This is a genomic window from Streptomyces sediminimaris, from assembly GCF_047049295.1.
Lineage (GTDB): Bacteria > Actinomycetota > Actinomycetes > Streptomycetales > Streptomycetaceae > Streptomyces > Streptomyces sediminimaris.
The window spans coordinates 5,159,980-5,387,301 of record NZ_JBJWOT010000001.1 but is presented as its reverse complement, the minus strand read 5'-3'; the positions used below and the strand labels follow the sequence as shown (position 1 = coordinate 5,387,301).

The 227,322-nt window shown below is 72.6% G+C and carries 197 protein-coding genes and 2 riboswitches (2 of these 199 cut by a window edge); of the genes, 84 read left to right on the top strand and 113 right to left on the bottom strand.

The window, feature by feature from the left end:
* The 3 genes in view from ACJ9NR_RS25140 to ACJ9NR_RS25130 are tightly spaced (at most 28 nt apart) and all read right to left on the bottom strand, a layout consistent with a single transcriptional unit that may run on beyond the window.
* A protein-coding gene (locus ACJ9NR_RS25140; protein WP_412493186.1) for a RidA family protein crosses the window boundary here: on the bottom strand, positions 1-76 show its beginning. The gene continues 335 nt to the left of window position 1, outside the view; only the first 76 of its 411 coding nucleotides appear in the window; its start codon is at positions 74-76; its stop codon lies off the left edge, out of view.
* A gap of 28 nt (positions 77-104) precedes the next feature.
* Positions 105-866 carry an IclR family transcriptional regulator gene (locus tag ACJ9NR_RS25135; protein WP_412493185.1) on the bottom strand — a complete coding sequence of 254 codons (762 nt, stop codon included), beginning with the start codon at positions 864-866 and terminating at the stop codon, positions 105-107.
* Positions 863-1,942, bottom strand: a complete 1,080-nt coding sequence (locus ACJ9NR_RS25130; RefSeq protein WP_412493184.1) for a sugar kinase — start codon at positions 1,940-1,942, stop codon at positions 863-865. The genes ACJ9NR_RS25135 and ACJ9NR_RS25130 overlap by 4 nt, the downstream gene beginning before the upstream one ends.
* Before the next feature lie 132 nt (positions 1,943-2,074).
* On the opposite strand from ACJ9NR_RS25130, the gene ACJ9NR_RS25125 reads away from it, so the two are divergent.
* Positions 2,075-3,340: an amino acid deaminase gene (locus ACJ9NR_RS25125; protein ID WP_412493183.1), complete on the top strand. Its 1,266-nt coding sequence runs from the start codon at positions 2,075-2,077 to the stop codon at positions 3,338-3,340.
* 30 nt (positions 3,341-3,370) lie between these two features.
* Entirely contained in the window at positions 3,371-5,002 is a 1,632-nt protein-coding gene (locus tag ACJ9NR_RS25120) for an N-acyl-D-amino-acid deacylase family protein (RefSeq protein WP_412493182.1), read from the top strand.
* Position 5,003: 1 nt separating this feature from the next.
* Here ACJ9NR_RS25120 and ACJ9NR_RS25115 read toward each other — a convergent pair whose 3' ends face one another.
* Together ACJ9NR_RS25115 and ACJ9NR_RS25110 are read right to left on the bottom strand one after the other, a co-directional pair.
* Positions 5,004-5,945: a trypsin-like serine peptidase gene (locus ACJ9NR_RS25115; RefSeq protein WP_412493181.1), complete on the bottom strand. Its 942-nt coding sequence runs from the start codon at positions 5,943-5,945 to the stop codon at positions 5,004-5,006.
* 221 nt (positions 5,946-6,166) lie between these two features.
* The gene (locus ACJ9NR_RS25110) at positions 6,167-6,862 is read right to left on the bottom strand and encodes a hypothetical protein (RefSeq protein WP_412493180.1); all 696 of its coding nucleotides are present in this window, start codon (positions 6,860-6,862) and stop codon (positions 6,167-6,169) included.
* 125 nt (positions 6,863-6,987) lie between these two features.
* Here ACJ9NR_RS25110 and ACJ9NR_RS25105 point away from each other — a divergent pair, with 125 nt between their 5' ends.
* From ACJ9NR_RS25105 to ACJ9NR_RS25095, 3 genes are all read left to right on the top strand, one after another.
* Positions 6,988-8,199, top strand: a complete 1,212-nt coding sequence (locus ACJ9NR_RS25105; protein WP_412493179.1) for a pyridoxal phosphate-dependent aminotransferase — start codon at positions 6,988-6,990, stop codon at positions 8,197-8,199.
* A 99-nt stretch (positions 8,200-8,298) separates the two neighbouring features.
* Positions 8,299-8,733 (top strand): SCO4983 family protein, encoded by a 435-nt coding sequence (locus ACJ9NR_RS25100; RefSeq protein WP_412493178.1) that lies wholly within the window; start codon positions 8,299-8,301, stop codon positions 8,731-8,733.
* 195 nt (positions 8,734-8,928) lie between these two features.
* On the top strand, positions 8,929-10,137 hold the full coding sequence (locus ACJ9NR_RS25095; protein WP_412493177.1) for a hypothetical protein: 1,209 nt from the start codon (positions 8,929-8,931) through the stop codon (positions 10,135-10,137).
* Positions 10,138-10,319: 182 nt separating this feature from the next.
* On the opposite strand, the gene ACJ9NR_RS25090 is transcribed toward ACJ9NR_RS25095, so the two are convergent.
* Positions 10,320-12,143, bottom strand: coding sequence for a phosphoenolpyruvate carboxykinase (GTP) (locus ACJ9NR_RS25090; RefSeq protein ID WP_412493176.1), 1,824 nt, complete (start codon positions 12,141-12,143; stop codon positions 10,320-10,322).
* 343 nt (positions 12,144-12,486) lie between these two features.
* Here ACJ9NR_RS25090 and trhA point away from each other — a divergent pair, with 343 nt between their 5' ends.
* The 4 genes from trhA (at position 12,487) to ACJ9NR_RS25070 (ending at position 16,372) form a co-directional block, all read left to right on the top strand.
* Complete coding sequence (gene trhA / locus ACJ9NR_RS25085; protein ID WP_412493175.1) at positions 12,487-13,233, top strand: PAQR family membrane homeostasis protein TrhA; 747 nt, start codon at positions 12,487-12,489, stop codon at positions 13,231-13,233.
* A gap of 176 nt (positions 13,234-13,409) precedes the next feature.
* Positions 13,410-14,975, top strand: coding sequence for an MFS transporter (locus tag ACJ9NR_RS25080; protein ID WP_412493174.1), 1,566 nt, complete (start codon positions 13,410-13,412; stop codon positions 14,973-14,975).
* A 5-nt stretch (positions 14,976-14,980) separates the two neighbouring features.
* Positions 14,981-15,613, top strand: a complete 633-nt coding sequence (locus tag ACJ9NR_RS25075; protein WP_491074824.1) for a TetR/AcrR family transcriptional regulator — start codon at positions 14,981-14,983, stop codon at positions 15,611-15,613.
* Between the two features lie 33 nt (positions 15,614-15,646).
* Entirely contained in the window at positions 15,647-16,372 is a 726-nt protein-coding gene (locus ACJ9NR_RS25070) for a Mut7-C RNAse domain-containing protein (RefSeq protein ID WP_412493172.1), read from the top strand.
* 49 nt (positions 16,373-16,421) lie between these two features.
* Here the strand turns inward: ACJ9NR_RS25070 and ACJ9NR_RS25065 are convergent, their stop codons facing one another.
* From ACJ9NR_RS25065 to ACJ9NR_RS25045, 5 genes are all read right to left on the bottom strand, one after another.
* Positions 16,422-18,914 (bottom strand): galactose oxidase early set domain-containing protein, encoded by a 2,493-nt coding sequence (locus ACJ9NR_RS25065; protein WP_412493171.1) that lies wholly within the window; start codon positions 18,912-18,914, stop codon positions 16,422-16,424.
* On the bottom strand, positions 18,911-20,104 hold the full coding sequence (locus tag ACJ9NR_RS25060; RefSeq protein ID WP_412493170.1) for a glycosyltransferase: 1,194 nt from the start codon (positions 20,102-20,104) through the stop codon (positions 18,911-18,913). Before ACJ9NR_RS25060 ends, ACJ9NR_RS25065 begins: the two co-directional genes overlap by 4 nt.
* Entirely contained in the window at positions 20,101-21,750 is a 1,650-nt protein-coding gene (locus tag ACJ9NR_RS25055; protein ID WP_412493169.1) for an ArnT family glycosyltransferase, read from the bottom strand. The genes ACJ9NR_RS25060 and ACJ9NR_RS25055 overlap by 4 nt, the downstream gene beginning before the upstream one ends.
* Positions 21,747-23,024 (bottom strand): glycosyltransferase, encoded by a 1,278-nt coding sequence (locus ACJ9NR_RS25050; RefSeq protein WP_412493168.1) that lies wholly within the window; start codon positions 23,022-23,024, stop codon positions 21,747-21,749. The genes ACJ9NR_RS25055 and ACJ9NR_RS25050 overlap by 4 nt, the downstream gene beginning before the upstream one ends.
* 194 nt (positions 23,025-23,218) lie before the next feature.
* Positions 23,219-25,249: a thioredoxin domain-containing protein gene (locus tag ACJ9NR_RS25045; protein ID WP_412493167.1), complete on the bottom strand. Its 2,031-nt coding sequence runs from the start codon at positions 25,247-25,249 to the stop codon at positions 23,219-23,221.
* Positions 25,250-25,454: 205 nt separating this feature from the next.
* On the opposite strand from ACJ9NR_RS25045, the gene ACJ9NR_RS25040 reads away from it, so the two are divergent.
* The gene (locus ACJ9NR_RS25040; RefSeq protein WP_412493166.1) at positions 25,455-28,655 is read left to right on the top strand and encodes a tetratricopeptide repeat protein; all 3,201 of its coding nucleotides are present in this window, start codon (positions 25,455-25,457) and stop codon (positions 28,653-28,655) included.
* A gap of 32 nt (positions 28,656-28,687) precedes the next feature.
* Here the strand turns inward: ACJ9NR_RS25040 and ACJ9NR_RS25035 are convergent, their stop codons facing one another.
* Together ACJ9NR_RS25035 and mca are read right to left on the bottom strand one after the other, a co-directional pair.
* Positions 28,688-28,939, bottom strand: coding sequence for a hypothetical protein (locus ACJ9NR_RS25035; RefSeq protein WP_412493165.1), 252 nt, complete (start codon positions 28,937-28,939; stop codon positions 28,688-28,690).
* The gene (gene mca / locus ACJ9NR_RS25030) at positions 28,932-29,792 is read right to left on the bottom strand and encodes a mycothiol conjugate amidase Mca (protein ID WP_412493516.1); all 861 of its coding nucleotides are present in this window, start codon (positions 29,790-29,792) and stop codon (positions 28,932-28,934) included. The genes ACJ9NR_RS25035 and mca overlap by 8 nt, the downstream gene beginning before the upstream one ends.
* A gap of 190 nt (positions 29,793-29,982) precedes the next feature.
* On the opposite strand from mca, the gene ACJ9NR_RS25025 reads away from it, so the two are divergent.
* Positions 29,983-30,381: a DUF4307 domain-containing protein gene (locus ACJ9NR_RS25025; RefSeq protein WP_412493164.1), complete on the top strand. Its 399-nt coding sequence runs from the start codon at positions 29,983-29,985 to the stop codon at positions 30,379-30,381.
* Between the two features lie 178 nt (positions 30,382-30,559).
* Positions 30,560-31,060: a transcription elongation factor GreA gene (greA, locus tag ACJ9NR_RS25020; protein ID WP_217209203.1), complete on the top strand. Its 501-nt coding sequence runs from the start codon at positions 30,560-30,562 to the stop codon at positions 31,058-31,060.
* An 82-nt stretch (positions 31,061-31,142) separates the two neighbouring features.
* On the opposite strand, the gene ACJ9NR_RS25015 is transcribed toward greA, so the two are convergent.
* The 3 genes from ACJ9NR_RS25015 to ilvA all read right to left on the bottom strand — a co-directional run bounded on the left by ACJ9NR_RS25015 (position 31,143) and on the right by ilvA (position 34,441).
* Positions 31,143-32,000, bottom strand: coding sequence for an ABC transporter permease (locus ACJ9NR_RS25015; RefSeq protein WP_412493163.1), 858 nt, complete (start codon positions 31,998-32,000; stop codon positions 31,143-31,145).
* Positions 31,997-33,010: an ATP-binding cassette domain-containing protein gene (locus ACJ9NR_RS25010; RefSeq protein ID WP_412493162.1), complete on the bottom strand. Its 1,014-nt coding sequence runs from the start codon at positions 33,008-33,010 to the stop codon at positions 31,997-31,999. Before ACJ9NR_RS25010 ends, ACJ9NR_RS25015 begins: the two co-directional genes overlap by 4 nt.
* Before the next feature lie 201 nt (positions 33,011-33,211).
* Entirely contained in the window at positions 33,212-34,441 is a 1,230-nt protein-coding gene (gene ilvA, locus ACJ9NR_RS25005; RefSeq protein WP_412493161.1) for a threonine ammonia-lyase, read from the bottom strand.
* 163 nt (positions 34,442-34,604) lie between these two features.
* On the opposite strand from ilvA, the gene ACJ9NR_RS25000 reads away from it, so the two are divergent.
* The 3 genes from ACJ9NR_RS25000 (at position 34,605) to ACJ9NR_RS24990 (ending at position 36,097) form a co-directional block, all read left to right on the top strand.
* A complete protein-coding gene (locus ACJ9NR_RS25000) occupies positions 34,605-35,111 on the top strand; it encodes a MarR family winged helix-turn-helix transcriptional regulator (protein WP_412493515.1) in 507 nt (168 codons plus the stop codon).
* A gap of 205 nt (positions 35,112-35,316) precedes the next feature.
* Complete coding sequence (locus tag ACJ9NR_RS24995) at positions 35,317-35,823, top strand: sigma factor-like helix-turn-helix DNA-binding protein (RefSeq protein ID WP_412493160.1); 507 nt, start codon at positions 35,317-35,319, stop codon at positions 35,821-35,823.
* Between the two features lie 25 nt (positions 35,824-35,848).
* Complete coding sequence (locus tag ACJ9NR_RS24990; RefSeq protein ID WP_412493159.1) at positions 35,849-36,097, top strand: hypothetical protein; 249 nt, start codon at positions 35,849-35,851, stop codon at positions 36,095-36,097.
* A gap of 9 nt (positions 36,098-36,106) precedes the next feature.
* On the opposite strand, the gene ACJ9NR_RS24985 is transcribed toward ACJ9NR_RS24990, so the two are convergent.
* On the bottom strand, positions 36,107-37,261 hold the full coding sequence (locus ACJ9NR_RS24985) for a cystathionine gamma-synthase (protein WP_412493158.1): 1,155 nt from the start codon (positions 37,259-37,261) through the stop codon (positions 36,107-36,109).
* A gap of 142 nt (positions 37,262-37,403) precedes the next feature.
* Between ACJ9NR_RS24985 and ACJ9NR_RS24980 the strand changes: the two genes are divergently transcribed.
* Positions 37,404-38,522, top strand: coding sequence for a hypothetical protein (locus ACJ9NR_RS24980; protein WP_412493157.1), 1,119 nt, complete (start codon positions 37,404-37,406; stop codon positions 38,520-38,522).
* Between the two features lie 127 nt (positions 38,523-38,649).
* On the opposite strand, the gene msrA is transcribed toward ACJ9NR_RS24980, so the two are convergent.
* From msrA to ACJ9NR_RS24945, 7 genes are all read right to left on the bottom strand, one after another.
* Positions 38,650-39,162, bottom strand: a complete 513-nt coding sequence (gene msrA, locus ACJ9NR_RS24975; RefSeq protein ID WP_412493156.1) for a peptide-methionine (S)-S-oxide reductase MsrA — start codon at positions 39,160-39,162, stop codon at positions 38,650-38,652.
* 154 nt (positions 39,163-39,316) lie between these two features.
* Positions 39,317-39,991, bottom strand: a complete 675-nt coding sequence (locus ACJ9NR_RS24970; RefSeq protein ID WP_412493514.1) for a response regulator — start codon at positions 39,989-39,991, stop codon at positions 39,317-39,319.
* A gap of 109 nt (positions 39,992-40,100) precedes the next feature.
* Positions 40,101-41,261: a sensor histidine kinase gene (locus tag ACJ9NR_RS24965; protein ID WP_412493155.1), complete on the bottom strand. Its 1,161-nt coding sequence runs from the start codon at positions 41,259-41,261 to the stop codon at positions 40,101-40,103.
* Positions 41,258-42,094 (bottom strand): CPBP family intramembrane glutamic endopeptidase, encoded by an 837-nt coding sequence (locus tag ACJ9NR_RS24960; protein ID WP_412493154.1) that lies wholly within the window; start codon positions 42,092-42,094, stop codon positions 41,258-41,260. Before ACJ9NR_RS24960 ends, ACJ9NR_RS24965 begins: the two co-directional genes overlap by 4 nt.
* Before the next feature lie 195 nt (positions 42,095-42,289).
* Entirely contained in the window at positions 42,290-42,787 is a 498-nt protein-coding gene (locus tag ACJ9NR_RS24955; protein WP_412493153.1) for a hypothetical protein, read from the bottom strand.
* Positions 42,788-42,870: 83 nt separating this feature from the next.
* Entirely contained in the window at positions 42,871-44,448 is a 1,578-nt protein-coding gene (locus ACJ9NR_RS24950) for a phosphodiester glycosidase family protein (protein WP_412493152.1), read from the bottom strand.
* A gap of 310 nt (positions 44,449-44,758) precedes the next feature.
* On the bottom strand, positions 44,759-45,799 hold the full coding sequence (locus ACJ9NR_RS24945) for an NAD(P)-dependent alcohol dehydrogenase (protein ID WP_412493151.1): 1,041 nt from the start codon (positions 45,797-45,799) through the stop codon (positions 44,759-44,761).
* 170 nt (positions 45,800-45,969) lie between these two features.
* Between ACJ9NR_RS24945 and ACJ9NR_RS24940 the strand changes: the two genes are divergently transcribed.
* Positions 45,970-46,875, top strand: coding sequence for a helix-turn-helix domain-containing protein (locus tag ACJ9NR_RS24940; protein ID WP_412493150.1), 906 nt, complete (start codon positions 45,970-45,972; stop codon positions 46,873-46,875).
* A gap of 230 nt (positions 46,876-47,105) precedes the next feature.
* Here the strand turns inward: ACJ9NR_RS24940 and ACJ9NR_RS24935 are convergent, their stop codons facing one another.
* The 4 genes from ACJ9NR_RS24935 to ACJ9NR_RS24920 form a co-directional block, all read right to left on the bottom strand.
* Complete coding sequence (locus ACJ9NR_RS24935) at positions 47,106-47,789, bottom strand: ABC transporter ATP-binding protein (RefSeq protein ID WP_412493149.1); 684 nt, start codon at positions 47,787-47,789, stop codon at positions 47,106-47,108.
* A gap of 44 nt (positions 47,790-47,833) precedes the next feature.
* Entirely contained in the window at positions 47,834-49,273 is a 1,440-nt protein-coding gene (locus ACJ9NR_RS24930; RefSeq protein ID WP_412493148.1) for an ABC transporter permease, read from the bottom strand.
* A gap of 147 nt (positions 49,274-49,420) precedes the next feature.
* On the bottom strand, positions 49,421-50,689 hold the full coding sequence (locus tag ACJ9NR_RS24925; protein WP_412493147.1) for a L,D-transpeptidase: 1,269 nt from the start codon (positions 50,687-50,689) through the stop codon (positions 49,421-49,423).
* Between the two features lie 399 nt (positions 50,690-51,088).
* On the bottom strand, positions 51,089-51,280 hold the full coding sequence (locus ACJ9NR_RS24920) for a hypothetical protein (RefSeq protein ID WP_412493146.1): 192 nt from the start codon (positions 51,278-51,280) through the stop codon (positions 51,089-51,091).
* A gap of 108 nt (positions 51,281-51,388) precedes the next feature.
* On the opposite strand from ACJ9NR_RS24920, the gene ACJ9NR_RS24915 reads away from it, so the two are divergent.
* Positions 51,389-51,748, top strand: coding sequence for a hypothetical protein (locus ACJ9NR_RS24915; RefSeq protein ID WP_412493145.1), 360 nt, complete (start codon positions 51,389-51,391; stop codon positions 51,746-51,748).
* A 224-nt stretch (positions 51,749-51,972) separates the two neighbouring features.
* Here the strand turns inward: ACJ9NR_RS24915 and hutH are convergent, their stop codons facing one another.
* The 3 genes from hutH to ACJ9NR_RS24900 form a co-directional block, all read right to left on the bottom strand.
* The gene (hutH, locus tag ACJ9NR_RS24910) at positions 51,973-53,541 is read right to left on the bottom strand and encodes a histidine ammonia-lyase (RefSeq protein ID WP_412493513.1); all 1,569 of its coding nucleotides are present in this window, start codon (positions 53,539-53,541) and stop codon (positions 51,973-51,975) included.
* Between the two features lie 145 nt (positions 53,542-53,686).
* Positions 53,687-54,832: a GGDEF domain-containing protein gene (locus ACJ9NR_RS24905; protein WP_412493144.1), complete on the bottom strand. Its 1,146-nt coding sequence runs from the start codon at positions 54,830-54,832 to the stop codon at positions 53,687-53,689.
* 121 nt (positions 54,833-54,953) lie between these two features.
* Positions 54,954-55,763, bottom strand: a complete 810-nt coding sequence (locus ACJ9NR_RS24900; RefSeq protein WP_412493143.1) for an enoyl-CoA hydratase/isomerase family protein — start codon at positions 55,761-55,763, stop codon at positions 54,954-54,956.
* Between the two features lie 184 nt (positions 55,764-55,947).
* Here ACJ9NR_RS24900 and ACJ9NR_RS24895 point away from each other — a divergent pair, with 184 nt between their 5' ends.
* A complete protein-coding gene (locus ACJ9NR_RS24895) occupies positions 55,948-56,655 on the top strand; it encodes a hypothetical protein (protein ID WP_412493142.1) in 708 nt (235 codons plus the stop codon).
* 200 nt (positions 56,656-56,855) lie between these two features.
* Here ACJ9NR_RS24895 and ACJ9NR_RS24890 read toward each other — a convergent pair whose 3' ends face one another.
* On the bottom strand, positions 56,856-57,980 hold the full coding sequence (locus tag ACJ9NR_RS24890; protein WP_412493141.1) for an adenylate/guanylate cyclase domain-containing protein: 1,125 nt from the start codon (positions 57,978-57,980) through the stop codon (positions 56,856-56,858).
* A 122-nt stretch (positions 57,981-58,102) separates the two neighbouring features.
* Entirely contained in the window at positions 58,103-58,963 is an 861-nt protein-coding gene (locus ACJ9NR_RS24885) for a biotin--[acetyl-CoA-carboxylase] ligase (protein WP_412493140.1), read from the bottom strand.
* A 111-nt stretch (positions 58,964-59,074) separates the two neighbouring features.
* Between ACJ9NR_RS24885 and ACJ9NR_RS24880 the strand changes: the two genes are divergently transcribed.
* The 4 genes from ACJ9NR_RS24880 to ACJ9NR_RS24865 all read left to right on the top strand — a co-directional run bounded on the left by ACJ9NR_RS24880 (position 59,075) and on the right by ACJ9NR_RS24865 (position 61,876).
* Positions 59,075-60,694, top strand: a complete 1,620-nt coding sequence (locus tag ACJ9NR_RS24880) for an acyl-CoA carboxylase subunit beta (RefSeq protein ID WP_412493139.1) — start codon at positions 59,075-59,077, stop codon at positions 60,692-60,694.
* A 17-nt stretch (positions 60,695-60,711) separates the two neighbouring features.
* Positions 60,712-60,921, top strand: a complete 210-nt coding sequence (locus tag ACJ9NR_RS24875) for an acyl-CoA carboxylase epsilon subunit (protein ID WP_412493138.1) — start codon at positions 60,712-60,714, stop codon at positions 60,919-60,921.
* Between the two features lie 133 nt (positions 60,922-61,054).
* The gene (gene mmpB / locus ACJ9NR_RS24870; protein ID WP_412493137.1) at positions 61,055-61,183 is read left to right on the top strand and encodes a morphogenic membrane protein MmpB; all 129 of its coding nucleotides are present in this window, start codon (positions 61,055-61,057) and stop codon (positions 61,181-61,183) included.
* 72 nt (positions 61,184-61,255) lie between these two features.
* Complete coding sequence (locus tag ACJ9NR_RS24865) at positions 61,256-61,876, top strand: Maf family protein (protein WP_412493136.1); 621 nt, start codon at positions 61,256-61,258, stop codon at positions 61,874-61,876.
* On the opposite strand, the gene ACJ9NR_RS24860 is transcribed toward ACJ9NR_RS24865, so the two are convergent.
* A complete protein-coding gene (locus tag ACJ9NR_RS24860) occupies positions 61,845-62,342 on the bottom strand; it encodes a hypothetical protein (RefSeq protein ID WP_412493135.1) in 498 nt (165 codons plus the stop codon). The two genes, ACJ9NR_RS24865 and ACJ9NR_RS24860, sit on opposite strands and share 32 nt — an antisense overlap.
* Positions 62,343-62,785: 443 nt before the next feature.
* On the opposite strand from ACJ9NR_RS24860, the gene ACJ9NR_RS24855 reads away from it, so the two are divergent.
* Complete coding sequence (locus ACJ9NR_RS24855; protein ID WP_412493134.1) at positions 62,786-64,558, top strand: acetyl/propionyl/methylcrotonyl-CoA carboxylase subunit alpha; 1,773 nt, start codon at positions 62,786-62,788, stop codon at positions 64,556-64,558.
* A gap of 389 nt (positions 64,559-64,947) precedes the next feature.
* Positions 64,948-65,496 carry a TetR/AcrR family transcriptional regulator gene (locus ACJ9NR_RS24850; protein WP_412493512.1) on the top strand — a complete coding sequence of 183 codons (549 nt, stop codon included), beginning with the start codon at positions 64,948-64,950 and terminating at the stop codon, positions 65,494-65,496.
* A gap of 90 nt (positions 65,497-65,586) precedes the next feature.
* On the opposite strand, the gene ACJ9NR_RS24845 is transcribed toward ACJ9NR_RS24850, so the two are convergent.
* Complete coding sequence (locus ACJ9NR_RS24845; RefSeq protein ID WP_412493133.1) at positions 65,587-66,537, bottom strand: DeoR/GlpR family DNA-binding transcription regulator; 951 nt, start codon at positions 66,535-66,537, stop codon at positions 65,587-65,589.
* Between the two features lie 177 nt (positions 66,538-66,714).
* Complete coding sequence (locus ACJ9NR_RS24840; protein ID WP_412493132.1) at positions 66,715-68,163, bottom strand: NAD(P)H-quinone dehydrogenase; 1,449 nt, start codon at positions 68,161-68,163, stop codon at positions 66,715-66,717.
* A 130-nt stretch (positions 68,164-68,293) separates the two neighbouring features.
* Here ACJ9NR_RS24840 and ACJ9NR_RS24835 point away from each other — a divergent pair, with 130 nt between their 5' ends.
* The 4 genes from ACJ9NR_RS24835 (at position 68,294) to ACJ9NR_RS24820 (ending at position 71,883) form a co-directional block, all read left to right on the top strand.
* The gene (locus ACJ9NR_RS24835; protein WP_412493131.1) at positions 68,294-68,731 is read left to right on the top strand and encodes a gamma-glutamylcyclotransferase family protein; all 438 of its coding nucleotides are present in this window, start codon (positions 68,294-68,296) and stop codon (positions 68,729-68,731) included.
* An 86-nt stretch (positions 68,732-68,817) separates the two neighbouring features.
* Positions 68,818-69,096, top strand: coding sequence for a type II toxin-antitoxin system RelE family toxin (locus tag ACJ9NR_RS24830; RefSeq protein ID WP_412493130.1), 279 nt, complete (start codon positions 68,818-68,820; stop codon positions 69,094-69,096).
* A 209-nt stretch (positions 69,097-69,305) separates the two neighbouring features.
* Positions 69,306-70,130, top strand: a complete 825-nt coding sequence (locus ACJ9NR_RS24825) for a purine-nucleoside phosphorylase (protein ID WP_412493129.1) — start codon at positions 69,306-69,308, stop codon at positions 70,128-70,130.
* A 121-nt stretch (positions 70,131-70,251) separates the two neighbouring features.
* Positions 70,252-71,883 (top strand): phospho-sugar mutase, encoded by a 1,632-nt coding sequence (locus ACJ9NR_RS24820; protein ID WP_412493128.1) that lies wholly within the window; start codon positions 70,252-70,254, stop codon positions 71,881-71,883.
* A gap of 420 nt (positions 71,884-72,303) precedes the next feature.
* Here the strand turns inward: ACJ9NR_RS24820 and ACJ9NR_RS24815 are convergent, their stop codons facing one another.
* A complete protein-coding gene (locus tag ACJ9NR_RS24815; RefSeq protein ID WP_412493127.1) occupies positions 72,304-72,990 on the bottom strand; it encodes a PH domain-containing protein in 687 nt (228 codons plus the stop codon).
* Between the two features lie 303 nt (positions 72,991-73,293).
* On the opposite strand from ACJ9NR_RS24815, the gene deoC reads away from it, so the two are divergent.
* From deoC to ACJ9NR_RS24800, 3 genes are read left to right on the top strand one after another with little or no spacing between them, the layout of a single operon-like run.
* On the top strand, positions 73,294-74,256 hold the full coding sequence (gene deoC / locus ACJ9NR_RS24810; protein ID WP_412493511.1) for a deoxyribose-phosphate aldolase: 963 nt from the start codon (positions 73,294-73,296) through the stop codon (positions 74,254-74,256).
* 12 nt (positions 74,257-74,268) lie between these two features.
* A complete protein-coding gene (locus tag ACJ9NR_RS24805) occupies positions 74,269-75,714 on the top strand; it encodes an aldehyde dehydrogenase family protein (RefSeq protein WP_412493126.1) in 1,446 nt (481 codons plus the stop codon).
* Positions 75,707-76,600 carry an aldehyde dehydrogenase family protein gene (locus ACJ9NR_RS24800; RefSeq protein WP_412493125.1) on the top strand — a complete coding sequence of 298 codons (894 nt, stop codon included), beginning with the start codon at positions 75,707-75,709 and terminating at the stop codon, positions 76,598-76,600. The genes ACJ9NR_RS24805 and ACJ9NR_RS24800 overlap by 8 nt, the downstream gene beginning before the upstream one ends.
* A 505-nt stretch (positions 76,601-77,105) precedes the next feature.
* On the opposite strand, the gene ACJ9NR_RS24795 is transcribed toward ACJ9NR_RS24800, so the two are convergent.
* The gene (locus ACJ9NR_RS24795) at positions 77,106-77,429 is read right to left on the bottom strand and encodes a hypothetical protein (RefSeq protein WP_412493124.1); all 324 of its coding nucleotides are present in this window, start codon (positions 77,427-77,429) and stop codon (positions 77,106-77,108) included.
* 127 nt (positions 77,430-77,556) lie between these two features.
* Here ACJ9NR_RS24795 and ACJ9NR_RS24790 point away from each other — a divergent pair, with 127 nt between their 5' ends.
* A complete protein-coding gene (locus ACJ9NR_RS24790) occupies positions 77,557-78,228 on the top strand; it encodes a uridine kinase family protein (RefSeq protein WP_412493123.1) in 672 nt (223 codons plus the stop codon).
* A gap of 219 nt (positions 78,229-78,447) precedes the next feature.
* Here the strand turns inward: ACJ9NR_RS24790 and ACJ9NR_RS24785 are convergent, their stop codons facing one another.
* The gene (locus ACJ9NR_RS24785) at positions 78,448-79,200 is read right to left on the bottom strand and encodes a SigE family RNA polymerase sigma factor (protein WP_412493122.1); all 753 of its coding nucleotides are present in this window, start codon (positions 79,198-79,200) and stop codon (positions 78,448-78,450) included.
* Between the two features lie 239 nt (positions 79,201-79,439).
* Here ACJ9NR_RS24785 and afsQ1 point away from each other — a divergent pair, with 239 nt between their 5' ends.
* From afsQ1 to ACJ9NR_RS24760, 5 genes are all read left to right on the top strand, one after another.
* Positions 79,440-80,117 carry a two-component system response regulator AfsQ1 gene (gene afsQ1, locus ACJ9NR_RS24780; protein ID WP_181387337.1) on the top strand — a complete coding sequence of 226 codons (678 nt, stop codon included), beginning with the start codon at positions 79,440-79,442 and terminating at the stop codon, positions 80,115-80,117.
* Complete coding sequence (locus ACJ9NR_RS24775) at positions 80,114-81,679, top strand: ATP-binding protein (RefSeq protein WP_412493121.1); 1,566 nt, start codon at positions 80,114-80,116, stop codon at positions 81,677-81,679. Before afsQ1 ends, ACJ9NR_RS24775 begins: the two co-directional genes overlap by 4 nt.
* On the top strand, positions 81,676-82,278 hold the full coding sequence (locus ACJ9NR_RS24770; protein ID WP_412493120.1) for a hypothetical protein: 603 nt from the start codon (positions 81,676-81,678) through the stop codon (positions 82,276-82,278). The genes ACJ9NR_RS24775 and ACJ9NR_RS24770 overlap by 4 nt, the downstream gene beginning before the upstream one ends.
* A 150-nt stretch (positions 82,279-82,428) precedes the next feature.
* Complete coding sequence (locus ACJ9NR_RS24765; protein WP_412493119.1) at positions 82,429-83,010, top strand: VanZ family protein; 582 nt, start codon at positions 82,429-82,431, stop codon at positions 83,008-83,010.
* 62 nt (positions 83,011-83,072) lie between these two features.
* Positions 83,073-83,279 (top strand): PspC domain-containing protein, encoded by a 207-nt coding sequence (locus ACJ9NR_RS24760; protein ID WP_412493118.1) that lies wholly within the window; start codon positions 83,073-83,075, stop codon positions 83,277-83,279.
* A 76-nt stretch (positions 83,280-83,355) separates the two neighbouring features.
* Here ACJ9NR_RS24760 and ACJ9NR_RS24755 read toward each other — a convergent pair whose 3' ends face one another.
* Both ACJ9NR_RS24755 and ACJ9NR_RS24750 read right to left on the bottom strand, forming a co-directional pair.
* Positions 83,356-83,700 carry an ATP-binding protein gene (locus ACJ9NR_RS24755; RefSeq protein WP_412493117.1) on the bottom strand — a complete coding sequence of 115 codons (345 nt, stop codon included), beginning with the start codon at positions 83,698-83,700 and terminating at the stop codon, positions 83,356-83,358.
* 140 nt (positions 83,701-83,840) lie between these two features.
* Complete coding sequence (locus ACJ9NR_RS24750) at positions 83,841-84,998, bottom strand: adenosine deaminase (protein ID WP_412493116.1); 1,158 nt, start codon at positions 84,996-84,998, stop codon at positions 83,841-83,843.
* A 113-nt stretch (positions 84,999-85,111) separates the two neighbouring features.
* On the opposite strand from ACJ9NR_RS24750, the gene ACJ9NR_RS24745 reads away from it, so the two are divergent.
* Positions 85,112-85,870, top strand: coding sequence for an alpha/beta hydrolase (locus ACJ9NR_RS24745; protein ID WP_412493115.1), 759 nt, complete (start codon positions 85,112-85,114; stop codon positions 85,868-85,870).
* Positions 85,871-86,060: 190 nt separating this feature from the next.
* Here ACJ9NR_RS24745 and ACJ9NR_RS24740 read toward each other — a convergent pair whose 3' ends face one another.
* Positions 86,061-87,014, bottom strand: coding sequence for a LysR family transcriptional regulator (locus tag ACJ9NR_RS24740; protein WP_412493114.1), 954 nt, complete (start codon positions 87,012-87,014; stop codon positions 86,061-86,063).
* A 63-nt stretch (positions 87,015-87,077) separates the two neighbouring features.
* On the opposite strand from ACJ9NR_RS24740, the gene ACJ9NR_RS24735 reads away from it, so the two are divergent.
* Together ACJ9NR_RS24735 and ACJ9NR_RS24730 are read left to right on the top strand one after the other, a co-directional pair.
* Positions 87,078-88,349: an MFS transporter gene (locus tag ACJ9NR_RS24735; RefSeq protein ID WP_412493113.1), complete on the top strand. Its 1,272-nt coding sequence runs from the start codon at positions 87,078-87,080 to the stop codon at positions 88,347-88,349.
* A 130-nt stretch (positions 88,350-88,479) separates the two neighbouring features.
* Positions 88,480-89,499, top strand: a complete 1,020-nt coding sequence (locus tag ACJ9NR_RS24730; RefSeq protein WP_412493112.1) for a sigma-70 family RNA polymerase sigma factor — start codon at positions 88,480-88,482, stop codon at positions 89,497-89,499.
* Here the strand turns inward: ACJ9NR_RS24730 and ACJ9NR_RS24725 are convergent.
* Positions 89,383-89,769: an STAS domain-containing protein gene (locus ACJ9NR_RS24725; protein ID WP_412493111.1), complete on the bottom strand. Its 387-nt coding sequence runs from the start codon at positions 89,767-89,769 to the stop codon at positions 89,383-89,385. The two genes, ACJ9NR_RS24730 and ACJ9NR_RS24725, sit on opposite strands and share 117 nt — an antisense overlap.
* Positions 89,770-89,958: 189 nt before the next feature.
* Here ACJ9NR_RS24725 and ACJ9NR_RS24720 point away from each other — a divergent pair, with 189 nt between their 5' ends.
* Entirely contained in the window at positions 89,959-90,879 is a 921-nt protein-coding gene (locus tag ACJ9NR_RS24720) for an AEC family transporter (protein ID WP_412493110.1), read from the top strand.
* An 82-nt stretch (positions 90,880-90,961) separates the two neighbouring features.
* On the opposite strand, the gene ACJ9NR_RS24715 is transcribed toward ACJ9NR_RS24720, so the two are convergent.
* The 7 genes from ACJ9NR_RS24715 to ACJ9NR_RS24685 all read right to left on the bottom strand — a co-directional run bounded on the left by ACJ9NR_RS24715 (position 90,962) and on the right by ACJ9NR_RS24685 (position 99,459).
* A complete protein-coding gene (locus ACJ9NR_RS24715; RefSeq protein WP_412493109.1) occupies positions 90,962-92,254 on the bottom strand; it encodes a thymidine phosphorylase in 1,293 nt (430 codons plus the stop codon).
* Between the two features lie 71 nt (positions 92,255-92,325).
* Positions 92,326-92,727 (bottom strand): cytidine deaminase, encoded by a 402-nt coding sequence (locus ACJ9NR_RS24710; protein ID WP_412493108.1) that lies wholly within the window; start codon positions 92,725-92,727, stop codon positions 92,326-92,328.
* Positions 92,724-94,010: an ABC transporter permease gene (locus tag ACJ9NR_RS24705; RefSeq protein ID WP_412493107.1), complete on the bottom strand. Its 1,287-nt coding sequence runs from the start codon at positions 94,008-94,010 to the stop codon at positions 92,724-92,726. Before ACJ9NR_RS24705 ends, ACJ9NR_RS24710 begins: the two co-directional genes overlap by 4 nt.
* Entirely contained in the window at positions 94,010-95,137 is a 1,128-nt protein-coding gene (locus tag ACJ9NR_RS24700) for an ABC transporter permease (protein ID WP_412493106.1), read from the bottom strand. Before ACJ9NR_RS24700 ends, ACJ9NR_RS24705 begins: the two co-directional genes overlap by 1 nt.
* Positions 95,134-96,669, bottom strand: a complete 1,536-nt coding sequence (locus ACJ9NR_RS24695; RefSeq protein ID WP_412493510.1) for an ABC transporter ATP-binding protein — start codon at positions 96,667-96,669, stop codon at positions 95,134-95,136. Before ACJ9NR_RS24695 ends, ACJ9NR_RS24700 begins: the two co-directional genes overlap by 4 nt.
* 198 nt (positions 96,670-96,867) lie before the next feature.
* Complete coding sequence (locus ACJ9NR_RS24690; protein WP_412493105.1) at positions 96,868-97,926, bottom strand: BMP family lipoprotein; 1,059 nt, start codon at positions 97,924-97,926, stop codon at positions 96,868-96,870.
* A gap of 309 nt (positions 97,927-98,235) precedes the next feature.
* Positions 98,236-99,459, bottom strand: coding sequence for an amidohydrolase (locus ACJ9NR_RS24685; RefSeq protein WP_412493104.1), 1,224 nt, complete (start codon positions 99,457-99,459; stop codon positions 98,236-98,238).
* 233 nt (positions 99,460-99,692) lie between these two features.
* Here ACJ9NR_RS24685 and ACJ9NR_RS24680 point away from each other — a divergent pair, with 233 nt between their 5' ends.
* Complete coding sequence (locus tag ACJ9NR_RS24680; RefSeq protein ID WP_412493103.1) at positions 99,693-100,361, top strand: class I SAM-dependent methyltransferase; 669 nt, start codon at positions 99,693-99,695, stop codon at positions 100,359-100,361.
* Positions 100,362-100,403: 42 nt separating this feature from the next.
* Here ACJ9NR_RS24680 and ACJ9NR_RS24675 read toward each other — a convergent pair whose 3' ends face one another.
* Genes ACJ9NR_RS24675 through ACJ9NR_RS24660 form a run of 4 tightly spaced genes read right to left on the bottom strand, consistent with a single transcriptional unit; the run spans position 100,404 to position 105,115 of the window.
* On the bottom strand, positions 100,404-101,486 hold the full coding sequence (locus tag ACJ9NR_RS24675; RefSeq protein ID WP_412493102.1) for a hypothetical protein: 1,083 nt from the start codon (positions 101,484-101,486) through the stop codon (positions 100,404-100,406).
* Positions 101,487-101,526: 40 nt separating this feature from the next.
* Entirely contained in the window at positions 101,527-102,468 is a 942-nt protein-coding gene (locus tag ACJ9NR_RS24670) for an N-acetylneuraminate synthase family protein (RefSeq protein ID WP_412493101.1), read from the bottom strand.
* 14 nt (positions 102,469-102,482) lie between these two features.
* Positions 102,483-103,736 carry a cytidylyltransferase domain-containing protein gene (locus tag ACJ9NR_RS24665; RefSeq protein ID WP_412493100.1) on the bottom strand — a complete coding sequence of 418 codons (1,254 nt, stop codon included), beginning with the start codon at positions 103,734-103,736 and terminating at the stop codon, positions 102,483-102,485.
* A 32-nt stretch (positions 103,737-103,768) separates the two neighbouring features.
* Positions 103,769-105,115, bottom strand: a complete 1,347-nt coding sequence (locus tag ACJ9NR_RS24660; protein ID WP_412493099.1) for a DUF6716 putative glycosyltransferase — start codon at positions 105,113-105,115, stop codon at positions 103,769-103,771.
* A 198-nt stretch (positions 105,116-105,313) separates the two neighbouring features.
* On the opposite strand from ACJ9NR_RS24660, the gene ACJ9NR_RS24655 reads away from it, so the two are divergent.
* Together ACJ9NR_RS24655 and ACJ9NR_RS24650 are read left to right on the top strand one after the other, a co-directional pair.
* Entirely contained in the window at positions 105,314-106,300 is a 987-nt protein-coding gene (locus ACJ9NR_RS24655) for a glycosyltransferase family 2 protein (RefSeq protein WP_412493098.1), read from the top strand.
* Positions 106,300-107,646, top strand: a complete 1,347-nt coding sequence (locus tag ACJ9NR_RS24650) for an alpha-2,8-polysialyltransferase family protein (protein WP_412493097.1) — start codon at positions 106,300-106,302, stop codon at positions 107,644-107,646. The genes ACJ9NR_RS24655 and ACJ9NR_RS24650 overlap by 1 nt, the downstream gene beginning before the upstream one ends.
* 45 nt (positions 107,647-107,691) lie before the next feature.
* Here ACJ9NR_RS24650 and leuE read toward each other — a convergent pair whose 3' ends face one another.
* Positions 107,692-108,342, bottom strand: a complete 651-nt coding sequence (gene leuE / locus ACJ9NR_RS24645) for a leucine efflux protein LeuE (protein ID WP_412493096.1) — start codon at positions 108,340-108,342, stop codon at positions 107,692-107,694.
* 18 nt (positions 108,343-108,360) lie between these two features.
* Positions 108,361-109,941, bottom strand: coding sequence for an acyl-CoA mutase large subunit family protein (locus ACJ9NR_RS24640; protein WP_412493095.1), 1,581 nt, complete (start codon positions 109,939-109,941; stop codon positions 108,361-108,363).
* Between the two features lie 161 nt (positions 109,942-110,102).
* Between ACJ9NR_RS24640 and ACJ9NR_RS24635 the strand changes: the two genes are divergently transcribed.
* Positions 110,103-110,933, top strand: coding sequence for a L,D-transpeptidase family protein (locus tag ACJ9NR_RS24635; protein WP_412493094.1), 831 nt, complete (start codon positions 110,103-110,105; stop codon positions 110,931-110,933).
* 210 nt (positions 110,934-111,143) lie between these two features.
* On the opposite strand, the gene ACJ9NR_RS24630 is transcribed toward ACJ9NR_RS24635, so the two are convergent.
* From ACJ9NR_RS24630 to ACJ9NR_RS24595, 8 genes are all read right to left on the bottom strand, one after another.
* On the bottom strand, positions 111,144-112,175 hold the full coding sequence (locus ACJ9NR_RS24630) for a hypothetical protein (RefSeq protein ID WP_412493093.1): 1,032 nt from the start codon (positions 112,173-112,175) through the stop codon (positions 111,144-111,146).
* Positions 112,175-112,837: an RNA polymerase sigma factor gene (locus ACJ9NR_RS24625; protein WP_412493092.1), complete on the bottom strand. Its 663-nt coding sequence runs from the start codon at positions 112,835-112,837 to the stop codon at positions 112,175-112,177. Before ACJ9NR_RS24625 ends, ACJ9NR_RS24630 begins: the two co-directional genes overlap by 1 nt.
* A gap of 968 nt (positions 112,838-113,805) precedes the next feature.
* Positions 113,806-115,311, bottom strand: coding sequence for an AAA family ATPase (locus ACJ9NR_RS24620; protein WP_412493091.1), 1,506 nt, complete (start codon positions 115,309-115,311; stop codon positions 113,806-113,808).
* Positions 115,312-115,667: 356 nt separating this feature from the next.
* A complete protein-coding gene (locus tag ACJ9NR_RS24615) occupies positions 115,668-116,450 on the bottom strand; it encodes a hypothetical protein (RefSeq protein WP_412493090.1) in 783 nt (260 codons plus the stop codon).
* Positions 116,443-116,598: a hypothetical protein gene (locus ACJ9NR_RS24610; RefSeq protein ID WP_412493089.1), complete on the bottom strand. Its 156-nt coding sequence runs from the start codon at positions 116,596-116,598 to the stop codon at positions 116,443-116,445. The genes ACJ9NR_RS24615 and ACJ9NR_RS24610 overlap by 8 nt, the downstream gene beginning before the upstream one ends.
* Positions 116,595-117,212: an RNA polymerase sigma factor gene (locus ACJ9NR_RS24605; RefSeq protein WP_412493088.1), complete on the bottom strand. Its 618-nt coding sequence runs from the start codon at positions 117,210-117,212 to the stop codon at positions 116,595-116,597. Before ACJ9NR_RS24605 ends, ACJ9NR_RS24610 begins: the two co-directional genes overlap by 4 nt.
* A gap of 324 nt (positions 117,213-117,536) precedes the next feature.
* A complete protein-coding gene (locus tag ACJ9NR_RS24600) occupies positions 117,537-119,009 on the bottom strand; it encodes an MFS transporter (RefSeq protein WP_412493087.1) in 1,473 nt (490 codons plus the stop codon).
* A gap of 52 nt (positions 119,010-119,061) precedes the next feature.
* Positions 119,062-119,514 carry a hypothetical protein gene (locus ACJ9NR_RS24595; RefSeq protein ID WP_412493086.1) on the bottom strand — a complete coding sequence of 151 codons (453 nt, stop codon included), beginning with the start codon at positions 119,512-119,514 and terminating at the stop codon, positions 119,062-119,064.
* Positions 119,515-119,681: 167 nt separating this feature from the next.
* On the opposite strand from ACJ9NR_RS24595, the gene ACJ9NR_RS24590 reads away from it, so the two are divergent.
* Positions 119,682-120,176, top strand: coding sequence for a DUF1877 family protein (locus ACJ9NR_RS24590; protein ID WP_412493085.1), 495 nt, complete (start codon positions 119,682-119,684; stop codon positions 120,174-120,176).
* A gap of 88 nt (positions 120,177-120,264) precedes the next feature.
* On the opposite strand, the gene ACJ9NR_RS24585 is transcribed toward ACJ9NR_RS24590, so the two are convergent.
* The 3 genes from ACJ9NR_RS24585 to ACJ9NR_RS24575 form a co-directional block, all read right to left on the bottom strand.
* Complete coding sequence (locus tag ACJ9NR_RS24585) at positions 120,265-120,822, bottom strand: hypothetical protein (protein WP_412493084.1); 558 nt, start codon at positions 120,820-120,822, stop codon at positions 120,265-120,267.
* 96 nt (positions 120,823-120,918) lie between these two features.
* Positions 120,919-121,416, bottom strand: coding sequence for a hypothetical protein (locus ACJ9NR_RS24580; protein WP_412493083.1), 498 nt, complete (start codon positions 121,414-121,416; stop codon positions 120,919-120,921).
* A gap of 109 nt (positions 121,417-121,525) precedes the next feature.
* Positions 121,526-123,184: a beta-N-acetylhexosaminidase gene (locus tag ACJ9NR_RS24575; protein WP_412493082.1), complete on the bottom strand. Its 1,659-nt coding sequence runs from the start codon at positions 123,182-123,184 to the stop codon at positions 121,526-121,528.
* 155 nt (positions 123,185-123,339) lie between these two features.
* Between ACJ9NR_RS24575 and ACJ9NR_RS24570 the strand changes: the two genes are divergently transcribed.
* From ACJ9NR_RS24570 to ACJ9NR_RS24540, 7 genes are all read left to right on the top strand, one after another.
* Positions 123,340-123,918: a 2-oxo-4-hydroxy-4-carboxy-5-ureidoimidazoline decarboxylase gene (locus ACJ9NR_RS24570; RefSeq protein WP_412493081.1), complete on the top strand. Its 579-nt coding sequence runs from the start codon at positions 123,340-123,342 to the stop codon at positions 123,916-123,918.
* 190 nt (positions 123,919-124,108) lie between these two features.
* Positions 124,109-124,489 (top strand): succinate dehydrogenase, cytochrome b556 subunit, encoded by a 381-nt coding sequence (gene sdhC / locus ACJ9NR_RS24565; protein WP_412493080.1) that lies wholly within the window; start codon positions 124,109-124,111, stop codon positions 124,487-124,489.
* A 5-nt stretch (positions 124,490-124,494) separates the two neighbouring features.
* The gene (locus ACJ9NR_RS24560) at positions 124,495-124,977 is read left to right on the top strand and encodes a succinate dehydrogenase hydrophobic membrane anchor subunit (protein WP_412493079.1); all 483 of its coding nucleotides are present in this window, start codon (positions 124,495-124,497) and stop codon (positions 124,975-124,977) included.
* Between the two features lie 19 nt (positions 124,978-124,996).
* Positions 124,997-126,751 (top strand): succinate dehydrogenase flavoprotein subunit, encoded by a 1,755-nt coding sequence (gene sdhA / locus ACJ9NR_RS24555; RefSeq protein WP_412493078.1) that lies wholly within the window; start codon positions 124,997-124,999, stop codon positions 126,749-126,751.
* Positions 126,751-127,512, top strand: coding sequence for a succinate dehydrogenase iron-sulfur subunit (locus ACJ9NR_RS24550; protein ID WP_412493077.1), 762 nt, complete (start codon positions 126,751-126,753; stop codon positions 127,510-127,512). The genes sdhA and ACJ9NR_RS24550 overlap by 1 nt, the downstream gene beginning before the upstream one ends.
* 120 nt (positions 127,513-127,632) lie before the next feature.
* On the top strand, positions 127,633-128,079 hold the full coding sequence (locus tag ACJ9NR_RS24545) for a VOC family protein (protein WP_412493076.1): 447 nt from the start codon (positions 127,633-127,635) through the stop codon (positions 128,077-128,079).
* Positions 128,080-128,200: 121 nt separating this feature from the next.
* Positions 128,201-128,932: a TetR/AcrR family transcriptional regulator gene (locus tag ACJ9NR_RS24540; RefSeq protein WP_412493075.1), complete on the top strand. Its 732-nt coding sequence runs from the start codon at positions 128,201-128,203 to the stop codon at positions 128,930-128,932.
* Between the two features lie 24 nt (positions 128,933-128,956).
* Here the strand turns inward: ACJ9NR_RS24540 and ACJ9NR_RS24535 are convergent, their stop codons facing one another.
* Complete coding sequence (locus tag ACJ9NR_RS24535; protein WP_412493509.1) at positions 128,957-131,362, bottom strand: MMPL family transporter; 2,406 nt, start codon at positions 131,360-131,362, stop codon at positions 128,957-128,959.
* Between the two features lie 166 nt (positions 131,363-131,528).
* Here ACJ9NR_RS24535 and ACJ9NR_RS24530 point away from each other — a divergent pair, with 166 nt between their 5' ends.
* On the top strand, positions 131,529-132,218 hold the full coding sequence (locus ACJ9NR_RS24530; RefSeq protein WP_412493074.1) for a response regulator transcription factor: 690 nt from the start codon (positions 131,529-131,531) through the stop codon (positions 132,216-132,218).
* Positions 132,215-133,672 (top strand): sensor histidine kinase, encoded by a 1,458-nt coding sequence (locus ACJ9NR_RS24525; RefSeq protein ID WP_412493073.1) that lies wholly within the window; start codon positions 132,215-132,217, stop codon positions 133,670-133,672. The genes ACJ9NR_RS24530 and ACJ9NR_RS24525 overlap by 4 nt, the downstream gene beginning before the upstream one ends.
* A gap of 22 nt (positions 133,673-133,694) precedes the next feature.
* Here the strand turns inward: ACJ9NR_RS24525 and ACJ9NR_RS24520 are convergent, their stop codons facing one another.
* From ACJ9NR_RS24520 to ACJ9NR_RS24510, 3 genes are all read right to left on the bottom strand, one after another.
* The gene (locus ACJ9NR_RS24520) at positions 133,695-135,251 is read right to left on the bottom strand and encodes an ABC transporter substrate-binding protein (RefSeq protein WP_412493072.1); all 1,557 of its coding nucleotides are present in this window, start codon (positions 135,249-135,251) and stop codon (positions 133,695-133,697) included.
* Positions 135,252-135,465: 214 nt separating this feature from the next.
* Positions 135,466-136,770, bottom strand: coding sequence for a metallophosphoesterase (locus ACJ9NR_RS24515; protein ID WP_412493071.1), 1,305 nt, complete (start codon positions 136,768-136,770; stop codon positions 135,466-135,468).
* A 51-nt stretch (positions 136,771-136,821) separates the two neighbouring features.
* Positions 136,822-137,061: an SCO4848 family membrane protein gene (locus tag ACJ9NR_RS24510; protein ID WP_412493070.1), complete on the bottom strand. Its 240-nt coding sequence runs from the start codon at positions 137,059-137,061 to the stop codon at positions 136,822-136,824.
* Positions 137,062-137,152: 91 nt separating this feature from the next.
* Here ACJ9NR_RS24510 and ACJ9NR_RS24505 point away from each other — a divergent pair, with 91 nt between their 5' ends.
* The gene (locus ACJ9NR_RS24505) at positions 137,153-138,424 is read left to right on the top strand and encodes a D-alanyl-D-alanine carboxypeptidase (RefSeq protein ID WP_412493069.1); all 1,272 of its coding nucleotides are present in this window, start codon (positions 137,153-137,155) and stop codon (positions 138,422-138,424) included.
* Here ACJ9NR_RS24505 and ACJ9NR_RS24500 read toward each other — a convergent pair.
* Positions 138,372-139,283: a YihY/virulence factor BrkB family protein gene (locus ACJ9NR_RS24500; protein ID WP_412493068.1), complete on the bottom strand. Its 912-nt coding sequence runs from the start codon at positions 139,281-139,283 to the stop codon at positions 138,372-138,374. The two genes, ACJ9NR_RS24505 and ACJ9NR_RS24500, sit on opposite strands and share 53 nt — an antisense overlap.
* Before the next feature lie 194 nt (positions 139,284-139,477).
* Between ACJ9NR_RS24500 and dprE1 the strand changes: the two genes are divergently transcribed.
* Positions 139,478-140,833, top strand: coding sequence for a decaprenylphosphoryl-beta-D-ribose oxidase (gene dprE1, locus ACJ9NR_RS24495; protein ID WP_412493067.1), 1,356 nt, complete (start codon positions 139,478-139,480; stop codon positions 140,831-140,833).
* Positions 140,834-140,852: 19 nt separating this feature from the next.
* A complete protein-coding gene (dprE2, locus tag ACJ9NR_RS24490; protein WP_412493066.1) occupies positions 140,853-141,608 on the top strand; it encodes a decaprenylphospho-beta-D-erythro-pentofuranosid-2-ulose 2-reductase in 756 nt (251 codons plus the stop codon).
* 24 nt (positions 141,609-141,632) lie between these two features.
* Here the strand turns inward: dprE2 and ACJ9NR_RS24485 are convergent, their stop codons facing one another.
* Positions 141,633-142,208 (bottom strand): 2'-5' RNA ligase family protein, encoded by a 576-nt coding sequence (locus ACJ9NR_RS24485; protein ID WP_412493065.1) that lies wholly within the window; start codon positions 142,206-142,208, stop codon positions 141,633-141,635.
* Positions 142,209-142,345: 137 nt separating this feature from the next.
* Positions 142,346-143,356, bottom strand: coding sequence for a tryptophan--tRNA ligase (gene trpS, locus ACJ9NR_RS24480; protein ID WP_412493508.1), 1,011 nt, complete (start codon positions 143,354-143,356; stop codon positions 142,346-142,348).
* 146 nt (positions 143,357-143,502) lie between these two features.
* On the opposite strand from trpS, the gene ACJ9NR_RS24475 reads away from it, so the two are divergent.
* The 3 genes from ACJ9NR_RS24475 (at position 143,503) to ACJ9NR_RS24465 (ending at position 146,060) form a co-directional block, all read left to right on the top strand.
* Complete coding sequence (locus ACJ9NR_RS24475) at positions 143,503-144,105, top strand: RNA polymerase sigma factor (RefSeq protein WP_412493064.1); 603 nt, start codon at positions 143,503-143,505, stop codon at positions 144,103-144,105.
* Entirely contained in the window at positions 144,098-145,108 is a 1,011-nt protein-coding gene (locus ACJ9NR_RS24470) for a hypothetical protein (RefSeq protein ID WP_412493063.1), read from the top strand. The genes ACJ9NR_RS24475 and ACJ9NR_RS24470 overlap by 8 nt, the downstream gene beginning before the upstream one ends.
* A gap of 214 nt (positions 145,109-145,322) precedes the next feature.
* On the top strand, positions 145,323-146,060 hold the full coding sequence (locus ACJ9NR_RS24465) for a hypothetical protein (protein ID WP_412493507.1): 738 nt from the start codon (positions 145,323-145,325) through the stop codon (positions 146,058-146,060).
* Positions 146,061-146,138: 78 nt separating this feature from the next.
* Here ACJ9NR_RS24465 and ACJ9NR_RS24460 read toward each other — a convergent pair whose 3' ends face one another.
* On the bottom strand, positions 146,139-147,590 hold the full coding sequence (locus tag ACJ9NR_RS24460; protein WP_412493062.1) for a glycine hydroxymethyltransferase: 1,452 nt from the start codon (positions 147,588-147,590) through the stop codon (positions 146,139-146,141).
* 44 nt (positions 147,591-147,634) lie between these two features.
* Positions 147,635-147,725, bottom strand: a riboswitch (ZMP/ZTP riboswitch).
* A 103-nt stretch (positions 147,726-147,828) separates the two neighbouring features.
* Between ACJ9NR_RS24460 and rocD the strand changes: the two genes are divergently transcribed.
* Together rocD and ACJ9NR_RS24450 are read left to right on the top strand one after the other, a co-directional pair.
* Complete coding sequence (gene rocD, locus ACJ9NR_RS24455) at positions 147,829-149,034, top strand: ornithine--oxo-acid transaminase (RefSeq protein WP_412493061.1); 1,206 nt, start codon at positions 147,829-147,831, stop codon at positions 149,032-149,034.
* 210 nt (positions 149,035-149,244) lie between these two features.
* A complete protein-coding gene (locus ACJ9NR_RS24450; RefSeq protein ID WP_412493506.1) occupies positions 149,245-150,087 on the top strand; it encodes a DMT family protein in 843 nt (280 codons plus the stop codon).
* Between the two features lie 295 nt (positions 150,088-150,382).
* Here ACJ9NR_RS24450 and pdxR read toward each other — a convergent pair whose 3' ends face one another.
* Positions 150,383-151,822, bottom strand: a complete 1,440-nt coding sequence (gene pdxR, locus ACJ9NR_RS24445; RefSeq protein WP_412493060.1) for a MocR-like pyridoxine biosynthesis transcription factor PdxR — start codon at positions 151,820-151,822, stop codon at positions 150,383-150,385.
* A gap of 47 nt (positions 151,823-151,869) precedes the next feature.
* On the opposite strand from pdxR, the gene ACJ9NR_RS24440 reads away from it, so the two are divergent.
* Genes ACJ9NR_RS24440 through ACJ9NR_RS24430 form a run of 3 tightly spaced genes read left to right on the top strand, consistent with a single transcriptional unit; the run spans position 151,870 to position 153,574 of the window.
* On the top strand, positions 151,870-152,367 hold the full coding sequence (locus tag ACJ9NR_RS24440) for a carboxymuconolactone decarboxylase family protein (protein ID WP_412493059.1): 498 nt from the start codon (positions 151,870-151,872) through the stop codon (positions 152,365-152,367).
* Positions 152,364-152,807: a carboxymuconolactone decarboxylase family protein gene (locus ACJ9NR_RS24435; RefSeq protein ID WP_412493058.1), complete on the top strand. Its 444-nt coding sequence runs from the start codon at positions 152,364-152,366 to the stop codon at positions 152,805-152,807. The genes ACJ9NR_RS24440 and ACJ9NR_RS24435 overlap by 4 nt, the downstream gene beginning before the upstream one ends.
* On the top strand, positions 152,804-153,574 hold the full coding sequence (locus ACJ9NR_RS24430) for an isocitrate lyase/PEP mutase family protein (protein WP_412493057.1): 771 nt from the start codon (positions 152,804-152,806) through the stop codon (positions 153,572-153,574). The genes ACJ9NR_RS24435 and ACJ9NR_RS24430 overlap by 4 nt, the downstream gene beginning before the upstream one ends.
* A gap of 17 nt (positions 153,575-153,591) precedes the next feature.
* Here ACJ9NR_RS24430 and ACJ9NR_RS24425 read toward each other — a convergent pair whose 3' ends face one another.
* From ACJ9NR_RS24425 to ACJ9NR_RS24405, 5 genes are read right to left on the bottom strand one after another with little or no spacing between them, the layout of a single operon-like run.
* Positions 153,592-154,557, bottom strand: coding sequence for an ABC transporter substrate-binding protein (locus ACJ9NR_RS24425; protein ID WP_412493056.1), 966 nt, complete (start codon positions 154,555-154,557; stop codon positions 153,592-153,594).
* Position 154,558: 1 nt separating this feature from the next.
* Positions 154,559-156,532: an ABC transporter permease gene (locus tag ACJ9NR_RS24420; RefSeq protein ID WP_412493055.1), complete on the bottom strand. Its 1,974-nt coding sequence runs from the start codon at positions 156,530-156,532 to the stop codon at positions 154,559-154,561.
* Positions 156,532-157,578, bottom strand: coding sequence for a quaternary amine ABC transporter ATP-binding protein (locus ACJ9NR_RS24415; RefSeq protein ID WP_412493054.1), 1,047 nt, complete (start codon positions 157,576-157,578; stop codon positions 156,532-156,534). Before ACJ9NR_RS24415 ends, ACJ9NR_RS24420 begins: the two co-directional genes overlap by 1 nt.
* Positions 157,578-159,107 (bottom strand): GMC family oxidoreductase, encoded by a 1,530-nt coding sequence (locus ACJ9NR_RS24410; RefSeq protein WP_412493053.1) that lies wholly within the window; start codon positions 159,105-159,107, stop codon positions 157,578-157,580. The genes ACJ9NR_RS24415 and ACJ9NR_RS24410 overlap by 1 nt, the downstream gene beginning before the upstream one ends.
* A gap of 50 nt (positions 159,108-159,157) precedes the next feature.
* Positions 159,158-160,687: an aldehyde dehydrogenase family protein gene (locus ACJ9NR_RS24405; protein WP_412493052.1), complete on the bottom strand. Its 1,530-nt coding sequence runs from the start codon at positions 160,685-160,687 to the stop codon at positions 159,158-159,160.
* A 211-nt stretch (positions 160,688-160,898) separates the two neighbouring features.
* Between ACJ9NR_RS24405 and ACJ9NR_RS24400 the strand changes: the two genes are divergently transcribed.
* Positions 160,899-161,792: a GNAT family N-acetyltransferase gene (locus ACJ9NR_RS24400; protein ID WP_412493051.1), complete on the top strand. Its 894-nt coding sequence runs from the start codon at positions 160,899-160,901 to the stop codon at positions 161,790-161,792.
* A gap of 253 nt (positions 161,793-162,045) precedes the next feature.
* Here ACJ9NR_RS24400 and ACJ9NR_RS24395 read toward each other — a convergent pair whose 3' ends face one another.
* The 6 genes from ACJ9NR_RS24395 to ACJ9NR_RS24370 all read right to left on the bottom strand — a co-directional run bounded on the left by ACJ9NR_RS24395 (position 162,046) and on the right by ACJ9NR_RS24370 (position 167,919).
* Positions 162,046-163,050, bottom strand: a complete 1,005-nt coding sequence (locus ACJ9NR_RS24395) for a serine/threonine kinase C-terminal domain-containing protein (protein ID WP_412493050.1) — start codon at positions 163,048-163,050, stop codon at positions 162,046-162,048.
* A gap of 127 nt (positions 163,051-163,177) precedes the next feature.
* The gene (locus tag ACJ9NR_RS24390; RefSeq protein ID WP_412493049.1) at positions 163,178-164,167 is read right to left on the bottom strand and encodes a malate dehydrogenase; all 990 of its coding nucleotides are present in this window, start codon (positions 164,165-164,167) and stop codon (positions 163,178-163,180) included.
* A 315-nt stretch (positions 164,168-164,482) separates the two neighbouring features.
* Positions 164,483-165,694, bottom strand: a complete 1,212-nt coding sequence (locus ACJ9NR_RS24385; protein ID WP_412493048.1) for a helix-turn-helix domain-containing protein — start codon at positions 165,692-165,694, stop codon at positions 164,483-164,485.
* A gap of 226 nt (positions 165,695-165,920) precedes the next feature.
* Positions 165,921-166,379: a helix-turn-helix domain-containing protein gene (locus ACJ9NR_RS24380; RefSeq protein ID WP_412493047.1), complete on the bottom strand. Its 459-nt coding sequence runs from the start codon at positions 166,377-166,379 to the stop codon at positions 165,921-165,923.
* A 213-nt stretch (positions 166,380-166,592) separates the two neighbouring features.
* A complete protein-coding gene (locus ACJ9NR_RS24375; RefSeq protein WP_412493046.1) occupies positions 166,593-167,075 on the bottom strand; it encodes a DUF3017 domain-containing protein in 483 nt (160 codons plus the stop codon).
* On the bottom strand, positions 167,065-167,919 hold the full coding sequence (locus ACJ9NR_RS24370; RefSeq protein ID WP_412493045.1) for a bifunctional methylenetetrahydrofolate dehydrogenase/methenyltetrahydrofolate cyclohydrolase: 855 nt from the start codon (positions 167,917-167,919) through the stop codon (positions 167,065-167,067). Before ACJ9NR_RS24370 ends, ACJ9NR_RS24375 begins: the two co-directional genes overlap by 11 nt.
* A 322-nt stretch (positions 167,920-168,241) precedes the next feature.
* On the opposite strand from ACJ9NR_RS24370, the gene ACJ9NR_RS24365 reads away from it, so the two are divergent.
* Positions 168,242-168,805, top strand: coding sequence for a hypothetical protein (locus tag ACJ9NR_RS24365; RefSeq protein WP_412493044.1), 564 nt, complete (start codon positions 168,242-168,244; stop codon positions 168,803-168,805).
* A 190-nt stretch (positions 168,806-168,995) separates the two neighbouring features.
* Here the strand turns inward: ACJ9NR_RS24365 and purH are convergent, their stop codons facing one another.
* Together purH and purN are read right to left on the bottom strand one after the other, a co-directional pair.
* Positions 168,996-170,558 carry a bifunctional phosphoribosylaminoimidazolecarboxamide formyltransferase/IMP cyclohydrolase gene (purH, locus tag ACJ9NR_RS24360; RefSeq protein ID WP_412493043.1) on the bottom strand — a complete coding sequence of 521 codons (1,563 nt, stop codon included), beginning with the start codon at positions 170,556-170,558 and terminating at the stop codon, positions 168,996-168,998.
* Positions 170,555-171,184, bottom strand: a complete 630-nt coding sequence (gene purN, locus ACJ9NR_RS24355; protein ID WP_412493042.1) for a phosphoribosylglycinamide formyltransferase — start codon at positions 171,182-171,184, stop codon at positions 170,555-170,557. Before purN ends, purH begins: the two co-directional genes overlap by 4 nt.
* Positions 171,185-171,460: 276 nt before the next feature.
* Here purN and ACJ9NR_RS24350 point away from each other — a divergent pair, with 276 nt between their 5' ends.
* Positions 171,461-172,318 carry a hypothetical protein gene (locus tag ACJ9NR_RS24350; protein ID WP_412493041.1) on the top strand — a complete coding sequence of 286 codons (858 nt, stop codon included), beginning with the start codon at positions 171,461-171,463 and terminating at the stop codon, positions 172,316-172,318.
* Between the two features lie 84 nt (positions 172,319-172,402).
* On the opposite strand, the gene ACJ9NR_RS24345 is transcribed toward ACJ9NR_RS24350, so the two are convergent.
* Complete coding sequence (locus ACJ9NR_RS24345; protein ID WP_412493040.1) at positions 172,403-174,484, bottom strand: cell division protein PerM; 2,082 nt, start codon at positions 174,482-174,484, stop codon at positions 172,403-172,405.
* A 104-nt stretch (positions 174,485-174,588) separates the two neighbouring features.
* Between ACJ9NR_RS24345 and ACJ9NR_RS24340 the strand changes: the two genes are divergently transcribed.
* A complete protein-coding gene (locus ACJ9NR_RS24340) occupies positions 174,589-175,659 on the top strand; it encodes a helix-turn-helix domain-containing protein (RefSeq protein ID WP_412493038.1) in 1,071 nt (356 codons plus the stop codon).
* Positions 175,660-175,815: 156 nt separating this feature from the next.
* On the opposite strand, the gene sucD is transcribed toward ACJ9NR_RS24340, so the two are convergent.
* The 7 genes from sucD to ACJ9NR_RS24305 form a co-directional block, all read right to left on the bottom strand.
* The gene (sucD, locus tag ACJ9NR_RS24335; RefSeq protein ID WP_412493037.1) at positions 175,816-176,700 is read right to left on the bottom strand and encodes a succinate--CoA ligase subunit alpha; all 885 of its coding nucleotides are present in this window, start codon (positions 176,698-176,700) and stop codon (positions 175,816-175,818) included.
* A 21-nt stretch (positions 176,701-176,721) separates the two neighbouring features.
* On the bottom strand, positions 176,722-177,900 hold the full coding sequence (sucC, locus tag ACJ9NR_RS24330; protein WP_412493036.1) for an ADP-forming succinate--CoA ligase subunit beta: 1,179 nt from the start codon (positions 177,898-177,900) through the stop codon (positions 176,722-176,724).
* Positions 177,901-178,509: 609 nt separating this feature from the next.
* Entirely contained in the window at positions 178,510-180,642 is a 2,133-nt protein-coding gene (locus ACJ9NR_RS24325; protein ID WP_412493035.1) for a hypothetical protein, read from the bottom strand.
* Between the two features lie 273 nt (positions 180,643-180,915).
* Complete coding sequence (locus ACJ9NR_RS24320) at positions 180,916-182,184, bottom strand: hypothetical protein (RefSeq protein ID WP_412493034.1); 1,269 nt, start codon at positions 182,182-182,184, stop codon at positions 180,916-180,918.
* A gap of 250 nt (positions 182,185-182,434) precedes the next feature.
* Entirely contained in the window at positions 182,435-183,601 is a 1,167-nt protein-coding gene (locus tag ACJ9NR_RS24315; protein ID WP_412493033.1) for a VWA domain-containing protein, read from the bottom strand.
* Between the two features lie 157 nt (positions 183,602-183,758).
* Positions 183,759-186,365, bottom strand: coding sequence for a DUF5682 family protein (locus ACJ9NR_RS24310; RefSeq protein WP_412493505.1), 2,607 nt, complete (start codon positions 186,363-186,365; stop codon positions 183,759-183,761).
* Between the two features lie 213 nt (positions 186,366-186,578).
* Positions 186,579-187,709, bottom strand: a complete 1,131-nt coding sequence (locus tag ACJ9NR_RS24305; RefSeq protein ID WP_412493032.1) for an ATP-binding protein — start codon at positions 187,707-187,709, stop codon at positions 186,579-186,581.
* A 133-nt stretch (positions 187,710-187,842) separates the two neighbouring features.
* Here ACJ9NR_RS24305 and ACJ9NR_RS24300 point away from each other — a divergent pair, with 133 nt between their 5' ends.
* Together ACJ9NR_RS24300 and ACJ9NR_RS24295 are read left to right on the top strand one after the other, a co-directional pair.
* On the top strand, positions 187,843-189,198 hold the full coding sequence (locus ACJ9NR_RS24300) for an SWIM zinc finger family protein (protein ID WP_412493031.1): 1,356 nt from the start codon (positions 187,843-187,845) through the stop codon (positions 189,196-189,198).
* A 222-nt stretch (positions 189,199-189,420) separates the two neighbouring features.
* Complete coding sequence (locus ACJ9NR_RS24295; RefSeq protein ID WP_412493030.1) at positions 189,421-191,040, top strand: DUF5691 domain-containing protein; 1,620 nt, start codon at positions 189,421-189,423, stop codon at positions 191,038-191,040.
* A 47-nt stretch (positions 191,041-191,087) separates the two neighbouring features.
* Here ACJ9NR_RS24295 and icmB read toward each other — a convergent pair whose 3' ends face one another.
* Positions 191,088-191,498 carry a coenzyme B12-dependent isobutyryl CoA mutase small subunit gene (icmB, locus tag ACJ9NR_RS24290; protein WP_412493029.1) on the bottom strand — a complete coding sequence of 137 codons (411 nt, stop codon included), beginning with the start codon at positions 191,496-191,498 and terminating at the stop codon, positions 191,088-191,090.
* A gap of 355 nt (positions 191,499-191,853) precedes the next feature.
* Here icmB and ACJ9NR_RS24285 point away from each other — a divergent pair, with 355 nt between their 5' ends.
* Complete coding sequence (locus ACJ9NR_RS24285; protein ID WP_412493028.1) at positions 191,854-192,720, top strand: esterase/lipase family protein; 867 nt, start codon at positions 191,854-191,856, stop codon at positions 192,718-192,720.
* A 225-nt stretch (positions 192,721-192,945) separates the two neighbouring features.
* A complete protein-coding gene (locus ACJ9NR_RS24280; protein ID WP_412493504.1) occupies positions 192,946-194,616 on the top strand; it encodes a M23 family metallopeptidase in 1,671 nt (556 codons plus the stop codon).
* Between the two features lie 192 nt (positions 194,617-194,808).
* On the opposite strand, the gene pcrA is transcribed toward ACJ9NR_RS24280, so the two are convergent.
* Complete coding sequence (gene pcrA, locus ACJ9NR_RS24275) at positions 194,809-197,295, bottom strand: DNA helicase PcrA (protein ID WP_412493027.1); 2,487 nt, start codon at positions 197,293-197,295, stop codon at positions 194,809-194,811.
* A gap of 529 nt (positions 197,296-197,824) precedes the next feature.
* A riboswitch (cyclic di-AMP (ydaO/yuaA leader) is annotated at positions 197,825-197,992 on the top strand.
* An 8-nt stretch (positions 197,993-198,000) separates the two neighbouring features.
* On the opposite strand from pcrA, the gene ACJ9NR_RS24270 reads away from it, so the two are divergent.
* Entirely contained in the window at positions 198,001-199,176 is a 1,176-nt protein-coding gene (locus ACJ9NR_RS24270; protein WP_412493026.1) for a C40 family peptidase, read from the top strand.
* A gap of 124 nt (positions 199,177-199,300) precedes the next feature.
* Positions 199,301-200,275, top strand: coding sequence for a tellurite resistance/C4-dicarboxylate transporter family protein (locus tag ACJ9NR_RS24265; protein WP_412493025.1), 975 nt, complete (start codon positions 199,301-199,303; stop codon positions 200,273-200,275).
* Here ACJ9NR_RS24265 and ACJ9NR_RS24260 read toward each other — a convergent pair.
* Positions 200,253-200,606, bottom strand: coding sequence for a hypothetical protein (locus ACJ9NR_RS24260; protein WP_412493024.1), 354 nt, complete (start codon positions 200,604-200,606; stop codon positions 200,253-200,255). The two genes, ACJ9NR_RS24265 and ACJ9NR_RS24260, sit on opposite strands and share 23 nt — an antisense overlap.
* 554 nt (positions 200,607-201,160) lie before the next feature.
* Between ACJ9NR_RS24260 and ACJ9NR_RS24255 the strand changes: the two genes are divergently transcribed.
* The gene (locus ACJ9NR_RS24255; RefSeq protein WP_412493023.1) at positions 201,161-202,237 is read left to right on the top strand and encodes a C40 family peptidase; all 1,077 of its coding nucleotides are present in this window, start codon (positions 201,161-201,163) and stop codon (positions 202,235-202,237) included.
* Between the two features lie 43 nt (positions 202,238-202,280).
* Here the strand turns inward: ACJ9NR_RS24255 and ACJ9NR_RS24250 are convergent, their stop codons facing one another.
* Positions 202,281-203,027, bottom strand: a complete 747-nt coding sequence (locus ACJ9NR_RS24250; protein ID WP_412493022.1) for a LuxR C-terminal-related transcriptional regulator — start codon at positions 203,025-203,027, stop codon at positions 202,281-202,283.
* A complete protein-coding gene (locus ACJ9NR_RS24245) occupies positions 203,027-204,316 on the bottom strand; it encodes an ATP-binding protein (protein WP_412493021.1) in 1,290 nt (429 codons plus the stop codon). Before ACJ9NR_RS24245 ends, ACJ9NR_RS24250 begins: the two co-directional genes overlap by 1 nt.
* A gap of 179 nt (positions 204,317-204,495) precedes the next feature.
* Between ACJ9NR_RS24245 and ACJ9NR_RS24240 the strand changes: the two genes are divergently transcribed.
* Together ACJ9NR_RS24240 and ACJ9NR_RS24235 are read left to right on the top strand one after the other, a co-directional pair.
* The gene (locus tag ACJ9NR_RS24240) at positions 204,496-205,986 is read left to right on the top strand and encodes a PspC domain-containing protein (RefSeq protein ID WP_412493020.1); all 1,491 of its coding nucleotides are present in this window, start codon (positions 204,496-204,498) and stop codon (positions 205,984-205,986) included.
* On the top strand, positions 205,973-206,245 hold the full coding sequence (locus ACJ9NR_RS24235; RefSeq protein WP_412493019.1) for a hypothetical protein: 273 nt from the start codon (positions 205,973-205,975) through the stop codon (positions 206,243-206,245). Before ACJ9NR_RS24240 ends, ACJ9NR_RS24235 begins: the two co-directional genes overlap by 14 nt.
* A 130-nt stretch (positions 206,246-206,375) precedes the next feature.
* On the opposite strand, the gene ACJ9NR_RS24230 is transcribed toward ACJ9NR_RS24235, so the two are convergent.
* Both ACJ9NR_RS24230 and ACJ9NR_RS24225 read right to left on the bottom strand, forming a co-directional pair.
* Positions 206,376-206,906, bottom strand: coding sequence for a DoxX family protein (locus tag ACJ9NR_RS24230; protein WP_412493018.1), 531 nt, complete (start codon positions 206,904-206,906; stop codon positions 206,376-206,378).
* 332 nt (positions 206,907-207,238) lie between these two features.
* On the bottom strand, positions 207,239-208,522 hold the full coding sequence (locus ACJ9NR_RS24225; RefSeq protein WP_412493017.1) for a hypothetical protein: 1,284 nt from the start codon (positions 208,520-208,522) through the stop codon (positions 207,239-207,241).
* A gap of 183 nt (positions 208,523-208,705) precedes the next feature.
* Here ACJ9NR_RS24225 and ACJ9NR_RS24220 point away from each other — a divergent pair, with 183 nt between their 5' ends.
* A complete protein-coding gene (locus ACJ9NR_RS24220) occupies positions 208,706-209,584 on the top strand; it encodes a DUF4429 domain-containing protein (RefSeq protein WP_412493016.1) in 879 nt (292 codons plus the stop codon).
* An 18-nt stretch (positions 209,585-209,602) separates the two neighbouring features.
* On the opposite strand, the gene ACJ9NR_RS24215 is transcribed toward ACJ9NR_RS24220, so the two are convergent.
* Positions 209,603-210,412, bottom strand: a complete 810-nt coding sequence (locus ACJ9NR_RS24215; protein ID WP_412493015.1) for a class II aldolase/adducin family protein — start codon at positions 210,410-210,412, stop codon at positions 209,603-209,605.
* A gap of 152 nt (positions 210,413-210,564) precedes the next feature.
* On the opposite strand from ACJ9NR_RS24215, the gene ACJ9NR_RS24210 reads away from it, so the two are divergent.
* The gene (locus ACJ9NR_RS24210; RefSeq protein ID WP_412493014.1) at positions 210,565-211,038 is read left to right on the top strand and encodes a pyridoxamine 5'-phosphate oxidase family protein; all 474 of its coding nucleotides are present in this window, start codon (positions 210,565-210,567) and stop codon (positions 211,036-211,038) included.
* A 27-nt stretch (positions 211,039-211,065) separates the two neighbouring features.
* On the opposite strand, the gene guaA is transcribed toward ACJ9NR_RS24210, so the two are convergent.
* On the bottom strand, positions 211,066-212,646 hold the full coding sequence (guaA, locus tag ACJ9NR_RS24205) for a glutamine-hydrolyzing GMP synthase (RefSeq protein ID WP_412493013.1): 1,581 nt from the start codon (positions 212,644-212,646) through the stop codon (positions 211,066-211,068).
* A gap of 318 nt (positions 212,647-212,964) precedes the next feature.
* Here guaA and ACJ9NR_RS24200 point away from each other — a divergent pair, with 318 nt between their 5' ends.
* On the top strand, positions 212,965-213,357 hold the full coding sequence (locus ACJ9NR_RS24200; protein ID WP_412493012.1) for a chorismate mutase: 393 nt from the start codon (positions 212,965-212,967) through the stop codon (positions 213,355-213,357).
* Positions 213,358-213,942: 585 nt separating this feature from the next.
* Here the strand turns inward: ACJ9NR_RS24200 and ACJ9NR_RS24195 are convergent.
* Positions 213,943-215,157: a hypothetical protein gene (locus ACJ9NR_RS24195; RefSeq protein WP_412493011.1), complete on the bottom strand. Its 1,215-nt coding sequence runs from the start codon at positions 215,155-215,157 to the stop codon at positions 213,943-213,945.
* A gap of 362 nt (positions 215,158-215,519) precedes the next feature.
* Between ACJ9NR_RS24195 and ACJ9NR_RS24190 the strand changes: the two genes are divergently transcribed.
* Entirely contained in the window at positions 215,520-216,695 is a 1,176-nt protein-coding gene (locus tag ACJ9NR_RS24190; RefSeq protein WP_412493010.1) for an LAETG motif-containing sortase-dependent surface protein, read from the top strand.
* Positions 216,696-216,825: 130 nt separating this feature from the next.
* On the opposite strand, the gene ACJ9NR_RS24185 is transcribed toward ACJ9NR_RS24190, so the two are convergent.
* The 6 genes from ACJ9NR_RS24185 to ACJ9NR_RS24160 form a co-directional block, all read right to left on the bottom strand.
* Entirely contained in the window at positions 216,826-218,616 is a 1,791-nt protein-coding gene (locus ACJ9NR_RS24185) for a GMC family oxidoreductase N-terminal domain-containing protein (RefSeq protein ID WP_412493009.1), read from the bottom strand.
* Positions 218,617-218,629: 13 nt separating this feature from the next.
* A complete protein-coding gene (locus ACJ9NR_RS24180; protein ID WP_412493008.1) occupies positions 218,630-220,243 on the bottom strand; it encodes a succinic semialdehyde dehydrogenase in 1,614 nt (537 codons plus the stop codon).
* A 136-nt stretch (positions 220,244-220,379) separates the two neighbouring features.
* A complete protein-coding gene (locus ACJ9NR_RS24175) occupies positions 220,380-222,317 on the bottom strand; it encodes a serine/threonine-protein kinase (protein ID WP_412493007.1) in 1,938 nt (645 codons plus the stop codon).
* Positions 222,318-222,385: 68 nt separating this feature from the next.
* Complete coding sequence (locus ACJ9NR_RS24170; RefSeq protein WP_412493006.1) at positions 222,386-224,047, bottom strand: serine/threonine-protein kinase; 1,662 nt, start codon at positions 224,045-224,047, stop codon at positions 222,386-222,388.
* A gap of 167 nt (positions 224,048-224,214) precedes the next feature.
* Positions 224,215-225,888 (bottom strand): serine/threonine-protein kinase, encoded by a 1,674-nt coding sequence (locus ACJ9NR_RS24165; RefSeq protein WP_412493005.1) that lies wholly within the window; start codon positions 225,886-225,888, stop codon positions 224,215-224,217.
* A 59-nt stretch (positions 225,889-225,947) separates the two neighbouring features.
* Positions 225,948-227,322, bottom strand: partial view of a serine/threonine-protein kinase gene (locus tag ACJ9NR_RS24160; protein ID WP_412493004.1) — the 3' portion only. The gene runs 314 nt beyond the window's last position; the window shows 1,375 of its 1,689 coding nt (coding positions 315-1,689); its start codon lies beyond the right edge, outside the window — the gene reads right to left on this strand; it ends in the stop codon at positions 225,948-225,950.

Here is a 227,322-nt window from a genome sequence, read left to right as displayed (position 1 = left end):
CCTTCCTGACGCCGTGGGAGAACTTCGCGGGCGGGGTGGTGTGCGTCCTGGGGGTGAGCGCGGTCTTCTCGGTCATGCTGTGCCCTTCCTGTACGTCCTGCCGTTCATACGGTGTCCTTCACGGGCGTCCTGCCGGAGTACTCCCCGCTGATCGCGTCCGCCGTGCGGCGCACCAGGGGCAGCAGGGCGAGGAGTTCGTCGGCGGTGACGACGACGTTCGGCGCGGAGACCGACATCGCGGCGACGACCCGGCCGTCGGCGCCGCGGATGGGCGCGCCGACGCAGTTGATGGACTCCTCGTGGCCGCCGAGGTCGGTGGCCCAGCCCTGCTCGCGCACCTTCTCCAACTCCCGCAGGAAAGCGGCGGCGTCGGGGGTGGACCGGGCCGTGTACAGGGGGTAGTCGAGCTTCTCCGCGAGCATGCGGCGCTCGCTCTCGGGGAGGTCGGCGAGCAGCAGCTTCGCCACGGCCGCGACGGTGATCGCCACCGGTTTGCCGATCCGTGAGTACATCCGGACCGGGTAGCGGCTCTCCACCTTGTCGATGTAGAGGACCTCGGACTCCTCGTACACCGCGAGGTGGACGGTGTGCCCGCACTGCTCGTTGAGGCGGACGAGGTGGGGGTGGGCGATCTCGCGGATGTCGAGGTTCTCCATGGCCTCCTGGGCGAGCGCGATGAGGCGGGCGCCGAGGCGGTAGCGCTGGTCGGACTGGCGGTAGACGAGCCCGTGCTCGTGCAGCGTCCGCAGCAGGCGCAGCGCGGTGGACTTGTGCACTCCGAGCCGGTCGGCGACCTGGCCGAGGTCGGCGGGCCCCTCGGCGAGCAGCGGCAGGATGCTGAGCGCGCGGTCGACGGTCTGACTCATGACGTACGTCCCTCCTCGTCGCCCCGGTCGACGGCCTTCGTCCAGCCGGGGCCGAGTCGAAGTGTCTCCCAGGCGGCGTCGTCGAGGGCGGCGAGACGGTCCGCACGGGCGCGGTCCGGGGGCACGGCGAGGTCGCCGGGGACGGTGAGCGCGGCGGCGGCCATGAGGTGCCCGTGCCGCAGCCGGTCGCGGACGGGCAGCCCGCGCAGGGTGGCGGAGAGGAAGCCGGCGGCGAAGGCGTCGCCCGCGCCGATCGTCGCCACCACCTCCACGTCGAGGGCGCGGACGACGGTCGCCGCTGCGGTGGCGTCCATGAGGTTCTCGGTGTTCCTGTCGAACGCGACGGCTCCGCCGCGCCCCTGCTTGACGACCACGGTGGCGGGCTCGGAGAGCTCTTCCCGGATGGCCCGGGCGCCGTGCAGGCCCCACGCCTGGTGCGCCTCGTCCGCCCCCACGAACACGATGTCGGCCCCCCGCGCCAGCTCCAGCAGCACCCGGGCCTCGGCGCCGCCGCGCCACAGCCCCGGCCGGTGGTTCACGTCGAACGACACCAGCGGCCGTCCGGGCCGGGGCGCGGTCAGCTCGCGCATCAGTTCCAGGCAGTCGCCGGACAGCGCCGCCGTGATCCCGGAGAGGTGCAGCACCCGGCCCGCCCGCACCGCCTGGAGATCCGTGTTGGCGACGGACATGGCGGAGGCGGCCGACCCGGCGCGGTAGTACGCCACCTCGTGCGCGTCGGTCGCGCGGTCCCCGGCGGTGCGGAAGTAGACGCCGGTCGGGCGCCGGGGATCGCGGTGCACGGCGCCCACGTCGACGCCGTAGGAGCCGATCGCCTCGACCAGGTGGTCGCCGAACCCGTCGGCGCCGACCCGGCTCACCCAGCGCGCGGAGTGGCCCGCGGCGGCCAGCGTGCAGGCCACGTTGGACTCCGCGCCGCCGATGGCGCGGTCGAAGGAGGGAACGTCGGCGAGGCGCCCGGGTGTGGTGGGCAGGAACGTGACCATGGACTCGCCGAGCGTGACGACGTCGACGGTGCCGCCCGCGTCAGGGGTGTCGCAAGGTCCGGTCGCGGTCACGGTCGTCGGGCTCCTCGGTGTGCGGGCGGGCGGCTTCCGTTGACCGCACGTTGGCCGAGATGTTAGACAGCGCTGAGCGATATACGCAATGAGCGTTGCATCACCTGCAATGCTGCTGATCAGGGAGGTTCCATGGGTACGGATGCCCTCGCCCGCCTCGCCGAGGAACGCGTCAACCACCGTTTCAAGGGCCTCCCGCCGGACGCGGACGGGCTGACCGTCGGCGAACTGGCCGCCCAGCGCCGCAACCTCTTCACCGGCGGCTTCGCCACGCCCGTCCTCGCCCTGTCGGCGGAGCGCCTGGAGCACAACCTCGCGCTCATGGAGACCTACGCGGCCCGCCACGGTCTCGCCTTCGCCCCGCACGGCAAGACCTCGATGGCGCCGCAGCTGTTCCGGCGGCAGATCGAGCGCGGCGCCTGGGGCATCACCCTCGCCGTCCCCCACCAGGTGCGCGTGGCACGGCGGTTCGGCGTCGAGCGGGTCTTCCTGGCCAACGAGCTCGTGGACGCCGCGGCCCTGAAGTGGATCTCCGCCGAGCTCGACGCCGACCCCGGCTTCCGCTTCGTCTGCTACGTCGACTCCGTGCGCGGCGTGGAGCTGATGGACGCGGCGCTGCGGGGCGCCTCGCGCCCGCTGGACGTCGTCGTGGAGCTGGGCGCCGGCGAGGGCGCGCGGACCGGCGCCCGCACGGAGGCGGAGTGCACGGCCGTGGCGGACGCGGTGGCCGGCACCCGCACGCTCCGGCTCGTGGGCGTCGCGGGCTACGAGGGCGAGGTGCCGCGGGCCGACCCGGAGCGGGTGCGGGCGTGGCTGCGGCGGCTGGTCGCGCTCGCCGCGGGCTTCGACGCGGCGGGGCGGTTCGCGGGCCTGGAGGAGATCGTCGTCAGCGCGGGCGGCAGCGCCTGGTTCGACGCGGTGGCCGACGTGTTCGCCGGGATCCCGGAACTGTCCGCCCCCGTACTGAGGTTGCTGCGCTCGGGCGCCTACGTCTCGCACGACGACGGCCACTACCGCGAGGTGACGCCGTTCAACCGGGTTCCCGAGGAGGGCGCCCTGGAGCCGGCGTTCCGGCTGTGGGCGCAGGTGGTCTCCCGGCCCTCGGCGGGGCAGGCGTTCGCCAACGCGGGCAAGCGGGACGCGGCGCACGACCTGGACCTCCCCTTCGCCCAGGTCGTGCGCGCGGGCGGCGCCGAGCGCCCGGCGGCCGGCATCACGGTGACCGGCCTGTCCGACCAGCACACCTGGCTGCGCACGGATGACGAGGCGGAGCTGGAGGTCGGAGACTGGGTGGGGATGGGCCTGTCGCACCCGTGCACGTCGTTCGACAAGTGGCAGCTGATCCCGCTGGCCGAGGCGGACGGCACGGTCGTCGACTACGTCCGCACGTTCTTCTAGAGGCAGCAGGCCGAGGCAGCAGGAGGAGTCGTGGAGCAGCTCGTCATCCGGGACGCGGACGTGGTGGACGGCAGCGGCGAGCCGTCCTACCGCGCGGACGTGGTGGTCGACCGCGGCCGGATCGTGTCCATCGTCAAGGAGGCCGCGGCGGCGGGCTGCCAGCGTCCGAAGGCCATGCGGGAGCTGGACGCCGAGGGGCTGGTCCTCTCCCCCGGCTTCATCGACATGCACGCCCACAGCGACCTGGCGCTGCTGCGCGACCCGGACCACAGCGCCAAGGCCGCGCAGGGGGTCACCCTGGAGGTGCTGGGCCAGGACGGGCTGTCGTACGCCCCGGTCGACGACCGCACGCTCGCCGAGGTGCGCCGGGCCATCACCGGCTGGAACGGGTACGGCGACGACATCGACTTCGACTGGCGCTCGGTGGGCGGGTACCTGGACCGGCTGGACCGCGGGATCGCCGTCAACGCCGCGTACCTGGTCCCCCAGGGCACGGTCCGGATGCTCGTCATGGGCTGGGAGGACCGCCCGGCGACGCCCGAGGAGCTGGACCGCATGCGGCGGTTGGTGGCCGAGGGCCTCGAGCAGGGCGCGGTCGGCATGTCGTCCGGGCTGACCTACACGCCCGGCATGTACGCCGAGGACGCCGAACTGACCGAGCTGTGCCGGGTGGTGGCGTCGTACGGCGGCTACTACTGCCCGCACCACCGGTCCTACGGGGCCGGCGCGCTGCAGGCGTACGCGGAGATGGTCGAGCTGGCCCGGCAGGCGGGCTGCCCGCTCCATCTGGCGCACGCCACCATGAACTTCGGCGTCAACGAGGGCCGCGCGCCCGAGCTGCTGTCGCTCCTGGACGAGGCGCTGGCGGCCGGGGCCGACCTCAGCCTGGACAGCTATCCCTACACGCCGGGCTGCACCACCCTCGTGGCGCTGCTGCCGAGCTGGGCGGGCGAGGGCGGCCCGGAGGCGGTCCTGAAGCGGCTCGCGGACGAGGAGACGGCCGCGCGGATCCGGCACGACCTGGAGGTCACCGGCTCGGACGGCTGCCACGGCGTGCCGGTCGACTGGGACACGATCGAGATCTCGGGCGTGAGCGACCCGGGGCTCGGCGGCTTCGTCGGCCGGACCGTGCGGGAGTCGGCGGACCTGCGCGGCGAGTCCCCCTGGGCCACGGCCCGCCGCCTGCTGGTCGAGGACCGGCTGGGCCCGACGATCCTGCAGCACGTGGGCCACGAGGAGAACGTGCGGGCGATCATGCGCCACCGCGTCCACACCGGCGGCTCGGACGGCATCCTCCAGGGAGCGAAGCCGCACCCCCGCGCCTACGGCACCTTCCCGCGGTATCTCGGCCACTACGTGCGGGAGTCGGGCGTGCTGTCGCTGGAGGAGTGCGTCGCGCACCTCACCTCCCGGCCCGCCGCCCGGCTGCGGCTGCCGGACCGGGGCCTGGTCCGCGAGGGCTACCGGGCCGACCTGGTCCTGTTCGACCCGCGGACGGTGGCGGCGGGGGCGACGTACGAGAATCCGCGCGAACGCCCGACGGGCATTCCGCACGTCCTGGTCGACGGGCGGTTCGTGATCGAGGACGGGCGGCGCACGGACGTGCTGGCGGGGCGGGCGGTCCGTCGCAGTCCCGTGCGACGGAACGCCGGCCGCGGCTGAGCTACGGCTTGGGCAGGACGCAGCCGGGGGCGCTCAGGTCGAGCCTGTTGCCGGCGGTGAAGCAGGCGGGGATCTGGTAGGTCTCCTCGGCGTAGTTGATGGCCTCGTGGACGGTCACGTTGCCGTTCTCGTCGACCTCGCAGGGGTTGTTCTCGGTGCAGCGCCGGCCGTCCTCGTTGCCGGTGTTGTTGACGGCGACGACCTTGCCGGTGGCGTCGTCGATCACGGGCGAGCCCGAGGTGCCGCCGATTGTCTGGCAGGCGGAGGTGTAGCGGACCGAGTCCTTCCAGGTCCAGTCGCCCTCCTTGAGGCGGTAGACGAACCCGTCGACGGAGCAGGCGTACGTCCGCCTCCAGTAGCCGGAGACGACCGTGATGGCGGTGCCGGCGGTGGGGTGCGTGTTCTGCACGGTGAGCGGGCTGATGCCGTACGAGCTCCTGATCGCGGCGTAGGTGGTCGTCAGGCGGTAGATCGTGACGTCGGTGTCGGTCATGGTCGAGTAGACGACCTGGTCGGCCCGGAGCGTGGCGATCTTCCTGCCGGAGGAGTTCAGCAGGCCGAAGGCACGGCTGGAGGACTGGCCGGTGATGACCTCGCCGGGCTCCGGGAAGCCGGTCTCCAGGCAGTGGCCGTTGGTCATGACGAGCGCCGGGTCGCTCTCCGCGGAGTCGGGGAAGCGGACGACGGAACCGGAGCAGTTGCTCAGTGAGACGGTGCCGGCGAAGCCGACGGCCTTGACGGCGGGCGCGGGGGCGGCCTTGACGGCGGGCGCGGGGGCGGCCTTGACGGCGGGCGCGGGGGCGGCCTTGACGGCGGGCGCGGGGGCGGCCTTGACGGCGGGCGCGGGGGCGCTTTCGGTGGACACCGGGGCCGCGACCGCTGGTGCCGCGCCGGCCCCGGCTATCACCAGGGCGAAGAGCGCGGCGCCGAGAGGCTTCTTCATGTGGGGGTCCTCTCCTGCGACTTGGGCGGCCGGAGATCTTCCGGCCGCCCACAGTTTTGACATGTGCATTGTGAGGGTGGGGGCATGGCGGGGCAAGGAGGCGTTTCGGACCCGGGAGCCCCGAGGGCCCGGCGGGCCGCTCCCGCCGGGCCGCACGGGCCACCGGGGAGAAGGGGAGCGGAGGAGGGAAAAGGAGAGGAGGGCCCGGCAGGCCCGGGCCGTCAGAGCCCCTTGCCGCCGCCCCGCCCGTGGCCGGGCTTGTCGCCGGAGTTGCCCCGCCCCGGGACGCCGCTCGTCGCGGTGGGACTCGAGGCAGGCGCGGTGCTCGCGGAGGACGACGCGCTCGGCGCCGGCGTGCGGCCGCCGTCCGTCGCCGCCGAGCCGGGCGCCGACGCGCTCGCCGGCGCCGCGCCGGACGGCTCCCCGCCGCCCGAGGACACCCGGGCACCCGGGGAGGACCCGGCGGACGACGCCGGGTCCGTCGGTGCGGAGTCCGGGGCCGTCGGCCCCGTGTGCTCACTCTTGTCGCCCGTCCCGCCCGACGACGACCCCGAGAGGGAGAATCCGGCGATCACGGCCGTCAGGGCCGCCGCCCCCACTGCTCCGGCGACGACCGCCGCCCGCGGTGCGCGCCGGCCACCGCGCCCGTGCCGGGAGTGCCTGCGCCGGCCGCCGCGCTGGGGCTCCACCGCCCCGTCGCGCGCCGCCCGGTCCGCGAGCCGCGGCAGCTCGGCCGTCTCGTCGTAGGCGTTGTCCCGCCAGCCGTGCGCCGCCGCCGGGTCCGTGTACTCCTCGTAAGCGGGGGCCGACACGGGCCGCGGGTGGTACACGTTCGGCGGGTTCTGCGGTTCACCCCCCGGGAGGTACGCGGTATCCACCCCGTACGTCCCCTTCTCGCGCTCGGCCGGTCCGGACATGGCAGCGAATTGTAGGGACGGGTGGGACCCCCGTGACAGTTACCGCGGATAACAGCCCAAACGCCACGTCTCACGTGGCGGAAAACACGGCCCGGGACGCGTGGACGGGCCGTAAGCTCCCAGACATGCAGGTGATCCAGTCGACCAAGCTCGCCAACGTCTGTTACGAGATCCGGGGCCCGGTGCTCGAGGAGGCGATGCGGCTGGAGGCGGCCGGTCACCGCATCCTCAAGCTCAACACCGGCAACCCGGCGGCGTTCGGCTTCGAGTGCCCGCCCGAGATCCTGGAGGACATCCTCCGCAACGTCTCCTCGGCGCACGGCTACGGCGACGCCAAGGGCCTGCTGGCCGCACGCCGCGCGGTCGTCATGCACAACCAGACCCTCGGCATCGAGACGGACGTCGAGCACGTCTTCGTCGGCAACGGCGTCTCGGAGCTGATCGTGATGGCCATGCAGGGCCTGCTCGACGACGGCGACGAGGTCCTCGTACCGTCGCCGGACTACCCGCTGTGGACCGCCGCCGTCTCGCTCTCCGGCGGCACGGCCGTGCACTACCGCTGCGACGAGCAGTCCGACTGGATGCCCGACCTCGCGGACGTCGAGCGCAAGGTCACCGACCGCACCAAGGCCCTCGTCATCATCAACCCCAACAACCCCACGGGGGCGGTCTACGACGAGGCGATGCTCAAGGGGCTCACCGACATCGCCCGCCGGCACAACCTGCTGGTCTGCTCGGACGAGATCTACGACAAGATCCTCTACGACGGCGCCACCCACACCCCGACCGCGAAGGTCGCCCCGGACCTGCTGACCCTCACCTTCAACGGCATGTCCAAGGCGTACCGGGTGGCCGGCTACCGGGTCGGCTGGATGTCGATCTCCGGCCCGCGGGCGCACGCGGACTCCTACATCGAGGGCCTGACGATCCTCGCCAACATGCGCCTGTGCGCCAACATGCCGGGACAGCACGGGGTGGTCGCCGCGCTGAGCGGACGCCAGACGATCGACGACCTGGTCCTGCCGGGCGGCCGGCTGAAGGAGCAGCTGGACACCGCCTACGAGCTGCTCACGCAGATCCCGGGCGTGACCTGCGTCCGGCCGAAGGGCGCGCTGTACCTCTTCCCGCGCCTGGACCCCAAGGTCTTCAAGATCAGGGACGACCGGCAGCTGGTCCTGGACCTGCTGCGGCGCGAGAAGATCATGGTCGTGCAGGGCACCGGGTTCAACTGGCCCGAGCCCGACCACTTCCGGGTCGTGACCCTGCCGACGGTCGGGGACCTGCGTGACGCGATCACCCGGATCGGCACCTTCCTGGACGGCTACGGCCAGCCCTGACGCTCACGGGGCGTACCCGGAGCGGCCTGTTTTGTGAACAGCTCAACTTTAGACGGAATCCAAGCTAGGATGGTTTCCTGCCAGCACAGGAGGCCCTCCATGTACGAACCGATCCGCACCCCTCCTTCCCGCACGGGGCCTGTCCACGGCACGACGGCCGGCACCACTCCCGACTTCCCCCACCGGTCCCGCGAGGAGGAGCTGGACATCCAGCTCGCCGGACACCTCGCGGCGCTGCTCGCCGTCACCGACGAGCTGCGCGGCGCCTCCCCGTCCGCGGACCTGGACCTCGCGGCCGAGCGGCTCACCGCGCAGGTGGCCCGGCTGCGGGGAGGACACCCGCCGGTCCGCGCGGCCGCCGGCCGGGCCGCCGAGGCCGAACCCACGACCCTGCACCGGCGGGCGCACGCCCTGGCCGGGCGCGCACTCGTCGTCGCGGCGTCCCGCGCCGACACCGCGGCGGCGATCCTCGCCGCCCAGCAGATGGACGCGCACGCGGCGGCCCTGGAGCCCCGCGAACTCGCGTCGCACTGAGCCCCTGGAGGGCTCCCCCGGACGGCCCCGGTCCGCGTGCACCCGCAGAGACGCGCGGACCGGGCGCCATGTAACCGGCTCGTTCCGGCCGGCAGCGCGGGGGCGGGCCGCCCCGGACCGGCGGCGATGTGTACGTTGGCCGAAGATCCGCGTCACGCCTCGTGACGCCGGCCACGGCTGGGGGAAAACGAACACATGGCACGCGTCGCCGTCATCACCGCGCCCAACATCGGCTACCGCAACACCGGGATGCTCACCGTCGACCTGGCCCTGGAGTCCCTGCTGCGGCGCACGGGCGCCGGGATCGACCCGACCTGGTACACCCTGCACGTGCCGGAGACCGTGCCGCTGCGCCCGGCCGCCCGGATCACCGGCTTCCCCTTCCGCTTCCGTTCCCTGCCCGAGCACCTCGACGAACTGCGCGACCACGACGCGGTCGTCTTCTGGGGCGACTTCCTGCACACGCGGCACTACCTGGCGCAGGACGCCACCAACCGCCTGCTGGACTTCGGCCTCGCCGGGGACCGCGACGCCGCCCGCGCCCTGCTGAACCGGACCCTGCTGCTCGCGGACCAGCCGGACGAGGTCCTCGCCCGGACCCTCAGCTACGGGGGCACGATCCTGCACAACTCCCAGTCCGACTACGAGGACAAGGAGTTCGGCCCGCTCTTCTCCCGCCTGATGACGCGCAGCCACCGGGTCTGGATGCGCGACCCGCTGTCGGCGGCCAAGGTCGCGCTGCTGCGCGGGGACCGTACGAACGAGTACTTCGCCTCGGACGCGGCCCTGCTGTCCCGGCCGGGCGACCTGGACCACCTCCCGGCGACCCGGTGGTCCGAGGACGTGCCGGACGGCGGGGCGATCGGGGTGTTCCTCGGCGCCCGTACGAAGATCCCCGACTGGCTGCCCGCCTTCTGCGAGGGCCTCTCCGAACGCTTCGGCGCCCCGCTGGAATGGCTGCCGTGGTTCGACCGGGACGTCCCCGCCCCGGTCGGCCACCTCGCGCCCCGGCCGGGCGGGCACACCGTCGGCGACCTGGTGCGGGTCCTGCCCCGCTACCGGCTGGTCATCACCGACACCTACCACCTGTGCGTCAACGCCTGGGGCGCCGGCACCCCGGCGGTGTGCGTGGGCGCGCCCGAACCCGTGCCGCGCACCCATGACGACTACTGGACGCTGAGCGAGGTGAAGAAGCACGTGTTCCACCTCGCCTACGACGCGGCGGACTTCTACCTGTCCACGCTGCCGGACACCCCGGAGGCCCACGACCGCCGCGCCGACCTGATCGTCCGGCTCGTGGAGGGGGGCGGCGCGGAGTCCGTCGTCCACCGGCTGCGCACCCACGCCGACCGCTCGGCGGCCTCGTTCACCGGGACGCTCGCCGCGCTGGTGGCCGGCCGGTAGCGGCGGAAAAGGACGAAGGCCCGTTGCCGCCTCTCCCGTCGGGGCGGACGGGAGCGCGACAACGGGCCCGGACCCCGCACGCCGTTGTGCGGAGCCTCGCCGGCGGTCACCGCGGCCGGCCGTGACGATCACTGGTCAGGGCACATCCGTGCCGGCCGCGGAGCTTTCCTCGGGGAGCGGGGTCAGCCCAGGCGCCGCACCAGCGCGCGGTACTGGTCCCACAGCTCCTTCGGGGTGTGGTCGCCGAAGGTGTTGAGGTGCTCGGGGACCAGGGCGGCCTCCTCGCGCCAGACCTCCTTGTCGACCGTGAGCAGGAAGTCCAGGTCGGAGTCGGACAGGTCGAGACCGTTCGTGTCGAGGGCCTGCCTGGTCGGCAGGATGCCGATCGGCGTCTCGACGCCCTCGGCCCTGCCGTCGAGGCGCTCGACGATCCACTTCAGGACGCGGCCGTTCTCGCCGAAGCCGGGCCAGACGAACTTGCCCTCGTCGTTCTTGCGGAACCAGTTGACGTAGTAGATCCGGGGCAGCTTGGACTGGTCCTTGTCCTTGGCGACGTCGACCCAGTGGCCCATGTAGTCGCCCATGTTGTAGCCGCAGAACGGCAGCATGGCGAAGGGGTCGCGGCGCAGCTCGCCGACCTTGCCCTCGGCGGCGGCGGTCTTCTCGGAGGCGACGTTGGCGCCGAGGAAGACGCCGTGGTTCCAGTCGAAGGACTCCGTCACCAGCGGGACCGCGGTGGCGCGGCGGCCGCCGAAGAGGATCGCCGAGATCGGCACCCCCTTGGGGTCCTCCCACTCGGGCGCGATGATCGGGCACTGCGCGGCGGGGGTGGTGAAGCGGGCGTTGGGGTGCGCGGCCGGGGTCCCGGACTCCGGCGTCCAGTCGTTGCCCTTCCAGTCCGTCAGGTGGGCGGGAGTCTCCTCCGTCATCCCCTCCCACCACACGTCGCCGTCGTCGGTGAGGGCGACGTTGGTGAAGACCGAGTTGCCCCACAGCGTCTTCATGGCGTTGGCGTTGGTGTGCTCGCCGGTGCCGGGCGCGACGCCGAAGAAGCCCGCCTCGGGGTTGATGGCGTAGAGGCGGCCGTCCTCGCCGAAGCGCATCCAGGCGATGTCGTCGCCGATCGTCTCGACCGTCCAGCCGGAGATCGTGGGTTCCAGCATGGCGAGGTTGGTCTTGCCGCAGGCGGACGGGAACGCCGCGGCGACGTACTTCGACTCGCCCTGCGGCGGGGTGAGTTTCAGGATCAGCATGTGCTCGGCCAGCCAGCCCTCGTCACGGGCCATGACCGAGGCGATGCGCAGGGCGTAGCACTTCTTGCCGAGCAGGGCGTTGCCGCCGTAGCCGGAGCCGTAGGACCAGATCTCGCGGTCCTCGGGGAAGTGCGAGATGTACTTGGTGGGGTTGCACGGCCACGGCACGTCCTGCTCGCCCTCCGCGAGCGGGGCGCCGAGGGTGTGGACGGCCCTGACGAAGAAGCCGTCGGAGCCGAGCTCCTCCAGGACCGGCTGCCCCATGCGCGTCATCGTGCGCATGGACACCGCGACGTACGCGGAGTCGGTGATCTCGACGCCGATCGCGGAGAGGTCGGAGCCGAGGGGGCCCATGCAGAACGGGACGACGTACATCGTCCGGCCCTTCATCGAGCCGCGGAAGACGCCCTTCTCCCCCTGGAAGATCTCCCGCATCTCCGCGGGCGCCTTCCAGTGGTTGGTCGGGCCCGCGTCCTCCTCCTTCTCGGAGCAGATGAACGTCCGGTCCTCGACGCGCGCGACGTCGGAGGGGTCGGAGGCCGCGTAGTACGAGTTGGGGCGCTTGATCGGGTCGAGCTTCTTGAAGGTGCCCTTCTCGACGAGCTCCTCGCACAGTCGCTCGTACTCGGCCTCGGATCCGTCACACCAGACCACGCTGTCCGGCTGGGTCAGTTCGGCGATCTCGTTGACCCACGAGATCAGTTCCTTGTGGTTGGTGGGAACGACGGGGGGAGCCGCCTTGTCGCGCGCCACGATTGCTCCTAAATGAGGGATTTGTTGATTTTGGAGGCCCCGTGGGGGCTGCGACCCGGATGCTGCACGGCTGAACCTTCAGCGCTCATCCGGTGCCGACCGCACTCATTTGATCATCCGACGCGAGTGCCCATATGTCCAGAGGGCCTCACAGGTGAGCGAAGTGGGGATCGTCACGTGTCATCCGCGCACAGCGCGTTTATTTGCGTGCACCTAGGGTGCGGGTGACCGTTCCTTTGCGCGGTGCCGCCATGGTCGAGCGCCGTGAGAGGATGGCCACTCCTGACCGGTTCTCAGGGCGCACTCATCCGAAACTTACGGTTCCGTAGGTACGATGCCGGGCATGACAGCGCCCGTCCCCGACGCGCCCTCGGACACGCCGGCCGCCGGCCGCGGTTCCGACGGGCCCTCCCTACCGCACCAGATCAAGCAGCACGCGCAGCAGTTCGCCGAGCCGATCAAGCCGAAGCTCCGGGGCTGGCTGCACCTGGGCATGTTCCCGGCCGTCCTCGTCGCGGGCCTGGCGCTCACCGCCCTCGCCAGCTCGACCCGGGGACGCGTCGCCTGCGGGATCTACGCCCTCACGGCCTGCCTGCTGTTCGGCGTGAGCGCGCTGTACCACCGGGGCAACTGGAGCCCGCGGATGGACGGCATCCTGCGCCGCCTCGATCACGCCAACATCTTCCTGATCATCGCGGGCACCTACACCCCCCTGACCATGCTGCTCCTGCCCGGCGCCAAGGGGCAGTGGCTGCTGTGGGGGATCTGGGGCGCGGCCCTCGCGGGCATCGCCTTCCGCGTCTTCTGGGTCGGCGCCCCGCGCTGGCTCTACACCCCCTGCTACATCGCGATGGGCTGGGCCGCCGTCTTCTTCCTGCCCGACTTCATGCACGCGGGCGGCATCGCGGTGCTGGTCCTGGTGATCACCGGCGGCGTCCTGTACAGCGCGGGTGGTGTGATCTACGGCATAAAGCGGCCGAACCCGTCCCCGCGCTGGTTCGGCTTCCACGAGGTCTTCCACTCCTTCACGCTCGCCGCCTTCGTCGTCCACTACGTGGGCATCTCCCTGGTGGCGTACCAGCACGGATAGCACCTCTCGAACACCCCGGGGCCACGGCTTGCGAGCCGTGGCCCTTTTGCGTGCCGGCCGAGCACGCAGGCCGCCCGGCACGGCCTGAGACCGCGGGACGCGCCGATCACCCATGCCTCGTCATGCATGCCACACTCGATTGACAGCTCCTACATTTTGAGAGTTACTATCATTTCATGGCTACTGTCACTCATCCGGACGGGACGCGGCGGGACCCCCGCCGCTGGTGGGCCCTCGGCGCCCTGGTCGCGAGCATGCTCACGCTCGGCTTCGACATGACGATCCTCAACGTCGCCCTGCCCACCATGGCCGCCGAACTCGGCGCCACGACCGGCCAGCAGCAGTGGATGGCGGACGCGTACGTCGTCGTCTTCGCCGCCCTGATGCTCCCGGCCGGCCTCCTCGGCGACCGGTTCGGGCGCCGGAGGATGCTGATCACCGGGCTCGGCGTCTTCCTGGCCGGCTCGCTCGCGGGCGCCCTCGCCGGGAACGTCGACTGGGTCATCGCGGCCCGGGCCTTCATGGGCGTCGGCGCCGCCCTGGTCACCCCGCTCGCCCTGTCCGTGCTGCCCTCGCTGTTCGGTGACGACGAGCGCACCAAGGCCGTCGGCGTCATCTCCGCCGCCTCCGCGCTCGGCCTGCCCCTCGGCCCGATCATCGGCGGCTGGCTGCTGAACCACTTCTGGTGGGGCTCGGTCTTCCTGGTCAACGTCCCGATGGCGGCCATCGGCATCGCCGCCTGCGTGCTGCTGCTCCCCGAGACTCGCGACCTCGCCTCCCCGAAGGTCGACCTGCTGTCCACCGCGCTCACCGCGACCGGCCTCGGCGCCCTCGTCTACGCGATCATCGAGGCGCCCGGGCGCGGCTGGGGCGACACCCTGGTCCTGGCGATGTTCGCCACGGCCGCGGTGCTGCTGACCACGCTGGTGCTGCGCGAGCGGCGGGTGGCGCGCCCCATGCTCGACATGACGCTGCTCGGCCGGCGCGGCTTCCTGTTCAACACGCTCGCCGCGACCCTGGTGATGTTCGTGCTGTCGGGTCTGCTGTTCGTGCTGCCCCCGTACCTGCAGGCCGTCCTCGGCCACGACGCCCTCGGCACCGGGCTGCGCCTGCTGCCGATGATGGGCGGCCTGCTGATCGCGGCACGGGGCGCGCAGCCGGTGGTCGCGCGGTTCGGGGCCCGTGCCGTGGTGAGCGCCGGCCTGGTGGTGCTGGCCTTCGCCGCGCTGCTCGGCAGCCGGACCACGACCGGCTCCGGCTACGGCTTCATCGCCCTGTGGCTGTCGATCACCGGTGTCGGCTTCGGTTTCTCGGTCGTGCCCGCGATGGACGGCGCCCTCGGCACCCTCCCCCGCGACCGGGCCGGCAGCGGCTCCGGCCTGCTCATGACGCTGCGCCAGGTCGGCGCCGCCATCGGCATCGCGCTGCTCGGCAGCCTGCTCGACGGCATCTTCCGCGACCGGCTCGACGTCACGGGTCTGCCCGCGCGGGCCGCCGACACCGCCGGCGACTCGGTGGTCGCGGCGCACCTGATCGCCGGCCGGGCGCACTCGGCCCACCTCGCGGCCTCCGCGGACAGCGCCTACGTCCACGGCATGGGTGTCGTCCTGCTGGTGTGCGGCGTGGCCGCCCTGGTCTCGGCGCTGCTGGCGGCGGCCTTCCTGCCGAGGCCGGCCCCCGCGGACAGCACGCCGGACACCGGACCCGACATGGTCGCGCCCGCGGCGGATGCCCGACAATGAGCCCCATGACGGCCGCACGCTCCCCCCTCTCCCCCGCCGACCGCCCCCGACCGGGACTGCGTGAACGCAAGAAGATCAAGACCCGCGAGGCGATCCGCGCCGCGACGTACACCCTGATCGAGGAGCAGGGATACGACGCCACGACGATCGAGCAGATCGCCGAGCGGGCCGAGGTGTCGCCGTCGACCGTCTTCCGCTACTTCCCGACCAAGGAGGACATCGTCCTCACGGACGAGTACGACCCGCTGATGCTCCAGGAGCTGCGGGCCCGGCCCGCCGGCGAGCCGTGGATCGAATCACTGCGGCACATCATCCACAAGGCCCTCGAACTGGCCGAGCGGGAGAGCCCCGAGATGCTGCGCATGCGGGCGCACCTCGGGGTCCAGGTCCCCGCGGTCCGCTCCCGGATGTTCGAGAGCATGTCGGAGACCGCGTCCCTGCTGCGCGGGGCCGTCGCCGAGCGCTTCGGCATCGATCCGGACGGCCTGGAGACCCGCGTGTACGCCATGTCCCTGATCGGCGGCCTGATGGAGGTCTCCATGTACTGGGCGGAGACCGGCTTCGAGGACGACCTCGCGGAGCTGATGGACCGCACCCTGGACGTCCTGGGCCGCGGCCTGTCCGTGGACAACCCCTGAGCCGGGCGGCCCCACCCGTGACATCCTGACCGGGTGAACGGTCCCGAGATCAGCGTCGAGTTCGCCCCCGGCCTGGCCCTGTTCGTCCCCAGCGAGCGCCGCGGCGGCGCCAGTGCCGTCACCACCGACGGCGTCTCGTCCCTGGGCCATGTCGTCGAGTCGACCGGCGTCCCGCTGACCGAGGTCGGCACCCTGCGGGTCAACGGCCACGAGGTGCCGGTGTCGTACGTCCCCCGGGCCGACGACGTCGTCGAGGTCCGGCCCGTCGAGCGGCCCCAGCGGGTGCCGGGCGCCCCGCTCCGCTTCCTCCTCGACGTCCATCTCGGCACCCTCGCCCGCCGGCTGCGCCTGCTCGGCGTCGACACGGCCTACGAGTCGACGGACATCGGCGACCCCGCCCTCGCCGCCCGCTCGGCCGCCGAGCGGCGCGTCATGCTCAGCCGCGACCGGGGTCTGCTGCGCCGCCGCGAACTGTGGGCCGGCGCCTACGTCTACAGCACCCGCCCCGAGGACCAGCTCCGCGACGTCCTCGACCGCTTCCGGCCCGAGCTGCGGCCCTGGACCCGGTGCACCGCGTGCAACGGCCTGCTGAGGGAGGCCACCAAGGAGGAGGTGGCGGACCAGCTCCAGGGCGGCACACACCGCACGTACGACGTCTTCGCCCAGTGCCGGGCCTGCGGTCGCGCCTACTGGAAGGGCGCGCACCACGAACAGCTGGAGGCCATCGTGGAGCGCGCCCTGGCGGAGTTCGCGGGCTGAAGGGCCGCAGCCGGCGAACGGCCGTGCCACGGCGCCTTCGGCGACGTGCTCAGCGCCGCGCCCGCACATCACCCTTTCCGCAGGCGACCCCGTCCCTGTTGCGGTCCAGGCCGAGCGGGTCGTCCTGGCCGTTGACCTTCAGCCGGCCGTAGTCGTTCGCCTTCAGCCAGGCGCAGCGGGCCGCCGCCGTCTTCCTCACCCCGGACGGGAAGACGGTCGGGACGCACACCCCGGCGTACCCGTAGTGCCGGTCGCAGCCCGAGAGCGTCGGGCTCAGCCGCTGCGCGGTCCGCTTCTTGCCGGCCTTGTGCACCCTGCCGGACAGCTTGTCGGCGAAGGAGTGGATCTGCGGGTCGGGCGAGCCGCCGGAGGCAGCGGTGGAGGTGGCCGTGGAGGTGGCCGTGGACATGGTCATCGGCATCGCCATGCCACCGCCGGACAGGGCGTCGGGCCCCGTCAGATGCACCCACTTGGCCAGCGACGGCGCGCCGTTGGCGTCGACCGCGAAGAGCATGTACCAGCCGGGCGGGGCGAGGTCGGGGTTGCTCGTCACGTTCAGGTCGACATTGTCGCCGTCCACCGACAGCGGCAGGTCCACGAACCGCTGGTTGGGGTCGGAGGAGTGCGTCACCGCCGCCGGACGGATCAGCTCCGCCTTGACGATGGGGTGGTCGACCGTGATGCGCTGGGTGTCGCCGTACTTCCACTCGGTGTCGATCAGCGAGGTGATCGTCGGACGTTCGCCCTTGAGCAGATACGGCGGGGTGTAGATCGACACGTTGTGGTTCCAGGTGCCGTTGCCGGGGTTGTCGCCGGTCGCCATCACCCGGCCGTCCGGCAGCAGGAACGCGGAGGAGTGGTAGCCGCGCTTCTCGGGGTCGGCGGCCACCGGGTCGAACGTGGAGGTCCCCGGGTCGAACATGGAGGCCTCGTAGACGGGATCGGCGCGGTTGTGCAGCCCGCCTCCGGTCTCCAGCACCTTGCCGTCGGGCAGCAGGACGGCGGAGACGTACATCTTGCCCTGCTCGCCGGTCTCGGCCACCGGGCCGTTACCCAGGTCCACCGTGCCCTGCGGGATCTTCGGGCCCGCGACGTAGGCCGGGTCGGGCTGCTTGAGGTCGATGATGTCGGTCAGCCGGTTCGCGTCCGGGTTGGAGTCGATGTTGCCGCCGCCGATGGTGAGGACCCGCTGGTCCTGGGCCGGGGGCAGCAGGACGCTCGCGGACTGGTCGCGCTCGTCCTTGCTCTGCAGCCCCGGGATCTCGGTGACGGTGTTGGCGCCGATGTCGTAGACCGCCGAGCCGGTGCCGGAGGTGCCGTTGCCGAAGACGTGGCTGCCGGTGTAGAAGAGGCGGCCGTCCTGCATCAGCACCATCGACGGGTACAGGCCCCAGAACGACCAGGTCTGGTTGACCTGCGACAGCGGCAGCCACTGGTTCTGGGCGTAGGAGAAGCGCTCGTTGGTCACCGAACCGGTGGAGTCCTCGCGCAGCCCGCCGAAGGTCATCACGTCACCGTTGCCGAGTTCGGTGGCGGAGGGGTACCAGTGGCCGTCGTTGAGGTCGTTGGTCCTGGTGTACGTCTCGGTGTCGGGGTCGAAGACGTAGGAGTCCTTGAATCCCTCGTAGCCGTGCGAGCCGTCCGCCGCGGGGTAGGCCTTGTTGCCGCTCAGCACGAGCACCCTGCCGTCCGGCAGCTGGACGTGGCCGCCGCAGAACATGTCGACCGGCGTCGGGATCACCTTGTAGGTGCCGTCGGCCGGGTTGTACACGGCGGAGGTGAAGGTGCCCGCCTTGAACAGGTTCTCGTCGTTGCCGGACCCGGCGATCAGCAGCACCTTGCCGTTCTTGAGGACGACGGAGTGCATGGAGCGCACCGGGTTCTTGGTGGGCAGCACCTCCCAGCGGCCGTCGGCGCACTCCTGCGCGGTGGCGGTGCAGGTGGCGGGCGGCACCGGCGCGGTCACCTGCTGCATGGTGTAGTCGTCGGTGGTCGCCGAGCCCGTGCCGTAGACGGAGACCCCCCAGGTGATCTGGTCGGTGCCCGCGGGGACCTCGGGGGTGCGGACCGTGGCCTGGGCCCAGTCCGCGCTCATGTCGAGGGTCTTGAGGTCGGTCCAGTACTGCCAGCCGGCGGTGGCGTCGTGCCGGAACAGGGTGATGTTCGCGTCCGGCGTCGTCGTCTTGTACCAGAGCGACAGGTCGTACTGCCTGCCCGCGGTGACCACCGGCGCGCAGTCCGCGGACTCGGTGATCATCGCCTTGCGGTCGCCGTCGACCCGGCGGGTCAGCGACACCTTCATGGCGTTCGACCCGCTGTGGGCGTCGCTCGTCGTCTCGAAGGTGAAGTCGTTGTCGCCCCAGCCGGACTTCTCCCAGCAGTACGGCATGCCGTCGCCGCCGGCCGTCTCGAAGCCGGGGTTCTTCACGAGATTGGCGGCCTCGGCGGGCTGGGGCACGGTCAGCAGCAGACCGGCGGTCAGGGCTCCCACCCCGACCAGCGCCGTTCTCCTGCGGTGTTTGGTGACACTCTTTCTCTTCACACGGCTCTCCTTGCTGCGGTGCTCCGCCCGCGCCCCCTGCGCGGGAGGTAGACCAGCGCTTCCGTTCCCACGAAGCGCAGGACGAAGGTCGTCACCAGCGCGAGCGCGGTGGCGTCGAGCGCGCCCATGCCGAACCGGTGCACGAACAGCGCGATCAGCGGGATGCGCAGGACCAGGTCGGTGTTGGCGAGCAGCGCGAACCGGCCCGCGCGGTCCCACCCGTGGCGGTGCCGGCGGCGGTCGCGGAACAGCAGGTGCTCGATGAGGACGAAGTTCCAGGCCACGCCGAACTGGTTGGCGAGGATCTCGGCGGGGACGTAGTGCATACCGGCCCCGGTCAGCGCCCACAGCCCGAGCAGGTTGGGCAGGAATCCGCTCGCGCCGATCAGACCGAAGGCGACCATGCGGGCGATCGGTGCGGCGGTGCGCAGGCCGACCAGGTGGCGCAGGAAGCGCAGGCCCTCCTGCGCGCTCGACTTGGACTCGCCCGCGAACCGGTCCAGGAAGACGAACGGCACCTCGGTGACCCGGCGGGGCCGGCTGCGGACCGCCAGCTCCAGCAGGATCTTGTAGCCGAGGGGCTTGAGGACCTCGGCCTCGATGTGGCTGCGCCGGATCGCGAAGAAGCCGCTCATCGGGTCGCTGATCCCGCGCAGCCTGCGCGGGAAGAGGCACTTGGTCAGCCAGGTCGCGCCGCGTGAGACCGCCACGCGGTAGCTGCCCGCCAGGCCGGCCCGGCTGCCGCCCTTGATGTAGCGGGAGGCGACGACGAGTCCGGCGTTCGCGCGCTCACCGGTGGCCACCAGCTCCGGCACCAGGGACGGCGGGTGCTGGCAGTCGCCGTCCATGACGACGATCCAGTCCGAGGCGGCCGCGCGCATGCCCTCGACGACCGCGCCGCCGAGCCCGCCGACCGGTTCCTCGCGGTGCAGCACGGTGACCGCGAAGGGGCAGTCCGCTGCGGCCTCGTGGATGACCCGGGGGGTGTCGTCGGTGGAGTCGTCCACGAAGACGACCTCGCAGGGCAGCCGGGCCGGCACCGACTCGGTGATCTGCCGCAGCAGCCGGCGGATGTTCGCGGACTCGTTGTACGTCGGTACGACGATGGTGACGGCGCCGGGCTCGGCGACCTCCGCGCCCTGTACGGCGGGGTCGTTGAGTCCGTGCGGGGCGGTGTACTCGTGGGTCATCGGGTGCCTCCGTCAGCGGTGCCGGCCGTCTGGATCCGCCGGATCTCGATCCGGTCCCCTCCGGCGCCGAACGTGGCGACCGGGGTCGAGTGCTCGATGGCGGCCGCCACGTGCGGCAGGTTCACCGCGTCGCGGCGCACCGTCGGGGAGGCGACCACGTAGTCCAGGTCCTTCCAGCCGTGCGGCATCGTCCTGGTCACGGCCGGGTCGAGGTCGGCCTTGTAGAACCAGATGACGCCGAGCCCGGGCCGGTAGCCGGCGTGCGCCAGGTCCAGCCAGAGCGCGTCGTCGACGAGCACACGGGTGTGCCCCGGGTCCGCGACCCGGGTGGTCAGCCAGGTGGAGGCGGCCCGGTAGGGGGCGTTGGCGTCCGCGGTGACCGCGGTGCGGTCGCCGTCGTACCACCTGGGGACCACGTACGTGCCGGCGGCGATCGCGAGGACGGCCGCGAGGGCGTAGCGGCCGCCGGTCCGCCAGGCCCGCTCGTCGGGGCCGCGCCACCTGCGCGCCACCGTGTGCGCGACGGAGGCGACGCCCCCGGCCAGGACGAGGGCGAGGAAGGGCAGCGCCTGGATGACGTACATCGCGGGCAGATAGCCGTTGGGGCGCAGGGCCAGCGCGGTGAGGATCGCGACCGTGAGGGCGGGCCCGGCCAGGGAGCGGGCCGTGACCGACCAGCGCCAGGTGAGCACCAGCAGCAGCGCGCCGGCGAGGCCGCCCAGCGGCAGGACGCGGTCGTAGTAGAGCCACGAGTGCAGGACGCCGTACGAGCCCGAGCCCTGGTCGAGGATGAAGCCCGAACCGGGCCTGGTCAGCTGGTACCTGATGCCGTCCCAGAGCGAGACGTGTCCGCCGCCGGGGAACAGCTCGCCCTTGAGCAGGGCGAAGAGGGGATAGCTGAAGCCGATCAGCGCGCAGGCCGTGACGGCACCGGTCACCGCGAACTTGCGGGTGTCGCGGTGGCTGTGGCGCCACATGGTGACGAGCAGCGCGGGCAGGACGACGAGCATCGTCTCCTTGGTGAGCACGGCGGTCGCGGCGGCGAGGCCCGCGCCGAAGTGGTGCCAGAGATGACGGCTCGGGGACGCGGCGAGGGTGAAGGCGAGCAGCGTCCACATCACCGCGAGGTTGTCCAGGAAGATCTCGCGCTGGAGCACCACCGAGAGCGGCGAGAGGCCGAACAGTCCCATCGCGAGCCCGGCGGCCCAGCGGGGCAGCGAGAGGCGGCGGGCGAGGACGTACACGAGGACCGCGCTGACCGCCGAGACGAGCAGCATCACGAGGCGCATGGTGCCGACGGTCATCGAGGAGGGGCTGAGCCGCGACGGGATCCAGGTGAGCAGGGCTATCTGGATCCAGCCGAGGGGCGGGTGGTCGTACCAGTAGGTGTAGTGGGCCAGGCCCCTGCCCTGCTGCACGGCCCAGGCCTGGGCGAGGTAGGTGCCCTCGTCGTCGCTGAGCGTCGGGTAGTCGGCGATGTTCCAGCCCTGCACCAGGAGGATCGCCACGAGGAGCGCGCCGCACAGCAGGAGGTCGGGAGGCGAGGAACGCAGGCGCCGGGGCGGGCCCGCCGGACCGGCCGCGGGCACGGGCTGCCGCTGCGCGGGGACCTTCGGACGGGTCGCCGCGGGAAGGATGGAGGTCACGCGGGGACGTCCTCTCGGAGGTCTCGGTTCGCTTCGGCTTGCGTGAGGTGGGCGCCGACGTGGCTGGTCAGCTCCCAGTCGCTGCGGCCGCGCTGCTCACGCCAGACGGCGCGCATCGCGGCACCCGCGAGGAGGAGCTGATAGAAGGGGCCGCCGACGATCAGCTTGAGGTAGTGGACGAAGCGGACGCGCAGCCCGTACTGCTTGCCGAAGTCGTGCAGTCCGACGACCTCGAAGACGAAGGTGACGGCGGCGGTGACCAGCGGCAGGAAGGTGAGGAAGGCGATCCCGACCGGCACGTCCAGGAAGAGCGCGACCGCCGCGTTGAGCGGGATGACGACACCCGAGAAGGCCTGCAGGAACGGCGTCATGAGCGTGTAGCGGGCGAGCAGCCGCTGCCCGAGGCCCGGCAGCTGCCGCCAGTCCTTCTTCCGGTAGACCTGCAGGAAGCCCTGGTTCCAGCGGGTGCGCTGCTTGAGCAGCGACATCAGCGAGCCCGGGGTCTCCTCGCGCGTCACCATGTCGGAGTCGTAGGCGACGACGACCTTCTTGCCGACGCTGGAGAGCCGGACGCCCAGGTCGCAGTCCTCGGCGAGGCAGTCGGGGTCCCAGCCGGCGGCCTGCCGCAGCACGTCCGTGCGGACGAACACGGTGTTGCCGCCGAGCGGGATGAAGCCCTTCTGCGCGTGCAGGTGCAGCCGGGAGCGGAACCAGAAGAAGTACTCCAGGCAGTTGCGCAGGGAGTACCAGCTGGAGTGGAAGTTGATGAGCTGCACGCCGCCCTGGACGACGTCCGCGCCGGTGGTGCGGAAGGCGTGGTCGACGTGGGCGAGGAGCTCGGGATGGACCTGGTCCTCGGCGTCGAAGACCCCGACGACGTCACCGCGGCAGTGCGGCAGCGCCGTGTTCATGGCCTTCGGCTTGTTCTTCTTCTCGTGGCTGTCGACGACGACGCGCACGCGCGGGTCCTTCCCGGCCGCCTTCTCGGCGACGGCCGCGGTCCCGGGGTCGTCGTGCCCCACGATGACGATGATCTCGAAGTCGGTGTGCGTGGACTCCAGCAGCCGCTGGATCGTGTGGTCGAGCACGGCCTGTTCGTGCCGGGCCGGCAGCAGCAGCGAGAACGCGACGTGCTCGTCCCCGTCCGGTCTGCTGAAACGGGTGGAGGCGAGCACTTCGGGCGTGCGCCACGCGTGCATCTGCCACCACAGGGTGAAGGCCGCCATCCAGAACAAGGCCAGTGAGACGGCAGCGATGAAGACGGACGTCAGCAACAGATCCCCCCAGATCCCCAATGTCCCCCGGACGCGACCAGGAGTTACATCTGTCGCGTCATCGTGGAGACATTAGGGGGATCCTGTGAAAAACGCAGGCAAGATCGATGAAGAGCGCGTTTCAGCTCACCACTGCCCGAGGGTGATCATTTGCGGCGACCGGTTACGTGAACTCCGCTTCGTTTACGACCGTTTCAGCCGTTCAACGCGGTGTGCAGCCGTTCCGCATCGGTGGTCGGCGCGTCGCAGGTGAAGTTACGGCAGACGTACGCCGTGGCTGCGCCGCCGACGAGGGGCCGGCCGGCGAGCAAGGGGAACTCGTCACTCCCCGCGACCCCCACGGCGACCACGGCACCCGGCGCGCGGCCGAGCAGCGCCGTGCGCCGCAGGGCCAGCGTCGCCTCGTCGTCCGGGGCGGGCCCGACGACCGCCACCTCCTTGGGGCCGTCGAGCAGCGCCTCGGCGACCGCCAGGCCCCAGCCGACGAAGCGGGGCACCCGCGGGCCGAGGGCCGTGACGACACCGAGCGCCTTCTCCGCGGCGTCGCGGTGGGGCTGCGAACCCGTGTGCGCGGCATAGCCGAGCAGCGCGCCCGCGGCGGCGGACCAGCCGGACGGGGTGGCGTTGTCGGTGGGGTCCTGCGGCCGGCGGATCAGCTTCTCGGCGTCCGCGGCGGTGTCGTAGAGGCTGCCGTCGTCCTCGTCGACGAAGCGGGCGAGGACGTGGTCGAGCAGGAGGCCCGCGAACTCCAGCCAGACGCCCTCGCCGGTGACGGAGGCGAGTGCGAGGAAGCCCTCGGCGACGTCGGCGTAGTCCTCGAGGACGCCCGCGTTGGCGCCGGCCCGGCCGTCCTTGCTGGTGCGGGTGAGGCGGGCCCGCTCGTCCAGGTGCAGCCGGACCAGGAGATCGGCGGCGCCGGCCGCGGCCTCGACCAGGTCGGGGCGGTCGAAGTAGGCGCCGGTCTCGGCGAGCGCGGCGATCGCCAGGCCGTTCCAGGCGGCGACCACCTTGTCGTCGCGGCCCGGGGCGGGGCGCCCGGCGCGGGCCCGCAGCAGCCGGTCCTTGATGCCGTCGACCTTCTGCGCGTCGAACACGCCCTCGTGCTGCGGGAGCTGCAGTACGGAGGAGCCGTGCTCGAAGGTGCCGTCCTCGGTGACCTCGAAGTAGCGGGCGGCGAGTTCGGCGTCCTGCTCACCGAGCACCTCGGTGAGCTGCCGCGGGGTCCACACGTAGTACGCGCCCTCGACGTGCCGGCCCGTCCCGTCGTCGCTGTCGGCGTCCAGCGCGGAGGCGAACCCGCCCTGCTCGGTGCGGAGTTCGCGGACCATGAAGTCGGCGGTCTCCAGCGCCACGCGGCGGGCGAGCCCGGAGCCCGTGACCCGCCACAGGTGGGCGTAGGCACGGCACAGCAGGGCGTTGTCGTAGAGCATCTTCTCGAAGTGCGGCACGACCCAGCCGCGGTCCACGGAGTAGCGGGCGAAGCCGCCGCCGAGCTGGTCGTAGATGCCGCCGCGGGCCATCCGTTCGCAGGTGTCCGCGGCCATCTGCAGGGCGCCTTCGGAACGGGTCCGGGCGTGGTGGCGCAGCAGGAACTCGATCACCATGGACGGCGGGAACTTGGGCGCGCCGCCGAACCCGCCGCGCTGCGGGTCGTACTCGCGGGTGAGGCCGAGCAGCGCCTGCGCGAGCTCCTCCTCGCCCGGGACCCGTGCGTCGCCGTAGGAGATCTCGCGCCCGGCGAGGTCCTTGACGATCTTCCCGGCCACCTCGGCGACCTCGCCCCGCCGGTCGGACCACGCCGCCCGCACGCCCTCCAGCACCTGCCGGAAGGAGGGCATGCCGTGGCGCGGGGCGGGCGGGAAGTAGGTGCCGAAGTAGAACGGCTCCGCGTCCGGGGTGAGGAACACGGTCATGGGCCAGCCGCCCTGGCCGGTGGCCGCCTGGACGGCCTCCATGTACACCGCGTCGACGTCGGGGCGCTCCTCGCGGTCGACCTTGACGCTGACGAAGTGTTCGTTCAGGAAGTCGGCGGTGGCCGGGTCCTCGAAGGACTCGTGAGCCATGACGTGACACCAGTGACAGCTCGAGTATCCGACGCTCAGCAGGACGGGCTTGTTCGCCTCGCGGGCCTCGTCGAATGCCTCGGCCGACCAGGGCCACCAGTCGACCGGGTTGCCGGCGTGCTGGAGGAGGTACGGGGACGTCTCATGGGCCAGTCGGTTCACCGTTCCACTCTCCCACGGGCCCGGGCACCGCGGAGAAACGCGTGCCGACCGGGCGCGCCCCCCTCGGGACGCGGTACTCGCACAGGTCCTGACGGCGGCGGACCGCGCGCCCGCCCCGCCCCCATTGATCGTCGCCCTCTCGCGCTCGGCCCCGACTCCAAGGACACTCGTGGTCAAAGGAGTTGCCGCCGGAGGGGGACGTGACATGCGGGACGGTCATCGGGCGGATGCCGAGCGGCTGCTGGCGCGGGCCGTGGAGGAGGAGGTACGACGCTCCGGCGGACGCACCGACGCGGCGGTGTTGCTGTCGCGTTCGCGCGGCGCGCTCGACGCGATGGCGCAGACGGCCACCGAGGAGTACGAGGCCTACACACGCGCACTCGACGAGGCGGAGGCCGGCCGGCTCACCTTCGCCCAGAGATACGCCCGGGAGGGGTCCGGAACCCCCCTGCTGGTGGCGGCCGTCGCCGCCCTCGCGGCCGCGGCGGCCGACCTGGCTCTCGGCACCGGCACCGGCACGGCCCTCGGCGCGGGCGCGACCGTGGGCGTGGCGGGCGCGGCGGCGACCGTGGTCAAGGTGGCCGGCTCGCATCTGCCCGCCGCGCACCACCGGGCCGGCGCCGCCAGCCAGCCGGGCGGGCCGGAGCAGCTGCGGCTGCAGTGGCTGACCGCCCTGGAGGTGCGCGGCATCCGCCCCTTCCTCGACCAGCAGCGCGTCCTCGCCGCCTCCACCGGCCCGAAGAAGACCGGGCCGAAGCTGCGCGGCACGGACAAGAGCGCGGCGGCCCGCGGGCGCAGCGTGCTGGCGCAGTCCTTCGGCCAGCTCCCGGAGCCGGCGGGCGCGTTCGCGGGCCGGCGGCAGGAGATGGCGCGGATCCGGCAGTGGGTGCAGGCGGCCCGCGCGAGCACGGAGACCCGTCCGACGGTCGTGGTGCTGCACGGACCGCCCGGCAGTGGCCGTACGACCCTGGCCGTGCGCGCCACCCACGACCTGAGGGACCACTTCCGCGGCGCCTGCGTCGTGGACCTGCGCGGCGGCAACCCGGAGGAACCACCGCTGTCCACCCGGGACGCCCTGCTGCACCTGCTGAACCGGCTCGGCGCGCCCCGCGAACAGCTGCTGTTCCGCGAGCGCTCCTCCCCCGACCAGCAGGTCAAGCGCCTGGGCGAGCTGTACCACCAGCACCTGACCGGCCTGCCGGTGACGATCGTCCTGGACGACGCCTCGGACCCCGAACAGATCCGCGCACTCCTGCCCGAGCGGTCCGACAGCCTGGTCCTGATCACCACGCGCGAACCCCTCGCGCTCCCCTCCGACCTCCAGGCCCACGTCCACCAACTCCCCGTCCGGGCACTGGAGGCGGCGGGCGCGGAGGAGCTGCTCAAGGCGGCGGCGCAGGACAGTTCCGGCCCCTACGACGCCGATTCGGCCGACCGGATCAGGGAGCTGTGCGGCGGGCTGCCGCTGGCCCTGTCCGTCGCCGGCTCCTCGCTCGGGCCGCGTTCGCCCCGCCGGCTCGCCACCGACCTCGGGGTCTACGGCCCCGTGGAGCCGATCGAGCGCGCGCTGTGGCTGCGCTACACCGACCAGCCGCAGACGGCCCGCCGGCTGCTGCGCCGGCTGGCCCTCGCCGGCCGCGCCTCCCTCGGTGCCGCGGCGGCCGCCTCCCTGCTGGCGACGGACGAGGCGGAGGCGGCCCGTCATCTGACGGCGCTCTCCCGGGCGGGCCTGCTCGACCATGTGCGCGGCAGCCGCTACCGCCTCCACGACCTGGTCCGCGTCTTCGCCCACGCCCGTCTCCTGGACGAGGAGGAGCCGGCGGAGCGCACGGCCGCGCAGGAACGCCTGATCGTGAACTACGCCGACCTGGCCGACTCGGTGCTGCGCCTGGTCGACGGCAACATGTCGACCCGCTCCGACCGCTTCGGCCCGCACGGCTTCACCTCGCTGGACGAGGCACTGCGCTGGCTCGACGACGAGTCGAGCTTCATCACCTCCACGCTGCGGCACGCCGAGGGCGTGAACCAGGCGGCGGTGCTGAACCTGCTCGGCGCACTGTGCGACTACTGCCTGCTGCGCGGTGACCTCTACCGCCTGGGCGAGATCAGCGAGCTCGCCCAGGCCGTCGACCAAGGCCTGCTGGTCCGCTCGGTGCAGTGGCGCACGGGCATCGCGGCCCGGCAGCTGGGCGAGCTGGACAAGGCGCGCACGACGCTGGCCTCGGTCGTCGATCTCTACCGGGAGGCCCATCACGACGCGGGCGCCGCCCGCGCCCTGTGCTCCCTCGGCATCACCCTGCACCACCAGGGCAACCTCACCGAGGCGGCGGGCAGGCTCCGCGAGGCACTGGACCTCCAGGCCGCCCCCGAGCTGGCGACCGACCGCGCCTGGACGATGCACGCCCTGGCCGCGGTGGAGCGCGACCGCGGCCGGGTCGCGGAGGCACTGCGGCTGCTCACCGAGTCCCTGGTGCTGCACCACGACGGCGAGTCCGTGCACGGCGAGGCCTGGGCCCACTACCAGCTCGGCCAGCTCTCCCTGCGCATGGGCGACGTCCCGCGCGCGGAGTCGGAGCTGAACGCCGCCCTCGCCCGGTACGGCCGCACCCGTGACGCCCGCGGCGAGGCATGGGCCCTCACCCAGCTCGCCCGCGCCCGGCTCGTCGCCGGTGACGCCTCCCCGGCGGTCGACGGGCTGCGCCAGGCGGCCTCCCGCCACCGCGACAACGAGGACGCGCGCGGCGAGGCATGGACGGTCTACTACCTCGGCCAGGCCCTGGAGGAGACGGGCGACCTCGACCGCGCGGTCCGCGAGCTGGAGCGCTCGCGCACGATGTTCTCCCGGATGCGTGACGTCTACGGCCTGGCCTGCGCCCGCCACCACTCGGCCCGGGTCACCCGCGACCAGCGGGCCGCCCAGACGGGCTCACTGCGCAACTCCGGCTTCGCCCGTCAGCTCCTGGTCGACGCCCGGGCGGACTTCCAGCGCATCGGCGTGGCCCACGGCGAGGCGTGGACCTGCCTGGAACTGGCGGTGGTGGACGGGGGCAACGCCCGCACCCCGCAGGCGCTGGCGCTGTGCGACGAGGCCGTGGCCCTGTTCACGTCCTACGGCGACCGGCGCGGCGAGGACTGGGCCCGTTTCCTGCGCTGCACCCTGCTGCCCTACGCGGCACCCGGCGGCGTGGAGATCGGCACGGCCGTCGCCCAGGAGGAACTGGCCCAGCTCTCCCGCTCTGCCCATCCCCTGCGGGACGGGAAGCTCGACGACTACCTGGCGGCCTACCAGCTGCTGCTCGAGCGCGGGGTGAGCCTGGACGACGGCTGGCAGGGATGGCGCCTGGGCATGGTGCCCAGCCGGCACGCGCGCGAAGTGATGGGGGTGGCGGTACCGGCCGGTCGCTGACCGCCGGCCACCCCCCGCACGCACGGGGGACGTCAGCCCCGGCGGGCCTCGGGATCGGCGGAGGTCTCCGAGGACCGTCCGGCGTCCCGGTCGGCCGGCTCCTTGAAGTCGACCCTGCTCATGTGCCGGTTCATGGACTTCATCAGTGCCCATACCGCCAGGGCCATCGCCGCGAAGACGATGAAGCCGAGGACGCCGGGGGTGACCTTGTTCTCGTCCACCTCCTTGGCGAGGGGGACGAGGTGCGTCATTGCCAGGCTCACGCTTGCGCTCATGTCAGCCATTGTCGCGGATCCCCGCGAAGAGGTCGTCCTCGGGGAGGGAGCTGTCGACGAGGGACTTCGCGAGCTCGTACTCCTCCGTCGGCCAGACCTCCTTCTGGATCTCCATCGGAACCTTGAACCAGCCGCCGTCGGGGTCGATCTGCGTGGCGTGCGCGATCAGCGCCTTGTCCCGGATCTGGAAGAAGTCGGCGCACGGAATGTGCGTGGTCAGCGTGCGCTCGGCGCGCTCGGACTCCTTCCAGCGCTTGAGCCAGTCCTCGTACGGCGACTCCAGGCCCCGCTCGAGCAGCGCGTGGTGCAGGGCCTCGGTGCGCGGACGGTTGAAGCCCTGGTTGTAGTAGAGCTTCAGCGGCTGGTAGGCCGGGCCGTACTCGGCCTCCGGGTACTTCTCGGCGTCCGCCGCGCCCTCGAAGGCCACCATCGAGATCTTGTGGGTCATGATGTGGTCCGGGTGCGGGTAGCCGCCGTTCTCGTCGTAGGTGGTGATCACCTGCGGGCGGAAGGCGCGGATCTGCTTCACCAGCTCACCGGCCGCCTTGTCGACGTCCTGCAGGGCGAAGCACCCCTCGGGCAGCGGGGGCAGCGGGTCGCCCTCGGGCAGGCCCGAGTCGACGAAGCCGAGCCACTCCTGCCTGACGCCGAGGATCTCCCGCGCCTCGTCCATCTCCTTCTTGCGCACCTCGTGGATGTGCTCCTCGATGTACGAGTCGCCCTGCAGCTTCGGGTTGAGGATGGAACCGCGCTCCCCGCCGGTGCAGGTCACGACCAGCACGTCCACCCCCTCGGACACGTACTTCGCCATGGTGGCCGCGCCCTTGCTCGACTCGTCGTCGGGGTGGGCGTGGACGGCCATCAGTCGCAGCTGGTCAGTCAAGACTCAATCCTCGTGGTCGGCGCCCCCGGTGTTCTCGGGTGCGATGCAACAGGTGTCGTCCGGGAGGGACGTCGTTGAGGGGCGGTGGTCGGGCGGCGGGCGGGGGGCTTCTATAGTGACCGAACCGGGGGACGAAAAATTCCGGGGCCCGGTTTCCGAGGGGACGATCATGAGCACGGCGCACGCACAGCTGCCCGAGGGCCGCTACGGCCGCTCCTCGGACGAGCGCGCCGACCGCAGGCTCAAGGCCGTCGGCGCCGTTCTCGCCGCGGCACTGCTCGCCCTGGTGGGCTATTTCGCCTACCACTACGTCGGGCAGAACAGGATCAGCGCCCAGGTGATCACCTTCGACGCGCAGAAGAACGCGGTGAACGTGCATCTGGAGGTCCACAAGGACGCCGGCACCAGCGGCTACTGCACCCTGCGCTCCCAGGCGGCGGACGGCGCCGAGGTGGGCCGGGCCGACTTCCACTTCGACGGCCGTGCCACGCGCATCGACAAGGTCGTCACGCTCCGTACGACGTCCAGGGGCACCACGGCGGAGCTCCTCGGCTGCCACGCCAGCTGACGCCGACTCTCCCTGGCCGGAATGCGTAGGCCCTGACCTGCGTTGACGTATGTCTGATGGCTTATGTCCTCCCCCTTGCGGCACGGAATTGTTAGGCTCGTGGTTTCGCCCTTCCGTGAAGGAACATTCTTCTGGGTAGGGCGATGCTTTGTATTCCCAGTACCTACGAGGAGCACCTGTGACCCAGACCAGCGAGAACGTCACCTGGCTGACCCAGGAGGCGTACAACCAGCTCAAGGCCGAGCTGGAGTACCTGTCTGGTCCTGCGCGCACGGAGATCGCCGCCAAGATCGCGGCCGCGCGCGAGGAGGGCGACCTGCGTGAGAACGGCGGGTACCACGCGGCCAAGGAAGAGCAGGGCAAGCAGGAGCTCCGTGTGCGCCAGCTGACCCAGCTCCTGGAGAACGCCAAGGTCGGCGAGGCTCCGGCGTCCGCGGACGGCGCGGTGGCGCCCGGCATGGTCGTCACGATCGCCTTCGATGGCGACGAGGACGACACCATGACCTTCCTGCTCGCCTCGCGCGAATACGCGAGTTCGGACATCGAGACGTACTCCCCGCAGTCCCCGCTCGGCTCCGGCGTGATCGGCCACAAGGTCGGCGAGGACGCGGAGTACGAGCTGCCCAACGGCAAGACGGCTTCCGTGAGGATCCTCAAGGCCGAGCCCTACAACGGCTGACCCCGGCCCGCCGGCCGGGCCGGCACTGCCTCGACGAAGCCCCCGGTGTCCCGCTGACGCCGGGGGCTTCGTCGTGTCCCGGTCAGGCCGTCGCCGAGCGGTACTTCCGCACCGACAGCGTCCTGAATATGACGATGATCAGAGCCGAGTAGATCAGTGAGGCCCACACCGGATGCACCATGGGCCAGGCGTCCGAGGGCGACTGGCCCGGGTTCCCGAACAGCACGCGGCAGGCCTGGACCGTGGCACTGAAGGGGTTCCACTCGGCGATGTGCCGCAGCCACGGGGTCATGTGGCTGGTGTCCACGAACGCGTTCGAGATGAACGTCACCGGGAACAGCCAGATCAGTCCGCTGGACGTGGCCGCCTCGGGAGTGCGCACGGACATGCCGATCAGGGCGCCGATCCAGGTGAAGGCGTAGCCGAGCAGGAGCAGCAGGCCGAACGCGCCGAGCACCTTCCCGGCGTTCGTGTCGCCGTCCGACCCCACGCGCCAGCCGACCAGCAGGGCCACCAGGGCGAGGACGACCAGGGTCAGCGCCGTCTGCACCGAGTCGGCGAGCGTGCGCCCGGTGAGCACCGCGCCACGGGCCATGGGCAGGGACCGGAAGCGGTCGATGAGGCCCTTGTGCATGTCGTCGGCGATGCCCGCGCCGGAGCTGGCGGTGGCGAAGGTGACGGTCTGCGCGAAGATCCCCGCCATCAGGAAGTTCTTGTAGTCGGTGGCGCTGGTGCTGCCGCCGATCTGCATGGAACCGCCGAAGACGTAGGTGAACAGCACCACGAACATGATCGGCTGGATCAGGCCGTAAATAATCATTTCGGGAATACGGGACATGCGGATAAGATTCCGCTTCGCGACGACCATCGAGTCGCGGAAAGACTGGCTGACGGGGTTCCCGGTCGGTGCGACCCGCACGGCGTCCGTGACGGCGCTCACTTGGCTGCCTCCTTCTTCTGCCGGCGGTCCTTGGCCGCCGCCTTCCCGGATGCGCCGTCCGCCTCGTCCGCCTCGGCCACGTGGCCGGTCAGGGAGAGGAACACGTCGTCGAGGGTCGGGCGGCGCAGCCCGATGTCGTCTATCTCGATGCCGCGGACGTCCAGCTCCCGGATGACCTCGGCCAGCAGCTTGGCGCCGCCGGTGACGGGGACGGTGAGCCTGCGGGTGTGCTCCTCGACGGTGAGCTCCCCCTTGCCGAAGCCGGTCAGGACCTCGCCGGCGGTGGCGATGTGCTCGCGCTCGTGCACCACGACCTCGACACGCTCGCCGCCGGTGCGGGCCTTGAGCTGGTCGGAGGTGCCGCGGGCGATGACATGGCCGTGGTCGACGACCACGATGTCGTGCGCGAGGTGGTCGGCCTCCTCCAGGTACTGCGTGGTCAGCAGCAGGGTGGTGCCGCCGGAGACGAGCCGCTTGATGACGTCCCACAGCAGCTGGCGGTTGCGCGGGTCGAGGCCGGTCGTCGGCTCGTCCATGAACATCACCGGTGGCGAGACCACCAGGGCGGCGGCCAGGTCGAGCCGGCGGCGCATGCCTCCGGAGTAGGTCTTCGCGGGGCGGTCGGCGGCGTCCGCGAGGTCGAACTGCTCCAGCAGCTCGGCGGCCCTGGTCTTCGCGGCCCTGGCCCTCATCTGGTAGAGCCGACCGACCATCTGGAGGTTCTCGCGGCCGGTCAGGTATTCGTCGACCGCGGCGAACTGGCCGGACAGGCCGATGGAGCGCCGCACCTCGTTGGGGTGCTTCAGCACGTCGAGGCCGGCCACGACCGCCCTGCCGCTGTCGGGCCGCAGCAGCGTGGTCAGGCAGCGGACCGCCGTCGTCTTGCCCGCGCCGTTCGGCCCGAGCAGGCCCAGGACGGTGCCCTCGGGGACATCGAGGTCGACGCCGTCCAGAGCCCTTACGTCACCGAAGGTCTTGACCAGGCCTTCGGCATAGATGGCGCCTGGCATGTGAGTCTCCACGTCGTCGGGGATTCTTCGAGAAGCCTAGATTTGTACGTTTCGCTCCGCCTGATGGATGGCGGACGGGCGGTTGCGAGACACACTAACGCGATGTATCGCGTCTCTCAACGGATTTAACCGATCGAGTGACGAACAGCCCCTGAGCTGCGCGTTCGGCTCGAGCGCCGCCGGTCGACGGCGCCCGCCGCCTCAGTCGACGACCGTGTAGCCCGCCTCGCGCAGGGCCCGGCCGACTTCGAGGCAGTGCTCCGGCCCCTTCGTCTCCAGGTGCAGCTCGACCTCCGCCTCCGTGAGCCCGAGCCGTGGATCGGTCCGTACGTGACTCACATCGAGGACGTTAGCGTCCACCACTGACAACGCCCCGAGAAGCGTGGCGAGCGCTCCCGGCCGGTCCGTGAGCCGCAGCCGTACGGCCAGGTAGCGGCCCTGCGCCGCCATGCCGTGCCGCAGAACGCGCTGCATCAGCAGCGGGTCGACGTTCCCGCCCGACAGCACCGCGACCACCGGCCCCTCGAAGGCCCCCGGCTCGCTCTGCAGCGCGGCGACCGGGCTCGCGCCGGCCGGTTCGACGACCAGCTTGGCCCTCTCCAGGCACAGCAGCAGAGCGGCGGACAGCGCGTCCTCGGAGACCGTGCGGACCTCGTCCATCAGCTCGCGGATGATGGCGAACGGGACGTCGCCGGGCCGGCCGACCCGGATGCCGTCGGCCATGGTCGTCGGGTGCTCGATCGACACCGGGTGCCCGGCCGCGATCGAGGGCGGATACGCGGCCGAGCCCTCCGCCTGCACGCCCACGATCCGCACGTCCGGCCTGAGCGCCTTCACCGCGACCGCGATACCGGCCGCGAGACCTCCCCCGCCGACGCCGACCACGATCGTGCGCACCTCCGGGCACTGTTCCAGGATCTCCAGCCCGACCGTGCCCTGGCCCGCGATGATGTCCGGGTGGTCGAAGGGGTGGATGAACACCGCGCCCGTCTCGGCCGCGTACGCCTGCGCGGCGGCCAGGGTCTCGTCGACCACCTGCCCGTGCAGGCGCACCTCGGCGCCGTACTCCCGGGTGGCGCTGATCTTCGGCAGCGGGGCGCCCTTCGGCATGAACACCGTCGCCCGCACACCGAGCAGCGAGGACGCCAGGGCGACGCCCTGGGCGTGGTTGCCCGCGCTCGCCGCCACCACTCCGGCGGCGCGCTCCTCGGGCAGCAGCCCGGCGATCCGCACGTAGCCGCCGCGCAGCTTGAACGAGCCCGTACGCTGCAGGTTCTCGCACTTGAAGTGCACCGGCGCGCCGACCAGCCGGGACAGGTACCTGCTGCCCTCCATGGCCGTCACCCGCGCCACGCCCGAGAGCATCTTCTGCGCTCCCCGCACGTCGTCGAGGGTCACGGGCCGCAGGGAGTGGGCCGTGCTGTAGCTCATGGCTCAAGCATCGCAGTTCACAGGCGCACGGGCCCCGTGTGACCAACGTCCGAGACTGGTTTGCGCAGCGCCGGTACGGCCTGCCGCCGGGCCGCGTACTCTGTCCCCCATTCCAGCAGCCCCTTCATGAAGTGAGCCTCCGGCCATGCCCACAACACCTGAAATGTCGATGGACATGACGACCGTCGGTGACACCGGTCTTCTCGACACGCTGCAGCACGAGGTGGCGGTCTTCGCCCGACGTGCCGAACAGACCCGGCTCGGCGGGGTGGGGCAGGTGCGCAACTCCATGGACCGCGCCGCGTACCTGCTGCTCAACCGCCTCGACAAAGAGGGCCCCATGGGCGTCAAGGCGCTCGCGGCGAGCATGGGCATCGACTCCTCGACGGTGACCCGGCAGGTGGCGCCGCTCGTGGACACCGGTCTCGTCAAGCGCACCTCCCACCCCGAGGACGGGCGCGCCGTGGTGCTTCAGCTGTCCCCGCGCGGACTGGCGCGTCTCGAGGAGGTGCGCTCGTCCAGGCGCCGTCTCATGGCCGAACTGACGCAGGACTGGGCGCCGGAGGAGCGTGAGACGTTCTGCGCGCTCCTGACGCGCTTCAACGCCGCGCTGTCCTCGCGGATGTCGCCCCAGGGCGGGCAGGGACCGGACGCGCCGGCCGCCTCCTGAGGGCCCTGGGGCCCGCCTCCCGAGGGTCCTGGGGGTCCGTCCGCGCCTCCGCCCCGCCGGCTCTCGCGCGCGCGAGCCGCCCGGCTCTTGACCGACGGGGCACCCCTGGCCTCATATGAGATCGGGTCCTTTTCGTACGCGGTTCAGCATCCCGTACGCGGCAGGGTCCCGTTCCGTCTGGGTCGCCGTGAGGGCGGGAGGCGCGGTGCGAGAACGGCAGGCGTCCCGATCCGCCCGCCGGGCCCGGGAGTTCGAGGCGTTCGTCGCGGGCGCGGCAGGGCGGCTGCTGCATGCCGCCACCCTGCTGACCGCCGAGGCGCCGGACGACAACCCGCGCGCGCGGCGCCTGCTGACCCTGGCCCTCGCGCACACGTACAGCGCCTGGGACCGGCTGCGCGGCGAGGACCCCTACGACCGCGCCCGCCAGTACCTGGCCAGCCGCTTCGCGCGCGCGGCATGGCACCAGTACGGCGGTTTCGGCCGGTCCAGCCCGCATCCGGACAGCCCGCTGGCCGGGCTCGCGCCGCAGGAACGCCTGATCCTGGTCCTCAGGCTGTACGAGGGCGTCGCCGAGGAGCAGACCGCGGCGCTGCTCGGCCTGCCGACCGAACGCGTCCGCACCATCTGCGACCGGGCCACGGCGACGCTGCTGCACCCGTCGCACGGCGGCCCCGCGCGGACGGTCGCGGGCGCGAAGGTGGCACCGTCGTGAGGCGCGCGGGCGTGGGGAGGGGCGCGTGAACCGGGCCGAGCGCGAGGCGGCGGCGCGGCGCATCATGGAGCGGGTTCCGCCACGGGTGCCGCCGGAGCTGTACGGGGAGGTCCTGCGGCGCGGCAACCGCAGGCTGCGCCGCAGGAGGGCCGCCCGGCGGCTGCTGTGGCTGCTGCTGTGCGCCGCGAGCGTGGCGTTCCTCGTCTGGGCCGTGACGGCCCGCCCGTGGGTGGAGCCGCCCACCCAGACGACTCCCCCGTACACGGGCTGGTGAGCGCGGCGGCTAGCCGAGCGCCTGCTGCAGGTCCTCCAGGAGGTCGTCGACGTTCTCGATGCCCACGGAGAGCCGTACGAGATCGGCGGGCACCTCCAGGGCGGAACCGGCGGCGGAGGCGTGCGTCATGCGCCCCGGGTGCTCGATCAGCGACTCGACACCGCCGAGGGACTCGCCGAGCGTGAACACCTCGGCGCGGTCGCAGACCGCGACGGCGGCCTCCTCGCCGCCCTCGACCCGGAACGACACCATGCCGCCGAAGGCCCGCATCTGCTTGGCGGCGACCTCGTGACCGGGGTGCTCGGGCAGACCGGGGTAGAGCACACGCGTCACGCGCGGGTGCCGGGTGAGCATGTCCGCGACCTTGGTGGCGTTCTCGCTGTGCCGGTCCATGCGCACCGACAGCGTCTTGGTGCCGCGCAGCACCAGCCACGCGTCGAAGGGGCCGGCGACGGCGCCCATCGCGTTCTGGTGGAACGCCAGTTCCTCGCCGAGCGTCTCGTCGGCGACGATCAGGGCGCCGCCGACGACGTCGGAGTGGCCGCCCATGTACTTGGTCAGCGAGTGCACGACGACGTCGGCGCCGAGTGCCAGCGGCTGCTGGAGGTAGGGCGTGGCGAAGGTGTTGTCGACGACGAGCCTCGCGCCCGCGTCCCGCGCGACCTGGGCGAGCGCGGCGATGTCGGTGATGCCGAGCAGCGGGTTGGAGGGGGTCTCCACCCACACGGCCTTGGTCTTCGGGGTGATGGCGGCCCGCACGGCGGACGGATCGCTGGTGTCGGCGACCGACCACTCCACCCCCCACCGGGCGACGACCTTCGCGAACAGGCGGAACGTGCCGCCGTACGCGTCGTTGGGGATGACCACGTGGTCGCCGGGGCTGAGCAGCGTGCGCAACAGGCAGTCCTCGGCCGCCAGTCCGGACGCGAACGCGAGACCGCGGCGGCCTCCCTCGAGGGCTGCGAGGTTCTCCTCCAGGGCGGCCCTGGTCGGGTTGGCGCTACGGCTGTACTCGTAGCCCCCGCGCAGGCCGCCGACGCCGTCCTGCTTGTAGGTCGAGACCTGGTAGATCGGCGGGACGACCGCGCCGGTGAGGGGATCGGCGGTGTTGCCCGCGTGGATCGCGAGGGTCTCGAAGTGCTGACTGATGTGCCTGTCGCTCATGGGCCCGAGCGTAGTGCGCCGCCGGGGCGGGTGGCGGACCCGGAGGCACGGGGGACCGTACGGTGAGGCCGGTGGGCGTGGGTTTTCCACAGGCCGCCGACCGGGTTGGCCAATTGCCGGTGGCGTCTGGAACGCTTGAGCCATGGAATTCCTCTGGGTCCTGATCGCGCTGGTCATGCTCGGCTTCGTGCTGCTGCCGTTCATGCGGCGCCGTCGGGGCATGATCGAGCAGGTCCCGGCGGGCCACCCGGACGCCGCCGATCCCGCGGACTACGGATTCGTGCGCGAGGAGGAGCTGGACGTCCGCATGCCCGGCCCCGACCAGGACCTGCTGGACGTCCTGGACCTGGTGCAGCGCACCCAGGACTACCGCGCGGCCGCACAGCTGCTGGCGGGCACGGAGACCGGGGGCGAGCTGCGCTGGCAGCGCGTGCAGGCCTTCGCGGGCGCGGCCTCGCTGGAGCTGCAGCAGCGGCCCGGCGGGGTCAGCGAGACCCCGGGCGGGCAGTGGCTGCGGGTGTGGCGCGCCGAGCAGCCCAAGGACGCCGGCGGTGCGGCGGTGCACGCGGAGTTCCTGGTGCAGCAGGCGTGGCGCACGTCGACGCCGGGCACGGACGAGTTCCGGATCATCATGGAGGAGGCGAGGTCGGCGTGCGGGGACGCGGCGCTGCTCGCCCCCGGTGACCCGGTCCCGTACATCGTCGAGCTGTCGGTGGCCCGGGGTCTCGCGTACTCCCGGCCGGAGTTCGAGCAGCTCTGGCTGAAGATCCTGGACCGCGCCCCGGCGCACATGGGCGCCCACCTGGCGGCGCTGCACTACTGGTGCGAGAAGTGGCACGGCTCGCGGGAGCTGGCGACGTCCTTCGCGGAGGCGGCCGCCGCGCGGGCCCCGCACGGCTCGCTGCTCGCCGCGATGCCGCTCTTCTCGGTGTTCGAGCACCTCCCCGAGGTGAACCTGGTCAGCGGCTTCTACCAGAGCGAGGTCGTGACGAAGGCGATGCACGGGGCGCTGCACGCGGTGCACTCGGCCCGGCCGGACGACCCGATGCTGGCGCACGTACGCCATCTGCTGGTCTTCTTCCTGGTCCGCGCCGAGCGCTGGGGCGAGGCCATGAACCAGCTCATACACATCGACGGCCATGTCGGCGCGCTGCCCTGGACCCTGTCGCCGGATCCCGCGGCGGAGTTCGCGGTCTACCGGGCGCTGGCGGTGGCGGGCTACGAGGCGAACGGCGGCAGCCCGGCGACCCTGCCGCACTGACGAGGCGCCGCTCCGGGCCGCACCGACGGGGCGCCGCTCCGGCCGTGCAGGACACGGCCGGCCGCGGAGCCGCAGCCGGCCGGTATCCGTCCGTTCCGCTGCTGCCGGGCCCCGTCCCGTCCCGGGTTCAGCCCTCCGTGCGGGCGGGCAGCCGCCATCCCGGGCGCGGGAAGTGGCAGGTGTAGCCGTCCGGGTAGCGTTCCAGGTAGTCCTGGTGCTCGGGCTCGGCCTCCCAGAAGGGGCCGGCCGGCTCCACCTCGGTGACGACCTTGCCCGGCCACAGGCCGGAGGCGTCGACGTCGGCGATCGTGTCCTCGGCGATCCGCTTCTGCTCGTCGTCCACGTAGTAGATCGCCGAGCGGTAGCTGAGGCCGATGTCGTTGCCCTGGCGGTTCCTGGTGCTCGGGTCGTGGATCTGGAAGAAGAACTCCAGGAGGGCGCGGTAGTCGGTCTTCGCGGGGTCGAAGAGGATCTCGATGGCCTCCGCGTGCGTCCCGTGGTTGCGGTACGTCGCGTTCGGCACGTCACCGCCGGTGTATCCGACCCGGGTCGCCGTCACGCCCGGGAGCCGGCGGATCAGATCCTGCATCCCCCAGAAACATCCGCCCGCGAGTACGGCCCTCTGCGTCTGCGCAGCCATGGTGACCCTCCAAGTACGTGTCAGCTCGGTCGCTCGGGCTGCTCGGCCCGCATACCACCGGCATCCGATGCCCACCTCCCACAACGTGTGAGGGTTCCCCGCGATTCCGCGCGTGTCCACCGGGTCGCGCGGTCGCCGTCCGCCTCCGTCCGCCTCACGTCACCAGGCCGTGCCGGTAGGCGTACACGACGGCCTGGACCCGGTCGCGCAGGTCGAGTTTGGTGAGGATGCGGGAGACGAAGGTCTTCACGGTCTCCTGGCTGATGACGAGGGCGCCGGCGATCTCGCTGTTGGAGAGGCCGTCCGCGATGAGGCGGAGGACCTCCAGCTCGCGGGGGGTCAGCGGGATGTCGTGCGGGGTGCCTCCGGCGGGGCGGATGCGGGCGGCGTACCGGCCCACGAGCCGGCGTGTCACCTCGGGGGCCAGCAGTGCCGCGCCGGTGGCCACGGTGCGGATGCCGTGCAGGAGCTGGGCCGGGGGCGCGTCCTTGAGGAGGAAGCCGCTGGCGCCCGCGCGCAGCGCCTCGTAGACGTACTCGTCGAGGTTGAAGGTGGTCACCACGAGCACCTTGACGGGGTCGGGCACCCCGGCGCCGGCCAGCAGGCGGGTGGCCTCGATGCCGTCGAGCACCGGCATGCGCACGTCCATCACGACGACGTCCGGCAGGAGCCGGCCGGCGAGGTCGACGGCGCTCCGCCCGTCTCCGCACTCGCCCGCCACCTCGAGGTCCGGCTGGGCGTCGATGATCGTCACCAGTCCGGTGCGGACCAGTATCTGGTCGTCGCAGACCAGGACCCGGATCGGCGCGGTCGCGTCCCGCTCCGCCACAGGACTCACACCGTGCTCCCCGCGCGGGCCCCGCCGGCATCTCCCGCGGACGGTCCGCCGGGCCCTCCCCCGAACGCCCCGGCCGGCGCCACCGCAGCCACCGCCGGCGTCACGACGCGCCCCCCGCCGGTATGCGCGCCCGCACCAGGAATCCGCCGTTCGTCCGGGGGCGGGCGCTGAAGTCGCCGCCCAGGACGTCGACCCGTTCGCGCAGGCCGGCCAGGCCCCGGCCGCTGCCGCTGCCGCCGGGGGACGCGGCCGGGGAACCGGCGCCGTCCGTGGTGACCTCCACGGTGATCTCCTTCGTGCCGTGGCTCACCCGGACCGAGGTGCGGTTGCCACGGGCGTGCTTGAGGGCGTTCGTCAGGGCTTCCTGCACGACCCGGTAGGCCACGAGGTCGGCGCTGCCCGTCGACGCGGCGGGGGCGCCCTCCTCGGTGAACTCCACCGGCTGCCCGGCCCGGCGGGTCTGCTCGACGAGCGTGAGGAGCCGGCCGACGGCGGGCGTCCTGGCCTCGGCGCCGTGGCCGGGGTCGAGCAGGTCGAGCAGGTGGCGCAGGTCGGTGATGGCCCGGCGGCCGGTGTCCGTGACGGCGGTCAGGGCCTGGTCCAGGCGGTCGGGGGCGGCGGTCAGGTAGCGCGCCGCCTCGGCCTGTACGACCATCGCCGTCACGTGGTGGGTCACCACGTCGTGCAACTCGCGGGCGATACGGGCGCGTTCGGCGGTACGGGTGTCCTCGGCGACACGGCTGCGGCGTTCCGCCTCCGTGATCCTGGCGGCACGCAGCCAGGCCCCGCCGCCCCAGCCGAGCGTCAGCACCAGGTAGAACGTCACGAACTCGCTCACCGGCTCGCCCGAGCCGAGCCGCCCGAGCGCGACGGCCAGCACCACGTACGCGGCGGAGAACAGCAGCGCGGCGGCGCGCCGGCGCCGTTGCAGGTGCAGTCCCGTGCTCACCAGCGCGACCAGCAGCGCGACACCCGAGACCAGGTGGTAGCCGCGCAGCTGGTCGGCGGCGAAGGCCAGCGACACCAGGGCGAGACAGAGGGCCGGCCGGCGTCGGCGCAACACGAGCGGGAGGCACTCGAGCAGGACGACCGCGGCGGCACCGGCGTCGAAGGGGCGGTCCGCGACGCCGCCCAGCCGGGTCCCGTGCCGCTGCAGCACCGGCAGGAGCGACACGGTCAGCAGCAGCAGCCCGAGCAGGAGGTCCCGGACCGTGGCGTCGAGCCGGCGCCAGAGGTCCGGGAACCGCCGAAGAGCGATCACCGGGCAACTGTAGCGGTCGCGTCGACCCGGCCGGCCCGGCGGCGACGCGGCACCAGGTGTCCGCGCCGACGGGCCAGCCGCATGAGCACGATCGTCGCCAGCACGCAGAACACCACCGCGTACAGGCTGCCCTCCGGGCCGAAGTCACCGCCGGTGAGGAGCTTCGGGCCCGACACGGTGGCGTCCAGCAGCCCCTGCTTGGTGTCGTTGCCGGAGACCTCGGTGCTGAAGATGCCGGACTCGGCGAAGTTCCAGCCGAAGTGCAGCCCGATCGGCAGCCACAGGCCGCGGGTGGCCACGTAGGCGGCGCCCAGCATGCCGCCCGCCTCGATCGCGATGGCGAGGGCGCCCCACAGGCTGGCGTGCGGGTTGAGCAGGTGCGACAGGCCGAACAGCACGCCGGTCAGGGTCAGCGCGATCCAGGTGCCGACGCGTTCCTCCACGATCCGGAACAGGACTCCGCGGAAGAGCAGTTCCTCCGTCACGGCGGCCGCGGCCATGAACCCGGCCAGTCCCGCCGCGCCGCTCACCGAGCCCAGGCCGTGGACGCCGTAGTCCCCGAGCAGGGCGAGGTTCACGATGACGGCGGCGAACAGCGCCCCGCCGAGCAGCGCGCCCCGGCCGACCGCGGCCCCGGCGCCCCGCCGGGCGACCTCCGTGACCTCGCGGTGCTCGGTCCGCCGTACCACCCACCGGTAGACGAACAGCGCGAGCACGGCGGTCAGCGCGCCCACGACCAGCGTGAGCCACGCCTGGTCCTGCACCGCGCCGGCACCCTGCCCGCCGATGAACGCGACCGCCGCCACGGCCGCGAACTGCCATATCAGCCTCATGGGAATCCCCTCCGCCACATCCGCGGCCGGAGTGCCGCGGCTGCACCGAACGCTATGGATCCGGCGGTCCGGGATCGTCACCGTGCGGTGGACACCTGGGTGTAGCTCGCACGGGGGACGGATCGGGGTCGCGGGCCCGCACGGGGGACGGGTCCGGGCCGCGGACCGCACGGGGTGGGCCGGGGTGGCCGCCGGTCACGTCCCCCGGCGCTGCTCCTGGACGGCCTTCATCAGGTCCTCCATGGCGGACCGGGTCTCGTGGTCGCGCCGGTCGTCGATGGCCGCGAGGGCGGCGGCCGCGGCCGTACGGACGCTGTGGGCGAGCCCGTCGGCGGCCGTGAGGCGGTAGGCGGCCTCACGGCGTGCCACGCGCTCGGCGGCGTCCACCGCGTCGGGGCCGGACAGCGGGAAGACGGCGTCCCGGTACGCCGATATCCCGAGCACCATCATGTCCGCGACTCCGTCGGCGTAGCCGAGCGCGGCGGCCCTGCCCTGGCCTTCGCGGATGGTCGCGATCATGCGGCGGCGGGACAGCACCGTGCCCACGGCCCCGCCGCCGCCCAGGGAGAGGGCGCAGGTGACGGCGAGGAACGGCCCGTCCCACGCGTAACCGGTGAAGCCTCCGAGGATCGCGAGCGCGACGGTCCACGCGGCCGCCGTCCGGGCACTTATCTGCTCGGCTGTGGTGTCCATGACGGCAGTGTCCCAGCCGCCGCCGGCGGCACGGGAAAGGGGGGAGCGCCCACCGGCGCCGGCCGGCCGGTGGGCCCGGGCCGTCAGCCGGCGGGAGCCGGACGTACCTGCACCGTGTCGCCGACCGGGCGTTCGCCCGTCGCGTCCGACGGGTGGTTGGCGAGGACGCCCCGTACGGCCATCGTGGTGGAGCCGCCACCGTCCAGGTTCAGGGCCTGCACGGCGCCGAGCGAGCGCATGAACCGGGCTTCCTCGTACAGGGTGAAGCCCTCGCTGCCGTCGGTGCGGCGGCCGTCGACCGTGGCCAGGATCAGCCGGCCCCTGCCGTCGACGCCCGCCATGGTGCGCGGCTGGCGGGTGTTGGCCCAGGCGTAGCCGAAGGAGAGGTCCAGCGGGTCGACCACGCCCTCGGCGGCGGCGTCGATGTCGATACGGCCGTTCCTCACCAGGGTGGGCGCCGCGCTCACCACGGAGTCGTCGCCGCCGAGCCGCAGGCGGCGGCCGGTGGTGTCGCGGACGTCCTCGCGGACGAGGACGCGCCGCCCGGGGGACGCGTGGGCGGTCAGCCAGGCCGCGGCGGCGCCGACACCCTGCAGGACGCGCCCGCCCGCCGGTACCCGTCCGGCCCGCGCACCGGCCGAGACCACCCGGCCGGAGGCGTCCAGCACGGCCTGCGCGCCCGCTCCGGTGGGCAGGTCCGCGCCGAACTCGGGGGTGAACTGCACCAGGTCGTCGCTCAGCCGGCAGGTCACGTCCTGCCAGGGCCGGTCGCTCGGCGTGGCGCCGGGGCGGCCGCAGTCGCGGACCAGGGACGGGACGCGGTTGATCCCCTGGATCGCGTACGACGACCTTCCGACGCGGGCGGTGACGGTGGTGGTCACGTCGGCCACGCGGACGCGGCGGCCGCCGTCACCGAGGATCAGGGCGGCCCGCGAACCGGCCGCCATCGAGCCCAGCCGGCCGTGGTAGGCGCCGAGTCCGGAGATGGTGCCCTGGACGCCGTCGGCGTCCGAGGTCACGAAGAAGCCGCCGTTGACGGCGACCAGCGAGTGCAGCGCGGAGGCGACCGACGAGGTGGTCTCGCGCCGGGCGACGTCGCCGTCGTGGGTGGCCTCGACCGTGCCGCGGAAGAGGCGCGGGTCGATCACCGCGACGTGGACGTTCTCGCGGTCGGCCGGCTCCTGGACGTCGTAGCCGGTCCACGCGACCAGGGTGTGGAAGCCGGCCGAGGTGACCTCCTTCGCGGTGGACTGGGCGTCGGCCCGGTCGGCGAAGGAGCCGATCCGCACCCGGTAGCCCATCACGTCGTGCGGGGTGTCGGCGTAGCCGGGCCACCGGACGCTCTCCACGCGCGGCGTGTACCCCGCCTCGCGCAGCGTCCGGGCCGTGGTGCCGGCCCAGTCGCGGCTGCCGACCTCGGCCCAGGTCGCGGCGCCGGTCAGCCGGCTGGTGGCCGGCGAGCGGACGGTGACCGTCCAGGTGTGGGTGACGTCCGTGCGCCGCACGGTGCCGGTGCGCAGCAGCACGCCGGGCGCGAGCGTCTCGGTCGTCCACCGCGCGGCCGGCGCGGCCGCCGCGGTGTCCGCCGGAGCGGCCTGCGCCGGGGCCCCGGCGGGCACGACGACGGCGAACAGGGCGGCGGCACCGAGACCGGCGCGCATACGGAACGTACTCCGGGAAGGTCTGCCGAACGCACTGCGAATCATGGCTTCCTCACGGCTCGGACGCGGTGATGGCCGGCTGGGTCACGGTTCCTCGGCCCTGTGCGCCCACCATCCCAGACGGCCGCGCCGACTCCCGGCACTCCGGAACATGAAGCTCAGGGAAGGGCGGAGGGAACAACAGGCGGCTCCCGGCTCCCGGTTGAGGCCGAACCCGCCCCCGGAACGCCGGGAGCGCGGCCCGTCGGCCCTGGGACACGCCGAGGGGCCCCGGCACGAGGTGCCGGGGCCCCTGGATCAGCCGCGCCGCTCAGATCGTCGCCGTGTCGATCACGAACCGGAAGCGGACGTCGCTGGAGAGCACCCGCTCGTACGCCTCGTTGATCTGGTCCGCGCGGATCAGCTCGATCTCCGCGCCGAAGCCGTGCTCCGCGCAGAAGTCCAGCATCTCCTGGGTCTCGCGGATGCCGCCGATGCCGGAGCCGGCGAGGGTCTTGCGGCCGCCGATCACCGAGAAGAGGTTGAGCCTGACGGGCTCCTCGGGGGCGCCGACGTTCACGAAGGCGCCGTCCGTCTTCAGCAGGGACAGGAACGCGTCCAGGTCCAGCGGGGCGGAGACCGTCGAGAGGATCAGGTCGAAGCTGCCGCGCAGGTCCCTGAAGGTCTGCTCGTCGCTGGTCGCGTAGTAGTGGTCCGCGCCCAGCCTCAGCCCCTCGTCCTTCTTGCGCAGGGACTGCGAGAGCACCGTGACCTCGGCGCCCAGCGCGTGCGCGATCTTCACGCCCATGTGGCCGAGGCCGCCCATGCCGAGGATCGCGACCTTCTTGCCGGGGCCGGCGTTCCAGTGGCGCAGCGGGGAGTACGTGGTGATGCCGGCGCACAGCAGGGGCGCGGCCACGTCGAGGGAGAGGCCGTCGGGGACGCGGACGACGAAGTTCTCGTCGACGACGATCTTCTCCGAGTAGCCGCCGTAGGTGGGCTCGCCGTCCTTGCCGACGGCGTTGTAGGTGCCGACGTTGCCGTTGAGGCAGTACTGCTCCAGACCGGCCCGGCAGTTCTCGCACTCGCGGCAGGAGTCGACCATGCAGCCGACGCCCACGCGGTCGCCGACGGCGAACCTGGTCACTCCGGGGCCGACCTCGGAGACGATGCCCGCGATCTCGTGGCCCGGGACCATCGGGAAGATCGCCTCGCCCCAGCCCTCGCGGGCCTGGTGGATGTCCGAGTGGCAGATACCGGCGAACTTGATGTCGATCAGGACGTCGAACTCGCCGACCGCCCGACGCTCGATGGTGGTGCGCTCCAGGGGAGCCTTCGCGGCGGGTGCGGCGTACGCAGCAACAGTGGTCATGCCGAGGGATCTCCTAGCGGTGGTTGCCGCCCGGCTGCCTTCCGACCGGGCACGTCGTCCAGCCTGCCGGAACGTCCGGGGCTCACCCAGCCCACGCTTCTGCGTACGTCCGCCGTTCCTACCACTGGCGGGGTCAGGAACGTGTGCGTACGACGGTGAATACTTGCCGTATGGACGAACAGCCCGATCCCGTGCACGAGGCCTCGGGGGCGCTGGACCGGCGTGCCGAGCTCAGTGAGTTCCTGCGCACCCGGCGCGCCCGGCTGAAGCCGGAGGACGTGGGGCTGCCGGACTTCGGGCGGCACCGCCGGGTGCCGGGGCTCAGGCGCGAGGAGCTGGCGCAGCTGGCGGGCGTCTCGGTGGCGTACTACACGCGCCTGGAGCAGGGCAACGGGCGGAACGTGTCCGCGGAGGTGCTCGACTCCATCGCGCGGGCGCTGCGGCTGACCGACGCCGAGCACAACCACCTCACCCACCTCGCCAAGCCCAAGCAGCACAAGAAGAAGACGGCGGCCCGGACCCAGCAGGTGCGCGGGGCGCTGCGGCACCTGCTGGACACGATGGACGGCTCGGTGCCGGCGTACCTCACCGGCCGGCGCTCGGACATCCTGGCCTGGAACGGCATGGCGGCGGCCGTCTTCGGCGACTGGTCGGAGCTGCCGGCGCAGGAACGGAACTGGGCCCGGCTGGTGTTCCTCAGGCCCGAGTACCGCGATCTGTACGTGGAGTGGGAGCAGAAGGCCTACGACATGGTCAGCTTCCTGCGCATGGAGGCGGGCTGCTACCCGGACGATCCCCGGCTGTCCGCGCTGGTCGGCGAACTCTCCGTGAAGAGCGAGGAGTTCCGGCGGCTGTGGGCCACGCACGACGTCAAGGAGAAGAGCTACGGCGTCAAGCGGCTGCGGCATCCGCTGGTGGGCGAGCTGACGTTGAGCTTCGAGTCGTTCCGGCCGGCGGACGACGACGGGCTGGCGCTCACCACGTATCACGCCGAACCGGGGAGCGCGTCGGCGGAGGCGCTGCGCCTGCTGGCGAGTTGGGGAGCGGACGCGACACGGGCCGGGCAGTCGGCCTGACGGCGCCTTCACGTCGGCGGGCAACGGGACACACGGAGCCCTTCGGCGTCCGCGGCGGCCCGCCCCTTGGCGGGCATCGTGGCCGGGACCGCCGGGGGTTGCCGTGGTGGCGGTGGCGGTGGCGGGCGCGTTCCGTCGCCACGGTCCGGGAGCGCTCTCGCCGGCCCGCGCGTACGCCCCCGGGCACACGGTGTGCCGGGGGCGATGAAGTGGTGCGCGCGCTGCGGCCGTCAGGCGCCGGCGTTCTCCTTGACGGTGATCCGGCCCTTGCGGATCGTCGCCAGGCGCGGGGCCTTCCTGGCGATGGCGGAGTCGTGCGTGACCATGATGAACGTCAGCCCGAGCTCCTTCCACATGCGTTCCAGCACCTCCATGATCTCGTCGCGCATCGACTCGTCGAGGTTGCCGGTGGGTTCGTCGGCGAGCAGCACCTTCGGCTCCTTGACCAGCGCCCGCGCGATCGCGACGCGCTGCTGCTGTCCTCCGGACATCTCGGACGGCAGATGCCCGAGGCGTTCGCCGAGGCCGACCGACCTCAGCGCCTCGGCCGCCCGTTCCCGGCGCTCCTTCGTCTTCGCGCCCAGGGGTACGAGGGCGGTCTCCACGTTCTCCTGGGCGGTGAGCGTGGGAATGAGGTTGAAGCTCTGGAAGACGAAACCGATGTTCTCGCTGCGGACCCTGGTGAGGCGGGCCTCGGACAGCTTCGCCACGTCGGTCCCGTCCAGGACGACCTCACCGGCGGTGGGCCGGTCCAGGCCGCCGAGCATCTGGAGCAGGGTGGACTTGCCGCCGCCGGTGGGGCCCTGGATGACCAGACGGTCGCCGTCGGCGATGGCCAGGTCCACGGCGTCCAGGGCGGTGACGGTGTCCTTGCCTCGGGTGTAGCGCTTGGTGACGCCTCTGAGTTCGTACACGGGGTGACTCCTGGTGGGTTCGTGGGTGGGTGCCGGACGGGCCGCTACTCGACGCGCCGCAGCGCGTCCGCCGGGCGCAGCCTCGACGCCCGCCAGCCGCCGAAGGCGCCCGCGATCAGACCGCCGGCCACCGCGAGCGCGACCGCCAGGGCGATGGTGGTGAGGCTCACCGGCGCGGTGAGCGCGACCTCCAGGCTCTTGGCCGCCCGCCGGCCGGGGCCGCCGAAGCCGCCCCCGGGACCGCCGGCCCCGGAGCCGCCGCCCAGCTGGGCCTGCAGCGTGGGGCTGATGGTGGTGACGGCGTAGGCGCCCGCCAGGCCGAGCGCGATGCCGAGGGCGCCGCCGACCAGGCCGTTGACGACGGCCTCACCGACGACCTGCCGGGTCACCCGGCCCGACCGCCAGCCCAGCGCCTTGAGCGTGCCGAACTCGCGCACCCGGCGGGAGACGGCGGAGGAGGTGAGCAGTCCGGCGACCAGGAAGGCGGCCACCAGCACCGCGATGGACAGCCACTTGCCGACGTTCGTGGCGAGGGAGGACGCCGTCGACAGGGAGCCGGAGACCGTGTCCGCGAGGTCGGCCGAGGTGGTGACGGTCGTACCCGAGACGTTCTTCTGGATGGTCGACTTGACCGCGGAGATCTGCTGGGAGTCGGTCGCCTTGACGTAGATCGTGGTGACCTTGTTCTTCTGGTCGGCCAGCGTCTGGGCCTGCTTCAGCGGCATGTAGAGGTTGGCCGCGGAGTCACCGCTGTCGGCCGTCGCGATGCCGATGATCCTGAACTTGACCTTGTTGACGGTGACGCTCGAACCGACCTCGTACTTCTTCTCCTTGGCGTACGCCGAGTCGGCCACCAGCACCTTCGCGTCGGTCTCGGTCGTCCTGAAGGTACGGCCGCTGGTGATCTTGGAGGAGGTCAGCGGGCCGATGCCGGTCTGTGTGACGTCGGTGCCGTACACCGAGTACGAGTTGACGTCGAAGTCGGCGCCGCCGCCGCGCACCTCGCCCTGCGGCTGGCCGCCGCCGCGTGCGCCACCGGTGCCGCCGCCGCTCGGCTTCTGCTGGAACTGGCCGCGGGTGAACTGGCCGTTGATCTTGACCACGTTGAGGCTCAGCCCGCCGACGGCGGTCGAGACGCCCTTCTGCTCGGCGACCTTGGAGACGGTCGAGGAGGACAGGGTGGTGAAGCCCTGCACCATGACCCGGTCGCTGCTCTGCTGGGAGTCGTCGCCGTTGTTCCGCGCGTCGAACTGGAAGCGCGGCCGCTGCGAGCTGCCGGCGGACGGTGACGCGGCCTTGGTGACCGTCATGTCCGTGCCCAGGCCGTACAGCGACTGGAGGACCTTGTCCTGCGCCTTCCCCATGCCGTTGGACACGGAGTTGACCACGATGACCAGGGCGATGCCCAACGCGAGGCCGGAGGCGACGACGAGGGCCGCCTTTCTGCGGCGGCGCAGTTCGCGCCTCAGGTAGGTGAAGAACATGGCCGCACGGTAGGGACGGCGCGTGATGCTTGGATAAGGCCGGCATAAGAGCCGCATGAGAAGGCCGTGCCCGCAACCCGCCGGCACCTCGGAGAACACCGATGCCGCCCCTGGGGGCGGCATCGGGAAGCTGCGGCCGACGGCGGGTCAGACGGCCGAACCGGCCTTCCAGTCCGCCCAGCTGAGGTTCCAGCCGTTGAGGCCGTTGTCCGGCTGGACCGTCTTGTCGCCGGTGTGGGAGATCACCACGACGTCACCGACCATGGAGTGGGTGTAGAACCAGTACGCCGGTGTGCCCGTGTCGTTGGCGCCCTTGGTGTCCGACAGGCCCACGCAGCCGTGGCTGGTGTTGACGTTGCCGAAGACGGACTTCGCGCCCCAGTAGTTGCCGTGGATGAAGGTGCCGGAGCTGGTGAGGCGGATGGCGTGCGGCACGTCCTTGATGTCGTACTCGCCCTTGCCGTCGCTGTCGGTGAAGCCCACGGTCGCGCCGTTCATGCGCGTCTCCTTGAACTTCTCGGACATGACCATGGTGCCGTTGTAGGTCTTGTGCTCCGGTGAACCGGCCGAGATCGGGATGGTCTTGATCGTCTTGCCGTCCTGCGTGACCTTCATCTGCTTGGTCTTGGCGTCGACGTAGGAGATCTGGTTGCGGCCGATGTGGAAGGTGACCGTCTTCTGCTGCACGCCGTAGACACCGGAGGCGCCCTCGACGCCGTCGAGCGCGAGCTTCATCGTGACGGTGGAGTTCTCCTTCCAGTAGTCCTGGGGGCGGAAGTCGAGACGGTTGGCGCCGAACCAGTGGCCGACGACCTCCTGGCCGCTGCTGGAGCTGACCGTGATGCCCTTCTGGACCGCGGCCTTGTTGGTGATGGCCTTGTCGAAGTTGATCGACACCGGCATGCCCACGCCGACGGTCGTGCCGTTGTCCGGCGTGAAGTTGCCTATGAAGCTGTTGGACGGGGAGACCGTGGTGAACGAGGCGTTCTCGTGGGCGACGAGGCCGTTGGCGTCCTTGGCCTCGGCGGCGACCTTGTAGGTGGTCGAGCGCTCGAGCTGGACGCTGGGCTTCCAGCTGAGCTTGTCCGCGGAGAGCTGACCGGCCACCGTGGTGCCGCCGGCGGTCTTCATCGTCACGGCCGTGAGCGTGCCCTTGCTGACGGTCACGGTGGCGGAGTTGTTGATGGAGGCGTTGTCCGAGCCGTCCTTGGGCGTGATCTTGATGTCGGCCTCGGAGGACTTCTTGGCCGCCGCCTCGTCGGCCTTCGCCTGCGAGGTGTCCTTGCCCTTGGCGCCGGACGCGTCGCCGCCGCCACCACTGGAACACGCCGAGAGCACCAGAACCCCGCCGAGCAGTGCGGACGCGACCGTGAGGCCCTTGCGCCGCTTACTGTTCGTCATCACACGCTTCTCCATCGTTGCCGATTCCCCGAAAAACCCGACCAGACCCCGTTGACGAGCTTCAACGCTACGACCGGTTCGTCCCGTTCCACAGAGCCCAAGCATGTGGGGCACGCCACGTCGGGCGGGGCGGGTGGTGCGGAAATCGGTCAGTGCGCCGTTTGAGACGACGAAACCCCGGACGGTGGTTGCCGGCCGGGGCCATGAATTTCCCCGGCCGCCGGGAGCCGATTTCGGCACCCTCGTCTTCATCGTCGCCCACATCATCCTCGTCCAGGTCCCCGTCCGGCGAATCAGGGCCGTGGCCGACGGCCCCGCCCGGCCGGGCGGTCTGCGCGGCTTCCCCCCGGACGCCTCGTTGACCAGGCCGAACGGATCCACCGGAAACGCGAGGGGCTTGCGCGGTGTCTTCCGTCACAGCCGCCCCGGCACCCGCCCGCCCGTCGGCCGACAGGCCGTTCTCCCCGTCTTCCGGGCCTCTTCAGCTTTTCCGGCGTCTTCCGCGGGACGCCGCAGTACCCCCTCGGTCACCGCCTCGGCGTCGTCGATCTCGAGAACGAGTTCCACCCGGAGGCGGACAAAACGTGATGACTCTTCAGGGTTCATGCCCGGAACGTGCGGCCCACGCCTCCCGCGACTTTCCGGTGACCGCGCCTTTCACTAACATCGCCCCACACGGCCAATTCGCCAGCGCCACAAGGGGATCGATATTCCGTGTCATCCGCTCGCCGTTCGTTGCTGACCGCCACCGCCGCGGGGACCCTCCTGTGCGCCCTGTGGTTCGTTCCCTCCGCCAACGCGAGCGGCACCGACGCGGGCGGGGGCCGGACGGCCGGAACGACACCGACGGCGACCCCTTCCTCGCAGGTCACGACCCAGGCGCGGGCGGCGTCGTCGACGACGGACACCGCGGCCACGGACACGTCGGGCGCGGACACCTCGGGCGCGGACACCCAACTCGCCGACACCGGAAGCTTCGACACCACTCCCTACGTCGTCGGCGGCAGCCTCTTCCTCGGGGTCGGCGCCGGCTTCCTGGTGTACTCGGCACGGCGGGAACGCCTCGGCTTCTGAGCCCGGCACGGCGTCGGGTGCCCTGCCGCAGGCACGGCAGGGGCCCGGTCTCCGTAGGGCTAGTGCCGCGGCAGGCAGCGTTTGCCCGTCAAGGAGCGGCGTCCGGTGCGTGCTCTCGGCGTGGCGGCCGGAAGCCCTCGTACTGGACGTACTCGGGGTTTCGGCCGGTGCGGCGAGAGTGCGTGCCGGGCGTCGCGACGGGGCGAACGTTGCCTGTTGCGGCACTAGCGCAGCGGGCCGGTGACGGCCTCCACCGCGGCGACCAGCCGCCCCTCGCGCACGAACGCCTCGGCGGCGGCGAGGTCGGGGGCGAGGAACCGGTCCGGGCCGGGCCCCCGGACGCCCGCCGCCCGCGCGGCCGTGATGGCCGCCTGCGAGGCGGGGGCCGGGGTCAGGCCCTCGCGCAGCTCGATCGCGCGGGTGGCGGCGTACAGCTCGATGGCGACCACGCGCGTGAGGTTGTCGACGGCCGTGCGCAGCTTGCGGGCGGCCGACCAGCCCATGGAGACGTGGTCCTCCTGCATGGCGGAGGAGGGGATCGAGTCGGCGGACGCCGGTACGGCGAGCCGCTTCAGCTCGCTCACCAGGGCGGCCTGCGTGTACTGGGCGATCATGAGCCCCGAGTCGACGCCGGCGTCGTCGGCCAGGAACGGCGGCAGGCCGTGACTGCGGTTCTTGTCGAGCAGCCGGTCGGTACGGCGCTCGGCGATGGAGGCGAGGTCCGCGGCGGCGATGGCGAGGAAGTCCAGGACGTAGGCCACGGGGGCGCCGTGGAAGTTGCCGTTGGACTCCACCCGGCCTCCCCCGGTGCCGAAAGCCCGGGAGGTGCCCCCAGGCAGCACGACCGGGTTGTCCACGGCCGAGGCCAGCTCGCGCTCGGCGACCGTGCGGGCGTGCGCCATGGTGTCCCGGCCGGCGCCGGCGACCTGCGGGGCGCAGCGCACCGAGTAGGCGTCCTGGACCCGCGGCGCGTCGTCCTGGTGGTGCCCGGTGAGCTCCGAACCCCTCAGCACCGCGAGCATGTTGGCGGCCGAGGCGCCCTGCCCGGGGTGCGGGCGGATGGCGTGCAGCTCGGGGGCGAGCACCTTGTCGGTGCCGAGCAGCGCCTCGAGGCTGAGGGCGGCGGTGATGTCGGCCGACCTGTAGAGCAGCTCCAGGTCGGCGAGGGCCATGAGCAGCATGCCGAGCATGCCGTCGGTGCCGTTGAGGAGGGCGAGGCCCTCCTTCTCGCGCAGTTCGACGGGGGCGATGCCGTGTGCGGCGAGCAGCTCACCGGCGGGACGGACCACGCCGTCCGGGCCCTCGGCCTCCCCCTCCCCCATGAGGGTGAGGGCGCAGTGCGACAGCGGCGCGAGGTCGCCGGAGCAGCCGAGGGAGCCGTACTCGTGGACGACCGGGGTGATCCCGGCGTTGAGCACGTCGGCCATCGTCCGCGCGACCTCCGGCCGGACACCGGTGTGCCCCGAGCAGACGGTCTTGAGCCGCAGGAACATCAGGGCCCGTACGACCTCCCGCTCCACCCGCGGCCCGAGGCCCGCCGCGTGCGAACGGACGATGTTGCGCTGCAGCTGCGCGCGCAGCTCCTGGCTGATGTGCCGGGTCGCCAGGGCGCCGAAGCCGGTGCTGACGCCGTAGACGGGTTCGGGCTTGGCCGCCAGCGCGTCCACGATCTCGCGGGCCGCGGCGAGGGCCGCGACCGCCTCCTCCGACAGCTCGACCCGGGCGCCGCCGCGCGCCACGGCGAGAACGTCGGACGCGGTCACCCCGGACGTCCCCACCACCACAGTGTGCATATCCATATTCAGGAGCGTACGCAGTGAAGATGAGGATGTCACTACCGGGTGGGCGTCACGCCCCTTACCGGACGCCGCCCCGTCCGGCAGTCGTCCGGCGCCCACCCGTAGTCGTCGGGCACCCGCCCGGCACCCGCCCGACGGGTCAGCCCCGCCCCCGGAAGCGCCGGCGCTCCGCGGGGTCCGGCGGCGGAGGGGTGTCGACCAGCCGCATCACCGGGTCCTGCGGACCCTCGCGGCCCGCCACCACCGGCCTGTCCGAGCGGAGCGCCTTCGCGCGGTACTGGGCGGCGTCCGCCAGCCGGAACAGCCGGCGGGCGGACCGTACCGGCCCGATCGGGTCCCCGGTGGAGGCGACCCCGCAGGCGACCCCGTCGCCGAGCTCCAGCTCCGCGGCGCGGCGGCAGAGTTCGTCGGCCGCCTTGACGACCTCGTCGGCGGACGGCCCGACCGCCAGCAGACAGAACTCGTCGCCGCCGAGCCGCGCGGCCAGCGCCCCCGGCAGCATCGCGCCGCACAGGGAGAGCACCGACCCGAAGCGTTCCAGGAGGCGGTCGCCGACCGCGTGCCCGCGGGTGTCGTTGACGCGCTTGAGGCCGTTGAGGTCGCACACGACGAGGCTGACGACCGTGCCCCGCGCGCGGTGCGCCTCCACGGCCTCGTCCAGCTTCACGTCGACGGCGCGGCGGTTGGCGAGCCCGGTCAGGGCATCGGTGTAGGCGAGCCGCCGCACCTCCTCCAGGCGCTCGGCCTGGGCGATCCCGGCGGCGACGACGGCGGCGAGCACCGTGGCGAAGTCGGCGTCGGCCCGCTTGAAGACGGGGGCGCCGGAGGGGCGGGCGACGTAGAGCTCCCCCCACGCCCGCCCGTGCAGCACGATCGGCGCGACGACACAGCTGCCGCGGCCGCGCCGGCGCAGGGCGGCGACGCGCTGGTGGACGTAGCCGGGACGGCCGCCCGCGGCGGGCCCCCGCGCCGTCTCCACCCAGGCGTCGGGCTCACCGCCGCCGGCCCACCGCTCGTGCAGGAACTCGGTGATCTCGGGGAACTGGTGCACGGGGTAGGACTCGTCCTCGGGGAACTCGTCCTCCCCCTCGGCCCGCTCGCCCACGTTCACGAGGACCCGCAGCCGGCCGAGCTCCCGCTCCCAGACCGACAGCGCGGCGAAGCTCCCGCCCAGCGCCCGGCACGCACCGGCCGCCGCCGAGCGCCACGCCTCACGCGAGCCGTGCGCCGCCGCCATACCCTGCGCCAAAGCGACCACGGCCGTGAGCCGCTTGTCCTCACCCATCACCCCAGGTTAGGGATGATTGGGGTGTTTCGGGACATTGGTACGGCGGTGGGGTGAGCGCTGCCGACACTCCGCCCCCGACCGTCACCCACGCCCCGGCCCCGGGACCGGACCCGGGCCGCTACTCCCCCGGCCACTGCGGCTTGCGCTTCTCGTTGAACGCCGCCACGCCCTCCGCGCGGTCTCCCGAGAACGCCACCGAGCGCCACGCCGCGTCCTCGACCTCCAGGCCGGCCCGCAGGTCGAGCCCGTGGCCCAGCCGCAGGGCGCGCTTGGCGGCCCGCAGTCCCACCGGCGAGTTGGCGGCGATGCGTGCGGCCAGGGCCAGCGCCTCCTCGCGGTCCCGTCCTTCCTCCACCAGCTCGTCGACGAGTCCCAGCTCCCGCGCCTCCGGCGCCTGGAGACGCCGGGCGGAGAAGATGAGTTCGGCCGCCCGCGCGGCCCCCACGCGCCGCGGCAGCAGCTGCGTGCCGCCGCCGCCGGGGATGACGCCCACGGACACCTCGGGCAGCCCCACCACGGCCGTACGGTCGGCCACGATCAGGTCGCACGACAGCGCCAGCTCGAAGCCGCCGCCCAGCGCGAACCCGTGCACGGCGGCGATCGTCGGCACCGGCAGCTCCAGGACCCCGGTGTAGGCGGCCCGCGCGACGGGCCGCTGCCGGACCAGTTCGGCGTCGGTGAAGGAGTTCCGCTCCTTCAGGTCCGCCCCGACGCAGAACGCCCGCTCGTGCGTGGAGGTCAGCACGACGACGCGTACGTCACGGTCGGCGCCCAGTGCCGCGCAGGCGCCGGCGATCGACCGCGCCATCCCGGTCGAGACGGCGTTCATGGCCTTGGGCCGGTCGAGGACGAGCTCGGCGACGTGCCCGGCGCCCTCGCCCCCGTCGCGCCGCACCGCCACGAACTCCCCGAACCGCTCCTCACTCATGACGCCCTCCAGTTAACGCGGGTTAACAACTCTCCGCCCGATCATCGCAGGGTTTCCGTCCGCTGTCCCCGTTCGGGTGACTTCCCCGCGACTCCCGCCCCGGCGCTCATGGGAGCGCGTAGCGTGCCTGCGCCACGGCGCGCAGGGGGCGCGGGGGGCGCGAGCGCAACGGGGAGGGCCCGCGATGACGGAGACACCGGAAGCACCGGAGACACCGGAAGCACCGGAAGCACCGGAAACACTGGAGACACCCAAGGCACCGACGACGCCCAAGGCACCGAAGGCACCGAAGGCACCGACGACACCGGCGACACCGGCACGGCGCGGTCGGCACCGCAGGCCCCGCCCCCGCAAGGTCCTGTTCGCCGCCGGCGGGCTGGCGCTGGCCGCCGGCGCCCTGAGCCTGGTGCGGGTGACTCCCGGGCCGGGCGCCGGCGACCTCGGGACCGCGCAGGCCGGTCCCCGTCCGGGCCCCGGCGCCGAGGCGGCCGGGCCGGGCGAGGCCACCGCCACCGTCGAGGCCCGCCCCAGGGTGAGCCCCTCCGCGACCTCGGCGCCGGGCGGGGCGAACGTGATGCCGACGGCCCTGCGGGTCGTACCGCTGCCGGCCACGAGCGCCGCGCGGCACGGCCCGGCGACCGCGGGCACCCGCGACACAGCCGGTGCCCCCGGCACCACGACCGCTCCGTCGGCGCGCGACGCCCCGTCGGCCACGGCCGGCGGCCGGCCACCGGCCACCGAGGCTCCGGCACCCCGCCCGACCCCGACGCCCGGCCGGAGCACGCCCCCGCCCGCCCCGCAGCCGGGTCACACGGACGACGGGGACGGCCCGGGCCTGTGCGTACCGGTCATCGGGCTGTGCGTGGACACGCTCATCGGCAGGGCAGGCTGAAGGACTACCAGACCAACCAGGACGACCGGCCCCACCGACCCACCGGACCCACCGGACCCACCGGACCCACCGGACCCACCGGACCCACCGGACCCACCGGACCCACCGGACCCACCGGACCCACCGGACCCACCGGACCCACCGGACCCACCGGACCCACCAGGACGGACTACCAGACCCACCAGGACGGACTACCGGGCCTACCGGGGCTCGCTGCGCCGCGTCAGCAGCCACGGCTCCACCACGCCCAGACCGCGCACCGGCCGCTGCCACATCGGCTGGAGCGCGAAGCGGTACGCCGGTGGCTCCTCGCCCTCCTTCTCCGCCGCGGCGGCGGCCTCGGCCGCCTCGGCCTCGGAGGCGGGGGCCTCCTCGGTGCGGATGAGCTCCTGGGCGAAGTCGCTGTCGACGAGGACGGCGTCGCGCGGGGCTATCGAGGTCAGCCGGGAGGCGAGGTTCACCGTCGTGCCGAACACATCGCCCATGCGCGTGGTCACCGTGCCGAAGGCGATGCCGACGCGCAGCTCGGGCATCGTCTCGTCGTTCGCCATCGTCTCGATCAGGCGCAGCGCGATCTCGGCGGCCACCCCGGCGTCGTCCGCGGCGTACAGCACCTCGTCGCCCAGCGTCTTGACCAGCCGGCCGCCGTGCGCGGCGACCAGGTCGGCGGCGGTGGTCTCGAAGGCCTCGACGAGTTCGCCGAGCTCCTCCTCCTCCATGCGGCGGGTGAGACGGGTGAAGCCGACGAGGTCCGCGAAGCCGACGGCCAGGCGCCGGTCGACCATCTCCTCGTCGTCGGCGGCCTGCACCACCCGGCCGGCCGAGGCGGCGAGCTGGCGCCGCCAGACGTAGACCAGGAACTCCTCCAGCTCGGGCAGGAGCAGCTCGACGATCGGGTACGTCACCTCGGTGCGCGTCATCCCCGGCTCGGGCGGCTCGGTCAGGCCCTCCAGGAAGGAGTCGATCTGCCACTCGGCCAGCCGCGCCGTGGTCTGCCCGGTGGAGCGGGCCACCTGCACCGCCATGGCCTCGCTCAGCAGCCCCGCCTCGACCAGTCCGGACAGCCGGCGCAGCGCCAGCACGTCGGCCTCGGTGAGCGCCTTGGCCTGCCCGATGTCGGCGAAGCCCATCGCCCGCCAGAAGCGCGTGGCCAGCTCCACGGAGACGCCCGCGCTGCGCGCCGCCTGAAAGGGGGTGTAGCGCCGCTCGGCGCCGAGGATCAGGTGCTCCAGACGCAGCGCGAGCGGGTCTTCGCCGGGGTCGGCGGCATGGGGGTCCATCCGGCCGTCCGGGTCCGAACCGGAGCCCGTGTCGTCGACGGTCACGCCTGCTGCCCTTCCGATCTGCCACGGTCAGGTATCGACCGGCCTCAACTGTACGGCAGGTGTGCGGTAGCTCACTCCCGTCCGTCACGCACAGCCGCGGGCAGCCGTGCTCCGACATTCCGCTAGGCGGGCCTCAGATGCACGATGTCGCCCGCCCCGACGGGCTCCTGTACCCCGGCCTCGGTCGCGATCACCAGTCGGCCGTCACCGTCGACCGCCACCGCCTCCCCGGTGATCGCCCGGTCCCCCGGCAGCTCCGCCCGTACCACTCGTCCCAGGGTGGCGCAGCCGGCCGCGTACGTCTCCTGCAGCCCGCAGGCCGCCGGGTCGCCGCCGGCCTCGCGCCAGCGCCCGTACCACTCGGCGAGGGAGCGCAGCACCGCCCTGAGCAGGGGGTCCCGGTCGGTGCTGACCGCCCCGGCCAGCGCCAGCGAACCCGCCTGCGGAACCGGAAGTTCCGCCTCGCGCAGGGTGACGTTGATGCCGACCCCGACGACCACCGCGCCCTCGCCGGCCCGCTCGGCGAGGATCCCGCCGGCCTTGCGCTCCTCGCCGCCGATGGAGACGAGCAGGTCGTTGGGCCACTTGAGTGCCGTGTCCACGCCCGCGGAGCGGGACAGCCCCGTCGCCACGGCGACGCCGGTGAGCAGCGGGAGCCAGCCCCAGCGCGCGACCGGCACCTCGCTCGGCCGCAGAAGGACGGAGAAGAACAGTCCCGAGCGGGCCGGCGCGGTCCACTGCCGGTCCAGCCGGCCCCGCCCGGAGGTCTGCTCCTCGGCGATCAGGACCGAGCCCTCGGCGGCCTTGCCCGCCTCGGCCAGGGCGGCCAGGTCGGAGTTGGTGGAGCCGGTGCTGCGCACCACCTCGAGCTCGCGCCACAGCCCGCCCTCGTGCACCAGGCCGCGGCGCAGCGCGTTGGCGTTGAGCGGAGGCCGGTCCAGATCGGACCAGCGGCTGTCGTCTGAGGCATCTCGCGGCGTCATGCAAGCCACCCTAGGTGTGTGAAACGCCGCACTGCTGTTTCGTAGGCCCCCCACTACTCTACGGATGAGTAACCGTCCCCCCTTTTGAGCAGGCAGGGAGCCGAGATCCCGATGTCCGAGCCGGAAGAGCGTCAAGAGATCCACAAGACCCGAGGGATCGACATCCACACCACCGCGGGCAAGCTCGCGGATCTCCAGCGCCGTATCGAGGAAGCGACGCACGCCGGCTCCGCACGCGCCGTCGAGAAGCAGCACGCCAAGGGCAAGCTGACGGCCCGTGAGCGGATCGAGCTGCTGCTCGACGAGGGCTCGTTCGTGGAGCTCGACGAGTTCGCCCGGCACCGTTCCACCAACTTCGGCCTCCAGGACAACCGTCCCTACGGCGACGGCGTGGTGACCGGCTACGGCACGGTCGACGGCCGCCCGGTGGCGGTCTTCTCCCAGGACTTCACCGTCTTCGGCGGCGCGCTGGGCGAGGTCTACGGCCAGAAGATCGTCAAGGTCATGGACTTCGCGCTGAAGACCGGCTGCCCGGTCATCGGCATCAACGACTCCGGCGGCGCCCGCATCCAGGAGGGCGTGGCCTCGCTGGGCGCGTACGGCGAGATCTTCCGCCGCAACACCCACGCCTCCGGCGTCATCCCGCAGATCAGCCTGGTCGTCGGCCCGTGCGCGGGCGGTGCGGTCTACTCCCCCGCGATCACCGACTTCACGGTCATGGTCGACCAGACCTCGCACATGTTCATCACCGGTCCGGACGTCATCAAGACCGTCACCGGCGAGGACGTCGGCTTCGAGGAGCTGGGCGGCGCCCGCACCCACAACTCCACCTCGGGCGTGGCCCACCACATGGCCGGCGACGAGAAGGACGCCATCGAGTACGTCAAGCAGCTGCTGTCGTACCTGCCGTCCAACAACCTCTCCGAGGCGCCGGCCTTCCCCGAGGAGGCCGACCTCGCGATCAGCGACGAGGACCTCGAGCTGGACGGCCTCGTCCCGGACAGCGCGAACCAGCCCTACGACATGCACACCGTGATCGAGCACGTCCTCGACGACGCCGAGTTCTTCGAGACCCAGCCGCTGTTCGCGCCGAACATCCTCACCGGCTTCGGCCGGGTCGAGGGCCACCCGGTGGGCATCGTCGCCAACCAGCCGATGCAGTTCGCGGGCTGCCTGGACATCAAGGCCAGCGAGAAGGGCTCGCGCTTCGTGCGCACCTGCGACGCCTTCAACATCCCCGTCATCACCTTCGTGGACGTCCCCGGCTTCCTGCCCGGCGTCGACCAGGAGCACGACGGCATCATCCGCCGCGGCGCCAAGCTGATCTACGCCTACGCCGAGGCGACCGTCCCGCTGATCACGGTCATCACCCGCAAGGCCTTCGGCGGGGCCTACGACGTCATGGGCTCCAAGCACCTGGGCGCCGACCTCAACCTCGCCTGGCCGACCGCCCAGATCGCCGTGATGGGCGCCCAGGGCGCGGTCAACATCCTGCACCGCCGCACCATCGCCGAGGCCGAGGCCGCCGGCGAGGTGGAGGCGACCCGGGCCCGGCTGATCCAGGAGTACGAGGACGCCCTCCTCAACCCCTACATCGCGGCCGAACGCGGCTACGTCGACGCGGTGATCATGCCGTCCGACACCCGCGCCCACGTCGTCCGCGGCCTGCGCCAGCTGCGCACCAAGCGCGAGTCGCTGCCGCCCAAGAAGCACGGCAACATCCCCCTCTAGCCCGGCCGGGAGCCGTCATGAACATCAAGGTCGTACGAGGCAACCCGACCGCCGAGGAGCTGGCCGCCGCCCTGGCGGTGGTCCGCGCCCGCGCCGCGGCGGAGGCCTCCGTCCCGCCGGGCGCGCCGCGTGAGCGCGACTCCTGGTCCGACCCGGCCCGCATCGCGTCCCACCGCCTGCCCCAGCCGGGCCCGGCGTCGTGGGCGCGCACCTACTGGCCGGGGTGAGCGCGGCCGAAACGTGGGCGGGGCCGTGCCGGTGTGCGGCTCCGCCGCGTGGCGCACGCCGCTGCGACTCCGCGCCCCAACTTGAGTACCCATACTCAGGCACCCCCGCGAGGCCAGGCCGCACGCTGGAGCCATGCTCTGGTCAGACCCCGAGGACGAGCCGCCCGAGGAACTGCGCGACGCGCAGGACATGATGCGGCGGCTCGGCCTTCTCATAGCTCTGGCCATGGTCCTGGCGATGGTCCTGATCGGACTGAGGTAGCCCCCGCCCGCCGCGGCCCGACCCGCGCGGCCCGACCCGCGGCGGGCGCCGCGGCGCGACTACGCTGAGCGCATGACAGACGCGCCCCGCCGACGCCTCATCCTCGCCTCCCAGTCCCCCGCCCGGCTCAACCTCCTGCGGCAGGCCGGCCTCGCACCGGAAGTCGTCGTCAGCGGCGTCGACGAGGACGCCGTGACCGCCCCCACCCCCGCCGAACTCGCGCTCGCCCTCGCCGAGGCCAAGGCCTCCGTGGTGGCGGCCAGGCCGGACGCGCACGGCGCCCTGGTCATCGGCTGCGACTCCGTCCTCGACCTGGACGGCGCGGCGCTGGGCAAGCCCGCCGACGCCGAGGAGGCGACGGCGCGGTGGAAGTCGATGCGCGGGCGCGCCGGCACGCTCCAGACCGGCCACTGCGTCTACGACACCGTCAGCGGCCGGTACGCCTCGGCCACCGCCTCCACCCTCGTGCGCTTCGGCGAGCCCACCGACGAGGAGATCGCCGCCTACGTCTCCTCGGGCGAACCCCTCTACGTCGCGGGGGCGTTCACGCTCGACGGCCGCAGCGCGCCCTTCATCGAGGGCATCGACGGCGACCACGGCAACGTCATCGGCATCAGCCTGCCCCTGCTGCGCCGGCTCCTCGCCCAACTGGGCGTCGGCATCACGGAGTTGTGGGCGCCGGCGGAGAAGTGACGGGGGATCCCCCGTCGTCCTCGCCGCCGCCGTTGTGCGGGGGTGCCGCGGGCGGGGCCGCGTCGGTGGGTTCCGCCGGGCTGTCGTAGGTCATCAGCAGCAGCACGATGAGTCCCAGGACGACCACCATGAACAGGAACGCGCCCCAGCCCACCAGGCCCCAGGCGAAGGCCCCCAGCAGCGCGTGCACCACGGCCGCGCTGATCAGCACGATGCGCCCGAAGCCGGCCGGCGGGCGGTCGCGCAGCGCCACCAGGAGCGCCACCAGGCCGCACAGGGCGAAGTAGAGCCCGAAGAGGATCCCGCCGACCTTCGAGGAGTTCGCCATCATGTCGGGGTCGAGTCCGGCGAGGGACATGTCCTGGCGGTCGACCACGACCCCCAGGAACCAGTTGAGCGCCGCGACCCCGAACGCCTCGACGAAGAGCACGATCGCCACGACCCATGCCACCGGTCTGCGTACCACCGGTTTCCCACCCACTTCCGACTGCCGCCCGAACCGAGCGGGCAAGGCTGCTGTCACCACACGTACGCCCGCCCGTCGCCCGACCACCACCACGCCGCGACGAGGCGCTTCGGGCCGGCAGGCCTGATTCGACATCGCGAACGCTACTAACGGGTAAACCCCGGGACAAGGGTTCTGCGCCGGGCAAAGATTCGTTGGGCCATTCGTAGGGACTCCACAAAGAAACCGAGTGGCCCGCGGCACGCTCTCACAGAGACCTTGACCACACGGGCGAGCTAGGGTTTTCCGGAGGAGTCCTGCGTGCCACGGCGCGACAAGGGCTTTCGCGGGTAGAGCAAGCCTCGCATCACGCTCCGTGTGGGCAAGCTCACCATTGGGGACGGGTCGTAGTGCCGTGTAGCCAGTCCCTAAACTCGGCTTGTTTCAAGGAGGGAGCCTCAATCGTGCGCAAGGTGCTCATCGCCAACCGTGGCGAAATCGCTGTCCGCGTGGCCCGGGCCTGCCGGGACGCCGGGATCGCGAGCGTGGCCGTCTACGCGGACCCGGACCGCGACGCTCTGCACGTCCGTGCCGCGGACGAAGCGTTCGCCCTGGGCGGTGACACCCCGGCGAGCAGCTATCTGGACATCGGCAAGGTCATCAACGCCGCCCACGAGGCCGGCGCGGACGCCGTCCACCCCGGCTACGGCTTCCTGTCGGAGAACGCCGAGTTCGCCCAGGCCGTCCTGGACGCCGGGCTGATCTGGATCGGCCCGCCGCCGCAGGCCATCCGCGACCTCGGCGACAAGGTCGCCGCCCGGCACATCGCCCAGCGGGCCGGCGCCCCGCTGGTCGCCGGCACCCCCGACCCGGTCTCCGGTGCCGAGGAGGTCCTCGCCTTCGCGGAGCAGCACGGCCTGCCCATCGCCATCAAGGCCGCCTTCGGCGGCGGCGGCCGCGGCCTGAAGGTCGCCCGCACCCTGCAGGAAGTCCCCGAACTGTACGACTCCGCCGTCCGCGAGGCCGTCGCCGCCTTCGGCCGCGGCGAGTGCTTCGTCGAGCGCTACCTCGACAAGCCCCGCCACGTCGAGACCCAGTGCCTGGCCGACACCCACGGCAACGTCGTCGTCGTCTCCACCCGCGACTGCTCCCTGCAGCGCCGCCACCAGAAACTCGTCGAGGAGGCCCCCGCACCCTTCCTCGACGACGACCAGCTCACGCAGCTGTACACCGCCTCCAAGGCCATCCTCAAAGAAGCCGGCTACGTCGGCGCCGGAACCGTGGAGTTCCTCGTCGGCCAGGACGGCACCATCTCCTTCCTGGAGGTCAACACCCGCCTGCAGGTCGAACACCCGGTCACCGAGGAAGTCGCCGGCATCGACCTGGTCCGCGAGATGTTCCGCATCGCCGACGGCGAGGAACTCGGCTACGGCGACCCCGAACTGCGCGGACACTCCTTCGAGTTCCGCATCAACGGCGAGGACCCCGGCCGGGGCTTCCTGCCCGCCCCCGGCACGGTGAGCCTCTTCGACGCACCGTCCGGGCCCGGCGTGCGCCTGGACGCCGGCGTGGAAACCGGCAGCGTCATCGGCCCCGCCTGGGACTCGCTGCTGGCCAAGCTCATCGTCACCGGCCGCACCCGCAAGGAGGCGCTGGAGCGCGCCGCCCGCGCGCTGGCGGAGTTCCGGGTGGAGGGCATGGCCACCGCCCTGCCCTTCCACCGCAAGGTCGTCACCGACCCCGCCTTCGCCCCCGAACTGACCGGCAGCAGTGAGCCGTTCACCGTGCACACCCGCTGGATCGAAACCGAGTTCACCAACGACCTGCCCCCCTTCACCGCCCCCGCCGGCACCGACACCGACGAGGAACCCGGCCGCGAGACGGTCGTCGTCGAGGTCGGCGGCAAACGCCTGGAGGTCTCCCTGCCCTCCTCCCTGGGCATGTCCCTGGCCCGCACCGGCCTGGCCGCCGGCGCCCGCCCCAAACGCCGCGCGGCCAAGAAGTCCGGCCCCGCCGCCTCCGGCGACACCCTCGCCTCCCCCATGCAGGGCACCATCGTCAAGATCGCCGTCGAGGAAGGCCAGCAGGTCCAGGAGGGCGACCTCGTCGTCGTCCTGGAAGCCATGAAGATGGAACAGCCCCTCAACGCCCACAAGACCGGCACCATCAAGGGCCTGACCGCCGAGATCGGCGCCTCCCTCACCTCCGGCGCACCCATCTGCGAGATCAAGGACTGACACCCGGAACCTCACGAGGCGCCCCGCGGACCCGCTGCTCGGGTCCGCGGGGCGCCTCGCGTCGAGGACCCACGGGTCCCGTAGCCGTACCTGGATCTGGACCTGGGACTGGGGCTGGGGCGCTGGACCTGGGACTGGGGCAGGGGCGCTGGACCTGGGGCTGGGGCTGGGACTGGTCGAGGCCGAACAGGCCGCGGTCCGGTCCGGTGCGCCCCCGCCGGCGCCTCACCGAACGCCGACAGGCCCGCTCACGCGTCCTCGATGGCATGCTGGGGGCTGGGGCCGGCAGCGGACACGCGCGAGGGCAGGCGGGAGGCACGGTGGACACGACGGCGGCGGAGACCTCCGCGCACGGCGGCACCGCGTCGGCTCCCACGACACCGCGTGCCATGCGAGCCGACGCCCGCCGCAACTACGAACGGCTGCTGGCCGAGGCCCGCTCCGCCTTCGCCGCCCACGGCACGGACGCCTCCCTGGAGGACGTGGCCCGGCGCGCGGGCGTGGGCATCGGCACCCTCTACCGGCATTTCCCCAACCGGCACGCCCTGTTGAGCGCCGTCTTCGAGGACGCGGTCGGCGACCTGCTCACCCGCTCGCGCGAACTGCTGGGCGCCCCCGAGCCCTGTGCGGCCCTGGTGACCTGGCTCCGCGAGACGGTCACGCACGCGAGCGAGTACCGCGGCCTGGCCCGGGCGCTGCTGTCGGTCTCCTCCGACACCACCTCGGCCCTGTCCCGCTGCAGCGACCCGATCCGCGAGGCGGGCAAGGCCCTGCTGCTGCGTGCCCAGGAAGCGGGCAGGGTCCGCCCCGACGTGACCATCGGCGACCTCCTCCAGCTGACCCATGCCATCGCACTGGCCGCGGAGGAGTCCCCCGCCGACCCGGACCTGGCGGACCGCCTGCTGAACCTGACCCTGCGGGGCCTCGAAGCTCCCTAGGTGGAACCAGGTGGAACTGCGCGACGGGCCGGGATCGGCCTGGCCCGGGCCGCCCACGGACACGAGCCCGGCGGTGAAGCGGCGCAGCCCTCACCGCCGCCGCATGTCGGCCACCCGCGCCCGCTGCTCCGCACCCGCCGACGTCTCACCGAGAACCGTCGCCGTCCTGAGCCCGGACGGCCCTCCCCGGCGAGGTCCCGGCAGGGCCACGTCGCGGCGCGGCTGGCGCGGGGGGACCGGATCACCGCCCGGGTTCCCCGCCGCCCCGGCCACCGCGATCTGCACTCCCTGATCGGCGAGGGCCTGCAGTTCGGTCGCCGCTCGGTCGTCATGGGCCGGCGGCTCGTCGGTCACCAGCCGCGTGATCACGTCGGTGGGCACGGTCTGGAACATCGTGTCCGTGCCCAGTTTGGTGTGATCGGCGAGGACGACGACCTCCGCGGCCGCCTGCACCAGCGCCCGGTCGACGGACGCCGAGAGCATGTTGGACGTGGACAGCCCGCGCTCGGCGGTGAGCCCGCTCCCGGAGAGGAAGGCCCGCGAGACCCGCAGGCCCTGCAGGGACTGCTCGGCGCCGCTGCCCACGAGCGCGTAGTTGGAGCCACGCAGGGTGCCGCCGGTCATCACGACCTCCACGCGGTTGGCGTGGGCCAACGCCTGAGCGACCAGCAGGGAGTTGGTGACGACCGTCAGCCCGGGCACCCGGGCGAGCCGGCGGGCCAGCTCCTGTGTGGTGGTGCCCGCCCCGACCACGATGGCCTCGCCCTCTTCCACGAAGCTGGCGGCGAGGTCCGCGATGGCCGTCTTCTCGGCGGTCGCGAGATGCGATTTCTGCGGAAAGCCGGACTCCCGCGTGAACCCGCCCGGCAGTACCGCACCGCCGTGCCGGCGGTCGAGGAGTCCTTCTGCCTCCAGTGCGCGCACGTCCCGCCGTACGGTCACTTCGGAGGTCTGGACGACGCGGGCGAGCTCACGGAGCGACACGGCCCCGTTCGCTCGCACCATTTCGAGGATCAATTGGCGACGTTCTGCAGCGAACACGAAACTGACAGTAACCCCAACGTCCGTCTGGTTTCAGCAGTTTGCGCCGAATAACAGAAGTTGTTCGCACACAGGGTCGGGAAGTGGTATAGGGCCTATCCGTCCCGCCTATGCCGCACGCATGCTCGACAACTCCCCGTGACCAGCGGGGAATCGGTTCCGGCCGCGGGCCGGAGCCTAGATCTCCCCGCTCGTCTTGCGCGTGTGGAGCTGGCGGGCGACCTCCGCGATCGACCCCGAAAGGGACGGATACACGGTGAACGCGTTCGCGATCTGTTCGACCGTCAGATTGTTGTCGACGGCGATCGAGATGGGATGGATCAGTTCCGAGGCGCGCGGCGCGACCACGACACCGCCCACCACGATGCCCGTGCCCGGACGGCAGAACAGCTTCACGAAGCCGTCCCGGATGCCCTGCATCTTCGCGCGCGGGTTGCGCAGCAGGGGCAGCTTCACGACGCGGGCGTCGATCTTGTCCCCGTCCACGTCCGCCTGCGTGTAGCCGACGGTCGCGATCTCGGGGTCGGTGAAGACGTTGGAGGAGACGGTCTTCAGGTTCAGCGGGGCCACCGCGTCGCCGAGGAAGTGGTACATGGCGATGCGCCCCTGCATGGCGGCGACGGACGCGAGCGCGAAGACGCCGGTGACGTCACCGGCGGCGTAGACGCCCGGGGCGGTGGTCCGGGAGACCTTGTCGGTCCAGATGTGCCCGGAGTCGCGCAGCCTGACGCCGGCCTCCTCCAGGCCCATGCCCTGGCTGTTGGGGATGGCGCCGACCGCCATCAGGCAGTGCGTGCCGGTGATGACGCGGCCGTCGGACAGGGTGACCTCGACGCGGTCGCCGACCCGCTTGGCGGCGGCGGCACGGGAGCGGGCCATGACGTTCATGCCGCGGCGGCGGAAGACGTCCTCCAGGACGGCGGCGGCGTCCGGGTCCTCGCCCGGCAGTACGCGGTCGCGGGAGGAGACGAGGGTGACCTTCGAGCCGAGGGCCTGGTAGGCGCCGGCGAACTCGGCACCGGTGACACCGGAGCCGACCACGATGAGCTCCTCGGGCAGCTCGGTCAGGTCGTACACCTGCGTCCAGTTCAGGATGCGCTCGCCGTCGGGCTGGGCGTCGGGCAGCTCCCGAGGGTGCCCGCCGGTGGCGATCAGCACGGCGTCGGCGGTGAGCGTCTCCTCGCTCCCGTCGGCGGCGCCGACGACGACCTTGCGGGAGCCGTCCAGGGCCTGCATGCCCTCGAGGCGGCCCCGGCCGCGCAGGACGCGGGCGCCCGCGCGCGTGACCGAGGCGGTGATGTCGTGCGACTGCGCCAGGGCGAGCCGCTTCACCCGCCGGTTCACCTTGCCGAGGTCCACGCCGACGACCCGCGCGGCCTGCTCCAGCGGTGGGGTGTCGTCGGCGACGATGATGCCGAGCTCTTCGTACGACGAGTCGAAGGTGGTCATCACCTCGGCCGTGGCGATGAGGGTCTTCGACGGCACGCAGTCGGTCAGCACCGACGCTCCGCCCAGACCGTCGCGGTCGACGACGGTCACCTCCGCGCCGAGCTGGGCGGCCACCAGGGCCGCCTCGTATCCGCCGGGTCCGCCACCGATGATCACGATCCGAGTCACGTACCCCATTGTCCCGCACTCTTCAAGGTGCTTCCGCCCGGGGGGCGGGGCCACGGGTTCGTCCAGGGCAGGGCAAGGGGTTGGCAAGAGGCCCCTGATACCGGCGGGGCCCGTGTTCCGGCTGCCGTACCCTCGACGCATGTCGCTCTACGCCGCGTACGCCGGCAACCTCGATGCGCGGCTGATGTCCCGTCGCGCCCCGCACTCGCCGCTGCGCGCCACCGGCTGGCTGAACGGGTGGCGGCTGACGTTCGGGGGCGAGCACATGGGCTGGGAGGGCGCGCTGGCGACGATCGTCGAGGACCCCCTGTGCCAGGTCTTCGTCGCGCTGTACGACATCGCGCCGGCCGACGAGGAGGCGATGGACCGCTGGGAGGGCGTCGGGCTCGGTGTCTACCGCCGGATGCGGGCGCGGGTGCACACCCTGGAAGGCGAGGAGTCCGCCTGGACCTACGTCCTGGACGGCTACGAGGGCGGTCTGCCGGCGGCACGCTACCTGGGCGAGATCGCCGATGCCGCGGAGTCCGCGGGAGCACCGCACGATTACGTGATGGAGCTGCGCAAGCGCCCCTGCTGAGGGCGGCCGGCTCCTAGACTTGGAGCATTGACGCGGCAGCGGAAGAACGCGCGGCAAGGGAAGATCGCGCGACAACGGGAGATCGCATGGCCCCCACCACGTATGACGTCTATTACACGGTGCAGGCCGCCGAGGCCCGGGACCGGCTCGACGATCGGCAGCGCACCGCCTTCGACAAGGGCATCGCCCTGCTGGCCCGCGACCCCTTCCTGCCGGTGTCGCGGCCCATAAGCTCCACCGGCGACGACCGCACGATCCGGCTCACCCAGAACGTCCTGGTGGAGTACACGGTCAGCCGCGGCCGGCTGCTGATCTTCATCGTCGAGGTCTTCAACGACAAGGACGTCCTCGTCACCGACGCGTAGCCGCCCGGACCACCGGAGCACCGCCGTCCCGGGCGGTACGCGCGGAGCCGCTCGTACCGCCGCCCGGACCACCGGCGCACAGTTCCGCCACAGGAGTCACACGGTCCCCGTCCGCCGGCCGTCTTCGTTGGAAACGACAAGACAACGATCGCCATCCCGTGAGCTCCGTCATCTACGCGCGTAGGCCGGAACCGGCTACTCTCGTCCGCGTGAACGCATCTCTTCTTCCGGACGACATCCAGGGCGACCCGCACGCCGCCGCCGACGCCGCCGCCGCGCGCCTGCGCGAACTGACCGGCGCCGAGACCCACGACGTCGCCCTCGTGATGGGCTCCGGCTGGGCGCCGGCCGTGGACGCGCTCGGCGCGCCCGAGGCCGAGTTCCCGGTCACCGAGCTGCCCGGGTTCCCGCCTCCGGCGGTGGAGGGACACGGCGGCAGGATCCGCTCCTACCGCTCCGGTGACAAGCGCGCGCTGGTCTTCCTGGGCCGGACGCACTACTACGAGGGCCGCGGCGTCGCCGCCGTCGCCCACGGCGTCCGCACCGCCGTCGCCGCCGGCTGCAAGACCGTGGTGCTGACCAACGGCTGCGGCGGTCTGCGCGAGGGCATGCGTCCCGGCCAGCCGGTGCTGATCAGCGACCACATCAACCTGACGGCGACCTCCCCGATCGTCGGCGCCAACTTCGTCGATCTCACCGACCTGTACTCCCCGCGCCTGCGCGCCCTGTGCAAGGAGATCGACGGCACGCTGGAGGAGGGCGTCTACGCCCAGTTCCCCGGCCCGCACTACGAGACGCCGGCCGAGATCCGCATGGCCCGGGTGATCGGGGCGGACCTGGTGGGCATGTCGACGGTGCTCGAGGCGATCGCCGCGCGTGAGGCGGGCGCGGAGGTGCTGGGTATCTCCCTGGTCACGAACCTCGCCGCGGGCATGACCGGTGAGCCGCTGAACCACGAGGAGGTCCTGCAGGCGGGCCGTGACTCGGCCACGCGGATGGGCTCGCTGCTGGCCCAGGTGCTCGGGCGGCTGTAGCACCGGGGCGGTACGACCAGCCCGTCCGGCGTTTGCGGACGAGGCCCTTCGGGCCGAAGGGGGGTCCGGGGCGCAGCCCCCGGGGACCCGGACCACGAGACAACGAGAGGCTGACCTCGACGTGCACGACGACCTGCTAGCCCGCGCCCGCGCTTGGCTCGCCGAGGACCCCGACGCGGAGACCCGCGACGAGCTCGCCAAGCTCATCGAGGCCGGGGACGTCACGGAACTCGCCGAACGGTTCGGCGGCACTCTGCAGTTCGGCACCGCCGGCCTGCGCGGTGAGCTCGGCGCCGGTCCCACGCGGATGAACCGCGCGGTCGTGATCCGGGCGGCCGCCGGTCTCGCCGCGTACCTGAGGAACAACGGCCAGGACGGCGGCCTCGTCGTCATCGGCTACGACGCCCGCCACAAGTCCGCCGACTTCGCCCGCGACACGGCGGCGGTCATGACGGGCGCGGGGCTGCGCGCCGCCGTGCTCCCCCGCCCGCTGCCGACCCCGGTCCTCGCGTACGCCATACGGCACCTCGGCGCGGTCGCCGGCGTGGAGGTCACCGCCAGCCACAACCCGCCCCGCGACAACGGCTACAAGGTCTACCTGGGCGACGGCTCGCAGATCGTGCCGCCCGCCGACGCGGAGATCGCCGCCGAGATCGACGCGATCGCCACGCTGGCCGACGTGCCGCGCCCGGAGGGCGGCTGGCAGACGCTCGACGAGGGCGTCCTCGACGCCTATCTCTCCCGTACGGACGCCGTACTGGCGCCCGGCTCCCCCCGCACCGCCCGCACCGTCTACACGGCGATGCACGGCGTCGGCAAGGACACCCTCCTCGCCGCCTTCGCCCGCGCGGGCTTCCCGGAGCCGGTCCTGGTCGCCGAGCAGGCGGAGCCGGACCCCGACTTCCCCACGGTCGCCTTCCCCAACCCGGAGGAGCCGGGCGCCATGGACCTCGCGTTCGCCACGGCCCGTGAGACCGAGCCCGATCTGATCGTCGCCAACGACCCGGACGCCGACCGCTGCGCCGTGGCCGTCAGGGACGGCGGCGACTGGCGCATGCTGCGCGGTGACGAGGTCGGCGCCCTGCTCGCCGCGCACCTCGTCCGGCGCGGCGTCCGGGGCACCTTCGCGGAGTCGATCGTCTCCTCCTCCCTGCTCGGCCGCATCGCCGGGAAGGCGGGACTGCCGTACGAGGAGACCCTCACCGGCTTCAAGTGGATCGCCCGCGTCGAGGGACTGCGCTACGGCTACGAGGAGGCGCTCGGCTACTGCGTCGACCCCGAGGGCGTACGCGACAAGGACGGGATCACCGCCGCCCTGCTCATCACCGAACTGGCCTCCGAGCTCAAGGAGCGGGGCCGCAGTCTGCCCGACCTCCTCGACGACCTCGCGGTGGAGCACGGTCTCCACGCCACCGACCAGCTCTCGGTCCGCGTCGAGGACCTCTCGGTCATCGCCGACGCGATGCGGCGCCTGCGCGAGCAGCCGCCGACCGAGCTCGCGGGTCTGGCCGTCACCCGGGCCGAGGACCTCAGCCGGGGCACGGAGACCCTTCCGCCCACCGACGGCCTGCGCTACACGCTGGACGGCGCCCGGGTCGTCGTCCGCCCCAGCGGTACCGAGCCCAAGCTGAAGTGCTACCTGGAGGTCGTGGTCCCGGTCACCACGCACGCCGGCCTCCCCGCGGCCCACGCCACCGCGACCGTCCGCCTCACGGCGCTCAAGCGGGACCTGTCGGCCGTGGCCGGCATCTGAGGCCACACCCGCCCCACGAACCCACCCGCACGAACCGCACCGGCCACCCACCCCTCACCCACGACTCACCCCGACCATGGCGACGGACGGTGGTGCGAGGGGGGCGGGGGTGCGGGGGCGGTGGTGCGAGGGGGCGGTGGTGCGGGGGGCGGTGATGCGAGGGGACGGTGGTGCGGGGGGCGGTGATGCGGGGGGCGGTGATGCGAGGGGACGGTGGTGCGAGGGGAGCAGCGGCGCGGGCAGCACGGTGGCCTCGGGGGTGCGGCGGCGCGGGCCACACGGCGACCCTGGGGATACGGCGGCGCGGGCGGAACGCCCCACCCCCCGGCATGACCGCACGCCCGACCCCCGGCAGGGGACGGCACGCCCGACCCCCCGCAGAGGACCGCGCGCCCGACCCCCGGCAGGGGACTGCGCCCGTCAGCCCATCGCCACCAGGATCGCCAGCAGTACCGCTCCGGCCAGGGCCGGGCCGGCGATCTCGTAGGCCCAGCGGACCGTCACCTCGCCCTGCGCCGTCTCGGACTCCCCCTTGGTCTCCAGCAGTTCGCGCAGGTCGTCCATGACCTTGTCGGTCTCGGCGCGCCTGGGCCCGTCGGAGACGTCGGCGTCGCGGGAGAGCCCGCCGAGTCCGAAGCCGCCGCCGCGGCGCCCGCCCCGGCCGCTCGCCTCGGCGGCGCGCTGCGCGTTCGCCCTGGCGTCCCGCACGGCCGCCTTCTTCCGGGCCCGCAGCGAGACGGGAACGGCCCACAGCTGGTACTTGCGGCCGGACGCCGCGACGACCTCGTTGGAGTAGCCGGAGCGCAGCGAGACGATCTGTCCCCAGGGCACCGTGATCACGCGGAAGGGGTTGCGGATGCGCAGCCGCTCCTCGTTGGCGAACACGGCGGGGCGCAGCGTGAAGGCCACGACCAGCGGGACGAGGAAGATCATCGTGGCGAGCGCCAGCCACGGGGTGCGGTCGCGCCCGTTGACGATCGCGTCGATGCCGAGCCAGGCCACGATGGACAGCAGCAGGACGCCGCCGACCATGCCCGCGGGAGAACGGTAGGGGCGGTCCTTCTGCTGCGGTACAGGCGTCGGCGGCTGGGGATCGGGGGTCGTCATGGTTGCGATTGTGCCGTATACCCTCGGCGCTTCACCGATCGCCCGGGCCCGGCAGCGGGCCAGGCGGGCGCCCGGCGGCCGGGCGCCCGCCGCCGGTCGCGCCGGCCCCCGGCGCCCGCAAGCGCCCCGGATGCGCCCGGAAGCGTCCCGGGCGCACCCCGCAAGCACCCCGGGCGCACCCGGCGACGGGCCGCGTCGCGCCCTCGACGCGGGCGTCCGGCCCCCCGGCTGTCCGTCTCCTCGGCTGTCCGTCTCCTCGGGCTGTACAGCTGCTACGCGCGTAGATATGCTCGTCTGGTGACCATGCCCACCAACGCACCCTCCGCCGCACACGCACTGACGGACGTCACCACGTCCGACCGCACGCTGCGCCGCTTCCTGCACGGGCTGCCCGGCGTCGACGCGGTCGGCCTGGAGGCGCGCGCCGCCTCGCTCGGCACCCGTTCCATCAAGACCACCGCGAAGGCGTACGCCATCGACCTCGCCATCTCGATGGTCGACCTGACGACGCTGGAAGGCGCGGACACCCCGGGCAAGGTCCGGGCGCTCGGCGCCAAGGCGGTCCGGCCCGACCCGACGGACCGCACGGCTCCGCCGACCGCTGCGGTCTGCGTCTATCCCGACATGGTGCCCGTGGCCAAGAAGGCCGTCGCCGGGTCGACCGTGAAGGTCGCCTCGGTCGCCACCGCCTTCCCCGCGGGCCGCGCCCCGCTCTCCGTCAAGCTGGCGGACGTGCGCGAGGCCGTCGCCGCGGGCGCCGACGAGATCGACATGGTCATCGACCGCGGGGCCTTCCTGGCCGGCGACTACATCAAGGTGTACGACGAGATCGCCGCCGTGAAGGAGACCTGCGGGACCTCCGCCCGCCTGAAGGTCATCTTCGAGACGGGCGAGCTGTCGACGTACGACAACATCCGGCGCGCGAGCTGGCTCGGCATGCTGGCGGGCGCCGACTTCATCAAGACCTCCACCGGCAAGGTGGCGGTGAACGCGACGCCGGCGAACACCCTGCTGATGCTGGAGGCGGTGCGCGACTTCCGCGCCCAGACCGGAGTGCAAGTCGGCGTGAAGCCGGCCGGCGGGATCCGTACGTCCAAGGACGCGATCAAGTTCCTGGTCCTGGTCAACGAGACCGCCGGCCCGGACTGGCTGGACAACCACTGGTTCCGCTTCGGCGCCTCCTCGCTCCTGAACGACCTGCTGATGCAGCGTCAGAAGCTGGCCACCGGCCGCTACTCCGGCCCCGACTACGTGACGGTGGACTGAGACCACATGACCATGGAAAACAAGCCTTCCGCATTCGTGTACGCCCCGGCGCCCGAGTCCCGCTCGATCGTCGACATCGCCCCGTCCTACGGCCTGTTCGTCGACGGCGAGTTCACGGAGGCCGCCGACGGCAAGGTGTTCAAGACCGTCTCGCCGTCCACCGAGGAGGTCCTCTCCGAGGTCGCCCAGGCCGGCGAGGCGGACGTGGACCGCGCGGTGAAGGCCGCCCGCAAGGCCTTCGGGACGTGGTCGGCGCTGCCCGGTGCCGAGCGCGCCAAGTACCTGTTCCGCATCGCCCGGATCATCCAGGAGCGCAGCCGTGAGCTGGCGGTCCTGGAGACGCTGGACAACGGCAAGCCGATCAGGGAGACGCGGGACGCGGACCTGCCGCTGGTCGCCGCGCACTTCTTCTACTACGCCGGCTGGGCCGACAAGCTGGGCCACGCGGGCTTCGGCGCCGATCCCCGGCCGCTGGGTGTCGCGGGCCAGGTCATCCCCTGGAACTTCCCGCTGCTGATGCTGGCGTGGAAGATCGCCCCCGCGCTCGCCACCGGCAACACCGTGGTCCTCAAGCCCGCCGAGACCACCCCGCTCTCCGCCCTCTTCTTCGCGGACATCTGCCGCCAGGCCGGTCTGCCCAAGGGCGTCGTCAACATCCTTCCGGGATACGGCGACGCGGGCGCCGCGCTGGTCGCGCACCCGGACGTGGACAAGGTCGCCTTCACCGGCTCCACGGCCGTCGGCAAGCAGATCGCGCGGACGGTCGCGGGCACCCGCAAGAAGCTCACGCTCGAACTGGGCGGCAAGGGCGCCAACATCGTCTTCGACGACGCCCCGGTCGACCAGGCGGTGGAGGGGATCGTGGGCGGCATCTTCTTCAACCAGGGCCAGGTGTGCTGCGCGGGCAGCCGGCTGCTGGTCCAGGAGTCGATCGAGGAGGAGCTGCTCCAGGCGCTGAAGCGCCGCCTGTCGACGCTCCGGCTCGGCGACCCGCTGGACAAGAACACGGACATCGGCGCGATCAACTCCGCGGAGCAGCTCGCGCGCATCACCTCGCTCGTCGAGCAGGGCGAGGCGGAGGGCGCCGAGCGCTGGTCCCCCGCCTGTGAACTCCCCGAGAACGGCTACTGGTTCACTCCGACGCTGTTCACGAACGTCACCCAGGCGCACACCATCGCCCGCGACGAGATCTTCGGCCCGGTGCTGTCGGTGCTGACCTTCCGCACCCCCGACGAGGCGGTCGCCAAGGCGAACAACACCCCCTACGGCCTCTCGGCGGGCATCTGGACGGAGAAGGGCTCGCGCATCCTCGCGGTGGCGAACAGGCTCCGCGCGGGCGTCGTCTGGTCCAACACGTTCAACAAGTTCGACCCGGCCTCGCCGTTCGGCGGCTACAAGGAGTCGGGCTTCGGCCGCGAGGGCGGCCGCCACGGCCTGGAGGCGTACCTCGATGTCTGACCGTTTGAGTGTCTTCAAGACCTACAAGCTGTACGTCGGCGGGAAGTTCCCGCGTTCCGAGAGCGGCCGGGTGTACGAGGTGACCGACAAGAAGGGCCACTGGCTGGCGAACGCACCCCTGTCGTCCCGCAAGGACGCCCGTGACGCGGTGGTCGCCGCCCGCAAGGCGTTCGGGGCGTGGTCCGGCGCGACGGCGTACAACCGCGGCCAGGTCCTCTACCGCGTCGCCGAGATGCTGGAGGGCCGCAAGGAGCAGTTCGTCCGCGAGGTCGCCGAGTCGGAGGACCTGTCGAAGTCGAAGGCGGCCGCCGCCGTCGACGCGGCGATCGACCGCTGGGTCTGGTACGCGGGCTGGACCGACAAGATCGCCCAGGTCGTGGGCGGCGGCAACCCGGTCGCGGGCCCCTTCTTCAACCTCTCCGCGCCGGAGCCGACGGGCGTGGTCGTGGTGCTCGCGCCCCAGGAGTCGTCCTTCCTGGGCCTGGTCTCGGTGACCGCCCCGGTGATCGCGACCGGCAACACGGCGGTCGTGATCGCGAGCGAGAAGTCCCCGCTGCCCGCGCTGTCCCTGGGCGAGGTGCTGGCCACCTCCGACCTCCCCGGCGGCGTGGTCAACGTCCTCTCCGGCCGTACGGCGGAGATCGCCGCACCGCTCGCCGCGCACCAGGACGTCAACGCGATCGACCTCGCGGGCGCCGACGACGTCCTGGCGAAGGAGCTGGAGATCGCCGCGGCGGACAACCTCAAGCGGGTCCTCCGTCCACAGCCTGTGGACGAGGCCGGCTGGTCGGCGCAGCCGGGGACCGGCCGCATGACGGCGTTCCTGGAGACGAAGACGGTCTGGCACCCGACGGGCGCGCTGGGCGCGTCCGGCTCGTCGTACTGAGCCGTACCAGCCCCTCACGACCGGAGAGCCGCGTCCCCTTCCGTCCAGGGGCGGCGCGGCTCTCCGCTCGCAGACGCCCTGGCACTCGCGGATTACCAGCGACGCAAGGCAGAGGGGACGCTCGAACCAGGCATCCCCATGGACGAGGTGCGCCGGCGACTGGGGCTCGAAAAGAAGTGACCTACGAGATCACCTTCGAGCCGCGGGCTCTGGACTCCGCAGCCCGATTCCCGAAAGAAGACCCGAGCGGCCTCGCAGTCGTCCTGAACACCATCGACGAACAGGCCCGAGCCGCGCCCCGCGGCGTCAGTTCCTTACGGATCGCCCGATGTACGACACCTGCACGTCGGCGACTACCGGGTGCTCCATCTCATCGATGACGAGGTGATCCGGATCCTCGTCACCCGCCTCGGGCGCACGGCCTGAGAGCAGACGAGAGCCGCGTCCTCCCTCCATCCGGGCAGGACGCGGCTCTCCTTCGTGCGCGGCCGCGACGCGCGCCCCGTCAGGACAGGCCGCTCGCCCCGCCGCCCAGCAGTCCCGCGACCCCCTCGATCGCGGGGACGGCGCCGATCGGGCCGGTCTGGGTGACCGGGCCGGTCAGCTGGGAGAGCGGGATGTCGACGCCGTTGCCGTGCGGGTCGCCGGCGGCACCCCTGAGGATCGTGACGTCGCCCCCGACGCCCTGCACCGGACCGGCCTGCGGCGCGGCGGCGGAGGCCGCGGACGCCGTCGCCGCTCCCGCCCCCAGGGCGGCCGTCGCGGCCGCGAGGGCGATCAGGGCGCGCGCGGCGGCGGAGTCGAGGGGGGAGGAGTGGTGTCGTGCCATGGCTGGGGCCACCTTCGAACGCATCGAGTGATCGGATCGACACGAAGGGTAGTTGAGGTGTGACGCGCGCTCAAAAGCCGACCCGCGGGGTCGGCAGGGCGTACGGGATGCGTCAGACTGGTGTCCCGTGAGCATCCATCCCTCCCCGCCCGCCCGCGTCGTGCTGCTCTGCGGGCCCTCGGGCTCGGGCAAGTCCCTGGTCGCCGCCCGCTCGGGCCTGCCCGTGCTGCGTCTCGACGACTTCTACAAGGAGGGCGCGGACCCGACGCTGCCGCTCGTGGCGGGCAGCGGGGACATCGACTGGGACCACCCGGACTCCTGGGACACGGAGGCGGCCGTCGCCGCGATCGCGCAGCTGTGCCGCACGGGCCGTACGAACGTCCCCGTCTACGACATCTCGCTCTCCGCCCGCACCGGCGAGGAGACCGTCGACATCGGACGGACCCCGGTCTTCGTCGCGGAGGGCATCTTCGCGGCCGAGATCGTCGAGCGCTGCCGGGAGCTGGGGCTGCTGGCCGACGCGCTGTGCCTGAGCCGCGGCGCGGTCCGCACCTTCCGCCGCCGCTTCCTGCGCGACCTCAGGGAGGGCCGCAAGTCGGTGCCGTTCCTGCTGCGCCGCGGCTGGCGGCTGATGCGCGAGGAGCGCTCGATCGTCGCCCGCCAGACCGCCCTCGGCGCGCACGCCTGCGACCGGGACGAGGCCCTGGGCCGGCTGGCGGCCGCCGACGGGGGTCCCCCCGCGCGAGCGCATTCGAGCGTGGGGGAGGGCCGGCGCCCGGCGGCGGCGCCCACGAGCTGAGCGCGGGCCCCACGGGCCGGGCGCCGGCCGCGGGGCCGCAGCCGGCGCGCACACGAAAAGCGGGACTGGACGGACCCCCCGGCCCTCCAGTCCCGCTCTCCCCCGTTCCCCCGTGGTGCTCCCCCCGGGTTGCCGGTCCCCCATGACCCCCGTCTCCCCCGTGGGTCCCCCCGGGCGACCGTTCCCCGTTCTTCCCCCGTTCCCCGTTCCCCCGTACCCTCAGGCGACGAGCTCCCCGAAGGCGTCCTCCTCGTCACGGCCGAAGCTGAGGACCTGGTCCTCGCGCAGCCGGCGCAGGGAGCGCCAGATGCTGGACTTCACCGTGCCGACACTGATGTCGAGGATCTCCGCGATCTCCGGGTCGGTGCGGCCCTCGTAGTAACGCAGGACCAGCATCGTGCGCTGGAGTTCGGGCAGCCGGGCGAGCGCCTGCCACAGGACGGCGCGCAGTTCGGTGCCGCGCATCGCGTCCGTGTCGCCGGGCGTCTCCGGCAGCTCCTCGGTCGGGTACTCGTTCAGCTTGCGGCGGCGCCACGCGCTGATGTGCAGATTGGTCATGGTGCGGCGGAGGTATCCGCCGACCGCCGCCTTGTCGCTGATCCGGTCCCACGCCCGGTACGTCGAGAACAGCGCGCTCTGCAGCAGGTCCTCGGCCTCGAAGCGGTCACCGGTCAGGTGGTAGGCGGTCGCGTACAGGGAGGCGCGGCGCTCCTGGACGTAGGCGGTAAACGCCGCTTCGGCATCTACAGTCTCCGACAGCGAGCGGCGCTCCCCCGAGTCCTCCCTGTACGCGCTTCCCCCGTGGGTCTCCCCCGTGATGTCAACCACCGACATGTACCCGGTGTGCTGACGCCCGGCACCGCGAGCGCACCCCCGCCCTCCCGCGCCGGACTTCTCTGAACCCCGGCCCCCGTTCACGTCGTGCAGGCGCGTGACCACTGCGCTGGTGCTGGTGCCGTGCAGCGTGTTCATCTCGCGCCCCCCGTCGTGGACTTCCGGTGTTCGGTCTTCTCAGGCGGTGCTTCCTTGCCTGTGCCGAAAAGCTTGCCCGGGCACCTTCATCGCCGTGTCAGCCGACTGTCACAGACCTGTCACAGGGGTCCCTCGTACGCACGGCACAGCGCCCTCACACGGAGGAGTGGCAGGCGCGCTCCGGGCCCGTCCCGTACAGGAGTCGAAACCGTGGCCTGCCATGGGCCAGAATGAGCCTCGTGCCTTCCCTGTTGCTGATCGAGGACGACGACGCCATCCGTACGGCCCTGGAGCTGTCCCTTACGCGCCAGGGACACCGGGTTGCCACCGCTGCCACCGGTGAGGACGGTCTGAAGCTGCTGCGCGAGCAGCGGCCGGACCTGATCGTGCTGGACGTGATGCTGCCCGGCATCGACGGGTTCGAGGTGTGCCGGCGCATCCGGCGCACCGACCAGCTGCCGATCATCCTGCTGACCGCCCGCAGCGACGACATCGACGTGGTGGTGGGCCTGGAGTCCGGCGCCGACGACTACGTCGTCAAACCCGTCCAGGGCCGGGTGCTGGACGCCCGCATCCGGGCCGTGCTGCGGCGCGGCGAGCGGGAGGCGAACGACTCGGCGACCTTCGGCTCCCTGGTGATCGACCGCGCGGCCATGACCGTGACCAAGAACGGCGAGGACCTGCAGCTCACCCCGACCGAGCTCAGGCTGCTGCTGGAGCTCAGCCGGCGGCCCGGACAGGCCCTGTCGCGGCAGCAGCTGCTGCGGCTGGTGTGGGAGCACGACTACCTCGGCGACTCCCGGCTGGTGGACGCGTGCGTCCAGCGGCTGCGCGCCAAGGTCGAGGACGTCCCGTCGTCCCCGACGCTGATCCGTACCGTGCGCGGCGTGGGCTACCGGCTGGACACCCCTCAGTGACACCAGTGCGAGGGGGGGCTCGCGGCTGGGCCGCGAGCCGCAGGGGACATCTGTCGCGGCTGCGGTTCACCAGTCTCCGGCTGCGCCTGGTCGTGGTGTTCGGGCTGGTGGCGCTCACCGCCGCGGTGTCCGCGTCCGGGATCGCCTACTGGCTCAACCGCGAGGCCGTGCTCACCCGCACCCAGGACGCGGTGCTCGGCGACTTCAAGCAGGCCATGCAGAACCGCGCGGGCACCCTGCCCCCGCACCCCACCCAGGACGAACTGCAGCACACCGCGGGCCAGATGGCGAACACCAGCCAGCGCTTCAGCGTGCTGCTCGTCGCCGAGGACTCCGACGGCCGGACGGTGTACGGCAGTTCGGGCGGCCTGGACGGCTTCTCGCTCCAGGACGTGCCCGCGTCGCTCAGGGCGGCCGTGAACAAGAGGCAGGCGGTCGACTCGGGCAACAAGTACGCGTACCACCTGTACTGGCAGCGTGTCGTCGACCACGGCACGCCGTACCTGGTGGCCGGCACCCGCGTGATCGACGGCGGTTCGACCGGCTACATGCTCAAGTCGCTGGAGCCGGAGGCCAAGGACCTCAACTCGCTCGCCTGGTCGCTGGGGATCGCCACCGGGCTCGCGCTGATCGGCTCCGCGCTGCTCGCGCAGGCGGCCGCCTCCACCGTGCTCAAGCCCGTGCAGCGGCTGGGCGTGGCCGCCCGGCGGCTCGGCGAGGGCAAGCTGGACACCCGGCTCAGGGTGTCGGGGACGGACGAACTCGCCGATCTGTCCCGGACGTTCAACAACGCGGCCGAGGCGCTGGAGAAACGGGTCGCCGACATGGCCGCGCGGGACGAGTCCTCCCGCCGCTTCGTCGCCGACATGAGCCACGAACTGCGCACGCCCCTCACGGCGATCACCGCGGTGACGGAGGTGCTGGAGGAGGAGCTGGAGGCGGAGTCGGGGTCGATGGACCCGATGATCGAGCCCGCCGTACGGCTCGTGGTCAGCGAGACCCGGCGGCTCAACGACCTGGTGGAGAACCTGATGGAGGTCACCCGCTTCGACGCGGGCACCGCCCGGCTGGTCCTCGACGACGTGGACATCGCCGACCAGATCACCGCCTGCATCGACGCCCGCGCGTGGCTGGACGCGGTCGAGCTGGACGCCGAGCGCGGTGTCCACGCCCGGCTCGACCCGCGCCGCCTGGACGTGATCCTGGCGAACCTCATCGGCAACGCCCTCAAGCACGGCGGCTCCCCGGTGCGGGTCTCGGTGCGCGCGACGGACGACGAGGTGGTCATCGCGGTGCGCGACCACGGCCCCGGCATCCCCGAGGAGGTCCTGCCGCACGTCTTCGACCGCTTCTACAAGGCGAGCGCGTCCCGGCCGCGCTCCGAGGGCAGTGGCCTGGGCCTGTCCATCGCCATGGAGAACGCCCACATCCACGGCGGCGGGATCACCGCCGCGAACTCGCCCGAGGGGGGAGCGGTGTTCACGCTGCGGCTGCCGCGCGACGCCTCGGAGCTCGCGGAGGAGTCCGAGAAGGACGCGGGGAAGAACGGGGACGCCACGTGAACGTACGACGGCTGCCGGTGATCGCCGTCCTGGCCGCCCTGCTCGCCGGGTGCGGCATCCGCTCCACGGAGGTGCCCACCGACTTCGGGGCGGCGCCCTCACGGGTGCAGTGCTCGCTCGCCGAGCCGCAGGTCGCGGCGCAGGCCTCGCGCGGACTGCCGGTGCAGGTGTTCCTGCTGTGCGGCTCGTCGCTGGTCGCCGTCGACCGTACGGTACGGGTGCCGGACGGCACGGCGGACTCGCAGCGGCGGGTGCTGGTGGCGCAGGGGCTGCTGGACCAGCTGGCGGCGACGCCGTCGGCCGCCGAGAAGGAGGCCGGGTACACCACGGACGTGCGCGGCGGCATGAACGTCGGCGGCCCGCGCGCCGGCGACCCCGAGGACACGCTCCGCCTCAGCACCTCGCCCCGCGACCTCACGTCCTACGCGCTGGCCCAGGTCGTCTGCACCTTCTCCGACTCGACGGCGGCCGAGGGCGACGGTTCGGTCATCCTCGGCGGCCCCGGCCGCGAACCGCTGCGCCGCTACGAGTGCACCGACGAGGTCCGCTCCCGTCCCGGCACCACGCAGCCGCCGTCGAGCGAGGTCACGGGCGGCTGACGCGGCGCGGGCGGGCCGCGGGCCGGGCAGATGGCGCGTCGGCGCCCCCTGGGGCGAACGGGGCCCGGCGGGGGCGTGTGGCGGATGCCTCACACGGCCACCTCGGCGCGCCCCGGAACCGATCCTGCCGGAGGCCGCGTCTAGGGGGGCGTGCAGCGTCAAGGCTCCATCGGCGGCAGCGCCGCGATCCGCATCCGTGTGACAGGGGGTGTCCTCCTCGTCGCACACCTCGCGCTCGTCGCCTGGCTCACGCTGCGTCCGCTGGACGTGCCCTGGGTGACACCGCCCAATCTGCGGCCGTTCGCCGGTATCCGGGCCGATCTCGCGCTGGGCGGGCCGGTGGCGGCCCGCCGTATCGCCGAGGGGCTCGCCCTCCTCGCGCCCCTCGGGGTGCTGCTGCCGATGGCCCACGGCAGGCTCCGGGCCTCCTCGTTCGCCTCCGCCGTCCGTACGGTCGCCGCGGGCGCCCTGGTCTCCCTGGGCATCCTGCTGCTGCAGACGGGTGTGCCGGGCCGGGTCCCGGACGTCGACGCGCTGCTGCTGAACACGGTGGGCGTGGCCGTGGCGCACCTCGCCGTCGTCCCCGCGGCCCGCTCCCGGCTGCGCCGCAGGTCCGAGCGGAGGCGGCGCGCGGCCGTCCGCCAGGAGGAAGCGGCTCAGGGTCGGACCCCGACGTTTCCCAGGGTCGGAATCGCACCGTGGAGCGACGCTTTGCCCCCTTCGTCGCCGTAGCGTTGAAGACAGATGAGGCAGCCGGTCGAGGCGCCTCACCGACGCTCACGAAGGAGCCGCACATGTCCGCCCTCGTCCGCCCCACCGATGGCCGCATGATCGCAGGAGTGTGCGCCGGTCTGGCGCGGCGCTTCGGCACCTCGGCGACCACGATGCGCGTGATCTTCCTGCTCTCCTGCCTGCTGCCGGGCCCGCAGTTCCTGCTCTACATAGCGCTGTGGATCCTGCTCCCCTCGGAGGAGAAGGCGGCCGCCCGCTCGGCCTGGTGACACCTGCTCGTACGTACGCCGCAGGGGCGCACCCCCGTGTCCGGGGTGCGCCCCTGCGGCGCGTGAGGCGGGCGGATCAGCCGCCGAGCGGCAGGCCCTTCACCGGCACGCCGCCCTGCACCGGCAGACCGCCGAGCAGCCCGGCGACCGGCGTGGACGGGCCGTCGGCGATGGCCCGCTGGGCGGCCGGCTGCACGGAGGCCAGACCGCGCTCGATGGCCGGCTTGCCCTGGGCCACCGCCGCCTGGGCGCCGGGGAGCGCCTGGGAGACGTTCTGCGCCGGGAGCCGGCTGGTGACGGAGTCCAGCGTCCCGGTGGCGTCCGGAACCGCCGAAGCCGCGTTCGCGGCGCCCGCGCCCGCGGCTGCGAAAGCGGCACCGAGAGCGGCGACACCGAGGGTCTTGGCAGCAGACTGCTTCATGAAATGCGTCCTCGAAAATGGGGTACGGGGAAGTGAGCGGTGGGCACGACCGTAAGCACGCACACCTGCCCGCCGCAAACATCGAAATGCGGACGGGTTGTGAATTCCCGTCCGCACTCCATTCACCCCGATTTCCCCGGTCAGCTCTCCGATTCCATGGAACCGCTGGTGGAGGCGGTCTGCTGGAACAGCCATTCGGACTTCAGCTCGGCATATCCGGGCTTGATCACGTCATTGATCATCGCCAGTCGTTCATCGAAAGGAATGAACGCTGATTTCATCGCATTGACGGAGAACCACTGGAGGTCGTCGAGCGAATAACCGAACGCGTCGACCAGATGCTCGAACTCCCGGCTCATGCTCGTACCCGACATGAGCCGATTGTCCGTATTGACGGTCGCGCGGAAGTGCAGCCGCCGCAGCAGACCGATCGGATGCTCGGCGTACGACGACGCCGCGCCGGTCTGGAGGTTGGAGCTGGGGCACAGCTCCAGCGGGATGCGCTTGTCGCGGACGTAGGAGGCGAGCCGGCCGAGCTTCACCGAGCCGTCGGCGAGCACCTGGATGTCGTCGATGATGCGCACGCCGTGCCCGAGCCGGTCGGCACCGCACCACTGCAGCGCCTGCCAGATGGAGGGAAGCCCGAAGGCCTCGCCGGCGTGGATGGTGAAGTGGTTGTTCTCGCGCTTGAGGTACTCGAAGGCGTCGAGGTGCCGGGTGGGCGGGTAGCCGGCCTCGGCGCCCGCGATGTCGAAACCGACGACGCCCAGGTCCCGGTAGCGGTTGGCGAGTTCCGCGATCTCCAGGGCGCGTGCGGCGTGCCGCATGGCGGTGAGCAGGGCGCCGACACGGATGCGGTGGCCGTTCTCCCGGGCGAGCCGTTCGCCTTCCCGGAAGCCCTCGTTGACGGCCTCGACGACTTCCTCGAGGGTGAGACCGCCTTCGAGGTGCTGCTCGGGGGCGTAGCGCACCTCGGCGTACACCACCCCGTCCTCGGCGAGGTCCTCGGCGCACTCGCGGGCGACCCGGACGAGGGCGTCGCGGGTCTGCATCACGCCGACGGTGTGGGAGAAGGTCTCCAGGTACCGCTCCAGCGAACCGGAGTCGGCGGCCTCGCGGAACCAGAGGCCGAGCTTGTCGGGATCGGTCTCCGGGAGGCGTGCGTAGCCCGTTTCCCGGGCGAGTTCGACGATCGTGCCCGGGCGGAGGCCGCCGTCGAGGTGGTCGTGCAGCAGAACCTTCGGCGCCCGGCGGATCCGGTCCGGCGTCGGAGTCTTCGAGATGGCCTGGCTCGTCATTTCGGCACTCTACCCCCTACGCGCGTAGATCGCGCACTGTACAGTTCCGTCGATACGTAACGGTGACCGCAAGTACGGGTCAGGTACACCCACCCTTCTGACACTGTTCTGTCATGGCGCACCAAGCGATGCCGATCCGGGCCCGGCTGGGGCGGGCGCTCGGCCCGGAGCCGACCGCGGTGAGCGGAGTGGTCCTGCTGCTCCCCGGCGGTGCCGAGGAGTCGGCCCGCAGACCCTCCCCCGTACTGGCGACCGCGTCCGTACGCGCACTGGGCAGACGGCTGGCCCGCGCGGGCCGCGAGGAGGGACTCGCCACGCACGTCGTCCACTACCGCTACCGCGGCTGGAACGGCAGCGAGGCCCATCTCGCCCGCGACGCCTCCTGGGCCGCCGACGAGGTCGTACGGCGCTACGGCGACGTCCCCGTCTGCCTCGTCGGCATCGACATGGGCGGCCGGGCGGCGCTGCGCGCGGGCGGGCACGAGGCCGTCAACTCCGTTCTGGCGATCGGCCCCTGGCTGCCGGAGGAGGACGTCGCCGCCTCGCCCGAACCGGTGAAGCAGCTCGTGGGGCGGCGGGTGCTGATCGTGCACGGCACGAGCGACGGCGTCTGCGACCCCGAGCTGTCCTTCCGGCTGGCGGCGCGGGCGAAGAAGGCGAACCGGGACGTCTGCCGCTTCGAAGTGCACTCCGACGGGCACGGATTGCACCAGTACCGCGGTGAAGTGCAGGCGCTGGCCGAGAACTTCGTGATGGGCACCCTGTTCGGCAGGCGGTTCTCCCGGCCGCTCGAGGACGCGTTCGCCGCTCCGCCCCCCTTGGGTCTGCGGATGCCGCTCGCCGTGGGGTTCGGCAAGTCGTTGCGCCGCTGACCGGGGCCCGGAACGGCCCGGCGGGGCCTGCCGCGGTGCGGCGTGCCGGGGGGCGCCGCGCTTCGGCGGCACCTTCGCGGGCAGGAGGGCTGCGCGACCGGCCACGACCGCACCGCGGGCCGGACGCGCGGGCCGGACACCGCGGGCCGGACACCGCGGGCCGCGTACCGGCGCACGCTCGGCGGAGCGCTCAGGCCGGCAGCAGACTGCCCCTTCTGGAGAGCAGGAACTTCTTGAAGGCGGCCACGGGCGGTGTGTCGGGGCGGCCCTCCAGCCAGGCGACCCCGATCTCGCGGACCGCGCGCTGACCGGTGACGGCCAGTTCCACGACTCCCGGGCGGGGCACGGTCGGCGGGGGCAGCAGGGCGACGCCCAGGCCCGCGGCCACCAGGCCCCGCAGCGTCTCCGCCTCCTCTCCCTCGAAGGCCACCCTGGGCCGGAAGCCGGCCGCACGGCACAGGTCGTCGGTGATGCGGCGCAGGCCGTAGCCGGGTTCGAGGGTCACGAACGTCTCGTCGGACGCCTCCGCCAGGCGGACGCGGCGGCGCGCGGCGAGCCGGTGGTCGGCCGGGACGACCAGGCGGAGCTTCTGCTCGTCGAGCCGGCGGGCGACGAGGCCGGGGGCGTCCGGGACCGGCGAGGTCAGGCAGAGGTCGAGCTCCCCCGCCCGCAGCTTCTCCAGCATCGCCTCCCCGTAGTTCTGGACCAGGCTGAAGCGGACGCGGGGATGGTCGACGCGGAACGCCTGGAGCAGCCCCGGGACCGTCTCCGCCCCCATGGTGTGCAGGAAGCCGAAGGCGACCTTGCCGGTGGTGGCGTCGGCGTCGGCGCGGACCTCGTCGGCGGCGCGCTCGATCTCCGCGAGCGCCCGCTCGACCGAGGCGAGGAAGGTGCGGCCGGCCGGAGTGAGCGAGACGGTGCGGCCGTGCCGGGCGAACAGGTCGACGCCCAGGTCCTGTTCCAGGCGGACCATGGCCCGCGAGAGGGTCGACTGCGGCACCTGGAGCTCCCGCGCGGCCCGGGTGACGTGCTCGGTGCCGGCGACGCCCGCGAAGTGGGCGAGCCGCGGAGCCAGCAACATCACCATGTCTTCTGTGTCACTGGACGGTGACAGGCGAGGCCGTGAGCTGTGTTCATGCGCCATGGGAACGATTATGGGGATTCCGTGCATTGGACGGATGAGCGGGGGCGTCCGTAGCTTCGAAGCATGTCTCCCGCCGATACCGGGGCGTCCACCGCCGTGGGCGCCGCTCCCGCCGTTCCCGACACCGACTCCCGGCTGGCCCCGGGCGGCCCCGGCTACCGCCGGATGAGCCTCGCCCTCTTCCTCGCGGGCGTCGCGACCTTCGCCCTGCTCTACTCCACGCAGGCCCTGCTGCCGCTGATCTCGGGCGAGTTCGGGGTGGCGGCGAGCGCGGCGAGCTGGACGGTGGCGGGCGCGACCGGCGGTCTGGCGGTGTTCGTGCTGCCGATGAGCGCCCTGTCCGAGCGGTTCGGCCGCCGTACGGTGATGACCGGCTCGCTGGCCGTCGCGGTGACGGTGGGGCTCCTCGTCCCCTTCGCGCCCTCGCTGACCGCGCTGGTCGTGCTGCGGGCCGTGCAGGGCGCGGCGCTCGCCGGGCTGCCGGCCTCCGCGACCGCCTATCTGGCGGAGGAGGTCCGGCCGAAGGCGCTGGTCACGGCGATCGGGCTGTTCGTGGCCGGCAACAGCGTCGGCGGGATGAGCGGCCGCGTCATCACCGGATGGGTCGCGCAGGCGTGGGGCTGGCGCGTGGCGGTGGCCGTGATCGGCGTGATCGCGGTCGTCTGCGCGGTGGCCTTCCGGCTGCTGCTGCCCGCACCGCGGCACTTCCGGGCGGGCTCGCTGCGGCCGCGGATCCTGGCCCGTACGGTGGGCGACCACGCCCGCGACCCGCTGCTGCGCCGGCTTTTCGCGATCGGCGCGCTGTTCATGACGGTCTTCGGCGGCGTCTACACGGTGATCGGCTACCGCCTGACCGAGGCGCCCTTCTCCCTGCCGCAGGGCTTCATCGGGTCGGTCTTCCTGGTGTACCTGGTGGGCACGGTCTCCGCCTCGGCGGCGGGCCGGCTGGTCGGGCGGCTGGGCCGGCGCGGCGCCCTGTACCTCGCGGGCGGCACGACCGCGGCGGGCCTGCTGCTGTCGCTCCTCGGCTCCCTCCTGCCGGTCCTGCTGGGCCTGGTGCTGATCACCGCCGGGTTCTTCGCGGGCCACGCGGTCGCGTCGTCGGCGGTCAGCAGGACGGCGGCCCACGGACGCGCGCAGGCGGCGGCGCTCTACCAGTCCGCCTACTACATCGGCTCCAGCGCCGGCAGCACGGTCGGCGCGGTGGCCTTCCACGCCGCGGGCTGGGCCGGAACGGTCGGGGTCGGCCTGCTGGCCGTACTGGGGGTCGTGACGATCACGCTGTTCGGCTCGCGCGCGGCACGGGTCGCCGCGCGGCAGCCCTTCACGGCCTAGCCACCGGCCCCGATCCCGCCCCGACCTGCGCCTTCTTCCGCTCCGGACGCCGTTGTCAGTGCCCTGCGGTAGCTTCCAAGGTACTGGGCGCAAAGGCGCGCGGCAGGAACTCCACAGGGGTGGGTGGACGATGAGCGACGGCACGGCGACGACGGCAGCGGACCTCGACATCAGGCTGGAGAAACACCGGGTCGAGCTGACCGGCTACTGCTACCGCATGCTCGGCTCCTCCTTCGAGGCCGAGGACGCGGTGCAGGACACGATGGTCCGCGCCTGGCGCAGTTACGAGAAGTTCGAGGGCCGCTCCAGTCTGCGCTCCTGGCTGTACCGCATCGCGACGAACGTCTGCCTGGACATGCTGACCGCGGGCAACAAGCGCGCCCGCCCGATGGACCTCAGCGAGTCGACACCCCTCGCCCAGGCCGCCCTCTCACCGCGCCCGGACAACACCTGGCTGGAGCCGATGCCGGACAACCGCGTGCTGCCCACGACCGACGACCCGGCGGAGGCGGCCGTGGCGAAGGAGTCCGTGCGCCTCGCCTTCATGGCCGCGCTCCAGCAGCTGCCGGCGAAGCAGCGCGCGGTGCTGATCCTGCGCGAGGTGCTGGCCTGGAGGGCGAGCGAGGTCGCCGAGCTGCTCGACACCTCGGTCGCGTCGGTCAACAGCGCGCTCCAGCGAGCCCGTGCGACGCTCGCCGAGCGGGACGACAAGGCGGCGCGCGCGGCCGTCTCCGACCCGCTCGACGCGGACCAGCAAAAGCTCCTCGACCGCTATGTCGCGGCCTTCGAGGGCTACGACATGACGGCGCTGACGGCCCTGCTGCACGAGGACGCCGTCATGACGATGCCGCCGTTCGACCTGTGGCTGACGGGCCACGACGACATCACCGGCTTCATGACGACGCTGGGCTCGGCCTGCGAGGGCTCTCGTCTGATACCCGTGCAGGTCAACGGCCTGCCGGGCTTCGCCCAGTACAAGCCGGACCCGGAGCGGGGCGGCTACGCCCCGTGGGCGGTGCAGGTGCTGGAGATCTCAGACGGCCGGCTCACCGGGTTCCACTTCTTCCTGGACACCAAGCGGTGGTTCCCGCTGTTCGGCCTGCCCCTCCATCTCGAAGCGGAGCCCGGCCAGGTCCAGGAGGGCGCGTAGGGAGGGGGTGGGGTCCCGCAGCCGGATCCGGCCCCCGGCCCGGCGGGCGGCCAGCTCCAGCCGGGCCAGCAGGTCGACGGCCCCGAGCCCCGGGGGCCCCACGGCCGCGACGTCGACCACCACGACTCCGGTGCCGGTGGCCCCCAGCAGGACGCGCACGTCGTCGCAGAGCCCCGTCACCTCGTCACGGGTGACCGGGCCGGGCAGGACGAGTACGGCGGGTGTCACGGCATCCACGGTCTGTAGACCGGACCGGCACCCGGAACTCATCGGGGCCGCGCACCTCCGTCGATCCGCGCACGGCCGCTCGGCCCGGCCCCTCCCTCCGCGCTGCCGTGTCCGCCGGCCGGGACCGCATTGACCCGCCGCCCTCCTGCCCCGGAGGGTTGGCTGTATGTCCCACGGATCAGCACCGCCCTGGATACCCGACGGCCTCCTCCCGCCCGCCGAGGAGGCGCCGTGCAGGGAGTGCTGACGGGGTTCGCGGTCATCGCGGTCGTCATCGCGGTCGGGTACGTCATCGGCCGCCGGGGTCATCTCGGCGAGCACGGGCGTGAGGTGCTGACCAAGCTGGCCTTCCACGTGGCGTCCCCGGCGCTGCTCTTCACGACCCTGGCGAAGGCCGACCTGTCGGTGATCTTCTCCAGCCGTCTGCTGGTGACGGCGATGAGCACGGCGGCCGCGGCCGGCGTCTTCGTCACCGTCGGAGCCGTACGGGGCTGGGGCGTGGGCCGCACCACGATCGGCGCCCTGTGCTCCAGCTACGTCAACTCGGGCAACCTCGGCATCCCGATCGCCGTGTACGTGCTGGGCGACGCCTCCCTGGTGGCGCCGGTGCTGCTGTTCCAGATCATCGCGGTCACGCCGGTCGCGCTGACCGTGCTCGACCTGTCCGGCAGGGGCGAGAAGGGGCCGCTGTGGCTCCGTCTGCTGACGCCCCTGCGCAACCCCATCGCGGTCGGGTCCCTGGCCGGGGTCGCGGTCGCCGCGGCCGGCGTGCGCGTCCCGGACCCGGTCCTGGACCCGGTGACCCTGATCGGCAACATGTCCGTCCCGGCGGTCCTGCTGGCCTTCGGCATCTCCCTGTGCGGCAGCACGATGCCCGGGCGGGGCGCCGACCGGGGGCCCGTGTTCCTGTCCGTCGCCCTGAAGGGGGTGGGCCAGCCGCTGGCGGCCTGGGCGCTGGCGGCCGGCGTCTTCGCCCTGGACGGCGCCCGGCTCCTCGACGTGGTGGTCACCTCGGCGCTTCCGGCGGCGCAGAACCTGTACACGTACGCGAGCCGCTACCGGGTGGCGGAGGGCCTGGCGCGCGACTCGATCCTGATGTCGACGGTTCTCTCGGTACCGGTGCTCGTGGCGGTCGCCGCCCTGCTCGGCTGACCCCGCGGCGTGCGGAGGGGGCCGGTCCCGCGCGGGACCGGCCCCCTCCGCATGCTTCCGCACGCTCCCCGCGCCGCACGCGTCAGGCGATGCGCTCCAGCACCACGGGCGAGGCCGTGCACCCGGTTCCCGCGGCCCCGATGTCGTAGCAGCCCTCCAGGGCCCGCAGGGCGTACTCGAAGCGTTCGGGGGTGTCGGTGTGCAGGGTCAGCAGGGGCCGGCCCTCGGTCACCGTGTCGCCGGGCTTGGCGTGGAGTTCGACCCCCGCCGCCGCCTGGACCGGGTCCTCCTTGCGGGCGCGGCCCGCGCCCAGGCGCCAGGCCGCGACGCCGACGTCGTAGGCGTCGAGGCGGGTCAGGACGCCCGAGGAGGGGGCCTTGATCACGTGCTGCTCGCGGGAGACGGGCAGTCCGGCGTCCGGGTCGCCGCCCTGGGCCGCGATCATGCGGCGCCAGACGTCCATCGCGGAGCCGTCGGCCAGGGCCTTCGCCGGGTCGGCGTCCCGCAGGCCCGCCGCGTCCAGCATCTCGCGGGCGAGGGCCAGGGTCAGCTCCACGACGTCCGAGGGACCGCCGCCCGCCAGCACCTCCAGCGACTCGCGGACCTCCAGGGCGTTGCCCGCGGTCAGGCCCAGCGGGGTCGACATGTCCGTCAGCAGGGCGACCGTCCGCACGCCGTGGTCGGTGCCCAGGCCGACCATGGTGGAGGCCAGCTCCCGTGCGTCCTCGAGGGTCTTCATGAAGGCGCCGGTGCCGACCTTCACGTCCAGGACCAGGGAGCCCGTGCCCTCCGCGATCTTCTTGGACATGATGGAGGAGGCGATCAGGGGGATCGCCTCGACCGTGCCGGTGACGTCCCGCAGCGCGTACAGCTTCTTGTCCGCGGGGGCCAGGCCGTCGCCCGCCGCGCAGATCACCGCTCCGGTGGTGTCGAGCACGTCCAGCATCTCCGCGTTGGAGAGCAGGGCCCGCCAGCCCGGGATCGACTCCAGCTTGTCCAGGGTGCCGCCGGTGTGGCCGAGGCCCCGGCCCGACAGCTGCGGCACCGCCGCGCCGCAGGCCGCCACCAGGGGCGCCAGCGGAAGCGTGATCTTGTCGCCGACGCCGCCCGTGGAGTGCTTGTCGGCCGTCGGGCGGGACAGGGACGAGAAGTCCATGCGCTCGCCGGAGGCGATCATCGCGGCCGTCCAGCGCGCGATCTCACGGCGGTTCATGCCGTTGAGCAGGATGGCCATCGCGAGCGCGGACATCTGCTCGTCGGCGACCTCCCCGCGGGTGTACGCGTCGATGACCCAGTCGATCTGCTCGTCGCTGAGTTCGCCGCGGTCCCGCTTGGTGCGGATGACGGAGATGGCGTCCGCCAACAGGAGCGTCATGGCCTGCGTTCCTTCCGGGGTTCATGGAAGTGCGCGGCCCCTCCGCCGAAGCCGGAGGGGCCGCGCGGGAGTCACTGGGTGAGGTGGTCCGGGCCGAAGGCCTGGGGCAGCATCTCCGAGAGGGGGAGGATCCCCGCCGGGGTCTCCAGCAGGAGGTCGGGGCCCCCGAACTCGTGGAGCAGCTGACGGCAGCGGCCGCACGGGACCAGGATCTCGCCGTGTCCGTCCACGCAGGTGAAGTGCGTCAGACGGCCGCCGCCGGTGCGCTGCAGCTGGGAGACCAGCCCGCACTCGGCACACAGGCTGATGCCGTAGGAGGCGTTCTCCACGTTGCAGCCGGAGACCGTGCGGCCGTCGTCGACCAGGGCCGCGACGCCGACGGGGTAGCCCGAGTAGGGGGCGTACGCGTGCGTCATGGCCTCCCGGGCCTCGGCGCGCAAAGCCTCCCAGTCGACGCCTGCCCGCGGGGTCACTTGCCCTGGCCCTTCCGGTAGCGCATGCCGTCCGCCCTGGGCATCCGCAGGCGCTGCGCGGACAGCGACAGCACCAGCAGCGTGACGACGTACGGGGTGGCGCCCACGAAGTCGCTCGGGACCTCGTCGGTGAACAGGTACCAGACCAGGACCAGCGCGGCCGTCATCAGGCTGATCCCGCCCTGCCAGTGCGCCTTCCTGTACAGCTTCCACCCGGCCAGGGCCGCCAGCAGCACCACCAGCAGGAGCAGCAGGGCGTGCACGGTCTGGCCGCCGTTGCGCAGCTGGAGCGCGTCGGAGTAGCCGAACAGGCCCGCGCCCATGGCGAGCCCGCCGGGCCGCCAGTTGCCGAAGATCATGGCCGCCAGGCCGATGTAACCGCGTCCGCCCGTCTGGCCCTCGAGGTAGGTATGCGAGGTGACCAGCGCGAGGAAGGCGCCGCCGAGGCCGGCGAGTCCGCCGGAGACGGCCACGGCCACGTACTTGTAGCGGTAGACGTTGACGCCCAGGGACTCCGCGGCGACCGGGTTCTCGCCGCAGGAGCGCAGGCGCAGCCCGAAGGAGGTGCGCCACAGCACCCACCAGCTGCCGGCGAAGAGCAGCGCGGCCAGGACCGTCACCACGGACAGGTCGGTGACCAGGCCGCCGAGGATGCCCGCGATGTCGGAGACGACGAACCAGTGGTGCTTCTCCACGGAGCTCAGGGCGTCCGAGAGACCGGGGATGTCGAAGCGGGGCAGCGAGTCCACCGGCGGCGACTGCTTGGGGTTGCCGCCCTTGTCGGCCGCCGTGCCGTCGGAGAAGAACAGCTTGGCGAGGTACTGGGTGGCGCCGAGTGCGAGCAGGTTGACCGCGACGCCGGAGACGATGTGGTCGACGCCGAAGGTGACGGTGGCGACGGCGTGCACCAGGCCGCCGAGGACGCCGAAGCCGATGCCGCACAGCAGGCCGAGCCAGGGGCTGGACTGCCAGCCGATCCAGCCGGCGCCGAAGGTGCCGAGGATCATCATGCCCTCGAGACCGATGTTGACCACGCCGGACCGCTCGGACCACAGACCCGCGAGACCGGCGAGGCCGATCGGCACGGCGAGGCTCAGCGCCGCGGAGACCTGCCCCCCGGAGGTGAGCTGCTCGGCGCCGGTGATGATGCGGACGACGGCCACCAGGACCAGGCCGGCCGCGAGGATGGTGAGGGGCCGGCCGAACCGCCGGCCCGGGCCGGTGCGGCCGGTGTCCGTCTTGGGCGCCGCGGGCGGCGGCGTGTCGGTCATCGTGGCAGTCATCACGCCACCTCCTGCTTCTGGGTCGGGGCGGCGGCCTGGGCGGCGAGCTCGGCGCCGACCCGCTGCTGCTGGCGCTTGAGGCCGTAGCGGCGTACGACCTCGTAGGCGATGACGACGCACAGGACGATGACGCCCTGGATGACGCCGAGGATCTCCTTGTCGTAGCCCTGGAACTCCAGGTGGTTGGTGGTGCGCTCCAGGAAGCCCCACAGCAGGGCGCCGAGGGCGATGCCCACGGGGTTGTTGCGGCCGAGGAGCGCGATGGCGATGCCGGTGAAGCCGATGCCGGAGGGGAAGTCGTTGCTGAACTGGTGGCTGTCGTTGAGCAGGGTCGGCATGCCGATCAGGCCGGCCACCGCGCCCGAGATGATCATGCTGGTGGCGACCATCTTCTTGACGGACACACCGCTCGCGGAGGCCGCGGTCTCGGACTGGCCGACGGTGCGCAGGTCGAAGCCGAAGCGGGTGCGGCCGAGCACGAACCAGTACGCGACGCCGACGAGCGCGGCGATCACGATGAAGCCCCACAGCTCACCGGCGGGGCCGGTGTCGAAGCTGAAGAGGTAGGAGCTCTTCGGCAGCGGCTTGGTGGAGACGACCGTGCCGCCGCTCTGCAGCTCGGCGAGTTTCCCCGGCTGCAGCAGGTAGGCGATGATCGCGGTGGCGATCGAGTTCAGCATGATGGTCGAGATGACCTCGCTGACCCCTCGCGTCACCTTCAGCACGCCCGCGATGGCGGCCCACAGGGCGCCGGTGGCCATGGCGGTCAGGATGATCAGCGGGATGGAGATCCAGCCGGGCAGGGTCAGCGCCCCGCCGAGGACGGCGGCGAAGAACGCGGCGATCCGGTACTGGCCGTCGACGCCGATGTTGAACAGGTTCATCCGGAAGCCGATGGCCACCGCGACACCCGCCAGGTAGTACGTCGTCGCCTTGTTCAGGATGTAGACCTGGCTGTCGCTGGCGGTGCCGTAGGTCACCATGTCGCTGAAGGCGTCGCCCGGGTTCTTGCCGGTGGCGAGGATGACCAGCGTGGTGACGACGATCGCGGCGACGATCGCCAGCAGGGGCGCCGCGACGCCGAGGAGCAGCCGCTCCCTGTCGATGCGTTGGGTCAGCTTCTTCATCGGGCGCCGTCCTCGTCGTTCTCTGCGTGCTCCAGGTGGCCGGAGGCCGCACCCGTCATGGCGGAGCCCAGCTCCTCGGGGGTGATCGTGGCGGGGTCGGCGTCGGCGACCAGACGGCCGCGGTACATCACCCGCAGAGTGTCGGAGAGCCCGATGAGCTCGTCCAGGTCGGCGGAGATCAGCAGCACGGCCAGGCCCTCGCGGCGGGCCTCGCGGATGTGGTCCCAGATCGCGGCCTGCGCGCCGACGTCCACGCCGCGGGTGGGGTGGGCGGCGATGAGCAGCTTCGGCGCGTGGCTCATCTCGCGGCCGACGATCAGCTTCTGCTGGTTGCCGCCGGACAGGGAGCCCGCGGTCACCTCGATGCCCGGTGTACGGACGTCGTAGGCCTGGACGATGCGCTCGGCGTCGGCGCGGGCGCCCTTGATGTCGAGCAGCTGGCCGCGCGAGTTGGGGCGCTCGGTGACATGACCGAGTATGCGGTTCTCCCACAGCGTGGCCTCCAGGAGCAGGCCGTGGCGCTGGCGGTCCTCGGGGATGTAGCCGATGCCGGCCTCGCGGCGGCGGCGGGTGGGCGCGTGGGAGATGTCGGCGCCGTCGAGCGTGATGGAGCCGGCGTCGGGATCGCGGATGCCGACGATCGCCTCGACCAGCTCGGACTGGCCGTTGCCCTCCACGCCGGCGATGCCGAGGACCTCGCCCTGGTGGATGGTGAGGTCGATGTCGTCGAGGATGATCCGCTCGACGCCGTCGAGGTCCGTCTGGCTCAGGCGCAGCCCCGACACCTTCAGCGTCTCGACGTCCGTGACCGTCGACTCCTCGGTCTCCGGCGTGGGCAGCTCGCTGCCGACCATCAGCTCGGCGAGCTGCTTGGCGGTGGTGCCGCGCGGGTCGACCGTGCCGACCGTGGTGCCCCGCCGGATGACGGTGATCTCGTCGGCTACGGAGAGCACCTCGCCCAGCTTGTGGGAGATGAAGATGACGGTGAGGCCCTCGGCCTTCAGCTCGCGCAGGTTGTCGAAGAGGGCGTCGACCTCCTGCGGCACGAGGACGGCGGTGGGCTCGTCGAGGATGAGGGTCTTGGCGCCGCGGTAGAGGACCTTGAGGATCTCCACGCGCTGGCGGTCGGCCACGCCGAGCTGCTCCAGCAGCACGTCGGGCCGGACGTTCAGCCCGTACGCCTCGGAGAGCTCCTGGATCCGGGCGCGGGCCTTGGCGCCGATGCCGTACAGCTTCTCCGCGCCGAGGACGACGTTCTCCAGGACGGTGAGGTTGTCGGCGAGCATGAAGTGCTGGTGCACCATGCCGATGCCGCGCGCGATGGCGTCCGCGGGGTTGTGGAAGGTGACCCGCTCGCCGTTGACGGTGATGCTGCCCTCGTCCGGCTGCTGCATGCCGTAGAGGATCTTCATCAGGGTGGACTTGCCGGCGCCGTTCTCACCGCAGAGGGCGTGGACGGTGCCCGCGGCGACGGTGATGTCGATGTCCCGGTTGGCGACGACGCCGGGGAAGCGTTTGGTGATGCCGCGCAGTTCGACGGCTGCGGGAGGGCTGGACGCGTTGATGGCGCACTCTCCTGGGGGAAAGGGGCTGCGTAGGGGAGGGCAGGCGTCGGCGACGCTAGCGCGGCAACTCCGCGCTACACGCGTAGAGTTGACACATTGTTATGGCTCGGCGAGGGGTTGTCGAGCGCCCCTTCGCCGAGCCGTGGTCCGGCGGGAACCGTCAGGTCACGGAGTGGTCTTGACCTTGATGGTGCCGTCGACGATCTTCTTCTTGGCGGCGTCCAGCTTGGGCTGGATGTCGTTGATGAAGCCACCGCTGGTCGCCAGCGAGACACCGCCCTTGGCCAGCGAGTAGACCTGGTTGCCGGTCAGCGGCTTGCCGTCGTGCACCGACTTGATGAAGTCGAACACACCGACGTCCACGTTCTTGACCATGGAGGTCAGGATCGAGCTCTTGTACGCGGCCAGACCCGGGATGTTGTACTGGTCGGAGTCCACGCCGATGGCCCAGGCGCCCTTGACTCCGTGCACGGCCTCGATCGCGCCGTTGCCGGAGGAGCCGGCCGCCGTGTAGATGACGTCGGCGCCCTTGTCGAGCATGCCCTGCGCGGCCTCCTTGCCCTTGTCGGGGCTGGAGAAGCCGGAGAGGTCGGAGCCGTGCGTCAGGTACTGCACGTCGACCTTGACCTTGGAGCTGGTGTCCTTGACGCCCTGGACGTAACCCGCCTCGAACTTCTTGATCAGCGGGGTGTCGACGCCGCCGATGAAGCCGACGTGGTTCTTCTTGGTCTTCAGCGCCGCGGCGACACCGGCCAGGTACGAGCCCTGCTCCTCGGTGAAGGTGATGCTGTCGACGTTCTTGGCGTCCACGACCGAGTCGACGATGCCGAAGCTGACCTTCGGGTACTTGGCGGCGACCTTCTGCATCGAGGTGGCGTAGGAGAAGCCGACGCCGACGATCGGGTTGTACCCGGCGTCCGCCAGGTCGGTCAGGCGCTGCTCGCGGTCGGCCTCGGTGTCGGAGGTCTTGGCGGTCAGCTCCTTGATCGAGCCGCCGAACTGGGACTTGGCCTTGTCGGCGCCGCGGGCCGCGGAGTCGTTGAAGGAACGGTCTCCGCGACCGCCGACGTCGAAGGCGAGACCGATCTTGATGCCCTTGCCGCCGCCGGAGGAGGCGGACGAGGAGCTGCCACTGTCGGACGAGGTGCTGCCACAGGCAGTGGCAGACAGTGCGAGAGCTGCGGTGGCGATACACGCAGCGGAAAGCTTGGCTACCCGGCGCACGGGAAGGCTCCTTCACCTGACCTGAGCGCCTCGTCGGCGCTTGATGTGAGCACCATGCCAGTGCTCGAGCCGGAACGCCCCGGCGGCGTTGGCTTCGCGGCATCGTAACGCGCGTAGATGTCAGAAAAACACCTCTCGCGAAGCCGTTATCGATTCGAGGCAAACACCGTCTGAACTTGGGACCCGGCGGTCGTTCACGGTTGATTTCGATGGGTGAACGAATGGCTCACAACCATGTTGCGCCGGACGGCGGAAGGCCCCCGAGGGGGGCCGGGTCCGTCGGGCGGGCGGCGGCGCGGCGGCCTCCGCTCAGCGGGCGTCCGCGTCCAGCAGCGCCGCCGCCGTGAACAGCTCCACACCCACGGTGATCGCCGACTCGTCCGCGTCGAAGTCGCCCTGGTGCAGGTCGCGCACCGTGCGCTCGCCCGGGGTGCGCACACCGAGCCGGGCCATCGCGCCGGGCACGTGCTCCAGGTACCAGGAGAAGTCCTCCCCGCCCAGGCTCTGCTCGGTGCCCTCGACGGACTGCGCGCCGCGCCGCGCGGTCATGGCCTCACGCAGCAGGTCCGTCACGTCGGGGTCGTTGACGACGGGCGGGACGCCGCGGACGTAGTTGATCTCCGACTTGGCGCCGTGCAGGTTGGCGACCTCGTCGATGGCGGCGACGACCATGTCCGGCGCCTGCCGCCAGGCGGCGAGGTCGAGGCAGCGGACGGTCCCGGCGAGCTCGGCGTGCTGCGGGATCACGTTCGGGGCGTGCCCGGACTCGATCCGGCCCCAGGTGATGGCGAGGCCGCTGCGGGTGTCCACGCGCCGGCCGACCAGGGCGGGCACGTCGACGACGACGCGGGCGGCGGCGGTGACCAGGTCGGTGGTCAGGTGCGGCCGGGCGGTGTGCCCGCCGGGCCCGTCGAGGCCGATCTCGAGCCGGTCGCAGGCGGAGGTGATGGCGCCCTCGCGCAGGCCGATGCGGCCGGCGTCCACCCGGGGGTCGCAGTGCACGGCGATCATCCGGCCCACGCCGTCGAGCACGCCGCACTCGATGGCGTCGGCCGCGCCGCCGGGCAGCACCTCCTCGGCGGGCTGGAAGAGGAGCCGCACCGGCCGCGGCAGCAGCCCGCGGCGGTGCAGGTCGGCCAGGACCAGGCCGGCCCCGAGCACCACGGTGGTGTGCACGTCGTGCCCGCACGCGTGGGCGCGGTCGGGCACGGTGGAGCGGTAGGCGCACTCCGTCTTCGTGTCCGGGATGGGCAGGGCGTCGATGTCGGCGCGCAGGCCGAGCATGGGCCGCACGCCGTCCCACTCACCGATGTCGCAGACGAGCCCCGTGCCCGTGCCGAGCACGCGCGGCGTGAGGCCCGCGGCCTCGAGTCGCGCCTTGATCGCGGCGGTGGTGCGGAACTCCTGGTTGCCGAGTTCGGGGTGCATGTGCAGGTCGCGCCGGAAGGCGACGAGTTCGGCGCGCAGGCCCTCGGGCAGCGTGCCGGGAAGCGCGGCTTCCCCCGGGAGGTCGACCTCGGACTCAAGAGACATCAGTTGCTTCACCCTCTGAAGGGTAGGACGCCGACGTGGCCGACCGACCCTCGATCAACAAAAGTTCAACCCCTGAGGGGGAGAAAATCTGGCCGTTGGACGCATGGCTGCGGGTCGAGATGGGTAAACCACTGCTTTCTCTACGCATACCACGCTCCGCACCGCGCCCGCGGTTTCGTTCATCTGCCGGAACGGCCCCCGGGCGCGGAGCGTCCCCCAGTAGGGTGCGGCGCGTGAGCTCCGAGAAACCGGCCGGCCCGGATTTCCTGTACACCACACGAGTCTCCTACGACGCGATCGCCAAGCCCTACAGCGAGCAGTTCGCCGACCATCTGGGTGACCAGCCGCTCGACCTGGCCCTCGTCACCGCCTTCGCCGAACTCGTCCGCACCCGCGGTACGGCGCCGGTCGCGGACGTCGGCAGCGGGCCGGGGTACGTCACCGCGCGGCTCGACGCGCTCGGCGTCCCGGCCTTCGGGGTCGACGTGTCGCCCGCCATGGTGGCCCTCGCCCGGCAGGCGCACCCCGGGCTCCGGTTCCACGTGGGCTCGATGACGTCGCTGGACCTGCCGGACGAGACACTGGGCGGGGTGCTCGCGCTGTACTCGATCATCCATATCCCCGACGACCACCTGCCGGCGGTCTTCGCCGAGTTCCACCGCGTCCTGGTTCCCGGCGGCCAGGTCCTCCTCGGTTTCCAGAGCGGCGACGAGAACGGGCATCTGCACCTGGCGGAACGCTTCGACCAGCAGATCTCCCTGGACTACTACTGGCGCACGCCGGACGCCGTGGCCGAGGAACTGCTCAGGGCCGGCCTGCGGCCGCGCGCCCGCGCGGTACGCGAGCCGGGCGACGCGGAGACGCGGCCGCGGGCGTACCTGCTGGCCGAGAAGAAGGGCTGAGGCGGCCCTGTCGCGCCGGGCCCGCCCCCGGCGTCCGTACGCTCACACCGCCGTGACCGCCGACAACCGGGTCACGTCCCGGGCCGTGCCCGTCACTCCGGACAGGAAGCCCTGGGCCCGGGGGGAGGCGTTCTCCGTCAGCCAGGCCGGGTCGATGTCGCAGACGGCCACCCGCACCTCGGTGCCCGCCAGGGCCAGCGGGAGGGTGTGGACGACCGTGGAGGGGAAGCTGAGGACGGTGCGGCCCACCGGACCGCGGCGGGCGATCAGCTCCAGCGGCAGGTCGGGACGGACGATCTCCAGGCCCGTCTCCACGGCCAGCCGGTGCAGCTTGTCCGTGCTCTCGCGGCGGTGGGCGAAGTAGCGGGTGGCGCCGTGGGTCTTCGCGAGGGTGCGGACGGCCTCCAGGTAGCTCTCGCCGTCGACGACGCCGGTCTCCACCAGCGAGGTGCCCACCATGTCGGCGCCCCTGGTGATGCGGGGCGGGCCGAAGCGGGCACGGGTCCAGGCGAAGTCGTTCGCCGTCACGCTCACCCCCTCCGGTCTGTCCTCGACCGGCATGGAGGAGAAGACCTCCACCCGCCGCCGGCCGCCCGGTGTCAGCCGGCGGCGGGCCGAGGACGAGACGGGGGCGAAGACCAGATCGCGGGCGCCCGGGCGTCCGCCCTTGCGGTGCCAGCGCACCAGGCGCTCGCCGCGGGCGAGTTGCGCGACGAACTCCATCGTGGCCGTGCCGTCGTCGACGACGACGAGGTCACGGGCGCTGGTGATCGTCAGCAGCAGCTGTACGTAGCGGGAGAACGGGTCGCCCATCACGACCCGCCGCGCCCGCCGCAGCAGCGGCGTCAGGCCGCCGATGGTCCGGAAGGGGGCGCCGGGGCCGCCGCGCGCCTCCTCCCAGCGGACCTGGTACCCCTCGTCCCGGGCCAGCTCGGCCATCCGGCGCAGCTGGCCGCGGGTCATGGGGTCGGTCGGGGACAGCACGACGAGGGTGAGTCCCCCTCCGGGTTCCTCCGGCGCCCCGGGGGCGTTCAGGTGCGCCCACTCCAGCACGTTGAGCAGTTGTACCGGGCTCTCGACGAACGCGAGAGTGTGGGGGCCGGGTGACCCGGCGCGGGGGCTCATCTGCGTACGACCGTCCCGTCGTAGGGCGTCACTGGATGTGTCAGACCGAGACCGGCTCGCCCGCCGCGGCGGCGATCTCCGCCTCGGCGACGACGCCCGCGACCCGGCGCAGCTTCTTCATCGGGCCGAGCTCGGAGTCGTAGACCTTCTTGACGCCGTCGCCGAGGGAGGCCTCGATGGTGCGGATGTCGCGGACGAGGCGCGTCAGGCCCTGCGGCTCGACGGAGGCGGCCTGGTCGGAGCCCCACATCGCGCGGTCCAGGGTGATGTGGCGCTCCACGAAGGCGGCGCCGAGGGCGACGGCGGCCAGCGTGGTCTGCAGGCCCGTCTCGTGGCCGGAGTAGCCGATCGGGACGTTCGGGTACTCGTCCTGGAGGGTGTTGATCACGCGGAGGTTGAGCTCCTCGGCCTTCGCCGGGTACGTCGACGTGGCGTGGCACAGAAGGATGTTGTCGCTGCCGAGGACCTCGACCGCGTGCCGGATCTGCTTCGGGGTCGACATGCCGGAGGACAGGATGACCGTGCGGCCCGTCGCGCGCAGGGCGCGCAGCAGCTCGTCGTCGGTCAGGGACGCGGAGGCGACCTTGTGGGCGGGGACGTCGAACTTCTCCAGGAAGGCGACGGCCTCGGTGTCCCACGGGGAGGCGAACCAGGCGATCCCCTTCTCCTTGCAGTACTCGTCGATCTGGCGGTACTCGTCCTCACCGAACTCCACGCGGTGGCGGTAGTCGATGTAGGTCATCCGGCCCCAGGGGGTGTCGCGCTCGATGTCCCACTGGTCGCGCGGGGTGCAGATCTCGGGGGTGCGCTTCTGGAACTTGACGGCGTCGCAGCCGGCCTCGGCGGCCACGTCGATGAGCTTGAACGCGTTCTCCAGCTCGCCGTTGTGGTTGATGCCGATCTCGCCGCAGATGTAGACCGGCTGGCCCGGTCCGGCGAGGCGCGAGGAACCGAACTTACGCAGGCGGGAGTTGGTGCTCATGGCAGGAACTGTCCTTACTTGGTCAGAGAGTCGAGAGAGGGGCCGAGGATCCAGCTGGCGATCTCTCGGATCGCGCCGTCGCCACCGGGGACGGTGGTGACCGCACGGGCGGCGCCGCGTACCACGTCGTGGGCGCTCGCGACCGCCACGGGCCAGCCCACGAGGGCGAAGCACGGGAGGTCGTTGACGTCGTTGCCGACGTAGAGCACGCGCTCGGGCGCGATGCCCTGCTCCTCGCACCACTGCTTCAGTGCGAGGTCCTTGCGGTCGATGCCGTGCAGGACCGGGATCTTCAGCTTCCGGGCCCGTGCGGCGACGACCGGGTTCTGCTCCGTGGAGAGGATCAGCATGTCCAGGCCGCTCTTGCGCAGGGCGGCGATGCCGAGGCCGTCTCCGCGGTGCACGGAGACGAACTCCTTCCCATCGGCGTCGATCAGCACCCGGTCGTCGGTCTGGGTGCCGTCGAAGTCCAGTACAACCGCGTCGATGTCGTCCGCGGCCGGCAGCGAGCCGGGGCGGGCGGCGTCGAAGAGGGGGGCCAGCGCGCGGGCGCGGGCCAGGTCGTGCGGGTCGTCGATCTCCAGCACACGCGCGGGGTCGGTGCGCACCAGCTCGGTGCGGCCGAAGAAGCGGTGCTGGTGCTTGCGGAAGCCGGGTGCGTCCATGCCGTAGACGGCGCCGGTCTCCAGGAAGTCCTGGGGGCGGTCCTGGCGGCGCGGCCGGAAGGACTTGTCGTGGTTGACGCCGTGGCCGCCGCCGGTGGCGACGCCGGCCGCGGTGTCGGTGTCGGTGCCGGTGTCGCGCCACACGAAGCCGTGGAAGGGGGCCACGGTCAGCGCGGTGTCGGCGCCGTCGTCGACGACCGCCCCGACGACCCCGTCCACGTCCTCGCGGACGATGAAGGGGCTGGTGCACTGCACCAGCAGCACCACGTCCACCGGCGCGCCGTGCAGGGCCTCGTGCGCGTCCATCGCGTGCAGCACCGCCGCCTCGGAGGTCGCCGTGTCCCCGGCGATGGCCGCGGGCCGCAGCACGACCTCGGCGCCCGCCTCGCGCGCCGCCGCGGCGATGGCCTGGTCGTCGGTGGACACCACGACGTCGGTCACCCGCCGGGACGACCGGCACTCACGCACCGCACGCGCCACCAGCGGCACACCGCCGACGGGCAGCAGGTTCTTCGCGGGCACGCCCTTGGAGCCGCCGCGCGCGGGGATCACCGCGAGCACCCGGCTCACCGATACGCCTTGGCCCGCTTGCGGGTTGGACATGGGTTCAGCTCCTTGAAATGAGGTCGTGCGGCTCACAGCTCCCCCATCCGCCGGATGACGGGCGCCACCCGCTGCACCCCGTGCCGGTAGGCGCCCCGGGCGGCCCGGCGCACGATCTGCCGGACGGGACCCGGCTCCTTGTCGGCCGAGGGCGCCCCCGGCAGAACGCCGCCGTCGGGGCCGAGGTGGTGGCGGGCGAGGATCCCGGGCAGGTAGCCGGGGGCGGTCACGGGCGTGTAGTACGGGGCGAGCGGCGGCAGGCCGCCGGGCCGGGCGAGCAGCTTGGTGATGCGCTCGCGCGCCGCGTCGAAGGCGTGCGCGTACCCGCCGTCCGCGGCGACGCCCTGGCGGGCCACCCAGTCCTCGTCGGGCACCGGCCGGTGCCCGGCGTCCAGCTGGTCCCAGGACGCGAGGCAGCCCGAGCCGGCGAAGTGGTGGTTGCCGAGCACCTCGCGCACGCCCAGGTCGGTCAGCACGACGGTCGGGATGCGGCGGTGCAGGGACTCCAGCGCGGCCGTGGAGCTGATGGTGACCAGCAGGTCGGTGCGGTCCAGGACCTCGCCCATGTTCCCGTACACCAGGCGGAAGTTGGCCGGCGGCTCAAGCCGCTGGACCAGCTTCTGGTAGGGCAGCTCCTCGATGTGCGTGGTGTGTTCGCCCGGCCTGGAGCGCAGCTTCAGCAGCACCTCGCGCTCGGGGTGCAGCCGGGCGTGCCGGATCAGCCGGTCGAGCAGGTACAGGCGGTCCCGGCGGTTGTCCGGCACGGAGGGCTGCGCGGCGAACACCACCGTGCAGGGGTCGTGTTCGCCCTCGTACGGGTCACCGCCCAGGAACGGCAGTGCCACCTCGGTCACCGACGAGGCGTCGGCGCCCACCCCCTCGTAGACCGCCCGGAAACGCTCGGCGTCCTGGCGGGAGTTGGCGAGGACGAGGTCCGCGCCGTGCCGCAGCAGCAGGCCGTCGGCGAGCTTCTCGTAGACGACGCCGACGTAGCCGGTGACGACCACGGGGCGCTCGCCGCGCCCCTCCCACACGCGCCCGAGGCCGTGCAGCATCGCCTGGACACCGCCGCCGACGAGCGCGAGCACGACGACGTCGTAGGGCTCCTCGGCCATGGCGCGCAGGAACTCGACGGCCGAGACCTCCCTCAGGGAGTCGGCGCGCACGCCGACCTCCGCCAGCTGGCGCGCGGTCGGCGTCGCCCGCCCGCGCAGCAGGAATCCGCTGAGTTCGGGACCTGCTTGCGCATCGCCGGCGGGCGCGGTTTCCATGGACGGACCCGGAGCGATACGGGCCGCGGTCAGCGCACCCCATTTCCAGCGGGTGTCGGAGTCCGCGAGCACGGCGATTCGCGTGGGCTTCGAGGTACTTGGTGGCACGCGGAAGACGCTAGGAAGCAATTCCGAGGTACGGCCCAACCGCATCTCAACAAAGAGTTAACAACACCCCGCCGAGAGCCGAACTGGCCCGCCGGAGCGCCGGAAGTACAGGCGATGCACCGATCCGACACATTGAGTTCACCCTCTGTACGGACACCGGAAAGTTACTCCGGCGGACGGCCTCCTACGCTTTCGCACGTGCCAAAGCTTTCCGTCATCGTGCCGTTCTACAACGTGCAGCAATACGCCCCGGACACCCTCAGAAGTCTTCGGCTGAACGCTCGACAGGATTTCGAGTTCATCCTGATCGACGACCATTCCAAGGACGAGACTCCAGCCATTCTCGAACGCGCGGCCGAGCAACTCTCGGATGTCGCGCAGGTGCGTTACATCCGCCATGAGAAGAACGGGGGACTCGCCACCGCGCGCAACACCGGACTGGACGCCGCGCGCGGCGAGTACCTGACGTTCCTGGACGGCGACGACTGGCTGGCCCCCGGCTACTTCGCCGAACTGGTCGGTGCCATCGAGAAGCTGGGCTGCGACTTCGTCCGCACCGACCATGTGCAGGCCACCGCCCGCGCGCGCAGCGTGCACCGGGTGCCGATCGGGCGCCGCTGGGAGGCCTTCGACCCGCGCGAGGCCATCCTGCCGGCCGACCGCAGCACCTCCGTCGACTACGCGTACGCGTGGGCCGGCGCCTACCACCGCCGCCTGCTCGACCAGGGCCTGCTGCACTTCACCGACGGCCTGCGCACCGCCGAGGACCGGCCGTGGATCTGGAAGCTGCACCGCGAGGCGGAGTCGTTCGCCGTGGTCGGCCTCCTCGGCGTCTTCTACCGGCGCGGGGTCGCCTCCTCGCTGACCCAGATCGGCGACGTCCGCCAGCTCGACTTCATCCGCGCCTTCGACCAGGTCATCGAGGAGACGGCGCAGGACCCGGACGCGGACAGGCTGCTGCCCAAGGCCGTGCGGACGTACTGCGCGATCATCGCCCACCACCTCTCCGACGAGAGCAAGTGGGAGCCCTCCGTGGCCAGGCAGCTGCGGACCATGAGCGCGGCGGCGATCAAGCGGATGCCGCAGGACGCTCTCGGTGACGTCCTGGAGACCATGGACTTCCACCGCTCCTCCAAGCTGCGGCGGCTGCGCCGCCGGGTCACCACTGCGAAGGCGGCTGCCTGATGTCCCGCACCACCCGTATCTTCTGCGTCTCGACCCTCTACGGCGCCGCGACGCTGGCCGCCGCGATCGACTCGGGCTGCTTCGGGGAGGAGGACGGCCGGGAGCCGGCCCGGCGGCTGCTGCTGGTGTTCAACAACTCCGCGACGCCCGAGGTGACGTCGCCGGTCGACGAGATGCCGGGCTTCGAGCCGCTGCGCGGTCACTTCGACGCCGTACTCTCCTGGAACGAGGCCATCCGCCCCTTCCACCCCGGCTCCTGGACCCCGCGCCCGGACGACGTCCCGCTGTTCGAGCGCTATCTGCGGCTGCTGTGGGACCTGGGCGAGGACCGGGTGGAGCTGGTGCTGGAGTCCCTCCAGGTCGCCCCCGCGCTGAGCGTGGCCCAGCTGTTCACCGACGCGCCCGTCGAGGTCTACGCCGACGGGCTGATGAGCTACGGCCCCACCCGCAACAAGCTGGACCCGCTGGTCGGCACGCGGGTGCGGCGGCTGCTGCACCTGGACCTGGTGCCGGGGCTCACCCCCATGCTGCTGACCGAGTTCGGCGTGCCGGCGCAGCTCGTGCCGAGCGAGGCGTTCTCCAAGGTGATGGGCGAACTCACGGCCGCCGTACCGGAGTTGCCCGCCCTGCCGGACGGCTCGGCGCTCCTGCTCGGCCAGTACCTGTCCGCGCTGGGCATCCTCTCCCCCGAGGAGGAGGAGGACCTGCATGTGCGGATGATGCGCGGGGCGGTCGCGCGGGGCCACCGGTCGATCGTCTTCAAGCCGCACCCCACGGCACCGGCCCGCTACAGCCGCGCCCTGGAGCGGGAGGCCGGGAGGCTCGGCGTCGACCTCACCGTGCTCGACCTGCCCGTCCTCGCCGAGGTGCTGTTCGAGAAGTCGCCGCCCGCCCTGGTCGTCGGCTGCTTCTCCACGGCGCTGTTCACGGCGTCCTCGTTCTACGGCCTGCCGGTCGCCCGCGTCGGCACCGAGCCGCTGCTGGACCGCCTGACGCCGTACCAGAACAGCAACCGCGTCCCGGCCGTCCTGGCCGACGCGCTGATCCCGGACCTGGAGGACGGGAAGAGCGAGGTCCCGCTCCCCGCGGACACGCTGCAGGGCCTGATGGCCGCGCTCGGCTACACCATGCAGTCCCAGATCCACCCGGGCCTGCGCACGGCTGCGGAACGCTACCTCTCCCGGCACCTGGGGCCGCGCACCAAGCGCTACTTCCGGCGCCGGCGCCTGACCTCGCTGGGCCTGCCCGGCGGCCTCCCGGAGCGCCTGGCCTTCCTGCCGCGCAACTCCACGGCCCGCCGGGTGGTCCGGCGCGCACGGGCCCTGAGGAACTCCGCGAAGCGCTGAGCGGACCACCGTCGGGAGCGGGGCCGGCCGGCCCCGCCCGGCCGCTCAGGAACCGGCCAGCGACAGCTTCACCGCGAAGCCCAGGAACAGCGCCCCCGCCGCCGAGGTCGCCGTCGCCGAGAGCCGCTTGCGGCGGCGGAAGGCGGCGGCGAGGCGGGTGCCGCCGAAGATCAGGGCGCTGAGGTAGAGGAAGCTCGCGATCTGGGCGAGGGTGCCGAGGACGACGAAGGACAGCGCCGGGTAGGCGTACCCCGGGTCGACGAACTGCACGAAGAAGGCGACGAAGAACAGGATCGCCTTGGGGTTGAAGAGGCTGACGAGCAGCGCCCGGCGGTACGGCCGCTCGTCGGCCGCCGCAGGAGCGGCCCCCTGCGCCGCGGCGTGCTCCCGCCGGGTCCGCCACATGCCCCACGCGGTGCGCATCATCCCGATGGCCAGCCACGTCAGGTACCCGGCGCCGGCGTACTTCACGACCCCGAACAGCACGGCGTTCGCCTGCAGCAGCGAGGCGACCCCGGCGGCGGACAGGGTCATCAGCACGGTGTCGCCGCACCACACACCGGCCGCGGCGGTGTAACCGGCCCGCACCCCGCGGCGGGCGGCCACGGAGAGCACGTACAGCGAGTTGGGACCGGGCAGCAGCACGATCAGGGCGAGGCCCGCCAGGTAGGTGGGGAGGTCTGTGACGCCGAGCATGTGAGGGAGTGTCGCATGTCAGAAGGCGTCCGAGGGCACGTGGGTGCCCCAGATCTCCCGCAGCGCGCCGCACACCTCGCCGACCGTCGCGCGGGCGCGCAGGGCGTCCTTCATCGGGTACAGGACGTTGTCCTCGCCCGCGGCCGCCTTCCGCAGTGCCGCGAGGGCCGCGTCCACCGCCGGCTGGTCCCGCCCGGCGCGCAGTTCCGCCAGCCGGGCCGCCTGCCGGGCCTCGATGGCCGGGTCGACGCGCAGCGGCTCGTAGGGCTCCTCCTCGTCGAGCCGGAAGCGGTTGACGCCGACGACGACGCGCTCGCCGGAGTCCGTCTGCTGGGCGATCCGGTACGCGCTGCGCTCGATCTCGGTCTTCTGGAAGCCGCGCTCGATGGCGCCGACGGCGCCGCCGAGGTCCTCGACCTTCCGCATCAGCCCGGCCGCGGCCGCCTCCACGTCGTCGGTCATCCGCTCGACGACGTACGAGCCGGCGAAGGGGTCGACCGTGGCCGTGACGTCCGTCTCGTACGCCAGCACCTGCTGGGTCCGCAGGGCGAGGCGCGCGGACCTGTCCGTCGGCAGCGCGATCGCCTCGTCGAAGGAGTTGGTGTGCAGCGACTGGGTGCCGCCGAGCACCGCGCCCAGGCCCTGGACCGCGACCCGTACGAGGTTGACCTCCGGCTGCTGGGCCGTCAGCTGCACCCCGGCCGTCTGCGTGTGGAAGCGCAGCATCATCGACTTCGGGTTCCGCGCGCCGAACTCCTCCCGCATCACCCGGGCCCAGATCCGGCGCGCGGCACGGAACTTGGCGACCTCCTCGAGGATCGTCGTACGGGCCACGAAGAAGAAGGACAGGCGCGGCGCGAAGTCGTCCACGTCCATGCCGGCGGCGACCGCGGTGCGGACGTACTCGATGCCGTCCGCGAGCGTGAAGGCGATCTCCTGCACGGGGGACGCGCCGGCCTCGGCCATGTGGTAGCCGGAGATCGAGATCGTGTTCCACCTCGGCATCTCGGCCCGGCAGTACTTGAAGATGTCGGCGGTCAGCCGCAGGGAGGGCTTCGGCGGGAAGATGTACGTCCCGCGCGCGATGTACTCCTTCAGCACGTCGTTCTGGACCGTGCCGGTGAGCCGGGATGCCTCGATCCCCTGCTCCTCGGCCACCAGCTGGTACAGGAGCAGCAGCAGCGCGGCCGGCGCGTTGATCGTCATCGACGTCGAGACCCGGTCCAGCGGGATGCCGCCGAACAGCACCCGCATGTCGTCGATCGAGTCGATCGCCACGCCCACCTTGCCGACCTCGCCGTGCGCGAGGGGCGCGTCGGAGTCGTGGCCCATCTGGGTGGGCAGGTCGAAGGCGACGGACAGGCCGGTCGTGCCGTGGGCGATCAGCTGCCGGTAGCGGGCGTTGGACTCCGCGGCCGTACCGAACCCGGCGTACTGGCGCATGGTCCACGGCCGGCCGGTGTACATCGAGGGGTAGACACCGCGGGTGTAGGGGTACGACCCCGGTTCGCCCAGTTTCTCGCCCGGGTCCCAGCCCGCCAGGTCCTCGGGCCCGTAGACCGGTTCGATGGGCAGTCCGGACTCCGACTCGCGCGCCATGGTGGTGATGCCTCCCGCTGAGCGTTGACCCGAGCTTGGACGTGTACGGTTCCGGTCCCACAATGCCGCGCCGTTCGCGAGCAGTCATCCGCGGGCACCATCTCAGGTGACACGCGGGTGTGTCGCTGAGAACGCGGGGGGTCGTGGTGCGTACTACGGGCATGGGGAGACCGTTCGCCGCCGTGGCGGCACTCGCGGCCCTGGCCGCCGTGTGCGGGTGCACCGTGCAGGGCACCGGCGACGGGACCCGCTCGCCCGTGCACATAGAGCTGCCCGGCAGCAGGCCGCCCTCCGCGACGGCCGACGGCGGACCGGGCGGGACCGGCGGCAGCCCGGGCCCGCCCGCCTCCAGGGGCGGCGCCCCCGTCCTGTGGTCCCCCGGCGACTCCGGCGCCGGGGTGCGCGAGCTGCAGGCCCGGCTGCGCCAGGTCGACTGGCTCTTCGACGGTCCGACCGGGACGTACGACGACCTGACCGAGCACGCCGTCAAGGGGTTCCAGGGCAAGCGCGGGCTGCCGGAGACGGGCGAGACGGACACCGTCACCTGGCAGCGGCTGCGCAGGATGACACACGCGCCGGGCAAGTGGGAGCTGTATCTGATGGGCGGCCAGCCCGCGGGCCCGGCCGATCCGCGGTGCCTGAGCGGACGGGTGCTGTGCATCGACAAGACCAGCCGGACCCTGCGCTGGATGATCGACGGGCGCACGCTGTCGACGATGTCGGTCCGCTTCGGCGCGGTGGGCACGCCGACCCGCGACGGGGTCTTCCGGGTGTACTGGAAGTCCCGCCACCACTGGTCGACGCTCTACGACTCGTCCATGCCGTACGCGATGTTCTTCAGCGGCGGCCAGGCCGTGCACTACTCCTACGACTTCGCCGCCCGCGGCTACACCGGCGCCTCGCACGGCTGCGTCAACGTGCGGGACGAGGCGGCGATCGCGGATCTGTACGCGCAGGTGCGGACCGGCGACAGGGTCGTCGTCCACGAGTGACGGCCGCCGCGGGCGGGAGAGCGATGTGGGGCGCGAGCGGGACCGGGGGAACGTGTCCCGCCCGCGCCAGGTGCACGAGCCGTAGGTACGGGGGGAACCCCGGCTCTGTGCGAGGGCCGATGACCAGTCGGCTCACTCTCTACTGCGCGGGGGCGGCCGAAAACGTTACTGGCGCGGCCGAGAAAACGTCCCTCAGCGGGAAACCGCAGCTCACAGCGGCCGGTACGGCGCGGCCCGGAACGGAGCGGGGGTCCTGGCCGGCTGCCCGGGTGCCAGCGGGGCGAACGGGAACGAGGCGCCGGCGCCGGTGGTACCGGCGCCGGGCGCTATGCCGTGGCCGTCGCCGTCACCGCCCTGGCCCTTCTGCTCGCCCTGACCGTTGTGCCCGTGGCCGCCGGTGCCGTCCCGGCCGTCCCCGTCCTTGCCCTTGTCCTTGCCGCGCCGGGACGCGCCGTCGGTGAGGGTGAGGACACGCTTGCAGTACGTCCACACGCGCCGGGGGTCGGAGCTGCCCGCGGCGTCCTCCAGGGCACGCCTGCGGTCGGGGCCCAGCTCCTTGCCGCGACGCACGTCGCCGCAGGCCGACGGGGCGCCTTTCCACCAGCCGCCCGCCCTGCTCCCGCCGTCGGAGCGGGAACCGGGCGTGGCCGTGGTGGCGCCGCCGGACGCACCGGGCGGGGTCGCCGGGCCGGTGGCCGCGCCGGACGAGCCGTCGGGCGTGGGCTCCACCAGGGAGCCGCCCCGCGAGGGCGGCACCAGCGGGCTGTCGTGGGGCACGGCTGCCGGGGCCGAGGTGCCGGGGGCGGGCCGGTCGTGGCCGAACGGCGTCGGGAGCACTCCGCTTGTCGCCGCGACGGCGACTCCGCCGGCCATGCCCGCGGCCAGTACGGCCGTCAGCACGAACCGCGCGGACCGGCCCCGGCGGGAGCGCCGAGGGCTCCCGCCGGGGCCGCCGATACGGACCAGACCGGCGTCGGACGGCGGGGGCGCGGCGGCCTGGAGGCCGGCGGCGGGCCGTTCGGCCCCGGCGCCGGAGCGCGCGGCGCGGAAGGCGGCCAGCGCGGCGGCCTCGCCGGGCAGTTCGACGCTGCCCGGCGGGGGTTCGCCGGTCAGCCCCTCCAGGGTTTTCGCCAGCCGCTCGGCCTGATCGCGGACGGCGGGATCGACAGCCTCGAGTGATGCTCCGCGCAGCAAAAGCTCCGCCGTTTCGCGGTCCAGCCACCTGTCCTGCTCGTCGGCCATCACATGTCCTTCTGCGTCCGCGCTCGCAGATGCGTCACACTCGCGGACGTCACCGCGGCGTCGCGCGGTTCTCGCTGGGGCGGCAGCCCGTCCAGGCCGCCGGTCGATTCCGGATCGCTGCCGAGCAGTTCGGCGAGCCGCTTCAGACCGCGGTGCGCCGCGGTGCGGACGGCGCCCGGGCGCTTGCCGAGCGTCTCGGCGGCGGTCTTGGCGTCGAGGCCCACGACCACCCGCAGCACCACGGCCTCGGCCTGGTCCTGCGGCAGCCGGGCGATCAGGGAGAGGGTGTGGTCGGTGGAGAGCGACTCCATGGCCTCGCCCGCGGTGTCGGACTCGGCGGGCCTGCCGGTCAGTTCCGTCTCGTCGCCGCCGATGGCGGGGCGGCGCCCGCGCATCCGTATGTGGTCCAGCGCGCGGTTGCGGGCTATCCGGGCGGCCCAGCCGCGGAAGCGGTCCGCGTCGCCCTCGAAGCGCTCCAGGTCACGGGCTATCTGCAACCACGCCTCGGACGCGACGTCCTCGGCGTCCGGGTCGCCGACCAGTGTCCGGACGTACCCGAGCAGGCGCGGGTGCACCGCGCGGTACACAGTCCGGAACGCGGTCTCGTTCCCGTCCTGTGCCGCAAGCACCGCGGCCGTCAGCTCCGCGTCGTCCCCCAGCACCAGTGGTTCCTCGTTCGATGGTCGCGGCGTCGAGGCCGCCGATCGTTGCCGTGATCTTGTGTTCCGCGCCCGGCGCGAAAGGCACGTTACGGCCTGAAACCGCTGCTCGTCCATGTCCGTACAAGATGCAACCACTTACGACGGGGCGCGGAATGCCGGGGGTGTGACAGAAACCGCACTCATGGCGCTGTAGGAAGTACGGGTCGCCGCGCGGCCCGTGCCGCGCGACGGCCGGGGCCTCTCCTGTGGGGGGTGGCGGCCCCGGCCGTTGCCTCGGTTTCAGGCCTCTGGCCTGCGGCGATACCCGGATTCCGTGACGAACGCGGCCAACGCGTGAGCAACCGGCCGGGCGCCTCACATGATCCTGTCCGGCACGAGGCGCTGAACCGTCCCGGATGTCGGCTCTCGGGCCCCCTTCGGCTCGGCGCTGATGGCGTCCCGCCGAGTGGTGTAGCCGATCAAGCTGGCGGAATCCGCAGGTCGCGGCCCGAATCACCCTCGCTGGCGGCCCCGTTGGGGTTCGCCGAGCCGGGACCAGCGGTGATCGCACGACGGACCGCAGCGGCACGTACCGGACGGCTCCGAAGCGGAGGCGACGGACCGTGATCGGCTACACCACGACGGGAGACACGACCTCGGCGCTCGCCGTCCTGGGGCCATGGCACGGTTTGGCCAGTGAACCCTTACCGGTAGCAGCGGCTTTCGCCGCACGTCAGGCCCTGCTCACCCCGACCCGCCTGGTGCGGTGACACCTGCGCCCGGGTCGCGACTGTCCGCCGCTCCATACGGCAAGCCCTCGGGCCGCAGGCCGTCACCAACGGCTGAAAGGCCGCAGCGGGGGTTTGGGGCGAGGCATGCCTCTGCAATCCGAAGGGCAGGGGCGGTCATACAACCGTTGCGCGTAGGCCGGCATCGCGCTGTTCCACCCGTGGCTCGACGAGCTTCGACACGAGCGCTGCCCATCGGTGTCAACCGCCGTAGAGGGCGGGCAGATCGACCAGAAGGAGATCGTCACGACGGTTGGCCAGGTCGACCAGGTCGGGATAGAAGCCATGCAGGGAATACAGGGCCAGAGTGGTGGCAGCGGCGTCGTACCCCTGATCTGCGAGCAGGGCACGGATGCGTTCCAGGCGTTCCAGGTCACCGGTCCCCCGGCGGGCTGCAGTCGCCTTGGCCTCGCCCAGCAGTGCAATCCTCGCCCGGGGAGCCTGCGGGCGCTCGCCGGCGGCAAGGGCGATGACATCGACCTCGTGCTTCGTGCGGGCGGCCTGGTCGGCAACTTCGGTGGTGCCGACCAGGCCGGGCAGTCCACCGGGGAGCAAGGTGTGCGCGTAGCGGCGGGTGAAGTCGCGGGCCAGGTCCTCGAAGTGGGGCCCGAGGATCTTGGAGTTGAAGGTCGGGGTGGCCTGCTGCCAGACCTGCTCTGCGAAGCCCTGCTCCACGGCGGCGGCCTGTGGGAGGGTGATGAGCTGGTTGAAGCGGATGACGGGGTCGGCGAGGGTGATGACGGGGTGCTTGGAGCGGAGGATGTCCTGCTCCCTGCGGATGTAGCCGGTCGACTCCAGCACACCCAGGGGATGAGCGACCGCATTGCGCGGGCGCTCCAGAGCAGCCCCGATCTTGCTGGGTGTGGTGGCTCCGTTCGCGATCGCGGTGAGGATGTCGTAGTACAGCGTGTGCTGCGTGATCCTCGGGTCCTCGCGCAGCAGGTATTCAGTCTCGGTACGCGAGTACACCGCCCGGCCTGGATCGAGCAGTGTGCGGGTGAGCCAGGTGTCGAAGCCGTCGTCGGGATGCGGTCGGCCGGCCACCGGTCGATAGCCGGGTGCCCCGCCGAGGACCGCGTGCACCTTCAGCGCGGTCAGCGGATCGGTGATCTGCCAGAAGTCCCGGCTGTCGCGGTAGTCGAAGGCGCCCAACCGTAGATCGACCACGGCCCGGCCCCGCAGCGGCTTGGTTCCCGAGAGCAGTTCGTGCATGACGCTCATCGCGGAGCCGCAAAGGATCAGCCGCGGCCCCGGTCCGGCACCACGCCGGGCGCCGCGCTGGCGTTCGTCGTAAAGCTGCTGAAGCAGTCCCGGGATCTCGGGCGAGTGCTGGAGCAGGTACGGCAACTCGTCGATCACCAGGAGCGGATGCGCCGAGCGGGCCGTCACATCAAGGGCATTGGACAACACGTCACGCCAGTCGGTCAGGCGCAGACTGCCCGGCCTCAGACCGGCATGCGCAGCCACCGCGTCGCTGAACCGTTGGATCGCCGGCAGTCGTCCCTCTTCCCGGACCGCTGTGACGTACAGCCCGCCGACCTGCTCGGACAGGGCCTGCAGAAGGTACGACTTCCCGTGCCGCCGCCGTCCCGACACGATGCCGAGCCGCATCGCCGGGTCCGCATCGGTGAGGAACTCCGCGAGCAGACCCCATTCCCGGTCCCGGTCGACCACATCGTCCGGCTTGGCCGGCAGGCTCTTCTCCACTCACTCTCCAGCATCTCGACTGCGACCTATTCCGTCTAAGTCTACTTCGACGCAATAGGTCGTACTGGGAATCATCATGGTGATTAGGCAGCGGCCACAGAAGGAGGTCTGGTGCTGCCCGTAGAGCGAACCGGCGTCGGGCCACGTGACCAACGCGTGACCAACAGCGGCCAGGAACAGGCAGAAACACCTGGTCGGCGACTGGACCGGTCAATAAACGAGGACGCCCACCCGGACGACGAAATGCCTGCTCAGAGCCCTGTTACGTTTCCGTCGGGCCAGGGGTGGCGGCCCCGGCCGTTGCCTCGGCGGTGCACGGCGGGGCCGTGAGCGAGCCGCGGCGGGGCGCCGTCGGGCTACTTGTCCTTCTTCCCGGAGCCGGTGGAGTCGCCGCCGGTGGAGGCGTTCGACGCGCCCGGGCCCTGCGGACCGTTCGAGCTCTTCGCGTCGGGGGCCTTCGAGGCCCTGCCCCGGGCGGTGCTCTGCGGGTTCCCCGGCTTCACGGTCGCGGACGGCGTGGTGCGGGCCGCCGGCTGCCGGAGCTTCGCGGCGCAGTAGGCCGTGACGTTGTCCTCGCCGCCCGCGGCCGCGACCAGCCGCTGCCAGGCCGTCGACTCCATCGCCTTGCCGCTGTCCTTGACCGTCTCGTACGCCCGGCAGTGCGCCTCGGTGTCCTTCGCCGTCTCCGGCCGGTCCGCGGCGGCGGACGGGTCCGGCGTGCGGGAGGACGTCCGGGGCGGGGCGGACGGCGCGTGGGTCGGCCGCCGGGAGGCGGGGCCGTCGTGCGGGGAGCCGTGGAAGGAGCCGATCGCCGCGAAGGCGACACCGCCCAGGGTGAGGCCGGCCAGGGACAGCGTGAAGGTGACCCGCAGCGAGCGGCGGATCCGGCGGTGCTCGCGCGGGCGCCAGTCGTCCCGGCGGCGGGTCCGCGCACCGTGCGCCGCGCTCTCCCGGGCGGCCAGGAACGCGGCCACCGCCCGCTGCTCGGCGTCCGCGTCGTGCACCTCGGCGCGCAGCACGCCGGCGATCAGGCTCTCCAGTGCCGGACCGGCCGGCCCGTCCGGGCGGCCCGGCAGGGTCCCGCCCGGGTGCGCCCGCCGACGGGCGCGGGCACTGCCGTCGCTGTGCCGGTCACCCATGTCCGTATCCATCCGTGTCCGGCAGCCGGCCGTTCGCGCCGGTCCCGCCGTCGTTGTCGTTCGTCGCGCCGTAGTCCTTCGCCGCGTCGTTCGCCGCGTCGCGGTCGTCCGGTCCGGGGTGAATGTGCGCTGCGTCGCTGACGTTCATTTCCACTCCCCCAGCGTCCGGGGGCCCTCATTCGTCACACCGGGGCCGTTGATCAGGGCCGCGAGGCGCTTCAGTCCGCGGTGCGCGGCCGTGCGCACGGCACCGGGGCGCTTGCCGAGGACGCGGGCTGCCGAGGGGCCGTCGAGACCGACCACGACGCGCAGCAGCACGGCCTCGGCCTGGTCGCGCGGCAGGCTGCGCAGCAGTTCCAGGGCGCGCTCGGTGGACAGCGACTCCAGAGCCTGGTCGTGGGTGCTGTGCGGGCCGGGCAGATCCAGTACGTCCGCCTCGAGCCCGGCCGACCGGGGCCGCACCTTCTGCCGGCGCAGATGGTCCAGGGCGCGGTGCCGGGCGATGGTCGCGGTCCAGCCGCGGAAGCCCGCCCCGTCGCCCTTGAACCGCTTGAGGTCGCGGGCTATCTCCAGCCAGGCGTCGGACGCCACGTCCTCGGCGTCGTCGCCGACGATCCCGCGCAGATAGCCGAGGAGTCCGGGCTGCACGATCCGGTACGCCCGGGCGAAGGAGGCCTCGTCACCCTCCTGGGCCCGCGCGACGGCCGCCCCCAGCTCCCCGTCGGACGCCTGCGCGCGGCGGGGTTCCCGTCCCTGGCCCAACACATTCCTCGTCGTTCGTACGAGTGGTGCGCGGGCTCCGCAGAACAGAACCGAACCCGCGTCGTGCGCCACATCGGCCCGTGGGCACGCCCCCACGGATCTCTGCGTCAGGCGTCACTGAAGTGTCACAGGTGACGTTCGGTCAGGGCTGGTCGCCGTGTTCCCGGAGCGGCCGCCGGCCCCGGCGCGCCGGGTCGGGCCGCCGGGTCCGGCACCTGGAGTGATCGTTCCTGCGCCGGCCTCCCGGCGGCAGCTCGCAGCAGCCGTACGGCGGCCGTACGGCGATCACGGCGGACGGCCGCCTCCGCCGCGCCGGTCAGCCGCTCACAGCGCCGAGTCCACCGGCTCGGGCGTCCGCTCGCGCGCGCTCTGCGGGGTGGGCGCCCGGTCCGCGTTCACGACCGTTCCGGCGATCAGCGCGGCCAGCAGCAGCGCGCCCAGCGCCCACCAGGTGGCGACGTTGAAGCCGTGCACGGTGGCCTTCGCCGTCAGCAGCCGCCTGTCCGCGCCCGGTGCCGCGTGCGCCGTCAGATAGCGTGCCGTCACGCTCGCGGCGATGGTGTTGAGCAGCGCCGTACCGATCGAACCGCCCACCTGCTGGGCGGTGTTGAAGGTCGCCGAGGCCGCCCCGGAGTCGCGCGGCGCGACGCTTCCGGTGGCCAGCGACACCGAGGTCATCATCGCCGTGCTCATCCCGAGGCCGAGCATCAGCATGCCGGGCAGGACGTGCGTGGTGTACGCCGGCTCCACGCCGACCTGGGCGATGACGGCCAGTCCGCCCGCGGCCAGCAGCAGTCCCGGCACGATCACCACGCGGGGCGGCACCCTGGTCAGCAGCCGTGCGGCGATCTGGGTCGAGCCGACGACCATCGCGACCGTCATCGGCAGATAGGCGACGCCGGTCTTCAGCGGCGACCAGCCGAGGACGCCCTGCAGGTAGTAGGTCAGGAAGAGGAAGACGCCGAACATTCCGACGGTGACCAGCAGCACGGTCAGGAAGGCGCCGATCCGCTGGCGGTCCTTGACCACCGACGTCGGCAGCAGCGGCACCCGTGCCCGGGTCTGCCACCAGCCGAACGCCGCGAGGAGCACGACCCCGGCGGCCAGCATCGCCAGCACCAGGGAGTCGCGCCAGCCCCGGGACTCCGCCTCGGAGAAGCCGTACACCAGCGAGAGCATGCCGGCCGACCCGAGCACCGCGCCGGGCACGTCGAGGCGGGCGTCGGGGTGGCGCTCACCGGGCGCGAGCAGGGCCATCGCGCCGAAGAAGGCGACCAGGGCGATGGGGATGTTGACGTACAGGCACCAGCGCCAGTTCAGGTACTGGGTCAGGAAGCCGCCCGCGAGCAGACCGACCGCCGCGCCCGCGCCGATGATGGCGCCGAAGATGCCGAACGCCTTGCTGCGGTCCTTGGGGTCGGTGAAGGTCGTGGCGAGCAGCGACAGCGCGGACGGCGCGAGCAGCGCGGCGAACACGCCCTGCAGGGCCCGTGCCCCGAACAGCATCCCCGGGCCGCCGGCGGCTCCGCCGAGCGCGGAGGCGCCGGCGAAGCCGAGCAGCCCGATCACGAAGGTCCTGCGGCGTCCGACCAGGTCGGCGACCCGGCCGCCGAGCAGCAGCAGGCCGCCGAAGGCGAGCGTGTAGGCGGTGATCACCCACTGGCGGTTGCCGTCCGACATGTTCAGGTCGGCCTGGGCGGAGGGCAGGGCGATGTTCACGATGGTCATGTCGAGGACGACCATCAACTGGGCGAGGGCGATGACCACCAGCGCCCACCAACGGCGGTTGTCAGCCATAGGGCCCATCGTGCGCCCGCCGCCCCCCGCTTGGGAACGCCACCGTCTCTTATTACCTTGTTTTTGCCGCCGGGGCCGTCCCTCGGGCCGTCGCCCCGGCCCCCTGGCCGGCCGTCGTCCCGGCCGCCGTCACCGCGTCCCGGCACAGCAGCCGCAGCGACCCCTCGGCCCGGTAACAGCGGCGGGCCTCGTCGATCGGATCCCACATCCGCCCGTCGGGTGTACGGATCCAGTGCTCCCCGCTGCCCGACCACCACTCGGCGCCGGTGAGGCGGACGATCACCTCCCCGGCGTACGCCCCGAAGCCGCGCAGCACGCTCTCCACGGCGGCGTAGGGCGCCCCCTCCTGTCGTATCCCCTCGATGATCCGGTCGACGCGCCACAGACTCTGTGCGGAGTAGTCGAGGCGCAGCCGCGCCCCCTCGCGCATCGCCAGTACCGCGTCCGCCGCCCACCGCACGGGCCTCACCGCCGCGTTCGGCCTGGTCTCCTGGAAGGTAGTCACATACACAGGAGCGGAACGGATGTGCCGGACGTCACGCCGTACCCGGCGATTTCCCAGGACCGGCGCAGGACCGCCCCGGCGCCGCCGCGGGACGGACACAGAACGCTCCCAGGTGCGCGTTCCGCCCCGGAGTGACGCTCGGCCCCTCCCGTGCGCTCCTGTCACTGATGAGCATGTACTTCCATCTCCGCGCGGTGCCCCCGCCGGCGCTGCGCAACAGCGCGAACTGGTTGCGGCGGCTGTTCGAGGACGACTGGACGACCGTGCGCGACAGGATCGACCGGCACCGGGAGGAGTTCCTTGACCGGCACCACCCCGACCACGACTTCCTCTACGCCGGCGCCACGCCGCACCGCGGCGGCGACGGCCCGCGCTCCGACGTGGTGCTCGGCGGCAGCCCGGTGGCGCACCCCGACCCCGGCCACCCGCCGTTCCTCCTGCTGCCGGCGGCCCGGACCGCCCAGGTCGCCGCCTTCCTCACGGCGGCCGACATCGCGGAGCTGTGGCACCGGGCCCGCGCGGAGCTCCTCCCCCGCTACGGCGGCACCCCCGCGGAGGACCAGGCCCGCACCCTCTTCGAATCCGCCCACCACGACCTGACGGCCTTCTACGCCCGGACGGCCGAGCACGGGGACGCGGTGGTCAAGTGCGTCCTGCGCTGACGCGGCCCACGGGGCGCACGCGACCGCACGGCCGGCCGCGGCGAACCGCACCCGCCAGCCGCGTTCCTGACCTCACGGGTCAACGCACCTAGCCGCGGCGCGCCCTCCGGGCGACGACGGCCTGCAGCACCCGCCGGCCCTCGCTGGAGACCTCCAGCGCCCTGCGCAGCCCGCCCGCGCCGTGCCCGGCCAGCACCTCCAGCACGGTGACCTGCCGGCGCAGCTCCGCGGCGACGAGCGGGGACATCCCGTCCGTACGCCCCTCACGGCGCGCGTCGACGGAGGACGCCTCGTCGTCGGCCGGATCCAGCAGCCGGTGTATCTGCAGCGCGGCGACGGAGCAGGCGTCCGCCCACACCCGTACCGGCCCGCCGGAGCGCTCGTCCGGCGCCGCGGCCAGCATCCGCCGCGCGAGCATCGCCGCCTCGCCCTCGCCGGGCTCCCCGCACACCCCGAGCTTCCCGCGGGCGTCATCCAGGCGCTCGGCCCAGTCGCCGGTGTCGCCGGCGTCCGCGAGGTTGGCCCACAGAGGCCGCAGCACCTCCTCGTCACCGCCCAGCAGGGGCACACAACGATCCAAACAAGCCAGCCCGCTGGCGGCCAGTCCGCGTTCGTCGGCCTGAGCGATCAGGTCCACCAGGCTCATCCACGCCTCCCTCTGCGGGCCCCTTGCCCGGCTCAGCAGGGCACTTCCCTCACCGAGCCCGCACCTCCCCTTACTGCGTGCGACGGCCCGTGAGTGTCACAGCGGCACCACACCCAGCCGGTCGAGCAACCGGAAGAAGAGGTTTTCGGCCAAGGGATCGGCCTCGGCGTTCAGCACGTCGAGCAGCGGCCCGGCCGGCACGTCGTGCCCGGCCTCCGCGGCCCAGGCCACCGCACGGTCGGCGGCGTCCCGGGGCTCGAGGAAGTAGTCCTCGACCGTGAGCCCGTCGGTCCCGAGGTAGCCGGCCATCGCGACCCGCGCCAGGCACGTCGTCCACGCCCCGCTCACGGGCGCCGAGGCCTCGACGACCACGCAGTCGCTGTCCATGACGTATCCGAAGAGCGCGGGTGCCCCGGTCTCCCCGGCGAGGGTGTTCATGTTGCCGACCTCGCCCTCCCCGTTCGGGTACTCCCACACCTGCCAGCCGCCCGGCGCCCCGGTCCGCAGCTCCATGCCCTCGGCGCCCGACAGTGCGTCCAGCTGCGTGAGCGGCCGCTCGCTGCGGCCGACGACGAAATACCCCCAGTAGCCCATGTCCCGCTCCCCCACCGCCGTATCGGCTTCGGCTCGCGCCGAATACACCACATTCGTACGGCAGTTCGCAGCCATACGCACCAGAAAGCGGGGCCGGCCGGGACCGGGCTCAGCCCAGCCTGGCCGCCAGCGCCCTGAACTCCGCCCACGTCAGCGCCGGCTTGCGCGGGTCCCACAGCTTCTGGACCGTCGCCCGCAGCGGCATCCGGATCCCGGCCGCGACCTGGTCCTGCGTCTGCGATCCGGACAGGTCGCACCAGACCGCGAAGGACCCGCCGAGGATCTGCGCGTCGTACCCGGCCGGCACCGCACGGGTGCCGCGCAGGACGCGCGGGGTCCACTGCTCGTAGATCCGCCGGCCGGTCGGATACACGAAGCCGTTCGGCTGCCCGAGGACGTAGTAGAGGAACTCGTCGTTGTAGTTGATCACCTTCCGCCCGGCGCTCAGATACGCCACCGGCTGCCGCGCCCCGATCTCCTTGCCGGTCCAGTACGCGACCTGCAGGTCCCCGGCGGGCCGCACGGACGTCCCGGCGTAGAAGCCGTCGTTCCACGCCCGCATGGTCCGCCGGTGGGCCCGGACCGTCCCGGCGCGGTCGTTCAGCCACCCCGTGGCGAGGTCGGAGATCGTCCCTCCGGGTCCGTACGCCTTCCGGGCCGCGGCGGCCAGCTGGGGATAGGAGGCGGACGGGCTGGAGGCCATCAGCGCCTGGTACTCGTCGCCGCCGAGGTTCCACTCGCCGCCGGGGAAGAGACCGGCGTACTCGTTCAGCAGGTCGTCGACGATGCCGGCGGCGGCCGGCTCGGAGATGTCGACGGCCCCGCGCGCCGCCCCGCCCCGCGTGTTGCGCAGCTGCAGACCGGGGTGGGCGGCGATGACGGCCCCGAGGTGCCCCGGCGAGTCGATCTCGGGCACCACGGTGATGTGCCGGCTCGCGGCGAGGCCGACGATCTTCCGGACCTCGGCCTTCGTCAGATGCTGCCGGGAGACGACCTCGGGGTGCGTGTCGGACTCGATCCGGAAGCCCTGGTCGTCCGAGAAGTGCAGCCCCAGCTCGTTGAACTTCAGGTCGCCGAGCTCCCGCACCCGGTCCTCGATCCAGCCGGCGGTGAAGTGCTTGCGCGCGATGTCCAGCATGAACCCGCGCACCGGCTTGGCCGGCCCGTCCCTCACCACGCCCTCGGGCGCCGTGCCCCCGCCGTGCACCTCCTGCTTGAGCGTCCGGGTGCCGTAGAAGACGCCGGCGTCGGAGGGGCCGCTGATGTCCACCCGGCCACCGCGCACGGTCATCGTGTACGACTCCGGGCCCGCCCCCGCGCCGCCGTCCAGCGCCAGCCGCACGTCCCCGGCCCGCACGTCGCCCTTCTCACCGGCGTACGCCAGCCCCAGCTCACCGGCGATCAGCCGGCCCTCGTCGGCCAGGGCGGCGTCGGTGACCACCACGCGCTCACCGCGGGCCGGCCGCCAGCCGGGCCCGCGGGCCGCGGTGTGGGAACGCACGGCCGGGATGGTGGCGGGGGCCTTGGAGAGGGCGTAGGAACGCGTCGGGCTCGGCGTCGCGCTCGCGCCGTGCGAATCGGCCGGCGCCGCCCCGGTCCGGCCGGCCGAGGGGCGCTCCCGCGCCGACCCCGCAGGGCCGCCGCCGTCGCCGGAGGCCCAGAAGCCGAGGCCGACCCCGAGGGCGACCGTCCCGGCGAACGCGCCCGCGACGATCAGCCGCCTCTGTCTCACCTTCCGCGCCGGAGGCAGGCGCCTGTGCTGGCTCACCGTGCCAACCTAAGACCCGCGGGCACCCCGGCGCGTCCACCACCCGTTCCGAAGCTCTCCCCTGAGGGTGAAATCCGGTCATCCGTCGGACACCTCGGGCCGACTGTCGATAACGTGAGGTCACACCTCCCACAGCTTCCCCTGCCGAAACACACGTGACACCCACACACTTTCCCGGCCGGGTCGCCGCCATACCGGCGCTGCCCGAGCAGACACGCACTCCACCGCCCCCCAGCGGGCTGGAGGAGTTCAACACCGCGCCCGACGACGAGGCGCGCCGCCTGCTGCTCGCCTGCCTGCGCAGCCTCAGCTGGGCCCACCGGGTGGCGGCCCACCGCCCCTATCCGGACCTCGACTCCCTCCTCGCCGCCTCCGACGAGGCCGCCTACGACCTCTCCCCCGCCGACCTGTCGGAGGCCCTGGCCGGCGAGACCTGGCCGGCCCTCCCGGACGAGACGTACGCGGCCGCCCACACCGCCCTCAGCGCGGCCCACGCGGCGTACGAGGCCCGTTTCGGCCACTCCTTCGTCGTCTACGTGGGCGACGCGCCTCCCGGCGAATGCCTGGACCGCGTCCTCGAGGCGATCCGGTCCCGTCTGGCGAACGACCCGGAGGAGGAGCGGGTGGTCGCGGCGGAGGAGCTGCGCCGCCTCGCCGGGCAGCGGCTGGCGGACCTCCTCGGGGGCACGGCGGACCGCGCCGGTGACCACACGGAATGCGCACCCGGCGCATAACCCGGCACACCACCCCACAAGCCGCGCCTCTCACCCATACGCGTGCCACTTCGATCACACCGGTAGGCCCGGCGTAAGCCCGGCGGCACCGGCTGAGTACGATGCTGGGGGCCGGTGGACCGTACCCGGCCGGGCCCGACCGACAGCACAAGCCGGCGCGGCCCCAATCCCCGCTCCCGGAGGGACTTCCGTGCCGGCTGGAACGCTGTACCGCGGCCGGGAAGGAATGTGGTCCTGGGTGGCTCACCGAGTCACCGGCGTCCTCATCTTCTTCTTCCTGTTCGTTCACGTGCTGGACACCGCTCTCGTTCGTGTCTCGCCCGAGGACTACGACAAGGTCGTGTCCACGTACAAGACCCCGATCGTCGCTGTTCTGGAGTACGGCCTCGTCGCCGCCGTCCTCTTCCACGCACTGAACGGCCTGCGCGTCATCGCCGTCGACTTCTGGTCGAAGGGCCCGCGCTACCAGAAGCAGATGCTCTGGTCCGTCGTGGGCCTCTGGGTCGTGCTGATGCTCGGGGCGATCTACCCCGTGCTCGGCCACGCCGCTCGTGAACTGTTCGGGAGCTGAGACCGATGGCCACCACCGAAACCACCGCCTCCGGGATCGGCCCGGTCGAGGGCGAGTCCCTCTACAACGTCGACAACCCGGCGCCCCTCATCGAGGCCCCGCGCAAGCGCACGAGGAAGACCCCGAAGTCGACCCGGGGCAACTTCGAGATGGCCGCCTGGCTCTTCATGCGCCTGTCCGGCGTCGTCCTGGTCGTCCTGGTCATCGGCCACCTGGTGATCCAGCTGGTGCTGGACGGCGGCGTCTCGAAGATCGGCTTCGCCTTCGTCGCCGGCCGCTGGGCGTCCCCCTTCTGGCAGGTGTGGGACCTGCTGATGCTGTGGCTCGCGATGCTGCACGGCGCCAACGGCCTGCGCACGATCATCAACGACTACGCGGAGCGCGCGAACACCCGGCTGTGGCTGAAGGCCCTGCTCTACACCGCCACGGTGTTCACCGTCCTGCTGGGCACGCTGGTGATCTTCACCTTCGACCCGAACATCCGCTAGGCACGGGGCTGCGAGAATCATGAAGATCCACAAGTACGACACCGTCATCGTCGGCGCCGGCGGCGCCGGCATGCGCGCGGCCATCGAGTCGACGAAGCGCAGCCGCACCGCTGTGCTGACCAAGCTGTACCCCACCCGCTCCCACACGGGCGCCGCGCAGGGCGGCATGGCCGCCGCGCTCGCCAACGTGGAGGAGGACAACTGGGAGTGGCACACCTTCGACACGGTCAAGGGCGGTGACTACCTGGTCGACCAGGACGCCGCCGAGATCCTGGCGAAGGAGGCCATCGACTCCGTCCTCGACCTGGAGAAGATGGGCCTGCCGTTCAACCGGACCCCGAACGGCACGATCGACCAGCGCCGCTTCGGCGGTCACAGCCGCAACCACGGCGAGGCCCCGGTCCGCCGCTCCTGCTACGCGGCCGACCGCACCGGCCACATGATCCTGCAGACGCTGTACCAGAACTGCGTCAAGGAGGGCGTGGAGTTCTTCAACGAGTTCTACGTCCTCGACCAGCTGATCACCGAGGTCGACGGCGTCAAGAGGTCGGCCGGTGTCGTGGCGTACGAGCTGGCGACCGGCGAGATCCACGTCTTCCAGGCGAAGGCCGTGATCTACGCCTCCGGCGGCTGCGGCAAGTTCTTCAAGGTGACGTCCAACGCGCACACCCTGACCGGTGACGGCCAGGCCGCCGTCTACCGGCGCGGGCTGCCGCTGGAGGACATGGAGTTCTTCCAGTTCCACCCGACCGGCATCTGGCGCATGGGCATCCTGCTGACGGAGGGCGCCCGCGGTGAGGGCGGCATCCTGCGCAACAAGGACGGCGAGCGCTTCATGGAGAAGTACGCGCCGGTCATGAAGGACCTCGCCTCCCGTGACGTCGTCTCGCGCTCCATCTACACGGAGATCCGCGAGGGCCGCGGCTGCGGTCCCGAGGGCGACCACGTCTACCTCGACCTCACGCACCTCCCGCCGGAGCAGCTGGACGCCAAGCTGCCCGACATCACGGAGTTCGCCCGCACCTACCTCGGCATCGAGCCCTACACGGACCCGATCCCGATCCAGCCGACCGCCCACTACGCGATGGGCGGCATCCCGACGAACGTCGAGGGTGAGGTCCTGACCGACAACACGACGGTCGTCCCGGGCCTGTACGCGGCCGGCGAGGTCGCCTGCGTGTCGGTGCACGGCGCCAACCGGCTGGGCACCAACTCGCTGCTGGACATCAACGTCTTCGGCCGCCGGGCCGGCATCGCGGCGGCGGAGTACAGCCGGCACGCGGACTTCGTCGAGCTGCCGGAGAACCCGGCTCAGTTCGTCATCGACCAGGTCGAGCACCTGCGTACCTCGACGGGCACCGAGCGCGTGGCGACCCTCCGCCGCGAGCTGCAGGAGACCATGGACGCGAACGTCATGGTGTTCCGCACCGAGCAGACGATCAAGACCGCGGTCGAGAAGATCGCCGAGCTGCGGGCGCGCTACCGGAACGTCGCGATCCAGGACAAGGGCCGGCGGTTCAACACGGACCTGCTGGAGGCCATCGAACTGGGCAACCTGCTCGACCTGGCCGAGGTCATGGCCGTGTCCGCCCTGGCCCGCAAGGAGTCCCGCGGCGGTCACTACCGCGAGGACTACCCCAACCGCGACGACGTCAACTTCATGCGCCACACCATGGCGTACCGCGAGGTGGGCGACGACGGCACCGAGTCCATCCGTCTCGACTACAAGCCGGTCGTCCAGACCCGCTACCAGCCGATGGAGCGTAAGTACTGATGGCAACCCCTGTTCTGGACAAGGTGGAGGCGGAGTCCGCGGCGTCCCCCTACATCACCGTCACAGTCCGCGTCCGCCGCTTCAACCCGGAGGTCTCGGCCGAGGCGACCTGGGAGGATTTCCAGCTGGAGATCGACCCCAAGGAGCGCGTGCTCGACGCCCTGCACAAGATCAAGTGGGACGTCGACGGCACGCTGACGTTCCGCCGGTCCTGCGCGCACGGCATCTGCGGCTCCGACGCCATGCGGATCAACGGCAAGAACCGCCTCGCCTGCAAGACGCTGATCAAGGACATCAACCCCGAGAAGCCGATCACGGTCGAGCCCATCAAGGGCCTGACGGTCCTGAAGGACCTCGTGGTCGACATGGAGCCGTTCTTCCAGGCGTACCGGGACGTGATGCCCTTCCTGATCACGAAGGACACCAACGAGCCGACGCGTGAGCGCTTCCAGACCGCCGAGGACCGCGAGCGCTTCGACGACACCACGAAGTGCATCCTGTGCGCCGCCTGCACGTCCTCCTGCCCGGTGTTCTGGAACGACGGCCAGTACTTCGGCCCGGCGGCCATCGTCAACGCGCACCGCTTCATCTTCGACTCGCGTGACGAGGCGGCCGAGCAGCGGCTGGAGATCCTCAACGACCGCGACGGCGTCTGGCGCTGCCGCACGACCTTCAACTGCACGGACGCCTGCCCGCGCGGCATCGAGGTCACGAAGGCGATCCAGGAGGTGAAGCGGGCGCTGATCACGCGCCGCTTCTGAGCTCCGGCCGCACACGGCGAAAGGGCCCCGCCCCCGGTCTCGCACCGGGAGCGGGGCCCTCACGCGTCCGCGTCCGCGACAATCACCGGTTCCGGCCACCCGCGCACCTATTCTGACGACATGTCAGATGACCAGTCGTACGAACTGCTCGGATTCGACAACGTCCTGCTGCCCGTCGGAGACCTCGGCACGGCGGTCGGTTTCTACCGGAGTGCCGGGTTCGCGGTGGGGTTCCGGTTCGACGAGGCCGGGATCGCGCTGCTGGAGGTCGGGGGCGAGACGCCGGGGATCCTGCTGCGGCAGGAGGACGGGCTGGGGCACCGGCCGCCGCCCTGGCCCTCGACGCGCCTGTGGATCGAGGTCGCCGACGCCCGGACCACGGCCCGCGCGCTCGCCGCGGCGGGCATCACCCCGCTCGACGAGCCCTTCGCCGTGGCCACCGGCTGGGCGGTGGAGATCGCCGACCCCTGGGGGAACGTCGTCGGGTTCACCGACTACAGCAAGCGCCCGGAGCTGGGGCGGCGGCCCGGCGGGGCGCGGCGGCGGGAGGACCGGGTCGGGGCCTGAGGAGCGCCGCCCCGCCGTCCGGGGCGGTGGCCGGGCGGGGTGGTCCACGGCCGGGGCGGGGCCGCGTGTGCGCCGCCCCGGGCCGCGAAGGCGGCCCGCGCGCCCCTTAGGCTCTCGTTCCGTGCCAGCGAAGAACGACGGCCCCGGCGAGGGCGCCAACCCCAGCAAGTCCGAGCAGACCCGCGCGCTGATCCTGGAAACCGCGATGCGGCTGTTCCAGGAGCGCGGGTACGACAAGACGACGATGCGGGCCATCGCCGCGGAGGCCGGCGTCTCCGTGGGCAACGCCTACTACTACTTCGCCGGCAAGGAGCACCTGATCCAGGGCTTCTACGACCGGATCGCCGCCGAGCACCGGGTGGCCGTCCGGGAGGTGCTGGACCGGGAGACCGACCTGGAGGCACGGCTCGCCGGTGTGCTGCGGGTGTGGCTGGACATCGCGACGCCCTACCACGAGTTCGCGGTCCAGTTCTTCAAGAACGCCGCCGACCCCGACAGCCCGCTCAGCCCGTTCTCCGAGGAGTCGGAGCACGCGCGCGAGGAGGCCATCTCCCTCCACCGGGAGGTGCTCGCGGGGGCGACGAGGACCAAGGTCCCGGAGGAACTGCGCGACGTCCTGCCCGAGCTGATGTGGCTCTCCCACATGGGCCTGGTGCTGTACTGGGTCTTCGACCGCACGGAGGGCCGCGAGCGCAGCTACCGGCTCGCCGAACGGGGGGCCGGGCTGACCGCCCGGGGCGTCTCCCTGGCCCGCTTCCGGATCCTGCGGCCGCTGGTCAGGGACGTGCACGAGCTGTTCAGGGACTTCCTGCCGGGGATGACGAAGGTGCTCCCCACCCCCGGCAGGTCCTAGGGCTGCCCTGGGTCCGGGACGCGGTCAGTTCACCGCGTCCACCTCGCCCTCCGCCAGCTCCACGTCGAACACCAGCGGGCCCTCGGCCACCACCACGTGCGCCGCCCGCGAGCCGTACGGCGCCGCCGTGGTCGCCAGCAGATACGTCCCCGGCGCGGGGACCGACACGATGTAGGAGCCGTCCGCCAGGGACGTCACCCGGTCCAGCTGGCGGCCGCCCTTGGAGAGCAGGGTCACCGAGGCGCCGTCGACCGGCTCGCCCTCGCAGGTGCGGACGAAGCCGTGGACCGCCGAGGCGGGGCCCTGCGCGGACGGTGCCTCCAGGGCCTCCTCCTTCGGCTCCACCGCCAGGTGCGGCAGCCGCCGCTCCAGCCATCCCGGCAGCCACCAGTTGGACCTGCCGAGCAGGTGCATCGCGGCCGGCACCAGCGCCGTACGCAGGATGAACGCGTCGAGCGCCACCGCGGCCGCGAGGCCGACGCCCGCCATCGCCGCGCCCGAGTCGCCGCTGAGGACGAAGGCCAGGAACACGCAGACCATGATCAGGGCGGCGCTGTTGATGACCCGGCTGGTCTCCGCGAGACCCACCCGCACCGCGCGCGCGTTGTCCCTGGTGTGCACCCACTCCTCGTGCATGCGGCTGACCAGGAACACCTGGTAGTCCATCGAGAGCCCGAAGAGCAGCGACAGCATGATCACCGGCAGGAAGGCGTTGATCGGGCCCTCCTTGCCGAGGCCGAGCAGATCCAGGCCCCACCCCCACTGGAAGACCGCGACGAGCACGCCGAAGGAGGCGGCCGCGGCGACCAGATTCATCAGGGCGGCCGTCAGCGGCACCACCAGCGAGCGGAAGGCGATCAGCAGGAGCAGGAAGCCCAGGCCGATGATCGTCGCGATGAACAGGGGCAGGCGGTCGCCCGTCACCGCCGCGAAGTCCTTGGACACCGCGGTCACGCCGCCCACGTGCGCCTGCGCGCCCGCCTTCGGGATCACCTCGTCGCGCAGGGTGTCGATCAGGTCGTCCGTCTGCTTCGACTGCGGTGACGTCGTCGGTACCACCTGGATCACCGTCACGCCCTTGGCGGGCGGCAGCGGGGCGACCCGTGCCACCCCCGGGGTCGACCGGATGTCCTTGACCAGCGTGGCGGTGTCACCGCTCACGCCGACCACCTGCAGCGGCCCGTTGAAGCCGGGCCCGAAGCCCTCGGCGAGCAGGTCGTAGGCCTGCCTGGTGGTGGTCGACGCGTCGTCGTTGCCCTGGTCGGTGGCGCCGAGGCGGAGCGAGAGCACGGGCACGGCGAGGACGGCCATGACGACCAGGGCGAGCGCGGCGATCCTGCGGGGGCGCTTCTCGACGTTCGCCGACCAGCGCACGGCGAGCCCGCTCGTCTTCTCGGTCTCGGCACCGTTCGCCGCCAGCCGGCGCCGCTGGCGGCGGCTGAGCACCCGGGGGCCGAGCAGACCGAGCAGCGCCGGCAGCAGCGTCGTGGCCGCCAGCACGCTCAGCACCACGGTCAGCGAGGTGCCGATGACCACGCCGTCCAGGAAGCGCAGTCGCGTCACGAGCATGCCGGCGAGCGCGATGCAGACCGTGCCGCCCGCGAACAGCACCGCCCGGCCGGAGGTGTTGAGGGCCGTGACGGCCGACTCCTCGGGGTCCATGCCGCGCTGGATGCCGCGCCGGTGCCGGGTGACGATGAACAGCGCGTAGTCGATGCCGACGCCGAGGCCTATCAGGGACGCGAGCAGCGGTGCGATGTCGGGGACGTCGGTGGTGTGGCTGAGCAGCTGGGTGGAGAACAGGCCCATGCCGACGCCGAAGACCGCGATCGCGATCGGCAGCAGCATCGCGAAGAGCGAGCCGAAGGCCAGGAACAGCACGACGGCCGCGGCCACGATGCCGACCATCTCCGACAGGCCCTGCGGCGGCTCCTGGATGCGCTGGATGGCCTGGCCGCCCAGCTCGACCCGCAGACCGGCGCGTTCGGCGTGCCGCGCGGTGTCGACGACGTTCTGGACGAGGTCCTTGGGCACTTCGTTCGCGCGCTTGGTGAAGGTCAGCTGGGCGTACGCGATCTTGCCGTCGGCGCTGATCTGCGCGGCTCCCCGGGGCCCCGCGTAGGGACTGGTGACCGCGCCGACGCCGGGCATCTTCGCGATGGAGTCGAGGGCCGGCTGGATGCGGGTGCGGACCGCCTGGTCCTTCACCGAGCCGCTGTCGACCTTCCACACCACCGTGTCGGTGTCGCCCGAGGTGCTCGGGAAGGCCTTCTGCATCAGGTCGTACGCGCTCTTGGAGTCCGTGTCGGGGAGGGAGAAGACGTTCGCGTAGTCCGTGCCCGCCGCGGAGGCCGAGAAGCCCACGCCGAACAACGCCCCCACCCACAGGAACAGGACCACCAGCCGGTGCCGATAGCACCACCGTGCCAATGCCGCCACGATCAAACGCTCCTTGTCGGTCGTCGGTCGGTCCCCCAGGTCCTGGGCAACAGGATTGGGGGCGCCGCCCGCGCGCGGGGCGGTTGCGGCACGACTCTCAAGGAACTCCAAAGACCGATCCGGCCCCGCTGCCGCTCCCGCGCCCGATACTGGGGACATGACGACGGCTCCAGGCACCGTGCTGGTGGTGGAGGACGAGCCGAGCATCGCGGACGTCCTCGCCATCGCCCTGCGCTACCACCGGTTCGAGGTGATGGTCGCGGGCACCGTCCGCGAGGCCCTCGCGCTCGCCGGGCGCACCCGGCCGGACGCGGCACTGCTCGACGTCATGCTCCCGGACGGCGACGGACGGGCGCTGGGGCGTGAACTGCGCGAACGGCAGCCCGACCTGGCGCTCGTCTTCCTCACCGCGCGCGACTCGCCCGCCGAGATCGTCGGCGCCCTCGGCTTCGGCGACGACTACATCACCAAGCCGTTCAACATCGACGAGGTGGTCGCCCGGATCACGGCGGTGCTGCGCCGCACCCGCCCGGCGGACGTGCTGCCCCAGCGGCCCCCGCTGAGGTACGGCGACCTGGAGCTGGACGAGACGACGTACAGCGCCCACCGCGCGGGCCGCAGCGTCGAGCTCACCCCCACCGAGTACGCCCTGCTGCGCTTCCTGGTGCGCAACGGCGGCCGGATCGTGCCCAAGGAGCAGCTCCTGCGCCACGTCTGGCAGTACGAGCACACCCCGCCCGAGTCGACCGTCGTGGAGACCTACATCAGCTATCTGCGGCGCAAGCTGGAGGCGCTCGGGCCTCCGGTGATCACCACCCGGCGCGGTGTGGGATACGGACTGGCATGAGGGCCGGCTGGCTGAACTGCGAGCGCGGCATCCACTCGCTGCGCGCCAAGCTCACGCTGACCAACGTCGCCCTGCTCGCCCTCGGCATCGTGGCGACCACCGCGATCAGCCTCATGGGCATGCGCTACTACCTGCTGGACCAGGTCGACTCCCAGCTGACCAAGATGCGCGACTCCCTGAGCGGTTCGCAGCTGACGATCCGGCAGATCGACTCGCTCAGCGCCCTGTCGTTCGTCCACGACCGGCTGGTGCCGGACGACACCGACAAGGAGCGCTCGAACCCGGACTCGATCTACACGGCCGTCAACGGCCGGGGTACGGCCATCGGCATCCTCGGGGTCCAACCCACCGAGGCGCAGACCGGTCTGGCCCGCGCGGTCGGCGACGCCGCGGGCCTCGCCCGGGACGCCGATCCGCACGACGTGAAGGTGAACGGCGCGCCCTACCGGGTCACCGCCGTACGGCTGGCCGACGGCACGTACGTGCTGATGGCCGCCTCCACCGAGGCCCTGCACACCGGCATGGGCAAAGCGCTCAGGCTCGACTTCGCCGTCGGCGGTCTGCTGCTCGTGCTGCTGGCCTGTCTGACCCTGTTCAGCGTGCGGCGCCGGATGCGCCCGCTGGAGGACATGGTGGAGACGTCGTCGGCGATCGCGGAGGGCGACCTGACGCTGCGCGTGCCCTCCAGCACCCATCCGACCCAGGAGGTCGAGCAACTGCGGCTCGCCCTGAACTCCATGCTCCACCAGGTGGAGTCGGCGTACCGCACGCGCGAGCACAGCGCGGCCCAGCTGCGCCGCTTCGTCGCCGACGCCTCGCACGAGCTGCGCACCCCGCTGTCGGCGATACGCGGCTACCTCCAGCTGTACGACAAGGGGATGCTCAGTGATCCCGACGAGCGGAAGCGCGCCTGGGAGCGGGTGCTGGCGGAGACCGACCGCATGGGGCGGCTGGTGGACGAGCTGCTCACCCTGGCCCGCCTCGACCAGCAGCCCGAGCTGCGCTTCCGCAACGTCGACCTCAGCCGCCTGGTGCGGGACGCGGCCGAGGACCTGCGGGTGCAGCAGCCCCAGCGTCCCATCACGGTGGGCGCCGACGGCGCGCTGCTGGTGCACGCGGACGAGTCGGGGCTCCGACAGGTGCTCGGCAACCTGGTGGGCAACGTCCGCACGCACACGCCCGCGGACGTGCCGGTGCGGCTGGACGTGGGGCGCGAGGACGGGGTCGTGCGCCTGTGTGTCGCGGACGAGGGCCCGGGGCTGTGCGGCGACGACGCGGCACGCGTCTTCGACCGCTTCTTCCGGGCCGGCGGGGGCGCGGGCAGCGGACTGGGCCTGGCCATCGTGCAGGGGGTCGTGCGGGCGCACGGCGGGGAGGTGGCGGTGCGCACGGCCCCGGGCGAGGGGCTGGCGGTGACGGTCACGCTTCCGGCGCGGACGGCCGTACGGTCCTGAGGCCCGGGCCCCGTGCCCCGCGTCAGATCCAGGTGAGGCTCCACAGCCGGAACACGCCGGTTCCGTCGTCGAGATACTGGCCGCCGCCGACGTCCTCGCTGCTGAGGACGTACTCCTTGCCCTGCCACAGCGGGATGACCGGCACGTCCCGGGCGACGTCCCGCTGGAGAGTGCTGAAGTCGGGCGCGGCGTCCGAGCGGTCGGCGTACGACTGGCTGTCCCGGATCAGCCGGTCGACCGTCCTGCTGCTGTACCCGGTGTTCATGGTGCCGCCGCTGCCGACGAGCGGGGCGCCGAAGGTGTCCGGGTCCGGGTAGTCGGCGACCCAGCCGACGGCGTACGCGTCCAGCTTCCCGGCGGCCCAGCGCTTCTGGAAGTCGGTCCAGCCGTAGCCCTCGAGGGTCACCTTGAACAGGCCGCTCGCCTCCAGTTGCTGCTTGAGTGCCGCGGCCTCCGCCTCGGACGCGCCACGGTTCTTCGCGTAGCCGTAGGTGAAGCGGACCGGCGTCTGCACGCCGGCCTCGGTGAGCAGGGCCTTCGCCTTGCGCGCGTCCTGTCCGGGGTAGGCGTCGAAGAACGACGTGGTGTGGCCGGTGATGCCCGTGGGGATCAGCGAGTACAGCGGGGCGACGGTCCCCTGGTAGACGGTGGCGGCCAGCCGCTCGCGGTTGATCAGCCAGGCCATGGCCCGGCGCACCCGGACGTCGTGCAGGGGCGAGCCGGCCCGGGTGTTGAGGTAGAGGTTGCGGGTCTCCGAGCTGTCGGACTCCGACAGGCGCTGGTGCGGATCGCTCGCCGAGAGCCCGGACAGGACCTTGGGCGGCAGCTGGCGGGTGGCGACGTCGACCCGCTTCGCCTTCCAGGCCCTGTCCAGGGCCTGCGGGTCGACGTAGTAGAGCAGGTCCACGGGGCGGCCCGTGCTCTTCAGGGCGCCCCGGTAGCGCTTGTTGGGCGTGAGGACGGCCTTCTTGCCCTTGTCGTACGAGGTCAGCACGTACGGCCCGGTGCCGTCCACGCCGTCGCTGGTGCGCAGGGCGTCCTTGGGGTAGGTCTCGCTGTCCACGATCGAGCCGGCGCCGGTGGCCACCTTGAACGGGAAGGTGGCGTCGGGCGAGGAGAGGTGGAAGGTGACGGTCAGGCCGTCCGCGCTCACCGAGCGGAGCGTGCTGAACAGCGAGGACGGACCGACGTCGGACTTGATCCTCTTGACCCGGTCGAAGGAGTACTTGACGTCCGCCGCGGTCATCGCCCGCCCGCTGGGGAACGTGAGCCCGGACCGCAGCCGGCACCGGTAGGTGGTGGGCCGGCTGCCGACGAAGCCGCAGCTGCGGGCCGCGTCGGGCACCGGCGTGGCGCCGCCCGGCTCGTAGGTCAGCAGCGACTGGAAGACGTTGCTGAACAGCGCCCAGGAGCCCGCGTCGTAGGCGCCGGCCGGGTCGAGTGCCGTGACCGCGTCCGTCGTGCCGACCCTGATGGTCTTCCCGGTGTCCCCCTGTGACGGCAGCAGCTGCCAGCCGCCCACTCCCGCGACCGCGAGCACCAGCAGCGACGCGGCGACGCGCGTGCGAACCGAACGCATCGGTTTGCCCTCCCCTGCCCCGAAGGGCCCCCACCCCATGTGCCACCCCCTAGTGGCGCGGCTCACCTAATCACAGGTGTTTCAGCTGGGGGAAGAGGGTTTTGTTGAGTTGAGACCGAACACGCGCAAGGGTTTTCCGTCATCTCTCACAGCGTCCTCACAGATTGTCCGCACGCGGTTCCGCAAGCGGTCACCACCGCGTCCGGCGGGACGGTCAGGCGCGCGTCGACGCCAGTTCGATCACGGTGATGTCGGACGGCGCCCCCACGCGCGTGGGCGGCCCCCAGGCGCCGGCGCCCCGGCTGACGTACAGCTGGGTGTCGCCGTAGCGCTCCAGGCCCGCGACGGTCGGATTGGCGGCCGCCGCGATGAGGTTGCCGGGCCAGAGCTGGCCGCCGTGCGTGTGGCCGGAGAGCTGGAGGTCGACGCCGTGCCGGACGGAGTCGTGGATCTGCACCGGCTGGTGGGCGAGGAGCACGCACGCGCGTGCCGTGTCCCGGCCGCCGAGCGCCTTGCCGAAGTCGGGGCCCTGGCCGGTGCTCTCGCCCGCGATGTCGTTGACGCCGGCCAGGTCGAACCAGGGCAGTTCGGTGCGGGCGTTCTCCAGCGGGTGCAGGCCGAGCCGCCGCACCTCCTCGACCCACTGCTCGGCGCCGGAGAAGTACTCGTGGTTGCCGGTGACGAAGTAGGAGGGCGCCTCCAACTGCGTCAGCGGGGCCGCGGCCGGAGCCAGGTCGGGCACACTGCCGTCCACCAGGTCGCCGACGACCGCGACGATGTCCGGCCGGGTGGAGTTGATCGTGTCGACGACCTTCTGCGTGAAGCCGCGGCCGAGGATCGGGCCCAGGTGGATGTCGCTGACCACCGCGATGCGGTAGCCGTGCGCGGCCCGCGGGAGTCTCGCCAGCGGCACGGTGACGCGCTTGACGCGCGGGCCGCGCAGGACGCCGTACGTGCCGTAGCCGACGGTGGCCACGGCGGCGGCCGTGGCGGCCCCCGCGACGACGCGGGAGACGAAGAGGCGGCGCGAGGGGTCGGGGGACGCGGGGCCGCGTCCTGGCGCGGGGCGGGATCCGGACGCGGGGCCGGGTCCTGACACGGTCCCGGGCTCCGGTTCCGGCTCCGGTTCGGGCTCCAGCGGGGGTACGGATCCGGCCGGGACGGGCCGCGCCCGCGCCACCGCCGCGCCGGCGCGCGTCCGCCGGGGCGGCAGGCGGCGCAGCAGCGGCCGTACGGCCTCGCCCGCCACGACGGCCAGCAGCAGGTAGAGCGACAGCGCGAGCCACAGGAACCCCGGCCAGGCGAGCACCTGCTGGAGCAGGAAGGGGGCTCCGGCGCGCTCGGCGACGACCGCCCCCACGGCCAGCGCCCAGCCGCCCGCGAGGACCGCGGCGCCCGCCCGGCGGACCGGGCCCGGACGTGCGGTCGTGTCGCGGAACAGACGGCGCCACAGGTACCAGTTGGCCGCGCCGAGCACGCCGAGCGCGAGAAGGGCTGCCAGGACGAAGACGATGACCACCGTGCGGTCGACCCCCGTTGCCGGTTCTGTCGTTGTGTACCGGTTCGCCGCTTATGAGGTCTGACGCAAAGCGCGCAGGCCGCGCAACCCGATGCCGCCGATGACCGTCCCCAATACGAAGGAGACGACAGCGAGCGTCAGGTGCACCCAGAAGTAGGCCGTCGGGTGGCCGTCGTGGAACGCGAGGCCGCTGCCGTCCTTGACCAGGTTCTTGACGAAAGTGACCCAGATGACCCAGCTCCACACCCCGAAGGCGAGCAGGAACCAGGAGACGGGGCGACTGAGCTTCATACGTCCAGTATCACCGCCGCCGGTCCGGTTCCGCGCCCGGGGTGGGGTGGGTGGCGGGACTTCACGCCGTGCGGCAGGTACGTTTCCGTCCGTGTCCGCTCCCAAGAAGACCATCGGGCGATCCCTGCTGGTCACCGCCGCCGCCCTGTCCGCGCTCCCGCTGGCAGCGCCCGCCGCCCTCGCCGCCCCGACCCCCTCCACGAGCCCCTCGGCCACTCCCCCGGCGCACATGTCGAGCGTGGGCGGGGCCCGCCTCGGCCGGCCGGGAACCCAGGTGAACCTCGGCACCGGTGCCCCGGTGCTGCCCAAGAACCTCAGCGCCCGCTCGTGGATCGTCGCGGACGCCGAGTCGGGCGAGGTGCTCGCCGCGCACAACGCGCACTGGCGGCTGCCTCCGGCCAGCACGATGAAGATGCTGTTCGCGGACACGGTGCTGCCGAAGTTCCAGAAGACCGACAGGCACAAGGTCGTCCCCGCCGACCTGGCCGGCATGGGCGCCGGCTCCAGCATGGTCGGGATAAAGGAGGGCGAGACCTACACCGTCCACGACCTGTGGCTCGGTGTCTTCCTGCGCTCCGGCAACGACGCCGTGCACGTGCTGTCGGCCATGAACCACGGCACCGCCGCCACCGTCCGGGAGATGAACCAGCAGGCCCAGGAGCTCCAGGCCCTCGACACGCACGTCATCACGCCCGACGGCTACGACGCCCCCGGCCAGGTCTCGTCGGCGTACGACCTGACCCTGTTCGCCCGCTCCGGGCTGCAGAAGAAGGACTTCCGCGAGTACTGCTCGACCGTGCGCGCCCAGTTCCCCGGCGAGACGAAGAAGAACAAGAAGGGCAAGACGGTCCGCAAGTCCTTCGAGATCCAGAACACCAACCGGCTGCTCAGCGGCGACAACGACATGCCCGTCTACCAGGGCATCGCGGGGGTGAAGAACGGCTACACGACGAACGCGGGCAACACGTTCACCGGTGTCGCCGAGCGCGACGGCAGGGTGCTGCTGGTCACCGTCATGCACCCGGAGAAGAAGGAGCACAACGAGGTCTACAAGGAGGCCTCCGAACTCTTGGACTGGGGTTTCAAGGCGTCCGGCAAGGCGGTGCCGGTGGGCGCCCTCGTCGCGCCGCGGAGCGCGCGGGCCAGTGCCCAGCCGGGAGCCAATCCGTCGGGTCAGGCGGGCGGGGCCGGCGATCCCTCGGGCGCCCCGGTGGCGAGCGCCACGGCGAAGGGCGGCTCCGGCGGCATGGGGGTCGCCCTCGCCATGGCGGCCGGTGTGCTGGTGCTGCTCGCGGCGGGCGCGTTCCTGGTCAACCGCCGCTGGCCGCTGCCCGATCTGGTACGACGCCGGACCCGACCGTGACCTCCGCGTCCTCCTTGCTCCCCGTCGCCGTCCACGCGGCGCAGAACAGGACCAGCTTCGAGGTGAAGTTGATCCACAGCAGCAGGGCCACCGGCACGCCGAACGCGCCGTACATGCTCTTCGCCGCCACGCCCTGCAGATAGCCGCTGAGCAGGGTCTTGAGCAGTTCGAAGCCGATCGCGCCGGTCAGCGCGGCGATCGCCAGACGGCGGCGCGGCGGCTCGACGCCGGGCAGCAGCGTGAGGACGTACAGAAGCAGCAGGAAGTCGGCGAGGACGGCGACGAGGAACGCGATGACGTAGAGCAGGACGCCGCCCCAGCCGTTCTTGTCGATGCCGAGCTGCCCGGTGATCCAGCCCACCATCGCGGAGGCGACGGTCGAGGTGGCGAGCGTGACCAGGACGGCGCCGCCGAGCCCGAGGAGGATGCCCAGGTCCTTGGCCTTGCGCAGGAAGGGGTTCTCCTCCTCGTCGGGCAGCTCCCACACGGCCCGCAGGCTGTCCCGCATGGAACCCGCCCATCCGATGCCGGTGAACAGCAGGACGGCGCCCGCGATGAGGCCGACGGTGCCGGCGTTGTCGACCAGGCTCTGGATGTCGAGCTGGTCGGAGATGCCGGGCACCTGCTCGGCGATCCTGTCCTGCAGGTCCTTCTGCTGCTGCCCGCTGAGCGTGGCGGCGGCGGCCGCGGCACTGACGGTGAGCAGCGGGAACAGCGCGACGAAACTGGTGAAGGTCATCGCCGCGGCCAGCCTGGCCCACTTCACGCGGTCCAGGCGCTCGAACGAACGCCACGCGTGGGTGAGCATCAGCCGCGCCACCAGCGGGCCGACGACGGGGAGGTTTTTCAGCCAGTCCATGATCCGACTCTCCCCTCGGTACGGACGTCCGATGTCCGAGTACCCCGAAAGGGCGATGGTGTGACCACCGCGTACGCCGCCATCGCGGCCGATGTCGCCGCAATATTGCCTGACATCCCATTAATCACCCATTTCGCGGACGAGTGACATGTTTGACGACTGATCGCCCCGGAAGGGGCGATACGGTCCCCGACATGTCTGCCGACACCGTTCCCGTCACCCTCACGGGCTGGGGCCGCACGGCTCCCACCGCGGCCCGCCCGATCCGTCCACGGACGTACGAGGAGACCGTGGCCGCGGTCCGGGGCTGGGGGACGCGCGGGGGCATCCCGAGGGGCCTGGGACGGGCGTACGGGGACGCCGCGCAGAACGCGGGCGGGTCGGTGCTGGACATGACGGGCCTGGACCGCGTCCACGCGATCGACGCCGCCGGCGGCACCGTGCTGTGCGACGCGGGCGTCTCGCTGCACCGCCTGATGGAGGTGCTGCTGCCGCTGGGCTGGTTCGTGCCGGTGACGCCCGGCACCCGCAGGGTGACGGTCGGCGGCGCGATCGGCGCCGACGTCCACGGCCGCAACCACCACGTGGCCGGGTCCTTCTCCCGCCACGTCCTGTCGCTGGAACTCCTCACCGCCGACGGGGCAATCCGCGCGGTCGGCCCGGACACGCCCCTGTTCGACGCGACCGCCGGCGGCATGGGCCTGACCGGAGCAATCCTGACGGCCACCGTCCGGCTGCTGCCGGTCGAGACCTCCCTGATGTCGGTCGACACGGTGCGCACCACCGACCTCGACGACCTGCTGGCCCGCATGACGGCGACCGACCACCTCTACGGCTACTCGGCCGCCTGGATCGACCTGCTGGCCCGTGGCGCGGCGACCGGGCGCGCCGTCCTCACCCGCGGCGACCACGCCCCGCTGGACGCCCTGCCGGCCCGCGCGCGCAGGACTCCGCCGGACTTCCGGACCCGGTACGTCCCGGCCGCCTCGGCGCTCCTCCCGGCGGGCCTGCTCGGCGGGCGGGCCACCAGCCTGTGCAACGAACTGCGGTACCGGACGTCGCCACGCGTGCGTACCGGCGAACTGCGCGGCCTCTCCGCCTTCTTCCATCCGCTGGACGCCGTGCCCCACTGGAACCGCCTGCACGGCCGCGGCGGCTTCGTGCGGTACCGGTGCGTCGTCGGGGACGGCCGGGAGGACGCCCTGCACCGGATCGTGCGCCGCCTCTCCGAGCGGCGCTGCCCGGCCTTCCGGGCCGTCCTGAAACGCTTCGGGGAGGCCGGCCCGGGCTGGCTGTCGTTCCCGGTGCCGGGCTGGTCGCTCGCCCTCGCCCTGCCGGCCCGGCTGCCCGGCCTCGCCGCCTTCCTCGACGGCCTCGACGAGGAGGTCGCCGCGGCGGGCGGACGCGTCTGCCTCGCCGCCGACTCCCGGATGCGTCCCGAACTGCTCGCCGCGATGTACCCGCGCCTCGACGACTTCCGGGCCCTGCGCGCGGAACTCGACCCGCGCGCGGTGTTCGTCTCGGACCTGTCCCGCCGTCTCGACCTCTAGGCACCTAGGAGCTGCTGTCGTGAAGGACGCCTTCGGCCTCCCCCAGTCCCTGCTCGTCCTCGGCGGTACGTCCGAGATCGCGCTCGCCACCGCACGCCGCCTCGTCGCCCGCCGCACCCGCACGGTGTGGCTCGCGGGACGCCCCTCCCCCGCCCTGGACCGGGCCGCCGAGCAGCTGCGCGGGCACGGCGCGGCCGTGCACACCGTCGCCTTCGACGCGCTCGACCCCGGCTCCCACGAGACGGTCCTCGGCAAGGTCTTCGCCGAGGGCGACGTCGACATGGTGCTGCTCGCCTTCGGCATCCTCGGCGACCAGGCACGCGACGAGCGCGAACCGGCCGCCGCGGTGCGCGTCGCGCAGACCAACTACACGGGCGCGGTGTCGGCGGCCCTGGTGAGCGCGAGCGCGCTGCAGGCGCAGGGCCACGGCTCCCTGGTGGTGCTCTCCTCCGTCGCCGGCGAGCGGGCACTGCGCAGCAACTTCATCTACGGCTCCAGCAAGGCCGGCCTCGACGTCTTCGCTCAGGGGCTGGGCGACGCGCTCTACGGCACGGGCGCGCACGTCATGGTCGTGCGCCCCGGGTTCGTCCGGTCGAAGATGACCGCCGGCCTGCCCGAGGCACCCTTCGCGACGACCCCGGAGGCGGTCGCCACGGCCGTCGAACTCGGGCTGCGCCGGCGCTCGGAGACGGTGTGGGTGCCCGGCAGGCTGCGCGTGGTGATGTCGGTGCTGCGGCACGTGCCGCGGGCTGTGCTGCGACGGCTGCCGGTCTGATCGGCGGCCGGGGCCCGGGTCCGGTCAGCGGCTGGGGATGGTGCCACGTACATGACCGGCCTGCGGCGGCACCGTCGTGCTTCCGAAGGGGAACTCGCGCAGCTTGCGCCACACGCCGTCGGGGCCCTGCTCGTACAGCGCGAAGCCGTTGCACGACCACTCGGCGCGGTAGCCGGCGAGCTCCTCGAAGGCGCGGTCCATCGCCTCCTCGTCGATGCCGTGCGCGACCGTGACGTGCGGGTGGTACGGGAACTGCAGTTCCCGCGGCACGGGGCCGGAGGCGTCGCGGACCCGCTGCTGCAGCCAGGTGCAGGCCTCGGCGCCCTCGTCGACCCGTACGAAGACGACGGGCGACAGGGGCCGGAAGGTGCCGGTCCCGCACAGCCGCATCGGGAACGGCCGCCCGGCCGCGGCGACCTCGGTCAGATGCGCCTCCACGGCCGGCAGGGCGTCCCCGTCGACCTCGGTCGGCGGCAGCAGGGTGACGTGGGTGGGAATGCCGTGAGCCGCGGCGTCGCCGAAGCCCGCGCGCAGCTGTTGGAGCAGGCTGCCGTAAGGCTCCGGGACCGCGATCGATACGCCGATCGTTACGGTCCCCACGTCGTCTCCTGTCGTCGTGACGGATTTGTTCTCGGCCGTCGGCTATCGACTGTACGGCCACGGATGTGTCGTGGGCACGCGCAACCGTAGTGATGTGCAGCGCTCTGCCGGGCGGTGCCCGTGGGCGGTGGCGCGCGTCAGTGCTTGGCGGGCAGGAAACCGACCTTGTCGTACGCCTGGGAGAGCGTCTCCGCGGCGACCGAACGCGCCTTCTCGGCACCCTTGGCCAGGATCGCGTCGAGGGTCTCCGGGTCGTCCAGGTACTTCTGGGTGCGCTCCCGGAAGGGCGTCACGAACTCGACCATGACCTCGGCGAGGTCCGTCTTCAGCGCGCCGTACATCCTGCCCTCGTACTCCCGCTCCAGCTCGGCGACGGACGTGCCGGTGAGGGTCGAGTAGATGGTCAGCAGGTTGCTGACGCCGGGCTTGTTCTCGACGTCGTAGCGGATGACGGTGTCGGTGTCGGTGACCGCGCTCCTGACCTTCTTCGCGGTGGCCCTGGGCTCGTCGAGGAGGTTGATCAGGCCCTTCGGCGTGGACGCCGACTTGCTCATCTTGATCGACGGGTCCTGCAGGTCGTAGATCTTCGCCGTCTCCTTGAGGATGTACGGCTTCGGGATCGTGAACGTCTCGCCGAACCGGCTGTTGAACCGCGTCGCGAGGTCGCGGGTCAGCTCGACGTGCTGGCGCTGGTCCTCGCCGACGGGCACCTCGTGGGCCTGGTACAGCAGGATGTCGGCGACCTGGAGGATGGGGTAAGTGAACAGGCCGACGCTGGCGCGGTCGGCGCCCTGCCGGGCGGACTTGTCCTTGAACTGGGTCATGCGGCTCGCCTCGCCGAAGCCGGTCAGGCAGTTCATGACCCAGGCCAGCTGGGCGTGCTCGGGGACATGGCTCTGGACGAAGAGCGTGCAGCGGTCCGGGTCGAGACCGGCCGCGAGCAGCTGGGCGGCGGCCAGCCGGGTGTTCGCGCGCAGCTCCGCCGGGTCCTGCGGAATCGTGATCGCGTGCAGGTCGACGACCATGTAGAACGCGTCGTGGGACTCCTGCAGGGCCACCCACTGACGGACGGCGCCGAGGTAGTTGCCGAGGTGGAACGAGCCTGCGGTGGGCTGGATACCGGAAAGCACACGCGGACTGCTCGGCATGGCGGAGCCATTCCCCTGGGGGTGCTGGTGGGTGACGGGCGGGCGGTCTGAAGCCATGTTCACCATTCTCTCAGGTCTGTCGAGCCGATCCGGAACTGGTCGGAAACAGGCGGGAACCGATCCGTCCTCCACGGTGTAACAAGGGTGTGAGGACGCGGGAGGGGGGCCGCATCGTCGATGAGGCCGCGGTGATCGCACGTGTACGCGCCGGAGAGCCGGAGGCGTACGCGGAGCTGGTGCGGGCCCATACGGGCATCGCGCTCAGGGCGGCCGCCGCGCTCGGGGCGGGAGCGGACGCGGAGGACGTGGTGCAGCAGGCCTTCGTGAAGGCGTACTGCGCGCTGGGCCGGTTCCGGGACGGCGCGGCCTTCAAGCCGTGGCTGCTGTCGATCGTCGCCAATGAGACGAGGAACACAGTGCGCACGGCGGTGCGGCAGCGCACCCTCGCCGGCCGGGAGGCGGCCTTCGCGGAGGCGGAGCCGCTGATACCGGAATCGGCGGACCCTGCGGTGGCGACCCTGGAGACGGAGCGCCGCGCCGCCCTTCTGGCCGCCCTGGAGCGGCTGAGCGAGGAGCACCGCCTGGTCGTCACCTACCGCTATCTGCTGGAGATGGACGAGTCGGAGACCGCCCAGGCCCTGGGCTGGCCGCGCGGGACGGTCAAGTCCCGCCTCAGCCGCGCCCTGCGCAGGCTGGGCCGGCTCCTGCCGGATTTCGAGCCTCGGAAGGGAGGTGACGAGCATGAGTGAGGGCCGCGGCGCGTACGACGGTGAGGGCGGGCGCGACCGGGCAAGCGCCGGGGGCCGCGGGCCGCGCGGCCGAGCCGGTGACCGCGGCCCGGGACCGGGCGGGCGAGCCCGCGGGCGGCGGCGTGACGGCGGCACCTCCGGGCTGCCGGACGAGCTGCGGGCGCTGGGCAGGTCCCTGGACGCACCCGGGGCGGGCGGCGCCGAAGGCGCCGCTGATCTCCTCGGCTCCGAGACGATGGTCGAGCGCGTGCTGGGACAGATACTGGCCGAGCGGCTGCCGGTCGCGCCGGCCGGGCCACGGGGCGCCCGTGAGCGGCTGCGTGCGGTCCGGCGCTGGACGCGGCGGCGGTGGCGGTCGGTGACCGCGGCCCTGTGCGGGCTGCTGACGGTGCTCGCGCTCACGCCCCCGGTGCGGGCCGCGGTCCTGGACTGGTTCGACTTCGGCGGGGTCGAGGTGCGGTACGACCCGTCGGCGGTGCCCTCGCCCGGCGCCGAGGTGCCCGGCTGCGGCAGGTCGGTGTCGCTCGGACAGGCCCGGCGGCGGGCGGGCTTCGAGCCGCTGGTGCCGGACGCGCTCGGCACGCCGGACACGGTGTCGGTGGCCGATGAGCCGCGCGGGCGGTTCCTGGTGACCCTGTGCTGGCGGGAGGGCGGGCACACGGTCCGGCTGGACGAGTTCCCGGACCAGCTGGACATCGGCTTCGCCAAGAGGCTGCGGGAGCCTCCGGAGTGGATCTCGCTGGGCGGGCGGACGACGGCCGGGGACGTGCCGGAACTCGCCCTGTGGTTCCCCCGGCCGCATCTGCTGGGCTTCTGGCTGGTGGACGCGGAGGGACACCGCTTCACGCGCGAGGAGCGGACCGCCGGGCCGACGCTGCTGTGGACCCGTGCGACGGGGAACGCAGGGGTGACGCTTCGTCTGGAGGGCGTGGACTCCAAGGAGCGGGCGGTGCGCATCGCCGAGTCGGTGCGGACGCCGTCCGGGACGCCGCCGACGTCGTGAGCCCTCGGGGTGTGGGACTCCCGTGGGTTCTGCGGGACCTGTGTTCTCCGATGGGTTCTCCGAGTCGTTCACCGGGACCGGGAACCCCGGCGGGCCGGGCGGTGTACCAGAAGTGACATGCGGCCCGGGGACGGGCCGACGGGACCTTGTGGCTGGGGGACGGATGCGTGGACGGAGGCGCGGGGTGCGTGAACTGACGGCGGTGACGGGGGCAATGGCCGCGCTGGTTCTGTGCGGGGCGGTGAGCGAGGCGGCGGCGGTGGAGACCGCGCGGCCCTCGGCCGGGGCGGCAGCCCGGGCGCAGGCGACGACTCGGGCACAGGGCCGGGACGCCCCCGACCTGGCGATCGTCATCGCGGGCGGGACGGGACGGACGACGGTGCTGCGCTCCGGCCAGGTTGCCTTCGCCCGCCTGCGGCAACTGCTGCGGCCGGATTACATGGGGACGGAGCGGGTGCCGCGCGCCTGGGCCGAGGGGCGCCACCCGCCGGTGGACTTCACCGTGATCTGGGGGCTGACAGGGATAGGAGGCTGGCCGCAGACGCGTCGTGCGCCCGGCGGTGACGTGGCGGTCGAGCGGCAGGACCAGCTGTTGGCGGCGGCGGACGGCACCCCTTGGATACGGACGGACCCGGCGCCGGACGTCCAGGACGACGACATCCGCTGGCACCGGGCGCCGCGCTCGATCTTCGTGGAGCTGGGACGGGAGAAGCTCCTCGCCGGGCTCGGTACGAGCGCGACCGCGGCCGGAGGCGGCGAGGACGCGGCGGAGGGGCGAAAGGCCACCGGGAACGGCGATGACGGCCGGGGCAGTCGCTGGTGGGCCGTGCCGGGGCTCGGCGTGGGACTCGCGGTCGGGGCCGTCGGCACGCTGCTGATACGCCGCGCGGCGGCCCGGCCGGGAGCCGGACCGCCGCGGGAGGACCCACGTCAGGAACTCATCGATCTCTGAGGTCTGCCGCGAGCGCCGTGGACCGCCATGGACCGCCGTAGGAAGTCCCCGATCCTTGAAAACTCCAGAGGGCGTGCGTCAGCCCAGGTCGATCTCCGGGTAGAGCGGGAAGCCGGCCACGAGATCGGTGGCGCGCCGGGAGATCTCGTCCGCGACCTTCGGGTCGAGGACGTGCTGGGCCTTCGACCGGGTGCCCTTGCTGGTGGTGCCCGGCTCCGTGGTGGTCAGGACGCGGTCGATGAGGCCCGCGACCTCGTCCATCTCGGCGGTGCCCAGGCCACGCGTGGTCAGGGCGGGGGTGCCGATGCGGATGCCGGAGGTGTACCAGGCACCGTTGGGGTCGACCGGGATGGCGTTGCGGTTGGTGACGATGCCGGAGTCGAGGAGCGCGGCCTCGGCCTGACGGCCGGTCAGGCCGTAGGAGCTGGCGACGTCGATCAGGTTGAGGTGGTTGTCGGTACCGCCGGTGACCAGGGTGGCCCCCCGGCGCATCAGGCCCTCCGCAAGGGCACGGGAGTTGTCGACGATGCGCTGTGCGTAGTCCTGGAAGTCGGGCCGGCGGGCCTCGGCGAGGGCGACCGCCTTGGCGGCCATGACGTGCGGGAGCGGGCCGCCGAGGACCATCGGGCAGCCGCGGTCGACCTGGTCCTTGAGGGAGTCGTCGCACAGCACCATGCCGCCGCGCGGGCCGCGCAGCGACTTGTGGGTGGTGGTGGTGACGATCTGGGCGTGCGGCACCGGGTCGAAGTCGCCGGTCAGCACCTTGCCCGCCACCAGGCCCGCGAAGTGCGCCATGTCCACCATCAGGGTCGCCCCGACCTCGTCGGCGATCTCGCGCATGACGCGGAAGTTGACCAGGCGCGGGTAGGCGGAGTAGCCGGCGACGATGATGAGCGGCTTGAACTCGCGGGCGGACTCCCGCAGCGCCTCGTAGTCGACCAGGCCCGTCGAGGGGTCGGTCCCGTACGAGCGCTGGTCGAACATCTTGCCGGAGATGTTCGGGCGGAAGCCGTGGGTGAGATGGCCGCCGGCGTCCAGGGACATGCCGAGCATGCGCTGGTTGCCGAAGGCCCGGCGGAGCTCGGCCCAGTCGGCGTCGGAGAGGTCGTTGACCTGCCGCACGCCGGCCTTCTCCAGGGCGGGCGCCTCGACGCGCTGGGCGAGGACGGACCAGAAGGCGACGAGGTTGGCGTCGATGCCGGAGTGCGGCTGGACATAGGCGTGGCGGGCGCCGAAGAGCTCCTTGGCGTGCTCGGCGGCGAGGGTCTCGACCGTGTCGACGTTGCGGCAGCCGGCGTAGAAGCGGCGGCCGACGGTGCCCTCGGCGTACTTGTCGCTGAACCAGTTGCCCATCGCCAGAAGGGTCGCCGGGGAGGCGTAGTTCTCGGAGGCGATCAGCTTCAGCATCTCGCGCTGGTCGCGGACCTCCTGGCCGATGGCGTCGGCGACGCGCGGCTCGACGGATCGGATCACGTCGAGGGCGGCACGGAAGGCGGTGGACTCGGTGGAGAGGGGCTGCTGCTCTGACATGTCGTCGGCCTCCGGATGGCGTGGCTCGAAGCATTCACGGTTCACGGTTCGGCCCAGGCGCACGGCACTCGCTCACTTCACGGGCCGCTCCCCGATGGTCGGTCCCATCCCAGCGCGCCAGTCACGGCCCCGCCGGTCAGCCTACCGGGCGGGCCCAGGGGCGAAGGTCCCGCGTCCACCATGCGAGCGACGATGGAAGAGGGGGCATCCTCAGCACCCGGCACCTCCTGGAGATCCCGTGACTGCTACGGAGACCCTGATCGCCATCGCGGACGCGCACTCCGCGCACACCTACCACCCGCTGCCCGTGGTCGTCGCGACCGCGGAGGGGGCGTGGATGACGGATGTGGAAGGGAGGCGGTATCTCGACCTGCTGGCGGGTTACTCGGCGCTCAACTTCGGCCATCGCCATCGCCGGCTGGTGGAAGCGGCGAAGGCGCAGCTGGAGCGGGTGACGCTGACCTCCCGGGCGTTCCATCACGACCGGTTCGCAGCGTTCTGCTCAGAGCTCGCCGAGCTGTGCGGGATGGAGATGGTCCTGCCGATGAACACGGGTGCGGAGGCCGTGGAGACCGCGCTGAAGACGGCCCGGAAGTGGGGCTACCGGGTCAAGGGCGTCCCCGCGGAGATGGCCAAGATCGTGGTCGCGGGCAACAACTTCCACGGCCGTACGACGACGATCATCAGCTTCTCCACCGACACGGAGGCCCGGGCGGACTTCGGGCCGTACACGCCGGGCTTCCAGATCGTGCCGTACGGGGACCTCACCGCGATGCGGGCAGCGATGACGGAGAACACGGTCGCCGTGCTACTGGAGCCGATCCAGGGCGAGGCGGGCGTCCTGGTACCGCCGGCCGGGTACCTCCCGGCGGTGCGCGAACTGACCCGGGAGCGGAACGTGCTGTTCGTGGCCGACGAGATCCAGTCGGGGCTCGGGCGGACGGGCACGACCTTCGCGTGTGAACTCGAGGGGGTCGTCCCCGACGTGTATGTGCTCGGCAAGGCGCTGGGCGGCGGGATCGTGCCGGTGTCGGCGGTGGTGTCGAGCGCCGAGGTGCTCGGGGTGTTCCGGCCCGGGGAGCACGGGTCGACGTTCGGTGGGAATCCGCTGGCCTGTGCGGTGGCCCTGGAGGTGATCGCGATGCTGCGGACGGGCGAGTTCCAGGCACGGTCCGCGGAGCTCGGCGCTCATCTCCACCGGGAGCTCGGGGCACTGACCGGCACCGGCCGGGTGACGGCGGCGCGCGGGCGGGGGCTGTGGGCGGGCGTCGACATCGCCCCGGCGTGCGGGACGGGGCGCGAGGTGTCGGAGAAGCTCATGGACCGGGGCGTGCTGGTGAAGGACACGCACGGGGCCACGGTGCGGATCGCGCCGCCGCTGGTGATCGGGAAGGAGGACCTGGACTGGGGGCTCGACCAGTTGCGCGGTGTGCTCGGCGGGTGACGGTGTCCCGTCGGTGGGGGAGCCTTTCCGGCGGCGACAAGGCCCGGTGCGGAAGCGAGAAGGCCCGGCCCGGCGGCGACGAGGCCCGGTGCGGCGGCGTGCGACTCGGTCGCGCGATGCCCGGAGGTCAGCCTAGAGATCGGTGTGAGGGGACACCGAGGGGCCCCATCGGTGAGCGGCCTCGCCTACAGTCGCTCTGTGATCTTCGGGATGCTGTGCGCGCTCGGTGCGGCGGTCTGCTTCGGTACCGCGACGGTGTTGCAGGCGGTCGCCGCGCGGGCGGCGGGTGCGCAGGCGGGCGCGGGCGGGGAGGCGGCGCTGCTGCTGCGGGCCGTGCGGCAGTGGCGGTACCTGGCCGGGCTGGCGCTGGACGGGCTGGGGTTCCTGCTGCAGATCGCCGCGTTGCGGTCGATTCCGATCTACGCGGTCGCGGCGGCCCTCGCCTCCAGCCTCGCGGTCACCGGAGTGGTGGCGGCGCGGCTGCTGCGGGTACGGCTGAGCGGGGTGGAGTGGGCCGCCGTCGGCGTGGTGTGCGCCGGGCTCGCCATGCTGGGGCTCGCGTCCGGGACCGAGGGGCACAGTGAGGGGCCGGCGGCCCTGAAGTGGGTGATGCTCGTCATCGCCGTACTGGTGCTGCTGCTGGGGCTGTTGGGCGGGCACTGGTCCGGGCGGGGGCGGGCGCTGGTGCTCGGTTCGGGAGCCGGCCTCGGGTTCGGGGTGGTGGAGGTGTCGGTACGGCTGATCGACTCGCTGCAGCCGTCGCACCTGCTCACCAATCCGGCGACGTACGCGCTCCTCCTCGGCGGAGGCGCGGCCTTCCTGCTGCTGACCTCGGCGCTCCAGCGCGGGTCGGTCACCACGGCGACGGCAGGGATGGTGATCGGCGAGACGATCGGGCCGGCGCTGGTGGGCGTGGTGTGGCTCGGGGACCGCACGCGGGCGGGGCTGGCCTGGCTGGCGGTGCTGGGGTTCGTGGTCGCCGTCGCGGGGGCGCTGGCGCTGGCGCGCTTCGGTGAAGCACCGGCGGCGACGGCGACGGAGGAAGCGGCCTGACCTTCCGCCCGCGCCGGTCGCGGTACTCGGCGGACGCAGGGGACGACGATCCGGTCGCGGTACTCGGCGGACGCAGGGAACGACGATCCGGTCGCGGTACTCGGCGGACGCAGGGGACGACGATCCGGTCGCGACACCTGACGCACCCGGAAGACGCGGCACTTGACGCACCCGGAAGACGACGGACCGCTCGCAGCACGTCGCGCACCCGGGGGGCGACGAACCAGCCATGGCACCTCGCCCCCCGAAAGACGACGAACCACCCATGGCACCTCCCCCACCGGGAAGACGACGATCACGGTCCGGTCGTCGCGTCGCCTTCCGGCAGTGCCGCGCACAGTGCCTCCAGGGCGCCCGACCAGGCGTGGTCCGGTGGTGTCCCGTACCCCACGACCAGTGCGTCGGGTGGTTCCAGAGTGGCGTCCGGGTGCCGGTAGCGGTGCAGTCCCTCTACCGCCAGGTCCTGCCAGGAGGCGGCCCGCAGGGTCGCCTGTTCGGTGCCGGGCGGCAGGCGGAGCACCACGTGCAGGCCGGCCGCGATGCCGGTGGCGCGGACCTGCGGGGCGCGGCGCGCGAGTTCCGCCACCAGGGCGTCGCGACGGCGCCGGTAGCGCAGCCGGGCGGCGCGGACGTGGCGGTCGTAGGCGCCGGAGGTGAGGAACTCGGCGAGGGTCAGCTGGTCGAGGACCCCGCAGGTGTCCTTGCCGCCCTTCGCCCGTGCCGCCTCCTCCACCAGGCCCGGCGGCAGCACCAGCCAGGCCAGCCGGAGGCCGGGGGCGAGCGACTTGCTGGCGGTGCCCGCGTAGACGACGTGGTCGGGGTCGAGGCCCTGGAGGGCGCCGACCGGCTGGCGGTCGTAGCGGAACTCGCCGTCGTAGTCGTCCTCGACGACCAGTCCGCCGGTCCTGCGCGCCCAGTCGACGACGGCCGCGCGGCGGTCGCGGTGCAGGGTGCCGCCCATCGGGAACTGGTGGGCGGGGGTGAGCAGGACGGCCGCCTGGTCGGTCAACGTCCGTGGATTCGTTCCGAGTTCGTCGAAGGGCAGCGGCACGGTCCGCAGGCCGGCGTCCGACAGCAGCCGCCAGTGCACGTCCAGGCCGTACGACTCCACGGCCATCGTGGTCGCGCCGCGTGCCCGCAGCATGGCGCCGAGGATCTGCAGGCCGTGCGAGAAGCCCGCGCAGACCAGGATGCGCCCGGGATCGGTACGGACGCCCCGGGCGCGGGCGAGGTAGCCGGCGAGTGCGGTGCGCAGTTCGACGCGGCCGCGTGGGTCGCCGTAGCCGAGGGCCTCGTTCGGGGCGGTGGTGAGGGCGCGGCGGGCGGCCCTGAGCCACTCGGCGCGGGGGAAGGCGGCGAGGTCGGGCAGGCCGGGGAGCAGGTCGTGGGCGGGGTGGCCGCGGGGGCGGGGATGCGGTGCGGCCCCGGCAGGGAGGGCCGTGCTCCCGCTCTGTCCCGAAGGCGTGGGAGGCACCCCCGTCGCCACGCGCGTGCCCGAGCCCTGCCGTGCGGTGAGCCAGCCCTCGGCGACCAGGTCGGCGTAGGCCTCGGCGACGGTGTTGCGGGCGATGCCCAGGTCGGCGGAGAGGGCGCGGGAGGAGGGCAGACGCGTGCCGGGGGCCAGCCTGCCGGTGCGGACGGCCTCGCGCAGGGCGTCGGTCAGGCCCCGGCGCACTCCCGGCCCGGTCGGCTCCAGATGCAGGTCGACGCCCGAAGTGGCCCATGTTTTCGCCATGGAACTGGACCATACCCGTGGGCTGCCCTGCTCCTAGGGTCGAAGCCATGACGACACAGGAGACCGCCGGTTACGCCCCCGAACACGAGCCCCGGCTGCGCTGGGCCCAGCACGCACCCGAGGTCTACAAGGCGATGCTCCGCCTCGACACGGCCGCCCGGCAGGGGGTCGACCCGAGGCTGCTGGAGCTGGTGAAGATCCGCGCCTCGCAGCTCAACCACTGCGCGTTCTGCCTCGACATGCACACCAAGGACGCGCTCGCGGCCGGCGAGAGCGTGGAGCGGATCATCCAGCTCGGTGCCTGGGAGGAGTCGGCGCACTTCTACACGGAGAAGGAACTCGCGGCGCTCGCGCTGACCGAGGCGGTCACGGTGCTGACCGCGGGCTTCGTCACCGACGAGGTGTACGAACGGGCGGCCAAGCACTTCGAGGAGGCCGAGCTGGCCCAGCTGATCGCCGCCATCACCGTGATCAACGCCTGGAACCGGTTCGCTGTGACCTGCCGGATGGCTCCGGGCCACTACGAGGCGGGACAGCACGGATGAGCCGGACCGAGGTGCTCGACCGCGGGGTCGCTCGGGCCTTCTCCGCGCTGAGCGCGGCCGCGAAGCGGGGCCTCGGCGACCCCGCGCTGGCCGAGCTGGTGGCGATCAGGGCCTCGCAGCTCAACCACTGCGCGTTCTGCCTCGACCTGCACCTCGCCCTCGCCCGCGAGCACGGGGTGGGCGAGCGGCAGCTGGACCTGCTCGCCGCCTGGCAGGAGGCCGGGGACGTCTACGACGAGCGGGAGCGGGCCGCGCTGGCGCTGACCGAGGCGGTCACCGTGCTGACCGGCCGCTTCGTGCCCGACGAGGTCTACGAGCGCGCCGCCGAGCACTTCGACGAGGCCCGTCTGGCCCATCTGATCGCCCTGATCGTGGCCATCAACAACTGGAACCGGGTGATGGTCAGCCGCCGTGTTCCGCCGGGAGGTTACACGCCGTGAGCAAGGTGGAGGTCTTCCGCGCACTGCACCGGGGCCGGCTCCCGGGCGATCCCCTCGTGCTGCCCGGGCCCTGGGACGCGGTCAGCGCCCGGGTGTGCGTCGAGGCCGGCTTCCCGGCGCTCGCGACGCCGAGCGCGGGGGTCGCCGCGTCCCTCGGGCACGAGGACGGCTCGACCCCGGCCGAGGAGATGTTCGCCGCGGTGGCGCGCATCGTACGGGCCGTGGACGTGCCGGTGTCGGCGGACGTCGAGGACGGATACGGGCTGCCGCCCGGGGAGCTGGTGGAACGGCTGCTGGAGACGGGAGCCGTGGGCTGCAACCTCGAGGACTCCCGCAAAGGGGCGCTCAGGGACCCGCGGGAGCACGCCGACTGGCTCGCCGAGGTACGGGACGCGGCCGGTGACCAGCTCTTCGTCAACGCCCGCGTCGACACCTTCCTGCGCGGCGAGCCCGATCCCGAACGGGTCATCGAGCGGGCCGCGCTGTACGTGGCCGCCGGTGCCGACTGCGTCTATCCGATCGGCGCCCCGGCGGACGTGCTGCCACTGCTGCGGTCCGGCATCCAGGGGCCGGTCAACGTGTACGCCTCGCTGGACGGCGAGGGCCCCTCGCCCACCGAACTCGGTGAACTCGGGGCCACTCGCGTCACGTTCGGGCCGGGGCTGCTGCGGCGGACGGCCCACGCGGTGCGGGAGATCGCCGGACAGCTGAGCGGCCGGACGGGACGACCGGACGGTGACGAGCTGGACGTGACGACCGGACGGTGACGGGCCGGACGGGACGGTCAGGACAGCCACGCCTTCCAGGTGGACGGGTGGCTGTCCACCCACTTCTTCGCCGCCTGCTCCGGTGTCATCTTCTTGTCGGCGATCATCAGGGAGACCTCGTTCTGGTCATCGGTCGACCACTTGAACTTCTTCAGGAAGGCCGCCGCCTTGCCGCCGTGATCGGCGAAGCCCGCGTTGAGGTACTTCTGCAGGCGGGTGTGCGGGTAGGCGCAGGCGACCTTCGCCGGGTCCGCGTCGCAGCCCTCCTTGTACGCCGGCAGCTTCACCTCGGTCATGGGGACCTTCTTGAACAGCCACTGCGGGGTGTACCAGTACGTCAGGAAGGGCTTCTTCCGCTTGGCGAACTGCTTGATCTGGGTGATCTGAGCCGCCTCCGAACCGGCGAACACCACGTGGAAGTTCAGCTTCAGGTTCTTCACCAGGGCCTTGTCGTTGGTGACGTACGACGGGGAGCCGTCCATCAGCTGGCCCTTGCCGCCGCTCTCCGGGGTGCGGAACAGCGACGCGTACTTGTTGAGGTTCCGCCAGTCGGTGATGTCGGGATGCTGCTTGACCAGGTAGGTCGGCACGAACCAGCCGATGTGGCCGGTCACGCCGAGGCCGCCGCCGTGCACGATCGTCTTCTTGTCGGTGACGTACCGCTTCTCCTGGTCGGGGTGGCCCCAGTCCTCCAGGATCGCGTCGACGCGGCCCTGGCTGAGCGCGTCCCAGGCGGGCACCTCGTCGACCTGCACGGTGTCGACGCGGTAGCCGAGCTTGTGCTCCAGCAGGTACTGGGCGACGGCGACGTCGGCCTGCGCGCCCACCCAGGACTGGACGGAGAGCGTCACGGTCTTGGCTCCCCGCGCGTTGGCGAAGGGGGACGCCTGCTTGGTCATGTCGGCCGCGCCGCAGCCGGTGAGGAGGGAGAGGGTCACGGCGGAGGAGGCGGCGATCAGGGCCGTCCTGCGGTTCGGCGCCATGTCAGACACCCCCCTTCGTGCGGCGCTGCGTGGGCTGCGTCACCCGGTCCAGCATCAGCCCCAGGCACACGATCGCGGCACCGGCCACCAGACCGGTCGCCAGGTCGCCCTGCGCAAGGCCGAAGACGACGTTGTAGCCGAGCGCGCCTCCGCCGACCAGGCCGCCGATGATGACGACGGCGAGCACCAGCACCACGCCCTGGTTGAGGGCGAGCAGCAACGCCGGCCGGGCGAGCGGGAGTTGCACCTGACGCAGTTGCTGGGCGCTGCTCGCGCCGAGCGAGCGGGCGGACTCCAGCGCGGCCGGGTCGACCTGGCGCAGGCCCTGGGCGGTGATCCGGACGACGGCGGGCAGCGCGTAGACGACGGCCGCGGCGACCGCTGGGGCGCGGCCGACGCCGAACAGGGCGACAACCGGGATCAGGTACACGAACTGCGGCATCGTCTGGAAGACGTCCAGTACGGGTCGCAGGGCCCGCTCGAAGCGGTCGCTGCGGGCCGCCGCGATGCCGGTCGCGAAGCCGAGGACGAGGGTGACGGCGACGGCGGCGAGCACCTGCGAGAGCGTGTCGAGCGACGGCTTCCACACCCCCAGCACACCGATCGCGGCCATGGCGAGGACCGCGGTGAGCGCGGTGCGCCAGGTGCCGATCAGCCAGGCGAGCGCGGCCACCAGCAGCAGGACCGACCACCAGGGCAGCCACTGCAGTCCGCTGCGGACCGGGTCGAGCACCCAGGTGGTGAAGCGGCCCGCCCAGTCGGCGGTGCCGCCCACGACGGGCACGCCCGAGTACAGGTGCGCGGTCATCCAGTCGACGGCGCGGTTGACCGGGTCGGCGATGTCCGCGGTCCAGGCGGAGGGCCAGGTCAGGCGGCCGGCCAGGCGTCCGGCGAGTGCCACGGCCACCGCGGCGACGGCCGCGTAGAGCCAGCCGAGCCAGCCGAGCCGGCCGAGCCGGCCGAGCCGGTCTCCGGGTGCCCCGCCGGCGCGCTCGCCCGCGGCGGCGGTGATGCGGTCCAGGACGACGGCCAGCAGTACGATCGGGATGCCGGCCTCGAGGGCGGCGCCCACGTCGACCGAGGCAAGCGCCTGGTAGACGCGGTCACCGAGGCCGCCCGCGCCGATGACGGAGGCGATGACGGCCATCGACAGCGCCATCATGATCGTCTGGTTCAGCCCGAGCAGGAGTTCCTTGCGGGCCAGCGGGAGACGGGCGGTCAGCAGGCGCTGGGGCGCGGTGGCGCCGAGCGAATCGACCGCCTCCAGCACCTCCCGGTCGGCGCCGCGCAGGCCGAGCGCGGTGAGGCGGGCCATGGGCGGCGCGGCGTAGACGACGGTGGCGAGGACGGCGGCGGGGACACCGATGCCGAAGACCAGCACCACGGGCAGCAGGTAGGCGAAGGCCGGCAGCACCTGCATGGTGTCCAGGACCGGCCGCAGCGCCCGGTCGAAGCGGTCGGACAGACCGGCGGCGAGGCCGAGCACGACGCCGACGATCACCGACACGAGCACGGCGACCACCATGAGCGCGAGCGTCTGCATGGTCGGCACCCACATGCCGAGCAGCCCGCAGGCCAGGAACGCGACGGCCGTACCGAGGGCGAGACGCACCCCGGCCACGCGCCAGGCGACGACGGCGCCGAGGGCCGTGACGCCGGCCCAGCCGGCCGCGAGGAGGAACAGGTACACGGCGCGTACGGAGATCACGACCGCGTTGCTGATGTACCCGAAGAAGTACAGGAACAGCGGGTGGCTGTCGCGGTTGTCGATGATCCAGTCGCTGGCGTCGGCGAGCGGCTTGGAGACGTCGACGGTGAGGGCGTGCGGCCAGGTGCCGCTCGCCCAGTGGGCTGCGGCGAGCGGCACGAGCACGGCCGCGGCGATCCCGAGCAGCAGCAGCTTGCGCACGGCGTGGTGCCCGAAGACCCCGGGCAGGGCGAGGCGCTGGGTGGAGGCGGCGGTGACCGTGGACATCAGACCGCCTCCTTCCGCGGCTCCGTTCCGGCCACCACTCCGAGGAGCCGTTCGTGGTCGACGACGCCGAGACAGCGGCCGTCCTCCACGACGCAGGCGGCCCTGCCGCTGCGGGCGACGACCTTGATGGCGTCGGCGACGACCTCGCCCGGGGCGAGCGCGCCGGGGTGCTCCGTCCCGTCGCAGCCGCCGGGCCGCATCGCCGTACGGACCGTCATGACCTGTTCGCGCGGCACGTCGCGGACGAACTCGCGCACGTAGTCGTCGGCGGGGTGGCCGACGATCTCCTCGGGGGTGCCGAGCTGCACCACGCGGCCGTCGCGCATCAGCGCGATGCGGTCACCCAGCTTCAGCGCCTCGGAGAGGTCGTGGGTGATGAAGACCATCGTGCGGCCCTCCTCGCGGTGCAGGCGGACCACCTCCTCCTGCATGTCCCGCCGGATCAGCGGGTCGAGCGCGCTGAACGGCTCGTCGAACAGCAGGACCTCGGGGTCCACCGCCAGTGCCCGGGCCAGGCCCACGCGCTGGCGCTGGCCGCCGGAGAGCTGGGCCGGGCGGCGCTGCTCCATGCCCTCCAGGCCGACCTTGGCGACGACGTCCTGGGCGCGCGCCCGCCGCTCGGACCGGCTCACGCCCTGGATCTCCAGGCCGTAGGCGACGTTGTCGAGGACCGTGCGGTGCGGCAGCAGGCCGAAGTGCTGGAAGACCATCGCGGCGCGGTGGCGGCGCAGTGCGCGCAGCCGGGACTTGTCCATGGCGCGGACGTCCTCGCCGTCGATGGCGATCGAGCCCGCGGTCGGCTCGATCAGCCGGGTCAGGCAGCGTACGAGGGTGGACTTGCCGGAGCCGGACAGGCCCATCACCACGAAGACCTCGCCCTTGTGCACGTCGAAGGAGACGTCGCGGACGGCGGCCGTGCAGCCGGTGCGGGAGCGCAGTTCGGCGGGTTCCAGCGAGCTCAGCGCGGGGTCGTCCGGAACGCGCTCGGCCTTCGGGCCGAACACCTTCCACAGCCCCTCGACGGAGAAGACCGGGGTACTGCTCATCACGCACCACGCCCCATCAGGTCGACGGCCTTCTCCCCGACCATCAGCACTCCGATCATCGGGTTCACGGCGGTCATGGTCGGGAACACGGAGGCGTCGGCGATCCGGATGCCGTCCAGGCCGCGGATCCTCAGCTCCGGGTCCACGACGGCCAGCGGATCGTCCGCGGCCCCCATGCGGCAGGTGCCCGCCGGGTGGTACACGGTGTGCGCGACCTTGCGGGCGTACTCGCTCAGTTCCGCGTCGCTCGTGAGCTGCGGACCGGGGGCCACCTCGCGCTTGAGCCAGCCCGCCAGCGGCTCGGTCTTCGCGATCTCGCGGGCGATGCGGATGCCGTCGACGAGGGTGCGGCCGTCGTAGTCGTCCTCGTCGGTGAAGTAGCGGAAGTCGAGGGCGGGCTTGACCGACGGGTCGGCGCTCGTCAGGTACAGGCGGCCGCGGCTCTTCGGCTTCGGGATGTTGGGGGTCATCGAGACGCCGTGCGCCGGGCGCCGGTAGCCCAGGCGCTCGGGGTTGTCCGTGAAGGGCACCTGGTAGAAGTGGAACATCAGGTCGGGGCCGGCGTGCCCGGCATCGCGGCGCACGAACAGGCCGGCGTCGCTGTCCATCGCGGAGTTCTCCGGGATCGGCCCGTTCGTCTCCCACACGATCACCGACTCGGGGTGGTCGAGCAGGTTCTCGCCGACGCCCGGCAGGTCGTGCGCGACGGGGATGCCGAGCGCCCGGAGGTCGGCCTCGGGGCCGATGCCGGAGTGCAGCAGCAGCCGGGGCGAGTCGACGGCGCCGGCGCAGAGCACCACCTCGGTGCGGGCCTTGAGCAGGATCTCCTCGCCGTCCTTGGTGCGCACGTGCACGCCCTCGGCGCGGGTGCCGTCCAGCCGGAGCCGGTAGGCCCAGGTCTCCAGCAGGACGGTGAGGTTCTCGCGCTCGTCCATCACCGGGTGCAGATACGCCACCGACGCCGACGAGCGCCTGTTGTTCTCGGGGTGGTAGGCGAGGTCGAAGAAGCCGACGCCGTCGGTGAACGGAGCACGGTTGAAGCCCTCGATCCGGGTCACTCCCGTCGCATGCCGGGCTGCGTCGACGAAGTCACGGGCGATGGGATTGCGGTCCTTCTCGTCGACCGGGACGATGTTGTTCAGCAGCCGGGCGTAGTAGGCCTCCATCGGCACCGCGCCCCAGCCCTTGGCGCCGGCCTGCTCCCACTCGTCCCAGTCGGAGGGCAGCGGCTTGAAGGCGATGAGCGTGTTGTGCGAGGAGCAGCCGCCGAGGACGCGGGCGCGGCTGTGCCGGATGTGGGAGTTGCCGCGCGGCTGTTCGGTGGTGGGGTAGTCGTAGTCCAGTTCGCCGCCGAGCAGGCCCATCCAGCGGCGCAGGGTCAGCACGTCCTCGCGGCCGACGTCGCTGGGGCCGCCCTCGACGACGGCGACGGTGACGTCAGGGTTCTCGGTGAGGCGGGAGGCGATGACGGAGCCCGCCGTGCCGCCGCCGATGACGACGTAGTCGTATGTCCGGGTGTTCTCGGGCATGGGGGATGGTGCTCCAAGGGGTGGGGGACGTTCGGTGGAGAGGGTGCGGCTCAGCCCGCGAACCAGCGCACCGGCTTCGGCGCGAGGTTCTGGTAGACGTGCTTGGTCTCGCGGTACTCGGCGAGGCCCGCCGGGCCGAGCTCCCGGCCGGTGCCGCTCCTGCCGAAGCCGCCCCACTCCGCCTGCGGCAGATAGGGGTGGAAGTCGTTGATCCAGACGGTGCCGTGGCGCAGCCGTCCCGCGACCCGGCGGGCCCGGCCGGCGTCCTTGGTCCAGACGGCGCCCGCGAGGCCGTAGTCGGTGTCGTTGGCGAGGGCGACCGCCTCGTCCTCGGTGCGGAAGGTCTCGACGGTCAGGACGGGGCCGAAGACCTCCTCGCGTACGACGCGCATCTCGCGGTGGCACTGGTCGAGGACCGTCGGCTCGTAGAAGAAGCCGGTGGCGGGCCGCTCCGGCGCCGCCTCGGGGCGCCGGCCGCCGGTGCGCAGCACCGCGCCCTCCGCCAGCGCGGAGGCGACGTAGCGCTCGACCTTGGCGCGCTGCTGTTCGGAGACGAGAGGGCCGCACTCGACGCCGTCCTCGCTGCCGCGGCCGAGGCGGATCCGGCCGGCCCGGCGGGCGAGTTCGGCGACGAAGCGCTCGCGCACGGACTCCTCCACGATGAGCCGGGCACCGGCCGAGCAGACCTGGCCGCTGTGGATGAAGGCCGCGTTCAGGGCCTGGTCGACGGCCGTGTCGAAGTCCTCGTCGCTCGCGCAGGCGTCGGCGAAGACGACGTTGGGGTTCTTGCCGCCGAGTTCGAGGGCGACCTTCTTCACCGTGGGGGCCGCGGCCTGCGCGACCTTGGTGCCGCTGACCAGGCCGCCGGTGAAGGAGACCAGGTCGACGTCGGGATGCTCGGCGAGCCGGGCGCCGACCGAGTGGCCGGGGCCGGTGACGATGCCCGCGACCCCGGCGGGCAGTCCCGCCTCGGAGAGCAGGTCGATCAGGGCGACGGTGGTCAGCGGGGTGATCTCGCTCGGCTTGATCACGAAGGTGTCGCCCGCCGCGAGGGCCGGGGCGATCTTCCAGCTGGCCTGCAGCAGCGGGTAGTTCCAGGGCGTGATCAGCGCGCAGACGCCGACGGGTTCGTGCACGACGACGCTGTGGATGTCGGGCGAGCCCGCGTCGACCACCCGGCCGGGGGCCTCGCCGGCGACCAGGTCGGCGAAGTAGCGGAAGGCGTCGGCGACACAGTCGATGTCGACGCGGCCCTCCTCGACGGTCTTGCCGGCGTCGCGGCTCTCCAGCCGTCCGAGCCGCTCACGGTCGCGCACCAGGAGACCGGCGACGCGGCGCAGCAGGGCGGCGCGCTCGGCGGCCGGGGTGCGCGGCCAGTCGCCGTGGTCGAAGGCCCGGCGGGCCGCCGCGACCGCCAGGTCCGCGTCCTTCTCGTCACCCTCCGCGACCAGAGCGAAGGGCTGTCCGTCCGCCGGGTCGATGATCTCGCGCGTGGCGCCGGAGACGGCTTCGCGCCACTCTCCCGCCACGTGGATGGTCGCCTGCGCGTCCAGCCCCTGGGTTTCCGCTCTGTCCGCCATGATCCGTGCTGCCTTCCGTTCCTGTTCCGCATCCCTGGATGACACAGGTGTCACCCACAAGGACCGGGAGCGCCTGCCCTCCGCCCCCGGATACATGCGCGTCGGTCGCGCAAAGTGCGCCGTGTCACTGAGACCGCCGTGCCGCTGCCGGCCGTCTCCCGGCCGTCCACCCATGGACGGCCGAGATTCCTTTGACTAAAGTCAAAGGATTATGGAGCCAGTGTCCACGGAGCAGGTGGCGGCCCTCCGCCGGTTCAACCGTTACTTCACGCGCCGTATCGGGGTCCTCGACGACCACTACCTCGGCCAGGACCGCCCGCTCGGCGAGGCGCGGCTGCTGTTCGAGATCGGGGAGGGGGTCCCGCTGCGCGAGCTCAGGAGCCGCCTCGGTCTGGACGCCGGCTATCTGAGCCGCATGACCAAGGCGCTGCGGGCACAGGGCATGGTCAGGCTGAGCGTGCACCCCGGGGACAGCAGGCTGCGGATGATCGAGCTGACCCCGGCGGGCCGTGCCGAGGTGGAGGAGCAGAACCGCCGGGCCGACGCGCTCGCGGCGGGCCTGCTCGACGCCCTCGACGCGGACCGGCGCGAACAGCTGATCGAGGCGATGGCCACCTCGCAGCGACTGCTGCGGCTGGCCGCCATCACCGTCGAGCCCGTCGACGGCGCCGCCCCGGACGCCCGCGCCTGCCTGGAGGCCTACGCCGCCGACATCCACACGCGCTTCCCGGAGGGCTTCGACCGCCGCGACCTGGTGGCGCCGGAGGAGGTGTCCGGCACCGCGGGCGCGTTCTTCGTCGCCTACGAGGAGGGCCGCCCGGTGGGCTGCGGGGCGCTGCGCCGGCTGGAGCCGGGCGTCGGCGAGATCCGGCACGTGTGGGTGCACCCCGCGGCCCGGCGGCTGGGCCTCGCCCGCCGCATCCTCGCCGCGCTGGAGGACGCGGCCGCTTCGCGCGGGCTCACCGTCGTACGGCTCGACACGCACCGCGCGCTCACCGAGGCGCAGGCCATGTACCGGGCGTCCGGCTACACCGAGATCCCGCCCTACGTCGACCACGTCTACGCCGACCACTGGTTCGAGAAGCGCCTCCCGGCCGGCGGCTGACGCGTCCCGGCGTCCGGGAGGCGGGTTCCGCCGCCCGGGATCCGCGGGCCGGGCCCAGCCGCAGGGGTCAGCGGGCGGGTCCGCCCGGCCGGCGGCTGACGCGTCCCGGCGTCCGGGAGGCGGGTTCCGCCGCCCGGGATCCGCCGCCGGGATCCGCGGGCCGGGCCCGGCCGCAGGGGTCAGCGGGCGGGTCCGCCCGGCGCTGCGGCGGGGCTCTGCCCGCGGCCGCCGTGGCTCCGTTCCCGCTTCGCGCCTACGAGCACTGCGCACCCGTCGGGCAGAAGGAGCGCACCGCCGCCGCGAGCGGCTCCCGCACCTGTTCCGGGTCGAGGCCGGCGGGGCCGCTGGAGCGGATGGCGTACAGCGTGCCGTCGGCGGCCTGGAAGCGGTGGTCGATGACCTGACGGGCGCCCTTGTCCCGGTCGTCGTAGCGGTAGGTCAGTTCGGCCCAGGTGTCGCCGCGGTCGCGGCCGAGGGGCTGGTAGCCGCGCTGCTTGGCGAAGCCGAAGCCGGGGTCGGTCTCGGCCAGCGTCAGGGACTGGTAGGGCGTGTCCTCGGTGACCTGGAAGATCTGCAGCTGGCGGCCGTCGGTGGCCTCGTCGTAGTAGACGACGGGCGCCAGCTTGCCCTGCGTCTGGCGGCGGGTCCAGCCGTCGGGGACGTCGAGCGAGTAGCCGACGGGGTCCTGCGCGCGGCGGTAGCCGGCCGACGGCGAGGACGGCAGCGACGGCGGCGGGGAGGCGAGCGGTGCGGCCGGCGGGGTGCCGGTGGCCGCGGGGGTCTGCGTCGGCGCCGGGTTTTGCGACGGCGTGCCGGTGACCGTGACGCCGACGCCGGTGTCTGGGGCGGCGCCGGCCGACCGGTCGCGGACGGCGTACCAGACGCCCGCTCCGGTGCCCGCGCCGAGGACGGCCACCACGACCAGGGCGAGCAGCACGTTGCGGGCGCCGTGGCGCGGGGCGGGCGCGACCGCCGGGGCCGGCACGGTCGTCGCCGGCACCGGGCCGGGGCCCGGAAGCGGAGGTGGCGGCGGCGGGGGCGGCCAGGCCGACGGCACCGGGCCGCCCGTACGGGTCTCGGCGGACGCCCACGGCGGCGGGCTCTGCCCGGCCTGCGTCTCGGCCGACGCCCAGGGCGGCGCGCTGCCCGGCTGTCCGGCGGCCCAGGCCGCCTGGCCTCTCTCCTCGCTGGGTTCGCGCTCCGGTCCGTGACCGTGACCGGAGTGGTGGCCCTCGTCGTAGCCGTCCCGTTCGCTCATGACACACCCCCCGAATCACCCCATTGGGTGTCGCTCTCAGACGGTAGCGGCGAAAACGGCCACGGGCCCCGTTCCTGAGGCAACAGGAACGGGGCCCGTGCGGGCTCGTGACGAAACCGTGAAGGGCTCAGATGAGGCCGAGGGAGCGGACCGCCTCGCGCTCCTCCGCCAGTTCCTTGACGGAGGCGTCGATACGGGCGCGGGAGAACTCGTTGATGTCCAGGCCCTGGACGATCTCGTAGGTGCCGTCCTTGACGGTGACCGGGAAGGAGGAGATCAGGCCCTCCGCGACACCGTAGGAACCGTCCGACGGGATGCCCATGGAGACCCAGTCGCCGTCCGCGGTGCCGTTGACCCAGGTGTGCACGTGGTCGATGGCGGCGTTGGCGGCGGAGGCCGCGGAGGACGCGCCACGGGCCTCGATGATCGCGGCGCCGCGCTTGGCGACGGTCGGGATGAAGTCCTCGGCCAGCCACTTCTCGTCGTTCACGACCTCGGCGGCGTTCTTGCCGGCGATGGTGGCGTGGAAGATGTCCGGGTACTGGGTGGCGGAGTGGTTGCCCCAGATGGTCAGGCGCTTGATGTCGGCGACCGTGGAACCCGTCTTCTTCGCGAGCTGGGTCAGCGCGCGGTTGTGGTCGAGGCGGGTCATGGCGGTGAAGCGCTCGGCCGGTACGTCCGGGGCGGCGGCCTGGGCGATCAGGGCGTTGGTGTTGGCCGGGTTGCCGACGACGAGGACCTTGATGTCGTCCGCGGCGTGGTCGTTGATGGCCTTGCCCTGCGGCTTGAAGATGCCGCCGTTGGCCTCCAGCAGGTCGCCCCGCTCCATGCCCTTCGTGCGGGGCCGGGCACCCACCAGCAGCGCCACGTTGGTCCCGTCGAAGGCCACGTTCGGGTCGTCCGTGATGGTGATGTCGCGCAGCAGCGGGAAGGCGCAGTCGTCCAGCTCCATGGCGGTGCCCTCGGCGGCCTTCAGCGCCGGCGTGATCTCCAGCAGGCGCAGCTTGACCGGCACGTCCGCGCCGAGCAGCTGGCCGGAGGCGATGCGGAAGAGGAGGGCGTAACCGATCTGGCCGGCCGCGCCGGTGACGGTGACGTTCACGGGAGTGCGGGTCATGGCGTTCTCCGTATGACAGCTGGCGGTGGGCGTCCTCGCCCTGGGGTGCGGACGGACGTACAAATGATCGATCTCTTGGTGTCAAGAGAGATCCACCGGCCAGGCTATCGCGCATCCGGGATCCCGGACGCGCGGCCCCCTGTGGCCCGTCCCACAGCGCGCGAGCGCCGTGAGGAATTCCCGCGCGGCAGGAATAGGTGCCTGCGTCCAGGGCACGCGAACGGTACCCCCACGGGAGCCGGCGCCGTCGGTCCCCCCATCGGCGGCCGTCGCAGTCCCTCCTCTCCCGGACGGGCGGCCGCCTCCTCCGTCCCGCTACCGGGTGCACCCCTTCCGACCCGACGCCAGCGTGGCGCACGCCTTCGCCTCGCCCGCGTCCTTCACGGCGACCATCGGGGTGTAGGCGATGGTGTCCCCGGCCGTGGTGATGCTGTCGTTCTGCCGGGCGGCGCCCGCCGTCACCTGCACCGAATCACCCTGCGCGGCCTGGGTGATACGGCCCCACGCCGCACCGCAGGTCCTGCTGTAGCGCACCTCGAGCGTGGTGGTGCCGACCACCACGGTCTTGGCGGTGGTCACCGCGGTGGTGTCCTTGGTGCAGCCCATGGCCTCCGCGTCCTTGCCGGTGCAGGAGGCGCCCGCGCACTTCACCCCGGGCGGCAGGGAGGTGGGGGTGCCGGCGGACGGGGACGGCTTGCCGCCGCCCTCGTTCTTCTTGCCCCCGCCGTTGTCGGTGAGGAAGAAGACGGCCGCGATCACGACCAGCACCCCGACGACCCCCGCGAGGAACATGGTCAGCCGGCGCCTGCCTCCCCCGGAGGAGGGGTCCCCGACCGGCGGCGGGGTCCCCTGCGGCTCGGCGAACGGGCTGGGCGTCGTCGGCGTCCAGGCGGAACCCTCGGCGCCGGCCGCCGGCGTGGCGGCCCCCGGCGGCCGGCCACCGGCCGGCGACGGCCCCCGGTAACCGGCCAGCCGCCACGAGTTGGCGCCGGACGAGCCCGCCTGCGAGGAGGAACCCCCAGGGTCACCGGCGTCACGGGCGTCACCGGCGTCGTCGGCCTCGGGTGCCGTCGGCTGGACGGGGACCGATGGCGCCGACGGCACCGACGGGGCCACTCCCGCCGGTCCCGCGACGCCCGGCACCGCCGTCGCGGGACCGGACCCGCGGGCCGCCTTGCCGCCCTTGGTGTCGGCCGGCGGCGCCCCGAACTCACTGAGCGCGGCCCGCGCCTGGGATATGCGGATGGCCTCCATGGTCATGTCGTGGCGCATCTCCGAACGGCTCCAGGCGCGTTCGGCGAGCTCCCACATGGTCGTCAGGTGCACCGGGTTGGTGCCGGTCACCTCGGCCAGCGCCACGATCGCCCCCTTGGGCGCGAGCAGCCGGCCGTTCAGATAACGCTCCCAGGACGTCTTGCTGTAGCCCGTACGGTCGGCCACCGACGCGACACTCAGGCCGCTGCGGTCCACGAGCCGCCGCAGCTGGCTCGCGAACTCCCTGACCTGCGGATCGAGTTCGTCGGGCAAGGCCCTCCAACGAGGCATCGCTTCCCCCTCTTCCCCCCGGTTGGTGCTGGTCTACCTCGCGACTCCCCCGTGCGTGGTGCCCGTTCTGGCTACCCACAGGGATGCGTCCGACAAGGATCTCAGTTCCCGGGATGGGGGCGCACGGGAGCGTTCGAGCCGCTCGGCAGCACCGTCGCACGCCGACCCGGCAGCGGTCCAGTGTGCCGCCGGCGCCCGGGCGCACGGCTCATCCGAGGGCGACGGCGCCGACGAGGAGGAGCAGAAGAAGAAGGACCAGCAGCAGTACGGCGTAGAGCAGCAACGGCCGGCCGGGCCTGCCGCCGCCGTCCTCCTCGGGGGTGTCCCACCAGGGCAGGGTGGGGTCGTCCTCGTAGCCGGGCGCGCCCTGCTCACCGGCCGGTTTCGGCGGGCGCGGCCAGGCCTGGACGGCCAGTTCCCAGCGCACGACGCAGCGTTCGGCCTCCGTCTCGGCCAGGCCCGCGATACGGCACAGGGCGGCGACGGCCTGCCGGGGCGGCGGCTGGGTGCCGTTGAGGTAGCGGTGCCACGAGGACTTGCTGTAGGCCGTGCGGGCGCCGAGCGCCACGAGGCTGAGCCCCGTACGGTCCTTCAGGAGCCGCAGTTGGTCCACGAAGTGCCGCACCTCCGGCGGCAGATCGTCCGGCAGCGGCTGCCAGCCGCCCATCGCCCACCTCCACGGCGTCGCCCGCAAGTGCCCGGTCTGAGCAGGTGACGACGCCGGCCCGCCGATGGTTCCCGCGTTGCGGAACGGTCACCTCCGTGCCACAGCGCTCTGACAGCCGTTGAACAGGCGGTTCTCCGTGCAGGAAGGTGGATCCCGGCGCCGGTCCGTCCTTGCTCGGGGGAGAGGACGGGCCGGTACCGTCGTGTGCCGGGGTCAGCCGCTGCTGACGGTGGCGTGCAGCGTGTCCTTCAGGAACGGGATCTGCAGCCACGGGTTCGGCTGCACCATCAGCGCCAGCAGCACGATCGCCAGGCCCAGCAGGCCGTAGGTGACGATGTCCGTGAACCGGGAGCGCACGGCGAGCATGCCCACGTCGGGCAGGATCCAGCGCAGCAGGGCCCCGGCGACCAGGGCGAGGCCGATCAGCAGGCAGCCGTAGCGGAAGGCGTCGAGCGCCGTCAGCAGCAGGCCGAGGCCGACCGCTCCGCAGACGGCGAGGATGGGCCACTGCCGGGCGGGCGCGGGGGCGTCCGGGGGCGCCGCCCGGCCGCCGCCCTCGGGACGCGCGGTGTCCCTCGTGAACAGCGGGAAGCGGCGTGTCGTACGGCGCGGACGGCCCGTCGCGTCGGGCGCGCTGATCGCGTCCCGCACGGTCTCCTCCGCCTGCTCCTGGGGGCCCTTCGCCTCAGCCGGCACTGCGCTCCGCCGCCTCGACCACGTTGACGAGCAGTTGCGCGCGGGTCATCGGCCCGACACCGCCGGGGTTCGGCGAGATCCAGCCGGCGACCTCGGCGACGCCCGGGTGGACGTCGCCCACGATCTTGCCCTCGGCGCTGCGCGAGACGCCGACGTCGAGGACGGCCGCGCCCGGCTTGACGTCCTCGGGCCGGACCAGATGGGCCGAACCGGCGGCCGCGACGATGATGTCCGCGCGCTTGAGGTGCGACGAGAGGTCGCGGGTGCCGGTGTGGCACTGGGTCACGGTCGCGTTCTCGCTGCGGCGGGTCAGCAGCAGCGGCATCGGGCGGCCGATGGTGACGCCGCGGCCGACGACCACGACCTCGGCGCCCTTGATCTCGACGCCGTAGCGGCGCAGGAGCGTGAGCACGCCGTTGGGGGTGCAGGGCAGCGGGGCCGGCTCGTTCAGGACCAGCCGGCCGAGGTTCATCGGGTGCAGGCCGTCGGCGTCCTTGTCCGGGTCCATCAGTTCCAGGACGCGGTTCTCGTCGATGCCCTTCGGCAGCGGCAGCTGGACGATGTAACCGGTGCACGCCGGGTCCTCGTTCAGCTCGCGTACGACCGCCTCGATCTCCTCCTGCGTGGCCGTGCCCGGCAGTTCGCGCTGGATGGAGGCGATGCCGACCTGGGCGCAGTCGCGGTGCTTGCCGGCGACGTACTTCTGGCTGCCGGGGTCGTCCCCGACGAGGATCGTGCCGAGGCCGGGCGTGACGCCCTTCTCCTTCAGCGCCGCCACGCGGGCGGTCAGATCGGACTTGATCGCGGCTGCGGTGGCCTTGCCATCGAGAATCTGGGCGGTCATGCCCCCATCCTCGCGGATGACCGCCCCCCGGTTCCAATCCGGGTCCCGCCCACCGCCCCGTCGCCCTCCCGTCGGCATCCGGGCCCCCGTCGACATCCGGGCCCCCGTCGATATCCGGCCAAGAGCATCCGCCCAAGATCGACGAGGTTGCACTTGCACAACACATACGGCATCCGGCTGGACAAGTAAGTCAGCAGTAAAGAACGATGGCCCGATAGTGCCGCGGGCAGCTCATCGGGGGGATCGAGCGCACTACGAGACTTTCCTCCGTACGGAGCCGCGCGTCGTCCCCGCACTTGGACCCGACGGAGGAAAACCCGCCATGAGTTTCGGCGACCCGAACAATCCCTACGGCCCCCCGCAGGGCCAGCAGCAGGGCTACGGCTACCCGCAGCAGCAGGCGCCGGGCTACGGCTACCCGGCGGCTCCCCCGGTGGGCCCCTACGGCGGCGGCCCCGTGATGACGTCGATGCCGGGCACGGTGAGCGCGGCCCGCGTGATGCTGTGGGTCATCGTCGGCCTGCAGGTCCTCGGCGTGGCCCTGTTCGCCTTCGGTGCGGCGAGCGTGCACGCCGCCAAGAACGACGACCAGCTCAAGAACGACGCCGCCTTCCAGCAGCTCGCCGACTACTCGTCCGGCATGCTGTGGGGATTCGCGGTGTTCGCCCTGGCCTGGGCGGTGTTCGCGATCGTGCTGGCGGTGAAGTTCAACACCGGCGGCAACGGCGTCCGGATCACCACCCTGGTCTTCGCCATCATCACCGCGATCCTCGGCATCTACCCGTTCATCGTCGTGGGCCTCATCCACACGGTGCTGGCCATCCTGGTCGCCGTGTTCGTGGGCAACGCCAACGGCGCCGCCTGGTTCAACCGCCCGCGCTACTGATCACCGCGACACCGTCACCCGCGCGACACCGACCGGTTCGCGCGGACGAACCGCCCCGGGCCGTGTCCCACCCGTACGAGGGGGACACGGCCCGCGCGCGTGTCGGCGGAAGAGCGGGTCAGCCGGTCAGCCGGTCAGCCGGTCAGTGCAAGACCAGGTCAGCGGGTCACTGGAAGACCAGGTCAGCGGGTCAGTGGAAGAAGTGCCGCGTCCCTGTGAAGTACATCGTGACGCCCGCCTTCTTCGCGGCCTCCACGGACAGTTCGTCGCGGACCGAGCCGCCCGGCTGGACCACGGCCCGCACCCCGGCGCCGGCGAGGATCTCCAGGCCGTCGGGGAAGGGGAAGTAGGCGTCGGAGGCGGCGTACGAGCCCCGGGCGCGCTCGGCGCCGGCGCGCTCGACGGCGAGCTTCGCGGAGTCGACGCGGTTGACCTGGCCCATTCCGACGCCGACCGAGGCGCCGTCCTTGGTCAGGAGGATCGCGTTGGACTTGACGGCGCGGCAGGCCCGCCAGGCGAAGGCGAGCTGCGCGAGCTCGTCCGCGCCGAGCGCCTCACCGGTCGCCAGCGTCCAGTTGGCCGGGTCGTCGCCCTCGGCCTGGAGGCGGTCGGTGACCTGCAGGAGGGCGCCGCCGTCGACGGGCTTGACCTCGACCGGATTGTCGGGAGCGCCCGGCGCCCTCAGCACCCGGATGTTCTTCTTCTTGGCGAGTGCCTCCAGCGCGCCGTCCTCGTAGTCCGGCGCGACGATGACCTCGGTGAAGATCTCGGCGACCTGCTCGGCCATCGCCTTGCTCACCGGACGGTTGACGGCGATGACGCCGCCGAACGCCGACAGCGGGTCACAGGCGTGCGCCTTGCGGTGCGCCTCGGCGACGTCCGAACCGATCGCGATACCGCAGGGGTTGGCGTGCTTGATGATCGCGACGCAGGGCTCGTCGTGGTCGTAGGCGGCACGGCGAGCGGCGTCCGTGTCCGTGTAGTTGTTGTACGACATCTCCTTGCCGTGCAGCTGCTCGGCCTGCGCGAGGCCGCCGGTGCCGGAGACGTAGAGGGCGGCGGGCTGGTGCGGGTTCTCGCCGTAGCGCAGGGTGTGCGCGCGCTCCCAGGTGGCGCCGAGGAAGTCGGGCAACGGCGAGTCGTCCACGGGCGCGTAGGAGCCCGCGAACCAGCTCGCCACCGCCACGTCGTACGCGGCCGTGTGCTGGAAGGCCTCCGCGGCCAGCCGCTTGCGGGTGGCGAGGTCGAAACCGCCCTCGCGGACGGCCGCGAGGACGTCGGCGTACCGGGCCGGGCTGGTGACGACCGCGACCGACGGGTGGTTCTTGGCGGCGGCGCGGACCATCGACGGGCCGCCGATGTCGATCTGCTCGACGCACTCGTCGGGCGAGGCGCCGGAGGCGACCGTCTCGCGGAACGGGTACAGGTTGACGACGACGAGGTCGAACGGCTCGACGCCCAGCTCGGCCAGCTGCTGCCGGTGGCTGTCGAGACGCAGGTCGGCGAGGATGCCCGCGTGCACCTTGGGGTGCAGGGTCTTGACCCGGCCGTCCAGGCACTCGGGGAAGCCGGTGAGCTCCTCGACCTTGGTGACCGGGACGCCGGCGGCGGCGATCCTCGCGGCGGTGGAGCCGGTGGAGACGAGTTCCACGCCGGCCTCGTGCAGCCCGCGGGCGAGCTCTTCCAGGCCGGTCTTGTCGTAGACGCTGACGAGCGCCCTGCGAAGGGGCCGCTTGTTGCTCTCGGCGGTCACTGGATAACTACCTTTCGTCCCTCAATGCGATAGCCGTTGCGGGCGAGCCGCCCCACGACATCGACGAGCAGCCTTCGCTCGACTTCCTTGATGCGCTCGTGCAGAGCGCTCTCGTCGTCCTCGTCCCGGACCTCCACCACGCCCTGCGCGATGATCGGCCCGGTGTCGACGCCGTCGTCGACGAAGTGGACGGTGCAGCCGGTGACCTTGGCGCCGTACGCGAGCGCGTCACGCACACCGTGGGCTCCGGGAAAACTGGGCAGCAGGGCGGGGTGGGTGTTCACGAACCGCCCGCCGAAGCGCGCGAGGAACTCCTTCCCCACGATCTTCATGAATCCGGCGGAGACCACGAGATCGGGCTCGTACGCGGCGACGGCCTCGGCGAGACGCGCGTCCCACTCCTCGCGGCTGCCGAAGTCCCTGACCCGGCAGACGAAGCCCGGCAGCCCCGCGCGCTCCGCACGCGCGAGCCCCTCGATGCCCTCACGGTCCGCGCCGACGGCCACGATCTCGGCGCCGTAGGCCTCGGCGCCGACGGCCCCGATCTCGTCGAGGAGCGCCTGCAGGTTGGTACCGGATCCGGAGACCAGCACGACGAGGCGCTTGACCACGGGCTTGGCGGCCACGGGTGGGGCCCTTTCTCGAAGGATCGTTTTGTACGGTCGTACGAATGCTTCGAGCCCCTGGATACGGGGAAGTCTACGAAGCGGCCGAACGTCAGCAACGATACCGGCACTCCGGACGGCCCCCACGGGACGGGGGCGTGGCCGGAAGGTAGCGTCTGGGAGGGCTCTGTCGGGAACGCGGTCGTCGTGCGGTGCGTTCTCTCAGGAAAGGCCCACGCGAGACCCGCCGTAGAAGGCCTGATCAACGCCGTAGACCAAGGGGAAGACGCTCACTTGATGCCGGACCGTCGCCTGCGACTCCTCACGCTCCCTCCGCAGCACGTGCAGGGAGGGGAGCGCCGCGGCGTGCTGCTGCGGGAGCGCCCCGCCTCTCCGCCCGACGCCCCCTCCGACCGCAAGGACAGCCAGGACGGCGAGAAGAGGGACAAGAAGCGGGAAACCGAGAGGAAGGGAGAGAACGGGGAGAGCAGGGAAATCGGGGAGAACAGGGAGAAGAGCGGCGGGCAGAGCGAGGACAACCCGTTCGCGCCTCCGCCCGAGGGCACACCCGACCAACCGTGGCGGCCGCGCCGCCCGGCCGACGGCGGATCCGGCGGCGACGACGGCTCCCCGTGGGGCAGCCAGTGGAGCGACCGGCAGCCGGGCCGCTCCCCCGGCGGCTTCGGGGAGAGGCCGGGAGGCCCGCCGCCCGGCCCCGAGAACCAGAAGGGCAACGGCGGCCCGGGCCAGGGCATGCGCTGGGACCCGTCGGACCCCGCCCAGCGCCGCGCGCGCTACGCGCTGCTGTGCGGCATGTGGGCCTTCTTCTTCGTCCTGTTCAGCTGGCCTTACGTGGCCCTGCTGCTCGGTGCCCTCGCCCTGTACTGGGGCGTGAGCGCGCTGCGCGCCAAGCCCGGCGCCCGGGAGTCCTCGCACGACCCGGCCGCGGGCCGTCCGCAGACGACGACGGCTGCGGTGACCGGCCTGGTGACGGCCTCGCTTGCCCTCGCCCTGGTCGCCGCGACCTTCACGGCCCAGCTGGTCTACAGCGACTACTACTCCTGCACCGACAACGCCCTCACCCACCAGGCGAAGCAGTCCTGCAGCCAACTGCTGCCGAAGGAGCTGCGGGGACTGCTGGGCACCAACGGCTGACGGGCAACGGGCAACGGGGGCAGGGCAGCAAGGACGGGCAGGACGATCGGCGTCACGGCTGGTCGGTGGGGTCGGTTGAGTCGGTCAGTCGGTTGGGTCGGCTGGGTCGGTTGGGTTCGGGGTGGCTGAAGTGCCCGGTGTGGCTGAAGTGCCCGGTGTGACTGGCGGGTCCGGTGTGACTGGCGGCTCCGGTGTGACTGGCGGGTCCGTCGGTTCCGTAGCGCCCGGAGCGGTCGGGCCCTCCGGTCCGGCGGGTGCCCTCGGCGGCCTTCCCGCCCCCGGTGTGCGGGACAGGGCCGACTCCTCCTTGAGCGCCGCCCAGCGCGCCTCCAGCTCCGCCCAGCGGGCCTCGCGACTGAGGTCGTCGCGGCGGGGGGCGGGCGGTGCGGGGAAAGGTTCGGCGGGCAGGAAGTCGTACGGCGTCGCGTCCTTCTCACTCAGCGGGCCGTACACATCCCCCTGGTCATAGGGCACGGACGACGGCTTCACCGCTGCTCTCGCCGTCGCCGGCCTCCCGGGGCCCGGACCCTTCTGGAACCCGAACCACGCCCCGACCGACGTGATCGTCCGCCGCACCCGTCCGCCCCGTACCGGCGCCTGCGACTCCGGCGCTCCGCTGCCGGACCCGGCACTCTTCGCCCCGGCGGCCTTCGATCCGGCACTCGCCGATCCAGCGGTCTCCGATCCGGCACTCGGCGACCCAGCGGTCTTCGATCCGGCGGTCTCCGATTCCGGGCTCTGCGGACCCGTGCCCTGCGGGACCACGCTTCTAGACCCCCGGCTCCTCGACCCCCCGCTCCTCGACCCCGCGGCCTTCGACCCCGCACTCGTCGGGTCCACAGTCCTCGATTCCCTGACCCTCAGCTCCACGGTCTTCTTCGTCCGGCTCCGCTTCTCGGCCGCCCGACGGCGCCTACGGCATCCCCAGGCCCACCGTGCCAGCGCCGCGGGGACCGCCACGGCCATCGTCCACGCCAGCGCCGCCGCCCCCGTCTGCCACCACACCGGCCCGAACCGGGCCAGCCGCGCGACGCCGAGCGGACCGCCGGCCAGTCCGGTGAGCAGGGCCGTGGCGCCCGCGCTCAGCACCGCGGCCAGTGCGGCAGTTCCGGCGGTGCGCCGGGCGCCGGACGGTTCGGCCCGGCCCACGAACCAGCCCACGGTCAGGGCGGCGGCCAGCGGCACCGCTCCCGCCGCCCAACCCGCCCACGCTCCGGTCCCGGCCCGCGGCACCGCGGCCAGCAGCGGGAACGGCGGCAGCGTCGGAGCCGGCGCCGAGGACAGCGGCCCCACCACGTGCCCCGTGCCCAGCACGAACCCCGGACCTAGGGCGTACGCCGCTGCCCACACCGCCGCGTTCGGCACGAGGGCCACGCACAGCAGCAGTACGGCGAGCCGGCCCGACCAGCCCTCCGTGAGCTGCCGGAACGCACCCTGCGCCGCCTCGCCGTGCCACACCAGGGAGGCGGCCACCAGCAGCGCCCCGCCCCCGACGAGCACGGCCGTGCCCGCGCCCGCGGCGCGCGCGGCCGTGGCCAGGCGCGCACGGCCGTCCGGCGTGAGCACGGGGCGCCCCGCCACCGGCCCGGGCAGGCCGCCGACCGGCTCGAGCGCCCGTCCGTACGCCGTCCACACGCCCATCGCCGCCGCTCCCATGACGAGCACCGGCAGGCTCACCACGGTCCACTCCCAGGACGGCCGCAGCGCGCCGCCCGACGCGTACAGCGCGGCGGCCAGGCCGACCCCGAGGTAGCCGAGGACGACGCCCGTCCAGGCCGCGCGGCCGGAGCCGAGCGGATCACCCTCCTCGCCGCCCTCCACCGCGTCCCGCGCCGCCCGGTGCACCAGCCACGCCGGCAGTGCCACCAGCAGCAGCGGAGTGACGCCCACGGGTGCGGGGACTCCGGAGAGCGTCTCGGTGCGGATCAGTTCGGTGCCGTGCGCCAGCAGCCACAGCGCCGCGGCGACATGCAGCGAGCCGCCCGGCCCGCTGTCGGGATACGGCGAACTGATCCACATCACCACCACGAGCACGGCGAACGACCCGAGGCCCAGCCCGGCGGCCAGGACGCCGCCGACGAGGCCGGCGGCCAGTCCCGGTGAACGGTCGCGCAGCCTGGCGAGCAGGGACGACAACGACGGTCGGCGAACGGTTGTCTGGATCACACCGCCATGCTCCCAACGACACGCGCTTTCTCGTCGTAACGGGCAAACCTCCGAAGTGTCGCTCAATATATGTTTATGTTCTTTTTCGTTCGGAAGGGCGCACCGTGACGCCGAACCCCGCGAGCCCGCTGCCCCCGCCCACGGAACGCCGACGACTGCGTGAGGCAGGCTCGCTGACGCGGGATCAGCTCGCCGCACGACTCGGCGTCCCCGGCCGGACCGTGGACGCCTGGGAGAGCGGCCGCACCACCCCGCGCGGCCGCAAGCGCGAGGCCTACGTCGCCCTGCTGGCCGAACTCTCCCGGGAGACCTCCAAAGTGACGGTGTGCCTGGAGAAGGGGCCGACGGTGCCGCCGCAACCCACTCCGGACACCGTCCCCCTGACACCCGCTCAGGCCTTCGACGCGCTCTATGCGCTCTGCGCCCCCGCTCTCGTACGGCAGGCGTACCTGCTCACCGGGCGGCGCGAGCTGGCGCGGGAGTCGGTCGAGCGGGCCTTCCAGCTCGCCTGGCAGCGCTGGCCCGAGGTGGCCGCCGACCGGGACCCCGCGGGCTGGGTGCGGGCGGCGGCGTACGAATACGCGCTCTCCCCCTGGCACCGCTTCCGCCCGCGCCACCGGCACCCCGCGCCGCCCCCGCCGGACGCGGACGACCGCGCGCTGATGGACGTGCTCCTGCGACTGCCGCCGCCGTACCGGCGGACACTGCTGCTGTACGACGGTGTCGGACTCGACCTGCCCGAGACGGCGGCCGAGACGGAGGCGAGCACACCGGCGGCGGCGGGCCGGCTGCTGCACGCGCGCGAGGTGATCGCCGGGCGGCTGCCGGAGCTGGCCGATCCGTCCGTGCTGCACCGGCGGCTGGCCGAACTGGCCACGGCGCAGCGGCTGAAGGCGCCCGAGCCGCCAAGGGTGCGCACGGGCAGCGAGCGCCTGGCCCGCCTGTGGACACGGGCCGCCATCGGCTCCACGGTGGCGCTGATCGGGATGACGACGTTCACCCTGCGCACGGCCCCGACGCACTACGAGCCCCCGGTGCCCCCCGGCGTACAGGTGCGGGGAGTACCGCCCCGGGTGGCCCTCGGCCCGCTGTCGGAGGAGGAGACACACCTGCGCACGAAACTGCGTCAGGCGGCCGCTCACGGGCCGGAGCGGCTGCTGCCGCTGTTCCGGTGACGCGGACGGGCCCGCTCCCTCGCGGGGAGCGGGCCCGTCCGTGTCCAGCCGGGAAGCGGCCGGGAGGAAGCCGAGAGGCAGCCTGAAGACGGCCGTTCAACCGGCCGTTCAGCCGACCGTTCAACCGGCCGTTCAACCGGCCGTTCAACCGGCCGTTCAGCCGGCCAGGATGGCGCGCGCCAGCTTGGCGGTCTCGGTCGGCGTCTTGCCGACCTTGACGCCGGCGGCCTCGAGGGCCTCCTTCTTCGCGGCGGCCGTGCCGGAGGAGCCGGAGACGATGGCGCCGGCGTGGCCCATGGTCTTGCCCTCGGGCGCGGTGAAGCCCGCGACGTAGCCGACGACCGGCTTGGTCACGTTCTCCTTGATGAAGGCCGCGGCCCGCTCCTCGGCGTCGCCGCCGATCTCACCGATCATGACGATCAGGTCGGTGTCGGGGTCGGCCTCGAACGCGGCGAGCGCGTCGATGTGGGTGGTGCCGATGACCGGGTCGCCACCGATGCCGACGGCGGAGGAGAAGCCGATGTCACGCAGCTCGTACATCATCTGGTACGTCAGCGTGCCGGACTTCGAGACCAGGCCGATGCGGCCCGGCTTGGTGATGTCGCCCGGGATGATGCCGGCGTTCGACTGTCCGGGGGTGATCAGACCCGGGCAGTTGGGGCCGATGATCCGGGTCTTGTTGCCCTTGCTGACCGCGTACGCGTAGAAGGCGGCCGAGTCGTGGACGGCGATGCCCTCGGTGATGACGACCGCGAGCGGGATCTCGGCGTCGATGGCCTCGACGACGGCGGCCTTGGAGAAGGCCGGCGGGACGAAGAGGACGGATACGTTCGCGCCCGTCTTCTCCATCGCCTCGGCCACGGTGCCGAAGACCGGGATCTCGGTGCCGTCGAAGTCGACGGAGGTGCCGGCCTTGCGGGGGTTCACGCCACCGACGATGTTGGTGCCGTCGCCGAGCATGAGCTTGGTGTGCTTCATGCCCGTGGAGCCGGTCATGCCCTGGACGATGACCTTGGAGTCCTTGTTGAGGAAGATAGCCATGGCTGTCTGAGTCCCTCTTCCTTACTTCGCAGCCGCGAGCTCGGCGGCCTTGTCGGCCGCGCCGTCCATGGTGTCGACGCGCTGCACCAGCGGGTGGGCGGCGTCGGTGAGGATCTTGCGACCCAGCTCGGCGTTGTTGCCGTCGAGGCGGACGACGAGCGGCTTGGTGACGTTCTCGCCACGGTCCTCGAGGAGCTTCAGCGCCTGGACGATGCCGTTGGCGACCTCGTCGCACGCGGTGATGCCGCCGAAGACGTTGACGAAGACGGACTTGACGTCCGGGTCGCCCAGGATGATCTCCAGGCCGTTGGCCATCACCTGCGCGGAGGCGCCGCCGCCGATGTCCAGGAAGTTGGCGGGCTTGACGCCGCCGTGGTTCTCACCGGCGTACGCGACGACGTCCAGGGTGCTCATGACGAGACCCGCGCCGTTGCCGATGATGCCGACCTCGCCGTCGAGCTTGACGTAGTTGAGGTTCTTCTCCTTGGCGGCGGCCTCGAGCGGGTCGGCCGCGGCCTTGTCGTGGAGGGCCTCGTGCTCCGGCTGACGGAACTCGGCGTTCTCGTCCAGGGAGACCTTGCCGTCGAGGGCGATGACGTCACCGGAGGCGACCTTGGCCAGCGGGTTGACCTCGACGAGAAGAGCGTCCTCCTTGATGAAGGTGTCCCACAGCCTCACCAGGACGTTCACGACCTTGTCGGCGACCTCGGCCGGGAACTTGGCGGCCTCGACGATCTCGCGGGCCTTCTCCTCGGTCACACCCTCGTTGGCGTCGATCGGCGTCTTGGCGACGGCCTCCGGACGGGTGGCCGCCACCTCCTCGATCTCCACGCCGCCCTCGACGGAGGCGATGGAGAGGAAGGTGCGGTTGGCGCGGTCGAGGAGGAACGAGACGTAGTACTCCTCGACGATCTCGGGCGCGGTCTCGGCGATCATCACCTTGTGGACCGTGTGGCCCTTGATGTCCATGCCGAGGATGTCCGTCGCGCGGGCGACGGCCTCGTCCGGGGTGGCGGCGAGCTTCACGCCACCGGCCTTGCCACGGCCGCCGACCTTCACCTGGGCCTTGACGACAGACTTGCCACCGAGGCGCTCGGTGGCTGCGCGGGCCGCCTCAGGCGTGTCGATGACTTCACCGGCCAGCACCGGTACATCGTGCTTGGCGAAGAGGTCCCTCGCCTGGTACTCGAACAGGTCCACGCGCTTCCGTCCCTATCAGTGATCTCGCGGTTCGTTGGATGCGTGGGCGTGCCGCGAAGGGCAACGTGACGTCCGCATGTGTCACAAGGGAGGCGCACACGGTGACCGAGCGCGCGGCATGTCCGTCTCGCAGGTTATCGCTGCTTGCGGGGGGCCTCTAAATCGCGGGTCACACCTGAGCGGTGATACCTGTCACATGATGCCGCGCTCACTGGCACGCCGTGCCGGGGGTGACGTCGGGGAGGGGCCTCACCGGGCTGGGGGGCGACGACGGCAGGGGCCTCACCGGGCTGGGGGGCGACGACGGCAGGGGCCACACCGGGCTGAGGGGCGACGACGGGAGGGGCCTCACCGGGCTGGGGTTGACCCGGTGAGGCCCCTTGAACGCCCCGAAGGCGCACGAACGGGCCGCCCTCTGAGGCTGTGGGCGGGCGATCCCCACCCCAATGGGGACCGCCCGTCCCGTTCCGCGGGATCTCGGCCGGACGGACCGACGGCTTTCGGCCGTCCGGGTCGCGTCACCCCGCGGAGTCGGTTGATCGGCACACCCGTCGAGCACGCCGATTCGGTCTGAGTCGCCGGTGGGCCGGCCGCGTCCGGTATCCGGGGTCAGATGCCGTACGTGCCGTGTATGCCGCCGTACGTGCCGTCGTCCTGCGGGTGGTCCGGCGTGACGGACTCGGCGGCGGACGCGGCGACGGACCCGGCGCCGGTGACGGCGTGCCCGGCGAGCGGGCCGGTGGTGGAGCGCACGGTGCCGGTCAGGTCACCGGCGAAGGGCCCGACCTCGTCCGCGACACCGTGGGCGAACGGACCGGCCTCACCGGCCACCGCGCCCGGGAACGGGGCGACGTCGCCCGCGACGCCGTACGCCAGCGTCGTCCCGCTGCCGCCGGCGCCCCGCACGACCGGCCCTGCCGTCCCGGCGACGTCGTCCACGACGGGCCGCACCGCACCGGTGACGCCCTGCGTGAACCTCGGCACCTCGCCGGTGACGCCGTGGGCCAGACCGCTGGCGTCACCGGCGACGCCGTGCGCGAACGGCATCGCGGCCTCGGCGACCCCGCCGGCGAACGGCCGCACGTCGCCCACCACGCCGTGCACCGAAGCGCCCGCGTCCGTCACGGCCTGCCCGGCGACCGGCAGCGCGCCGTCCACGGCGGTGTGCGCGACGGGCGGCAGCACGGAGCCCGTGACGTCGTCACGGAGCCGGCCGACCAGACCGGTGGCGTACGGCGGCACGTCCGCGACGACACCGCCCGCGACCGGCAGCACGCCGTACACGGCGTCGTCCGCCACCGACCGCACGCCGGACACCGCATCGCCGGCGACGGGCGTAACGCCCGGCGCCACGCCGCCCGCCACCGGCAGCACGCCCCCGACGACACCACCCGCGACCGGCGTCACGCCTCCGACGGCACCATCCACCACCGGCTGGACGCCGGCCACGACTCCGTACGCCGCCGCCGTCGTCGCGTCGGCCGTGTGACCCGCGGTGTGCGCCAGGCCGGCGACCGCATCGCCGGCGACGGGGGTCACGCCGTGCACGGCACCGATGGCGACGGGCACCACACCGTCCGCCGCGTCACCGGCGACGGGCGCGACCCCGGCGACGGTTCGGCCGGCGACCGGGACGACACCCGCCACGGCCCGACCGGCGACCGGGACGACACCCGCCACGGCCTGACCTGCGACCGGCCGCACGCCGTCCACGGCACTGGCCGCGACGGGCGGGACGGTCTCCCCGACGACCGGTTCGACCACGCCGGGGACGCTCCTGACCGTGCCGACGACCTGCTGCTCGACGCCGGTGACGGAGCCCGCGACGTGTCCCGGGACCGCGGAGACGGAGTCGTGCGCGGCACCGGTGACGGCACCGGCCTCGCCCCGGGCGGCGGCGGTCACTCCGCCGACCCGGCCCTCGGAGCCGGTCACCGCGGCTCCCGCGGCGCCGTGGACGCCCGCCGCGGTGCGGCCCGCGCCGGCGACGGCGTACCGCGCCTTCGTCCCTACGACACCGCCGACGCCCTGCGTCCCGGTGCGGGCCGCCGACTGCACTGCCTGGAGTTTGGTCTGGGCGGCGGCGAGCGCCTCCTCCACCTCCGGCGCGAAGGCGCCGAGGGGACCGAAGAGGTAGTCGACCTCGCCGCGGGAGGCGGAGCCCGCGCCGGAGACGGTGTCCCGCACGCCGGTGGCCGCGTTTCCGGCCGTGGCGTGCGCGTCGGCATGCGCCCGGCCCTGCGCGGCGCGGGCGGCCTTGGCGCCGTGGATGGCGGCTGCACCCCTGATCCCGGACGCCTTTCCGGTCGTGTTCCCCGCCGTCTTCTGCGCCGTCTTCTCTGCCGTCCGGGCGGCGGAGGACTCGGCGGCAACCTGGCGGCCCGCGTGCTCGGCGGTGCTCACGGTCGTCGTCTGGCGGACGCCGCCGAGCGTGTCGGTGACCGTGGCGGCCGCGGTGTCGGCGGTGCCGTGTGCCGTGCCGGTCACGCCGGTCACACCGGTCACGCCGGTCACGGTGTCCTGCACGCCGGTGACGACACCGTCGACCGTGCCGGTGACGGCGTCGGTGACCGAGCCGAGGGCGCTGCCGGTGCCACCGGACGCGTCGGTCGCGTCGGTCGCGTCGGTCGCGGAGAGGGTGGAGGCGGGCAGTTCGTCCGCGCTGGCTACGGCCGAACCGAGCGCCCACGCACCGGTGACACCGGCGGCTATGACGATGGAACGGCGGATGTTCTTGTTCATGCGTGCGTCAGATCCCTAAGTTTGCGAAAGGCTCGGGGCATGTGCGGCGCCGCGTCCGGTCCTGGTCCTGGCCTTGGTCCCGGCCCTGGTCGTGGTCCCCGGTCCTGGTCCGGGAGTCGTGACCAGCGGGACCAGCGGTGGCGGCGGCTTCCGTCCGCGGGACCAGCGGTGGCGGCGGCTTCCGTCCGGGGAACGGAGGTGTGCCCGGACGGTCGGGCAGACCTTTTCCGCCCCCCGCGTGGCAGGTCTGGCGGAGGGAAGGTCTGCCGTGCCCTAGCCGGGGAAGACGGGAATGTCCCGGTGCCTGTCCCGGGTGCCGGCCGCGTCGGTGCGCGCGGCGGAGCCGGGCACGAGCAGGGCGGGCGCCCCGTGGTTCAGGGTGACGGCGTGCGCGTCACTGTGCCTGGAGGCGCCGTTGCCGACCGCGGCATGGCTCAGCAGCTCGTCGGTCGGATCACTGTCGGGGGCCTGGTGCGGACGCGCCGGGGCGTGCCCGGCAGAGGCGACCCGCCGCACCGGGCCGGCATCGGCATCGGTCACTGCGCCCGTGATGGCGGCGGCGAGCTGCGGTCCGGCCACCGCATCGCTCGCTCCCGCTGCCGAGCGCCTCTCGTCCACGGTCCCCTCCGCCGCCTGTCCCGCAGCGCCCGGCTGCGGGGCCCGCACGACCGGCGCGGGGAGTGTCTGGCCCGGCAGTGCGGGCACGGCGGGCAGGGCCGGCAGAGTGGGCACCGACGGAGCCCCGGGGAGCTCCGACACGGAGGGCAAGGAAGCCAACGGCGGTATCTGCGCGGTCACTTCGCCCAGCCCGGCGGTCACGGTCTCCACCAGGTCACCTACCGGCTGTACGACCCGGTCGCCCACGGTCTCGATGAGGTGATCGGTCAGCGGCCCGAGCACCTGACCGGCCGCGCCCCCCTGCGCGAGGGCGTCGGTGAGCGGGCGACCGACGGACTCGGTGACCGGGCGGCCCAAAGCCGGGACCCGCGGCGCGGTCCTGGGATCGGCCGGATCCGCCGGATCGGCCAGAGCAGCCGGGGCAGTCGAATCGGCCTGAGCAGCCGGGGCAGCCGGAGCGTTCGGCGGCTCGGGGCGGGGCTCTAGCCGGGACTGGCGCCGGGATCGGCGTCGGGGCTGAGGTTCTTGTTGGTCGGACGCAGCCGGCACGGCCGACGGCGGCTCCGACGTGGTCGTGACGGCTGGCCCCGGCTCCGGCTCGTCCGGAGCCGCCGGGTCCGACTCGGGCGCAGGCACCGTCGGCCGCATCGCGAGTGCCGCCGAAACGCGTGTCAGCCGGTCGACCGTGCCGACCACGCCGCCCACGCTGCCCACCAGTGAGCGGACACCGCCCGCCTGGCCGGCCGGCGTGGCCTCGGCGGCGGAGACGGCCGGTGCCCCCTCCGCCGCGTGCGCCTGCTCACCGCACACGAAGCCGAGCGCGAACAACCCGCCCACCAGCAGGACCACTTGCAGCGCACGCCGCCCGGCCGCCGCGCGCAGCATGCGCACAGCGGCACCGGGCAGAGCGGCTGACCAGGTCAAGAGGGGCTGGATCCTCCCGTGCGGCGGAACTGATGACGCGTAAGGAACCGTGACGAGTCACGAGTCGGCGCGGCGCGTTACGAACGTGGTGAGCGCGGCGTACGGCCGGCGAGCGTCGATCCTCGCACGGCACTCCCGAGGTTGCGCAAGCCCCCTGTTACCGATGGGTAGTCATGTCCCTTTTGCTGGGTCAAGACGGACGGCGACGGGTCGACAAATCGTCACCGAACACCCACCACCGGCCCGGCGCTCACGCCGTGTCGGGTATCGGCAACGGCCGCTTCTCGATCGCCGCCGCCATCACCTCCGGGAAGAGGTCGGGTGTGCACGCGAACGCCGGTGCCCCCAGCGCCGCGAGCGCGGCCGCGTGCTCCCGGTCGTAGGCGGGCGCCCCTTCGTCCGACAGTGCGAGCAGCGTCACGAACTGCACCCCGGACGCCTTCATCGCGGCGACCCGCTTGAGCATCTCGTTGCGTATCCCGCCCTCGTAGAGATCGCTGATGAGCACGACCACCGTCTCGGCGGGGCGGGTGATCTGCGACTGGCAGTAGGCGAGCGCCCGGTTGATGTCCGTGCCGCCGCCGAGCTGTGTGCCGAACAGGACGTCCACCGGGTCGTCGAGCTGGTCGGTGAGGTCGACGACCGCCGTGTCGAAGACGACGAGTCGCGTGGAGATCGTCCGCATCGAGGCGAGCACCGCTCCGAACACCGATGCGTACACGACCGACGCCGCCATGGATCCCGATTGGTCGATACAGAGGATGACCTCCTTCTTGGTGGACCGGGTCGCCCGCCCGTACCCGATGAGCCGCTCCGGTACGACCGTCCGGTACTCGGGCAGGTAGTGCTTGAGGTTGGCCGCGATGGTGCGGTTCCAGTCGATGTCGTGGTGGCGCGGCCGGCTGATCCGGGCGCTGCGGTCGAGCGCGCCGGTGAGGGTGGCGCGGGTGCGGGTCGCCAGCCGCTTCTCGAGGTCCTGAACGACCTTGCGCACGACGGCCCGTGCCGTCTCCTTCGTCGTCTCGGGCATCGCCTTGTTGAGGGAGAGCAGCGTGCCGACGAGGTGGACGTCGGCCTCCACCGACTCCAGCATCTCCGGCTCCAGCAGCAGCGTGGACAGGCCGAGCCGGTCGATGGCGTCACGCTGCATGACCTGGACGACGGAGGAGGGGAAGTACGTCCGGATGTCCCCGAGCCAGCGCGCCACGGACGGCGCCGACGCCCCGAGCCCCGCGGAACGCTCGCGCCCCGCCTGAACCTGCTTGTCCCCCTTCCCGTACAGCGCCGCCAACGCTCCGTCCATCGCGGCGTCCCGCCCCGACAGTGCGCATCCCGTGCCGTCGGCCGCGTCGCCCCCGAGCACGAGCCGCCAGCGCCGCAGCCGCTCTCGCGCCGGGTCCACCGCCGCGGTGCTCATCGGCACACTCCCGGACGGGGCCGGTCCCACAGCGGCATCACGGCGACGGAGACCGCCGGACGGCTGCGCGCCCCGCCTCGGTACCCGTTGCCTTCGCCGCCCCGGCCGACCGCCCGCACGCCGGCGTCCTCTCGTCCGTCCGCCCGTCGGTCCTCCGTCATCCCGCCACCCCCGCGAGGTCGTTGTGGAGGCCGTTCTCAAGGCCGTTGTCGCGACCGCTGTCGAGGTCCTCTTCCGCTGCGTCGTCCTGTTCCACTTCGTCCTGTTCCACTTCGTCCTGTTCCCCTTGGTCCGGCCGGTCCGGACGGTTCCCCGGCCGGTCCGGGCCGCCCAGCCCCAGCAGCAGCCGGACGACCGGCAGCACGGCGTCCGCGCGCACGGAGTCGAGATCGGCCGCGAAGCCGGGTATGCCGGAGCCGGCGGCCGTCACGCCGCGCCGCTCCCCCGGTCCGCGACGGACCAGCTCGCCCAGCGTCCGGCGCACGCCGGGCTCGTACGCCGAGAACGTCCGCCGCAGCAAAGGCAGTACGTCCGTGAACGCCTCCGCCGGCACACCGGTCAGCCACGCGTCGACCAGCCCGAGCAAGCGCTCGTCGTGCACGAGGAGCATTCCGCCGCCGGACCCTCCGCCGACGAAACCCTCGACCCACGCGGCCGCGTCCCCCGGCGGTGTCCCCGGCGACAGCACGAGCCCCATGAGCCGCGCCGCCTCGTCCTGCCCCAGCTCCCCGTCGTCCAGCAGCAGCCGTACGGCCCGGCCCCGGATCACGCCGGGCACGGTGTCCCGGACGGACAGCACCCGCAGGACGGACCGCCAGCGTCCGCGCAGCTCGCCGTGTCCGGGCGCGGGCACGTCACCCAGCAGCCCCACGGCCCCGTGCACCGCGTCCACATGGCGCCGCATCTCCTCGGCGGCGTCGGCGTCCAGGGCCGCGCAGGCGGGCGGCAGACCGACGAAGATCCGCTCCGCGAGTCCCGCGGCGACCTCCGCCAGGGCCCCGGTGTCGGTGCCGCGCACATCGCCGTACCGCAGGGAGCGGACCAGCGCCGGCAGGGCCTGCGCGAGATGGCCGACGTCCGTGTCGAGGGCAGCGCGATCGGCCAGGACCCGCATCACCACCGGCAGTGCATGCGGCAGTTCGGCCAGCAGACAGCGCTCGGCGAGCCCGGTGACGTCCGCCAGGGCCTGTGCGCCGAGGGCGTCCGCCTCCGCCTTGGCCGTCGCGGCGGCGAGCACGGTCGTGCCCCACACCCCGGCCTCCGCGACCCGCACGGACAACTCCGGCTCCCAGCGCAGCCGCCATGTCTCCCGGAAGGTTCCGGTGCTGCCCCGCGACGCCGCCGGCTCACCCCACTCGACGCCCAGCAACCGCAGCCGGTGCAGCAGCCTGCTGCGCCCGGCGTCGGTGTCCTTGCGCAGGTCGAGCTCCACCTCCCGCTCCAGGGCCTCCGGTCTGAGCCGCAGCCGGCGCTGCGTCCGGTCCAGATCCCGCTGCAACGGCACGGCGGGCGCGGCCCGCGGCACCTCCCCCAGCACGTCCCCGACGACCAGCCGGTCGTGCACCAGCGCCAGCGGCACGTCCGAGCCCTCGCACATCACCGCGCGCACGGCGTCGGTCGTCTCGCCGAGCCCCGCCAACGGCCGGCCGCGCATCGCGGCGAGTGTCTCGGCCAGCCGCACCGCCTCGATGACGTGCGCCGAGGAGACGATCCGGTCCTCGTCCCGCAGCAGTCCGGCCACCTTGGTCATCCACCGCTCGACCGGGCGGTCCGGGGCGGCGAACAAGTGCCCGTACCAGCCGGGCGAGTCGATCCCCGCTCCGTAACCGCTGAACCGCGACAGTCTCCGGTGCGTCCACGGCACCCAGGTCATGTCCGCCTTGACCTTGGCGAGCCCCTTCAGCAGCGCCCGGTCGGCGGCGACGGCCGTCTTCCGCCGCAGCGCGGGAACATGCCAGGCCCCGCACACGACCGCCACCCCGTCCCCGAACTCCCGCCGGGCCGCGCGCACCTGGAGCCGCATGTACGCCTCCCGCACCAGGTCCCGCTCGTGCCCCCCGGTGCCGTACGTCTCCCGCAACGCCCCCATGGCCTCTTCCAGTACGGCGAACGGGGCGAGCGCGTCCCGTTCGCCGATGCCGCGGTGCTCGACGACGTCCTCCCACCACCGCTCGGGATCGTCGTACCCGGCTGTCTCGGCCAGGACGGCGAGCGGGTCCACGCGGGCGCCGGCGTCCGCTGCCGCATCACCGGCGGGGAGCCGCTCATCGCCGCCGGACCCGGCACCCGCGGCACCGGCACCGGCACCAGCACCAGCACCAGCACCAGCACGGTTGTCCGCGTCGGCGTCCGCGCCGGTGCCGTCCCCGCCGCTTGCCGCTCCCTCGTCCGCCCCGTCACGCTTTCCCCAGGCCAGCATGTGCGTCGCCGGCAAGTCGATGAAGCGCACCGCGACTTCGTGCCGCAGTGCCCATCGGATCGCGACCCACTCGGGGGAGAACTCCGCGAGCGGCCAGAAGGCCGAGCGGCCGGGTTCGTCCACGGCGTGGGCGAGGAGGGCGACCGGCGGCCGCATATCCTCCTCGGCGGCCAGCGGGATCAAGGCGTCGGCCTCGGGCGGCCCTTCGATCAGTACGGCCCGGGGCCGCGCCGCGTCCAGCGCCGACCGTACCGCGCGCGCCGAACCGGGCCCGTGATGCCGCACACCGAGCAGCAGCGGGCCGCCTCCGGCCGCTTCGCTCCCACTCCTGTCCAGCCCCGTCACATCGTCCCCCTGGTCATCGCCGCACCCGGCTGCCACCGCCGGGCACCTTCCCGGCCCCCGCCCCGCCGCTGCCGCACCCGTCGGGCACACCGCCCTCGGACACCTCGCACACGAAACCGCCCGAGCCACCGGACCCGCCCGCGCCACTGGACCCACCGGAGTCCTTGCCGCCCGATTCCTTGCCGCCGCCCGGGCGCCCCCACCCCAGATCGCTCACGCGCCGACCTCCCGACAGGCCCGGTAGAAGTCCTTCCATCCGTCACGCTCACGGACCACCGCCTCCAGGTACTCCTGCCAGATGACGCGGTCGGCCGCCGGGTCCCGGACGACGGCGCCGAGGATGCCCGCGGCGACGTCACCGGCCCGCAGCACGCCGTCCCCGAAGTGGGCGGCCAGGGCGAGTCCGCTGGTGACGACGGAGATGGCCTCGGCCGTCGACAAGGTCCCGCTGGGCGACTTGACCTTCGTGCGGCCGTCGGAGGTGACCCCGTCGCGCAGCTCGCGGAAGACGGTCACGACCCGGCGGATCTCGTCGATGCCGTCGGGCACGGCCGGCAGGTCCAGCGAGCGGCCGATCTGGTCGACGCGGCGCGAGACGATGTCGACCTCGGCCTCGACGCTCTCCGGCAACGGCAGCACGACCGTGTTGAAGCGGCGGCGCAGCGCGCTGGAGAGGTCGTTGACCCCGCGGTCGCGGTCGTTGGCGGTGGCGATCAGGTTGAAGCCGCGGACCGCCTGCACCTCCTGCCCCAGCTCCGGTATCGGCAGCGTCTTCTCGGACAGGATCGTGATGAGCGTGTCCTGCACGTCCGCCGGGATACGGGTCAGCTCCTCGACCCGGGCCGTCATGCCCTCCGCCATGGCCCGCATGACCGGACTGGGCACCAGGGCGTCCCGGCTCGGGCCGTTGGCCAGCAGCTGCGCGTAGTTCCAGCCGTAGCGGATCGCCTCCTCCGGCGTGCCCGCCGTGCCCTGCACGAGCAGCGTCGAGTCGCCGCTGACGGCCGCGGCCAGGTGTTCGGACACCCAGGTCTTCGCGGTGCCGGGCACGCCGAGCAGGAGCAGGGCGCGGTCGGTGGCGAGCGTGGTGACGGCGACCTCGACGATGCGGCGCGGGCCGACGTACTTCGGGGAGATCACCGTGCCGTCCGGCAGCGTGCCGCCGAGCAGGTACGTCGCCACCGCCCACGGCGACAGCCTCCAGCGGGCCGGGCGCGGACGGTCGTCCTGCGCGGCCAGCGCCGCCAGTTCACCGGCGAAGGCGTCTTCGGCGTGCGGTCGCAACGCCTCGGCCGGCTCCTTCGCGAGAACTTCCACAGACAGTGGTTCCACGGACACAGACATGGCTGAGGCCCCCTCCAGCTCGGCCGGTTCGGATCTGGGACCAACCGTGCACCACACCACTGACAATCCGTTGTGACCTGCGCAAACGCGCTCGCGATGCCGATTGTCAGTGCCGGGATCTACCGTCGATGACATGACTCAGCAGGGGGTGCGCTGGAGCGCGGACCAGGTGCTGGCACTGGCGCCTGACGCCGCGTCGCGCAAAGCGGGAAGCAAACTCGGTGCGGCCGGGCCGTGGTCCGAGGCGGGAAGTTCCGACGAGGGAGCGGTGTGGGGGCTGTGCAGAGGCAGCGGCAGCAAGCCGTATCAGACGGTCGTCGACATCGCGGGCGCGGCGGGCCCCGCGTACAAGTGCAGTTGCCCGAGCCGCAAGTTCCCGTGCAAGCACGCCCTCGGGCTGCTGCTGCTCTGGGCGGGCGAGGACGGCGCGGTGCCGCCGGGCAGGGCGCCGGACTGGGCGGAGCAGTGGCTGGAGGGCAGAAGGCAGCGCGAGGAGCGGAAGCGGACGGTGCCCGCGGCCGGCACCTCGCCCGGGTCCGGTGATCCGGAGGCCGCGCGCCGCCGGGCGGAGCGCCGGGCCGAGCGGGTCACCGCGGGGGCGACCGAGCTGGAGCAGCGCCTGGCGGACCTGCTGCGCGGCGGCCTGGCGAGCGCGGAGCAGGCGGGTTACGGACTGTGGGAGGAGACGGCGGCCCGCATGGTCGACGCCCAGGCGTCCGGACTGGCCGCCCGGGTGCGGGAGTTGGGGGCGATACCGTCGTCCGGGCCCGGCTGGCCGGTGCGGCTGCTGGAGGAGTGCGCGTTGCTGCACCTCCTCGACCAGGGCTGGCTGCACCGCGAGGGCCTGCCGGACGGCCTGGCGGCGACGGTCCGTGCCCGCATCGGCCTGCCCGGCACCGCGGACGGCCCACCGCTGCGGGACCGCTGGCTCGTCCTCGCGCAGTACGACACGGCTGACACCCGCCTGACGACCCGCCGCATCTGGTTGTACGGCGCCGACTCCGGCCGCACCGCCCTCCTGCTCTCCTACGGCGCGGCCGGCCGAGCCCCGGAGCTGGCGCTGCCCGTCGGACTCGCGCTGGACGCCGAGGTGTCCGCCTATCCGGGCGCCGGGCAGCTGCGGGCGGCGCTGGGCGAGCGGTTCGCACCACCGGCACCGACCGCGACCCGGCCGCCGGGAGTGACGACGGCCCAGGCGGCGGCGTGCTACGGCCGGGCACTGCGCGACGATCCCTGGCTGGACTCCGTCCCGGTGACCCTGGACCGGGTGATACCCACCCCGGACGGCGACTCCTGGCAGCTGGCGGACGCCGACGAGGACGCGGCGCTGCCGCTGGCCCCGGCCGCGCGCTCCCGTCCAGGCCTGTGGCGCCTCGTCGCCCTGTCGGGCGGCGCCCCGGTCAAGGTGTTCGGCGAGTGCGGCCACCGGGGCTTCACCCCGCTGACGGCCTGGCCGGAGCGGCCGGGAGATGCGGTCCGGCTGTGCTGACCCCCGCGGTCCGGCTGTGCTGACCCGGACCGCCGGCACACCCGTCACCGGCCCCGGCCCCCGGTCCGCCTTCTCCCTCTCCTCCTCCACCTTCTACTCCCCCTACTCCCCCCATCCGCCGCTCCCTTTTCTCCCTCCATCCGCCACTCCGGCTCCCGTCCCCACCCGCCACTCCCCTTCCCTCGGCACCCCACGGATCGGCACCCCACGGAAAGGAACCGCATGAACAGGACGGCACAACCGGTGGAAGCGCCCGCGCCGGGCGCCTGGGAGGAACTCGTCACGACGGCCCTGCTCGGGACGGAGCGCCGCACCGTGCCGGGCGGTGCGCCGGGGCGGGAGGCGCCGGTGGCGCTGCTGGACGCGGCGGCCGTGGAGACCGTACGGCGGCGGGCCGGACTGCGCCCCGCCCGGGCCGCCGAGCGGCCGGAGCCGGCCGCCGAGGACCCGCGCCCCGCGCTGCCCGCTGCGGCGGCCCGCAGGCTCGCGCTGCTCCTGGCCGGCCGTCCCGGCACCGGCGGCGGCCGCAGGGGGACGGCACCCGACCTGATGGAGCTGCTGCCCCAGTGGCTCGCGGCGGCGAACGCCCGCGGCTTCGCCGCGCCCCCGCAGGCCTTGCCCGCGCTGCTGGACGCGGCCCGCGGGCGTACCGACCTGCGGCCTGCCGCGCTGGCCTTCGCGGGCCCGCGAGCGGTGTGGCTGGCCCGGCTGAACCCGGACTGGCGGTTCGCGCTGCGCGCGACGCCGGGCGGGGGCAGAGTCCTGCCGGATCCCGAGGACGGCGAGCGGACCCGGCGTCTGTGGGAGGAGGGCCTGTTCGCCGAGCGGGTGGCGCTGCTGACCGCCCTGCGCGCCCGCGAGCCCGCGGCAGCACGCGAGCTGCTGTCCACGACCTGGAGCACGGAGCGGGCCGAGGACCGCCTGATGTTCCTGGACTCGCTGCGCACGGGGCTCGGTCCGCAGGACGAGCCCTTCCTGGAGCAGGCACTGTCCGACCGCAGCCGCAACGTACGGGCGACGGCGGCCGAGCTGCTCTCCGCGCTGCCGGGTTCCGCACTCGCCGCGCGCATGGCGGTCAGAGCCGCCGCGTGCGTGGCCGTCGATCACACCCGCGACTCACCGACGATCGCGGTCGAGGCGCCGCACGAGTGCGACGCGGGCATGGAGCGAGACGGCGTCGTGGCCAAACCGCCGGCCGGACGAGGCGAACGGTCCTGGTGGCTCGGCCAGTTGGTGGAGGCGACCCCGCTCGCGACCTGGTCGGCGCGCCTGGGCGGGCGTACGCCCCGGGAGATCGTGGCCCTGCCCGTCACGGACGACTGGCAGGGCGAACTGCACGCGGCGTGGTCCAGGGCGGCCGTGCGGCAGCGGGACCCCGAGTGGGCCCGTGCGCTGCTCGGCATCCCGTCCGCCCCGGAGGCCGGCGGTCCGGGAGCGGTGTCACTGGCAGAGCGCGCCAAGCTGCTCGGCACCCTGGACGCCGCCGAACGGGCCGGCTGGGTGGCCGGGTTCATCGCGGCGCACGGCCTGTCCGAGGCGTTCCAGCTGCTCGGGGTCTGCGCGTTGCCCTGGACGGCGCCGCTCGGCAGAGCGGTGGTCGACGCACTCGACATCGCGCGGGACGCGGGGAGTTACCCATGGAGCTTCAGCGGAGTGATGGGCCTGGCCGAGCGCTGCCTCGACCCCGGCGAGGCGAGCCGCCTCGACGGCCTGCTCGCGATACCGGACGAACGGGAGGACGCCTCGCCCGGCGCGGGAGGCTACTGGGCGGAGGCGTTCCAACGGCTGGTCACGACGCTACGGCTGCGCAAGGCGATGACGGAGGAGCTGGAAGCGGCGTAGGGCTCTGTCCGACCTGCGGCACGCACCACCCCGCCCACCCACCGCCGCTACGCCGGCTGCCTCGCATGGGCCCGTACCCAGTCCACGATCGACTGCGTCGTCGCCCCCGGCGTGAAGATCTCCGCGACGCCCTTCTCCTTCAGCGGGGGGATGTCCGCCTCGGGAATGATCCCGCCGCCGAACACCAGGATGTCCTCCGCGTCCCGCTCCTTGAGCAGCTCGAGCACGGCGGCGAACAACGTGTTGTGCGCCCCGGAGAGGATGGACAGCCCGATCGCGTCGGCGTCCTCCTGGATCGCGGTGTCGACGATCTGCTCGGGGGTCTGGTGGAGGCCGGTGTAGATGACCTCCATACCGGCGTCGCGCAGCGCCCGCGCGATCACCTTGGCGCCCCGGTCGTGGCCGTCGAGCCCCGGCTTGGCCACCACCACGCGGATCGGACCGGCTGCCACACCCATCACTGCCTCCATGAAGCGACTACGTTCATCCCTACCGACAAGTACAGCGGTACCCGCACCTACCGGGGAAGTGAACGAACGTTATCCCCAGCATCCCGCAGCCCGCAGTTTCACGGTCCGGACCGAGGGGGAAATCACACGATGGGACACATTCACCGCGCGTCGTTCCGGCGGGAGCACGCGCGACAGGAGCCGCAATGAGGCCGCCGCAGCACGGCACCGCAGGAGCGCGGGCCGTGGCGGTACAGCGTGTCGACGACGGCACGACAGGGCCGTCGACCGCCTTCCTCGCGGCTTCCCACGAGGGCACACGGGGGACAGAGGCGTCCTCCTGCGTGCCGACAGGAGGTCGGCCATGAAGGTCACCAGGACAGCACTGCCCTTTCTGCCGCTCTGCCGGCGGCTGCTTCCCGGCAGACTGGCGGAACTCCCACTAGTCCTGCTGAAGGCGACTGCCCTGGAGCTGGTGATCCTCGTCGGCCACCTCCTCCTCTATCCCACCGGTATCACCGCGGAACGCCGAGAACCATCGGACCTGCCCTCCTCGCCGGACGACGCCGCCCAGCTGCCGACCGGGACCAAACCGCCGGTCGTCCTGCTGCACGGCTTCATAGACAACCGCTCGGTCTTCGTGCTGCTGCGCCGCAGCCTCGCCCAGCACGGCAGGCAGCAGGTGGAGTCGCTCAACTACTCTCCGCTGACCTGCGACATCCGCACCGCGGCCGAGCTGCTCGGCCGGCACGTGGAGGAGATCTGCGAGCGCACCGGCAGCCGGCAGGTCGACATCGTCGGACACAGCCTCGGCGGACTGATCGCGCGGTACTACGTGCAGCGGCTCGGCGGCGACACCCGTGTCCGCACCCTGGTCACACTCGGAACGCCGCATTCCGGCACCCGGGTGGTGCCGCTGGCCAACGCGCACCCGATCGTGCGCCAGATGCGCCCCGGCTCGGGACTCCTCGATGAGCTGGCCCGGCCGGCACCGGGCTGCCGTACGCACTTCGTCAGCTTCTGGAGCGACCTCGACCACCTGATGGACCCGCTGGAGACCGCCTGTATCGACCACCCCGACCTGATGGCGCAGAACGTCCAGGTGAGCGGGATCGGGCATCTCGCGCTGCCCGTGCACCCGGCCGTCGCGACCGGGATACGCCAGGCCCTCGACGCCGAGCGGGCAGGAGCCGAAGCCGCCGCCCACACCGGCGGCCTGACAGTGGCGTGACAGGCGCCTCGCAGGGTTCTCACATCGAACAGCGCTCGAACACACGGCCAAGGTCGCGTGCGCACTCCGCCGAAACACGGCCGAATGCCCGTTTCCTGCGCGCCCGAAACCAGTTGAAGATTGTCGCGCCCGTATACCGCCGGGTACAGTCGCCGCACTGCTCTGGCAGCCCCTGTTGTCGAGGCGAAAGAGAAGTTGGTGAACGACCGTCACCCGTCGGGGACCATGACCACCCCGGCCCCGGCTTCCGATGCCGCCTCGGCGCCCTTCGCGCCGTACGGCACGCAGGAAGCCCAGTACGGCGACTTCACCACGTACGGCGGCTACGACGCCAATGGTTTTGCGACCGGCGGGCACGCGACCGCGACGGCGACCTTCGCCGCGGACCCCCTCTTCGGCAGCCTCCCGGACGACGGCACCGGCTCGTACCACACGTCCTCGTGGGGCACCGGCCACCGCCAGGCCGTGAACCACGACGCGTACGCCGGGCACCACACCGCCTACGACACCGGTGGGTACGACACGAACGCCTGGTCTGCCGGCCACCAGCAGCCGCTCTCGGCCATCCCACCGCAGTCCACCGGCCACGACTTCTCCGGCCAGTGGGACGCCGACGCCTGGCTCCGGACCGATCAGCAGACCCACGCCGCCGACCAGACCCCGGCTCAGCCCCAGACCCAGCACTGGGAATGGGGCACGCAGGCCTTCGACACCGGGGCGTACGACGCCACACAGTGGAACTCCGACGGCGGGCTGCCGGGAGAACCGTTCGAGCAGCAGGCGACCGCCGTCTTCGAACAGGTCGAGCAGGCCGCGCAGGCCGCGCCAGAGGCGTACACGGAGCACGATCCGTACACGAACCAGGGCCCGTACCTGGACCAGGGCCGGTACGAAGGTCAAGGGCGGTACGAAGGTCAAGACCCGTACGAGGATCAGGGCCCGTACGAGGGCCAAGGCCCGTACGAGGATCAAGGCCCGTACGAGGATCAAGGCCCGTACGAGGATCAAGGCCCGTACGGGAAACAGCGCTCCTACGGTGAAGCCGCTCAGGAGAGCGGCGAGTTGGGTGCCACGGGTGAACTTCCCGCCGTAGCGCCGCTGCTGGATGACCAGGAAGAGGTCGTGCCGGTTCCGGCGCCGCGCGCCGCCGCGCGCAACGCGGGCCGTTCGCGCCGCCGCGCCCCCGCCAAGCGCTCCGCGCTGCTGACCATCGCCGTGCCGTCGGCGTGTGTAGTGGGGGTGGCCGGTATCGCCGCCGCCTCCGTGGGCACGTTCAGCGACGGCACGGACACCTCGACGACCGCGTCGGACGCGCACGCCGTGCGACCGTCCGCCGCCAACAACAAGCTGGACAGTCAGCTCCAGAGCCTCTCCGCGGGCGCCGACGACTTCGCCGACCGGGCCAGCCGTACGCAGGAGCGCATCGACCTCAAGGCCCAGCAGGCGGCCGAGCGGAGGAAGGCGGCGGAGGAGGCGGCCCGCAAGGAGCGGCTGCGCCCCAAGTTCGCGCTGCCGGTCACCCAGAAGGGGCTCAGCGCCTACTTCGGCCAGGCGGGCGTCAACTGGATGTCCGTGCACACCGGCATCGACTTCCCGGTCTCGTACGGCACGACGGTGATGGCCGCGACCGACGGCGTCGTGTCGACGAAGTGGAACAGCGCGTACGGGAACATGATGATCGTGACCGCGAAGGACGGCACGGAGACGTGGTACTGCCACCTCTCCAGCTACCGCGTCTCCCCCGGTACCGAGGTGAAGGCCGGCACTCCGATCGCGTACTCCGGCAACTCGGGCAACTCGACCGGGCCGCACCTGCACTTCGAGGTGCGGCCCGGTGGCGGTCCGGCGGTCGACCCGCTCCCGTGGCTGCGCAGCCACGGACTCGACCCGACCTAGACCTGACCTGGACCCGACCGAGACCTGACCCAGCCCCGACCTGGGCCCTGGGCCTGGACCTGCCTGCTGGACCGGCCTCCCTGCGCGCCCCGGCACCTCACTCGCCGGGAACGCACCTCACCGGCACCTTCCGGGCACGTCCCTGCGGACCACCCCGCTCTCGATGCTTGAGCGGGGGCGGACGCGGGAGACCTACAGCTTCTCCACCGGCGCGTACCGCAGCAGCAGGCGCTTCGGCTTGGCGTCACCGAAGTCGATCGTCGCCTCCGCGTTCCCGCCCGTGCCCTTCACCGCCACGACCGTGCCGAGCCCGAACTGGTCGTGGGTGACCCGGTCGCCGACGGCCAGGGAGACCACCGGCTTGTCGGAGGCGCGGCTGCTGGCGAAGCCGGACGCACCCGACGCCGAGGAACGCGAGCGGGAGGACGACAGGGAGGCGGCCACGCCCGACGCCGGACCGGACGAGACCGGGGCCATGGCGCCCGTCCGCTTCCAGTCGACGTGCTGGGCCGGGATCTCCTCCAGAAAGCGCGAGGGCGGGTTGTACGACGGCTGGCCCCAGGCGCTGCGCAGCGACGACCGCGTCAGATAGAGCCGCTCACGCGCGCGCGTGATGCCGACGTAGGCGAGCCGGCGCTCCTCCTCCAGCTCCTTGGTCTGGCCGAGGGCGCGCATGTGCGGGAAGACGCCGTCCTCCATGCCGGTCAGGAAGACGACCGGGAACTCGAGACCCTTGGCGGTGTGCAGGGTCATCAGGGTGATGACGCCGGAGCCGTCCTCCTCCTCGTCCGGGATCTGGTCGGAGTCGGCGACCAGCGCGACGCGCTCGAGGAAGTCGGCGAGCCCGGCGGACTGCTCGCCCTCACCGGACTCCTGCTCGAACTCCAGGGCCACGGCCGCGAGTTCCTGGAGGTTCTCGATGCGGGTCTCGTCCTGCGGGTCGGTGGATGCCTGCAACTCGGCGAGGTAGCCGGTCCGTTCGAGGATCGCCTCCAGAACGGTCGCCGGACCCGCACCGGACTCGGCGATCGTACGGAGGTCCTCCATCAGCGTGTTGAACTTCTTGACGGCGTTGGCGGAGCGTGCCGCCATGCCGTACGCCTCGTCGACGCGGCGCAGCGCCTGCGGGAAGCTGATCTTCTCCCGCTGGGCGAGGGCGTCGATCATCGCCTCGGCGCGCTCGCCGATGCCGCGCTTGGGGACGTTCAGGATCCGGCGCAGCGGGACCGAGTCCTCCGGGTTGGCCAGTACGCGCAGGTAGGCCAGGACGTCCCGGACCTCCTTGCGCTCGTAGAAGCGGACGCCGCCGACGACCTTGTAGGGCAGGCCGACGCGGATGAAGACCTCTTCGAAGACACGGGACTGGGCGTTGGTGCGGTAGAAGACGGCGACGTCGCCGGCCTTCGCCTCGCCCGCGTCCGTGAGGCGGTCTATCTCGTCGGCGACGAACTGGGCCTCGTCGTGCTCGGTGTCGGCGACGTAGCCCGTGATGCGCGCGCCCGTGCCCGCGTTGGTCCACAGGTTCTTGGGGCGGCGGGACTCGTTGCGCTCGATGACCGCGTTGGCCGCGGAGAGGATCGTCTGGGTGGAGCGGTAGTTCTGCTCCAGCAGGATCGTCGTCGCGTCCGGGTAGTCCTCCTCGAACTGGAGGATGTTGCGGATCGTCGCCCCGCGGAAGGCGTAGATCGACTGGTCCGCGTCACCCACGACGCACAGTTCGGCGGGCGGCAGGTCGTGCTCGCTGGGCGGTACGTCCTCGTCGTGCGCGCCGGTGCCGACGAGTTCCCGTACGAGGGCGTACTGGGCGTGGTTGGTGTCCTGGTACTCGTCGACCAGGACGTGCCGGAAGCGGCGGCGGTAGTGCTCGGCGACGTCCGGGAAGGCGCGCAGCAGGTTGACGGTCGTCATGATCAGGTCGTCGAAGTCGAGGGCGTTCGCCTCGCGCAGCCGTGACTGGTACATGGCGTAGGCCTGCGCGAGGGTCTTCTCGAAGCCGTCGGCGGCCTGGCCCGCGAAGTCCTCCTCGTCGATCAGCTCGTTCTTCAGGTTGCTGATCTTGGCGCTGAAGGACTTCGGCGGATACCGCTTGGGGTCGAGGTCCAGGTCGCGGCAGACCAGGGCCATCAGGCGCTTGGAGTCGGCGGCGTCGTAGATCGAGAACGACGACGTGAAGCCGAGCTTCTTCGACTCCCGGCGCAGGATGCGCACGCACGCGCTGTGGAAGGTCATCACCCACATCGCGTTCGCGCGCGGGCCGACGAGCTGCTCGACGCGCTCCCTCATCTCACCCGCGGCCTTGTTGGTGAAGGTGATCGCGAGGATCTGGCCCGGGTGGACGTGCCGCTCGGCGAGCAGGTGGGCGATGCGGTGGGTGAGCACACGGGTCTTGCCCGAGCCGGCGCCTGCCACGATGAGCAGCGGGGTGCCGGAGTGGACGACGGCCGCGCGCTGGTTCTCGTTCAGCCCGTCCAGCAGGGCGGCCGGGTCGAGCACCGGGCGCGGGGCGCCGTCACGGTAGTGGGTGTCCCGGTCCGGCGGCACGTCGAACTTCCCACCGAACAGATCGTCCGGAACCGGCTCCGGTCCGTGATCGTCCTCGGGCGGCGGCGGGGGCCCCTCCTCGTGCCCGCGAGGGGCCTGGAGGTCCGCCAGGAAGCTGTCGTCAAAGAGGCTGCTCATCGCCCTCCGAGTCTAGGGCGCCGCACTGACAGCCCGCCGCCGCCCCGCGAACTTCGCCGAAACGGGGGCGTCCCTCCTCGTCACGAGGCCCCGGCTCCGGCCCCGACCCCGGCTCTGGCTCCGGCTCCGGCTCCGGCTCCGGCGTCACGAACCCCAGACCGGGCCCCAGCCTCTCGTCACGAGGACCAGACCCGGCCCCGATCCCGGCCCCAGCGCAACGAGGGCCCAGCCCCGGCCTCAGCCCCAGCGCCACGAGGGCCCAGCCCCGGCCTCAGCCCCAGCGCCACGAGGGCCCAGCCCCGGCCTCAGCCCCAGCGCCACGAGGGCCCAGCCCCGACCCCAACCGTGGTGACCGAACAGCCGCGAATCCACGCAGACCGCACCACGCCCGACCGCACCGCTCGGCGCCTTGACCAAAGGTCACGAAAATGTATCGGGCATATCGAACATCAACCTTCACAGCGGCCACACGAGTTGGCTACGGTTCCGGGCGGGCCGTACGACCCCCACCGGCGAACGTCGCCGGGCCGCGCGGCCTCCGCCGAGTCCGGTGCGCCACCGCGCGCCCGGAGCCGGGGACCCACCGTTCCCGGGGTGAATCGGTCCGACCCCGCACGGGAGCGGACCGTAGGGCAAGCCTTCCGAACCACCCGCCCGAACCCGACAGCTAACCCGGTAGGCGGAACGTGGAAGGAGTCGCCTCCCTTGGCGTCGCACCGCAAGTCGCGCCCCTCAGCCTCGCGCGTCACAGGCATACGCACCCCCGCTCTCGCCACGGCCGCCCTCACCTCCGTGGCCCTGCTCTCCCAGTCGGCCAACGCCGCCCCCGTGACCGACGGCAGGCCGAGCCTCGAGGAAGTCGAGAAGAAGGTCGACGACCTCTACCGCCAGGCGGAATCGGCCACCGAGAAGTACAACGCGGCCAAGGAGAAGACCACGACGCAGCGCAAGCGCGTCGACACCCTCCTCGACGACGTCGCCAAGCGCGCCCAGAAGCTCAACGAGGAGCGGGAGCGGCTCGGCACCTTCGCCGCGGCCCAGTACCGCACCGGCGCCGCCGCACCCGACACGGCGACCTTCCTGCTCGCCGACTCCCCGCAGGACTACTTCGACCAGACGCAGCTGATGGGCCGGCTGACCGCCCGGCAGAAGTCCGCGGTGGACGACTACTTCACCGAGCAGTCCGCGACGATGAAGAAGCGCCAGGAGGCGTCCAAGGACCTCCGGACGCTCACTGACACGCAGAGCGACCTGCGGACGGCCAAGGCCACCGTGCAGAAGAAGCTCTCCGACGCGCGCGAGCTGCTGTCGAAGCTGACCGCCGAGGAGAAGGCGCGGCTCGCGGCGATCCAGCGGAAGAAGGAGGAGGAGGCCGCGCGCAAGGCTGCTGAGCTGGCCAGGCAGCAGGCCGCCGCGCAGAAGGCCAAGGAGGAGGCCGCGGCGGCGAGCAGTTCCTCGTCCGGCTCCACCGCCGGCTCTTCCACCGACTCGGGTTCCACCTCCACCGGCGACTCCGCGTACGCCACCAAGGCGGCGAAGGCGCTCGCCTTCGCCCGCGCGCAGATCGGCAAGCCGTACGTCTGGGGTGCCACCGGCCCCGACTCCTACGACTGCTCCGGCCTCACCCAGGCCGCCTGGAAGGCCGCCGGTGTCAGCCTGCCGCGCACCACCTATGACCAGGTCGACGCGGGCACCACGGTCTCCCTCGCCGACGCCCAGCCGGGCGACCTGATCTTCTTCTACGACGACATCAGCCACGTCGGCATCTACATCGGCAACGGCATGATGATCCACGCGCCGAAGCCGGGCGCGTACGTCCGCGAGGAGTCGATCTACTACGCCGGTTCGTCGATCATCCACAGCGTGGTGCGCCCGGCCTGATGAGGCAGGTGCGGGGCGCTCCCCGCCCGCCGCGAAGTACCTCGTATGTGCTGCCGCGCCGGTGCCGCGCCCGTGCCGTGCCTGTGCCGCGGCACTGAGCGGTGGAGCGCTTAGCATCGAGCCCATGTCCGGCCCCAGCTCCTTCCGCGCCTGGTGGGCGCGGCGCCCCCCGGCGGCCGGAGCCGCCGTGATGGCGACCGGCATCGTGTCGGTCGGCCTGCGTATGACGGGGCAGGAGGTGCTGTCGTGGATCACCCTGGTCCTGGCGAGCGCCGTCTGGGCGGGGCTGGCGGCGAACTTCGGCATGAGTCTGGTGCGGGGCCGGGAGCGGTGGTGGGCGGACGCGCGGCAGCCGCCGTCGCTGACCGCCGTCGCGGCGACCACCGTGCTCGGCACCCGGTTCAGCCTCCTCGGCCGGCCGGTCCTGGCCGAGGCCCTGCTCGCGTCGGCGGCCGTGCTGTGGCCGGTGCTGATCGTCGAGGTCGTACGGAACTGCCGGCGCCGTATGCCGGGTTCGGTGTTCCTGTGCTGCGTGGCCACGCAGGGGCTCGCGGTGCTCGGCGCCACGCTCGCCGGGGCCGGGGCGACCGCGTGGCTCGCGCACGCCGCCCTCGTGCTGTTCGGGCTCGGCCTCGTCCTCTACGGCTTCGCGCTGTCCCGTTTCGAGCTGCGGCAGGTGGCCGAGGGGCAGGGCGACCACTGGGTGGCGGGCGGCGCGCTCGCCATCTCGGCGCTCGCCGGATCGAAACTCCTCGCCGCTGACAGCGCGCGCCTGTACCTGTGGAACGACGACGACCGCGGCGTCCTGCGCACGGTCACCGCCGCCCTGCTCGTGCTCGACCTGGCCTGGTACGCCGTACTCCTCGTCGCCGAGGCGGCCCGGCCCCGGCTGCGCTACGACGCGCGCCGCTGGTCGACCGTGTTCCCGCTGGGGATGACGGCGGTGGCGGTGCTGTCCGCCACCACCTCCCTCGGTGCCCCGTGGCTGAGGGGACCCGGGCAGGTGCTGCTCTGGATCGCGGTGGCGGTGTGGGCGGCCGTCGCCGCGGGGGCCGTGGCGGACGCCCGCGCCGGCCTCAGGTCCACAGCACCGCGATGAAGATGTTCGCCGTGGTGAGCAGGCCCACGAGCCCGAACAGGCCCTTGTCCACCTGCTCGTCGTCCCGCTTCACGTAGACCAGGCCGAGGATCACGACCAGCAGGGCCAGCTTGATACCGATCTTGACGTTGTTGACGTGATGATCGTCGGCCTGGTTGAGGCCGACCAGCACCGCTCCGGTGACCAGCATCGTCAGCGCCCCGTGCAGCATGCCGGGGACGAAGCGGGCCGTGCCCTGCCCCATCGCCTTCATCTGGGTGAGGAAGCCACCCAGCAGCGCGGCGATGCCGATGATGTGCAGGGCGACGAAGAGATGGATGAGTACGTCCATGGGGCTGGAGCTTAAACAGGGGCGCATGGGGCGTCCGGCACCGCCCTGCCCTTCGCGGATCCGACACCGGCCTGCCCCTCGGAGAATCGAGGCGGCAGCCGTCACGCGGACCGCGCCCAGGATGGCGCAGACCCGCCGAAGGATTCTGCGTAAACAGGGATCCTGCGTGCATAGAGGTCCTGCGTATACGTGGGTAGAAGTCCTGCATATATGCGGTCCGTAGCAGGCCGTCCCCCGACCGCGGTCCGGAACCGTCACATCGGTCAGCGCGCCGCGTGAAGTCGACGGCGAGGTTCCCGGATCACGGTCGCATACGGTCATCCGGCGATCCGGCGGCGGCACTTCCGCACATCGTGTCACGGAGGGGTCACGGTCAGGTTTAGCGTCCTGCCCCAGGTGACCGGCTCCCCACCACCGTCCGGGCCAGGGACGGCAGTCGGACACCACCGCCGAGAGGTCCGGTGGCGGCGCGCTCCCCCCTGTGCGGGCCGTCACCGGACGCGTATCCAGCCGCCGGGGGACGAGGCGGCCGTACGAAAGGATGTGCAGTCCAGGTGGCAGCGCACCGCAAGACCGGTCGGCGTTCACTCGGCGGCAGCACGGCCCGCACCGCCTTCACCATCGCCCTGGCGGGCGCGGCGACCGCGACCGGCTTCGAAGGCACCGGACACGCGGAGCCCGACCCGACGCCGGCGCAGGTCAAGGCGGAGGTGGAGAAGCTGTATCAGGAGGCGGAGGTCGCCACCGAGAAGTACGACGGCGCGAAGGAGAAGGCGGACGCCGCCGAGCACCGGCTCACCACCCTGCGGGACGAGGCCGCGCGCAGGACGGACAAGCTGAACTCGGCGCGGGACGCGCTGGGCTCGATGGCCGCCGCGCAGTACCGCGACGGCGGCCTCGACCCGGCGCTGCAACTCGCGCTGTCCGACGACCCCGACCGCTATCTCGAGGGCGCCGAGTTCGCCGACCGGGCGGGCACCCGGCAGGCGGCGGCCGTCGCGGGCGTACGCCGGCAGCTGCGGGAGATCGAGCAGCTGCGCGGGGCCGCCCGCGTCGAGCTGACCGGCCTGAAAGCGCGGCAGGCGGAACTGAGGCGGGCCAAGACGACCATCGCCGGGAAGCTGGACGCGGCGCGGCGGCTGCTGGCCCGGCTGCCGGCCTCGGAGCGCGCACGGCTCGGCCTCGGCGCGGACCCGGGCGGCCCGGAGCGCGCGTCACGCTCCGGCTCGGCCCCGCGCGCCGGCCTGCGGGCCCCCGGCTCCGCGACGGCCGAAGCGCCCGACTCCCGTGCCGCGGCCGCCGTCGCCTACGCCTATTCCAAGCTCGGCAGCCCGTACGTATGGGGCGCGACCGGACCGGACGCCTTCGACTGCTCAGGGCTCGTCCAGGCCGCCTACCACTCCGCAGGGGTCTCCCTCCCGCGCACCACCTACTCGCAGATCGACGCCGGCCGCCGTGTCTCCCGCTCCGAACTTGCCCCGGGTGACCTGGTCTTCTTCTACTCCGGCATCAGCCACGTCGGCATCTATGTCGGCAACGGCCAGATGATCCACGCCCCGAACCCGTCGGCACCGGTGCGGCTGGCACCGATCGACGAGATGCCGTTCGCGGGGGCGACGCGGGTGGTATGACCCAGGTCCCGAGACTCGGGCCCCGGGGCCCGAGTCCGGCGTGTCAGACCAGCCTCCGCGCCGTCGCCCACCGCGTCAGCTCGTGCCGGTTGGACAGCTGCAGCTTCCGCAGGACCGCCGACACATGGGACTCGACCGTCTTCACGGAGATGAAGAGCTGCTTGGCGATCTCCTTGTACGCGTACCCCCGGGCGATCAGGCGCAGCACCTCGCGCTCGCGCTGGGTGAGGCGGTCCAGGTCCTCGTCGACCGGCGGGGCGTCGGTGGAGGCGAACGCGTCCAGGACGAAGCCCGCCAGCCGCGGGGAGAAGACGGCGTCGCCCTCCTGCACGCGGAAGACGGAGGCGACGAGGTCCGTGCCGGTGATGGTCTTGGTGACGTAGCCGCGCGCGCCGCCCCGGATCACGCCGATCACGTCCTCCGCCGCGTCCGACACGGACAGGGCGAGGAAGCGCACGGGCTGCTCGGTGTCGGCCATCAACGCCGCGCAGCGGCGCAGGACTTCGACGCCGCCGCCACCCGGCAGGTGGACGTCGAGCAGGACCACCTCGGGGCGGGTCGCGGTGATGACCGTGACCGCCTGGTCGACGTCGGCCGCCTCGCCGACGACCTCCACGCCGGTCTGCGCTGTCTGGCCGATCTCGGCCTGTACACCGGTACGGAACATGCGGTGGTCGTCGACGAGCACCACGCGCACGCGGCGCTCGCCCGCGCCGCCGGCGGACGGCTCCGCGGGCTCGGCGCCCTCGGCCCCGCCCGTCGTACCGTTCGTCTCGGTCGGGTCGCTCATCACGTCTTCTCCGCCCTCTCCATCTCCAGCTCGACCTCCGTGCCGCCGTCGGGCACCGCGCGCAGCCGCGCCGTGCCGCCGTTGCGCTCCATGCGGCCGATGATCGATTCTCTGACGCCCATGCGGTCGGCGGGTATCGAGTCCAGATCGAAGCCGGGGCCACGGTCCCGGACCGACACGAAGACCGTCCTCCCCTCGACCTCTGCGTAGACCTGCACGGCGCCGCCCTCGCCACCGTACTTGGCGGCGTTCACCATTGCCTCGCGTGCGGCCTGCATCTGCGGGCCGATTTTCTCGTCGAGCGGGCAGTCGCCGACTATCACGACCTCTATGGGGACCCCGTGCTTGTCCTCCACCTCCGCGGCGCTGCGCCGCACCGCGTCGGCGAGCGTGGTGGGTTCGTCGGCCTCGTCCTTGCCGGTGCCCTCGGGCTTGTAGAGCCAGGTGCGCAGATCGCGCTCCTGGGCGCGGGCGAGGCGGCGCACCTCGCCGGCGTTCTCCGCGTTGCGCTGGATCAGGGTCAGGGTGTGCAGCACCGAGTCGTGGACGTGCGCGGCGACCTCGGCGCGCTCCTGCGCGCGGATGCGCATCAGGCGCTCCTCGGAGAGGTCCTGGGTCATACGCACGAGGTACGGGCCCGCCAGCAGCGATATCCCGACGAGGACCGCGAGGGCCGCCTGGAGGACGGAGCCGAGATGAGCGGCGGATCCCTGCAGCACGAAGATGCCGGAGACGCCCGCGGTGACGAGGAGGACACCGCCTGCCGCGCGCAGCAGGGTGAGCGTGCGCCGCCTGCTGCCGACCTCGACCCAGCGGGCCCGGCGGGCGTTGTCCGCCTGGCGCCAGACGAGCGCGACGCCCGCGCCGACCAGGACGGCGGGCCAGAGGTAGATCTTGGCGCCGCCGCTCAGATTGACGTTGCTCACGAAGACCAGGGCCACGGCGACCATGAGGAGCAGGGCCACGATCTGGCCCCGGTCCGGCCTGCGGGCGACGAGTCTGCGGCGGCCGTCCGCCGAGGTCTCGGTGGTGACCAGCGACGGGGGCCTCTGATCGCCCACGCCGCCCACGCCGAGCGGCACGAAGAACCAGAACGCGGCGTACAGCAGCGCGCCGAGGCCGTCCGCCATGAACAGGCCGACGAACACGAGCCGCACCCAGATGACGGGCAGCCCGAGATGTCCGGCGAGCCCCCGCGCCACACCACCCAGCCAGCGTCCGTCGCTGCTGCGGTAGAGCTTGCGCGGCGGCCGCGGTTCGACGAGTGGCGCTGCGGCGGCTTCCGGCATGCCACCGATACTCACACGGCCCGAGGACACGGGCATCAGGGTCGCCCCCCGATACTCCCCTGATCTTCGGACGCCCGCTCCGTCGAACGTTTCCCCGGCGCCGGTTCAGGGGTGATATCAGGGTCCGGCCAGGGTCGTTCCGACTCCCGCCGGAGCCGCTCGGCCGTCACCATGGACTCATGACAGATCACGAGCGCGCCGCGACGGGTCCGGGACCCGGCTCCGGCCCGCGCCCCGCCGCGGGTGCCGGGCCGCAGGCCGCCGCCCCGGCCGCGGCTGCCGCGGCCGGGGCGGGCTCCGGTGGGGGTGCGGGCCCCGGAGGTGCGGACCCCGGCGCCGGCTCGCGCGCGCACGGGCGTGCGGGCGCGCAGGAAGAGGAGGGTCAGCGGGCGGAGACCGTCCAGGGCCCCGGCAGGCTCCGCCGCGACCGGCGGTACAAGACGCTCGCCGGGGTGTGCGCCGGGCTCGGGCGGCAGTGCGACATGGACCCGGTGATCTTCCGGATCACCCTCGTGGTGCTCTCCGCGGCCGGCGGAATCGGCCTGATCTTCTACGGCTTCGCCTGGCTCCTCGTGCCGTACGAGGACGAGGAGGAGAACGAGGTACGCAAGCTGCTGACCGGCCGCGTCGACGGCCAGGCACTGACCGCGGTGCTGTTCGCGCTGGTCGGCTGCGGGGTCTTCCTCACCATGCTGAGGAACGGCGGGGTGCTGGCCTTCGCCGTCGTCCTCTCCCTGCTCCTCGCGGGCGCTGGGTACTGGTCGCGGCAGCGCGGGACCCCCGACCCCGATCCGCTGGCCGCCCAGGCCGCCGCCGACGCCCCACCGGAGGCGCAGGCGCCGCCGGTGCCCGCCGCCTACCCCTCGTGGTGGCGCGACCCCATCGTCAAGGACGGGACGCACGACGGCGGCACAGGCTACCTCTGGGGTCCACGTGACTCCCGCGACCGGGACATCGCCGCCGCGGTGAACATCAGCCGCGGCACCTCCTGGACCGACCGCGCCGGCCTGCGGACCGCGCGGGCACCGGCGCCGAAGCCGCGCGGCCCCCGCTGGATCGGCGGCTGGCTCTTCCTGCTCGCCCTGCTCGCGGGCGGCCTCGGCACCGGGCTGACGTGGAAGGACCATGCGCTGGGCACCAGCCTGCAGGCCGGCCTCGCCGCCGCGCTGATCGTGTTCGGCCTGGGCATCGCGCTCAGCGCGTTCCTGGGGCGCACGGGGGCCGGTTCCGTCTTCCTGGCCGTCGTCACGGCGGCCCTGCTCGCGGCGTCGGCCGCGCTGCCCAAGGACATCAACACCCACTGGATACGTACGACATGGCAGCCGGCCGCGGTCGCGGACCTGCGGCCGAAGTACCAGCTCGGCAGCGGCGTGGGCACCCTGGACCTGAGCCGGCTGCGGGTGGCGAAGGGGCAGACGGTGAGCACGAACGCCGAGGTCGGCGCGGGCCGGCTGAAGGTGGTCGTGCCGAAGGACACGGCGGTGAGGCTGAGCATCGACGTGGGCGTGGGCGACATCCAGCTGCCGGGCGACGGGCAGAAGGACGTGGACGTCGAACCGGGCAAGCACAAAGAGGTGACCCTGCCGCCGGGCGGCGGGAACACCGGCACGCTGGACCTCGATCTCCGGGTCGGCGTCGGACAGGCGGAGGTGAGCCGTGCTGCGTCATGAGTTCCAGCCGGGAAGGCTGGTCGCCGGTTTCTTCCTCGCCGTGGCGGGCCTCGTCTACGCCGGGGACGCGGGCGGGCTGTGGGAGACACCGTGGTTCGCGGTGATACCGATGGTCGTGGGCGGGCTCTGCCTCGCCGGGGCCGTGGGAGTGGTCGGCCGGACCGTACGCCGGCGGCGGGGCCGCACCGGACGCACGGACCCGGCAGCCCCGGCGGACCGGGCGGACCCGGCGCAGGCCCCGCTGGACGCGTCGCGATGAGGCGGCGGCAAGGCGAGACGAGGCGGCGGCAACGCAACGGGACCCGCCGGGACGGGACGGCGGCAACGCATACCGCCCGGCGTTCCCGCCGGGCAGTAGCCGCTGCTGCCGCGGCAGCCGCTCCGGGCAGCTACCGGTAGCCTCCCAACCGCTGCCTGCGCCGCGCGTGGAGTGCCGCGTCGAGGGAGAACACGGAGGCGCCGGCGAGGACGAGGGGGAGCCAGGCCATCAGGTAGGCGAGGTCGTTGCCGTAGTAGTACGGGTCGGAGGCCCAGCTCACCGTGAGCCAGAGGCTGAGGGAGATCAGCGCGCCGCCGAGCGCGGCAAGGCGGGCGAAGAGGCCGATCAGGGTGCCGATGCCGACGGCCAGTTCACCGAGGGCGATGGCGTAACCGAAGCCCACTGGGTTCTTCAGGGCCATGTCCACCATCGCGGGGATGGCGGAGGAGTCGCGGACCTGGCGCATCATGTCGCCGATGGAGCCGCTGCCGGAGGCCTTGAGGAAGTCGCTGTTGGTGAGTTTGTCCAGCCCGGCGTAGATGAAGGTGACGCCGAGGAAGACGCGGAGTGGAAGGAGGGCGTAGCGGGTGGCGGAGTCGCGCCAGTTCCGGTCGCCGTCGAGATAGGGGGTGTGCGTGTCCGTGCGCATGCCGTGAGTCATCGCTGTCGCCTCTCGCCCGCAGTGCCGGGACCCCTCAGAAGACGATACGTACGTAAGGGACGGTGCGCTCAATCCGGTCGTGCAGATTTCCGGCGGCGTGCCCGGCGGCCGTCACCGGGGTCTCGGCTCGTCCCATCGGTCCGTTACGACAATCCGCCACGACATTCCGTCGCATCGGTCCGTCACGACAGTCCGCCTCAACAGTCCGCGCCGCATCGGTCCATCCCGCCGGTCCGCCGCATCGGTCCATCCCGCCGGTCCGCCGCATCGGCCCACCCGCCGGTCCATCGCATCGGTCCATCCCGCCGGTCCGCATCGGTCCGGTCCGTCGCTCAGTCCGTCACGTCGATCGCGTACTGGTTGGTCTCTACCCCGGCGGCGGTCACCACTTGCACCTCGACCCTCCCCGGTTCCACGTCCACCGGTACGGGGACGGTCAGGACGGCGTCCGTCGGGTTGCTGAAACCGCCGGGGACGGGGACCAGGGGAACATGCACGTTGACCGCGCCGATGCGGACCACCATGCGCGTGAGCCGGTCCGCGCCCTGCGAGCCCGGGGGCACGAAGCCCGCGCCGCGGATCTCGATGTCGTCGCCCGTGCGGATGGGGGCGTCGAGGTCGCCGGCCTCGCGGGCGCGCACCACGGAGAGGATCACCGGACGGCCGCCCTCGGCGTACTTGCCGGCCACGTAGGTCGCCGCGGACACCAGCACCAGCACCGCCAGGCCCCAGGGAAGGTCCGGCAGCTGGTCCGGGCGGCGGGCCAGCCGCACCGCGGCGAACAGGGCGGCGACGGCGCTGATCACGACGTACTGGATGTCGGCGAAGGTGCCGCGGCCCGCGTCGTCGGTGAGCAGGTCGGCGGCCCGGGGCCGGTCCGCCCGTACCTTCTGCAGCCGCTGTCCGAGGACCCGCAGGCCGACGACGCGCCGCACCAGCACGGCGACGCCGCAGACCACGGCGAGGACGGTGACGATTCCGGCGCCGCGGGCGAGGTCGAGGCCGGAGATCAGCGCGTCGCGTTCCGCGTGGTCGGACGCGGCGGCGAGGCGCCCCGCGAGGACGAGCACGGCGTAGCCGACGAACAGGACCCAGACCGCGGCCACCGCGCGGGAGGTGGACAGGCGGTTGTCCTCACCGATGACGGGCGCCAGGACGCCGCCGCGGGCGCGGTGGAACCAGGAAGCGGCGGTCAGCGCGCCTCCCGTGACGAGGGCCGCCAGCAGGCCCGCCGTGCGGGCCGGCGTCCACCCGGCGCCGATCGCGGTCAGCGTCTGTACCAGCAGCAACGCCACCACCAGGGCCCACACCGTGCACACGGTCCACCGCCACAGGCGAGCGAGCCACGCCTCGCCCTCGGCGCGGCCGCGTTCGGCGACGCGTTCGGCGGACTGGCGCAGTTCCTCGGAGACCCACTGGCGGGAGGCCGAGGCCGAATGGGCCACCGCGGCGGGCAGCCCCTGTCCGGCCGCGTACCCGTCCCGCAGCAGCAGGAACTCGGCGACCGCGCGCCGGTGGCCCGTACGTGCCCCGTGCGGACAGTCCCCGCAGGTGCAGCCGCCCCCGTGGCCGCCCCCCGGCGCGTCCGCGCCGCCTCTCGCCTCCTGCACCGCCACGCCCGACGCCCGCCTTCCCCGCAGCCCTGCCGCCGGCGCCCTTCCGGCCGTCGGCCGCGCCCCGGCAACTCCCGTGTGATGACAGCGAATTGTGCCCTACGCCGCCCCCCGCACGCCCGGCAGGTCCGGTCGTGGCGGGTGAAGCGGGGGCCGCCGTGTTGACCCGGCTGCGAGAATTTCCCTATGGCCGAGATCATCCAGCGGGACGGAACCTGGGCCTTCGACGGCACCACGGTCAGGATCACGCCGGGTCTCCACCGCTCCGTGCCCCTGTTCCGGCAGACGTACGGGGAGGTCGCCGTGCCCCTGGAAGCCGTCGCGGGCGTGGTCTTCGAGCCCGAGCGCAAACGCGGACGGCTGCGGATACGGCTGCGCGAGGGCGCGGACCCGCTGCTCCAGGCGACGGGCGGGCGGCTGCCGGATCCGGCCGATCCGTACCGGCTGGTGGTGGACGTGGACCGGGCCGGGGTCGCCGAGTACGTGGCCGAGGAGATCCGCCGGGCGCTGATGCTGGACCAGATCCCCAAGGAGCCGACCAAGGCGTATCTGCTGCCCGGGCCGCCCGTCCCGGTCTCCGTCCGCTCCTCCGACGGCACCGTCTCCTTCGACGGCAACCAGGTGCGCATCGACTGGGCCGACACCTCCGACCGGGTCAAGCGGGCGACCGGGCCGCGGATCATCTCCGTGGCCGATCTGGTGCAGGTCGAGTGGCTGCCCAACTCCGGCTACGAGGACGGTTTCCTGCGCTTCGTGACGCGCGAGACCGCGTTCTCGAAGCTGCCGCCGGAGAAGGACCCCTACGCCCTGGACCTGTGGGGCAGCGCCCGCCGCGACCTGCTCACCGCGCTCGTGGCCACCGCGGTCACCGCGCGGCTGCCGCACCCGTCCACCCGCGGCGGCGAGCTGGTGGACCGGCGGCAGCAGGCGGCCGTGGCGCCCCCGGCCGACCACCACGACGTACTGCTGCGGCGGCTGCGGGAGCTGGGCGAGCTGCACCGGGACGGGGTGCTCACGGACGAGGAGTTCGCGATGACCAAGGCGGCGGTGCTGCGGGGTTTCTGAAACCCCTGGACGGGACGGTCAGCTCAGCAGATCCGGCTCGCTGCGGCTGACGTCCTGCCACAGGGGCTGGTAGTTGATCCACGCGACCAGGTCGCCGCCGAGCTGTTCCCGGGTCGCCACCGCCGCCCGGTGGTCGATGAGGACCGGGCGCCCGGCGGCCTTGGCGCTCAGCTGCACCTGGGCGGAGCGCTCCATGGACACGAACCACCAGGCCGCCGCGTCCACCGAGTCGCCGACCGTGAGCAGCCCGTGGTTGCGCAGCACCAGCGCCTTGCGGGTGCCGAGCGCGGCGGCGATACGGCGGCCCTCCTCGGCGTCGACGGCGACGCCGGTGTAGGCGTCGTAGAGGGCGTGGTCCTCGTAGAAGGCGCAGCTCTCCTGGGTGATCGGGTCGAGCAGGTCGCCCAGCGCGGCCATGGCCCGGCCGTGCACGGAGTGGCAGTGGGCCACGGCGACGACGTCGGGGCGGGCCGCGTGGACCTGGGCGTGGACGGTGAAGGCGGCCTGGTTCACGTGGTAGCGGCCCTCGATCACCTGCCCGCCGGAGTTGGCGAGCACCAGGTCGCTCACGGTGACGTGCTTGAAGGGCATCCCGAACGGGTTGACCCAGAAGCAGTCGCTGTACTCGGGGTCGCGCGCCGTGATGTGCCCCGATACGCCGTCCTCGAAGCCGAGCCGCCCGAAGATCCGCAGCGCGCCCGCGAGCCGCTCCTTGCGGTGGCGGCGCTCGTCGTCGACCGAGTCGTGCATGGGCGGCATCGCGAACTGGAGCCGGTCGGTCGGCAGGGCGGGGGGCGGAGTGGGCCCGGCCCCGGGGGTGTCGTGCATGTGTCCTCCAGGACTGGATTGCCTTACGGGGCGGAAGTTACCGCCGGTCAGCGAAGGAGAACAGAGCTGTTCTGTAAAGATGACGCGCGCGGCCGGTACCCGGCAGGGGATACCCGACAGAAGGTGTCCGGTTTCGGCGCGAGGCTCTGCGCATGGTATGGAACTGGGCGGCCTTCACCGCCGCGGAACCCGAACTGGCACGGATCGCCGAGAAGCGTTTCGGCACCTTCACCCACCATGTGCTCGCCACCCTCCGGCGGGACGGCTCGCCGCGCACCAGCGGGCTCGAGGTCCGATTCCTCGACGGCGAGCTGTGGCTCGGCATGATGCCGGACTCGCTCAAGGCGCTGGACCTGCGCCGCGACCCGCGGTTCGCGCTCCAGTCGAACCCCGGCCCCGGGAAGGATCCGGGGCCCGGCGACATCCGGATCGGCGGGCGCGCGGTCGAGGTCGGGGACCCGGCCGCCAAGGGCGCGTACGCGGAAGAGGTGGAACCGCCGGAGCCGTTCCACCTCTTCCGCACCGAGCTGACGGAGGTCGTACGGACCTACGTCGAGGACGACAGGTATCTCGTCGTCCAGGTCTGGAAGCCCGGAGAGCCGGTGCGCACGCTCAGACGGACCTAGGCCCGCCCAGGCCCTGCCCGACGGGGGCTACTCCCACTCGATGGTGCCCGGCGGCTTCGACGTCACGTCCAGGACGACCCGGTTGACCTCGGCGACCTCGTTGGTGATCCGTGTCGAGATCCGCGCGAGGACGTCGTACGGCAGCCGCGACCAGTCGGCCGTCATGGCGTCCTCGCTGGAGACCGGGCGCAGCACGATCGGGTGGCCGTAGGTGCGGCCGTCGCCCTGGACGCCGACGCTGCGGACGTCCGCGAGCAGGACCACCGGGCACTGCCAGATGTCCCGGTCGAGGCCGGCCGCGGTCAGCTCCTCGCGGGCGATCGCGTCGGCCTCACGCAGCAGGTCCAGGCGGTCCTTGGTGACCTCGCCGACGATGCGGATGCCGAGGCCCGGACCCGGGAACGGCTGGCGCTGGACGATCTCCTCCGGCAGGCCGAGCTCCTGGCCGACCATCCGGACCTCGTCCTTGAAGAGCTTGCGCAGCGGCTCGATCAGCTGGAACTCGAGGTCCTCGGGCAGGCCGCCCACGTTGTGGTGGGACTTGATGTTCGCGGTGCCGGTGCCGCCGCCGGACTCGACGACGTCCGGGTAGAGCGTGCCCTGCACCAGGAAGGCGACCTCGGGGCCCTCGTCCGCGATGATCTCCGCCTGCGCCTGCTCGAAGACGCGGATGAACTCGCGGCCGATGATCTTCCGCTTCTCCTCCGGGTCCGAGACACCCTTGAGCGCGGTCAGGAAGCGCTCCTCGGCGTCCACGACCTTCAGCTGCACGCCGGTCGCCGCCACGAAGTCCTTCTCGACCTGCTCGGTCTCGCCCTTGCGCATCAGGCCGTGGTCGACGTACACGCAGGTCAGCTGGGAGCCGATGGCCTTCTGGACCAGGGCGGCGGCCACGGCGGAGTCGACGCCGCCGGACAGGCCGCAGATGGCCCGCCGGTCGCCGACCTGCTCGCGGATCGCGGCGACCTGCTCCTCGATGACGTTGCCCGTGGTCCAGTCGGGGCTCAGGCCGGCGCCCCGGTACAGGAAGTGCTCCAGCACCTGCTGGCCGTGCGTGGAGTGCATGACCTCGGGGTGGTACTGGACGCCGTAGAGCTTCTTCTCGTCGTTCTCGAAGGCGGCGACCGGGACGACCTCGGTGGAGGCGGTGACGGTGAAGCCCTCCGGGGCGGCGGAGCAGGCGTCGCCGTGCGACATCCACACGTGCTGCTCGGCCGGGGTGCCCTCGAAGAGGGTGGAGGACGCCTTCGACACGTGCAGATCGGTACGGCCGTACTCACGGGCGCCGGTGTTGTCGACCGTGCCGCCGAGGGAGCGCGCCATCAGCTGGAAGCCGTAGCACATGCCGAACACGGGGACGCCGGCCTCGAAGATCGCGCGGTCGAGGCCGGGCGCGCCCTCCTCGTACACCGACGAGGGGCCGCCGGAGAGGATGATCGCCGCCGGGTTCCTCGCGAGCATCTCGGCGACCGGCATGGTGCTCGGCACGATCTCGCTGTAGACCCGGGCCTCGCGGACGCGACGGGCGATGAGCTGGGCGTACTGCGCGCCGAAGTCGACCACCAGGACGGTGTCGGGGGCGGCGGCAGCGGGGGTCGCTGATGACACGGGGTGCCTTCCGGCGGTGGGGCGGGGGTCTTGTGGTTGCCGATTCTACCGGGGTGGCCGTGGGCCACCTGCCCGCCCGGATCGCGGACGCGGCTTGGACGGGGCCCCCTCCCCGTGCATACTGGCCCCATGCTCACGCAGGCGACCTTCCTCTTTACCTATGGCGACCGGCCCACCGGCTGCCATGGTCGTGCCGCTTGAGCAACTGACGAGCGACTTCCCAGGCGCCCCGGGCCGACAAGGTCCGGGGCGCCTGGCGTTTCACCGGATCCCGCCGCTCCGGGGCACCGACCTCCGAACCTCCGAGGAGCCCCCGACATGACCGCCATCGCGAACGAGAAGACCACGGCCGGGAAGACCACTGACAGGCAGACCACTGACAGGCAGGCCACTGACAGGCGGACCACTGACAGGCAGACCACGGCCGGGAAGACCGCGGCGGAGAAGACCGGCGCCCGGACCGCCGAGGCCGCCGGCGTGATCACCGGCGCCCGTGAGCGCGTCGACGCGCTCGACGACCGGATCATCGGCCTGGTCCAGGAACGGATGGCCGTCTCCGCGGTCATCCAGGAGGCGCGCATCGCCTCCGGCGGGCGGCGCGTGAACCTCTCCCGCGAGATGGAGGTCCTCGGCCACTACAGCGAGGCCCTCGGCAGGCCGGGCACGGCGCTCGCCATGACGCTCCTCGAACTGTGCCGCGGTCGCATCTGAGTTCGGGATCTCTCTCACCCGTACGGCGCGTGACCGCACCGCGAACCGCCTCGTTGTGGAGGTGTCCGCGCCAGCCAGGGGCGGGCCCGAAAGAACCACGCGTGGCTTGCTGGAGCGATGAGACGCACGGGTCGTGCCGTACGTCGTGGGACCTCGCTCCAGGGATGTGGCCGGACGGCAGGGGACAGCAGCCCGGTCACCCAAGTAAACGGTCGGCTCCGGGGACGCCCGGGGCCGACCGGCGGAAAATGCAAAAATGCACAACCCTGGGTGAAACGGTTGCGTAGCCCCCGTCCATCCAGCACGATGCGTAGAAAGCCCAAGTCCCGCCGCAGACAACCGCATTGCTCGCACTTCCGTTGCACTTCCGTACCGCCAGAGGTCGAGGCCACCCAGGCGCCCCACCCGCGCCGCGGCGACGGCCGAGGGCACACGAGACAAGCGGCGCAACCCCCCGGCGCCGCTCCCAGGCACCGGCGCTGCCCTGACGTCGGTGCTGACGAGCGAGGGGCCCCGCGGGCCAGGCCCGCGGGGCCCCTCGCATGCCCGGGCCCGGGAGCGACGAGGCAGGACCCGTGGGGGCCCTCAGACCCGGGACACCGTCCCGCAGCCCTCCGCACGGTGCGCGTCGAGATCCTTGCTGCGGTCGTACGGATCCGTGGTCGGGCCGGTCGCAGGCGCGCCGGTCGGCTCCGAGGAGCTGAACTGCGGGTGCAGGAAGCCGTCGTACACGTCGCAGGCGGAGTTGCCGATGTCCTGGTCGTACTTGACGATCGCCAGTTTGCCGGGCGTGACCCGGTACTTCCTGGGGTCGGACATCTCCGTGTCCAGGACCCTGCGCACGATGGTGCGGGTCACCTCGCTCGAGCCCTTGTCGGCCGGGGCGAGCGGGTAGACGAAGGTGTAGTCGGCGTGGACGACGACGGAGGCGTGCTTCCCCGCCTTGAACGTCATACGGCCGCGGGTCTTGACGACGTCTCCGACGAGCCGCACCTCGTGCGGGTCGAACCGGCTGAAGAGCCAGGTCGGGTCGTGCCGCTTGTCCGGCGTGCGCAGCCAGCCCTTCACGTCGCCGAGCATCCCGGGCTGCCGGGGGTCGAGAACGGCGAGCGCGGCGCCGGGACGGCCGCCGAGCAGCGTCCCGCGGTCGAGGTTCGCGCCGACGAGCAGGTCCTTGGTCCGCTGCAGCGCCTGGGCCACCTGGGACTTGGTGAGCGAGCCGACCGGGGCCGCCTCCGGCAGCACGATCCCGGCCGCGCCGTCGGCCCACCGCGCGGCGGGGGACCCGGCGAACGGCCGGTCGAGCGTGGGCGTCGCCAGCGCCGCGGCAGAGGGCGCGGCGGTGGGGCGCGCGGTCTCCGGGGGCAGCGGCGACGCCGCCGCGTCCTGCGCCGCCTTGCCGGCCCTGAAGGGATCACCGGGGATCAGGGAGGGCCTGACGGCCACGACGGCGAGAGCGGCGGCGACGGGAATGCCGAGGAGGCCCCACAGCCGGCGCCGGCGTGCGGCCCGCCCGTCCATCTCCCGCCAGGCGGGGCCGGTACGCCAGCCCTCGGGCTGCCAGGCCTGGCCGGCGGCGGCCCGGTCGCCGCGGTCGCCCCGCCCTGCACGTTCCTTGCCGGTCTTACCCTTCTTGGCGCCTTTGCCGCCCTTCGCCTCCCGGCGGGCGGCTTCCTCGTCCATCCTCCGCAACCGCTCGGTCACCATGCGGGCGCGGGCGGACGGCTCCTTCGGCGCCGAGGACGTGGAGATGTCACGTTCGGTGTCCTCGACGAACTTCTGCCAGACGTCGTCGGACATGGGTTTTGGTCCGGATGCGGATATGGGTTCCGGTCCGGGTCCGGGTCTGGCCTCTTCTGACGGCTTGTCGGCCACGATGCTGTGCGCTTCCTGTCTCCGTCGGGCGGCTGATGGGGGCTGAGCGTATGTCAGGGCAGGTCGGGGGTGATGCGGGGGGACGCTGCCAGGGGACGACGCAGGACGCGGACGACCCATCGTGTGGTGTGTATCACATAAGAAAACGGTGAAGACGGAGACAACCATTCACAGCCGTCACTGATCCAACTTCGCGAATCAAGGGCCACTCCCGCGCCCCACACGCGGAGGCCTCCCTGAGCACGTGCTGCGGCGCGCCGCAGCACCTCCGACTTCTTGAGGTCTTCATGAAGCTTCGCCGTGCCATGGCCGCTGCGGCCGCGACGGCCGCCATAGCCCCGATCGCCCTGCTGTCGGCTCCGGCCGCGTTCGCGACGGAGTCCCCGGGCGCGTCCGCGACCGCCTCGGCCGAGACGGACGGCACCTCGACGACGACCGGCCAGAGCTCCACCACCGGCGACGGAACCAGCTCGTCCACGGGCGACCAGAGCAGCACGTCGGGCGACAGCACCACGTCGTCCACGGACGGCCAGAACACCGACACCGCGAAGGACGCGACGACTCCGGACGGCAAGAGCTCCGCCTCCGCCGACGACACCACCTCGTCCGCCGACGACCAGAACGCCAAGACCGGCGAAGACACGACGACTCCGGACGGCAAGAACACCCCGTCCGGCTCCGCTCCGTCACCGACGTCGACCGCTCCGGACGAGTGGACTCCCGACGCCTGCGACAAGTACAACCTGGACGACAATCTCGAGGTCAAGGTCAACGGCCTGCCGAGCAAGATCGTCGCGGGCTCCGGATGGCACAACTTCACCTTCTCGGTGAAGAACAACTCGGACGTCGACCTCAAGAACGTCTGGGTCGACACGTACACCGAGTACGCCGACGGTGTGAACATGAACGACTCGCTGGCGTGGGACCTCGCCCAGATCCAGTTCAAGGACCCCAAGACCGGCAAGTGGACCGACTCGTACCAGGACAGTTACACGGACGGGGGCACGAAGGACACCGTCGTCGCCACCGGCACCTTCATCGGCATCATCGACGCGGTCGACAAGGGCGCCAAGGTCGACATGGACCTGCGGGTGCGGGTCGGCGCCAAGGCTCCCGCAGGCTCGTCCTTCGCCATGAGCAGCGCCGTCTACGCGGGCAAGGGCACGGACTGCAACGGAAACGGTGACACCTACCAGTTCACCGTTCTCAAGGCCGGCAGCAAGCCGAGCGGTGTCGGCGACGCCAAGCCCAGCGGTGACAAGCCGACCACGAAGCCCAAGACCAACATGGAGCCCCAGGGCGGCTCGGAGCAGCTTCCGGTCACCGGCAGCCTCGCCGAGACCGGCTCCAGTTCCATGCTGCCCGTCATCGGTCTCACCGGTGGTGTCGCCGTCGTCGCCGGTGCCGGTGCGCTGTTCGTCGTGCGTCGCCGTAGGGGCGCCGGGTCGAACGCCGCCGCGTAGGGCGCGCACTCGTAGAGCGCGTCAGCGCGTCGTACGCAGCAGGCGGGGGCGGTGCACGCCGCCTCCGCCTCATCAGAAGGGCCCGCACCAGGAGGGGAGCGCGGGCCCTTCGGTGTTGTATGAGACCGGCTCAGCGACCGGCGCCCTTCTTCGGCGGCACCGCCGGCATCCCCAGGAACGGCAGCTTCAGCGCGCCGAAGGCGTCCGCCGGGACCGCGGGAGCCAGCGGCTCCACCGGCTTCAGGCGTTCGTACGCCGCTCCCTGCTCCGGACGCTGGTCCGCCTCGCCCTTGTTGGGCCAGTACGACATCGCGCGCTCGGCCTGGGCGGTGATGGTGAGGGAGGGGTTCACACCGAGGTTGGCCGAGACCGCGGCGCCGTCGACCACCGAGATGCCGGGGTGGCCGTAGAGGCGGTGGTACGGGTCGATCACGCCGGTCTCGCGCGAGGCGCCGATGGGGCAGCCGCCGAGGAAGTGGGCGGTGAGCGGGGTGCCCATCAGCTCGCCGACGTTGGAGCCCGCGAAGCCGTTGATGTCGGCCGCGATGACCGAGGCGCTCTCCGAAGCGGCCTTGATCTGCTTGGGGTTGGGGGCTCCGTGGCCCTGGCGCGCGGTGAGCAGGCCCTTGCCCATGCCGTCCGGCTTCAGGTACGTCGTCAGGGAGTTGTCCAGGGACTGCATCACCAGGCCGATGATGGTCCGCTCCGACCAGCGGTAGTTGGAGAGGGAGCGCAGGACCAGCATCGGGTGGCGGGCCGCGTTGCGCAGCCAGGCCAGCACCCTGGACGAGCCCTCCGCGTACGGCACCTGGAGGATGGACAGGCCGCCCATGGAGTTGGAGCCCTTGCCGTAGCGGACCGGCTCGATGTGGGTGTTCTCGTCCGGGTGGATGGACGAGGTGATGGCGACGCCGCGGGTGAAGTCGACCTTCGGCTCGCCCGTCGCCCTGCGGTAACGGCGGTCGTTCGTCTGCGCGCCGACCAGCGCCTCGGAGTTGGTACGGGTCAGCTCGCCCAGCCGGTCCGAGAGGTACGGGAGCTGACCGCCCGCCTTCATCCGGTGCAGCAGGGTCTGGGTGCCGTAGGTGCCGGCCGCCAGCACCACCCGGCGGGCCCTGAAGGTGCGGCCCGCGGACTTCTTCCTGTTGTCGGTGGGGAGGGTCGCGACGGCGTAGCCGCCCTGCGAGTCGTCCGTGACGGACACGACGGTGGTCATCGGGTGCACGACCGCGCCCGCCTTCTCGGCGAGGTAGAGGTAGTTCTCGTTGAGGGTGTTCTTCGCGCCGTGGCGGCAGCCGGTCATGCACTCGCCGCACTCGGTGCAGGCGTTGCGGGCCGGGCCCGCGCCGCCGAAGTAGGGGTCGTCCACCTGCTGCCCGGGCGCGGCCTTCGCCTTGCCCCCAGCGTCCTCGCCGTCGCCGAAGAAGACGCCGACCGGCGCCATGTGGAAGGTGTCGCCGACGCCCATGCGCTCGGCGGCCGCCTTCAGGTGGACGTCGGACGGGGTCATCGTCGGGTTCAGCCGCACGCCGAGCATGCGCCGCGCCTGGTCGTAGTACGGCTTCAGCTCCTCCTGCCAGTCCGTGATGTCCCGCCACTGCGGGTCGTCGAAGAACTGCTTCGGCGGTACGTAGAGGGTGTTGGCGTAGTTCAGGGAGCCGCCGCCGACGCCCGCGCCGGCCAGCACCATGACGTTGCCGAGCAGGTGGATGCGCTGGATGCCGAACATGCCGAGCCTCGGCGCCCAGAGGTAGTTCTTCAGGTCCCAGGAGTTCTTGGGCAGGGACTCGCGGGTGAAGCGGCGGCCCGCCTCCAGCACCCCCACCCGGTAACCCTTCTCGGTGAGGCGCAGGGCCGTGACCGAACCGCCGAAGCCGGACCCGACGACGATCACGTCGTAGTCGTAGGCGTCATTGCTCACGCGCTCTCTCCTCCTACCGGAACCGGAACGCCTTCATCAGCCGCAGGCTCCGGCTCATGAACTGGGCGTACTTCTCGTCGTCCATCCCCAGCGCCGGAGCCATCGGCAGCAGGCGCTGCTGGGCCACCGTCTGGGCCTCCGTGTACTTGAGGATGCCCTCGGAGCCGTGGCGGCGGCCGAGACCGGAGTCCTTCATGCCGCCCATCGGGGACTGGACGCTGCCGTAGGCGGGGGCGTAGCCCTCGTTGACGTTCACGGTGCCCGTGCGCAGCCGGGCGGCGACCGCGCGGCCACGGCTGCCGTCCTTCGTCCACACCGAGGAGTTCAGGCCGTAGGGCGTGGAGTTGGCGTGCTCGACCGCCTCGTCGTCGGTCCGGAAGCGGTAGATCGAGACGACCGGCCCGAAGGTCTCCTCGGTGCACACCGCCATCGGCTCGGTCACGCCGTCCAGGATGGTCGGCTCGAAGAAGTACGGGCCGATGTCCGGACGGGGCACGCCGCCGGCGACGAGCTTCGCGCCCTTGGCGACGGCCTCCTCGACGTGCCGGGTGACCGTCTGCAGCTGCCGCTCCCCCACCAGCGAGCCCATGTCGGCGCCGTAGGCGAGGGACTTGCCGAGGCGCATGCCCTTGGTGCGGGCGGCGAAGCGCTCCAGGAAGGCGTCGGCGATCGACTCGTGGACGTACAGCCGCTCGATGGAGATGCAGAGCTGGCCGGCCGAGGAGAAGCAGGCACGGATGGCGCCCGCGGCCGCCTTCTCGATGTCGGCGTCCTCCAGCACCAGCATGGCGTTCTTGCCGCCGAGTTCGAGGGAGACGCCGACGAGACGGGCGGCGGCGCCCTGGGCCACCTCGCGGCCGGTGCGGGTGGAGCCGGTGAAGGAGACGTAGTCGGCGTGCCGGACGACCTCGGGGCCGACGACGGGGCCGTCGCCGAGGACGACCTGGAAGACGTCCGCGGGCAGACCGGCCTCGATCAGCAGGTCACGGGCCCACAGGGCGGTGAGGCAGGTCTCCGCGTCGGGCTTCATCACCACCGCGTTGCCCGCCACGAACGCCGGGAGCGCGTCGCCGACCGACAGCTCCAGGGGGTAGTTCCAGGGGGCGATCTGGCCGATGACGCCGCGCGGGTGGCGCAGCTCGGTGACCTTCGTCAGCGTCGGGATCGCGCCCGTGTGCCGCTTCGGCCTCAGGTACGCGGGAGCCCGGCGGCCGTAGTGGCGGGAGGCCACGGCGACGGCCTGGACCTCCTCGTGGGCGTGCAGGCGGGCCTTGCCGGTCTCCAGCTGGATCAGGTCCAGCACCTCGGCCTGGCGGGCGAGCACCAGGTCGTGGAAGCGGAGCAGGACGGCCGCGCGCTGCCGGACCGGCGTCTGCGCCCACACCGCCTGCGCCGCTCGGGCCGCCGCGAAGGCCTTGGCCACGTCCTCGGGCGTGGACTGGGGCAGATCGGCGAGCTTCTCGCCGGTGAACGGCGTGTGGTTGGCGGTACGGCCGGAGCCGACCACGCCCCTGGTCAGCTGGGCGACCAGCTCGGGCGTCACCACGTCGGCAGCCGTACGGGCGCCCTCCGGAGCGGGGGCGAGAGGATTCGTGCCGGTCTTGGCCGGGGCTTGCGCGTCCGTCATGAGGCGCAGGGTATGCCGGTGGGCAGGCTTTGGGTACCCGTCGGTAACGCGGCTTCACCGACTGCTCACACGACGCCAGTGCTCACTGGCAACGAATGCGCTGATCAGCGCTTGTGCGGGGACGCCCCGGCGCGGTTCAGTCCCGTGCGATGACGAAACGGTCACGCGCGCCCTTGTAGAGCGCCGTGCCGTTCTTCTCGTCCGGGGTGCCCTTCGGCATGTCGACGCGCAGCTCGTACATCCGGCCGTCGCCGGTGCGGATCACCAGCTGCATCACCCGGGTCGGGGAGCCGGCCGTGCCGTAGGTGGTGTCGGCGAGGACGGCCTCGTCGCCGTGGAAGGTGGTGCGGGTGTACTGCGTGCGCGCGTCACCGTCGTAGCCGTTCCAGGTGGCGTGGGCCGCCCGGGCCTCGGCCATCGGGGTGCGGGGTGCCTCGTCCCACTCGGTGAGGCGCAGGGTGACGTCGCTGCCGGCCTCGTCGTACTCGACGAGGCGGGGCGGGGCGGCGGCGTCCCCTTCCCTGGCGGACTCCCGGTAGCCGCCGGGGAGCCAGAGCACGGCGTTCATCGCCTTCTCGCGGTGCGCGGTCCAGCCGGCGGGAGTGCCGGCGGGGGTCGGGGTCGCGGCGAGCGCCGGGGCCTCGGTGAGGGTGGCGGCGCGCTCGGTGGTGCCGTCGTCGCCGGGCGCGGTGACATAGGAGGCGCCGAGCCAGCCGCCACCGACGAGCAGGGCGGCGAGGGCGGCGAGTAATGCGGGCCGGCGGAGCAACAGGCGGTGGCGGCGGCGCTTCGAGGACGAGGTGACGTCAGGGAGAGTCGTGGTGACGGGCTCGGGACCCGGCTCCGAGGCGCCCGCGCCGCCGACTGGCGACGACTGCGAGCCACCCATGCCCTCGACCGGCGACGGCCCAACGGAGTCCACGCCTCCACCCGGAGGCAACCCCACGGAACCCGAACCCGAACCCGAGTCCGCACCCGAACCCGAATCCGCACCCGAACTCACACCCGCACCCGCACCCGCACCCGCTGCCAACCCCTTGGCCCCGGCCCCGGCTCTCGCCCCTGCCCCCGCCCCCGCCTCCGCCCCCGCCTCCGCCCCCGGCGAAGGCTTCCCCTGCAGTCGTACGGTCCCCGCGTCGTCGGCGAATTCCTTGAGCGCCGCGGCGTTCTGAGGCTCCGTCAAGGCGGTTTCGACAGCCGGCACGGGCCATCCCTCGGTCACCGCCTCCAGCACGGCGGCCGTCTCCTCTGCGTCGGGCCGCTGCCCGGGGTCCTTCACCAGCAGGCGGGCTATCAAGGGGCCCAGGGGCCCCGCCTGTTTCGGCTCGGGCGGATCGGCGGCGATGACGGCGGCGAGCGTGGACTCCACGGTCGTGCGCCGGAACGGCGAGGCGCCTTCCACGGCCGCGTACAGCAGGACGCCCAGGGACCAGAGGTCGGAGGCGGGCCCCGCGCCCCGGCCCGACATCCGCTCGGGCGCGACGAACTCCAGCGAACCGACGAACTCCCCGCTCACGGTGAGGGATTCCTCGCCCTGGACATGAGCGATGCCGAAGTCGGTGAGGACGACGCGGCCGTGGGCGCGCCCCCGCTCGGGCGCGGCCGCCGTCGGGAAGCCGAGCAGCACGTTGGCGGGTTTCACGTCCCGGTGGACGATGCCGACGGAGTGCGCGGCGCGCAGCGCGCCGAGGACGGCGAGGCCGATACGGGCGGCTTCGGCGGCCTCGACCGGTCCGCGCCGCAGCACCTCGTGCAGGGACTCGCCGCGGACCAGCTCCATGACGATCCACGGCAGCCCGTCCTCCTCCACGACGTCGTGGATGGAGACGGCGGCCGGATGGTCGACGCGCGCGGCGGCGCGGGCCTCGCGGTAGAGGCGGTGGGCGGCCCGCTGATGGTGCTCGTCGTCCGGATCGCCCGGCAGCCGGGGCTGCTTGACGGCGACCTCCCGCTGCACGAGCTCGTCGTGGGCCAGCCAGACCGTGCCCATGCCGCCGGAGCCGATGCGCTCGATCAGCCGGTAGCGCCCACCGACCAGCCGGCCTTCGCGCGTACGTTCGCCGCCTTCGCTCATGCCTCATGCCTACCGTGCGGAACGGCGAGTTGTCGACGCGGGTCCGGTCGGCTCGCGCCCGAGCGCCGCTACGGCCGGGCGATGTCGATGTTGGCCAGCGCCGTCTTCGCCACCTCGCGCCCGCGGGCGGTGAAGTCGCCCTTGCCCGGGTAGCTGACGGTGACCTTGTACATGTCGCCGGACCTGGTCCGGTAGTACCAGATCCGGAGTTCGCGCGGGCGGGGGTTGTCGCTGTCGTCGGTGACGTAGCCGATCGTGTTCTCGGCCGCGGGTCTGCCGTCGTGCGTGATGTTGTCGTCGGTCTTCGTGCTGGGCCCCGCCGGCATGTCGAGGTTGTACTCGCCGTCGCTCTTGAAGTGCTCGTTGTCGGCGTACATCTGGGCCGCCGCGGAGTTCTTGATGTCGCCCAGGCTGTCGTCGGCCTTCCTGGAGAGGTCCACGCCGATCCAGATGGCGCCGCTCTGGTCGGTGTAGGTGACCCGGTTCTTGTCGGAGTCGTCCTTGCCCGGGCGGCTGACCTGGTAGCCCGCGGGCACCCCGATCGTCACGCCCAGCCTGGGGCTCGCCTGCTTCGTCCAGCCGTCGGGCAGGGGTCCCGCGAACGGGTCCGCGAGCACCAGATACGCCGCCACCGCCGCCGCGACGGCACCCGCGCCGATGCCGAGCGACGCCGTGCGCCCGAGCCGGATGCCCTTGCCCGCGCTCAGCACCGGCCGCACGGGCGCGGTGGGCACGGGCTCGGGCGGGTTCGCGGCCCGGGACAGCAGGGCCCGGACGCGGGCGGCGTCCGGTCGTCCGGCCGGGTCCTTCTGCAGCAGGCCCGTGATCAGTTCGGCCAGCGGCCCCGGCGCCGAAGCGGGCGGGGCCGGCGTGGCGTTGAGGACCGACTGCAGGGTGGCGGGCGTGTTGCTGCGGCGGAACGGCGAGACGCCCTCGGTGGCCGCGTAGAGGACGACGCCCAGGGACCACAGGTCGGAGGCCGGGCCGGGGCGCCGGCCCAGCACCCGCTCCGGGGCGATGTACTCGGGCGAGCCGACGAAGCCGCCGGTGTCCGTCAGGTTCGTCTCGCCCTCGATCTGCGCGATGCCGAAGTCGGTGAGGACGACACGGCCGTGGCGGCCGAGGAGGACGTTGTCGGGCTTGACGTCGCGGTGCAGGATGCCCGCCGCGTGTGCCGCCTCCAGCGCGCCGAGCACCTCCAGGCCGATCCTGGCGGCCTCGCGCGCGTCCAGCGTGCCCTCCTGGAGGGCGCTGCCGAGCGAACGGCCCCGGACCAGCTCCATGACGATCCACGGCCGGCCGTCGACGATCGCCACGTCGTGGACGTTGACGACCGCGGGGTGGTCGAGGCGGGCCGCGGCCCGCGCCTCGCGGCGCATCCGCTCGAAGGTGGTGGCGCGTTCACGGTCGGGAAGGTGGTCCGGAACGCGGGGCTCCTTGACGGCGACCTCGCGGTCGACGGTCTCGTCCTTGGCGCGCCACACCGTGCCCATGCCGCCGTGCCCGAGCTTGGCCAGCAGCCGGTAGCGGCCCGCGATGAGGCGGCCGGCGCCGGGCTCCCGTACGGACTGCGGCTGCTGGTACGGCTGTTGATGCGGATGCGGCTGCGGCTGCGGCTGCGACGGGACGACCTGTGTGGGCGCCGGGTGAGCGTTCGCGGAGTTCGGCGGTTGCAGGACAAAACTCGTCGTCTCGTCGGACTCGTGGCCGGTTCCCCCGTCGCTGCTCATGGATCCATCCATATCGCGTCCGGCACCGCCGTATCCACAGGCAGTGGTTTCCGGTCACAGACCCGTGACGCACGCCGCCGCTCGTCTCCCCTTCGAGCACGTACGAACGTATCGATGTCACGCACGTACGGACACGTCGATTTCACGCACGGACGGCCACGTCCATTTCACGCACGGACGAACGTGTCGATCGCGACGTCGAAGTACTCCTTCGCCTCCCGCACCCTGCCGACGGGCGCCGACACCCACACGTCGTACATCCGCCCGCCCTCCTCCCAGCACAGGTCGTAGGTGTGCCGGGGGCCCTCCGCCGCGCTGAAGCCGTTCCAGGTGAACTCCCAGAGGGCGGCGGGGTGTCCGTGGTGCGTGGAGGAGGTGACCCGGCCGTCGTGGTAGCCGGGGTTGGTGTCCGGGCCCCCGGCGGCGGAACGCCGCATCACCGCGAGCGGGCCGCCGGGGTCCGGATCGGCGGTCTTGATGCCGAGGCGAAACGTCTCTTCTGGTGACATGTAGAAGACGCGCTCCCCCTCCGGCCGGCGGGTGAAGCCCTCCGGTACGGCGAGGGAGAAGCCGGCCGGGTCGTCGGCGAGGCGGTAACCGGAGGGGGCCGAGGGGCGGCGGCCCTCGGTGGAACCGGGCGAGGACGTGACGCTCGGTGACCGTGTGCCGCCGGAGCCGCCGGGGGAGAGGCCGGTGGAAGGGGAGCGCGAGCCGCCCGGAGAGAGCGATGCGCTCACCGACGTACCGGGACCCGAACTCGCCGGAGTGCCGCCCCCTTCGCCGCCGCGGTTCATCAGCAGCGCCGCGGCCGACACGCCCGCCCCGGCCATCGCGGCGACGAGCAGCGCGGCCACCAGCATGCCGCGGGTGGAGTGCCGGGGCTGCTCCGCCGCGAGCGGCGGCGCAGGCGTCGGTGACGGGGCCGGGACCGGCGAAGGGGCCGGTGCGGCCTGCGGGCGGGGCACGTCCCGCTGGGTCGGTGTGTGGTCGGTCTCCGGGACGCGGCCGGTGGAGCGGTACGCGCGCAGCATCCGCTCGGCCTGGTCCGCGTCGAGCCGCCGGTCCGGATCACGCTCCAGCAGGCCCCGTACGACCGGCAGGAGCGGCGCGGCCTGCGGCGGCGGCCGTATCTCGTCGAACACGACCGCGTGCAGGATGCCGCCCAACGAGTCGCGCCGGAAGGGTGATTCGCCGCTCAGCACGGTGCACAGCAGCGCGCCCACCGACCACAGGTCGGACTCCGGGCCGGTGCGCGTCCCGGACATGCGCTCGGGCGCGGTGTACTCGGGCGAGCCGACGAAGGAGCCGGTCTCGGTGAGCGTGGTGGCACCGGCGACCTGGGCGATGCCGAAGTCGGTGAGGACGACCCGGCGGGAGCCGGACTCCAGCAGGACGTTGGCGGGTTTGATGTCGCGGTGCAGCACACCGGCCGCGTGCGCCGTGCGCAGCGCGCTCAGCAGGCCGATGCCGATCCGGGCGGCCTCGGCGGCGTCGACCGGCCCGTGTGCGGAGACGAGGTCGGCCAGCGTGCCGCCGTCGATCAACTCCATGACGAGAAAGGGGCGTTCGTCGTGCACCACGACGTCGTGCACGACGATGATGTGCGGATGGCGCAGCTGGGCCACCGCGCGGGCCTCGCGCAGCGTGCGCTCGCGCTGGCGCCGGGCCTCCTCGGCGGAGAGCGTCTCGTCGAGGTCGAGCGGGATCTCCTTGACCGCCACCTGCCGGCCGAGCAGCTCGTCGGTCGCCCGCCACACCACGCCCATGCCGCCGCGCCCGAGCCGCGCCTCGAGCCGGTAGCGGCCCGCGATGACGCGGGCGTTGTCCCCCTCGGTCCCCATGCGCCCCATCATGCACCACCGGACGGACCGCCTCCGGGGCGGTGATCGGCCAACTCCGGCTACCGCGAGGTCTTCTCCTGCCAGCCTTGCAGTATCGCCTTGAACTGCTTGCTCGTCCTCGTCCAGTCCTGCGCGGGCGAGGAGATGTAGATCGCGTACTCCGTGCCCTCGCGCGAGAAGTACGTCTCCTCCATGGCGCGCCGCGGTCCGTAGCCGTTGGGCGAGTCCTTCTTCAGCGCCGTCCAGGTGTACTCCCACACGGAACCGTCGCGGTCGCGGTAGATGTTCTTCTCCAGCCGGACCCGCTGGTAGTCCACCAGGCGGTGCAGTTGCTGCTCCAGGTCCAGCTGGTGGGGGTAGGCGTCCTTGAAGTCCGGCGAGGCGTCGATCGAGATGCGCAGGAAGTGCCTGCCGCCGTCGGGCGAGTAGTCGACCTGTCTGAGGTCGCCCTGGACGCCGACCACCGAGCGCTGCCAGCCCTTGGGCAGCCAGACGCTGAAGCCCCAGGGGTCGTTGTGCTTCTGCCAGGAGGCGGGAACGCCGCCCACGGGTCCTTCGGCGCTCTTCGACGGGGCCGGGCTCTGCGACGCGGAGGGGCTCCCGCCGGCGGTCTGCCGCCCGTCGTCGTACTTCTGCCACGCCACGGCCGCGCCGCCGCCGACGACCGCGGCCAGGGCGATGGTCAGGACGAGGTTGCGCAGGCGCCGGCGCCTCGGCGCGGGAGCGGGAGCGGTGGGCGCACCGGCCGGACCTATCGTCGTGGGCGGCGCCACCGGCGGGTACGCCGTCGCGTGACCGGTCTGCGGGTACGCCGTCGCGTGACCGGTGTGCGGATACGCCGTCGCGTGGCCGGTCGGCGGCCCGGTGTGGGCGGCCGTCTCGTAGCGGGGCCCGACGTGCCGCGTCGGCACGTACGCCTGCGCCGCGTCCGAACGGCGGCCCTCCGCCACCTCGGCGAGCATCTGCTCGGCCTCGTCCGCGTCCGGCCGCGCCGCGGGGTCCTTGTGCAGCAGCGCGGCCATGACGGGCCCGAGGGGGCCGGCGTGCCGCGGCTCGGCGGCGTCCTCCTCGACGACCGCCTGCATCGTCGACAGCGGGGAGGTGCGCCGGAAGGGAGACCTGCCCTCCACCGCCGTGTACAGCGTGGCGCCGAGCGCCCACAGGTCGGAGGCGGGGCCGGGGTCGTGGCCGCGGACGCGTTCGGGGGCGAGGTAGTCGACCGAGCCGACGACCTCGCCGGTGCGTGTGATGGTGGAGTCGCCCTCGATCTGGGCGATGCCGAAGTCGGTGAGCAGGACGCGGCCGTCATGGCCGATGAGTACGTTGCCGGGCTTCACGTCGCGGTGCAGCACCCCGGCGGAGTGCGCGGCGCGCAGCGCCCGCAGCACCCACATGCCGATGCGCGCGGCCTCCGCGGGCTCGACCCGCCCGCGC

Excerpts from the sequence above, each read along its gene's own strand:
- ACJ9NR_RS25135 (WP_412493185.1), bottom strand. The coding sequence starts at position 866 with ATGAGTCAGACCGTCGACCGCGCGCTCAGCATCCTGCCGCTGCTCGCC.
- ACJ9NR_RS25125 (WP_412493183.1), top strand. The coding sequence starts at position 2,075 with ATGGGTACGGATGCCCTCGCCCGCCTCGCCGAGGAACGCGTCAACCAC.
- ACJ9NR_RS25115 (WP_412493181.1), bottom strand. The coding sequence starts at position 5,945 with ATGAAGAAGCCTCTCGGCGCCGCGCTCTTCGCCCTGGTGATAGCCGGG.
- ACJ9NR_RS25110 (WP_412493180.1), bottom strand. The coding sequence starts at position 6,862 with ATGTCCGGACCGGCCGAGCGCGAGAAGGGGACGTACGGGGTGGATACC.
- ACJ9NR_RS25105 (WP_412493179.1), top strand. The coding sequence starts at position 6,988 with ATGCAGGTGATCCAGTCGACCAAGCTCGCCAACGTCTGTTACGAGATC.
- ACJ9NR_RS25100 (WP_412493178.1), top strand. The coding sequence starts at position 8,299 with ATGTACGAACCGATCCGCACCCCTCCTTCCCGCACGGGGCCTGTCCAC.
- ACJ9NR_RS25095 (WP_412493177.1), top strand. The coding sequence starts at position 8,929 with ATGGCACGCGTCGCCGTCATCACCGCGCCCAACATCGGCTACCGCAAC.
- trhA (WP_412493175.1), top strand. The coding sequence starts at position 12,487 with ATGACAGCGCCCGTCCCCGACGCGCCCTCGGACACGCCGGCCGCCGGC.
- ACJ9NR_RS25080 (WP_412493174.1), top strand. The coding sequence starts at position 13,410 with ATGGCTACTGTCACTCATCCGGACGGGACGCGGCGGGACCCCCGCCGC.
- ACJ9NR_RS25075 (WP_491074824.1), top strand. The coding sequence starts at position 14,981 with ATGACGGCCGCACGCTCCCCCCTCTCCCCCGCCGACCGCCCCCGACCG.
- ACJ9NR_RS25060 (WP_412493170.1), bottom strand. The coding sequence starts at position 20,104 with ATGACCCACGAGTACACCGCCCCGCACGGACTCAACGACCCCGCCGTA.
- ACJ9NR_RS25040 (WP_412493166.1), top strand. The coding sequence starts at position 25,455 with ATGCGGGACGGTCATCGGGCGGATGCCGAGCGGCTGCTGGCGCGGGCC.
- ACJ9NR_RS25035 (WP_412493165.1), bottom strand. The coding sequence starts at position 28,939 with ATGGCTGACATGAGCGCAAGCGTGAGCCTGGCAATGACGCACCTCGTC.
- mca (WP_412493516.1), bottom strand. The coding sequence starts at position 29,792 with ATGGCCGTCCACGCCCACCCCGACGACGAGTCGAGCAAGGGCGCGGCC.
- ACJ9NR_RS25025 (WP_412493164.1), top strand. The coding sequence starts at position 29,983 with ATGAGCACGGCGCACGCACAGCTGCCCGAGGGCCGCTACGGCCGCTCC.
- ACJ9NR_RS25010 (WP_412493162.1), bottom strand. The coding sequence starts at position 33,010 with ATGCCAGGCGCCATCTATGCCGAAGGCCTGGTCAAGACCTTCGGTGAC.
- ilvA (WP_412493161.1), bottom strand. The coding sequence starts at position 34,441 with ATGAGCTACAGCACGGCCCACTCCCTGCGGCCCGTGACCCTCGACGAC.
- ACJ9NR_RS25000 (WP_412493515.1), top strand. The coding sequence starts at position 34,605 with ATGTCGATGGACATGACGACCGTCGGTGACACCGGTCTTCTCGACACG.
- ACJ9NR_RS24985 (WP_412493158.1), bottom strand. The coding sequence starts at position 37,261 with ATGAGCGACAGGCACATCAGTCAGCACTTCGAGACCCTCGCGATCCAC.
- ACJ9NR_RS24980 (WP_412493157.1), top strand. The coding sequence starts at position 37,404 with ATGGAATTCCTCTGGGTCCTGATCGCGCTGGTCATGCTCGGCTTCGTG.
- msrA (WP_412493156.1), bottom strand. The coding sequence starts at position 39,162 with ATGGCTGCGCAGACGCAGAGGGCCGTACTCGCGGGCGGATGTTTCTGG.
- ACJ9NR_RS24960 (WP_412493154.1), bottom strand. The coding sequence starts at position 42,094 with ATGAGGCTGATATGGCAGTTCGCGGCCGTGGCGGCGGTCGCGTTCATC.
- ACJ9NR_RS24955 (WP_412493153.1), bottom strand. The coding sequence starts at position 42,787 with ATGGACACCACAGCCGAGCAGATAAGTGCCCGGACGGCGGCCGCGTGG.
- ACJ9NR_RS24950 (WP_412493152.1), bottom strand. The coding sequence starts at position 44,448 with ATGCGCGCCGGTCTCGGTGCCGCCGCCCTGTTCGCCGTCGTCGTGCCC.
- ACJ9NR_RS24945 (WP_412493151.1), bottom strand. The coding sequence starts at position 45,799 with ATGACCACTGTTGCTGCGTACGCCGCACCCGCCGCGAAGGCTCCCCTG.
- ACJ9NR_RS24940 (WP_412493150.1), top strand. The coding sequence starts at position 45,970 with ATGGACGAACAGCCCGATCCCGTGCACGAGGCCTCGGGGGCGCTGGAC.
- ACJ9NR_RS24930 (WP_412493148.1), bottom strand. The coding sequence starts at position 49,273 with ATGTTCTTCACCTACCTGAGGCGCGAACTGCGCCGCCGCAGAAAGGCG.
- ACJ9NR_RS24925 (WP_412493147.1), bottom strand. The coding sequence starts at position 50,689 with ATGGAGAAGCGTGTGATGACGAACAGTAAGCGGCGCAAGGGCCTCACG.
- ACJ9NR_RS24920 (WP_412493146.1), bottom strand. The coding sequence starts at position 51,280 with ATGAACCCTGAAGAGTCATCACGTTTTGTCCGCCTCCGGGTGGAACTC.
- hutH (WP_412493513.1), bottom strand. The coding sequence starts at position 53,541 with ATGCACACTGTGGTGGTGGGGACGTCCGGGGTGACCGCGTCCGACGTT.
- ACJ9NR_RS24905 (WP_412493144.1), bottom strand. The coding sequence starts at position 54,832 with ATGGGTGAGGACAAGCGGCTCACGGCCGTGGTCGCTTTGGCGCAGGGT.
- ACJ9NR_RS24900 (WP_412493143.1), bottom strand. The coding sequence starts at position 55,763 with ATGAGTGAGGAGCGGTTCGGGGAGTTCGTGGCGGTGCGGCGCGACGGG.
- ACJ9NR_RS24895 (WP_412493142.1), top strand. The coding sequence starts at position 55,948 with ATGACGGAGACACCGGAAGCACCGGAGACACCGGAAGCACCGGAAGCA.
- ACJ9NR_RS24885 (WP_412493140.1), bottom strand. The coding sequence starts at position 58,963 with ATGACGCCGCGAGATGCCTCAGACGACAGCCGCTGGTCCGATCTGGAC.
- ACJ9NR_RS24880 (WP_412493139.1), top strand. The coding sequence starts at position 59,075 with ATGTCCGAGCCGGAAGAGCGTCAAGAGATCCACAAGACCCGAGGGATC.
- ACJ9NR_RS24875 (WP_412493138.1), top strand. The coding sequence starts at position 60,712 with ATGAACATCAAGGTCGTACGAGGCAACCCGACCGCCGAGGAGCTGGCC.
- mmpB (WP_412493137.1), top strand. The coding sequence starts at position 61,055 with ATGCTCTGGTCAGACCCCGAGGACGAGCCGCCCGAGGAACTGCGCGAC.
- ACJ9NR_RS24865 (WP_412493136.1), top strand. The coding sequence starts at position 61,256 with ATGACAGACGCGCCCCGCCGACGCCTCATCCTCGCCTCCCAGTCCCCC.
- ACJ9NR_RS24850 (WP_412493512.1), top strand. The coding sequence starts at position 64,948 with ATGCGAGCCGACGCCCGCCGCAACTACGAACGGCTGCTGGCCGAGGCC.
- ACJ9NR_RS24840 (WP_412493132.1), bottom strand. The coding sequence starts at position 68,163 with ATGGGGTACGTGACTCGGATCGTGATCATCGGTGGCGGACCCGGCGGA.
- ACJ9NR_RS24835 (WP_412493131.1), top strand. The coding sequence starts at position 68,294 with ATGTCGCTCTACGCCGCGTACGCCGGCAACCTCGATGCGCGGCTGATG.
- ACJ9NR_RS24830 (WP_412493130.1), top strand. The coding sequence starts at position 68,818 with ATGGCCCCCACCACGTATGACGTCTATTACACGGTGCAGGCCGCCGAG.
- ACJ9NR_RS24815 (WP_412493127.1), bottom strand. The coding sequence starts at position 72,990 with ATGACGACCCCCGATCCCCAGCCGCCGACGCCTGTACCGCAGCAGAAG.
- deoC (WP_412493511.1), top strand. The coding sequence starts at position 73,294 with ATGCCCACCAACGCACCCTCCGCCGCACACGCACTGACGGACGTCACC.
- ACJ9NR_RS24805 (WP_412493126.1), top strand. The coding sequence starts at position 74,269 with ATGGAAAACAAGCCTTCCGCATTCGTGTACGCCCCGGCGCCCGAGTCC.
- ACJ9NR_RS24800 (WP_412493125.1), top strand. The coding sequence starts at position 75,707 with ATGTCTGACCGTTTGAGTGTCTTCAAGACCTACAAGCTGTACGTCGGC.
- ACJ9NR_RS24795 (WP_412493124.1), bottom strand. The coding sequence starts at position 77,429 with ATGGCACGACACCACTCCTCCCCCCTCGACTCCGCCGCCGCGCGCGCC.
- ACJ9NR_RS24785 (WP_412493122.1), bottom strand. The coding sequence starts at position 79,200 with ATGAACACGCTGCACGGCACCAGCACCAGCGCAGTGGTCACGCGCCTG.
- ACJ9NR_RS24760 (WP_412493118.1), top strand. The coding sequence starts at position 83,073 with ATGTCCGCCCTCGTCCGCCCCACCGATGGCCGCATGATCGCAGGAGTG.
- ACJ9NR_RS24755 (WP_412493117.1), bottom strand. The coding sequence starts at position 83,700 with ATGAAGCAGTCTGCTGCCAAGACCCTCGGTGTCGCCGCTCTCGGTGCC.
- ACJ9NR_RS24750 (WP_412493116.1), bottom strand. The coding sequence starts at position 84,998 with ATGACGAGCCAGGCCATCTCGAAGACTCCGACGCCGGACCGGATCCGC.
- ACJ9NR_RS24745 (WP_412493115.1), top strand. The coding sequence starts at position 85,112 with ATGGCGCACCAAGCGATGCCGATCCGGGCCCGGCTGGGGCGGGCGCTC.
- ACJ9NR_RS24740 (WP_412493114.1), bottom strand. The coding sequence starts at position 87,014 with ATGGCGCATGAACACAGCTCACGGCCTCGCCTGTCACCGTCCAGTGAC.
- ACJ9NR_RS24735 (WP_412493113.1), top strand. The coding sequence starts at position 87,078 with ATGTCTCCCGCCGATACCGGGGCGTCCACCGCCGTGGGCGCCGCTCCC.
- ACJ9NR_RS24730 (WP_412493112.1), top strand. The coding sequence starts at position 88,480 with ATGAGCGACGGCACGGCGACGACGGCAGCGGACCTCGACATCAGGCTG.
- ACJ9NR_RS24725 (WP_412493111.1), bottom strand. The coding sequence starts at position 89,769 with ATGAGTTCCGGGTGCCGGTCCGGTCTACAGACCGTGGATGCCGTGACA.
- ACJ9NR_RS24715 (WP_412493109.1), bottom strand. The coding sequence starts at position 92,254 with ATGACGCTCCTGTTGGCGGACGCCATCTCCGTCATCCGCACCAAGCGG.
- ACJ9NR_RS24705 (WP_412493107.1), bottom strand. The coding sequence starts at position 94,010 with ATGACTGCCACGATGACCGACACGCCGCCGCCCGCGGCGCCCAAGACG.
- ACJ9NR_RS24700 (WP_412493106.1), bottom strand. The coding sequence starts at position 95,137 with ATGAAGAAGCTGACCCAACGCATCGACAGGGAGCGGCTGCTCCTCGGC.
- ACJ9NR_RS24685 (WP_412493104.1), bottom strand. The coding sequence starts at position 99,459 with ATGTCTCTTGAGTCCGAGGTCGACCTCCCGGGGGAAGCCGCGCTTCCC.
- ACJ9NR_RS24675 (WP_412493102.1), bottom strand. The coding sequence starts at position 101,486 with ATGAGCCCCCGCGCCGGGTCACCCGGCCCCCACACTCTCGCGTTCGTC.
- ACJ9NR_RS24670 (WP_412493101.1), bottom strand. The coding sequence starts at position 102,468 with ATGAGCACCAACTCCCGCCTGCGTAAGTTCGGTTCCTCGCGCCTCGCC.
- ACJ9NR_RS24665 (WP_412493100.1), bottom strand. The coding sequence starts at position 103,736 with ATGTCCAACCCGCAAGCGGGCCAAGGCGTATCGGTGAGCCGGGTGCTC.
- ACJ9NR_RS24650 (WP_412493097.1), top strand. The coding sequence starts at position 106,300 with ATGTCCCGCACCACCCGTATCTTCTGCGTCTCGACCCTCTACGGCGCC.
- leuE (WP_412493096.1), bottom strand. The coding sequence starts at position 108,342 with ATGCTCGGCGTCACAGACCTCCCCACCTACCTGGCGGGCCTCGCCCTG.
- ACJ9NR_RS24640 (WP_412493095.1), bottom strand. The coding sequence starts at position 109,941 with ATGGCGCGCGAGTCGGAGTCCGGACTGCCCATCGAACCGGTCTACGGG.
- ACJ9NR_RS24635 (WP_412493094.1), top strand. The coding sequence starts at position 110,103 with ATGGGGAGACCGTTCGCCGCCGTGGCGGCACTCGCGGCCCTGGCCGCC.
- ACJ9NR_RS24630 (WP_412493093.1), bottom strand. The coding sequence starts at position 112,175 with ATGGCCGACGAGCAGGACAGGTGGCTGGACCGCGAAACGGCGGAGCTT.
- ACJ9NR_RS24615 (WP_412493090.1), bottom strand. The coding sequence starts at position 116,450 with ATGGGTGACCGGCACAGCGACGGCAGTGCCCGCGCCCGTCGGCGGGCG.
- ACJ9NR_RS24610 (WP_412493089.1), bottom strand. The coding sequence starts at position 116,598 with ATGAACGTCAGCGACGCAGCGCACATTCACCCCGGACCGGACGACCGC.
- ACJ9NR_RS24600 (WP_412493087.1), bottom strand. The coding sequence starts at position 119,009 with ATGGCTGACAACCGCCGTTGGTGGGCGCTGGTGGTCATCGCCCTCGCC.
- ACJ9NR_RS24590 (WP_412493085.1), top strand. The coding sequence starts at position 119,682 with ATGAGCATGTACTTCCATCTCCGCGCGGTGCCCCCGCCGGCGCTGCGC.
- ACJ9NR_RS24585 (WP_412493084.1), bottom strand. The coding sequence starts at position 120,822 with ATGAGCCTGGTGGACCTGATCGCTCAGGCCGACGAACGCGGACTGGCC.
- ACJ9NR_RS24580 (WP_412493083.1), bottom strand. The coding sequence starts at position 121,416 with ATGGGCTACTGGGGGTATTTCGTCGTCGGCCGCAGCGAGCGGCCGCTC.
- ACJ9NR_RS24560 (WP_412493079.1), top strand. The coding sequence starts at position 124,495 with ATGGCCACCACCGAAACCACCGCCTCCGGGATCGGCCCGGTCGAGGGC.
- sdhA (WP_412493078.1), top strand. The coding sequence starts at position 124,997 with ATGAAGATCCACAAGTACGACACCGTCATCGTCGGCGCCGGCGGCGCC.
- ACJ9NR_RS24550 (WP_412493077.1), top strand. The coding sequence starts at position 126,751 with ATGGCAACCCCTGTTCTGGACAAGGTGGAGGCGGAGTCCGCGGCGTCC.
- ACJ9NR_RS24545 (WP_412493076.1), top strand. The coding sequence starts at position 127,633 with ATGTCAGATGACCAGTCGTACGAACTGCTCGGATTCGACAACGTCCTG.
- ACJ9NR_RS24530 (WP_412493074.1), top strand. The coding sequence starts at position 131,529 with ATGACGACGGCTCCAGGCACCGTGCTGGTGGTGGAGGACGAGCCGAGC.
- ACJ9NR_RS24525 (WP_412493073.1), top strand. The coding sequence starts at position 132,215 with ATGAGGGCCGGCTGGCTGAACTGCGAGCGCGGCATCCACTCGCTGCGC.
- ACJ9NR_RS24520 (WP_412493072.1), bottom strand. The coding sequence starts at position 135,251 with ATGCGTTCGGTTCGCACGCGCGTCGCCGCGTCGCTGCTGGTGCTCGCG.
- ACJ9NR_RS24510 (WP_412493070.1), bottom strand. The coding sequence starts at position 137,061 with ATGAAGCTCAGTCGCCCCGTCTCCTGGTTCCTGCTCGCCTTCGGGGTG.
- ACJ9NR_RS24500 (WP_412493068.1), bottom strand. The coding sequence starts at position 139,283 with ATGGACTGGCTGAAAAACCTCCCCGTCGTCGGCCCGCTGGTGGCGCGG.
- dprE1 (WP_412493067.1), top strand. The coding sequence starts at position 139,478 with ATGTCTGCCGACACCGTTCCCGTCACCCTCACGGGCTGGGGCCGCACG.
- trpS (WP_412493508.1), bottom strand. The coding sequence starts at position 143,356 with ATGCCGAGCAGTCCGCGTGTGCTTTCCGGTATCCAGCCCACCGCAGGC.
- ACJ9NR_RS24470 (WP_412493063.1), top strand. The coding sequence starts at position 144,098 with ATGAGTGAGGGCCGCGGCGCGTACGACGGTGAGGGCGGGCGCGACCGG.
- ACJ9NR_RS24465 (WP_412493507.1), top strand. The coding sequence starts at position 145,323 with ATGGCCGCGCTGGTTCTGTGCGGGGCGGTGAGCGAGGCGGCGGCGGTG.
- ACJ9NR_RS24460 (WP_412493062.1), bottom strand. The coding sequence starts at position 147,590 with ATGTCAGAGCAGCAGCCCCTCTCCACCGAGTCCACCGCCTTCCGTGCC.
- ACJ9NR_RS24450 (WP_412493506.1), top strand. The coding sequence starts at position 149,245 with ATGCTGTGCGCGCTCGGTGCGGCGGTCTGCTTCGGTACCGCGACGGTG.
- pdxR (WP_412493060.1), bottom strand. The coding sequence starts at position 151,822 with ATGGCGAAAACATGGGCCACTTCGGGCGTCGACCTGCATCTGGAGCCG.
- ACJ9NR_RS24440 (WP_412493059.1), top strand. The coding sequence starts at position 151,870 with ATGACGACACAGGAGACCGCCGGTTACGCCCCCGAACACGAGCCCCGG.
- ACJ9NR_RS24435 (WP_412493058.1), top strand. The coding sequence starts at position 152,364 with ATGAGCCGGACCGAGGTGCTCGACCGCGGGGTCGCTCGGGCCTTCTCC.
- ACJ9NR_RS24425 (WP_412493056.1), bottom strand. The coding sequence starts at position 154,557 with ATGGCGCCGAACCGCAGGACGGCCCTGATCGCCGCCTCCTCCGCCGTG.
- ACJ9NR_RS24420 (WP_412493055.1), bottom strand. The coding sequence starts at position 156,532 with ATGTCCACGGTCACCGCCGCCTCCACCCAGCGCCTCGCCCTGCCCGGG.
- ACJ9NR_RS24415 (WP_412493054.1), bottom strand. The coding sequence starts at position 157,578 with ATGAGCAGTACCCCGGTCTTCTCCGTCGAGGGGCTGTGGAAGGTGTTC.
- ACJ9NR_RS24410 (WP_412493053.1), bottom strand. The coding sequence starts at position 159,107 with ATGCCCGAGAACACCCGGACATACGACTACGTCGTCATCGGCGGCGGC.
- ACJ9NR_RS24405 (WP_412493052.1), bottom strand. The coding sequence starts at position 160,687 with ATGGCGGACAGAGCGGAAACCCAGGGGCTGGACGCGCAGGCGACCATC.
- ACJ9NR_RS24400 (WP_412493051.1), top strand. The coding sequence starts at position 160,899 with ATGGAGCCAGTGTCCACGGAGCAGGTGGCGGCCCTCCGCCGGTTCAAC.
- ACJ9NR_RS24395 (WP_412493050.1), bottom strand. The coding sequence starts at position 163,050 with ATGAGCGAACGGGACGGCTACGACGAGGGCCACCACTCCGGTCACGGT.
- ACJ9NR_RS24390 (WP_412493049.1), bottom strand. The coding sequence starts at position 164,167 with ATGACCCGCACTCCCGTGAACGTCACCGTCACCGGCGCGGCCGGCCAG.
- ACJ9NR_RS24380 (WP_412493047.1), bottom strand. The coding sequence starts at position 166,379 with ATGGGCGGCTGGCAGCCGCTGCCGGACGATCTGCCGCCGGAGGTGCGG.
- ACJ9NR_RS24370 (WP_412493045.1), bottom strand. The coding sequence starts at position 167,919 with ATGACCGCCCAGATTCTCGATGGCAAGGCCACCGCAGCCGCGATCAAG.
- ACJ9NR_RS24365 (WP_412493044.1), top strand. The coding sequence starts at position 168,242 with ATGAGTTTCGGCGACCCGAACAATCCCTACGGCCCCCCGCAGGGCCAG.
- ACJ9NR_RS24350 (WP_412493041.1), top strand. The coding sequence starts at position 171,461 with ATGCCGGACCGTCGCCTGCGACTCCTCACGCTCCCTCCGCAGCACGTG.
- sucD (WP_412493037.1), bottom strand. The coding sequence starts at position 176,700 with ATGGCTATCTTCCTCAACAAGGACTCCAAGGTCATCGTCCAGGGCATG.
- ACJ9NR_RS24325 (WP_412493035.1), bottom strand. The coding sequence starts at position 180,642 with ATGAACAAGAACATCCGCCGTTCCATCGTCATAGCCGCCGGTGTCACC.
- ACJ9NR_RS24315 (WP_412493033.1), bottom strand. The coding sequence starts at position 183,601 with ATGAGCACCGCGGCGGTGGACCCGGCGCGAGAGCGGCTGCGGCGCTGG.
- ACJ9NR_RS24305 (WP_412493032.1), bottom strand. The coding sequence starts at position 187,709 with ATGTCTGTGTCCGTGGAACCACTGTCTGTGGAAGTTCTCGCGAAGGAG.
- ACJ9NR_RS24300 (WP_412493031.1), top strand. The coding sequence starts at position 187,843 with ATGACTCAGCAGGGGGTGCGCTGGAGCGCGGACCAGGTGCTGGCACTG.
- ACJ9NR_RS24295 (WP_412493030.1), top strand. The coding sequence starts at position 189,421 with ATGAACAGGACGGCACAACCGGTGGAAGCGCCCGCGCCGGGCGCCTGG.
- icmB (WP_412493029.1), bottom strand. The coding sequence starts at position 191,498 with ATGGGTGTGGCAGCCGGTCCGATCCGCGTGGTGGTGGCCAAGCCGGGG.
- ACJ9NR_RS24285 (WP_412493028.1), top strand. The coding sequence starts at position 191,854 with ATGAAGGTCACCAGGACAGCACTGCCCTTTCTGCCGCTCTGCCGGCGG.
- ACJ9NR_RS24280 (WP_412493504.1), top strand. The coding sequence starts at position 192,946 with ATGACCACCCCGGCCCCGGCTTCCGATGCCGCCTCGGCGCCCTTCGCG.
- pcrA (WP_412493027.1), bottom strand. The coding sequence starts at position 197,295 with ATGAGCAGCCTCTTTGACGACAGCTTCCTGGCGGACCTCCAGGCCCCT.
- ACJ9NR_RS24265 (WP_412493025.1), top strand. The coding sequence starts at position 199,301 with ATGTCCGGCCCCAGCTCCTTCCGCGCCTGGTGGGCGCGGCGCCCCCCG.
- ACJ9NR_RS24260 (WP_412493024.1), bottom strand. The coding sequence starts at position 200,606 with ATGGACGTACTCATCCATCTCTTCGTCGCCCTGCACATCATCGGCATC.
- ACJ9NR_RS24250 (WP_412493022.1), bottom strand. The coding sequence starts at position 203,027 with ATGAGCGACCCGACCGAGACGAACGGTACGACGGGCGGGGCCGAGGGC.
- ACJ9NR_RS24245 (WP_412493021.1), bottom strand. The coding sequence starts at position 204,316 with ATGCCGGAAGCCGCCGCAGCGCCACTCGTCGAACCGCGGCCGCCGCGC.
- ACJ9NR_RS24240 (WP_412493020.1), top strand. The coding sequence starts at position 204,496 with ATGACAGATCACGAGCGCGCCGCGACGGGTCCGGGACCCGGCTCCGGC.
- ACJ9NR_RS24230 (WP_412493018.1), bottom strand. The coding sequence starts at position 206,906 with ATGACTCACGGCATGCGCACGGACACGCACACCCCCTATCTCGACGGC.
- ACJ9NR_RS24220 (WP_412493016.1), top strand. The coding sequence starts at position 208,706 with ATGGCCGAGATCATCCAGCGGGACGGAACCTGGGCCTTCGACGGCACC.
- ACJ9NR_RS24215 (WP_412493015.1), bottom strand. The coding sequence starts at position 210,412 with ATGCACGACACCCCCGGGGCCGGGCCCACTCCGCCCCCCGCCCTGCCG.
- ACJ9NR_RS24210 (WP_412493014.1), top strand. The coding sequence starts at position 210,565 with ATGGTATGGAACTGGGCGGCCTTCACCGCCGCGGAACCCGAACTGGCA.
- ACJ9NR_RS24200 (WP_412493012.1), top strand. The coding sequence starts at position 212,965 with ATGACCGCCATCGCGAACGAGAAGACCACGGCCGGGAAGACCACTGAC.
- ACJ9NR_RS24195 (WP_412493011.1), bottom strand. The coding sequence starts at position 215,157 with ATGTCCGACGACGTCTGGCAGAAGTTCGTCGAGGACACCGAACGTGAC.
- ACJ9NR_RS24190 (WP_412493010.1), top strand. The coding sequence starts at position 215,520 with ATGAAGCTTCGCCGTGCCATGGCCGCTGCGGCCGCGACGGCCGCCATA.
- ACJ9NR_RS24180 (WP_412493008.1), bottom strand. The coding sequence starts at position 220,243 with ATGACGGACGCGCAAGCCCCGGCCAAGACCGGCACGAATCCTCTCGCC.
- ACJ9NR_RS24175 (WP_412493007.1), bottom strand. The coding sequence starts at position 222,317 with ATGAGCGAAGGCGGCGAACGTACGCGCGAAGGCCGGCTGGTCGGTGGG.
- ACJ9NR_RS24170 (WP_412493006.1), bottom strand. The coding sequence starts at position 224,047 with ATGAGCAGCGACGGGGGAACCGGCCACGAGTCCGACGAGACGACGAGT.
- ACJ9NR_RS24165 (WP_412493005.1), bottom strand. The coding sequence starts at position 225,888 with ATGGGGACCGAGGGGGACAACGCCCGCGTCATCGCGGGCCGCTACCGG.